195 protein-coding genes and 1 pseudogene (1 of these 196 only partly in view) are annotated in these 208664 nt (G+C 66.1%); 124 read left to right on the forward strand and 72 right to left on the reverse strand.

Going from position 1 to position 208664, the window contains the following annotated elements:
* The 10 genes from recG to ACZI8W_RS14460 all read left to right on the forward strand — a co-directional run.
* On the forward strand, positions 1–2033 hold the 3' portion of the coding sequence (gene recG, locus ACZI8W_RS14415) for an ATP-dependent DNA helicase RecG (protein WP_463369180.1). 274 nt of this gene lie to the left of the window's left edge; only the last 2033 of its 2307 coding nucleotides appear in the window; its start codon lies off the left edge, out of view; the stop codon is at positions 2031–2033.
* A gap of 168 nt (positions 2034–2201) precedes the next feature.
* Positions 2202–5603: a pyruvate carboxylase gene (locus tag ACZI8W_RS14420; RefSeq protein ID WP_463369181.1), complete on the forward strand. Its 3402-nt coding sequence runs from the start codon at positions 2202–2204 to the stop codon at positions 5601–5603.
* On the forward strand, positions 5600–6166 hold the full coding sequence (gene rsmD / locus ACZI8W_RS14425) for a 16S rRNA (guanine(966)-N(2))-methyltransferase RsmD (RefSeq protein ID WP_463369182.1): 567 nt from the start codon (positions 5600–5602) through the stop codon (positions 6164–6166). The genes ACZI8W_RS14420 and rsmD overlap by 4 nt, the downstream gene beginning before the upstream one ends.
* Positions 6163–6654 carry a pantetheine-phosphate adenylyltransferase gene (coaD, locus tag ACZI8W_RS14430; RefSeq protein ID WP_463369183.1) on the forward strand — a complete coding sequence of 164 codons (492 nt, stop codon included), beginning with the start codon at positions 6163–6165 and terminating at the stop codon, positions 6652–6654. The genes rsmD and coaD overlap by 4 nt, the downstream gene beginning before the upstream one ends.
* Positions 6655–6781: 127 nt before the next feature.
* A complete protein-coding gene (locus ACZI8W_RS14435) occupies positions 6782–7540 on the forward strand; it encodes a DivIVA domain-containing protein (protein WP_463369184.1) in 759 nt (252 codons plus the stop codon).
* A gap of 184 nt (positions 7541–7724) precedes the next feature.
* Positions 7725–8249 carry a YceD family protein gene (locus ACZI8W_RS14440; protein WP_463369356.1) on the forward strand — a complete coding sequence of 175 codons (525 nt, stop codon included), beginning with the start codon at positions 7725–7727 and terminating at the stop codon, positions 8247–8249.
* Positions 8250–8251: 2 nt separating this feature from the next.
* The gene (gene rpmF / locus ACZI8W_RS14445; protein WP_006551208.1) at positions 8252–8434 is read left to right on the forward strand and encodes a 50S ribosomal protein L32; all 183 of its coding nucleotides are present in this window, start codon (positions 8252–8254) and stop codon (positions 8432–8434) included.
* 11 nt (positions 8435–8445) lie between these two features.
* Positions 8446–9210, forward strand: a complete 765-nt coding sequence (gene rnc / locus ACZI8W_RS14450) for a ribonuclease III (protein ID WP_463369185.1) — start codon at positions 8446–8448, stop codon at positions 9208–9210.
* 7 nt (positions 9211–9217) lie between these two features.
* On the forward strand, positions 9218–10102 hold the full coding sequence (mutM, locus tag ACZI8W_RS14455) for a bifunctional DNA-formamidopyrimidine glycosylase/DNA-(apurinic or apyrimidinic site) lyase (RefSeq protein ID WP_463369186.1): 885 nt from the start codon (positions 9218–9220) through the stop codon (positions 10100–10102).
* A gap of 266 nt (positions 10103–10368) precedes the next feature.
* Entirely contained in the window at positions 10369–10899 is a 531-nt protein-coding gene (locus ACZI8W_RS14460; RefSeq protein WP_463369187.1) for a glyoxalase superfamily protein, read from the forward strand.
* 163 nt (positions 10900–11062) lie between these two features.
* Here the strand turns inward: ACZI8W_RS14460 and ACZI8W_RS14465 are convergent, their stop codons facing one another.
* Positions 11063–11473: a type II toxin-antitoxin system VapC family toxin gene (locus tag ACZI8W_RS14465; RefSeq protein ID WP_463369188.1), complete on the reverse strand. Its 411-nt coding sequence runs from the start codon at positions 11471–11473 to the stop codon at positions 11063–11065.
* Positions 11470–11721, reverse strand: a complete 252-nt coding sequence (locus tag ACZI8W_RS14470; protein ID WP_463369189.1) for a type II toxin-antitoxin system prevent-host-death family antitoxin — start codon at positions 11719–11721, stop codon at positions 11470–11472. The genes ACZI8W_RS14465 and ACZI8W_RS14470 overlap by 4 nt, the downstream gene beginning before the upstream one ends.
* Positions 11722–12545: 824 nt before the next feature.
* Between ACZI8W_RS14470 and ACZI8W_RS14475 the strand changes: the two genes are divergently transcribed.
* The 3 genes from ACZI8W_RS14475 (at position 12546) to ACZI8W_RS14485 (ending at position 14344) form a co-directional block, all read left to right on the forward strand.
* Entirely contained in the window at positions 12546–12983 is a 438-nt protein-coding gene (locus ACZI8W_RS14475; protein WP_463369190.1) for an OsmC family protein, read from the forward strand.
* 128 nt (positions 12984–13111) lie between these two features.
* On the forward strand, positions 13112–14038 hold the full coding sequence (locus ACZI8W_RS14480) for an SMP-30/gluconolactonase/LRE family protein (RefSeq protein WP_463369191.1): 927 nt from the start codon (positions 13112–13114) through the stop codon (positions 14036–14038).
* 9 nt (positions 14039–14047) lie between these two features.
* The gene (locus ACZI8W_RS14485; protein ID WP_463369192.1) at positions 14048–14344 is read left to right on the forward strand and encodes an acylphosphatase; all 297 of its coding nucleotides are present in this window, start codon (positions 14048–14050) and stop codon (positions 14342–14344) included.
* A gap of 90 nt (positions 14345–14434) precedes the next feature.
* Here ACZI8W_RS14485 and ACZI8W_RS14490 read toward each other — a convergent pair whose 3' ends face one another.
* On the reverse strand, positions 14435–15037 hold the full coding sequence (locus ACZI8W_RS14490; protein WP_463369193.1) for a hypothetical protein: 603 nt from the start codon (positions 15035–15037) through the stop codon (positions 14435–14437).
* Between the two features lie 355 nt (positions 15038–15392).
* Between ACZI8W_RS14490 and smc the strand changes: the two genes are divergently transcribed.
* On the forward strand, positions 15393–19004 hold the full coding sequence (gene smc, locus ACZI8W_RS14495) for a chromosome segregation protein SMC (RefSeq protein ID WP_463369194.1): 3612 nt from the start codon (positions 15393–15395) through the stop codon (positions 19002–19004).
* Between the two features lie 38 nt (positions 19005–19042).
* On the opposite strand, the gene ACZI8W_RS14500 is transcribed toward smc, so the two are convergent.
* The 3 genes from ACZI8W_RS14500 to ACZI8W_RS14510 form a co-directional block, all read right to left on the reverse strand.
* Positions 19043–19825 carry an SDR family NAD(P)-dependent oxidoreductase gene (locus tag ACZI8W_RS14500; protein ID WP_463369195.1) on the reverse strand — a complete coding sequence of 261 codons (783 nt, stop codon included), beginning with the start codon at positions 19823–19825 and terminating at the stop codon, positions 19043–19045.
* Between the two features lie 82 nt (positions 19826–19907).
* A complete protein-coding gene (locus tag ACZI8W_RS14505) occupies positions 19908–21047 on the reverse strand; it encodes a serine hydrolase domain-containing protein (protein WP_463369196.1) in 1140 nt (379 codons plus the stop codon).
* Positions 21048–21075: 28 nt separating this feature from the next.
* A complete protein-coding gene (locus ACZI8W_RS14510) occupies positions 21076–22443 on the reverse strand; it encodes a flavin-containing monooxygenase (RefSeq protein WP_463369197.1) in 1368 nt (455 codons plus the stop codon).
* A 203-nt stretch (positions 22444–22646) separates the two neighbouring features.
* Between ACZI8W_RS14510 and ACZI8W_RS14515 the strand changes: the two genes are divergently transcribed.
* The 12 genes from ACZI8W_RS14515 to trmD all read left to right on the forward strand — a co-directional run bounded on the left by ACZI8W_RS14515 (position 22647) and on the right by trmD (position 34378).
* A complete protein-coding gene (locus ACZI8W_RS14515; protein WP_463369198.1) occupies positions 22647–23285 on the forward strand; it encodes a TetR/AcrR family transcriptional regulator in 639 nt (212 codons plus the stop codon).
* Between the two features lie 56 nt (positions 23286–23341).
* Positions 23342–24892, forward strand: coding sequence for a signal recognition particle-docking protein FtsY (ftsY, locus tag ACZI8W_RS14520; RefSeq protein ID WP_463369199.1), 1551 nt, complete (start codon positions 23342–23344; stop codon positions 24890–24892).
* 84 nt (positions 24893–24976) lie between these two features.
* The gene (locus tag ACZI8W_RS14525; protein ID WP_463369200.1) at positions 24977–25120 is read left to right on the forward strand and encodes a hypothetical protein; all 144 of its coding nucleotides are present in this window, start codon (positions 24977–24979) and stop codon (positions 25118–25120) included.
* On the forward strand, positions 25105–26412 hold the full coding sequence (locus ACZI8W_RS14530; RefSeq protein ID WP_463369201.1) for an ammonium transporter: 1308 nt from the start codon (positions 25105–25107) through the stop codon (positions 26410–26412). Before ACZI8W_RS14525 ends, ACZI8W_RS14530 begins: the two co-directional genes overlap by 16 nt.
* Before the next feature lie 124 nt (positions 26413–26536).
* On the forward strand, positions 26537–26875 hold the full coding sequence (locus tag ACZI8W_RS14535; RefSeq protein WP_463369202.1) for a P-II family nitrogen regulator: 339 nt from the start codon (positions 26537–26539) through the stop codon (positions 26873–26875).
* Positions 26865–29375, forward strand: a complete 2511-nt coding sequence (locus ACZI8W_RS14540; protein ID WP_463369203.1) for a [protein-PII] uridylyltransferase — start codon at positions 26865–26867, stop codon at positions 29373–29375. The genes ACZI8W_RS14535 and ACZI8W_RS14540 overlap by 11 nt, the downstream gene beginning before the upstream one ends.
* Positions 29376–29491: 116 nt before the next feature.
* A complete protein-coding gene (ffh, locus tag ACZI8W_RS14545; protein ID WP_463369204.1) occupies positions 29492–31063 on the forward strand; it encodes a signal recognition particle protein in 1572 nt (523 codons plus the stop codon).
* 63 nt (positions 31064–31126) lie between these two features.
* A complete protein-coding gene (locus tag ACZI8W_RS14550; RefSeq protein ID WP_463369205.1) occupies positions 31127–32197 on the forward strand; it encodes an amidohydrolase family protein in 1071 nt (356 codons plus the stop codon).
* Between the two features lie 173 nt (positions 32198–32370).
* Entirely contained in the window at positions 32371–32808 is a 438-nt protein-coding gene (gene rpsP / locus ACZI8W_RS14555) for a 30S ribosomal protein S16 (protein WP_463369206.1), read from the forward strand.
* Positions 32808–33050: an RNA-binding protein gene (locus ACZI8W_RS14560; RefSeq protein ID WP_463369207.1), complete on the forward strand. Its 243-nt coding sequence runs from the start codon at positions 32808–32810 to the stop codon at positions 33048–33050. The genes rpsP and ACZI8W_RS14560 overlap by 1 nt, the downstream gene beginning before the upstream one ends.
* An 8-nt stretch (positions 33051–33058) precedes the next feature.
* Positions 33059–33670, forward strand: a complete 612-nt coding sequence (gene rimM / locus ACZI8W_RS14565) for a ribosome maturation factor RimM (protein WP_463369208.1) — start codon at positions 33059–33061, stop codon at positions 33668–33670.
* 3 nt (positions 33671–33673) lie between these two features.
* Entirely contained in the window at positions 33674–34378 is a 705-nt protein-coding gene (gene trmD / locus ACZI8W_RS14570) for a tRNA (guanosine(37)-N1)-methyltransferase TrmD (RefSeq protein ID WP_463369209.1), read from the forward strand.
* Between the two features lie 6 nt (positions 34379–34384).
* Here trmD and ACZI8W_RS14575 read toward each other — a convergent pair whose 3' ends face one another.
* The gene (locus ACZI8W_RS14575) at positions 34385–35344 is read right to left on the reverse strand and encodes a serine hydrolase (protein WP_463369210.1); all 960 of its coding nucleotides are present in this window, start codon (positions 35342–35344) and stop codon (positions 34385–34387) included.
* A gap of 124 nt (positions 35345–35468) precedes the next feature.
* Here ACZI8W_RS14575 and ACZI8W_RS14580 point away from each other — a divergent pair, with 124 nt between their 5' ends.
* The 9 genes from ACZI8W_RS14580 (at position 35469) to dprA (ending at position 44527) form a co-directional block, all read left to right on the forward strand.
* Positions 35469–37856: a Tex family protein gene (locus tag ACZI8W_RS14580; protein ID WP_463369211.1), complete on the forward strand. Its 2388-nt coding sequence runs from the start codon at positions 35469–35471 to the stop codon at positions 37854–37856.
* A gap of 138 nt (positions 37857–37994) precedes the next feature.
* Positions 37995–38903 carry a hypothetical protein gene (locus ACZI8W_RS14585; protein ID WP_463369212.1) on the forward strand — a complete coding sequence of 303 codons (909 nt, stop codon included), beginning with the start codon at positions 37995–37997 and terminating at the stop codon, positions 38901–38903.
* An 83-nt stretch (positions 38904–38986) separates the two neighbouring features.
* Entirely contained in the window at positions 38987–39328 is a 342-nt protein-coding gene (rplS, locus tag ACZI8W_RS14590) for a 50S ribosomal protein L19 (protein ID WP_463369213.1), read from the forward strand.
* Between the two features lie 70 nt (positions 39329–39398).
* Positions 39399–40274: a signal peptidase I gene (gene lepB / locus ACZI8W_RS14595; RefSeq protein ID WP_463369214.1), complete on the forward strand. Its 876-nt coding sequence runs from the start codon at positions 39399–39401 to the stop codon at positions 40272–40274.
* On the forward strand, positions 40271–40972 hold the full coding sequence (locus ACZI8W_RS14600) for a ribonuclease HII (RefSeq protein ID WP_463369215.1): 702 nt from the start codon (positions 40271–40273) through the stop codon (positions 40970–40972). The genes lepB and ACZI8W_RS14600 overlap by 4 nt, the downstream gene beginning before the upstream one ends.
* Before the next feature lie 34 nt (positions 40973–41006).
* Positions 41007–41321, forward strand: a complete 315-nt coding sequence (locus tag ACZI8W_RS14605) for a DUF2469 domain-containing protein (RefSeq protein ID WP_006550963.1) — start codon at positions 41007–41009, stop codon at positions 41319–41321.
* 172 nt (positions 41322–41493) lie between these two features.
* Positions 41494–41850 (forward strand): YraN family protein, encoded by a 357-nt coding sequence (locus ACZI8W_RS14610; RefSeq protein WP_463369216.1) that lies wholly within the window; start codon positions 41494–41496, stop codon positions 41848–41850.
* On the forward strand, positions 41850–43358 hold the full coding sequence (locus ACZI8W_RS14615; protein WP_463369217.1) for a YifB family Mg chelatase-like AAA ATPase: 1509 nt from the start codon (positions 41850–41852) through the stop codon (positions 43356–43358). Before ACZI8W_RS14610 ends, ACZI8W_RS14615 begins: the two co-directional genes overlap by 1 nt.
* The gene (gene dprA / locus ACZI8W_RS14620; RefSeq protein WP_463369218.1) at positions 43355–44527 is read left to right on the forward strand and encodes a DNA-processing protein DprA; all 1173 of its coding nucleotides are present in this window, start codon (positions 43355–43357) and stop codon (positions 44525–44527) included. The genes ACZI8W_RS14615 and dprA overlap by 4 nt, the downstream gene beginning before the upstream one ends.
* 28 nt (positions 44528–44555) lie before the next feature.
* On the opposite strand, the gene ACZI8W_RS14625 is transcribed toward dprA, so the two are convergent.
* Entirely contained in the window at positions 44556–44834 is a 279-nt protein-coding gene (locus ACZI8W_RS14625; RefSeq protein ID WP_463369219.1) for a DUF6953 family protein, read from the reverse strand.
* A gap of 96 nt (positions 44835–44930) precedes the next feature.
* On the opposite strand from ACZI8W_RS14625, the gene ACZI8W_RS14630 reads away from it, so the two are divergent.
* Positions 44931–45713 carry a siderophore-interacting protein gene (locus tag ACZI8W_RS14630; RefSeq protein WP_463369220.1) on the forward strand — a complete coding sequence of 261 codons (783 nt, stop codon included), beginning with the start codon at positions 44931–44933 and terminating at the stop codon, positions 45711–45713.
* Positions 45714–45732: 19 nt separating this feature from the next.
* On the opposite strand, the gene ACZI8W_RS14635 is transcribed toward ACZI8W_RS14630, so the two are convergent.
* The gene (locus ACZI8W_RS14635) at positions 45733–46896 is read right to left on the reverse strand and encodes a multidrug effflux MFS transporter (RefSeq protein ID WP_463369357.1); all 1164 of its coding nucleotides are present in this window, start codon (positions 46894–46896) and stop codon (positions 45733–45735) included.
* 85 nt (positions 46897–46981) lie between these two features.
* On the opposite strand from ACZI8W_RS14635, the gene ACZI8W_RS14640 reads away from it, so the two are divergent.
* Together ACZI8W_RS14640 and ACZI8W_RS14645 are read left to right on the forward strand one after the other, a co-directional pair.
* On the forward strand, positions 46982–47920 hold the full coding sequence (locus ACZI8W_RS14640) for a tyrosine recombinase XerC (protein ID WP_463369221.1): 939 nt from the start codon (positions 46982–46984) through the stop codon (positions 47918–47920).
* An 84-nt stretch (positions 47921–48004) separates the two neighbouring features.
* Positions 48005–49588 carry a MinD/ParA family ATP-binding protein gene (locus tag ACZI8W_RS14645; RefSeq protein ID WP_463369222.1) on the forward strand — a complete coding sequence of 528 codons (1584 nt, stop codon included), beginning with the start codon at positions 48005–48007 and terminating at the stop codon, positions 49586–49588.
* Positions 49589–49625: 37 nt separating this feature from the next.
* Here the strand turns inward: ACZI8W_RS14645 and ACZI8W_RS14650 are convergent, their stop codons facing one another.
* Positions 49626–50108 carry a M23 family metallopeptidase gene (locus ACZI8W_RS14650; protein WP_463369223.1) on the reverse strand — a complete coding sequence of 161 codons (483 nt, stop codon included), beginning with the start codon at positions 50106–50108 and terminating at the stop codon, positions 49626–49628.
* Between the two features lie 320 nt (positions 50109–50428).
* On the opposite strand from ACZI8W_RS14650, the gene rpsB reads away from it, so the two are divergent.
* The 6 genes from rpsB (at position 50429) to ACZI8W_RS14680 (ending at position 55447) form a co-directional block, all read left to right on the forward strand.
* A complete protein-coding gene (gene rpsB / locus ACZI8W_RS14655; RefSeq protein WP_463369224.1) occupies positions 50429–51259 on the forward strand; it encodes a 30S ribosomal protein S2 in 831 nt (276 codons plus the stop codon).
* Positions 51260–51391: 132 nt separating this feature from the next.
* A complete protein-coding gene (gene tsf, locus ACZI8W_RS14660; protein WP_463369225.1) occupies positions 51392–52216 on the forward strand; it encodes a translation elongation factor Ts in 825 nt (274 codons plus the stop codon).
* Positions 52217–52394: 178 nt separating this feature from the next.
* A complete protein-coding gene (pyrH, locus tag ACZI8W_RS14665) occupies positions 52395–53123 on the forward strand; it encodes a UMP kinase (protein ID WP_132470557.1) in 729 nt (242 codons plus the stop codon).
* 28 nt (positions 53124–53151) lie between these two features.
* Positions 53152–53709, forward strand: coding sequence for a ribosome recycling factor (gene frr, locus ACZI8W_RS14670; RefSeq protein ID WP_463369226.1), 558 nt, complete (start codon positions 53152–53154; stop codon positions 53707–53709).
* Positions 53710–53828: 119 nt separating this feature from the next.
* A complete protein-coding gene (locus tag ACZI8W_RS14675) occupies positions 53829–54665 on the forward strand; it encodes a phosphatidate cytidylyltransferase (RefSeq protein ID WP_463369358.1) in 837 nt (278 codons plus the stop codon).
* A gap of 8 nt (positions 54666–54673) precedes the next feature.
* Entirely contained in the window at positions 54674–55447 is a 774-nt protein-coding gene (locus tag ACZI8W_RS14680) for a class I SAM-dependent methyltransferase (protein WP_463369227.1), read from the forward strand.
* On the opposite strand, the gene ACZI8W_RS14685 is transcribed toward ACZI8W_RS14680, so the two are convergent.
* Complete coding sequence (locus ACZI8W_RS14685; RefSeq protein ID WP_463369228.1) at positions 55404–56234, reverse strand: HpcH/HpaI aldolase/citrate lyase family protein; 831 nt, start codon at positions 56232–56234, stop codon at positions 55404–55406. The genes ACZI8W_RS14680 and ACZI8W_RS14685 overlap by 44 nt on opposite strands.
* A gap of 124 nt (positions 56235–56358) precedes the next feature.
* Between ACZI8W_RS14685 and rlmN the strand changes: the two genes are divergently transcribed.
* Positions 56359–57468 (forward strand): dual-specificity RNA methyltransferase RlmN, encoded by a 1110-nt coding sequence (gene rlmN / locus ACZI8W_RS14690; protein ID WP_463369229.1) that lies wholly within the window; start codon positions 56359–56361, stop codon positions 57466–57468.
* Here rlmN and ACZI8W_RS14695 read toward each other — a convergent pair.
* The 18 genes from ACZI8W_RS14695 to ACZI8W_RS14780 all read right to left on the reverse strand — a co-directional run bounded on the left by ACZI8W_RS14695 (position 57465) and on the right by ACZI8W_RS14780 (position 77612).
* Complete coding sequence (locus ACZI8W_RS14695; RefSeq protein ID WP_463369230.1) at positions 57465–58241, reverse strand: ABC transporter ATP-binding protein; 777 nt, start codon at positions 58239–58241, stop codon at positions 57465–57467. The genes rlmN and ACZI8W_RS14695 overlap by 4 nt on opposite strands.
* Positions 58234–59025: an ABC transporter ATP-binding protein gene (locus ACZI8W_RS14700; protein ID WP_463369231.1), complete on the reverse strand. Its 792-nt coding sequence runs from the start codon at positions 59023–59025 to the stop codon at positions 58234–58236. The genes ACZI8W_RS14695 and ACZI8W_RS14700 overlap by 8 nt, the downstream gene beginning before the upstream one ends.
* Entirely contained in the window at positions 59018–61030 is a 2013-nt protein-coding gene (locus ACZI8W_RS14705) for an ABC transporter permease (RefSeq protein WP_463369232.1), read from the reverse strand. The genes ACZI8W_RS14700 and ACZI8W_RS14705 overlap by 8 nt, the downstream gene beginning before the upstream one ends.
* 40 nt (positions 61031–61070) lie before the next feature.
* Entirely contained in the window at positions 61071–62297 is a 1227-nt protein-coding gene (locus ACZI8W_RS14710) for an ABC transporter substrate-binding protein (protein ID WP_463369233.1), read from the reverse strand.
* A 22-nt stretch (positions 62298–62319) separates the two neighbouring features.
* The gene (locus ACZI8W_RS14715; protein ID WP_463369234.1) at positions 62320–62916 is read right to left on the reverse strand and encodes a carboxymuconolactone decarboxylase family protein; all 597 of its coding nucleotides are present in this window, start codon (positions 62914–62916) and stop codon (positions 62320–62322) included.
* A gap of 43 nt (positions 62917–62959) precedes the next feature.
* A complete protein-coding gene (locus tag ACZI8W_RS14720) occupies positions 62960–63703 on the reverse strand; it encodes an SDR family NAD(P)-dependent oxidoreductase (protein WP_463369235.1) in 744 nt (247 codons plus the stop codon).
* Positions 63700–64527, reverse strand: a complete 828-nt coding sequence (locus tag ACZI8W_RS14725; protein ID WP_463369236.1) for a TauD/TfdA dioxygenase family protein — start codon at positions 64525–64527, stop codon at positions 63700–63702. The genes ACZI8W_RS14720 and ACZI8W_RS14725 overlap by 4 nt, the downstream gene beginning before the upstream one ends.
* 25 nt (positions 64528–64552) lie before the next feature.
* The gene (locus tag ACZI8W_RS14730) at positions 64553–65122 is read right to left on the reverse strand and encodes a nuclear transport factor 2 family protein (RefSeq protein ID WP_463369237.1); all 570 of its coding nucleotides are present in this window, start codon (positions 65120–65122) and stop codon (positions 64553–64555) included.
* Complete coding sequence (locus tag ACZI8W_RS14735) at positions 65119–66054, reverse strand: SDR family NAD(P)-dependent oxidoreductase (protein WP_463369238.1); 936 nt, start codon at positions 66052–66054, stop codon at positions 65119–65121. Before ACZI8W_RS14735 ends, ACZI8W_RS14730 begins: the two co-directional genes overlap by 4 nt.
* A gap of 25 nt (positions 66055–66079) precedes the next feature.
* Complete coding sequence (locus tag ACZI8W_RS14740) at positions 66080–66628, reverse strand: nuclear transport factor 2 family protein (RefSeq protein ID WP_463369239.1); 549 nt, start codon at positions 66626–66628, stop codon at positions 66080–66082.
* Between the two features lies 1 nt (position 66629).
* The gene (locus tag ACZI8W_RS14745; protein WP_463369240.1) at positions 66630–68063 is read right to left on the reverse strand and encodes an aldehyde dehydrogenase family protein; all 1434 of its coding nucleotides are present in this window, start codon (positions 68061–68063) and stop codon (positions 66630–66632) included.
* Between the two features lie 62 nt (positions 68064–68125).
* Positions 68126–69832, reverse strand: a complete 1707-nt coding sequence (locus ACZI8W_RS14750; protein WP_463369241.1) for a thiamine pyrophosphate-binding protein — start codon at positions 69830–69832, stop codon at positions 68126–68128.
* Positions 69822–70742 carry an SDR family NAD(P)-dependent oxidoreductase gene (locus tag ACZI8W_RS14755; protein WP_463369242.1) on the reverse strand — a complete coding sequence of 307 codons (921 nt, stop codon included), beginning with the start codon at positions 70740–70742 and terminating at the stop codon, positions 69822–69824. Before ACZI8W_RS14755 ends, ACZI8W_RS14750 begins: the two co-directional genes overlap by 11 nt.
* Entirely contained in the window at positions 70739–72565 is a 1827-nt protein-coding gene (locus tag ACZI8W_RS14760) for a flavin-containing monooxygenase (RefSeq protein ID WP_463369243.1), read from the reverse strand. Before ACZI8W_RS14760 ends, ACZI8W_RS14755 begins: the two co-directional genes overlap by 4 nt.
* A 29-nt stretch (positions 72566–72594) precedes the next feature.
* Positions 72595–73977, reverse strand: coding sequence for an aromatic ring-hydroxylating oxygenase subunit alpha (locus ACZI8W_RS14765; RefSeq protein WP_463369244.1), 1383 nt, complete (start codon positions 73975–73977; stop codon positions 72595–72597).
* 28 nt (positions 73978–74005) lie between these two features.
* On the reverse strand, positions 74006–74851 hold the full coding sequence (locus ACZI8W_RS14770; RefSeq protein ID WP_463369245.1) for an SDR family NAD(P)-dependent oxidoreductase: 846 nt from the start codon (positions 74849–74851) through the stop codon (positions 74006–74008).
* A gap of 7 nt (positions 74852–74858) precedes the next feature.
* Positions 74859–76448, reverse strand: a complete 1590-nt coding sequence (locus tag ACZI8W_RS14775) for an SMP-30/gluconolactonase/LRE family protein (RefSeq protein ID WP_463369246.1) — start codon at positions 76446–76448, stop codon at positions 74859–74861.
* A gap of 360 nt (positions 76449–76808) precedes the next feature.
* Complete coding sequence (locus tag ACZI8W_RS14780; RefSeq protein WP_463369247.1) at positions 76809–77612, reverse strand: FadR/GntR family transcriptional regulator; 804 nt, start codon at positions 77610–77612, stop codon at positions 76809–76811.
* Positions 77613–77732: 120 nt separating this feature from the next.
* Here ACZI8W_RS14780 and ACZI8W_RS14785 point away from each other — a divergent pair, with 120 nt between their 5' ends.
* Genes ACZI8W_RS14785 through ACZI8W_RS14805 form a run of 5 tightly spaced genes read left to right on the forward strand, consistent with a single transcriptional unit; the run spans position 77733 to position 82989 of the window.
* A complete protein-coding gene (locus ACZI8W_RS14785; RefSeq protein WP_463369248.1) occupies positions 77733–78902 on the forward strand; it encodes an acyl-CoA dehydrogenase family protein in 1170 nt (389 codons plus the stop codon).
* Positions 78903–78918: 16 nt separating this feature from the next.
* Positions 78919–79872, forward strand: coding sequence for an acyl-CoA dehydrogenase family protein (locus tag ACZI8W_RS14790; RefSeq protein ID WP_463369359.1), 954 nt, complete (start codon positions 78919–78921; stop codon positions 79870–79872).
* The gene (locus ACZI8W_RS14795) at positions 79869–80699 is read left to right on the forward strand and encodes an enoyl-CoA hydratase/isomerase family protein (RefSeq protein ID WP_463369249.1); all 831 of its coding nucleotides are present in this window, start codon (positions 79869–79871) and stop codon (positions 80697–80699) included. Before ACZI8W_RS14790 ends, ACZI8W_RS14795 begins: the two co-directional genes overlap by 4 nt.
* On the forward strand, positions 80696–81904 hold the full coding sequence (locus ACZI8W_RS14800) for an acyl-CoA dehydrogenase family protein (protein WP_463369250.1): 1209 nt from the start codon (positions 80696–80698) through the stop codon (positions 81902–81904). Before ACZI8W_RS14795 ends, ACZI8W_RS14800 begins: the two co-directional genes overlap by 4 nt.
* Positions 81901–82989, forward strand: coding sequence for an acyl-CoA dehydrogenase family protein (locus ACZI8W_RS14805; protein WP_463369251.1), 1089 nt, complete (start codon positions 81901–81903; stop codon positions 82987–82989). The genes ACZI8W_RS14800 and ACZI8W_RS14805 overlap by 4 nt, the downstream gene beginning before the upstream one ends.
* 57 nt (positions 82990–83046) lie before the next feature.
* Here ACZI8W_RS14805 and ACZI8W_RS14810 read toward each other — a convergent pair whose 3' ends face one another.
* Genes ACZI8W_RS14810 through acuI form a run of 3 tightly spaced genes read right to left on the reverse strand, consistent with a single transcriptional unit; the run spans position 83047 to position 87002 of the window.
* On the reverse strand, positions 83047–84780 hold the full coding sequence (locus ACZI8W_RS14810; RefSeq protein ID WP_463369252.1) for a class I adenylate-forming enzyme family protein: 1734 nt from the start codon (positions 84778–84780) through the stop codon (positions 83047–83049).
* A gap of 28 nt (positions 84781–84808) precedes the next feature.
* On the reverse strand, positions 84809–86005 hold the full coding sequence (locus ACZI8W_RS14815) for a MaoC family dehydratase (protein ID WP_463369253.1): 1197 nt from the start codon (positions 86003–86005) through the stop codon (positions 84809–84811).
* Between the two features lie 13 nt (positions 86006–86018).
* Positions 86019–87002 (reverse strand): acrylyl-CoA reductase (NADPH), encoded by a 984-nt coding sequence (acuI, locus tag ACZI8W_RS14820; RefSeq protein ID WP_463369360.1) that lies wholly within the window; start codon positions 87000–87002, stop codon positions 86019–86021.
* A 188-nt stretch (positions 87003–87190) separates the two neighbouring features.
* Here acuI and ACZI8W_RS14825 point away from each other — a divergent pair, with 188 nt between their 5' ends.
* A complete protein-coding gene (locus tag ACZI8W_RS14825) occupies positions 87191–88765 on the forward strand; it encodes an ABC transporter substrate-binding protein (RefSeq protein WP_463369254.1) in 1575 nt (524 codons plus the stop codon).
* Between the two features lie 113 nt (positions 88766–88878).
* Here the strand turns inward: ACZI8W_RS14825 and ACZI8W_RS14830 are convergent, their stop codons facing one another.
* The gene (locus ACZI8W_RS14830) at positions 88879–89655 is read right to left on the reverse strand and encodes an SDR family NAD(P)-dependent oxidoreductase (protein ID WP_463369255.1); all 777 of its coding nucleotides are present in this window, start codon (positions 89653–89655) and stop codon (positions 88879–88881) included.
* A 64-nt stretch (positions 89656–89719) separates the two neighbouring features.
* The gene (locus ACZI8W_RS14835) at positions 89720–91231 is read right to left on the reverse strand and encodes a class I adenylate-forming enzyme family protein (RefSeq protein WP_463369256.1); all 1512 of its coding nucleotides are present in this window, start codon (positions 91229–91231) and stop codon (positions 89720–89722) included.
* A 107-nt stretch (positions 91232–91338) separates the two neighbouring features.
* Here ACZI8W_RS14835 and ACZI8W_RS14840 point away from each other — a divergent pair, with 107 nt between their 5' ends.
* Genes ACZI8W_RS14840 through ACZI8W_RS14850 form a run of 3 tightly spaced genes read left to right on the forward strand, consistent with a single transcriptional unit; the run spans position 91339 to position 94552 of the window.
* A complete protein-coding gene (locus tag ACZI8W_RS14840) occupies positions 91339–92517 on the forward strand; it encodes a CaiB/BaiF CoA transferase family protein (RefSeq protein WP_463369257.1) in 1179 nt (392 codons plus the stop codon).
* The gene (locus ACZI8W_RS14845) at positions 92514–93782 is read left to right on the forward strand and encodes an acetyl-CoA hydrolase/transferase family protein (protein WP_463369258.1); all 1269 of its coding nucleotides are present in this window, start codon (positions 92514–92516) and stop codon (positions 93780–93782) included. The genes ACZI8W_RS14840 and ACZI8W_RS14845 overlap by 4 nt, the downstream gene beginning before the upstream one ends.
* 2 nt (positions 93783–93784) lie before the next feature.
* Positions 93785–94552 (forward strand): enoyl-CoA hydratase/isomerase family protein, encoded by a 768-nt coding sequence (locus tag ACZI8W_RS14850; RefSeq protein WP_463369259.1) that lies wholly within the window; start codon positions 93785–93787, stop codon positions 94550–94552.
* A gap of 114 nt (positions 94553–94666) precedes the next feature.
* On the opposite strand, the gene ACZI8W_RS14855 is transcribed toward ACZI8W_RS14850, so the two are convergent.
* Entirely contained in the window at positions 94667–94912 is a 246-nt protein-coding gene (locus ACZI8W_RS14855) for a DUF2631 domain-containing protein (protein ID WP_463369260.1), read from the reverse strand.
* A gap of 149 nt (positions 94913–95061) precedes the next feature.
* Here ACZI8W_RS14855 and dxr point away from each other — a divergent pair, with 149 nt between their 5' ends.
* The 5 genes from dxr to ACZI8W_RS14880 all read left to right on the forward strand — a co-directional run bounded on the left by dxr (position 95062) and on the right by ACZI8W_RS14880 (position 101496).
* Entirely contained in the window at positions 95062–96222 is a 1161-nt protein-coding gene (gene dxr / locus ACZI8W_RS14860) for a 1-deoxy-D-xylulose-5-phosphate reductoisomerase (RefSeq protein WP_463369261.1), read from the forward strand.
* Between the two features lie 15 nt (positions 96223–96237).
* Positions 96238–97455: a M50 family metallopeptidase gene (locus ACZI8W_RS14865; protein WP_463369262.1), complete on the forward strand. Its 1218-nt coding sequence runs from the start codon at positions 96238–96240 to the stop codon at positions 97453–97455.
* 45 nt (positions 97456–97500) lie between these two features.
* Positions 97501–98652, forward strand: a complete 1152-nt coding sequence (gene ispG / locus ACZI8W_RS14870; protein ID WP_463369263.1) for a flavodoxin-dependent (E)-4-hydroxy-3-methylbut-2-enyl-diphosphate synthase — start codon at positions 97501–97503, stop codon at positions 98650–98652.
* A gap of 123 nt (positions 98653–98775) precedes the next feature.
* Positions 98776–99612 carry a GNAT family N-acetyltransferase gene (locus ACZI8W_RS14875; RefSeq protein ID WP_463369264.1) on the forward strand — a complete coding sequence of 279 codons (837 nt, stop codon included), beginning with the start codon at positions 98776–98778 and terminating at the stop codon, positions 99610–99612.
* Between the two features lie 48 nt (positions 99613–99660).
* A complete protein-coding gene (locus ACZI8W_RS14880; RefSeq protein ID WP_463369265.1) occupies positions 99661–101496 on the forward strand; it encodes a penicillin-binding transpeptidase domain-containing protein in 1836 nt (611 codons plus the stop codon).
* 25 nt (positions 101497–101521) lie between these two features.
* Here the strand turns inward: ACZI8W_RS14880 and ACZI8W_RS14885 are convergent, their stop codons facing one another.
* Complete coding sequence (locus ACZI8W_RS14885; protein WP_463369266.1) at positions 101522–102379, reverse strand: helix-turn-helix transcriptional regulator; 858 nt, start codon at positions 102377–102379, stop codon at positions 101522–101524.
* Positions 102380–102493: 114 nt separating this feature from the next.
* Here ACZI8W_RS14885 and ACZI8W_RS14890 point away from each other — a divergent pair, with 114 nt between their 5' ends.
* Positions 102494–104110 carry an AMP-binding protein gene (locus ACZI8W_RS14890; protein ID WP_463369267.1) on the forward strand — a complete coding sequence of 539 codons (1617 nt, stop codon included), beginning with the start codon at positions 102494–102496 and terminating at the stop codon, positions 104108–104110.
* A 119-nt stretch (positions 104111–104229) separates the two neighbouring features.
* Here ACZI8W_RS14890 and ACZI8W_RS14895 read toward each other — a convergent pair whose 3' ends face one another.
* The 3 genes from ACZI8W_RS14895 to ACZI8W_RS14905 all read right to left on the reverse strand — a co-directional run bounded on the left by ACZI8W_RS14895 (position 104230) and on the right by ACZI8W_RS14905 (position 108197).
* Positions 104230–106299 carry a M13 family metallopeptidase gene (locus tag ACZI8W_RS14895; protein ID WP_463369268.1) on the reverse strand — a complete coding sequence of 690 codons (2070 nt, stop codon included), beginning with the start codon at positions 106297–106299 and terminating at the stop codon, positions 104230–104232.
* Between the two features lie 103 nt (positions 106300–106402).
* A complete protein-coding gene (locus ACZI8W_RS14900; protein ID WP_463369269.1) occupies positions 106403–107527 on the reverse strand; it encodes a sensor histidine kinase in 1125 nt (374 codons plus the stop codon).
* The gene (locus ACZI8W_RS14905) at positions 107520–108197 is read right to left on the reverse strand and encodes a response regulator transcription factor (RefSeq protein ID WP_463369270.1); all 678 of its coding nucleotides are present in this window, start codon (positions 108195–108197) and stop codon (positions 107520–107522) included. The genes ACZI8W_RS14900 and ACZI8W_RS14905 overlap by 8 nt, the downstream gene beginning before the upstream one ends.
* Positions 108198–108365: 168 nt before the next feature.
* On the opposite strand from ACZI8W_RS14905, the gene ACZI8W_RS14910 reads away from it, so the two are divergent.
* Genes ACZI8W_RS14910 through ACZI8W_RS14920 form a run of 3 tightly spaced genes read left to right on the forward strand, consistent with a single transcriptional unit; the run spans position 108366 to position 110512 of the window.
* Entirely contained in the window at positions 108366–108971 is a 606-nt protein-coding gene (locus ACZI8W_RS14910) for a M15 family metallopeptidase (protein WP_463369271.1), read from the forward strand.
* Positions 108972–109030: 59 nt separating this feature from the next.
* Complete coding sequence (gene map / locus ACZI8W_RS14915) at positions 109031–109888, forward strand: type I methionyl aminopeptidase (RefSeq protein ID WP_463369272.1); 858 nt, start codon at positions 109031–109033, stop codon at positions 109886–109888.
* A gap of 57 nt (positions 109889–109945) precedes the next feature.
* Positions 109946–110512, forward strand: coding sequence for an alpha/beta fold hydrolase (locus tag ACZI8W_RS14920; protein ID WP_463369273.1), 567 nt, complete (start codon positions 109946–109948; stop codon positions 110510–110512).
* Positions 110513–110566: 54 nt separating this feature from the next.
* On the opposite strand, the gene mtr is transcribed toward ACZI8W_RS14920, so the two are convergent.
* Both mtr and ACZI8W_RS14930 read right to left on the reverse strand, forming a co-directional pair.
* The gene (gene mtr, locus ACZI8W_RS14925; protein ID WP_463369274.1) at positions 110567–111940 is read right to left on the reverse strand and encodes a mycothione reductase; all 1374 of its coding nucleotides are present in this window, start codon (positions 111938–111940) and stop codon (positions 110567–110569) included.
* Positions 111937–112980: an alpha/beta hydrolase gene (locus ACZI8W_RS14930; RefSeq protein ID WP_463369275.1), complete on the reverse strand. Its 1044-nt coding sequence runs from the start codon at positions 112978–112980 to the stop codon at positions 111937–111939. Before ACZI8W_RS14930 ends, mtr begins: the two co-directional genes overlap by 4 nt.
* 215 nt (positions 112981–113195) lie before the next feature.
* Between ACZI8W_RS14930 and mqo the strand changes: the two genes are divergently transcribed.
* From mqo to ACZI8W_RS14950, 4 genes are all read left to right on the forward strand, one after another.
* The gene (gene mqo, locus ACZI8W_RS14935; protein WP_463369276.1) at positions 113196–114722 is read left to right on the forward strand and encodes a malate dehydrogenase (quinone); all 1527 of its coding nucleotides are present in this window, start codon (positions 113196–113198) and stop codon (positions 114720–114722) included.
* Positions 114723–114810: 88 nt separating this feature from the next.
* Positions 114811–116043, forward strand: a complete 1233-nt coding sequence (gene cobA, locus ACZI8W_RS14940; RefSeq protein WP_463369277.1) for a uroporphyrinogen-III C-methyltransferase — start codon at positions 114811–114813, stop codon at positions 116041–116043.
* A 22-nt stretch (positions 116044–116065) separates the two neighbouring features.
* Entirely contained in the window at positions 116066–117514 is a 1449-nt protein-coding gene (locus ACZI8W_RS14945; RefSeq protein WP_463369361.1) for an MFS transporter, read from the forward strand.
* A 22-nt stretch (positions 117515–117536) separates the two neighbouring features.
* Entirely contained in the window at positions 117537–117932 is a 396-nt protein-coding gene (locus tag ACZI8W_RS14950; RefSeq protein ID WP_463369278.1) for a zinc ribbon domain-containing protein, read from the forward strand.
* 49 nt (positions 117933–117981) lie between these two features.
* Here the strand turns inward: ACZI8W_RS14950 and yaaA are convergent, their stop codons facing one another.
* On the reverse strand, positions 117982–118728 hold the full coding sequence (gene yaaA / locus ACZI8W_RS14955) for a peroxide stress protein YaaA (protein ID WP_463369279.1): 747 nt from the start codon (positions 118726–118728) through the stop codon (positions 117982–117984).
* A gap of 54 nt (positions 118729–118782) precedes the next feature.
* On the opposite strand from yaaA, the gene ACZI8W_RS14960 reads away from it, so the two are divergent.
* Positions 118783–120525, forward strand: a complete 1743-nt coding sequence (locus ACZI8W_RS14960) for a proline--tRNA ligase (protein ID WP_463369280.1) — start codon at positions 118783–118785, stop codon at positions 120523–120525.
* A 48-nt stretch (positions 120526–120573) separates the two neighbouring features.
* Positions 120574–121227, forward strand: coding sequence for an O-methyltransferase (locus tag ACZI8W_RS14965; protein WP_463369281.1), 654 nt, complete (start codon positions 120574–120576; stop codon positions 121225–121227).
* Between the two features lie 88 nt (positions 121228–121315).
* On the opposite strand, the gene ACZI8W_RS14970 is transcribed toward ACZI8W_RS14965, so the two are convergent.
* The 3 genes from ACZI8W_RS14970 to ACZI8W_RS14980 all read right to left on the reverse strand — a co-directional run bounded on the left by ACZI8W_RS14970 (position 121316) and on the right by ACZI8W_RS14980 (position 123758).
* Positions 121316–121750, reverse strand: coding sequence for a VOC family protein (locus tag ACZI8W_RS14970; RefSeq protein ID WP_463369282.1), 435 nt, complete (start codon positions 121748–121750; stop codon positions 121316–121318).
* A gap of 93 nt (positions 121751–121843) precedes the next feature.
* Positions 121844–122515: a response regulator gene (locus tag ACZI8W_RS14975; RefSeq protein WP_463369283.1), complete on the reverse strand. Its 672-nt coding sequence runs from the start codon at positions 122513–122515 to the stop codon at positions 121844–121846.
* Between the two features lie 4 nt (positions 122516–122519).
* Positions 122520–123758 (reverse strand): sensor histidine kinase, encoded by a 1239-nt coding sequence (locus tag ACZI8W_RS14980; RefSeq protein WP_463369284.1) that lies wholly within the window; start codon positions 123756–123758, stop codon positions 122520–122522.
* A 111-nt stretch (positions 123759–123869) separates the two neighbouring features.
* On the opposite strand from ACZI8W_RS14980, the gene ACZI8W_RS14985 reads away from it, so the two are divergent.
* Together ACZI8W_RS14985 and ACZI8W_RS14990 are read left to right on the forward strand one after the other, a co-directional pair.
* Entirely contained in the window at positions 123870–124775 is a 906-nt protein-coding gene (locus tag ACZI8W_RS14985; RefSeq protein WP_463369285.1) for an ABC transporter ATP-binding protein, read from the forward strand.
* 31 nt (positions 124776–124806) lie between these two features.
* Positions 124807–125655 (forward strand): ABC transporter permease, encoded by an 849-nt coding sequence (locus ACZI8W_RS14990; RefSeq protein ID WP_463369286.1) that lies wholly within the window; start codon positions 124807–124809, stop codon positions 125653–125655.
* 22 nt (positions 125656–125677) lie between these two features.
* On the opposite strand, the gene ACZI8W_RS14995 is transcribed toward ACZI8W_RS14990, so the two are convergent.
* Both ACZI8W_RS14995 and ACZI8W_RS15000 read right to left on the reverse strand, forming a co-directional pair.
* Positions 125678–126124 carry a ferritin-like domain-containing protein gene (locus ACZI8W_RS14995; protein ID WP_463369287.1) on the reverse strand — a complete coding sequence of 149 codons (447 nt, stop codon included), beginning with the start codon at positions 126122–126124 and terminating at the stop codon, positions 125678–125680.
* Entirely contained in the window at positions 126121–126612 is a 492-nt protein-coding gene (locus tag ACZI8W_RS15000; RefSeq protein WP_463369288.1) for a hypothetical protein, read from the reverse strand. The genes ACZI8W_RS14995 and ACZI8W_RS15000 overlap by 4 nt, the downstream gene beginning before the upstream one ends.
* 153 nt (positions 126613–126765) lie before the next feature.
* On the opposite strand from ACZI8W_RS15000, the gene rimP reads away from it, so the two are divergent.
* The 11 genes from rimP to truB all read left to right on the forward strand — a co-directional run bounded on the left by rimP (position 126766) and on the right by truB (position 137644).
* Complete coding sequence (gene rimP / locus ACZI8W_RS15005) at positions 126766–127386, forward strand: ribosome maturation factor RimP (RefSeq protein ID WP_463369289.1); 621 nt, start codon at positions 126766–126768, stop codon at positions 127384–127386.
* Complete coding sequence (nusA, locus tag ACZI8W_RS15010; protein ID WP_463369290.1) at positions 127383–128411, forward strand: transcription termination factor NusA; 1029 nt, start codon at positions 127383–127385, stop codon at positions 128409–128411. The genes rimP and nusA overlap by 4 nt, the downstream gene beginning before the upstream one ends.
* 44 nt (positions 128412–128455) lie before the next feature.
* Positions 128456–128839 (forward strand): YlxR family protein, encoded by a 384-nt coding sequence (locus ACZI8W_RS15015; protein WP_463369291.1) that lies wholly within the window; start codon positions 128456–128458, stop codon positions 128837–128839.
* Between the two features lie 110 nt (positions 128840–128949).
* Complete coding sequence (infB, locus tag ACZI8W_RS15020) at positions 128950–131820, forward strand: translation initiation factor IF-2 (RefSeq protein ID WP_463369362.1); 2871 nt, start codon at positions 128950–128952, stop codon at positions 131818–131820.
* Between the two features lie 87 nt (positions 131821–131907).
* On the forward strand, positions 131908–132198 hold the full coding sequence (locus tag ACZI8W_RS15025; protein ID WP_463369292.1) for a DUF503 domain-containing protein: 291 nt from the start codon (positions 131908–131910) through the stop codon (positions 132196–132198).
* Between the two features lie 61 nt (positions 132199–132259).
* Complete coding sequence (gene rbfA / locus ACZI8W_RS15030; RefSeq protein ID WP_463369293.1) at positions 132260–132709, forward strand: 30S ribosome-binding factor RbfA; 450 nt, start codon at positions 132260–132262, stop codon at positions 132707–132709.
* A gap of 7 nt (positions 132710–132716) precedes the next feature.
* Positions 132717–133709 (forward strand): DHH family phosphoesterase, encoded by a 993-nt coding sequence (locus ACZI8W_RS15035; protein WP_463369363.1) that lies wholly within the window; start codon positions 132717–132719, stop codon positions 133707–133709.
* Positions 133709–135076, forward strand: coding sequence for an MATE family efflux transporter (locus ACZI8W_RS15040; RefSeq protein ID WP_463369294.1), 1368 nt, complete (start codon positions 133709–133711; stop codon positions 135074–135076). The genes ACZI8W_RS15035 and ACZI8W_RS15040 overlap by 1 nt, the downstream gene beginning before the upstream one ends.
* A gap of 5 nt (positions 135077–135081) precedes the next feature.
* The gene (locus tag ACZI8W_RS15045) at positions 135082–136020 is read left to right on the forward strand and encodes a metallophosphoesterase family protein (RefSeq protein WP_463369295.1); all 939 of its coding nucleotides are present in this window, start codon (positions 135082–135084) and stop codon (positions 136018–136020) included.
* A 41-nt stretch (positions 136021–136061) separates the two neighbouring features.
* Positions 136062–136724, forward strand: coding sequence for a 4'-phosphopantetheinyl transferase Npt (npt, locus tag ACZI8W_RS15050; protein ID WP_463369364.1), 663 nt, complete (start codon positions 136062–136064; stop codon positions 136722–136724).
* 2 nt (positions 136725–136726) lie between these two features.
* Positions 136727–137644 carry a tRNA pseudouridine(55) synthase TruB gene (truB, locus tag ACZI8W_RS15055; protein ID WP_463369296.1) on the forward strand — a complete coding sequence of 306 codons (918 nt, stop codon included), beginning with the start codon at positions 136727–136729 and terminating at the stop codon, positions 137642–137644.
* Here the strand turns inward: truB and ACZI8W_RS15060 are convergent.
* Positions 137609–138523, reverse strand: a complete 915-nt coding sequence (locus ACZI8W_RS15060) for a LysR family transcriptional regulator (protein WP_463369297.1) — start codon at positions 138521–138523, stop codon at positions 137609–137611. The genes truB and ACZI8W_RS15060 overlap by 36 nt on opposite strands.
* Before the next feature lie 188 nt (positions 138524–138711).
* On the opposite strand from ACZI8W_RS15060, the gene ACZI8W_RS15065 reads away from it, so the two are divergent.
* Positions 138712–139362: a hemerythrin domain-containing protein gene (locus ACZI8W_RS15065; protein WP_463369365.1), complete on the forward strand. Its 651-nt coding sequence runs from the start codon at positions 138712–138714 to the stop codon at positions 139360–139362.
* A 74-nt stretch (positions 139363–139436) separates the two neighbouring features.
* On the opposite strand, the gene ACZI8W_RS15070 is transcribed toward ACZI8W_RS15065, so the two are convergent.
* The 4 genes from ACZI8W_RS15070 to ACZI8W_RS15085 are packed head-to-tail and all read right to left on the reverse strand — an operon-like array spanning position 139437 to position 142683.
* Positions 139437–140132, reverse strand: coding sequence for a metal-dependent transcriptional regulator (locus ACZI8W_RS15070; protein ID WP_463369298.1), 696 nt, complete (start codon positions 140130–140132; stop codon positions 139437–139439).
* Positions 140133–140141: 9 nt separating this feature from the next.
* Positions 140142–141017 (reverse strand): metal ABC transporter permease, encoded by an 876-nt coding sequence (locus ACZI8W_RS15075; RefSeq protein WP_463369299.1) that lies wholly within the window; start codon positions 141015–141017, stop codon positions 140142–140144.
* Positions 141017–141793, reverse strand: a complete 777-nt coding sequence (locus tag ACZI8W_RS15080; protein ID WP_463369300.1) for a metal ABC transporter ATP-binding protein — start codon at positions 141791–141793, stop codon at positions 141017–141019. The genes ACZI8W_RS15075 and ACZI8W_RS15080 overlap by 1 nt, the downstream gene beginning before the upstream one ends.
* Complete coding sequence (locus ACZI8W_RS15085; protein ID WP_463369301.1) at positions 141790–142683, reverse strand: metal ABC transporter substrate-binding protein; 894 nt, start codon at positions 142681–142683, stop codon at positions 141790–141792. Before ACZI8W_RS15085 ends, ACZI8W_RS15080 begins: the two co-directional genes overlap by 4 nt.
* A 117-nt stretch (positions 142684–142800) precedes the next feature.
* On the opposite strand from ACZI8W_RS15085, the gene ACZI8W_RS15090 reads away from it, so the two are divergent.
* From ACZI8W_RS15090 to ACZI8W_RS15150, 13 genes are all read left to right on the forward strand, one after another.
* On the forward strand, positions 142801–143766 hold the full coding sequence (locus tag ACZI8W_RS15090) for a bifunctional riboflavin kinase/FAD synthetase (RefSeq protein WP_463369302.1): 966 nt from the start codon (positions 142801–142803) through the stop codon (positions 143764–143766).
* Between the two features lie 545 nt (positions 143767–144311).
* Positions 144312–144602 carry a hypothetical protein gene (locus ACZI8W_RS15095; protein WP_463369303.1) on the forward strand — a complete coding sequence of 97 codons (291 nt, stop codon included), beginning with the start codon at positions 144312–144314 and terminating at the stop codon, positions 144600–144602.
* Positions 144603–144722: 120 nt separating this feature from the next.
* Positions 144723–144992, forward strand: coding sequence for a 30S ribosomal protein S15 (rpsO, locus tag ACZI8W_RS15100; RefSeq protein WP_054713197.1), 270 nt, complete (start codon positions 144723–144725; stop codon positions 144990–144992).
* Between the two features lie 310 nt (positions 144993–145302).
* Entirely contained in the window at positions 145303–147588 is a 2286-nt protein-coding gene (locus tag ACZI8W_RS15105) for a polyribonucleotide nucleotidyltransferase (RefSeq protein ID WP_463369304.1), read from the forward strand.
* A gap of 252 nt (positions 147589–147840) precedes the next feature.
* Positions 147841–149088, forward strand: coding sequence for a nitrate/nitrite transporter (locus ACZI8W_RS15110; protein WP_463369305.1), 1248 nt, complete (start codon positions 147841–147843; stop codon positions 149086–149088).
* Between the two features lie 11 nt (positions 149089–149099).
* Positions 149100–152783, forward strand: coding sequence for a nitrate reductase subunit alpha (locus ACZI8W_RS15115; RefSeq protein ID WP_463369366.1), 3684 nt, complete (start codon positions 149100–149102; stop codon positions 152781–152783).
* Positions 152783–154456, forward strand: a complete 1674-nt coding sequence (gene narH / locus ACZI8W_RS15120; protein ID WP_463369306.1) for a nitrate reductase subunit beta — start codon at positions 152783–152785, stop codon at positions 154454–154456. Before ACZI8W_RS15115 ends, narH begins: the two co-directional genes overlap by 1 nt.
* A complete protein-coding gene (gene narJ / locus ACZI8W_RS15125) occupies positions 154453–155139 on the forward strand; it encodes a nitrate reductase molybdenum cofactor assembly chaperone (RefSeq protein WP_463369307.1) in 687 nt (228 codons plus the stop codon). Before narH ends, narJ begins: the two co-directional genes overlap by 4 nt.
* Before the next feature lie 2 nt (positions 155140–155141).
* A complete protein-coding gene (narI, locus tag ACZI8W_RS15130; protein WP_463369308.1) occupies positions 155142–155873 on the forward strand; it encodes a respiratory nitrate reductase subunit gamma in 732 nt (243 codons plus the stop codon).
* 141 nt (positions 155874–156014) lie between these two features.
* On the forward strand, positions 156015–157349 hold the full coding sequence (locus ACZI8W_RS15135) for a M16 family metallopeptidase (protein WP_463369309.1): 1335 nt from the start codon (positions 156015–156017) through the stop codon (positions 157347–157349).
* An 84-nt stretch (positions 157350–157433) separates the two neighbouring features.
* A complete protein-coding gene (gene dapB, locus ACZI8W_RS15140) occupies positions 157434–158192 on the forward strand; it encodes a 4-hydroxy-tetrahydrodipicolinate reductase (protein WP_463369310.1) in 759 nt (252 codons plus the stop codon).
* The gene (locus ACZI8W_RS15145) at positions 158189–158680 is read left to right on the forward strand and encodes a hypothetical protein (RefSeq protein WP_463369311.1); all 492 of its coding nucleotides are present in this window, start codon (positions 158189–158191) and stop codon (positions 158678–158680) included. The genes dapB and ACZI8W_RS15145 overlap by 4 nt, the downstream gene beginning before the upstream one ends.
* 22 nt (positions 158681–158702) lie before the next feature.
* Complete coding sequence (locus tag ACZI8W_RS15150; protein WP_463369312.1) at positions 158703–159170, forward strand: flavodoxin family protein; 468 nt, start codon at positions 158703–158705, stop codon at positions 159168–159170.
* A gap of 16 nt (positions 159171–159186) precedes the next feature.
* Here ACZI8W_RS15150 and ACZI8W_RS15155 read toward each other — a convergent pair whose 3' ends face one another.
* Both ACZI8W_RS15155 and ACZI8W_RS15160 read right to left on the reverse strand, forming a co-directional pair.
* Positions 159187–159627, reverse strand: a complete 441-nt coding sequence (locus ACZI8W_RS15155; protein WP_463369313.1) for an SRPBCC family protein — start codon at positions 159625–159627, stop codon at positions 159187–159189.
* An 85-nt stretch (positions 159628–159712) separates the two neighbouring features.
* On the reverse strand, positions 159713–160315 hold the full coding sequence (locus ACZI8W_RS15160; protein ID WP_463369314.1) for a toxin-antitoxin system HicB family antitoxin: 603 nt from the start codon (positions 160313–160315) through the stop codon (positions 159713–159715).
* Positions 160316–160439: 124 nt separating this feature from the next.
* Here ACZI8W_RS15160 and thyX point away from each other — a divergent pair, with 124 nt between their 5' ends.
* From thyX to ACZI8W_RS15190, 6 genes are all read left to right on the forward strand, one after another.
* A complete protein-coding gene (gene thyX / locus ACZI8W_RS15165; RefSeq protein ID WP_463369315.1) occupies positions 160440–161195 on the forward strand; it encodes an FAD-dependent thymidylate synthase in 756 nt (251 codons plus the stop codon).
* A 71-nt stretch (positions 161196–161266) separates the two neighbouring features.
* Positions 161267–162172 carry a 4-hydroxy-tetrahydrodipicolinate synthase gene (gene dapA, locus ACZI8W_RS15170; protein ID WP_463369316.1) on the forward strand — a complete coding sequence of 302 codons (906 nt, stop codon included), beginning with the start codon at positions 161267–161269 and terminating at the stop codon, positions 162170–162172.
* Positions 162172–163983, forward strand: coding sequence for a ribonuclease J (locus ACZI8W_RS15175; protein ID WP_463369317.1), 1812 nt, complete (start codon positions 162172–162174; stop codon positions 163981–163983). The genes dapA and ACZI8W_RS15175 overlap by 1 nt, the downstream gene beginning before the upstream one ends.
* Positions 163984–164056: 73 nt before the next feature.
* Positions 164057–164680, forward strand: a complete 624-nt coding sequence (locus ACZI8W_RS15180; protein ID WP_463369318.1) for a TIGR03085 family metal-binding protein — start codon at positions 164057–164059, stop codon at positions 164678–164680.
* Between the two features lie 117 nt (positions 164681–164797).
* Positions 164798–167599, forward strand: a complete 2802-nt coding sequence (locus ACZI8W_RS15185) for an FtsK/SpoIIIE family DNA translocase (RefSeq protein ID WP_463369319.1) — start codon at positions 164798–164800, stop codon at positions 167597–167599.
* Positions 167600–167795: 196 nt separating this feature from the next.
* Positions 167796–168824: a TerC family protein gene (locus tag ACZI8W_RS15190; protein ID WP_463369320.1), complete on the forward strand. Its 1029-nt coding sequence runs from the start codon at positions 167796–167798 to the stop codon at positions 168822–168824.
* Here ACZI8W_RS15190 and ACZI8W_RS15195 read toward each other — a convergent pair.
* Positions 168814–169098, reverse strand: coding sequence for a YciI family protein (locus ACZI8W_RS15195; protein WP_463369321.1), 285 nt, complete (start codon positions 169096–169098; stop codon positions 168814–168816). The two genes, ACZI8W_RS15190 and ACZI8W_RS15195, sit on opposite strands and share 11 nt — an antisense overlap.
* 56 nt (positions 169099–169154) lie before the next feature.
* Positions 169155–169682 carry an amino-acid N-acetyltransferase gene (locus ACZI8W_RS15200; RefSeq protein WP_463369322.1) on the reverse strand — a complete coding sequence of 176 codons (528 nt, stop codon included), beginning with the start codon at positions 169680–169682 and terminating at the stop codon, positions 169155–169157.
* Positions 169683–169724: 42 nt separating this feature from the next.
* On the opposite strand from ACZI8W_RS15200, the gene pgsA reads away from it, so the two are divergent.
* The 4 genes from pgsA to pspM all read left to right on the forward strand — a co-directional run bounded on the left by pgsA (position 169725) and on the right by pspM (position 172897).
* Positions 169725–170393, forward strand: a complete 669-nt coding sequence (gene pgsA / locus ACZI8W_RS15205; protein WP_463369323.1) for a CDP-diacylglycerol--glycerol-3-phosphate 3-phosphatidyltransferase — start codon at positions 169725–169727, stop codon at positions 170391–170393.
* A gap of 259 nt (positions 170394–170652) precedes the next feature.
* Positions 170653–171033: a helix-turn-helix domain-containing protein gene (locus ACZI8W_RS15210; protein ID WP_463369324.1), complete on the forward strand. Its 381-nt coding sequence runs from the start codon at positions 170653–170655 to the stop codon at positions 171031–171033.
* Between the two features lie 208 nt (positions 171034–171241).
* A complete protein-coding gene (locus ACZI8W_RS15215; RefSeq protein WP_463369325.1) occupies positions 171242–172054 on the forward strand; it encodes a PspA/IM30 family protein in 813 nt (270 codons plus the stop codon).
* Positions 172055–172087: 33 nt separating this feature from the next.
* The gene (gene pspM / locus ACZI8W_RS15220) at positions 172088–172897 is read left to right on the forward strand and encodes a phage shock envelope stress response protein PspM (RefSeq protein WP_463369326.1); all 810 of its coding nucleotides are present in this window, start codon (positions 172088–172090) and stop codon (positions 172895–172897) included.
* A gap of 17 nt (positions 172898–172914) precedes the next feature.
* Here the strand turns inward: pspM and ACZI8W_RS15225 are convergent, their stop codons facing one another.
* Genes ACZI8W_RS15225 through ACZI8W_RS15235 form a run of 3 tightly spaced genes read right to left on the reverse strand, consistent with a single transcriptional unit; the run spans position 172915 to position 174831 of the window.
* Entirely contained in the window at positions 172915–173520 is a 606-nt protein-coding gene (locus ACZI8W_RS15225) for an energy-coupling factor transporter transmembrane component T family protein (RefSeq protein ID WP_463369327.1), read from the reverse strand.
* Entirely contained in the window at positions 173517–174197 is a 681-nt protein-coding gene (locus ACZI8W_RS15230) for an energy-coupling factor ABC transporter ATP-binding protein (RefSeq protein WP_463369328.1), read from the reverse strand. Before ACZI8W_RS15230 ends, ACZI8W_RS15225 begins: the two co-directional genes overlap by 4 nt.
* A 16-nt stretch (positions 174198–174213) precedes the next feature.
* Positions 174214–174831: a biotin transporter BioY gene (locus ACZI8W_RS15235; protein WP_463369329.1), complete on the reverse strand. Its 618-nt coding sequence runs from the start codon at positions 174829–174831 to the stop codon at positions 174214–174216.
* Positions 174832–175054: 223 nt separating this feature from the next.
* Here ACZI8W_RS15235 and ACZI8W_RS15240 point away from each other — a divergent pair, with 223 nt between their 5' ends.
* From ACZI8W_RS15240 to ACZI8W_RS15260, 5 genes are all read left to right on the forward strand, one after another.
* Positions 175055–175231, forward strand: coding sequence for a hypothetical protein (locus tag ACZI8W_RS15240; RefSeq protein WP_463369330.1), 177 nt, complete (start codon positions 175055–175057; stop codon positions 175229–175231).
* A gap of 81 nt (positions 175232–175312) precedes the next feature.
* The gene (locus ACZI8W_RS15245) at positions 175313–176458 is read left to right on the forward strand and encodes a glycosyltransferase (RefSeq protein WP_463369331.1); all 1146 of its coding nucleotides are present in this window, start codon (positions 175313–175315) and stop codon (positions 176456–176458) included.
* 47 nt (positions 176459–176505) lie between these two features.
* Positions 176506–176700, forward strand: coding sequence for a DUF3046 domain-containing protein (locus tag ACZI8W_RS15250; RefSeq protein ID WP_463369332.1), 195 nt, complete (start codon positions 176506–176508; stop codon positions 176698–176700).
* 191 nt (positions 176701–176891) lie between these two features.
* Positions 176892–179024, forward strand: a complete 2133-nt coding sequence (recA, locus tag ACZI8W_RS15255; protein ID WP_463369367.1) for an intein-containing recombinase RecA — start codon at positions 176892–176894, stop codon at positions 179022–179024.
* 134 nt (positions 179025–179158) lie between these two features.
* Entirely contained in the window at positions 179159–179773 is a 615-nt protein-coding gene (locus ACZI8W_RS15260; RefSeq protein WP_463369333.1) for a regulatory protein RecX, read from the forward strand.
* A gap of 5 nt (positions 179774–179778) precedes the next feature.
* On the opposite strand, the gene ACZI8W_RS15265 is transcribed toward ACZI8W_RS15260, so the two are convergent.
* The 4 genes from ACZI8W_RS15265 to ACZI8W_RS15280 all read right to left on the reverse strand — a co-directional run bounded on the left by ACZI8W_RS15265 (position 179779) and on the right by ACZI8W_RS15280 (position 183096).
* Entirely contained in the window at positions 179779–180684 is a 906-nt protein-coding gene (locus tag ACZI8W_RS15265) for an amino acid ABC transporter permease (protein WP_463369334.1), read from the reverse strand.
* The gene (locus ACZI8W_RS15270; protein ID WP_463369335.1) at positions 180681–181361 is read right to left on the reverse strand and encodes an amino acid ABC transporter permease; all 681 of its coding nucleotides are present in this window, start codon (positions 181359–181361) and stop codon (positions 180681–180683) included. Before ACZI8W_RS15270 ends, ACZI8W_RS15265 begins: the two co-directional genes overlap by 4 nt.
* A 102-nt stretch (positions 181362–181463) precedes the next feature.
* Positions 181464–182297 carry a glutamate ABC transporter substrate-binding protein gene (locus tag ACZI8W_RS15275; RefSeq protein WP_463369336.1) on the reverse strand — a complete coding sequence of 278 codons (834 nt, stop codon included), beginning with the start codon at positions 182295–182297 and terminating at the stop codon, positions 181464–181466.
* A 70-nt stretch (positions 182298–182367) separates the two neighbouring features.
* A complete protein-coding gene (locus ACZI8W_RS15280) occupies positions 182368–183096 on the reverse strand; it encodes an amino acid ABC transporter ATP-binding protein (protein ID WP_463369368.1) in 729 nt (242 codons plus the stop codon).
* Positions 183097–183331: 235 nt separating this feature from the next.
* Between ACZI8W_RS15280 and miaB the strand changes: the two genes are divergently transcribed.
* Positions 183332–184879: a tRNA (N6-isopentenyl adenosine(37)-C2)-methylthiotransferase MiaB gene (miaB, locus tag ACZI8W_RS15285; RefSeq protein WP_463369337.1), complete on the forward strand. Its 1548-nt coding sequence runs from the start codon at positions 183332–183334 to the stop codon at positions 184877–184879.
* Positions 184876–185499: an Rv2732c family membrane protein gene (locus ACZI8W_RS15290; protein WP_463369338.1), complete on the forward strand. Its 624-nt coding sequence runs from the start codon at positions 184876–184878 to the stop codon at positions 185497–185499. Before miaB ends, ACZI8W_RS15290 begins: the two co-directional genes overlap by 4 nt.
* An 83-nt stretch (positions 185500–185582) precedes the next feature.
* On the opposite strand, the gene ACZI8W_RS15295 is transcribed toward ACZI8W_RS15290, so the two are convergent.
* Complete coding sequence (locus ACZI8W_RS15295) at positions 185583–186998, reverse strand: DUF349 domain-containing protein (protein ID WP_463369339.1); 1416 nt, start codon at positions 186996–186998, stop codon at positions 185583–185585.
* Between the two features lie 149 nt (positions 186999–187147).
* Here ACZI8W_RS15295 and ACZI8W_RS15300 point away from each other — a divergent pair, with 149 nt between their 5' ends.
* The 5 genes from ACZI8W_RS15300 to ACZI8W_RS15320 all read left to right on the forward strand — a co-directional run bounded on the left by ACZI8W_RS15300 (position 187148) and on the right by ACZI8W_RS15320 (position 192296).
* The gene (locus ACZI8W_RS15300) at positions 187148–187870 is read left to right on the forward strand and encodes a class III extradiol dioxygenase subunit B-like domain-containing protein (protein ID WP_463369369.1); all 723 of its coding nucleotides are present in this window, start codon (positions 187148–187150) and stop codon (positions 187868–187870) included.
* The gene (miaA, locus tag ACZI8W_RS15305; RefSeq protein ID WP_463369370.1) at positions 187858–188784 is read left to right on the forward strand and encodes a tRNA (adenosine(37)-N6)-dimethylallyltransferase MiaA; all 927 of its coding nucleotides are present in this window, start codon (positions 187858–187860) and stop codon (positions 188782–188784) included. Before ACZI8W_RS15300 ends, miaA begins: the two co-directional genes overlap by 13 nt.
* Positions 188785–188821: 37 nt before the next feature.
* Positions 188822–189688 carry a diaminopimelate epimerase gene (gene dapF, locus ACZI8W_RS15310; RefSeq protein WP_463369340.1) on the forward strand — a complete coding sequence of 289 codons (867 nt, stop codon included), beginning with the start codon at positions 188822–188824 and terminating at the stop codon, positions 189686–189688.
* A gap of 74 nt (positions 189689–189762) precedes the next feature.
* Positions 189763–191226: a GTPase HflX gene (gene hflX, locus ACZI8W_RS15315; RefSeq protein WP_463369341.1), complete on the forward strand. Its 1464-nt coding sequence runs from the start codon at positions 189763–189765 to the stop codon at positions 191224–191226.
* A complete protein-coding gene (locus ACZI8W_RS15320; protein WP_463369342.1) occupies positions 191226–192296 on the forward strand; it encodes an NHL repeat-containing protein in 1071 nt (356 codons plus the stop codon). The genes hflX and ACZI8W_RS15320 overlap by 1 nt, the downstream gene beginning before the upstream one ends.
* 14 nt (positions 192297–192310) lie before the next feature.
* Here the strand turns inward: ACZI8W_RS15320 and ACZI8W_RS15325 are convergent, their stop codons facing one another.
* The 4 genes from ACZI8W_RS15325 to ACZI8W_RS15340 are packed head-to-tail and all read right to left on the reverse strand — an operon-like array spanning position 192311 to position 196462.
* Positions 192311–192568 (reverse strand): HPr family phosphocarrier protein, encoded by a 258-nt coding sequence (locus ACZI8W_RS15325; RefSeq protein ID WP_463369343.1) that lies wholly within the window; start codon positions 192566–192568, stop codon positions 192311–192313.
* Between the two features lie 29 nt (positions 192569–192597).
* Entirely contained in the window at positions 192598–194694 is a 2097-nt protein-coding gene (locus tag ACZI8W_RS15330; RefSeq protein ID WP_463369344.1) for a PTS fructose transporter subunit IIABC, read from the reverse strand.
* Positions 194694–195698 carry a 1-phosphofructokinase family hexose kinase gene (locus ACZI8W_RS15335; RefSeq protein ID WP_463369345.1) on the reverse strand — a complete coding sequence of 335 codons (1005 nt, stop codon included), beginning with the start codon at positions 195696–195698 and terminating at the stop codon, positions 194694–194696. Before ACZI8W_RS15335 ends, ACZI8W_RS15330 begins: the two co-directional genes overlap by 1 nt.
* A complete protein-coding gene (locus ACZI8W_RS15340; protein WP_463369371.1) occupies positions 195695–196462 on the reverse strand; it encodes a DeoR/GlpR family DNA-binding transcription regulator in 768 nt (255 codons plus the stop codon). Before ACZI8W_RS15340 ends, ACZI8W_RS15335 begins: the two co-directional genes overlap by 4 nt.
* Positions 196463–196576: 114 nt before the next feature.
* On the opposite strand from ACZI8W_RS15340, the gene ptsP reads away from it, so the two are divergent.
* On the forward strand, positions 196577–198244 hold the full coding sequence (ptsP, locus tag ACZI8W_RS15345) for a phosphoenolpyruvate--protein phosphotransferase (RefSeq protein ID WP_463369346.1): 1668 nt from the start codon (positions 196577–196579) through the stop codon (positions 198242–198244).
* A 99-nt stretch (positions 198245–198343) separates the two neighbouring features.
* The gene (locus tag ACZI8W_RS15350) at positions 198344–199600 is read left to right on the forward strand and encodes a uracil-xanthine permease family protein (protein ID WP_463369372.1); all 1257 of its coding nucleotides are present in this window, start codon (positions 198344–198346) and stop codon (positions 199598–199600) included.
* Positions 199601–199832: 232 nt separating this feature from the next.
* On the opposite strand, the gene lexA is transcribed toward ACZI8W_RS15350, so the two are convergent.
* The gene (gene lexA, locus ACZI8W_RS15355; protein WP_463369347.1) at positions 199833–200543 is read right to left on the reverse strand and encodes a transcriptional repressor LexA; all 711 of its coding nucleotides are present in this window, start codon (positions 200541–200543) and stop codon (positions 199833–199835) included.
* A gap of 208 nt (positions 200544–200751) precedes the next feature.
* Between lexA and ACZI8W_RS15360 the strand changes: the two genes are divergently transcribed.
* Both ACZI8W_RS15360 and nrdR read left to right on the forward strand, forming a co-directional pair.
* Positions 200752–201096 (forward strand): hypothetical protein, encoded by a 345-nt coding sequence (locus ACZI8W_RS15360; protein WP_463369348.1) that lies wholly within the window; start codon positions 200752–200754, stop codon positions 201094–201096.
* Between the two features lie 190 nt (positions 201097–201286).
* Positions 201287–201763 carry a transcriptional regulator NrdR gene (gene nrdR / locus ACZI8W_RS15365; RefSeq protein ID WP_463369349.1) on the forward strand — a complete coding sequence of 159 codons (477 nt, stop codon included), beginning with the start codon at positions 201287–201289 and terminating at the stop codon, positions 201761–201763.
* Positions 201764–201802: 39 nt separating this feature from the next.
* On the opposite strand, the gene hrpA is transcribed toward nrdR, so the two are convergent.
* Together hrpA and ACZI8W_RS15375 are read right to left on the reverse strand one after the other, a co-directional pair.
* Positions 201803–205696, reverse strand: a complete 3894-nt coding sequence (gene hrpA, locus ACZI8W_RS15370) for an ATP-dependent RNA helicase HrpA (protein ID WP_463369350.1) — start codon at positions 205694–205696, stop codon at positions 201803–201805.
* A gap of 81 nt (positions 205697–205777) precedes the next feature.
* The gene (locus ACZI8W_RS15375) at positions 205778–206725 is read right to left on the reverse strand and encodes a TIGR03621 family F420-dependent LLM class oxidoreductase (RefSeq protein ID WP_463369351.1); all 948 of its coding nucleotides are present in this window, start codon (positions 206723–206725) and stop codon (positions 205778–205780) included.
* A gap of 124 nt (positions 206726–206849) precedes the next feature.
* On the opposite strand from ACZI8W_RS15375, the gene ACZI8W_RS15380 reads away from it, so the two are divergent.
* The gene (locus ACZI8W_RS15380; RefSeq protein ID WP_463369373.1) at positions 206850–208043 is read left to right on the forward strand and encodes an aminotransferase family protein; all 1194 of its coding nucleotides are present in this window, start codon (positions 206850–206852) and stop codon (positions 208041–208043) included.
* A gap of 9 nt (positions 208044–208052) precedes the next feature.
* On the opposite strand, the gene ACZI8W_RS15385 is transcribed toward ACZI8W_RS15380, so the two are convergent.
* On the reverse strand, positions 208053–208316 hold the full coding sequence (locus ACZI8W_RS15385; protein ID WP_463369352.1) for a hypothetical protein: 264 nt from the start codon (positions 208314–208316) through the stop codon (positions 208053–208055).
* A gap of 42 nt (positions 208317–208358) precedes the next feature.
* Here ACZI8W_RS15385 and ACZI8W_RS15390 point away from each other — a divergent pair.
* Positions 208359–208487, forward strand: a pseudogene (locus ACZI8W_RS15390) (guanylate cyclase); the annotation flags it as partial.
* Positions 208488–208664: the final 177 nt, after the last annotated feature.

The following is a 208664-nucleotide window of genomic DNA, read 5'->3' on the forward strand; positions in this document are numbered from 1 at the left end:
ACGTCACCTTCTTCAACCCGCACAAGGTCAAATACAACATCAAGCCCGGAGTGCGCGGCATGTTCTCCGGCACGGTGAAGTACTTCCGCGAAAAATGGAGCCTCGCGCATCCGAGCTACGTCATCTTGCCCGAACCCCGCGAGCCCGAGGTCGGCGGCGCCGCACCCGCTCCGGTACACGTCCGGGGAGCCGGTGCGTTGGCGGGGTTGGCCCGCAGTGCCCAGGGCAGCGACGGTATCGACATGTCGATCTTCGACCGGGCCTTGATCCCGATGTACCCGGCCACCCGCGACGTGGAGTCGTGGACCGTGATGCGGTGTGTGCGGCAGGTCCTCGATCAGCTCGACTCCGTCGACGACCCGCTCCCGGACGGTGTGCGCAGCGAACATTCCCTGATCGGACTCGACGAGGCGCTACGGACCATCCATCTACCAGATTCCAAAGACGACGTTGCCCGCGCGCGGGAACGATTGCGGTTCGACGAGGCCGCCGCGGTGCAGTTGGTGATGGCTCGTCGGCGCCACGACGTCGAGGTGCGCAGCGCACCGAAATGTCCACGCCGGGCAGATGCACTCGCCGACGAGTTCGATCGCCGGTTGCCGTTCGAGCTGACCGAGGGCCAGCTGACGGTCGCGGAGGAGATTTCCGCGGACCTGTCGCAGGACCACCCGATGAACCGGCTGCTGCAGGGGGAGGTCGGTTCCGGTAAGACGATCGTTGCGTTGCGCGCGATGCTGCAGGTGATCGACGCCGGTCATCAGTGCGTGCTGCTCGCCCCCACAGAGGTGCTTGCGGCCCAGCATGCGCGTTCCCTCACCGCGATGCTCGGCGACCTCGCTGCCGCCGGTGAACTCGGTGCTCACGTGCTCGCCACCCGCATCACGCTCGTGACCGGCTCGATGAAGACCGCGCAGAAGCGGCAGGCGCTGAACGAGACGGTCAACGGCGACGCGGGCATCGTCATCGGCACCCACGCACTCATCGAGGACAACGTCACCTTCTTCGATCTCGGACTTGTCGTGATCGACGAGCAGCACCGATTCGGTGTGGAGCAACGCGACAAATTGCGGTCCCGCGGCCGTGACGGGGCCGCCCCGCACGTACTGGTGATGACCGCGACGCCGATCCCGCGCACCATTGCGATGACAGTGCTCGGGGATCTCGAGGTGTCGACGCTGCGCGAGCTACCGAGGGGGCGTGCCCCGATCGTCAGCCGAGTGGTGGCCGCGAAGACTCATCCGACGTGGGTCGATCGAGCGTGGGAACGCATTCGGGAGGAGGTTGCGGAGGGACGGCAGGCGTATGTGGTGTGCTCGCGGATCGGCGACGGGGACGCCGACGACGACGCTGGCTTCGATCCCGCCGCCTTCGAACTCCTCGACGAGACCGCCACCGGGAGGAAAGGCAAGCAGAAGCCGCCCGACACGAAATCGGTGCTGCAGCAGTTCGACGAACTGACCGCCGGTCCGCTCGCCGATCTGCGGGTCGGGTTGCTGCACGGGCGGCTTCCCGGCGATGAGAAGGACGCCGTGATGCGCGACTTCGGTGCGGGGCAGATCGACGTGCTGGTGTGCACCACGGTCGTCGAGGTCGGAGTCGACGTGCCGAACGCGACGGTGATGGTGATCGTCGATGCCGACCGATTCGGTGTCAGTCAGCTGCATCAGCTTCGTGGTCGTGTGGGTCGAGGAGGTCACCAGGGCTTGTGCCTGCTCATCACAGACTCCAATCCCGGAAGCCCGACGATGACCAGACTCGAGGCGGTGGCCGGCACGACCGACGGATTCGAACTCGCCCAGCTCGATCTACAGCTGCGTCGTGAAGGTGATGTGCTCGGTGTCGCCCAGTCGGGCACGGTGTCGACCCTGCGTCTGCTGTCGCTCGTCGACGACGTCGAGGTGATCGCCGCCGCGCAGCGGTTCGCGCGCAAGATCACGGAGCAGGACCCGGAACTGACTCGACACCCGGGCCTCGCAAGCATGGTGGATGCTGCGCTCGACACGAAGAAGACCGCGTACCTGGAAAAGTCCTGATTCCGGGTCCGCTGTCACGCGTTGTGTTACGCCACTACAATCCCGCAGATTACGGGCATGTTTCATACACCACGACTGCATCGTTACAGTCCCGGATGGCCACGGCATCGTCTCGAGATGTGGAATCCCGGGCAAGGAACTGCTGTTCGGGCGCGGTACCGTCGTGCAATGTTCTCCAAAGTGCTTGTCGCCAACCGAGGCGAGATCGCCATCCGCGCGTTTCGTGCTGCCTACGAACTGGGTGCAGAAACAGTCGCGGTGTTTCCGTACGAAGATCGCAAGTCCCTACATCGGCTGAAGGCCGACGAGGCCTACCAGATCGGTGAAGAAGGCCACCCCGTTCGGGCCTACCTGTCGGTCGACGAGATCGTGAATGCGGCCTCGTCGGTGGGTGCCGACGCGATCTACCCCGGCTACGGATTCCTGTCCGAGAACCCCGACCTTGCCGCGGCCTGCGACCGTGCGGGCATCACCTTCGTCGGTCCGTCGACCGAGATCCTGGAGCTGACCGGCAACAAGGCGCGCGCGATCGCCGCCGCGAAGGCGGCCGGGCTGCCGGTGCTGGCGTCGTCGGAGCCCTCTGCCGACGTCGATGCGCTCGTCGCGGCGTCGGAGACGATGACGTTCCCGGTGTTCGTCAAGGCCGTTGCCGGTGGCGGTGGACGCGGTATGCGCCGTGTCGCCGAGCCTGCGCAACTACGCGAATCCATCGAGGCAGCGTCCCGCGAGGCCGACGCGGCCTTCGGTGATCCCACGGTGTTTCTCGAGCAGGCCGTGGTCAACCCCCGGCACATCGAGGTGCAGATCCTGGCCGACAAGCACGGCAACATCGTCCACCTGTACGAACGGGACTGCTCGGTGCAGCGCCGGCATCAGAAGGTCATCGAGCTGGCGCCGGCTCCGAATCTGGACCCGGAACTCCGTGACCGGATCTGTGCAGACGCCGTCGCGTTCGCCCAGCAGATCGGCTACGAGTGCGCGGGAACGGTCGAGTTCCTCCTCGACGAGCGCGGTAAGCACGTGTTCATCGAGATGAACCCGCGCATCCAGGTCGAGCACACCGTGACCGAAGAGATCACCGATGTGGACCTGGTGCAGGCACAATTGCGGATCGCCTCGGGGGAGAGCCTGTCCGACCTGGGCCTGAGCCAGGACACCATCCGCATCCACGGTGCGGCGCTGCAGTGCCGGATCACCACCGAGGACCCGGCGAACGGTTTCCGCCCCGACACCGGCCGGATCACCGGCTACCGCACCCCCGGTGGCGCGGGCATCCGCCTCGACGGTGGCACCTCGGTCGGCGCGGAGATCTCGGCCCACTTCGACTCCATGCTGGTCAAGCTCACCTGCCGTGGCCGCGACCTCGAGGCGGCCGTCGCCCGCGCCCGGCGCGCAGTCACCGAATTCCGCATCCGTGGTGTGTCGACGAACATCCCGTTCCTACAGGCCGTGCTCGACGACGAGGACTTCCGGGCGGGCCGTGTGACGACCTCGTTCATCGAGGAGCGCCCGCACCTGCTGACGCTGCGACGCTCGGCCGACCGCGGCACGAAGATCCTCGAGTACCTCGCCGACGTCACGGTCAACAAACCGCACGGCGAGCGGATCGCGACGGTGTACCCGCACGACAAGCTCCCCGCGATCGACCTGTCGGCGCCCCCGGCACCCGGGTCGCGGCAGCGCCTGCTCGAACTCGGCCCCGACGGCTTCGCGCGGGCGCTGCGCGAACAGAAGGGCGTCGGCGTCACCGACACGACGTTCCGCGACGCGCACCAATCGCTGCTCGCGACCCGTGTGCGCAGCAAGGATCTGCTCACGGTGGCCGGTCACGTCGCTCGCATGACACCGGAACTGCTGTCGATCGAGGCGTGGGGAGGCGCCACCTACGACGTCGCGTTGCGGTTCCTGCACGAGGACCCGTGGGAGCGGCTCGCGGCGCTGCGTGAGGCGATCCCCAACATCAACCTGCAGATGCTGCTGCGTGGCCGCAACACCGTCGGATACACCCCGTACCCGGAAGCCGTGACACGCGCGTTCGTGCAGGAAGCCGCCGACACGGGCATCGACATCTTCCGTATCTTCGACGCGCTCAACAACGTCGACCAGATGCGCCCGGCGATCGACGCGGTGCGCGAGACGGGCACCACGCTCGCCGAAGTGGCCCTGTCGTACACGGGCGACCTGTCGAACCCGAACGAGACGCTCTACACGCTCGACTACTACCTGAAGCTGGCCGAGCAGATCGTCGATGCCGGCGCGCACATCATCGCGATCAAGGACATGGCAGGTCTGCTCCGGGCGCCCGCCGCGGCCACCCTGGTCACGGCGCTGCGTAAGAACTTCGATCTGCCGGTGCACGTGCACACGCACGACACCCCGGGTGGTCAGCTCGCAACCTACGTGGCCGCGTGGCACGCGGGAGCCGACGCGGTCGACGGTGCGTCGGCGGCGCTGGCCGGTACGACGAGCCAGCCGGCCCTGTCGGCGATCGTCGCCGCGGCGGCGCACAGCGAATTCGACACCGGTCTCGATCTGCAAGCAGTGTGCGATCTCGAGCCGTACTGGGAGGCGCTGCGCAAGGTGTACGCGCCGTTCGAGTCGGGTCTGCCTGCGCCGACCGGTCGTGTCTACACGCACGAGATTCCGGGCGGGCAGCTGTCGAACCTGCGTCAGCAGGCCATCGCCCTCGGCCTGGGCGACCGGTTCGAGGACGTCGAGGCCGCGTATGCCGGCGCGGACCGTTTGCTGGGTCGGTTGATCAAGGTGACGCCGTCGTCGAAGGTGGTCGGCGATCTCGCTCTGCATCTGGTCGGTGCGGGTGTGTCGGTCGATGACTTCGCGGCCGAGCCCGGAAAGTTCGACATCCCGGATTCGGTCATCGGGTTCCTGCGCGGCGACCTCGGTACCCCGGCCGGTGGCTGGCCGGAGCCGTTCCGGTCCAAGGCGCTGTCCGGACGCAAAGATCCGAAGCCCGTGACGCCGCTGACCGATGAGGAGGAGAAGGGCCTGGCGGGGTCGTCCCTCGAACGGCGTACCACCCTCAACCGGCTGCTGTTCGCTGGTCCGGCCCGCGAGTTCGAGCAGCACCGCGAGCGGTACGGCAACACCACCGAACTCTCGGCGAACCAGTTCTTCTACGGATTGCGGAGTGGCGAAGAGCACCGGGTCCGGCTCGACAAGGGTGTCGAGTTGCTCATCGGACTCGAAGCGATCTCCGATGCGGACGAGCGAGGGTTCCGCACGGTGATGTGCCTGCTCAACGGTCAGCTGCGTCCGGTGTCGGTGCGCGACCGGTCGATCGCCAGTGAGGTGCCGGCCGCGGAGAAGGCGGACCGCAACGATCCGGGGCATGTCGCGGCTCCGTTCGCGGGCACGGTCACCCTCATCGTGTCCGAAGGTGACAAGGTCGCCGCCGGCGACACGGTGGCCACCATCGAGGCGATGAAGATGGAGGCGGCGATCACCGCGCCGCGTGGCGGGCTGATCACCCGTATCGCTGCCGGTCCGGTTCAGCAGGTCGAAGGCGGGGATCTGCTCGTGGTGGTGTCGACGGAAGCAAGCGCCGAGTGACACGAATTGTCGCCGGTCGGGCCGGGGGGCGGCGCCTGAAGGTGCCGCCCCGCGGTACTCGACCGACATCCGAGCGGGTGCGCGAGGCGCTGTTCAGTTCGCTCGATGCTCGGATGGATCTCGACGGGACTGTCGTGCTGGACCTCTACGCGGGGTCCGGCGCGCTCGGTCTCGAAGCATTGTCGCGCGGGGCGTCGCACGTGATGCTCGTCGAATCGGACGCCCGAGCGTCCGCGGTCATCCGCGACAACATCACCACCGTGGGTCTGCCCGGCGCGGTGGTGCGGTCTGCGCCGGTCGCTGCCGTCCTTGCGGCGGGTGCGGATCGCGAGTACGACGTGGTCTTCGTGGATCCTCCGTACGCGATCGCCGAGGACGCGGTGTCGGAAGCGCTCACCGCGCTGGTGGACCACGGCTGGGTGGGCGAAGGCGCGATCGTCGTGCTCGAACGCTCCACCCGCGCGCCGGAAACCGCGTGGCCCACCGTGTTCGACGTCGGTCGGGTCCGGAAGTACGGTGAGACGCGGGTGGAGATCGCAGCCTGTTACGGTGCTGACTCATGAGCCGCGCGGTATGCCCAGGATCCTTCGACCCGGTCACCAACGGACACCTCGACGTCATCGCCCGTACCGCGGTGCAATTCGACGAGGTCGTGGTCACCATCGTGATCAACCCCAACAAGCAGGGCATGTTCACGGTGCCCGAACGTCTCGAGATGCTCGCCGAGGCCACCTCGCATCTCGGCAACGTGCGCGTCGATTCGTGGCAGGGGCTGCTGGTCGACTACGCGACCGCCAACGGGATCTCCGCGATCGTCAAGGGACTACGCGGCGCCAACGACTTCGATTACGAGCTGCAGATGGCGCAGATGAACCACAAGCTCACCGGCGTGGACACCCTGTTCGTCGCCACCAACCCGATGTACAGCTACCTGTCGAGTTCGCTCGTCAAAGAGGTTGCCACCTATGGCGGCGACGTCTCCGACATGCTTCCGGAGGCCGTGCACAAGCGACTTCTCGCGCGTCTCGCCGAGCGAGCAGCCGGAAAGTAACTCCGTTCACACCACCGAACCGTGATCCGACACACCGGCGCGTGGACCGGAGCCGGAGCCGACGCTGCGGCAGACTGGAGACGGCGCGGTCGCACCGGCCGGGTCGACGATCAGGATTGGGGTTGGCGTGTACCGGGTATTCGAGGCACTCGACGAACTTGTCGCGATCACCGAAGAGGCACGAAGTGTTCCCATGACGGCGAGCTGCGTGGTTCCGCGCGGTGATGTGCTCGAGCTTCTCGACGATGTGAGGGACGCTCTTCCCGCCGAACTGGACGACGCGCAGGATGTTCTCGACCACCGCGACAAGCTGATCGGCGACGCGCGGGCCCTGGCGGACAAGACGGTCGGCGATGCCGACGACGAGGCACGCACGCTGGTCGAGGACGCCCGAGCCGACGCCGACCGCATGCTGTTCGATGCGAAAGCACAGGCCGATCGCATGGTCGCGGAGGCACGTGCGCACGCCGACGAGCTGGTTGCCGATGCGCAGGCGCAGGCAGACGCCCTCGTCGTCGACGGCAACCGTCAGTACGAGGCGGTCACCGGACGTGCCAGGTCCGAGGCGGATCGCATGATCGAGGCCGGCAAGGCCTCGTATGACAGGTCCGTCGCCGAGGGTGAGACCGAGCAGGCACGACTCGTGTCCCAGACCGAGGTCGTGCAGTCCGCGCACGCGGAGTCGGCGCGCGTCATCGACGGTGCGCACGCCGAATCCGACCGACTGCGCACCGAATGCGACGAGTACGTGGACAGCAAGCTTGCCGAGTTCGAGGAAGTGCTCGACACCACGCTGCGCTCCGTCGGTCGTGGTCGTCAGCAACTGAGGACGTCGGGGCGGCCGGACTACGCCGAGGCGGACCATCGGGCAGCCTGGCGACGCTGATCACTCGGTTTTTCGTCGGATGCACGGTTATCGCGTACCATAGAGCGGTTGCCCAGTGAATTCGCTCTGTCTTCTATCAGAAAGTGAGATCGACGTGTCTACCCACCGCTCCGGTGCGCGGCGTCCCGAACGGGAAGCCGGTCTCGTGCTGGATACGCTCTCGCTGGGGCGTCGTCCCGGGTCGATGCGTACGGTGGCGCGGCGCGTCCCGTCTCCGTCGCGCATCGGACTCGAAATGATCGCGATCAGTGAAGGTAGCGAGATCGACCTCGACCTTCGGTTGGAGTCGGTGTCGGAGGGTGTTCTGGTGACCGGTACAGTTCGTGCCGACACCGTCGGTGAATGCTCTCGATGCCTCGAGCCGTTCACGGGCGAGGTGAGCTTGTACCTCACCGAACTGTTCGCCTACCCGAACAGTGTGACCGATCAGACCACGCAGGACGACGAAGTCTTTCGGATCGAGGACGATCTGATCGATCTCGAGCCTGCGATTGTCGACGCGGTCGGATTGGAACTTCCGTTACGTCCGTTGTGCACCGACGACTGCGCGGGACTGTGCTCGGAATGCGGCATTCGCCTGGCGATTGCGGAATCAGGGCATGGACATGAAATACTGGATCCTCGCTGGGCTGGGTTGGCAGCCGCGTTCGGCGCAGGCTCCGAAGAATCCAGCAGTGCATCCGACAGCAAGAACAACGAGGAGAAGTAGACGTGGCCGTCCCCAAGCGCAGAATGTCGCGTTCCAACACCCGGTCGCGGCGCAGCCAGTGGAACACCACTGCGCCCACGCTCGTCACCTGCCCGAACCGTGGCTGCGGTGAGAAGAAGCTGCCGCATGTGGCGTGCCCGTCGTGTGGCACCTACAACGGCCGTCAGGTGACCGCGCCCGTCTGATCGGTACACACGTGACGACCAAGTCGATCGATACCGCATCCGAGGGCGGCGAGGGAGAACACGAATCTCTCCTCGCCGCCCTCGGTGTCTCGGTGGCCCCTGACCTGCTGATCCTGGCGTTGACTCATCGCTCGTACGCGTACGAGAAGGGTGGATTGCCGACCAACGAACGGCTCGAGTTCCTCGGCGACGCCGTGCTGGGTCTGTCCGTGACGGAACACCTGTATCTGACCCACCCGGACAAGCCCGAGGGCGAACTCGCGAAGATTCGCGCGAGTGTGGTCAACATGCATGCGCTCGCCGAAGTGGCGCGTGGGCTCGGTGATGGCGGACTGGGCGTACACCTCTTGCTCGGCAAGGGCGAAGAAATGACCGGCGGGCGCGACAAGGCGAGCATCCTCGCCGACGGTATGGAGTCGTTGCTCGGAGCCGTCCACCTGCAGCATGGCATCGACGTCGCCCGCGAGGTGGTCCTGCGGCTGTTCGCCGAACTGCTCGACCGCGGCCCGCGTCTGGGCGCCGGACTGGACTGGAAGACGAGCCTGCAGGAACTCACCGCCGAACGCGGGGCCGGTGTGCCCGTCTACGAGATCACCGCGACCGGACCCGACCACGACAAAGAATTCACCGCCACTGCTCTCGTGGCAGGAAAACCCTACGGTGTCGGCGTCGGTCGGACGAAGAAGGAAGCCGAGCAGAAGGCCGCCTCCACCGCGTGGCAGCGGTTGTCGGGCGAGGCCGACGAGAATACCGATACCTCGACCGGGACGAACTGACCCTGCTGTGCCCGAACTTCCCGAGGTCGAGGTGGTCCGTCGTGGACTGCACGCCCACGTCCTGGGTGCCACCCTGGACTCCGTCGAGGTCCTTCACCCGCGGGCAGCGCGGCGCCACGAACCGGGCCCGCGTGATCTCGCTCTGCAGCTGACCGGGCAGACCGTCTCCGCCGTCGAGCGCCGCGGAAAATACCTCTGGCTCGTCCTCGAGCCGACCGATCTCGCGGTTGTCGTGCATCTGGGGATGAGCGGTCAGATGCTGGTGCAGCCGCCTGCGGTTCCGGACGAGAAGCATCTGCGCATCCGTACCGTGCTCGACACCGGGGCAGAGCTGCGGTTCGTCGACCAGCGGACGTTCGGGGGATGGGCGCTCGCGCCGCTCGTGGAGGTCGACGGTGATCAAGTCCCGCTGCCCGTCGCACACATCGCGCGGGATCCGATGGACCCGCGGTTCGATCCGGCCGCGGTGGTGAAGGCGCTGCGCGGCAAGCACACCGAGATCAAACGTGCACTGCTCGACCAGACCGTCGTCTCCGGCATCGGAAACATCTACGCCGACGAAGCGCTGTGGTATGCGCAGATCCATGGCAGTCGGCCAACCGACACGCTGAGCGGCCCGAAACTGCGCGCGGTGCTCGCTGCCGCCCACGATGTGATGGACGAAGCGCTCGAGCAGGGCGGCACGTCGTTCGATGCGCTGTACGTGAACGTCAACGGCGGGTCCGGCTACTTCTCGCACTCGCTCAATGTTTACGGGCAGCAGGGCAAACCCTGTCCGCGTTGCGGCTCGCCGATCGTGCGCGAACCGTGGTCGAATCGCTCGAGCCACAGGTGTCCGCGCTGCCAGCGGCGGCCGCAACGATCTGGCAGCATGTCGTCGACCGGCGCGTGAACAGCGTGCGGGACGCCGACCCGAGGGATCTGGGGCTCATCAAACCTGCGGCGTAGGCCGATGCAGCGTCGAACGGAACGGCACTACCCACCCTGAATGGGTAGACTTGTCGGCAGGCACTCGATGGGCCTGCCGCCCGCGCCGACGCTGATCGGTTCGGTGAACGCATCGAGCTCACTCTGTTCAGAAGTTCTCGTGATCCTCACGGTGCTGCGGACGGCAACGCGGGCACCGAACACGCACGGCATCGGGGAACGAAGAATCTCATGGACATCACCACAACAGACGCCAAGGCCGCAGCCCGCGCGCTCCGGAGGGGCCTAGCGTCCGCTGGCGTCGCCATCGGCCACGGTCAGGCGCTCGAACTCGTCGCGAAGCAGTTCGGCTTCGGCGACTGGAACGCGGCGGCCGCAGCGCTGGATACCGAGTGGCCGAGATCGGGGCCTGCTGTGCCGGTGCTCCGTGTCCAAGATGAACGGCTCGCGCGCGGCTTCTACCTCGACTATCTCGGCTTCAGTGTCGAGTGGGAGCACCGCTTCGAGGCCGGGATGCCGCTCTACGCGCGCATCCGGCGCGGCGACACGGTGCTCGACCTCTCCGAGCACCACGGCGACGGCACGCCGGGAGCGACCGTGTGGATACCCGTGCAGAGCATCCGCGCGCTCCACAGTGAGCTGTCGGCCCGCCCGCACCCGCGCCTCCGGCCCGGTATCGACCGCGGAGCGCCGGGCGGCCCGACGATGGAGATCATCGACCCCTGGGCCAACACGCTCCGCTTCTGCGAGCCCGTCGGCTGAGGAGGGGGCCGGAGCCCTCGGGTTCTTGGATTACAGAGAGATTCACCACGCGAACGGTCTCGCCGATCGTTTCGGCAAGGCGCTGGGCGACCACGCCGACGCACCCCTGCGCACCGTCCGTCGTCACGACCCGCACGTCGACTGCAGCGCCCTGCGCCTGAGGTCACAGACCCCAGGGGTCGAGCAGGTCGATGCCCGCGTTCTGGAAGTCCTTGGTGTTGCGGGTGACGAGGGTCAGGCCGTGCACCAGTGCCGTGGCGGCGACGAGCGCGTCCATCTCGGGCATGGGGTCGGGCACGTGCAGACGGGCCGCGCGGCGCGCGACCTTCTCATCGACAGGAAGGATCGCACCCGCGAAGGCTGCTGGGACGTCCGCCGTCAGCCACGCGCGAAGATGCGCACCGGCCGTCTCGTCGCGGCGCTCCAGACGCAGGACGCCGCGCTCGAGCTCCAGCAGCGCGACGACACTGATTGCCAGGGCTGCCCGCGGCTGCGCGGCCAGCCATGCGCCAAGCCCCGGATGGGCCCGCCTGCGCGCGTCGCTGAGGACGTTGGTGTCGAGCAGGTACTTCACAGATCGAGCTCCCGCTCGGGCTCGACACGGCGTTCGGGCAGCTCGAGCCTGATGCTCGGGTCCTGGTCCTTCCAGAGGCGATCACCCATCAGTTCCTGCCTGCCCGAGAGACGGTCGAACTCCTCGGCGGTGAGCAGCACGTGCGAGGGGCGTCCATGGTCGGTGATCGTCACCGGCCCCTGCTCGGCGGCCCGCTTTGCGGCCGAGACGTCGCGATTGAAGTCACGGCTGGTGATGGTAGTGCTCATGACGGTCTCCTCTCGACTCACGATATTGTGCCTACAGTAGGTAGTATATGCAAGGCTTCGGCCCGTAGCCTGGAGTCGGGATACTTCACACGCTTCTTGCATTGCTACGGTGAGGCCGGTCGAGAAGTGACCGATGCGGGACGGCGATCGTGCGTGAACCCTTCATGAACCCCGCGTCTGTCAGCGGTCATGTAATTTCTCAGGTTGAGGGGTTCTTGCCTTTCGCAGTTATGCGGCGGCTGCGGCGCAGGCCAGTTGATATTCACGGATTATGTTGTGATCCAGTTGATCTGCGGAAACACCCGAGAATCGGGCGGCAATCAGGGTGTGGCGCAGCTTGGCAAGCATGTCCTCGAAGGAGGGTGCGGTCTTGGCGCGGTACCAGGGCTCGGCTATGTGCCGACCGGTCAGATCGTCGCGATGGTGGCCGTAGGTGGCGTACCAGACGGGGAACCCGAACGGGACCCTTGCGTTCGGCGGCCTTCGGCACTCGATTGCGGGCCTTCTCCGCCGTCCGGTGCACGGTGGCCTCAGGCCGTACGTGTGCCTGGCCACCAGCCGCGCGCTCCCGGCCTCGTCGACGAGGATCTCGACGGTGGTCGTCGCGTGCGCTTCTTCATCAGGTTGCCCGCTCGCAGGCGGCCGATGTCGCTCCTGAGCGGGTCTGTTGCATCGACGACCTGGTCGAGGACGCCGAGAACGTGGAGCACCTGGCCGATGCTTCGGAAGTTCACCCGGGGTCGCCGGTCTCGATCTTGCGCAGGGTGTCGCGTGTGAGGCCCGTCCTGCGCTTGCTGTCGGGCGCGCATGGCAGGATTTCCGGCATGGCTGATCAGAATTCCGCGACCACGCCCACCGAACTGTGGGTCGAGCGCACCGGCACCCGCCGCTACACGGGCCGCAGCTCCCGCGGCGCCGAGGTGCTCATCGGCTCCGAGACCGTCGATGGTGTCTTCACCCCCGGCGAACTGTTGAAGATCGCCCTGGCCGCGTGCTCCGGAATGAGCTCCGACTTCCCCCTGTCACGGCGTCTCGGCGACGACTACGACGCGACCATCAAGGTGTCCGGCGCAGCCGATCGCGAGAACGAGGTCTACCCGCACCTCGACGAGGAGATGGTCCTCGATCTGTCCGAACTCGACGCCGAAGCCCAGCAGCGCCTGATCGCGCTCGTCGAGCGGTCTGTGGACAAGGTGTGCACCGTCGGTCGTACGCTCGAGGCAGGCACGAAGGTGAGTCTGACTGTCACCGCGGATGCGTGAGCGGGCTGGGTAGCGAGATGTCGAGATAGCGAGACGTCGAGATCGCGACGTGCCGGGATACCGCGACGTGCTGGGATACAGTGTCCGGTCTGTTCCACTGCAATTCGACACGACTATCAGGGGGATCGATGGGGAACACCACGTTCAGGATTGCGGTCGGAGCCGTGGCCGCGACCGTTCTGGGGATGGTTGCAGTGCCGTCGGCGGTCGCCGATCCCGCCTGCGCACCGCGCGCAGTCACCACGGTCGCATCCGGGATGGGAGTCCTCGAGAACCTCGCGTTCGACGGTCGAGGCGGGCTGCTCGTCTCCGACAGTTCGTTGGCCGGTGACGGCGCGCTGCGCCGTGTCGCATCCGACGGTACGGTCACCACCGTCGACGACGATGTCACCGGGCCGGGCGGCATCGTCGTCGACGGCGACACCGCGTACCTGAACGTCGGCAACACCACGATCTCCGGCTGGGGCGACATCCCCGACGGTACCGTCGACACCATCGATCTCGACACCGGCGATCGTCGCACCGTCGCAACCGGCATCGTCATGCCGAACGGTCTCGGGGTGCTGCCGGACGGTTCGCTGCTCACCTCCCGCGACGTCGGTGCGGTCGGCCTGAGTCACGCCGCAGGCGACGGCAGCGCAGCCACCGTGTTGCGTACCGACCTCGGCTCAGTCAACGGCATTGAGGTCGACGGCGACACCGTCTACACGGTCACCACGTTCGAGCCGGTCAACCGCCTGCACATCCTCGACGCCACCGACCTCACCGGCCCGGTCCGCAGCATCGATCTGCCTGGTCCCGGACTGCTGCAGGCGCCCGACGACCTGACCCGGGGACCGGACGGCGCACTGTACATCGCGCTGAACTTGGCCGGTGCGATCCTGCGGGTCGACCCCGACACCGGACAGACCTGCCGGGTTGCCGAGGGGATCCCGCTGATCTCGTCGGTGGCCTTCGGGGCCGGGCCGGGTTGGGATCCGAACACGATCTACATCACCGGCTTCGATGGCACCGTCCGCGCGGCATCCACCGCGCCCGGCCGCCAGGCCGAATAGGAGGCTCCGATGAACACGACCCCCGCGTCCGGCCACGTCGAACGCTTGACCGCGTGGGTCCACGGCCGAGTGCAGGGCGTCGGGTTCCGCTGGTTCACCCGCGCCCGGGCACTCGAACTCGGGCTCGTTGGGCACGCCACGAACCAACCCGACGGGCGGGTGCTCGTCATCGCGGAAGGGTCGCACCCCGCACTCGAACAACTCCTTGCGTGGTTGCGGTCCGGGCAGACCCCCGGCGAGGTCCGTCTCGTCGTCGAATCGTGGGATCCGGCGCGCGGGGACCTGACCGGGTTCGTGGAGAGGTGACCTCATCCCGGGCCGGGGCGAGCATCCAGAACAGCACCCGCGGCAGTGTCCGGCCAAGGTTGTTTACCGAATCGCACGGGCCTCGACCAACTACCGGGTCCTGCAACGCTCCTCGACAAATTCGACAAACTCGACCGGTGGGTTCAGTTCGACATACCCGATGCCGGTGATCAACTCGAGCCTGACCTCGGAGGCTTCCTCGCACCACCCATTTGCCAATGCGGTGTATGCCAGAACCTCAGCTGAAAGGATGAGAAAGTCAACGCCGCCAGGCTGCAAGTCGATCGATGCCACCGGGATCGGCAGGAAACTATCCATGCCGACTTGATCCGACCTGGGTTCAACGAACTCCTTCGGCTGCACAGGACTGGTGAGGTCGACAATCGTCACCAATGCCTCCCCACCCGCATGCGTCATCCGGATTCCGTTGACGGATACCGGCCGCTTCCCAGGATTCCGCAGCACAAATTGAACTGCACCGGTGGCTGCGATTTCGTCCACGAGGATACTTTCAGCCTCAAGTTCAGCCTTGTCCGACTCCAACGTGCGTGCGGCTACGCTCGCCGATTCATGGGACCCGAAGGCGCTGATCCCTGCTGCCACAGTTGATCCCAACGCAACAACGAGGGCGAGGATAGTCGTCCACTTCTGCCAATCGGGATTCGGCGTCTGACTACCAGTATCTGACCCCACGGCGGGGATCCTACAGGCTCCGGCAAGGTCGTGTAATTGCACGTCAAATGCTCAACAGCAGATCGACAGGCCGGTGCGGATCTCGCCCATGGAGTCGTAGCGCTGCGGCGCGTTGGTGTGTCCGGCCAGCCGGAACCACCCGATGACGGTGTTGCAGCTAGGGTGGTTGTGACCTGCAGCCCGGATCCGGTGCGCACAGTGGATCGGTCTTCGGTGAAAGTGACATCGCGTACCCTTCTTTGCACTATGGATGGCCCGCGGTTGGGCGTAGCGCAACGCTCGGTACTGCACGCCGCGATCGCTGGGGGACCAACCGGATTCGTGGAGAGGTGACGTCCGGGTAGGGTTTTTCCTCATGCATCTCAAGAGTCTGACACTGAAGGGCTTCAAGTCCTTCGCATCGTCGACGACTCTGCGCTTCGAGCCCGGCATCACCTGCGTCGTCGGACCCAACGGCTCGGGCAAGTCCAACGTGGTCGATGCTCTCACCTGGGTGATGGGAGAGCAGGGCGCCAAAGCGCTGCGCGGCGGGAAGATGCAGGACGTCATCTTCGCGGGTACCACAGGACGCCCGCCGCTCGGTCGCGCCGAGGTGACACTGACGATCGACAACTCGGACGGGGCACTCCCGATCGAGTACTCGGAGGTGTCCGTCACCAGACGCATGTTCCGCGACGGCGCCGGCGAGTACGAGATCAACGGCAATTCGTGTCGTCTGATGGATGTGCAGGAACTCCTCTCCGACTCCGGCATCGGACGTGAAATGCACGTGATCGTCGGGCAGGGGCGCCTCGCTGCGATCCTCGAGTCTCGCCCGGAAGACCGGCGATCCTTCATCGAAGAGGCCGCCGGGGTGCTCAAGCACCGCCGCCGCAAGGAGAAAGCGGTCCGCAAGCTCGACTCGATGCAGGCCAATCTCGCTCGGCTGACCGACCTCACGGCCGAATTGCGACGTCAGCTCAAACCGCTCGGGCGACAGGCCGAGGTCGCGCGCCGAGCTCAAACCGTTCAGGCAGACCTACGCGATGCGCGGCTACGCCTGGCTGCCGACGATCTCGTCACCCGTCGCGCCGAGTTCGTGGGTCAGGACGAGCAAGAACAAGTCCTTCGCGAGCGACTCGACCACATCAACGTGATGTTCGACGAGGCCACCGCCGATCTCGCCCGCCACGAACAGGCACTTGCGCAACTCACGCCGAGCGCTGAGGCGGCTTCCCAGATCTGGTTCCGGCTCTCGGCCCTCGCCGAACGCGTGTCCGCAACGGTGCGGATCGCGCAGGAACGCGCCCGCCACCTCGACGCGGAACCTGAGACCCGCGCCGGGCAGGACCCCGACGAGATGGAAGCACGCGCAGACCGGGTCGCGGCCGACGAAGCCGAATTGATCGAGGCAGTCGAGATCGCGCACGGCGCCCTCGACGCGGCAAAGGAACAACTCGCTGCGCAGGAGGAATATGCAGCAGCGGCCGAGCGGGCGCACCTGGCGGCGGTCCGTGCGATCGCCGACCGCCGCGAGGGGCTCGCTCGCCTCACCGGCCAGGTCGATACCGTCCGGACCCGCATGGAATCCAGCGACGGCGAGATCGCCCGCCTCACGGTGGCGATCGAAGAGGCCCGCCGCCGCGGAATCGACGCGCAGGCCGAGTTCGAAACCGCACAGGGCCGCATCGATGATCTCGACGCGGGAGAGATCGATGCCGATGCTCAGCACGAGCGGGCTGTCGAGGCCGCACGCATCGCCGACGAACGAGTCGAAGAACTCCAGAACGCCGAACGCGCCGCCGGTAAGGAGGTCGCGTCGCTCGGAGCGCGCATCGACGCGCTGTCGATGGGACTGGAGCGCAAGGACGGCGCCGCGTGGCTGCTCGAACACCACGCGGACTCCGGTGTGCTGGGTCCGCTCGCAGATCGGCTTCGCGTCGAACCCGGTTTCGAGGCGGCAGTCGCTGCTGCACTCGGACCCGCCTCCGATGCGCTGGCCGTGACGTCGGTGGCTGCGGCGAACTCGCTGGCCACCGCGCTCGCCGACGCCGACCAGGGCCGCGTCGCGTTCCTCGCGCTCGGGGCGGACGCGCCCGCCGAATCCGGGTCGCTGCCCGCCGACGCCCGGTGGGTGCGCGACGTGGTCCAATGCCCCGACGATCTGCGCGGGGGTCTCGGCGCTGTCCTCGCCGGAATCGTGGTGGTCGACGACCTCACAGCGGCCGCAAGGGTGTGCTCGCAGCGACCGGATCTGCGGGCGGTCACCCGCCGCGGCGATCTCACCGGCTCCGGATGGGTCGTCGGAGGCTCCGACCGGGCGCCGAGCACACTCGAGATCCAGGCGGCGATCGATTCCTCGCGCGAGGGGCTCGAGGCCGCGGAACACCGCTCGGAAGAACTGGCCGCAGCGCTGACGGGTGCCGCAGAGGAACAGAAGGCGCGTGCCGAGCACGTCGAACAAGCGCTCGCGGCGCTCAACGAATCCGACGCGGCGATGTCGGCGGTCTACGAACAACTCGGGCGTCTCGGTCAGGCTGCTCGCAACGCCCATGCCGAATCCGAACGGCTCGTCACGCAGCGCACGGCAGCGGAGAACGGACGCGACGCGGCCCGGGACACGCTCGTCGAACTCGAGGAGCGGTTGCGGCTGGCGGAGGACGAGCAGGACGGTAGCGGGGACGGTGCCGGCACCGAATCGACCGCCGCCGAGCGGGAGATGGCCGCGGCAGCTCTCGCCGAGGTGCGCGCCGTCGAGGTGGAGGCCAGACTTGCCGCGCGCACCGCGGAGGAACGCGCCGAGTCGCTGCGCGGTAAAGCCGACTCGCTACGCCGCGCGGCACAGGCCGAACGCGAAACCCGGGCCCGTGCTGAGCGCGCTCGTGCCATCCGTCGGCGGGCAGCCGCAGTGGCCGCGGCGGTCGCGGCGGCCGGTGCCCGCGTGACCAGCGAACTCGAGACCACGGTTGCTGCCGCGCACACGCACCGCGAAGAACTCACCCGCCGCCGCACCGAATGCGCCGAGCAACTCGACCGGGCCAGGGGGCTCGTCCGCGAGTTCTCCACCCAGCGCGACCAGCTCACCGACGCCGTGCACCGAGACGAAGTGGCACGGGCGCAGGCTGCGCTGCGGATCGAACAGCTCGAGCAGACGATTCTCGAGCAGTTCGGCATCGCGCTCGACGACCTCGTCGCCGAATACGGCCCCGATGTACCACTCCCGCCGACCGACCTCGAGATCGCCGAGTACGAACAGGCACGCGAGCGCGGCGAACAGGTGGTGGCCCCGCAGCCTCAGCCGTACGATCGCGCGACCCAGGAGCGCCGCGCCAAGCGCGCACAGAAGGATCTCTCGACGCTCGGCAAGGTCAATCCGCTCGCGCTCGAGGAGTTCGCTGCCCTCGAAGAGCGGTACAACTTTCTCTCGACGCAACTCGAGGACGTCAAGAACGCCCGCAAGGATCTGCTGGCCGTCGTCGAGGAGGTCGACGCGCGGATCCTCCAGGTATTCACCGAGGCATACGCCGACGTCGAGCGCGAGTTCGAGCAGGTGTTCGCGAAGTTGTTTCCCGGTGGTGAAGGCCGGCTCGTGCTCACCGACCCGAAAGACATGCTCACCACGGGTATCGAGGTGGAGGCCAGGCCCCCCGGTAAGAAGGTCAAGCGGTTGTCGCTGCTGTCCGGTGGCGAGAAATCACTGACAGCAGTCGCGATGCTCGTGGCGATCTTCCGGGCCAGGCCGTCACCCTTCTACGTGATGGACGAGGTCGAGGCGGCCCTCGACGACACGAACCTACGGCGCCTGATCGGTCTGTTCGAACAGTTGCGGGAAAAGTCGCAGTTGATCGTGATCACCCACCAGAAACCGACGATGGAGATTGCCGACGCGCTCTACGGCGTCAGCATGCGCGGCGACGGAATCACTCAGGTGATCTCGCAGCGGCTGCGCGGTCAGAACGTTGCCGCCCCGGTTCCGGTCGCCGAGTAGGGCGGGCCTCCCGTCCTGGAAGACCCGCCCTGAGGTGGTCACTCGGCGAGGCGTGCCAGATTGGGGAAGCCGGTCAGGTCCCAACCGCCGTCGACCAGGAGACTTGCGCCGGTGACGTAGCTCGCGTCGTCGCTCGCGAGATACAGGCACGGTCCGGCGATCTCTTCGGGCGTCGCGGGGCGTGCCGTCGGGATGTGCTCGAGGAACATCGCGCGTGCCGGTTCGTACGCGAGGACCGGTGCGATCAGCGGGGTCTCGACCAGGCCGGGGAGCACCGTGTTGACCCGGATCCGGTCGGGTGCGAGTTCGAGCGCGGCCGTCCTGCTGAACATGAGCACACCGGCCTTGCCCGTCGAGTACGCGCTGCCACCCGGCTGGGGCACGACGGCGTTGAACGACGACACGTTCACGATCGCGCCGCCTCGCCCACCCGCCCGGATGTGCCGGGCCTCGTGCTTGGTGCACAGGAAGACACCCTTCTGCACCAGGTCGATGGTGAAGTCCCAGTCGGCCTCGTCGAGGTCGACGACCGCACCGATGCGGGCGGAGCCCGCGACGTTGAAGGCGACGTCGATTCGGCCGAACTTCTCGGACGCGGAGTCGAGTGCGGCCGCGACCTCGGACTCGACGGTCACGTCGGTGGGTGCGGCGAGGAAGGTGTCGCCGACCTCCGAGGCCATCTCCTCGAGGGCATCCTTGGTGATGTCGAGACCGACGACGTTCGCGCCCTCGGTCAGCAGTCGCCGCGTGATCGCCGCGCCGATACCGGAAGCTGCGCCGGTGACCACCGCGGTCCGGCCTGCAAATCTGTCTTCGCTCATCTGGATAGCTCCAATTGGTCAGGGGGTGAAGGGATGACGAATGGGGTCGACGTGGTCGCCGCAGCGTCGTCGGTGCGGACCATTACATCACCGCCCCGAATGCGACGCGCAGGTAGGCATCGGCGCGGTCGGATCCGATCAGCCCGGGACCCATCTTGTTCATCGCGTACGCGAACGTGATCCCGCGGTCGAGGTCGTTGACGACGAACGAGCCGCCGATCCCGGCCCACCAGCACACCTTGCCGTCCGGGACGGCAGGTGCGGTCTGTGCGTGCGGCAGCCCGTAGCCGATCCCGAACCGCAGCGGCGTCAGAATCGCCAGGTCGACCCCGTCGGCCTGCTCCCGGAAGATCGCGTCGACGGTGTCCGGTGACAACCAGGTCCTTCCGTCCACCACGCCGCTGCCGGAGACGATCGACTGCAGTCGGGCGATGGATCGGGCGTTGCCGTGTCCGTTGGCCGCACCGATCTCGGCTTGCCGCCACTGCGGGTCGGCGGTGCGCTGGTAGTCGAGCAGCGGGGAGGTGACCGTCTTGACGAGGATGCTGTCCTGGTCGAGGGTGGCTAGGTCGAATTCCAGCACCGGTGGCGGCACGAGCGGAGCGATCCGATCGAAATGTGCGGGGTCCGTGCCGATGTGGAAGTCGGCGCCCAGCGGCCGTGCCAACTCCTCGGCGAAGAACCGGCCCAGGCTGCGGCCGTCGACCCGGCGGATCACCTCACCGATGAGGTGGCCGTAGGTGAGGGCGTGATACCCGGACGCGGTGCCCGGCTCCCACCACGGTGACTGTGAGGCGAGCCTGGCCGCCGCGGCCTCGTGGTCGTAGATGTCGGCGAGTCCGATCGGGCGTTCCCAGCCCGAGACCCCGGACGTGTGCGCGAGCAGATGCCGAACCTCGATGTCCCCCTTGCCGTTCGAGCCGAATTCCGGCCAGTAGTACGCGACCTTCTCGTCGAGGTCCAACTGTCCGCGGTCGACGAGGAGCAGTGCGGACAGGGCTGTCATCGTCTTCGTGATCGAGAAGACGTTCACGATGGTGTCCCGATCCCACTCGGAGGTCCGTTCGGTGTCGGTGTGTCCGCCCCAGATGTCGACGACGGTTTCGCCGTCGATCGTCATGCAGATCGACGCCCCGAGTTCCTCCCCGGCGGCGAGCTGCTGTCCGAGTGCCTCGCGAACCGGCTCGAAGCCCTCTGCGCAGGATCCGTGTGTCTGTGTCATCGAATGGTCTCCTCCGGCGTTCCGTGGATCAGGCGTTCTGCAGGGCACGGGCGGGGACGGGCAGTGCGTGCTGCGCGCCGCGGGCACGTTTGCCGCCGTTGTCGAGTTCCTTCTTCAGATTGCGGACATAGGGATCGAATTCGCACTGGATGGTGTGCCGCGGCGAAGCGTAGAAATGGCCGAGGTAGTACTTCTCGTCGTCGGCGATGACGGTCTGCATCTCGCTCGGTGACGGGGGAAGGTACTTCCCCGAGAGGTAGGCCGCGACGAGCTTGCTCTGCTGCTCGGCGAAGTTCACCAGGGTCGGCATCGGCTGCGCGAGACCCATGAAGAAGAGGTTGTCGATACCGGGCTTCATCATCCGCTTGAACAGCGGGAACCGGTTCGTGCTGTCGGGCAACAGGTTCGGATCGGTGAAGAACGGGAAGCTGATGTGGTAGCCGGTCGCGCAGATGATCACGTCGACGTCGAGGACGCTGCCGTCGGTGAACCGGACTTGCGTGCCTTCCAGCGCCGCGATGGCCGGCTTGAACGCGATGTCGCCCGAGCCCGCCTTGCCGAGGAACTCGCCGCTCGCGGACGGGTGCGCCTCGAACGGCTTGTGGTCGGGCGTGGGCAGGCCGTAGCCCTCCATCGTGCCGATGTTCTTGTTCAGGAAGCGGCGTTGAAGCGCCAGGCCCAGCGAACGGGGCATCCAGGCCGGCATCGACATCTTGTCGCCGGCCTTGCCCTTGAGGTACTTCGGCAGCACCCAGACTCCGCGGCGGGCGGACACGGTCAGCGTCTTGGCGAGGAAACGCTGCGAGAGTTCGGACGCGATGTCGAGGCCTGAGTTGCCCATGCCGACGACCACGACGTTCTTGCCACGCATGTCGATCGGATCGAACGGGTCGTTGTACTCGTGGCTGTGCATCAGCGTGCCGTCGAACTGCCCCGGATAGTCCGGGGTGCTCGGGTCCCAGTGGTGCCCGTTGCACACGATCAGTGCGTCGTAGGTGCGGGTCTCACCGGTGGACAGCGTCACGGTCCACAGTCCATCTGTGGCCCGCTCGGCATGGTCGACGGAGGTGTCGAACGTGATGGTGTCCCGCAGCCCGAAATGGTCGACGTAGTCCTTGAAGTACTGGAACAGCAGCGAGTGGTGCGGAAAGTCCGGCCAGTCGGCGGGAACCGGGTAGTCCTCGAACGCGAGACGCCACTTGGACGTGTCGATGTGCAAGCTCTGATAGCAGGCGGACATCCCGTTGGGGTTCTTGTAGTACCAGGTGCCGCCGACCTCGTCGGAGGCTTCGAAGCAGTCGTACGGAATGCCGTATTCCTTCAGGCGCTTTGCCGTGGTGATTCCGGAGGGGCCTGCGCCGATGATGCAGACGCGGGGCAGGGTGGTGTGGTCCACGTGGATTCGTCTCTCTGCGAGTGGCGGGGAACTCGTGCCCGTGTCCGTCGATTCGGGGAAGGCAGGAGCAGGGGGTTGTTGCGGCGTGTGGGACATGTGATCTGTGCCATAGGATAATGTTAGATGACACACTGTCAAGTGAAACGACGAATGTCTAGTGAATGACGCATCGATTGGTTACAGGCGGAAGGTAACCTGCTGACATGGCGGAGACGGTAGGCAAGCCCCGCAAACGGAACGGCACCTTGCGGGACGAGCAGAAGCGAGCCACCCGGGCTCGACTCGTCGAGTCCGCACGCACCCAATTCGGTTCTCGCGGATACGCGGCGGTCACCGTCGACGACATCGCCACCGACGTCGGATGCAGCCGGGCGACGTTCTACCTGCACTTCCCGACCAAGGTCGACGTGTTGCGCGCGCTGACCGACGAGGACATGGCGCCGAACCCGTCGACCGTCTACCGAGACCTCGATAGCGTGCTCGCGACACTTTCACGTGCCGAGTTCACCGACTGGATCAACCGCGCCATCGGCTGGTTCCAGCAGCACAAGGGAATGCTGCAGGCATGGGACGAAGCAGCCGTCCTCGAACCCGACATCCGCGCGATCACACGCGAAGGACTCCTCGCACTCCCGAACGAGATGCCCACCTACCTCGGGCGCTGGCCCGAGGACCGGCAGAGTGAGGCCCGCCTTCGCATCGAGCTCCTGCTCACTCACATCGAACGGTTCTTCATCCGCTGGGCGATTCAGGGCACGATCGACGTCAGCGCCGAGCAGGCCGCAGACGTCCTGGCGGACATCTGGTTTCCGGCGCTGTCCGCACCCGAGCCGCCGCGCTGACCATCGGTGGTCGCGCCCTGATCGGGATTCGCGATGCGGCCTGAGAAGATGAGGCGGTGACTACCGAAGCTTGGATTGCCATTGCGGCCGTACTGGCCGTCCTCGTCGTAGCCCTTGTCGTCGGCGCGGTGTTGTACCGACGACGGCAGGTCAGCATCACCCCGAAGACAGAACAGCTCGAAGAGCTGGAGGAAAAGAAGGACAGATCCGGGGGCTACAAGTCTGCCGGCGGATTCAGCTTCAGCGAGGGGGCGGCGGCCACTGCGCCGCCGAAGCCGACGCCGCAGCCTGCCGAACCGAAGATCGTCGAAAAGCCGATCGTTGAACCCCCGGTGGCCGAACCCCCGGTGGTCGAGAAGCCGGTCGTGGAGCCGCCCGTCTCCGAACCCGACGCGACCGAGCCCGAGACGACCGAGCCCGAGGCGACCGAGCCCGAGGTAGCTGAGGAACCGGTCGACCTCTCCGCGACAGTCGAGGCACCGATCTCCCCCGAGGACACGACGGTCGCCGAGTCTGAGCGTGCACCCGAACCACAGGTGGAGCCGTCTGCGACGATCGAAGCCCCGGTTGCGCCGGAACCCGTTGCCGAGCCCAAGCCTGTCGTCGAGCCCGAGCCTGTCGCCGAGCCCGAAGTCGAGCCCGAGCCAGAAATCGAGGCTCCCTCGGCGCCGGCTATCGAGGAGATCGAGCCGACAGCGGGTCGGCTCGTCCGTCTCCGGGGCCGCCTGGCTCGTTCGCAGAACGCTGTCGGCAAGAGCTTGCTCGGCCTGCTCGGTGGCGGAGATCTGGACGAGGATTCGTGGGAGGAGATCGAGGACACCCTCCTGATCGCCGACCTCGGTTCCGCCACCACCACGAAGATCGTCGATCGGTTGCGAAAGGAGATGGCAGCGAGCAACGTCCGGTCCGAGTCCGACGCGCGCGCGGTGCTTCGCACGGTGCTCGTCGATGAACTGAGGCCCGACCTCGACCGCTCCATCCGCGCTCTGCCGCACAACAACCTCCCGTCGGTGCTGCTCGTCGTCGGTGTCAACGGAACGGGTAAGACGACCACGACCGGCAAGCTCGCTCGTGTGCTGGTCGGCGACGGACGTCGAGTCCTGCTCGGCGCGGCCGACACCTTCCGTGCGGCTGCGGCCGACCAGCTGCAGACCTGGGCCGAGCGTGTGGGTGCCGAGGTGGTCCGGGGCAAAGAAGCCGCCGATCCCGCGGCCGTCGCATTCGACGCCGTCGCGAAGGGCATCGACAACGGGGTCGACGCAGTTCTCGTCGACACCGCAGGTCGACTGCACACGAAAACCGGCCTGATGGACGAGCTGGGCAAGGTCAAGCGCGTGGTCGAGAAGAGGGCTGCCGTCGACGAGGTGCTGCTGGTGCTCGACGCCACGATCGGACAGAACGGGCTCATGCAGGCCCGAGTGTTCGCCGAGGTCGTCGACATCACCGGTGTGGTGCTGACGAAGCTGGATGGCACTGCCAAAGGTGGAATCGTCTTCCAGGTGCAGCACGAGCTCGGCGTTCCGGTGAAACTGGTCGGCCTGGGTGAGGGTGCGGACGACCTGGCCCCATTCGAACCGGGTGCGTTCGTCGACGCGCTGTTGGGCTGACACCGCCGCGCGATCAACTCGAGGCCGCTTCCGCTACTGGCGGAGGCGGTCTTGTTCTCTGCCGATGTGGTCCGAGCGTGAAACATGAACGAAACACGGTCCGTTCACGCGTTCACGCCGACGAAACAGGACGGCGCTGCTGCCGAAACATCTCCGCAGGAAGCTTTCCCCAACGACGCGCTCGACGGCGCGGACAACTGGGAGGTGTGCAAGTGGAGGTTGTGGTGAACACCGGCGACGCCGCATGGATGCTCATGGCGGCATCGCTCGTGCTGCTGATGACACCGGGACTGGCGTTTTTCTACGGCGGCATGTCACGCGCCAAGTCGGTCCTGAACATGATGATGATGTCGTTCGGCGCGATGGCGTTGATCGGCGTGATCTATGTGCTGTGGGGCTGGTCGATGTCGTACGGCACCGAGAGTGTCGGCGGTATCTTCGCGAATCCGTTCGAGCTGTTCGGTCTGCAGGGCGCCATCTACGATGACGAAGGCGGATTCCTGCCGGGTATCGGCAACTACCCGCAGATCATCGACATCGGATTCCAGGTCACGTTCGCGATCATCACCACTGCACTGATCAGCGGTGCGCTCGCCGAGCGTGTGAAGTTCGGCACGTGGATGGTGTTCGTCGGCATCTGGGTGACCCTTGCGTACTTCCCGCTCGCCCACATGGTGTGGGGCGGCGGCCTGCTCTCGGGCTCCGAGGACAGCATCGCGGCAATGCTCTTCGGCACCGTCGACGACGGTGAAGGCGGACTCACCGCCGCGGTCCACCCGATCGACTTCGCAGGTGGCACAGTGGTTCACATCAATGCGGGCATCGCCGCGCTGGTCCTGGTACTCATCATCGGCAAGCGCACGGGATTCGGCAAGATCGCGTTCCGTCCGCACAATCTTCCGTTCGTGATGCTCGGTGCAGCGCTGCTGTGGTTCGGCTGGTTCGGGTTCAACGGTGGATCCGCGTTCGCTGCCGACGGTGTCGCCGGTCTTGCTTGGCTCAACACCACCGTGGCCACCGCCGCTGCGATCCTCGGCTGGCTCGCCACCGAACGTATCCGTGACGGTAAGGCCACCAGCCTCGGCGCCGCATCCGGTGTCGTTGCCGGCCTGGTCGCCATCACGCCCGCTGCCGGTTCCCTCAGCCCCGTCGGATCCATCATTCTCGGTGTTGTCGCGGGTATTCTCTCGGCACTCGCGGTCGGCCTGAAGTACAAGTTCGGCTACGACGATTCGCTCGATGTCGTGGGTGTGCACCTGGTGTCCGGTCTGTGGGGCACCGTCGCCATCGGCCTTCTCGCCACCGAGACCGGCCTGTTCTACGGCGGCGACTACAAGCAGCTCGTCATCCAGATCGTGATCGCCCTGGTCGCCGTGGTGTTCACCGCTGTGGTCACCGCTGTGATCGTCTTCGCGCTCAAGCCCCTCGGTTGGCGGGTCAGCCCTGAGGACGAAGCTCGCGGAATCGACGAGACCGAACACGCGGAGACCGCTTACGACTTCGTCACGGCACTCAAGTGACACTTCACGTCGTCGCTGAAGTAGCACGTCACCTCGTCACCGAGGTGGAAAGTGGACGAAGATAGCGGGCAAGGTTATGCGGACACCACGACAACGTCCGGTGGGCACCGGGAAGGGATGAGAAATGAAGCTGATCACGGCAATCGTGAAACCGTTCACGCTCGAGGACGTCAAGGGAGGCCTCGAACAGGCCGGTGTGCTCGGAATGACCGTGAGCGAGGTGCAGGGCTACGGCCGCCAGAAGGGGCACACCGAGGTGTACCGCGGAGCCGAGTACTCGGTCGATTTCGTGCCGAAGGTGCGCGTCGAGGTCGTCGTCGACGACTCCGTGGTGGACAAGGTGGTCGACACGATCGTCGAAGCCGCCCGTACCGGCAAGATCGGTGACGGCAAGGTATGGGTCACCCCGGTGGAGTCGGTGATTCGAGTCCGCACCGGAGAACGAGGTACGGATGCACTCTGACCCTCACGGGTCGGAGACCCGAGGCCCAGGACGCGCCGCTCACGCGGCGGGTCGTGGGCCTTCGGTGTCTTCGGGCCCGAACACCGCGACCGACCTCTCGGCTGCCCGGGACGCACTCGTGCGCGGCGCCGGCGGCTCCGGCCGCACCCGCCGCCTCGACACCCGAGCCCTGCGCGACGCGCTCGTCGACCTGTTCGATTTCTGGTTGACGACAGAAAGTTCCGAACTCGGCATCAGACCGGACAGCGGGTTCGCGCTCGTCGCAGTCGGGGGACTCGGCCGTCGTGAGATGCTGCCGCACTCCGACGTCGACCTCATTCTGCTTCACGACAACATCGATCCCGCCACGGTGTCGTCGGTGGCGGACAGGTTGTGGTACCCGCTGTGGGATGCGCACATCCGACTCGATCACAGCGTCCGGACCGTCCCGCAGGCCCTGCAGGTCGCGTCCGGTGACCTCCCTGCCGCGCTCGGGATGCTCGAAGCCCGGCACATCGCCGGCGACCACGAACTGAGCAACCTGCTCATCGGTGGTGTGCGCAGACAGTGGCGTACCGGAATCCGGAACCGTTTCGACGAGCTGATCGAGATGACAGAAGCGCGGTGGGAGCGGTCCGGCCAGATCGCCCACCGAGCCGAACCCGATCTCAAGAGCGGTCGCGGAGGGTTGCGGGATGTGCAACTGCTCAACGCGTTGTCCGTCGCGCAGCTCACCGACGGCATGCCCGGCCTCGGCCCGGATGTCCCCGGGGGTGGTCTCGCGGCCGCGCATCGTCACCTGCTCGATGTTCGCACCGAACTGCACCGCGTCGCGGGTCGCGGCCGCGATCAACTGCAGGCTCAGGACGCCGACGAGATCGGCGCCGCACTGCGCATCGGCGACCGGTTCGACCTGGCGCGTCTGCTCACGGAGGCCGCGCGCACGATCAGCTACTCCGTGGAAGTCGGCGTCCGCACTGCGGGCAATTCCCTGCCGCGGACGGGTTTGTCGCGGCTGCGGCGCGGGCCGGTGCGGCGGCCCCTCGACGAAGGCGTCGTCGAGCATGGTGGCGAAGTGGCGCTGGCTCGCGACGCCCAGCCGGGCAAGGATGCGGGCCTGATCACCCGGGTAGCGGCCGCAGCAGCACGATCGGGGCTGCCGATCTCTGCGGCGACGTTGACCAGGCTGTCGGACCGCGCCCCGGAACTGCGGGAACCATGGCCGCGGCAGGCGCTCGACGACCTGATCGTGCTGCTCGCATCGGGTCCTGCTGCCGTCGACGTCGTGGAGGCCCTCGATCGCACGGGACTGTGGGGGCGTCTGCTGCCGGAGTGGGGAGCGGTACGCGACCTCCCACCGCGCGACGCCGTCCACATCTGGACAGTCGATCGGCATCTGGTGGAAACCGCGGTGCAGGCGAGTGCACTCACGACACGGGTATCCCGTCCGGATCTGCTGCTCCTCGGTGCACTCCTGCACGACATCGGCAAGGGTCGCGGCGGCGACCACAGTGTGGTCGGTGCCGAGGTCGCCGACCAGATCGGGACACGGATGGGCTTGTGGCCGTCCGATCTGTCCCTGCTCACCGCAATGGTGCGGTACCACCTGTTGCTGCCACACACGGCAACCCGACGCGACCTCGACGACCCGGCGACCGTCGCGTCGGTGGTCGACGCGCTGGGCGGCGACCCACTGCTCCTCGAACTACTGCACGCGCAAGCGGAAGCGGATTCGAAGGCCACCGGCCCCGGCGTGTGGGGAGACTGGAAAGCGTCGCTCATCCGGGAATTGGTCCGGCGCTGCCGCCTGATGATGGCGGGGGAGGACCTTCCGGCTCCGACTCCGATCGATCCGGAACTCGCGCAGCTGGCCGAGGCCGGTGCCGTGCACGTCTCGCTCGACCCGAGGCCCGACGGCCGCAGCTTCACGGTGACGGTGGTGGCGCCGGACGATCCCGGTGTGTTGTCCGACACCGCGGGAGTGCTCGCTCTGCACGGCTTGCGGGTGCAGTCCGCCTCCATCGGAAGCCACGCGGGAAGCACCGTCAACACGTTCAACGTCGTGCCACGATTCGGTGCGCCGCCCGCGGCCGGTCTGCTGCGGCAGGAATTCGTGCGCGCCCGATCCGGTGACCTGGATCTGCTCGCGGAACTCGAGGCGAAGGATCGCGCGGCGCGCGAGTCCGCACCGTCGGTCCGCCCCGAACGTGCGGTGCCCGGCATGTACTCACAGGCTCCGCCGCGCCTGATCTGGCTCGACACGACAGATCCGGGGCAGGTGGTGCTGGAGGTCAGGGCCGAAGACCGGATCGGGATGCTCTGCCGCCTCGCCGGCGTCTTCGAGGATCTCGGAGCCGATGTGCGGTGGGCGACAGTGACGACGATCGGATCGACCGTGGTCGACTCGTTCTGCGTCGACCTGTCCACGGCCGGGACCAGGGCGTCACGGGAACGGCTCGAGCAGGCATTGTCGGCGGTCCTTCCCACTCCTGAACCGAAGAAGCCCCCCGCTGTGTCGTGAGGTGACGTCGTGAGGCGACGTCGCGATCCGGGCGCCCTCGGCTGCGAGTGGATCGGAGCGGCTACCCTGGAGCGCAGCATTGTCCGTATTCTCGTCAGACCGCAGGAGCGCATTCGGTGTTCGAATCCCTTTCCGACAGGTTGACAGGGGTCCTCAAGGACCTGCGCGGCAAGGGGCGCCTGTCCGACGCGGACATCGACGCGACGTGCCGTGAGATCCGCCTCGCCCTCCTCGACGCCGACGTGGCGCTGCCCGTCGTGCGCACGTTCATCAAGAAGATCAAGGAACGGGCGAAGGGCGCCGAGGTCCACGGTGCGCTGAACCCGGCACAGCAGGTCGTCAAGATCGTCAACGACGAGCTCGTCGGGATCCTCGGTGGCGAGACCCGTCGGCTCCAGTTCGCGAAGACCCCCCCGACCGTGATCATGCTGGCCGGTCTGCAGGGTGCGGGCAAGACCACGCTCGCAGGCAAGCTCGCCAAGTGGCTCAAAGGCCAGGGGCATACCCCGATGCTGGTCGCGTGCGACCTCCAGCGTCCCGGCGCGGTCACGCAGTTGCAGGTCGTCGGTGAACGTGCCGGGGTGTCGGTGTTCGCCCCCCACCCGGGAACGTCGATCGGTGGTGGCGAGAACGAACTCGGTGTCACGGCCGCCGACCCGGTCGCGGTCGCGCAGCAGGGCATCGCGGAGGCCAGGAACAAGCAGTACGACGTGGTCATCGTCGACACCGCCGGGCGTCTCGGTATCGACCAGGAGCTGATGGCGCAGGCCGCAGGAATCCGCGACGCCGTCCAACCCGACGAGACCCTGTTCGTCCTCGACGCGATGATCGGTCAGGATGCCGTGAGCACCGCCGAGGCATTCCGTGAAGGCGTCGGCTTCACGGGTGTCGTGCTCACCAAGCTCGACGGCGACGCACGTGGCGGCGCGGCGCTCAGCGTCCGAGAGCTGACCGGTGAGCCGATCCTGTTCGCGTCCACCGGCGAGAAGCTCGAGGACTTCGACGTCTTCCACCCCGAGCGCATGGCCAGCCGGATCCTCGGCATGGGCGATGTGCTCACCCTGATCGAGCAGGCGGAGCAGCACTTCGACGCCACACAGGCCGAGGCGACCGCCGCCAAGATCGGCAGCGGTGAGCTCACCCTCGAGGACTTCCTCGAACAGATGATGGCCGTGCGCAAGATGGGCCCCATCGCGAACCTGCTCGGTATGCTTCCTGGCGCGGGCCAGATGAAGGACGCGCTCGCGGGCGTCGATGAGAAGCAACTCGACCGGATCCAGGCGATCATCCGCGGCATGACCCCGGCGGAACGCGCCAACCCCAAGATCATCAACGGCTCCCGACGGCTGCGTATCGCCAACGGTTCCGGTGTGAAGGTCTCCGACGTCAACCAACTTGTCGACCGCTTCTTCGAAGCGCGGAAGATGATGTCCGCGATGGCCGGTCAGATGGGCATGCCCGGCAGCCGGCGCAACCAACGTTCGAAGAAGGGCAAGAAGGGGAAGAAGGGTGGCCGCGGGCCCACTCCGCCGAAGGTGCGGGGTGGTCTTCCCGGCGGCATGCCTGCCGGGTTCCCGGGGCTCGGCGCGGGGATGCCCGACCTGTCCAACATGCCGAAGGGCCTCGACGAACTGCCGCCCGGCCTCGAAGGATTCGACCTGTCGAAGCTGAAGTTCCCCAAGAACTAGGACGCATTCGCGAGAACAGGAGATCCGGTCGTGGTCGGGGTCGGTGCTACAGGTCCGTTCTGCGTGCGCGGCAGGACTCTGCCGGATGGTAACCCGGTCGATTTGTGGATCGGCGCCGACGGCGAGTTCTCCCGCGAGCCGATCCCGGGGGCCGAGGTGCTCTCGACCGGCGGTTGGGTGCTCCCAGGTCTCGTCGACGCGCACTGCCACGTCGGCATCAGATTCGGCGGGGGAGTCGAGGACGAAGCGGGTTCCCTCTCGCAGGCGGTGATCGAACGCGACGCAGGCGTGCTGCTTCTGCGCGACGCCGGATCCCCCGTCGACACACGCGCTTTCGACGGTTGCCCCGACCTGCCGACGATCATCCGGGCAGGGCGGCACATCGCCCTGCCGAAACGCTACATCCGCGGTCTGCCCGTCGACCTCGAGGACGAGTCGAAACTGCCCGACGAGGTCGTGCGGCAAGCCCGCGCCGGCGACGGTTGGGTCAAACTCGTCGGCGACTGGATCGACCGGAAGGCCGGCGACCTCGCGCCCCTGTGGAGCGACGCGATCCTCGCCGAGGCGATCGCCGCAGCGCACCGGGAAGGTGCGCGCGTCACGGCACACGTGTTCGGTGAGGACGCACTGCCCGGATTGCTGGCCGCCGGAATCGACTGCATCGAACACGGCACAGGCCTGACCGACGACACGATCGCGACGATGGCGGCGAACGGCACCGCGCTGGTCCCGACCTTGATCAACATCGAGAACTTCCCCGGCATCGCCGACTCGGCCGCACGCTTCCCGGTGTACGCCGCGCACATGCGCGACCTGCACGCGCGTGTCGCCGAGACCATCGGCGCCGCCCACGACGCCGGCATCCCGATCTACGCGGGTACCGATGCGGGCGGGCAGGTGCAGCACGGCCGGATCGCCGACGAGATCGCAGCGCTCGGCAAGGTCGGCCTCGACGCGGACGAGGCCTTCGCTGCGGCGAGTTGGGCGGCACGCACGTGGCTCGGCCACCCGAATCTCGAGCCGGGCACCCCCGCCGACCTGATCGTCTACGCGGACGACCCCCGCATCGATCCGGGTTCGGCCCGTCCCGGCCTGGTGGTTCGACGTGGCGTCGTTGTCGCGAACTCCGCCTGACCGTCGATTTCCGGTCCGGTTCGCATATCTGGCAGAATGGACCGCTGTCGTCGCATCCGGTTCCGTACCGCGCGGCGGTCACAGGTTAGAGGCAAAACCGGGCGTGCCAATCGGGCGCGTCGTCCGAATTGCACGTGACATGCGCGCCCCGGCGCGCGAAGGAGAACGCAGCAGTGTCTGTCAAGATCAAGCTCACCCGTCTCGGTAAGATCCGCAACCCGCAGTACCGCGTTGTCGTCGCCGATTCACGCACCCGTCGTAACGGCCGTGCGATCGAGACCATCGGCCGGTACCAGCCGAAGGAAGAGCCGTCGTTCATCGAGATCGATTCGGAGCGCGCACAGTACTGGCTGAGCGTCGGTGCCCAGCCCACCGAGCCGGTTCTCAACCTCCTCAAGATCACTGGCGACTGGCAGAAGTTCAAGGGCCTGCCGGGCGCCGAGGGCACCCTGAAGAAGGCAGAGCCCAAGCCGACCAAGCTCGAGCTGTTCCAGGCCGCTCTCGCGCAGGCCGAGAACGCACCTGCGACAGAGGCGATCACACCCAAGAAGAAGAAGGCCGCCAAGGAAGAGGCCTCCGAGGCAGCTGAGTCCACCGAGGCTGCCGAGTAATGAGCGCCGTGGTGGCAGATGCGGTCGAGCATCTCGTCCGTGGCATCGTCGCGAATCCCGATGATGTGCGCGTCGATCTCATCACCGGGCGCCGTGGCCGCACCGTCGAGGTTCACGTCAATCCCGACGACCTCGGTAAAGTGATCGGTCGCGGTGGGCGTACTGCGACGGCACTGCGAACTCTCGTCACCGGAATCGGTGGCCGAGGAATCCGCGTCGACGTCGTCGACACCGACCGCTAGGCGCGTCGGTGGAGCTCGTGGTCGGCCGTGTGGTGAAGTCGCACGGTATCAAAGGTGAGGTGGTCGTCGAGGTTCGCACCGACGAACCCGACGAGCGTTTCGCTGTGGGCGCCGTCCTGCATGGTCGCAAGCTCCGCGAGCAGACGCTGTACGACTACACGGTCGAAGCCGCCCGGGAGCACTCCGGGCGGCTTCTGCTGCGTCTGAGCGGTGTGGCAGACCGCACCGGATCCGACGCGATCCGCGGTACTTTGTTCGTCATCGACAGTGACGATCTGTCTCCGTCCGATGATCCCGACGAGTTCTACGATCACGAACTCGAAGGGCTGCCGGTCCGGATCGCGGCGGGGCGCCCCGACAGCGGTACCGAGATCGGCACCGTGCGCGAGGTCCTGCACACCGCCGCCGGTGAACTGCTGTCGATCAGTCCGGACGATGCGCGCCAGGAGATCCTCATCCCGTTCGTCACCGAGATCGTTCCGACGGTGTCCGTCTCAGACGGTGTGATCGAGATCGATCCACCCGACGGACTGCTCGATCCCGACTTCGGGGAGCCGCCCGCAAAGGCGAAGAAGCAGCAGGACAGGAAGCCGCGACGGGTAACCGAGGGGAACGAGTAGTCCGTGCGGCTCGACGTGGTGACCATCTTTCCCGAATATCTCGAACCACTGCGCGCCGCGCTGCTCGGCAAGGCGATCGACAAGGGCCTGATCTCGGTCGGAGTGCACAACCTGCGCGACTGGACGCATGACGTCCACAAGGCAGTCGACGATTCGCCCTACGGTGGCGGACCGGGCATGGTCATGAAACCCACGGTGTGGGGGCCCGCTCTCGATGACATCCTCGGCGTCGGCCAGGACACGACCGATCCCGATGTGCTGCTCGTCGTCCCCACCCCCGCAGGCAGGCCGTTCGATCAGGCCACGGCGCAACGGTGGTCCACCGAGAAACGCATCGTCTTCGCGTGCGGTCGATACGAGGGAATCGACCAACGGGTCTTCGACAACGCCGCGACACGCGTCCGCGTCGAAGAGATCAGCATCGGCGACTACGTGTTGATCGGCGGCGAGGTGGCCGTGCTGGTGATGGTCGAGGCCGTCGTGCGCCTGATGCCGGGGGTGCTCGGCAATCAACAGTCGCACCAAGAGGATTCGTTCTCCGATGGACTCCTCGAAGGGCCCAGCTATACGCGGCCCGCGAGTTGGCGCGGGCTCGACGTTCCACCGGTGCTGCTCTCGGGAGACCACGGCAAGGTGGCGCGGTGGCGCCGGGAACAGTCGCTGATCCGGACGCGGGAGCGCCGCCCCGACCTACTCCCCGACGACTGAGCGGGATCAGCCGATCACGGCCTCCACCACCATCGTCACCGTCTCGCGCGCGTGCCGGGCGCTGTCGTCGTCGGACGCGTCGTATACCGAGGTGTCCGGCAGGAACCAGCCGTCGTACTCGGGGTCCTCGTAGCTCACCGTCTCCCGCGACAACACGGCGACCACGTAGCGATGGTCGGTGCCGAAGAACCCCGTGGACAGATGAATCCACTGCCCGTCGAGGCAGCACATCCATCCTGCCTTCGACCCGAGATCGACTGCGTCCGGGAGTCCGTCGGCAAGGCCGAACGTCTGGTCGTAGCCGTCGGATCCGGTGGGATCGAACTCGAGCAGATACCCGATGATCCGGGCGGCACCGGCCTCGTCGAGCCCACCTCTGCCGCTGAGCAGATCGTCGTACCAGGTGAGGATGTCGGACGCGGTCGTGACGGTGTTCCACCAGGAATCGACCGAAGCGACGGTGGTGTCCAGACCGTACCGCTCGGCGACACGCTCGATGATCTCAGATCCGCCGAAGGCATCCCACAGCTGGCCCGCGGCCGAATCGTCCGACCGCGTGAGCATCACCTGGATCAGGCCGTAGTCCTCGTCGGTGAGCAGGATCGTGCCGATCGACTCGCGGAACAGCAGATCATCGGCAATGAACAGTTTGGCCACCGACGCCGTCGCGAGCGGCTCGTTCGCACCGCCTATCGTTCGTGTGCCGGTGGCACGGTCGAGGACACCGACCGTGACCGCCGCGCCGCGCTCGGCGGCGAGTCCGGCCGCGTCGTCGATTCGCTGCGCCAACGTGCCCATCCTGATAGGTTCCCCGGTGTCGATGCTGGCACTCATCTCGACGTGCAGACCGGCAGCGGACACCTCCGACGCAATGTCGGTGGCTTCACCGGCGGGCGCTCCGCACGCCGACAGCGCTGCTGTCACGACCAGCAACGCAAAGCACGACCGGTACCGATCCCGGGTCATCAGAGCTCCTGTATTCCATTGTGCGACGCGCATGCGCCGTCGGTTGAAGTTTCGTCGGTCCCGTCGGGCAGCGGCTCGAGGCGCCACGGGAACACACGGAAGGATAAAGGTAGGGTCGATCGTCGTGACGACCCAACTCGACACCGTGAACCGGCGCATCGCCGACGAACTCGACGTCCGCGAGAACCAGGTGGCTGCGGCGGTGGAACTGCTCGACGGCGGCTCGACCGTCCCGTTCATCGCGCGCTACCGCAAGGAGATCACCGGCGGGCTCGACGACGCCCAGCTCCGCACCCTCGAAGAGCGCCTGAGGTATCTGCGCGAACTCGACGAACGCCGCACCGCGATCCTCGAATCCATCGATGAACAGGGCAAGCTCGACGACGAGCTCCGCGGACAGATCATGATTGCCGAGACGAAGGCCCGGCTCGAAGACATCTACCTGCCCTACAAACCCAAGCGCCGCACGAAGGCACAGATCGCGCGTGAGGCCGGGCACGAACCCGTCGCCGACGCCCTCATCGGCGACCCGGCCACCGACCCCGCGCAGTACACCGCCGAGCAACTCGACGGTGCCCGCGCGATCCTCGTCGAACGCTTCGCCGAAGACGCCGACCTCGTCGGCGAGTTGCGCGAGGCCATGTGGAGCCGCGGTGGCCTGAAGTCGACCGTGCGGCCGGGGAAAGAGACCGAGGGCGCGAAATTCGCCGACTACTTCGAGTTCTCCGAGCCGTTCGCCGATCTGCCGTCACACCGCATCCTCGCCGTTCTGCGCGGCGAGAAGGAGGAGGTCCTCAGCCTGTCGCTGGAACCGGAACTCGCCGAGCAGGAACCCGGCGCGCCGTCGTACTACGAAGGAAGGATTGCCGGCCGGTTCGGGATCGCCGACCAGGGGCGTGCCGCCGACCGCTGGCTGCTCGACACCGTCCGCTGGGCATGGCGCACGCGGCTGCAGGTCTCGATGGGTGTCGATGTGCGGATGCGGCTCAAGCAGTCCGCCGAGAGCGACGCCGTCGACGTGTTCGCCGCGAACCTGCGCGACCTGCTGCTGGCAGCGCCGGCCGGAACCCGGCCCACGATGGGCCTCGACCCCGGCTTCCGCACTGGCACCAAGGTCGCCGTCGTCGATGCAACGGGCAAAGTCGTCGACCACACGACGATCTATCCGCACCAGCCGCACAACAAACACGACCAGGCCCTCGCGACCCTCGCGTCTCTGGTGGCCGAGCACGGTGTCGAGCTCATCGCCATCGGCAACGGCACCGCCTCCCGCGAGACCGACGCCCTTGCCGCAGAGCTGATCGCAAAATCCGGTGTCACCAACGTGACCAAGATCGTGGTGTCGGAAGCCGGCGCGTCGGTGTATTCCGCATCCGCCTACGCATCGCAGGAGCTTCCCGACCTGGATGTGTCGATCCGCGGTGCGGTCTCGATCGCGCGGCGCCTGCAGGATCCGCTCGCCGAACTGGTCAAGATCGACCCCAAGTCGATCGGTGTGGGCCAGTACCAGCACGACGTGTCCGAGACGATGCTCGCCCGGTCGCTCGGCGCGGTCGTCGAAGACGCGGTGAACGCCGTCGGTGTCGACGTCAACACCGCGTCGGTGCCGCTGCTGTCGCGCGTCTCGGGCATCACCGGATCACTCGCCGAGAGCATCGTCACCCACCGCGACCAGAACGGCCCGTTCCGTACTCGCAAGTCGCTCAAAGATGTCGCGCGGCTCGGTCCGAAGGCCTTCGAACAGTGCGCGGGCTTCCTCCGTATCCCGGGCGGCGACGACCCGCTCGACGCGTCCGCGGTGCACCCCGAGGCCTACCCTGTGGTCCGTCGAATCGTCGACCGTAGCGGCACCGGGGTCCTGGAACTCATCGGTAGCTCTGCGGTCCTCGCCAAGCTCAGGCCGGAAGAGTTCGTCGACGACAAGTTCGGTCTGCCTACCGTCACCGACATCATCAGCGAACTCGAGAAGCCGGGGCGTGATCCACGCCCCGAGTTCAAGACCGCGACCTTCGCCGCGGGAATCGAGAAGGTCGGAGACCTGAAACCGGGCATGGTCCTCGAAGGGGTCGTGACGAACGTCGCAGCTTTCGGCGCGTTCGTCGACGTCGGGGTTCACCAGGACGGGCTCGTGCATGTCTCCGCGATGGCGCGCAGCTTCGTCCAGGATCCCCACGATGTCGTGAAATCGGGTGAGGTCGTCAAGGTCAAAGTTCTCGATGTCGATGTCCCGCGCCAGCGCATCAGCCTCACTTTGCGCCTCGACGACGAGGTGCCCTCTGCGTCGGACAGCGATGGCGGCGGTGCCGCGCGCGCTGGCCGCCAGGGCGGATCGAAGCCTGCGCCGCGCGCTCAGGGTGGGCGGGGGCAAGGCGGAGGTCGCGGCCGGGGGCAGCGAGACGGTAAGCAGGGCGGGGGTAAACAGGGCGGAGGCAAGCAGGGCCGGCGTTCTGACGCTGCACCCGCGAACGGATCGATGGCCGACGCGCTGCGTCGTGCCGGCTTCGGTAAGTAGCCTCTTCTCGGAGTCGGTCGTATCACACCGTGAGCGACCGGCTCCTGGGATGCTGGAACGCGTGCGGATTCTCACGGTCGCGATTTCGGGGAGTGTCCCGATCTCGGGGAGGGCGGCCATGACCACAACGGTGCCGCGATGATGAGCTGGCTTCGAACCGAGATCGTCGACCAAGGACGATTGCCGCTGTTGTGCTTCCTACTCGGCTTCGTCGTGGCCTTCGTGTTCATCCGTATCAGCGTCCGGATGATCCGCGCGAAGGTGCGGTGGTGGCCCGGCAACATCACCCCCGGTGGGCTGCACGTGCACCACATGGTGTTCGGGGTGGTCACGATGGTCATTGCCGGCGGCGGTCTCATCTCGATGTACGAGGTGGGCTCCAGGACCGTCATTGCTGTCTTCGCCGCACTGTTCGGGGTGGGCGCTGCCCTGACGCTCGACGAGTTCGCGCTCATCTTCTACCTCCACGATGTCTACTGGGACGAAGAGGGCCGGGTCTCCGTGGACGCAGTATTCGTCGCAATCGCCGTCACCGGCATGCTTCTGCTCGGGCTGCAGCCTCTCGATCTCCTCGATCTCGCGAATTTCGACGACGGCGGCGACTGGGTGAACCGATTTGCTCTGGTGGTGTCTGTGCTGGTGAATCTGCTGGTCGCCGCGGTGGTCCTCGCGAAAGGGAAGATCTGGACGGGGCTGGTCGGGCTGTTCGTTGTCCCATTGCTGTGGATCGGCGCGTTCCGCCTGTCGCGGCCGGGGGCGCCGTGGGCCCGCTGGCGCTACCAGGGCAAGACCCGGAAGATGACCCGCGCGATCACGCGTGAACGGCGGTTCCGCAGACCGATGATCCGAGCAAAGATCTTCGTGCAGGACCTCGTCGCGGGTGCCCCGACCCTCGAAGCGGTGCTGGGCAGCGTCGAACACTCGCGAATTGCCGCGGAAGCCGTCCTCGACAGGACGGTCCACCCAGCTCCGCCACCCGTGATTTCACCCCACCCGGTGGAGTCTGGCACTATAGACGGGTTGCCCCGTTCGGGCACACCTACCTGACCTGGGCACGAACCGGTCGAGCCCGCTTCACGGCGGTCGCCGCCAGGTTCCTCTGCTCGAGCGAACAAGAGGATAGAACACCGATGAACACCCTGGACTTTTTGGACGCCAAGTCGCTGCGCGACGACATTCCGGACTTCCGCCCCGGCGACACACTTGATGTGCACGTCAAGGTTATCGAGGGTTCGAAGGAGCGTGTGCAGGTCTTCAAGGGCGTCGTGATCCGTCGCCAGGGCGGCGGCATCCGCGAGACCTTCACCGTCCGCAAGATCTCGTTCGGCGTCGGTGTCGAGCGCACCTTCCCGGTGCACAGCCCGAACCTCGCGAAGATCGATGTTCTCACCCGCGGCGACGTCCGTCGGGCGAAGCTGTACTACCTGCGCGAGCTGCGCGGCAAGGCTGCGAAGATCAAGGAAAAGCGCTGATCGTCGTCTCCTGACAACGTGCTCACTGGCCCGGCCCGGATTCACATCCGGGCCGGGCTAGTCTGTCGTTGTGGCAGATTCACCGCACGAACCGGCCGGGCCGGACGCGAACCGATACGGCGCCGACCGACTCTCGGCACACAACCGGACACACGGTGCTCACCACAGAAGAGAGGAACCGGACGATCCGAACGGCGGCGGTGATGCCGAGGACGACGGCGGTACCAAGAAGAACACGAAGAAGCAGAAGTCGTTCTGGCGTGAACTCCCGATCCTCGTCGTCGTCGCGCTTGCGCTGAGCTTCCTCCTTCAGACTTTCGTTGCCCGCGTGTACCTGATTCCGTCCGAATCGATGGAACCGACACTGCACGGATGCCCGGGCTGCACGGGCGACCGCATCGTCGTCGAGAAGATCGGCTACCGATTCGGCGATCCGCGACCCGGAGACGTCATCGTGTTCAAGGGACCCGATTCGTGGTCCGAGGGATACACCTCGACGCGCTCCGACAACCCCGTCCTCCGCGGGATCGAGGAAGTCGGATCCCTCGTCGGGTTGGTCCCGCCGGACCAGAACGACCTCGTCAAGCGCGTCATCGCGGTGGGCGGACAGACCGTCGAATGCTGCGACGACCAGGGCCGCATCCTTGTCGACGGCCAACCGATCGACGAGCCGTACGTGAAGATGGACTACCCGTTCACACCGGGTGTCGTCACCTGCGACACCGAGGTGCCGTCCGGACGCTGTTTCGGTCCGGTGACGGTGCCCGACGATCATGTATGGGTGATGGGCGACAATCGCAGCAACTCTGCCGACTCGCGCTATCACGTCGGCGACGAGCACCAAGGGTCCATTCCGCTGGAGAATGTGATCGGTAAGGCGCGCTTCATCGTGCTGCCCCCCGGCCGATGGGGCCTCATCGATTCCCCGGAGATCATGCCTTCGTGAGTACCTGGCCACCGCGACCGGTGATCCGCCGATCATCGGGTCTACGGACGATGGAGTCGACACTGCTGCGATGCGGGCTCGGCCCGGTCGCCGGTGTCGACGAGGCCGGTCGCGGGCCGTGTGCCGGCCCGCTGGTCATCGCCGCGTGCATCCTGGGGCCCAAGCTGCACCCGTCGCTGGATCGCCTGGACGACTCCAAGAAGCTGACGGAGAAGACCCGCGACGAGCTCTACGACGCCATCGTGCGGCGCGCCCCCGCATGGAGCGTGGTGGAGGTGCCGGCCGCTGAGGTCGACGCCATCGGCATCCACGTCGCCAACATCGAGGGGATGCGGCGCGCGGTCGCGGGCCTGGCGCTCGCGCCCGGCTACGTCCTCACCGACGGATTCCGGGTGCCCGGACTGCCGGTGCCGTCGCTGCCCGTGATCGGCGGGGACGGTGCTGCGTCGTGCATCGCCGCGGCGAGCGTGCTCGCGAAGGTGACCCGCGATCGGATCATGGTCGGGTTGGATCGCACACATCCGGGGTACGGTTTCGCGATACACAAGGGCTACAGCACCGCGGTGCACATGACGGCACTGCACCGGCTCGGCCCGTCACCCGAGCATCGGAGATCATGGGCGAACGTTGCCGCAGCGTGCGGCGAAGCGCCGTTTCGACGCCGACTCGTCGGCGCCGGGGCGGATGCGGGATCATGACAGAACACACCAGAGTGGGAGGACACCGAGACCGATGAGCGCCGAGGATCTCGAGAAGTACGAAACCGAGATGGAACTCTCGCTGTACCGGGAGTACCGGGACATCGTCGGTCAGTTCGCCTACGTCGTCGAAACCGAGCGGCGCTTCTACCTTGCGAACGCCGTCGAGCTGCTTCCGCACAACGCCAACGGCGAGGTGTACTTCGAGGTTCGGATGTCGGATGCGTGGGTATGGGACATGTACCGCCCCGCGCGGTTCGTCAAGCATGTCCGGGTGATCACGTTCAAGGACGTCAACATCGAAGAGCTCGACAAGCCGGAACTGCGTCTGCCCGACAAGCTCGGATAGAGCCCCGCACCTTAGCGGAACACTCGGACACGGGCGCCGCGAGGCACTCGCTGAGGTGACGTTTGTCCACAGCCGGTCGTTTCATCCACAGATTTCCCGTATCACGCGCCGATACCCCTTTTGCTGCCCATTCCTGCGACACAGTGTGTCTACGCAGGGAGGAGCAAGACGGATGGGACGAAATCAAGACGTGGGGATCCGCGGTGAGGACCTCGCCGCCGAGCACCTCGCATCCACCGGAATGGTGGTCCTCGAACGCAATTGGCGGTGTCGGTACGGCGAGCTGGACCTGATTGCGCAGGACGGAGCGGTCCTGGTGTTCGTGGAGGTCAAGACCCGCACGGGGTTCGGTTACGGCACACCCGCCGAAGCCGTCACCCGCGCCAAAGCGGAGCGGCTGCGCCGCCTGGCCGGGCTGTGGCTCGCCGATCAGGATCGCCGATGGGACCGGATCCGCATCGATGTCGTGACAGTTCTGCTCGTACGGGGGAGTGCTCCTGAGATCACCCACCGCAAGCAGGTGCTCTGATGGCGCTGGGGAAGGCATGGTCGGTGGCGGTGGCGGGTGTCGACGGCCATGTGGTCGAGATCGAGGCCGATATCGGTGGTGGATTGCCGGGCGTGAAAATGGTCGGTCTGCCGGATACGGCACTGCAGGAATCACGCGACCGCGTGCGCGCCGCGGTGTCCAACTCCGGTGGGAAATGGCCGGATTCGAAGGTGGTCCTGGCGTTGTCGCCCGCGACACTGCCCAAAGTGGGTAGCGTCTACGACCTCGCTCTCGCGTGTGCCGTGCTCAATGCCGCAGACGTCGTACCGCTCGAAGCGATGACCACAACGATTCTGCTGGGTGAACTCGCGCTCGACGGCCGGCTGCGGCCGATCCGAGGAGTACTTCCCGCCGTCGTCACCGCGAAGAACTACGGATGGTCGCGGGTCGTGGTGCCCACCGCGATGCTGACTGAGGCGTCGCTCGTCGCGGGAATCGATGTGTACGGTGCCGACACTCTCCGCGACGTGGTGCTGTGGCTGAAAGGCGACGGACCGCTCGAACGCCCCGATCCTGCGGCGGTGCCACCGCGAATTCTCCGCGCAGACCTCAGCGAGGTCGTCGGACAACACGAGGCGCGCCGTGCGATCGAAGTCGCCGCGGCGGGAGCACATCACCTCATGCTCACCGGTCCGCCCGGAATCGGAAAGACAATGCTGGCCCAGCGACTTCCAGGAATCCTTCCCGAGCTGTGCGAAACGCATGCCCTCGAGGTGACTGCGGTGCATTCGGTCGCCGGGACCCTCACGGCGGATCGTCCCCTTGTCACAGAACCGCCGTTCATCGCACCGCACCACACCGCCACCGTCGCGTCGCTCATCGGTGGCGGGACAGGCATGGCCACACCGGGTGCGGTCAGCCGCGCACATCGAGGAGTGTTGTTTCTCGACGAGGTTGCCGAGATGGGCACGAAGACCCTCGAGGCATTGCGAACCCCCCTCGAAGACGGTGAGGTCCGCATCGCCCGCAGAGACGGCGTGGCGCGGTACCCTGCGCGATTCCAACTGGTCCTGGCAGCGAATCCCTGCCCGTGCGCGCCGGCCCGCGACGCCGATTGTGTGTGCGTGCCCACCGCACGGCGCCGGTATCTCGGACGCCTGTCGGGCCCGTTGCTCGATCGTGTCGATCTGCGGGTACAGATGCACTCTGTCGCGACGAGCGCGCTGATGGGTGAGGCGGGGGAAAGCACCGACGATGTACGAACGCGCGTCGCCGCTGCCCGTGCCGCCGCGGCCGAGCGGTGGCACGACTTCGGATGGGCAACCAACGCGGAGGTGCCGGGGCCGGCTCTGCGTCAGAGATTCCGACTACCGGCCACCGCCGTGAAACCGGTGGAGTGGGCGCTGCGCAAGGGTGCGATCACGGCGCGAGGTGCGGACAGAGCATTGAGAGTCGCGTGGACGCTGTGCGACTTGGAGGGGTTGTCTCAACCAACCGAACTTCACGTGGCCGCCGCGCTCGACTTCCGGGATCGAGGTGCCGCATGACCGGTCGAACCATCAGCGGATCACCCGCGGACGACACCCTTGGTGCCGAGAGGCGGCGAGCCTGGGCGTACCTCTCGCGCGTCACTCAGGGTGCCTCGCGGACAGTGTCCGCGGCCGTCGCCGAACAGGGAGTCGTCGAGGTCGCGAACGCAGTGCGGGAAGGTTCGGCGGGCGCCGAACTCACCTCGAAACTCGAGGCTCGCGCCCACCTCGACACGGCCGCCGCCGATCTGGAACGCCTGAACCGTGCAGGGGGTCGCCTCATCACCCCCGACGACGACGAATGGCCCGCATGGCAGATGCTCGGATTCGACCAACTGGACACAGACACCGACGCCGAAGGCACACCGTTGGCGTTGTGGGTGTGGGGACAGCGGCGACTCGACGAACTCGTCGAACGGGCAATCGGGATTGTCGGCACCCGCGCTGCCAGCGGCTACGGCGAGCACGTGACGGCAGAGATCGCAGGCGACCTCGCCGTCGACGGGTGGACGGTGGTGTCGGGGGCAGCATTCGGGATCGATGCCGCGGCACATCGCGCAGCGCTCGGGGTCGGGGGAACGACCATTGCGGTCCTCGCGTGCGGTGTGGACCGGGCCTATCCTGCCGCGCATGCGAAACTTCTGCGGGGCATCTCCGAATCTGGCCTGGTGATCAGCGAATATCCCCCCGGTACCGCCCCAGTGCGGTACCGATTCCTGGCGCGTAATCGGCTCATCGCGGCGTTGTCCGCGGGAACCGTTGTCGCAGAGGCGGGGTGGCGCAGCGGTGCCCGTAACACAGCAGCGTGGGCTCGGCGGCTGGGTAGGCCGGTGGTCGCGGTGCCCGGCCCGGTCACGTCGGCGGCGTCGCAGGGATGCCATCGCATGATTCGCGAGGGCGAAGCGCGGCTGGTCGGCAATGCGAGGGACATCGTCGAGGAGTGCGGTCCGATCCTCGTGGCCGACGACGACCGGGATGCCTTGTTCGTTCGATCCCTCGACGCTCTCTCGGGGGATCGGGCACTCGTCTACGAGGCGTTGCCCGCTACCGATACGTGCGAGCCGGTCGCGGTCGCGGAATCTGCGGGCATCTCCGTCGCTCGCGTGCGCGCAGCGTTACCGCTGCTCGAGATGGAGGGTCTCGTCCGGCGTAACGACGCGGGGTGGTCTCGGACCGCGGCCGGGTAGTGGCGGGCGCAGTTGGTTCCGGCTGTTGTCAGCCGTTCTCGGGTGCTACGGCCGCATCGGCTTCGGGTTCGTCGTCGATGTACCAGGCGAGATCCTCGCGATGCCACTTCACGGCGCCGCGGTGGGCTTTGCGGAACTCTTTGAGAACGGCCCGGTCGATCGACGGGTGGCCGCTGTCACCCATGTAGATCCACTCCGAGCCGAACTTCGCTTCGATGGCGTCGACCATGTCGGCCTGACCGACCCGGCGTTCGGTGGTGATGATGTCGACCATCCAGGTGGCAATGTCGGACGCACTGGTACTCATGGTCTCGAGCGTAGTCGGACGACGTCGGGCCACTGCGCCTGACATCGAACAACGGGTACCGTCTCTCGAGGAAGGCAATCCTAACAAGGAGGCAGTGTGGCACCCAAGGGTCCCCAATCGACAACTTTGACAGTTCTCCGCACGGAGGCTGTGTCCGAGCATTTCGTTCGTGTGGTGCTGGGAGGTGCCGGGTTCGCCGACTTCACTCCTCGACCCGAAACCGACAGTTACGTCAAGATCGAACTCCAGGCGGGCGACGACACCGTGGTGCGTACCTACACGGTGCGCCGCGTCGATCAGGACGCCGAGGAAATCTGGATCGACTTCGTCGTACACGGCGACGAGGGGGTCGCCGGTCCGTGGGCGCGCTCTGTGCAACCCGGCACCGAGGTTGTGCTCCGGGGGCCGGGCGCAGGCTACTTGCCGGATCGGGCAGCAGACTTCCACCTGCTGGCAGGTGACGAGACAGCAGTACCTGCGATCGCGGCGGCCCTCGAATCACTCCCTGCCGACGCTGCCGGAGCTGTGTTCATCGAGGTCGCCGGAGAATCGGACGAGCTCGATCTGGTCGCGCCGTCCGGCGTCACCGTGACGTGGCTCCATCGCGGGGTAGCGGCCGGCGACGCCGGCCCGGACCAGATCGACGGCAATGCGCCGCTCGTCGCCGCGGTGCGGGAATTGCCGTGGCCCGAAGGCGACGTTCAGGTGTTCGTGCACGGCGAGGCCGAGACCGTCATGAAACACATCCGCCCATACCTGCGTAAGGAACGCGGAGTGAAGCCGGCGCGCGCGTCGATTTCTGGATATTGGCGTCGTGGCCGGACGGAGGAGGGCTTCCGCACCTGGAAGCGAGAGCTTGCGGAGGTGGATGCCGGCTAGCGTCGATCCGTCGAACGGGTCAGGATCGGGGCTCGCGGGTGAGGGTGAGCAGAGCGCACAGCGCGAGCCCCGCCGACACGACGATCGCAATCGTCATGGGAACAGCGGTGTCCTCTCCGCCCAACCCGACCAACGGTGAGACGATGGCGGCGAGCCCGAACTGGGACGCACCCATGATGGCGGATCCGGTACCTGCGGCCGACGGCACTTCGCCCTGACCGAGGGCTGTGGAATTTCCCATCGTGAAACCGAGACTGAACACGACAGCGAACAACAGCGGTAGTAGCAGCCAGCGCTGGGCGCCGAAAGCCGCTGTGGTGATCAGCAACAGTATTCCTGCGGTCAGCATGAGCGTGACACCGAACATCAGCAAGGGGCGGACTTCGAACCGGCCGATCAGCCGGGTGTTGATGATGTTCGCGGTCACCAATCCCGCCGAGTTGACTGCGAAGACCAGCGAGAATTGCGTGGCGGACATACCCAGTACGTTCTGCACGACGAACGGCGACGCCGAGATGTAGGCGAACAACGCGCCGAAGCCGAGCGCGAACGACGCGGCGTACCCGACGAACCGGCGATTGCCGAGGACGTAGCCGAAATTGCCCGCGAGAGCCGCAAATCCGCCGCCGTGACGTTTCTCGGGTGGGAGTGTTTCGGGGACGAAGGTGAGAACACCGGCGAGCATCGCGAGAGATGCGCCGGTCAGGACCCAGAAAATGCCGCGCCAGCCGATAGGGTCGAGCAGCGCGCCACCGATGACCGGTGCGGCAATGGGCGCGATTCCACCGATGATCATCATGACGCTGAACAAGCGAGCCGATTCGTGGCCGCTCGTGCGGTCGGCGATGACCGCGCGGGCGAGCACGATTCCGATTCCTCCGCTGAAACCCTGAATCGCTCGTGCCGCGATGAGGACCTCGACCGTCGGGGCCAGCGCGCATACGGCGCTACTCACCGCGAGCACGATGGTGCCGACGACGAGCAGGCGCCGGCGGCCCCACCCGTCGGAGAGGGGGCCGGTGATCAACTGACCGATGCCCAGGCCGGCCATGAACGTCGTCAACGTGAGTTGGATCCCGACGGTCGAGGTGCCGAGACTCTCGGACATGATCGGCAGGCCGGGTAGGTACATATCCGTCGCCAGTGGCGCCGTGGCCGACAGGAGCGCCAGCGCGCACAACATCGGCAAAGAGATCGTTTTACTCACGAACGAACATTATCGGGGTGTCGGCTTGCACGGACCCGCCGCACCACGCACGGTAGTGCGCATGGAGCACGATCCAGCGTCGGCGCTGCCGGCGGTGCTTGCCGTGCACGTCGAGGAGTTCGCCGAGCATCTGACCTTGCAGTCGAACCGGTCGGCGCACACCGTCCGCGCATACGTGACCGATGTGTGTTCGTTGCTCACGCACCTCGTCGACGGGAAGCCGGACGCCCGGGTCTCCGATCTCGACCTCGAAACCCTGCGGGCCTGGCTTGCGCGACAGGTGGCTTCCGGCGCTGCGCGCAGCACAATTGCCCGCCGGACCTCGTCGGTGCGGTCCTTCACCGCCTGGCTGGTTCGATCCGGCCGTACGGAACACGACCCCGGGACACGGCTCGCGTCAGCGCGCGGACATCGGACATTGCCCGCGGTGCTGCATGCCGACCAGGCATCCGAAGTCATGGCAGCTGCGGAGGCCGGCGCGCGGGAGGAGGATCCGGTCGCGCTACGAGACCGGGTGATCGTCGAACTGCTCTATGCGACCGGTATTCGGGTCGGGGAACTGTGCGGGCTCGACATCGACGACGTGGACTCCGAGCGCCGTGTCGTGCGGGTCGTGGGTAAAGGCGACAAGGAACGAACTGTGCCGTACGGGGTGCCTGCCGCGGATGCGCTCGAACGCTGGGTGACCCTGGGCCGGCCGGCGATGACGACCTCGGCGTCGGGGCCGGCGCTGCTCGTCGGGAAGCGTGGCGGGCGGATCGGACAGCGGCAGGTACGGACGGTGGTGCACGAGGCGGTCGGGGCTGTGCCCGGCGCACCTGATCTCGCCCCGCACGGGCTACGACACACTGCGGCGACCCACTTGCTCGAAGGTGGCGCCGATCTGCGCGTTGTGCAGGAGGTCCTCGGACACTCGAGCCTCGCGACGACCCAGCTGTACACCCATGTGTCGGTGGCGAGATTGCGTGCTGCCCACGAGCAGGCGCATCCCCGTGCCTGAGCTGTCCGCGCCTGAGGTGTACGCAGCTCAGTCCGCTTTGGTAGCGTCCCTGCCGATCGACAGTGGGGTTTCCGGGGGGATCTGATGGCACGTGACGAGTCGAACCATGCGCTGCCTGCGTGGTTGCAGGACGAACCCGATGCTCGGCCGGCTACGCCGCGACGTGGTCTGCGCCGCAGTGCGACACGGGGCGCTCCGGCCAGTGCGCCGTCGACGCCTCCCCGCGCAGCGGCGATCCCGTCGACGCCTCCCCGTACAGCGGCGATCCCATCGACACCCGCCACGATCGTGCCACCCGCGTCGGTGCCGTTCTCGATCATCCCGATCCAGCGGGATCCGGGGCCGAGAACGTCGACAGAACCGGAACCCTCGAATGCGGTGCCGGAACCCGAGGATCTACCTGCCCCTGCCCCTGCCCCTGCCCCTGCGCCGGATCCGGTACCCGAGCCCGACCCGGAATCGGTGCCTGCGCCGGTGTGCGTGCCCGACCTCGACCCCGTCGTGAATCACGATCCTGCACCGGAGCCTTCGCCTGCGGCAGAGCCCGAGCTTTCGCCTGCGGCAGAACCCGAGCCTCCGCCCGCACCGGAACGGGCTGCCGACACGGAACCCGTCCGGGTGCTCGCGCCGATTCGCGAACCCGAGCCCACCCCAGTCGTGCACCATGATCCGGGTAGCGTGCACGATCCTGTTCCGAGTGTTGCGGCCGCGGCGGACCATCAACCGTCGAACCTCGATCTCGCATCGGGGGTGCTCGTCCGTCGTTCCCGGCGTGCACCGAGCGGCGGGTGGCGGCGCGGTGTACACCGGCTCACCGGCGGCCTGTTCAATCCCGGAGAATCCTCCGACGACGCGCACCACGACGATCTGGTCGCCCGCATCCGCCAGCCGATCGGCGGCGACTATCGCATCGCAGTGCTCTCGCTCAAAGGCGGTGTAGGCAAGACCACCACGACGATCGGGCTCGGCTCGACGTTCTCGTCGATGCGCGGCGACTGCGTGATCGCTGTCGACGCCAACCCTGATTTCGGAACCCTCGCGCAGCGGATTCCGGAGCAGACGCAGTCGACGGTGCGAGATCTGATCGCGGTTGCGGACCGCATCGAACGCTATTCCGATGTGCGTGCCCACACGTCGCAGGCGCCGAGTCGACTCGAAGTGCTTGCCAGTGAACGCGATCCGGCGGTGTCGGAGGCATTCAGCGAGGAAGACTATCGTCGCGTCATCGATGTCCTGCAGGTCTACTACAACATCATTCTCACCGACTGCGGGACAGGGATCATGCACTCTGCGATGAGAGGTGTGCTCGATCTGGCGAATGCCCTCGTACTCGTCGGATCACCCGCGGTCGATGGTGCTCGCAGTGCTGCGGCGACACTGGACTGGCTCGAGCATCACGGCTACCGCGATCTCGTCGATCGCACGGTGGTGGTGATCAGTTCGCCGCGACCGGGGACTTCCAACATCGACCTCGACGCATTGACCGCGCACTTCCTCGCTCGTTGCCGGGCCGTGCAGGTCGTGCCGTTCGACGAGCATCTGGCGGAGGGGGCCGAGATCGACCTGAACCTGCTGCGCCCCGCGACCCGACGGGCATTCGCCGAGCTCGCCGCCATGGTCGCCGATGATTTCCCCGTTCTGACGGGTCGGCATTCCGCGCAGTGGTGACGGTGGCAGACCGAGATACGACACGCCACCATGGACGTCACACCGGTTCGAGCCGGATCACCGATCGTACGACGAGGGGGACCGGATCCAGGTAGCTGTCGCGGTCACGGCGCAGACCCCAGTGCAGACAGGCGTCGGCGGGGCAGCCCTCATGCCCCGCCTCCACTGTGCCCAGTGGGTCGCCGGCCGAGATTCGGCGCCCCGACGCCACAGTGGCGGTCACGGGTTCGTAGGTGGTGCGCAGGCCACCCTGATGGTCGATCGACACCACCGGTTTCCCTGCGACGGTTCCGGCGAACACGACGATCCCGTCACCGGCCGCGAGGACCGTTTGTCCGGGGTACGACGCAAGATCGACGCCGCGATGACCGGGCAGCCAGTTCTGCTCGGGTGGATCGAACGGCCGGGTCACCAGCGGGCGTGGTTCCAGGGGCCAGACGAAAGTGCTGTCGGCGGCCGCGGGGGCAGGGCCCATCATCAGCAGGAGGGCCGTGAGGAGCACGAGCGGAGGGAGTCGCATACGTCCCACACTTGCCGTCGGGAGGCCATCGCGACACCCAGAAACGACGAATGTGGACAACTTTGCGGTTGTCCACAGGAACGGATCGAGAGACCGCTCTGACAAGGCGGTTCGCAGATCGACGAGTCCGGGTCGTATGCTTGTCGTGCGGTCTGTGTTCGCAGATCGACTTCGCGCGTCCGCGCATCGGTGTCACCCGTCCATACGGATGCACCGTAGATGGCCGTCGCCGGTCCCGCAAGGGTCGACGGACATGCGGACGCCAGGGCGGGGATCGCAAGATCACCCGCGGCAACCGACATGAAAGAGAGACAACAGCCATGGCTGTCGTAACCATGAGGCAGCTGCTTGACAGCGGCGCCCACTTCGGACACCAGACCCGTCGCTGGAATCCGAAGATGAAGCGGTTCATCTTCACCGACCGCAACGGCATCTACATCATCGACCTGCAGCAGACCCTGACGTACATCGACAAGGCGTACGAGTTCGTCAAGGAGACCGTCGCTCACGGTGGAACGATCCTGTTCGTCGGCACCAAGAAGCAGGCTCAGGAATCCATCGCCGAAGAGGCCACCCGCGTCGGCATGCCGTACGTGAACCAGCGTTGGCTCGGTGGCATGCTCACCAACTTCTCCACCGTCCACAAGCGCCTGCAGCGCCTGAAGGAGCTGGAGGCCATGGAGCAGACCGGTGGTTTCGAGGGTCGCACCAAGAAGGAAATCCTCATGCTCACGCGTGAGATGAACAAGCTCGACCGGACCCTCGGTGGCATTCGCGACATGGCCAAGGTTCCCTCGGCCGTGTGGGTCGTCGACACCAACAAGGAGCACATCGCCGTCGGCGAGGCTCGTAAGCTGAACATCCCGGTCGTCGCAATTCTGGACACCAACTGCGACCCGGACCTCGTCGACTTCCCGATCCCGGGCAACGACGACGCGATCCGCTCCGCGGCGCTGCTGACCAAGGTGGTCGCGTCCGCAGTCGCCGAGGGCCTCCAGGCCCGCGCAGGCAAGAACACCGACGCCGACGCCAAGCCCGAGGCGGCAGCAGCCGCGGAGCCGCTGCCCGAGTGGGAGCAGGAACTGCTCGCGCAGGCCGCCTCCACCGGCGAAGCGGAAGCACCCGCCGCGGACGCAGCCCCCGAGGCCTGATCCGTTCGCACGGCCCCGACCGCACGATCGCGAGATCATGGTCGGGGCCGTTGCATCGCGGCCTGGTCCGCACATACGCGGCGCGATCCGCACCCGAGACTTTTCACCACAGACACAGGAGGCCCGCTCAAGATGGCGAACTACACCGCCGCTGATGTCAAGCGTCTCCGCGAGCTCACCGGCTCCGGAATGCTGGACTGCAAGAATGCCCTCGCCGACAACGACGGAGACTTCGACAAGGCCGTCGAGCAGCTGCGCATCAAGGGTGCCAAGGACGTGGGCAAGCGCGCCGAGCGCTCCACCGCCGAAGGCCTCGTCGTCGCCAAGGACGGCGTGCTGGTCGAGCTGAACTCCGAGACCGACTTCGTGGCGAAGAACGACGAGTTCCAGGCGCTCGCCGACACGATCGTTGCTGCCGCCGCCGAGGCACGTCCGGCCGACGTCGAGGCGCTCAAGGCCCTCGAGGTCGATGGCAAGACCGTCGACACCCTGGTTCAGGAGCTCTCCGCCAAGATCGGTGAGAAGCTCGAGATCCGTCGCGTTGCTGCATTCGACGGCCAGGTGTCGGTCTACCTGCACAAGCGTGCATCCGACCTGCCTCCGTCCGTTGGCGTGCTCGTCGAGTACACCGGTGAGGGCGACGCGGCGGCCGAGGCTGCGAAGAGCGCTGCCATGCAGGTCGCTGCGCTCAAGGCGAAGTACACCTCCCGTGACGAGGTTCCCGAGGACATCGTCGCGGGCGAGCGTCGGATCGCCGAGGAGACCGCCAAGGCCGAGGGCAAGCCGGAGCAGGCTCTGCCGAAGATCGTCGAAGGACGCGTCAACGGCTACTTCAAGGACGTCGTGCTTCTCGAGCAGTCGTCGGTGACGGATTCGAAGAAGACCGTCAAGGCGATTCTCGACGAGGCCGGAGCCACCGTCACTCGCTTCGTGCGGTTCGAGGTCGGCGCAAGCTAGTCCACCGATCGATCGACCCCGTCGGCTGTTGCCGGCGGGGTCGCGGTGTGTCCGGCTCCTCCAGGTGATCAGTATTCGGTGGTTGCCGTGGGTGTGCCGCTCCGCGCCCGGTCTCGGTTCCACCGGGTGGATGAGGCAGGATGATAAGGGCCGATTCATGCGCAACCAGAGGAGAGTCATGTCCGAGCATGCCCACGATCGGCCCGGTTTCCGCCGGGTGCTTCTCAAACTCGGTGGCGAGATGTTCGGTGGCGGCAAGGTCGGGCTCGACCCCGATGTCGTGACGACCGTCGCGCAGCAGATTGCCGAGGTCGTGCGCAGCGGCGTCGAGGTCGCCGTGGTCATCGGTGGTGGCAATTTCTTTCGCGGCGCCGAACTGCAGCAGCGTGGACTCGAGCGGGCGCGCTCCGACTACATGGGCATGCTGGGCACCGTCATGAACTCCCTCGCGCTCCAAGATTTCCTCGAGAAGCAAGGTATCGACACCCGGGTGCAGACGGCCATCACGATGGGCCAGGTCGCCGAGCCCTACCTGCCGCTTCGCGCGCGGCGTCACCTCGAGAAGGGCCGGGTGGTCATCTTCGGTGCAGGTATGGGTATGCCGTACTTCTCCACCGACACCACCGCCGCGCAACGGGCCCTCGAGATCGGCGCCGATGTCGTGCTGATGGCCAAGGCCGTCGACGGAATCTACTCCGCAGACCCGCGCATCGATCCCGATGCCGAGCTGTACGAGGAGGTCACCCATCGCGAGGTCATCGAGAACGGCCTCAAAGTCGCGGACGCGACCGCGTTCAGCCTGTGCATGGACAACGCCATGCCGATCATGGTCTTCAATCTGCTGACCAAGGGCAATATCGCTCGTGCCGTCGCCGGTGAGAAGATCGGAACGCTCGTACGGTCATGATTGGACAACGAAACATGGAGGAACTGCCGTGATCGATGAAGCTCTCTTCGAGGCCGAGGAGAAGATGGAGAAGGCCATCACGGTCGCCAAAGACGATCTCGGCGGTATCCGCACCGGCCGCGCGAATGCGGGGATGTTCAACCGGATCGTCATCGACTACTACGGATCGCCGACCCCGGTGACGCAGATCGCCAGCATCAACGTGCCCGAGGCACGGATGGTGATCATCAAGCCCTACGAAGCGTCGCAGCTGGGCGCGATCGAGACCGCGATCCGCAACTCCGATCTCGGAGTCAACCCCACCAACGACGGCAATATCATTCGTATCTCGGTGCCGCAGCTCACCGAGGACCGCCGCCGCGAACTCGTCAAGCAGGCGAAAGCCAAGGGCGAAGATTCCAAGGTGGCTTTGCGGAACGTCCGTCGCAAGGCGATGGAAGAACTCGGCCGTATCCAGAAGGACGGCGAGGCGGGCGAAGACGAGGTCGGTCGCGCGGAGAAGGAACTCGACAAGACCACAGCCAAGTACGTGGCACAGGTCGATGAGCTGGTCAAGCACAAGGAAGCCGAGCTGATGGAGGTCTGACGGTGGGCAGAGCCGACGGGTCTTCCGACCCGCAGCTTCCACTCGACGCCGGAGATGCCTCCGACGTCACCGCTGCCGACGCAGCATCACCGACAGCCGCCGCATCACCACCGGACGACGTGATACCGGCTGCCAAGACGTCACGCGCAGGCCGGAATCTCCCCGCCGCTGTAGCGGTCGGAGTCGGCCTGGGCGCGCTCGTGATCGGGATCCTGCTCTTCGCGCCCACCGGCTGGCTCGGCGTGGTCGCGGCAGCGATCGCGATCGCTACGTGGGAGGTCACGAAGCGGCTGCGTGAGGCGAGCGTGCTCGTGCCGCGCCTGCCACTGCTCCTCGGAGGCCAGGCGATCATCTGGCTGAGCTGGCCCTACGGGACCGCCGGCGTCCTCGGCGCATTCGCGGGGACCGTGGTGGTGACGATGCTGTGGCGACTCTTCGACCATGGTCTGGCCGCGCAGCCGCGCAACTATCTACGCGACACGGCGGTCGCGGTGTTCACCGCGGCGTGGTTGCCGCTGCTGGCGTCCTTCGCCACTCTCATGGTCCTCGAGGACCAAGGCGCCGCACGCGTGTTCTGTCTGATGTTGGTGTGTGTGGCATCGGATATCGGTGGCTATGCCGCCGGTGTGCTGTTCGGCAAGCACACCATGGCGCCCGCGATCAGCCCGAAGAAGTCGTGGGAAGGGTTCGGTGGCTCCCTGGTCGCGTGCGTGGCCGTCGGAATCCTCACCGTCGTGTTCCTGCTCGACGGCCAGTGGTGGATCGGTGCGCTCCTCGGCGTCGTCCTCGTGTTGACAGCCACTGCCGGTGACCTCATCGAGTCGCAGGTCAAGCGCGATCTCGGCATCAAAGACATGGGGACGCTCCTGCCCGGCCACGGCGGCATCATGGACCGACTCGACTCGATCCTCCCGTCGGCCTTCGTGACCTGGCTGATCCTTACGATCTTCGTGTAGGTCGCGGGATGGGTGAACACCGTGCTGATGACCGGGGAGTGATCGCCAGCCCCAACATCTGGCACTGGCCGGCGGTCTACGAAGAGGAGAACCGTGCCCAGGATACCCGCGGCGCCGTATACGCGGCGCTGCGGGACGACGCCGACTGGGCCGGCCTCGACGTCGCCGACGTCGGCTGCGGTACCGGTTTCCACCTCGGGATGTTTGCGGAGACGGCCCGGTCGGTGACCGGAATCGAACCCTATCCGCCGCTCGTGGAGGCGGCGCGACGACGGGTCGATCATCTCGACACGGTCCGGGTCCTGCCGGGATCCGCCGCGCACATGCCGCTGCCGGACCGGTCGGTGGATCTCGTGCACGCCCGGACGGCGTACTTCTTCGGTCCGGGCTGCGGCGCCGGCATCACCGAAGCGATGCGGGTCCTGCGCCCCGGCGGAGCCCTCGCGGTCATCGATCTCGACGCGACAGCACACCCGTACGGCAAATGGATGCTCGCCGACCTCCCGCACTACCGGCCGCGTGCCGTCGAGGATTTCTTCGACGCTCAGGGATTCTCGCTTCGGCGGATCGACACCGAATGGGACTTCCCCGACCGCGATACCCTCGTGCGCGTCCTCGGAATCGAGTTCGGGCCGAAGGTCGCGGCCCAAGCTGTCCGGGAGACGCCCGGGACGACCTTGGCCGTGCGTTACCGCTTGCACATCCGGCGCAAGCCACGCGGCATCGACGTGGGCGGGGTCAGCGTGTTCCCTGCAGGTGGAAAACCCGGGCGAGTTCTGTGATCTTCTTCGCCCGCGCCAGCTTCGGCAGGTCGCTCCCGTCCTGAACACCGTGCCCGTCCTCACCGAGGCGATCGATGACGGTGTGAGCCCACCCGATGTCATCGGTGCTGGGGCTCAGCGCCGCATTCGGGAACCGCGCGCGATCCGGTGCCATGCAAAGCTTCCCGGTCATACCCATCGACTGAGTCAGCTGGGCCTCCTGCTCCAGGGCCGCGGGGTCGTCGGTCAGGGACGGGCCGTCGATCGGCCCGGGGAGCTTCGCGGCGCGGCTTGTGACCACCAGGCGCGAACGTGGATACGCCATGGCAAGAGGTGATGCGCTCATTCCGGTGTCGCGACGGAAGTCGCCACTGCCGAACACCAACCGGAACACCCCTTCGGCACGAGCGATTTCGGGCGCAGCCTCCAGCCCCATCGCCGATTCGATCAATACGAGGATCCTGGTGCCCTCCGGCAGGGAATCGGCGGTCGCGTCCACCTGCTGCCCGCTCTCGGCTTTCGCCAGCATGACCCCTTCGAGGCCGGGCACTGCCGCCAGGGCGTCGACATCGTCGCACCAGTGCGATGTGGTGGTGTCGTTGATACGGACCCACGCCCTGCCTCCGCCTCGAAGCCATTCGACGACACCGGCCCGGGCGGCTGCCTTGCCCTCAGCGGCGACCGCGTCTTCGAGATCGAGCACGACGGCATCGGAGGGGGAGGTGGCGGCAGGCTCGAACCGTTCGGGGGCATTGCCGGGAACAAGAAGCCAGGATCGGGCGAACTCGGGAGCAATACGGGAGGACATGGTTCGATCTTCCCCTCATCGACGTGTGGATGGCACGGACCGTGGATTTTCAAGGCCGGTTGGGGGCGAGCATCACAGTGCAGACCGGACAGTCAGGTCGCAAAGCATGGGAGAATGGATCATTATGGCTTCCCCACTGCCCCTGGTTTTCGACGCTCCGAAGCGGAGTATGCCCCCGCGGCACCTCGCCGACCTCGATGCCGAGCAACGACGTGAGGCAGTGAAGGAACTGGGTCTTCCGGCCTTCCGCGCCGACCAGATCGCCCGGCAGTACTACGGTCGGCTCGAAGCCGACCCGGAGAAGATGACCGATCTTCCCGCAGCGGTGCGCGAAAAGATCGGCGAGTCGCTGTTCCCGTCCTTGCTGACCCCGGTCAAGCACATCGCCTGCGACGCCGGGGAGACCCGCAAGACGCTGTGGCGCGCGGGCGACGGAACGCTCCTCGAGAGCGTGCTCATGCGATACCCGGAGCGCGCGACCCTGTGCATCTCGAGTCAGGCCGGGTGTGGCATGGCCTGCCCGTTCTGCGCGACCGGCCAGGGCGGCCTCGACCGGAACCTGACGACCGCAGAGATCGTCGATCAGGTTCGGGCGGCCGCGGCGGCACTGCGCGACGGCGACGTCGCAGGTGGCCCGGGCCGCCTGTCCAACGTCGTGTTCATGGGGATGGGGGAGCCGCTTGCCAACTACAAGCGTGTGGTCGCCGCCGTTCGCCGGATCACCTCGCCGGCACCCGAAGGCTTCGGACTGTCGCAGCGTTCGGTCACGGTCTCGACAGTGGGGCTCGCGCCCGCCATCCGCAAGCTCGCCGACGAGGGCCTACATGTCACTCTCGCCGTCTCCCTGCACACCCCCGACGACGAACTCCGCGACACCCTCGTGCCGGTCAACAACCGGTGGCCCATCGCCGAAGTTCTCGACGCCGCCCGGTACTACGCCGACAAGACCGGCCGCCGGATCTCGATCGAGTACGCGTTGATCCGCGACGTGAACGATCAGCCGTGGCGCGCCGACATGCTGGGCAAGAAACTGCGCAAAGCGCTCGGCCCGCTCGTGCACGTCAACCTGATCCCGCTCAACCCCACCCCGGGCAGCGAATGGGACGCCAGTCCCAAACCTGTCGAGCGGGAGTTCGTCCGCCGCGTCATCGCACAGGGTGTCTCCTGCACCGTCCGCGACACCCGCGGCCAGGAGATCGCCGCGGCCTGCGGGCAGCTTGCCGCGGAAGCCTAGACCACGCTCGGACGGTCCGCGTCACCGTGTTCCTCGTCGGCGAACTCACCGGCACCGAAGTACGCGTATTCGACCCGATCACGTTCGCGAACGAGTACACCGGCCTCTCCCTCGAGCACGACCCGGCCGTGGTTGAGCACCACCGCCCGATCGGACACTGCCAGCGCGAGACCGACATGCTGCTCGACGAGCACGACGGCGATCCCTTCAGCGCGTGCCAGGTCGCGGATGGCAGGGAGCATCTGTTCGACAATCATCGGCGCCAACCCGAGGCTCATTTCGTCGACCATGAGCAACCGCGGTTCGGCCAGCAGCGCCACTGCGATCGCAAGCATCTGCTGCTCCCCGCCGGAGAGCAGCCCGACCGTCCGCGACTGTAGCTTCGCCAGCGCCGGAAACCGGTCCAACACCATGTGTTCGCGGTGCTTGTCGGGTCGGCGGCGGGCCAGCCGGAGATGCTCACGCACTGTCATGGACGGGAACAGCCCGCGGTCGTCGGGGACGAAACGCATGCCTCTGCGCGCCATTCGGTAGGGCCGCGTGCTGTCGGCCGGCTCGCCCAGGACCGTCACCCGTCCACTCATCGTGGGGAGCACACCGGCGAGGGACAACAAGGTGGTGGTCTTCCCGGCGCCGTTGGGCCCCAGGATCGAGAGGACTTCACCGGCCGAGACCGAGAGGTTGACGTCGGCGACCGCGACGACGCCGTTGTAGCCGGCGGTCAGGGACTCCGCTGAGAGCACAGACTCTTCGGTGGAGACAGAATCAGCCATGGGCGGTCTCCATCGGTGCGCCCAGATATGCAGCGATCACAGCGGGATCCTTTCTGGCTTGGTCCGGAGTTCCCGAGAAGATGACCTTGCCGAACTCGAGGACGTAGATGCGATCGCACACGCCCAGGACGAGCGACATGTCGTGGTCGATCAGCAGCGCGCCGGGCCCGCCTCGCACGACCGCCCGGATGCGTTCGGCGAACTCGACGCTCTCCTGACTGTCGAGTCCCGCAGCGGGTTCGTCCAGCAGAAGGACACGACAATTGCCCACGAGCGCCCGCGCGACACCGACGAGTTTCTGCTGCCCGAGCGTGAGATCCCGCGCGAAGGTGTCCCCGACGTCGCCGAGTCCGACGGCTTGCAGCGTCGCGCCCACTACCTCGCTGCTGCCGCCGCCCCGCCGACGCCCGACCAGATCGCGCCACAGCGTCGCGAGACCGCCCGGCCGCATTGCCGCGATGACATTCTGATTTACGCTCAGGTTCGGGAAGAGCTCACCCGACTGCCACGTGCGCGCGAGACCGGTGCGGCGCCGCTGATGCGGCGGGAGACCGTTCATCGGAGTGCCGTCGACGCTGATCGTTCCCTCGTAGTCGATGAATCCGGTCACCGCGTCGACGAACGTCGTCTTGCCGGCGCCGTTCGGCCCGATCAGGCCGACGATCTCGCCCGGATGCACCTCCAGCGACACGTTCTCGTTCGCGACCACACCGCCGTACCGCACGGTGATGCGGTGTGCCGACAAGCCGCCCTGTGCCTCATCCGGCAGTCTGGATTCAGGCATCTGCCACCGCCACCTTTCCATGGTCGAATTCGTCGCCTGTCGACGGTGCCGGAGAACCCGGTGCGGACGTGCCGCCGCGCCGCCTGGCACGGAGCAGCGCGCTGAGTCTGCCGGCTTCACCGGCGATTCCGATCGGATTCAGGATCGCGGTGACGATCAAGGCGATCCCGGAAATCAGGGCGTAGTAGTCGCCGAGCTCGAAGATGTTGTGCACCAGAACATAGATGATTCCCAACGGGCCGATGATTCCTGCGATCGCCGCACCACTGAACGAGGTGATGCCGCCGAGATAGGCGACGGCCAGCACCTGCAGCCCGACGAACACGGTGAATGATTCGGCCGAGAGCTGACCGGCACTGTATCCGATGAGGCAGCCCGCGACGCCGGCGATGAACGCGGACAGTCCGAACCCGATGAGCTTGGTCAACCGGACGTCGATTCCCGCGGCCGCTGCGGCCCGCTCGTTCGCCCGCACAGCGAGGAAGACGCGCCCGGTATCGCCCGAGGCGATTCGGATGAACGCCCAGACCACGATCGCCGCGACGACAAGAACGGTGAGCGAGAACGACAGGCGTGCGATGTCGCTGCCTTCACGAACGCCGAGATTCAGGCCGAACAGTGTCGGATTCGCGATGGGATTGCCCGACGGTGGCGTGAGACTGTAGTTGTTGAAGATGAACCGCTCGATCGCCAGTGCTGCGGCGATGGTGACGATGGCCAGCTGCGCGCCGCGAATCCGGAAGGCGGGCAACGCCACCAGCATGCCGAGCAGGGCAGCCGCGAGCGAGCAGAAGATGAGTGCGAGCGGGAACGGCATGCTCCAGTTCGTCGTCACCTTCGAGAGGGTGAATCCCGCCGCGCCGGCGAACGCTGCCTGGGCCAAGGAGATCTGACCGAGGTAGCCGGCGATGACCACATACGACAACGCCAGCAGCATCAGGATGATCGAGTACGTCAGGCCGAATCGATAGGTGCCGGACGATACTGCGAGGAGCACCCCGGTCACCACGAGCACGAGTACGGCCGGGATCGGCCGGAATCGCGGTACCACAACGTCCGGCAGCTTGATCGTCTGCAGCGACCCGCGTGAGGGCAACCGTCCGCCGAAGAGCACCAGCACGACGATGACCACGATGAACGGCACCACCTGATCGACGCCGGACTGCGCCCACGTGGGCCACCACCTCTCGCCGGCGAGCAGGTTGAGCACCGACTGGAATGCCCCGAGCACCAGCGACGCGACCACGATCGTCGCAACGGATTCCATCCGGGCGACCAAGAGCACCGCGAGCGCCGGGACGACCAGCAACGAATAGTTCAGCGGATTCAGACCCGTCAGGGATGCCCCGAGCAGGACACCGACCGTGCTGACCACCGAGGCCATGATCATCGCGATCGCCGCGAGTCGATCCGGGGAGAATCCCAGAAGGGTGGCGCCCCGCTCGTTCTCCGCTGCTGCACGAGTGGCTGCACCGACCCTGGTGAATCGGAAGTACGCCCACACCAGCACTGAGATCGTCAACATGATCGCAACCATCACGACCTCCGCCGACGACACGGAGGTGCCGAACAGTGAGATCGATCCGGACGGGATCAGCGACTCGATCGGGATGCTGTTCGACCCGAACCTGATCACCACCAACGCTTGGACGCTGAGCATCAGTGCGACGGAGACCACCACCTGTGCCAGGGCCGGTGCGCGACGCACCGGCCTGAACACCAAATAGTGGGTGACGACCCCGAGCAGGGCCGCCATCACCAGGCCCAGTGCCAGAGCAACCGGTACCGACGGTGGTTCGTCGAACGCGATACTTCCGATAGGCAGGACGAGCGTGCCGTCGATGAGCAGTTGCGCGTAGACGTATGCGCCCCACATGGCGGTAGCGCCTTGCGCGAAATTGATGATCCCCGTCGAGCGGTAGACGAGGAGCAATCCGTTGGCGAGACCGATGTACACCGCGGCGAGACCGAATCCCAGGACGATGAACTGCAGGTATGTGCTCATGCGCTACTCCGCTGCGAAGGTGGCATCAACGAAAATGCCGTCAGGAGGTGGGCATCAGTGAAGGATCGAGATCGATGTATCCGGCATCCTCGACCGACCGGAGCGTTCCGTCCTCCTGCACTTCGAAGAAGATCGCCTGCGCATTGCACGTGGTGGCCACGCCGGGCCATTGCTGCCCGTCGCAGGTGACGGCAGGGCCGGCGAAAGTCGGGAAGTCTTTCAGCTCCTTGAACGTGTCGGTGACGGTGGCCGAGGTGATCTCCTCTGTACCACTCAGGATCTCCGCGATGTTGGCTACGGCCGCGAAGGTGTAGATGGATCGGGACGAGAGTTCGTCGCCGTAGCCGACTGCATCCATGGAGTCTGCGAAGATGTCGAGTTGCTCTTGCACCTCGGTGGGCGCGGAATCCTTCGCGAGTGGCACCCACAGCCGCGGCTGGGTGACGATACCCGCAGCGTCTGCCCCCATGTCGTCGATGAACTGAGAGCACGAGCCAGCGAGGATCGTGTCGTCGTAGCCCTGTCGGCGCAGGGCCTGGAACAGGCCGGTGCAGCCGTCCTCGGGAAGGGCAATGACTCCCGCCATGTCTGGTTCATCGGAAAGTTGCGTCGCTGCCACGACATTCAGGTTGGCACCGGAAGCAGGGGGATATTGGACAGTGACATCGATCCCCATCCGATCGGCGATCGGCATGATGAGATCGTCGACGTACGCATGGGACGTGGGCGACTCGTTGACGGCCAGTGAGGCGTTCGACTTTCCCATCGTGTCGAGGACCGACATGCTCGAAAGTGCGGCGAACGAGACCGGGCCGGTGAAATAGAATGCTTGCCCGTACTCGGCAGAATCAGCGACGAACGATCCCGCAAGAGTGCCGACGATGGGGATCTCCGCGGACGCCAGAATCGGCACCGCAGCGCCCATGCTCTGGTCGACCGCGTCGATCACGAGCGGAAGATCCTTCGAGACGAAACCGTTGGCGCAGCTGATCGCCGTCTCAGGGCTGCCGTCGCCACCACACACGTCGATCTCGAGGGGTCGGCCGTCGATGCCGCCGAGAACTTCGTTGACGTACTGCACGCCGGCTTCGAGACCGTACGCCGTCTGCGGATATGCGGACGCTCCCTTGATCGGAGCCAACGCGCCGATGACGATCGGCTCACCGGTGAGGGTGGCTCCGGCACTGTCCTGCCCGCCGTCCGAATTGCAGGCGGACAGTGCAAGTGCAGCAACAGCTGCCAGTGCACCGATGTGTCGAATTTTCATGGGGAGGCCCCACTTTCTCGAATCAATCGCGGGAGGAGACAGGATGGTTGGGTAGATACGGAACGAGACCGCGTTCAGGCTGGACTCCGAACGAGCGCAGCGCTGTCGCGAGCATCGAGTAGCAGCCCACCGTGAACACGACATCCATCAGCTGCCGATGGTCGAACTCGCCCACGAGCGCGGTCCACGTAGCCTCGGCGATCACGCCGTCGCCGATCAACTCGTCGGTGGCGGTCAGGAGTGCTCGCTCGAGAGGTGACCAGCCTTCTGCGTCGGGTCCCTGATCGATGCGGGCGATCTCGGTGGGGGTGATGCCCGCTCGCTCGGCGAGGATGACGTGTTGGGCCCATTCGTACTCGGCGCGCCGAAGGAATGCGATGCGAAGAACGAGGAGTTCCCGGTGCCGGACCGACAGGGTGGACTGCGCCAGCAGATGCCGGTTGAAACTCAGGAACGCCATGGCCAAGGACGGATGCTGTGCCAGGGTGCCGAGCAGGTTCGTGCCCGGTTGTCTGCCGTCTTCATCTGCAGTGCTTGCCACCGCCGATCGGAAACCGTTGATGTACGTCGCGATCTCGTCAGTCCACATGTCTTCGGGGAGAGGCGGTATCCGGGGCATGTGCGTGGCGGTCCTTTCGGTTCGGGCGGGTAGCGGCAGTCGGTCAGGTGTTGCGTCCGCCGTTGACGCCGATCATCTGCCCGGTGATGTAGCCGGCTTCATTGCTCACCAGGAACGCGCAGGTGGCGGCGACGTCCTCGGGCTGCCCGATCCGGCCCACCGGGGTCCTGGCGGTTTGCAGGTCGAGATCGACGAAGCCTTTGGCGACGGTGGTGCGCAACATCGGGGTGTCGATGAAGCCCGGAGGAATCGTGTTGACCGTGATCCCGAATTTGCCGAACTCGAGTGCGAGGCTCTTCGTGAGACCGACAACGCCCGACTTCGCGGACACGTAGGGGGACAGGCCGGGGGAACCGCTGTGCACACTCGACGACGAGATGTTGACGATACGTCCCCACCCCTGATCGATCATGTCGGGGAGCACGAGTTGGCAGCAGTCGAAGGTTGCGGTGAGATTGACGGCGAGTGAGCGCTGCCACGCCTCGGAGGTGATGTCCAGGAACGGGGTCGGAACCGACATACCGGCGTTGTTGACCAGGACGGTCGGGGAAGTCAGTTGCGCTCGCACGTTTTCGACAGCCGTCTCGAGGGCAGCGCGATCGGTGACGTCGACCTGCAGGCCGATGGCCTTACCTCCCTCGTCTGCGATCGACGAGGCGATCACCTCTGCCGCGTCACCGTCGAGGTCGAATATCGCCACCAAGTGGCCCTCGGTAGCGAGACGCCGGGCGATTGCTTCGCCGATCCCGGAAGCGGCACCGGTGATGATCGCGGTATGGTCGGTCATTGGATCGGCTCCGTTCCGATGAGGGTCGAACGGTGCATTCGGCGAGGTTTGGCACGGTCGAATGTGCATGCCCGGTGCGCGAGGCCGGTGTTGTCCCAGATCACCGTGTCGCCCACAGACCAGCTGTGCCGGTACACCAGCTCCGGTGCGGTGGCACGTCGTTCGAGCTCGCGTAGCAACGCCCGGCCTTCCGGCACCGCCATTCCGACGATGTGGGATGCGGTGGCACCGAACACCAGTGATCGCCTACCGGATTCGTGTTCCCACACGAGCGGGAGCTCGCGCGCGGCGCGGGACGACCATTCCCTCACCTGATCCTCGGTCGGGTTCGGGTAGGTCAAGCGTTGAATGGCCTCGAAGGTGTGGACGACCCGGAGAGTGCCGAAATAGTCCTTCTCCTCGTCCGACAACGCATCGTAGGCGGCGTAGGTGCTCGCGAACTCGGTCTCGCCGCCTTGCTCCGCCGTGACGTGCGCGGTCAGCACCGAAGCCTTTGCGGGGATCGCATCCAGAGCGCCGTCGATGTGCCAGTAGTCGTTGCTGGCGAAGTACTCCTTGTTCGGATTGTCGGGCTCGAAGCTGATCTCCATGATCTCCGGGATCCGGTACTTGGGAAACAGCGCGAGCTCACCGAGTCGTCGGCAGAACGCGACCTGGGCCGGATCATCGATGTGCAGTTCTCGGAACAGGATCACGCTGTGTTGTTCGAGCAGGTCGAGAAGTACTGAGGGTAGCTCGTCATCGGTGAGGAGGCGGTCGACATCGACCCCCATCACCTCCACGCCGACGAGGTCGCCCAGTTTCTTGGTGGCAAGCGTGTGCATGTGGTCTCTCCTCGATGCGCCCGCGTCAACTCGGGACGTTCGGCTGTCGGACGTTGGTGAGCGGGCGGGTGTAGGACGGGTCCGTGGCGCTGCGGGACGGTGCACCGTTGGCGAGGACGTCGGGGACATCAGAGAAGGGAATGTCCATCGACGCAACTATTCCCGACCACTCGATCACGTTGGTACGGAGGGCTATCCGCCACTCCCCGTCGCGGCGTTCCAGCCGGTCGATGTACCGGCCGCCCGCAATCCAATTGCTGTCGTCGACGTTCCGGGCAGCGAACAGGTAGTACGTCTCGGTATGCGCGGTATCGCCGTCGAGATCGCAGGTGTGGTTCAGCAGATTGTGGTGGGTGGCCTTCTGCCCCTGCGCGTGCATCGCGGTGGACCAGTTGTAGAGGTCCACCGGTCCGCCGACGAAACTGCCCGCGGCGATCGTGGCGTCGTTGTGGAAGGCAGAGAGGAAGAGGTCGCGGTCGAAGCGGTCAATTGCCCTGCTGAAGCGGGTCAGCGTATCGAGGATCTCCTGGCGATCCAGAAGGGATTCGAGCTTTGCGATCCTGTCGGGCGCGAGAGATGTCACCGGCGTGCTCATGATGTGCTCCGTTTCAGGGAGGTGGAAGGGGAGGAGGTCGGGGCGACACCGAGCCCTGAACTATCTGATCCGGCGATCGGGGACCAGATGGGTTCGCCGCGGGTCGATCGAAGTGAAGGGATCTTGCGGCCGTCGACATCTGTGACGCCGTACTCGTGCGCCAGTTCGGCGGTGATGAAGGTGCCGCCAGAACGGCTCATGACCGCGGGATCCTGTGCGAGAGCGGCGATGACGCGGCCGGCAAACTCCGGTGAGCAGCCGTTCGCAGGGTAGGTGGCAGCACCGTCCGTCAATCCGGGAATGGCCGCCAGGTTCCGCTCGGCGCGCTCCGTGAAGGTCAGGCCCTGCCAGATCGACACAGATGCCACCTCGTATGGCTGCAACTCGACGGCCATATCCCGTGCCATCCGATCCACCGCGGCCTTGGCCATCCCGAAAAGGACGCCGTAGGTATAGGCGACACCGGTGTACCCGGAGACTGCCACGATGAGTCCTGATTTCTGGGGAGTCATGATCGTGGCGGCATGCCGTGCGGCAACGAAGTTCGACCGCACACCGACATCCACCATTTCCCAGTTCGACAGAGGCTTCACCCAGAACGGTTCGGGATCGGTCAGGTCGTCGGGAAGAGAGAACGCATTGTTGACCAGGATGTCGAGGCGGCCCTGCTCGCGTTCGACGCGCTCGAACAGCGCGGCCACCTGCTCGTCGTTTGCATGATCGACCGTGACCGCAACACCGGTGCCTCCGCGACGATCACACTCCGCTGCGGTATCGCCGACGGTGCCCGGAAGTGGGTGCGAGCCGGGCGTCACCGTACGTCCGGTGACGTAGACCGTGGCGCCGTGCTCCGCGAGCGCCAGGGCGATGCCTTTGCCGATCCCGCGGCTGGCACCGGTGACGACAGCAACTCTGCCCGACAGCGCACCCATCCGAACTCCTCCTGCGTGTTGTCGACTACCTGTGTGTGGCGAGGGGGTCTGCGCCGAAGAACGCCTCACTGTGATCACCGGTGGCCTTTCCGGTGAAGTGTTCGCCGCGAAATGGCGTGCCCATGAGGCCCTGCGACCAATCCACGGACACACCGTCGTCGCGGGACCAGTCGTAGAGCATGGTGCGCTGCGCGATTCGCCACTGGCTGTTGCGCTCCTCGAGACGGTCTAGGTAGCGACCGCCGAGCACCGTGTCGCGCTCTTCGGTTCCCGTGTCGACGCGGTGGTACGCGGTGACATGGGTTTCCGCCAGGGCGGTGTTGCCGTCCAGTTCGATGTGCGTCTGCCCGAGCAGATGCTGGGTGACCAGAACGGCGGGAGACCCCGGCACTACCCACGCGAGGTAGTCGTCGAACGAGCCGGAGAAGATCCCGAAATCGACGATTGCGTCGGGCCAGAACGAAGAACTGACCGCCTTGCGGTCTCGGCGGTCCTCCCCGCGCGCGAGGCGTACGATGCACGCCCGGACTTCGTGATGCGCGAGGAGGAGTACGCCCACGTCGGCGTCACCCATGCTAGCTGCCGTCCTCGGATGTATAGCCGAGAATACTCTTGATCTCGAGGTAGTCGTCGAAGCCGAATTCGCCCCACTCACGACCGTTTCCGCTCTTCTTGTAGCCCCCGAACGGCGCCCCGAAGTCGAACGCGTCATTGATCGCAATGTTTCCGGCGCGGATCCGTCGCGCCACACTTCGGGCCTGTTCGAGGTCCGCGCCCGCGACGAATCCGGCGAGGCCGTACTCGGTGTCGTTCGCTATCTCGAGTGCGTGGTCGATGCTGTCGTAACCCAGAATCGTGAGGACCGGACCGAAGATCTCCTCGCGGGCGATCGTCATGTCGTTCTTGACATCGGCGAACACGGTGGGCCGAACGAAATAGCCGGTGGTTAGGCCGTCGGGCCGGCCGACACCACCGGCCACGAGGTTTGCCCCCTCGTCGATGCCCTTCTGGATGAGACCTTGAACCTTCTCGAACTGCGCCTTCGACACGACGGGGCCGATCGCGGCATCGCCGGTCGGGTCGCCCACGGTCACCTGCGATGCCGCCTCACGCGCTGCGGCGATGGCTTCCTCCATGCGCTCCCCGGGGACCAGCATTCGCGAAGGAGCGCTGCAGGTTTGACCCGAATTCATCATCATCGTCACGACGCCCTTACCGACATTCTCAGCAAAGTCTGCATCGTCGAGGATGATGTTCGGGCCCTTGCCGCCGAGTTCCTGGGTGACTCGCTTGACGCTGCTAGCGGCATGTGCGGCGACGTCGACGCCTGCGCGTGTCGAACCGGTGAACGAGACCATGTCGACATCTCGGTGACCGGAGAGAGCGCGCCCGACGCCGGGTCCGTCGCCCTGGACGAGGTTGAACACTCCGGCGGGAACGCCGGCCTCGTCGAGGATCTCAGCGAAGACCTGGCCGTTGAACGGCGCCTGCTCCGACGGCTTGAGCACCATCGTGCAGCCGGTGGCCAGGGCCGGGAACACTTTCACCGAGATGAGGCTGATCGGCCAGTTCCACGGCGTGATCAGGCCGCATACCCCGATGGGTTCCTTGACGAGGAGGCTGCCGCCGCGCTGCTCCTCGAAGGTGAAGTTGCGGAGAACCTCGATCGCGGTGGTGAGATGCCCGAGGCCGAGGTTCACCTGGAAGCCACTTGCCAATGCGGCGGGTGCGCCCATCTCCTCGGTCAGTGCGGCGGCGATGTCGCTCATGCGACGCTGGTATACGTCGAGGATCTTTTCGAGCAGCTCCAGCCGTTCTTCACGGCTGGTCGCCGACCACGCGGGGAAGGCGTGTCGCGCAGCGGCGACGGCCTTGTCGACGTCCGCCGACGACCCGAGCGACACCGTACCGGCGACCTCTTCGGTGGACGGGTTGATGACCTCAAAGGTGTTCGATTGGGCGGGATCGGTCCACTGTCCGTCGATGTAGAACTTCAGATATTCACGCATGGCTACCCGGTTCTCTCGTCTGGTGCTGTACGAATGTCACTGCTGGCCTTCGGCGTGCCGTGTCACTGCTGGCCTTCGGCGTACCACGTGCGGAATTCGTCGTAGCTCGGCATTTCCTCCGAGTTGGCCTTGGGATCGACGGCGACGTGGATGACGCCTGGCCTACCGCTGGCGTAGGCCCGCTTGATGGCAGGTGCGATGTCTTCATCGCGTTCGACGTACTCGCCGTAGCAGCCGAAGCCTTCGGCGACCTTGTCGAGACGCGTGTCCTTACTCCAATGGACGCCTGTCTCGAGGGAGTCGTGACCGAAAGTGCGCTTGTAGACACCGACTTCGAGACCCCAGGCGTAGTCGACACCGACGACGCAGACGAGGGGCAGACCCACCCGCACGGCGGTTTCAAGTTCAGCGATGTGGAACTGGAACGAGGAGTCGCCGGTGATCAGCATCATCGGGCGCTTACCGCCGTCGGCGACGCCCGCACCGACGGCGTAGGGCAGACCCGTGCCGAGGTGCCCGAAGTTCTGGTTCCACATCACGTCGTGCGGTTTGGCCTGGGAGTACGTCCAGCCGAAGATTGTGGTGGCGCCGCCGTCGCGGACCATGATGCCGTCGGCAGGAAACGCCTTGGTGGCTTCGACGATCAGGCGAGCGGGATGCACGGGGGACATCCCGGACGGTGCAGTCTCGGCGAGTGTGGCGAGCTGTTCGGCCTCCTGCTTGATCCAGCCCGCGAGTTCGGGCGTCGGGGTACGTGGAGAATCCTTCAGCGCGTCGACGAGTTGCGGAACGATTGCTCGCAGATCGCCGACCAACGGGACATCGATCGGGCGGTTGACGCCGATGGATGTCGGATCCTGCTCGATGAGGATCCAGTTGCGGTTGGCTTCGTTGGCGACCCAGTGCCGCCCACGTCCGAAATGGACGGGCTCGCCAAGTTCGGTGCCGATAGCGAGACACAGGTCGGAGTTCACGACAGCATCGATGGATGCTGCGGAGAAACCATACGGGAACGTGCGGTCCTCGAGGCCTTCGATGAAGGACGTGCCGCCGGACGTCTGGATGACCGGGCAGGCCATGAGGTCGGCGAGTTCCTTGACGGACGCGCCCGCCCTGGAGGTGTGCACGCCGTGACCGACGAGGAGAACAGGTTGTTGTGCGGCTCCGATCAATTCGGCTGCTCTGGCGACCAGATCAGCCCCGGCGGTCTGGCCTACGAGGCGGTACTTCTCGGGAGGGAGAACCGGCGGTGCGTCGATCTCCTCGAGGATGACGTTCTGTGGGTACTCGATATAGACCGGCCCGGGGGTGCCGGAGAGCGCCTTACGCAGGCCTTCACGGATGATCTCGTCGGTCTGTTCGGGGTACTCGATGCTTGCGTGGTATTTCACGGAGTTCTCGACGAGTGCCATCTGCTGGACGAACTGGATCCGACCCCGCCGAACGCGCTGTTCGGTGATGCGGGCGCGTTGGCCACCGAGGAAGATCACCGGCGAGTTCTCGACCTTGGCGCACATGATGGCGCCGGACAGATTCGCGAGGCCGGGACCGAGCGTACCGATACAGACGGCGGCCTTGCCGGTCATACGCGAGACGGCCTCCGCCATGAATCCGGCAGACTCTTCGTGGTGGGGCGCCACCACGTTCCAGCCGCGTTCTTCCGCGAGGCGGAACAGATGAACGAAGTTCGGATCCGGAATGCCGAAGAGGGTGTTGATACCTTCGGCTTCGAAGAGATCGAGAATTCGTTCGTAGACCTTAACCGACATGCGCGTTTCCCTCCGTGGCTATCGCAAAGCTTTTCGTGATGTGGTCGACGTGGCCCGACACGGTCGGCAGAATCCACGGGTCCCTCGTATCGCGGATGACCTCGATGTTCTCGGCGACTTCGTCGATCGACCAGGACGGGCGATACACCCCCGGGGTCTCGGCGATGTAGACTCTCGCGACCCGTCCGGCAATGGCAGCGAACATTTCGCCGGTGACCGAACATGATTCGTGTGCCAGCCAGCCGACGACCGGCGCAGCGAGTTCCGGGCCCATGGGTGGATACGCGGACGTGTCGAGGCCTTCGGCGAGTCTGGTCAGCGCAGCGGGAATGATCACGTTGGACCTGATTCCGTGCTCGGCGCCTTCGATCGCGGCTACGTTGGACAGCCCGATCATTCCGGCCTTCGATGCCGCGTAATTGGCGACGTTCGCGTTGCCGTAGATGCCCCCGATCGACGAGGTCAGCACGATCCTGCCGTATCCGGCGTCGCGCATCAGCGGAAATGCTGGGCGGACCACGTGGAACGCGCCGCGCAGGTGGACGTCGAGGACGGCGTCGAAATCCTCGTACGACATTTCCGACAATGACGCGTAGCGGTTGTTGCCCGCATTGTGGATGAGGATGTCGATGCGGCCGTAGTTGTCGAGGGCGGTCTGGATGATCGCCCGGCCACCCTCGGCTGTCGCGACGGACTCGAGGCAAGCCACCGCATCGCCGCCGGCAGCCCGGATCTCCTCGACCACACCGTCTGCCGGACCGGCGTCGAGGTTCTCTCCGTTGATCGCGGCTCCGGAGTCGTTGACCACGACCCTCGCGCCGAGCGATGCGAGCAACAGTGCGTAATCGCGTCCCAGCCCTCGTCCGGCCCCGGTGACGACGGCGACGCGGTCGTCGAATCGGAGTGTCACTTGTCGAGCACCAATCCTTCCAGTTCGCCGGTGTCGCGCCACGCCTGGAGCAGGTCGCTCAGTTCGTAGAAGCCACCCCAGTAGGGTTCGCCCAGGAAGGAACGCCCGTTCGGCTCCCCCTCGCTGTTGTAGTAGCCAGGTGTGCATTCCGAGACGAACCGACTGTTGTCGACCGTGTTGTCGCGGATGGTCTGGACCCAGGCTTCTTCGGCTTCGGCGGTGGGTTCGACGCGGGTGGCCCCCCGGGTCAGCGCTTCGTTCACGATGTAGGCGATGTGATCGGCCTGCTGCTCGAACATCAAGGTGGTGGCGGCAGTCACGCCGCCCTGCACGAATCCCGTAGCGAAATGGTTCGGGAAGCCGTGCGCCATGATGCCGTGCAATGTGCGGAAACCCTTACCCCAGTGGTCGTAGAGCGAGACCCCGTCGCGCCCGGCGAACGGCTTGATGTCGAACTGACGCTCGAGGGAAGTGGTGATCTCGAATCCGCTCGCGAAGACGATGCAGTCGAACTCGTGCTCGACACCGCCGACGATGATGCCCTTCTCGGTGATGCGTTCGACACCCTGTGTGTCGGACACGTCGACGAGGGTGACGTTGGGGCGGTTGAAGGTGGGTAGGTACTCGTCGTTGAACACCGGTCGCTTGCACATGTTGCGGTAGTACGGCTTGAGTTTCTCCGCTGTCTCCGGATCTTCGACGATCGATTCGACCCGCTGACGCAGCCGTTCCATCGCTCGGTAGTCTTCGATCTCCTTGAGTTCCAAGAACTTCTCTGGATCGGCGAGCGCGGCCCAACCGTTCGTCTCGTTGAGCTTCGCGGCGAGGTTCCGGGAGACTTCGGTCCAGCCGTCGCAGATGAGGTCCGGCTCGCCCGGAGTGTAGAACGCGAAAGCGGCGTTGTGGAAGTTTCGCTGTCGGGCGTCGCGCCACCCGGGCTCGAGCGTCTTGACCCATTCCGGGTCGGTCGGATAGTTGGCGCGCTCGAAGATGTACGACGGTGTGCGCTGGAAGACCGTCAGGTGCTTGGCGCCGCGTGCCAAGTGGGGGATGGCCTGAACCGCCGTTGATCCTGTTCCGATGACGGCGATCCGCTTGTCGCCGATCTTGCCCAGGCCGCCGTGGAGATCGCCGCCGGTGTAGTCGTAGTCCCAGCGGGCGGTGTGGAAGGTATGCCCCTTGAATTCTGAAATACCGGGGATACCGGGGAGTTTGGGCTTGTTGTAGGGGCCTTGAGCCATGACGATGAATCGTGCGCGGAGTTCGTCGCCCCGGTTGGTGCTGATCCGCCAGCGCGAAAGGCTCTCATCCCATTGCAGCGACGTGATCAGGGTGTGGAAGAGGGCATGGTCGTAGAGCCCGAACTGCCGGCCGATTCGCTGAGCATGCTCGAAACACTCGTCGCCCTTGGAGAACTTCTCCTTCGGCATGTACCCGGTCTCTTCCAGAAGCGGAAGGTAGCAGTAGGCGTCCGAGTCGATCTGGATGCCCGGGTACCGATTCCAGTACCATACGCCTCCGAAGTCGCCGCCCAATTCCACGATCCGGAAGTCGGTGACACCTGCCTGCCGGAGTCGGTGTGCGGCAATGAGACCGCAGAATCCGCCCCCGAGGATCACCACGTCGATCTCGTCGGTGAGCGGATCCCGAGATGTTACCGGGAGGTGCGGATCCGCGGCATAGAAATCATCGAACCCGTGGCCGGTCTCGATGTACTGCTGCTGGCCGTCCGACCGAAGGCGCTTGTCGCGCTCGAGGAGATACTTCTGTCGTAAGGCTTCCTGATCGACGTCGGATGTCTGCGTAGGCGCGCAGTTCTGCATGTGAGTGTCCTCGGTTGAGGGGGCGGGGTTCACGCGAGGTCGCGTGGAGCCCCGGTACCCATGTAGGTGGCCAGATTGTGATGGAGGCTGACTACGCTGCGTTCCCGGTAAGGGTTGGGAACCGGGCCGGGGAAGCCTCGCGACTTCATCCCCTTCTGCACAGCGGCCATGTTGTCGAAGTCCTGCGGCAGTACGGTGCGCCAGCCCGGGTCGTCCTGCGGGGTGTACTCCCATTCAGTCTCGGGCTCCTCGCCGGGCGGGAACAGTTCGAACACGGCGGCCTCGAAGATGCACTTGTCCGGATCGGAACCGTACGGACGCACGCGATAGCACAACATGTTGTTGGGAGCGTGCCCGATCTGGAAGTTCGGGAAGATCTGCCAGGCGGTACCGGCTTTCGCGACATCCTCCGCCGCGATCGTCGGCCACGTGACACCGCGAGCCTCGTCATCGCGTCGTGCCGACTCGAGCCAGTGTCGCATCACCTGGTCGGGGGGCGTGCCCTCGGGGAGTTCGTCGACGAGGCGGCGCGCGGCCTGCACCAATGTGTTGGTGGTGTTGGTGTTCGCGTTCTCCCAGGTGAAGTTCTGCAGCTGCATTGTCGAGATACGGGCATCGGGTCCGGATCCGACGCGGAGCTTGGCTTGGTTCTCGTCCATCCCCTTCGGCGCGTCGTATCCGATGTTGCTGTGCTTACCCTGGTTTCGGGCCCAGCCGAGGAACGCGCCGAAGTTCATGAATTCGGGGTGCGTGTACGGGACGTGGTAGGTCTCCATGAACGCCTCGATCGCAACTTTCCAGTTGCAGTCGAACACGAGCCATTTCCGCCAGCGGTACCGCATGTTCTCGAGGTGGAACGGATCCAGCAGGGAAGCCGCGGGTTCGAGGTAGTCGCGCAGAGGTTCGCACTCGGGATCCATGTTGACCCAGATCCAGCCACCCCAGGTATCGACGCGGACATCCTTCAGATTCCGCTGCTGCGCCGACAGGCATCCGCGCCAATCCTGTTCCTCGGCGGCGAACGTGTTGGTGCCCTCGAGGTCGTAGCGCCAGCCGTGGAACCCGCACACGAATTGCCGGGCCTGCCCTCGCGTGTCGTGTGCACCGTCCGGGACGTCGACGAGGCTGCGACCGCGGTGTGAACACACGTTGTGGTGGGCGCGGATGGTGTCCTGCGCAGTGCGCACAACGATGATCGAGTCGTCGCAGATGTCGTAGGTGAGGAAATCGCCGACACGAGGAATCTCCTCGACACGGCAGACCTGCTGCCATACCTTGGCCCAGAGTTTGTCCCCTTCTGCCTCGGCATAGTCCTTCGAGAGATACGCCTCGACGCCAAGTGTCATCGGCGTAGAGAACGGCTCAGTTGTCTCGGAAGGTGTTTCATTGATGTTGTCAACCGTGTCGGTCATGTGACTCTCCTCGTGAAACGGGGCTGATTCAGCGAGTGATGGCGGCGCGGAATGTTTCGTCCTTGAGGAACAGAGAGGTGTGATCGGCGCCCATGTGGGTCCATTTGAGGTTCAGACCCCCGTCTACGAGCAGGGTCTGTCCCGTGATGTAGCCCGACAGGTCGGACAACAAGAAGAGAATGGCGCCGGCCTGTTCCTCCGGTGTGCCGCGCCGACCCATCGCGATGGCTCGGCGGTCGCGTTCGGAGTCGTCGTCGACGTACGTGCCGGACGCGGGTGTTGCGGTGACTCCGGGCGCGATGGCGTTGACCCGGATGTTGTCGGTGGCGAGTTCGACCGCCATGGTGCGTGTCGCGGCGACGAGCGCCGCTTTCGCGGTTCCGTATGCGATGTGGAACGGTGCGGTGTTCATGCCGCTGATCGACGAGATCGACACGATCGACCCGGGCAGCGATCGGTCTTTCAGTTCTGCCGCGACCGCCTGACTCATGAAGAACATGGTTTCGAGATTCTGCGTGAACAGCGCGCGCCAGTCCGCCCGCGTCACACGAGTGGCCGGCATCCACGTCGCCGGTGCGGCGCCGCCCGCGACGTTGACGAGTCCGTACAGCGTTCCTTCCGTCCGCCTGACCGTGTCGAGAACGGAGGCGATGCCGTCGTCGGTCGATGCATCCGCCGCTACCGGAACCACGGAAAGACCCTGGGTGCTCAGCGGTTCGATGTACTTGGTGAGGTTCTCCTCGGATCGGCTCACCGCAATGACGGTGGCGCCGGCCTCTGCGACCATCTTGGTCACCGACGTGCCGATACCTCCGCCTGCTGCGCCGGAGACGACGACGATGCGTCCCGCCAGATCGACCGGATTGTTGCTCATCGGAGGATCACTTCCCTTCGCGGATCGCGAGGACACTGCCCTCGGCGTCTGCAGAAATGTAGAGGGTGTCGTCGGGGCCGGCGGTGATTCCGGCGAAGGGGCCCTGCGGTCCGGCGAACGGGATGAGGCCCTTCAACGGCTTTGCGGTGACCCCCTCGGGTGCGCCGACGGGCAGATGTCGTGCGATGACCTGCTGGGCCTTGGTCTCCAGATCGACGCTGATCAGCGTCTTGGCGTCGACATCGACGATGTAGAGCTTGCCGGCGCGTACCAGGATTCCCTGAGGCCGCTCGAGGCCGTCGACGAGGGTGTCGACGCCGGCGCTCGTGACCGAGATGATCCGTCCCGCTCCTGCTTCAGAGGCGAGGAGGGTGCCGTCCGAGGTGAATGCGAGCCCCGTCGGGTCCTGCAGGCCGGAGGCGAGGACCTCAGAGTGTCCGGATCCGACGGAGTGGATCTTTCCGGTGCCGATGTCTGCTACCGCGACGGTTCCGGTAGCGGACACCGACACGCCGTACGCCTGCTCGAGGCCGTCGAACAGGAGTTCGGTCTCCGCTGCTGCGGGCCGGTACCGAGAGACGGTGGTATCGCCGGCGACGATGAATTCGCCGTCGCCGACGGCGGTGATGCCGCGGATGTAGCCGGGCCATCCGGGGTGGAAGAGCATGGCGACGGTGCGGAGTTCGCCGCTGGGCTCGAGTGCGAGCAGGAAGGTTCCGTCGGCGACATAGAGTGTGCCGTCCGTTCCCACGGTCAGGTCCAGCGGCCAGGTCAGTCCGTCTGCCAGGGCAGTGCGCGTCTCTCCGCCGGCGAGGACCTCGGTGATCTGCCCGGTGAAGCTCGAGACGAACAGTCGGTCTCCGATGAAGGTGAGGTTGTCGAGGCCTGACCCGATATCCGCCATGACGGTGCTCGTACCGGTGCGCGGGTCGATACGGAGTACCTGGCCCGAACCCACCTGCGGGGCAACGATGTAGCCCTCGGAGTCGAACTTCAAGGCGACGGGAACGCCGAGGTCGGCCGCGACGCGTTCCGGTTCGCCGCCGTCGGGATCGACCCGCCAGATGTCGTTGGTGCCGAGGGCGGGGTAGTAGAGCTTTCCATCCGGTCCGACTTCGAGTGCGTTGGGTAGCTGCAGACCGTCGACCAGGACTTTCGGTGCGCCGCCGTTGAGGTCGATCTCCATCAGGCGTCCGTCCGGACGGCATTCGTCGACGAAGAGTCGTCCCTGGTGGAAGGTGATGCCGTTGACGCCGGGGAGGTCGTCGCGCAGTACCCGGGTGTGTCCGTCGTCGGAGCGGATGCTGACTCGCCCGTCGTAGTACTCGGTGATGTAGAGCTCCCCGTCGGGGTGGAATGCCAGGTCGTCGGGGGCGACGATGTCGCTGCCCTTCGCGCTGATGGTCTCCACGGTGCCGTTGTCGGGATCGAACGCGCTGATCTGGCTGCCGGCCACCTGCGCGACGTAGATGCGACCGTCTGCGCCGGCCCGGATGCCGTTTGCGCCGAACAGCCGGCTCGGGGGAGTGAGCCTGGTGAGACTCCATCCTTCGGCGAGGTGTGTCGTTGGACCTGTGTAGCGCGACCCTTGCGTCAAGGTAGGTCTCCTCCTTTGTGAGAACAATGATTCGCACTCAGCGAGAACGATGTTTCGCAGCTTCGAGAGCGAGCGGCTCCGATGGGTGGGTCTATGTCCGATTTTCATGGAAGTTTAGTGATTCAAGCCACTCCAGGGTGGTGCCTGGCAGTTAATCACGAACTGGCCAGCGCTACAAGTATTGTTATCCTTGTAAGGATTGAGCTACGCTGATCGGATGTGAAGAGAATCACGTTCTCGTGAGTGTGCGCCCCTCGGGGTGGGCAGGCAAGGGGCCGGCGTGCACCGGAAGGGCCGGGCTCGGTCAGGATGTCGAGCCCGGCCCTTCTCAGGGTCGGTGTGGGGTGAGGTGCTCCGGAATCAGCTACGCGGGCGTTGGCGTGCGGGGAACGTGTTGCGCGTCATTGCCGCCGACGCATTGACGATGGTGTCGCCGAAACGGTCGAGGACGAGCACCTGGGTGGCAGCGAGGTGGGAGCGGGCGAGTCGTTCGGCTTCGGCCACCCGACCGTCGGCGATTTCCTTGACGATGCGACGGTGTGCGTGCACGGCGTCTTCGGCCTTGCCTTCGGATGGGTACTCGCCGCGGCGCGTGAGCGCTTCGGCCCAGGCTTCTTCTTGTGCTGACCACAGGGCGACATAACTGCGCACCGCGTAGCGAATCGTGGCGTTCGGCGTGAACGAGACGATCAGATCATGAAATTCGCGGGCCGCCTGGGTGAATGCGACTCCGTCGCCGACGAGTTCGGCGGAGGCGTCGATGGACGCGGTGAGGGCCGGGACGACGATCTCGGCGCGGTCCGGGCGTCTTGCGCACTCGGTGACGCACAGCGGCTCGAGCAGCTGCAGACCGGCGGCGAGATCCTCGAGTGTGACCCGGCCTGCCTGAAGGGAGAGCCCGAGATGGTATGCGGCGGAGAACTCATCGGGGCGATGCACGTCAGCGCCTCCGACGTTGCCTCGACGGACCGTGACGAGTCCTTCGGTTTCCAGGATGCGGAGGGCTTCTCGCACCGACGGGTAGCTGACACCGAAGTCCTTGACCAATTGGTCCTGGGTGGGCAGTCGGTAGTCGTCATGGGCGAGAATGTTGTCGCGTAATTCGTCGGCGACGGTTTCGGCGATACGGCGCTGTGGCACTCGGCCACGCCGCGGGGTCGTCAAGAAACTCGCCTTTCACGCATGGGTGCAGTCTAGCGACGGACGGTCTTTTCTTCCAAGTATTGTGAGGTTTCAAAGTCGCAAGCATTGCTATCCTTGTGATGATTGACGTAATGTCCGGGCATGGATTTCACGATGGGTGGTGCCGCCCCGGAACTCCGGAGCGAGCTCCGCCGGCTGGTGCATGAGCACGTCCCCCCGCATTTCCTCGGGGCATTCACCGACGACCCGAGTGATCTCGAAGCAGCGCAGGAATTCTGTCGACTCCTCGCTGACAGTGGACTGCTCTGCATGACGTGGCCCGAGGAATTCGGAGGCCGCGGTGCGTCGATCTGGGAGCAAACAGTGGTGCGGGAGGAAATGTGGGCGCACCATGAACCCCGCGGCGCGCAGTACATGGGTGTCAACTGGGTGGGTCCCACGATCATGCGTCATGGGACCACCGAACAACAGGACGCACACCTCCCGCCCATCGCGCGCGGCGAAGTCATCTGGTGTCAAGGATTCAGCGAACCCGAAGCAGGTTCTGATCTCGCCTCGTTGCGTACCGCGGCGCGCCGGGACGGTGACGACTGGGTCATCTCTGGGCAGAAGATCTGGACGTCCTATGCCACGATGGCGCAATGGTGCTTCCTGCTTGCCCGCACCTCCACTCACGGCCGGAAGCAGCAGGGGCTCACAGTTTTTCTCGTACCGATGTCGGATCCGGCCATCGAGGTCCGGCCGATTCGGGCAATGCTCGGTCCGCATCACCTCAACGAAGTCTTCTTCAACGACCTTCGCGTCAGCGATGCCGATGTTCTCGGAACCGTCGACGAGGGGTGGACGGTGGTGCAGGAGGTGCTCGCATACGAGCGCGTCGGCATCGCTCGATACGCCCGCTGTGAGCGCTTGCTGCAGGCCGCCCCGTCGGTCCTCGGCGCACGATGGGACGACTTACCGGGCGAGCTGAAGGCGCGCTGGACGCGGATGCTCACACACTGCCGGCGCGCACGGCTGCTTGCGTACAGGGTGGTGTCGATGCAGAGCGGAGGCGCCGTTCAGCCCGGCGACGCCGCGGCATACCGGATCGCGGTGACCACTCTCGATCAGGACAGCGCCGAGGTCCTCACCGAGATCGCCGCGTATGCGACACCACCGATCGCCGACACCGACGATTTCGATGACGACACCGCAAGGTGGTTCCGCCGCGCGGTCGAAGACCACTGGCGCTATTCACAGGCTGCCACTGTCGCCTCCGGCAGTATCGAGATGCAGCGAATTCTCTTGGCCCGAGCACTTCTCGCGACATGATGAACATGGCGGAATGATGAACACTGAACTGAGCAAGGAAGCAACCTCGTACGGACGCGAGGTGCTTCGAGCGTTGGACGTTGCAGGGGGCGATGATCTCGCCCAGCTGATCGAAAGCGACCCCGATCGGCGCGGTAACATCGTCGAGCCGGTGCTCGGTGAACTCGGCGCCTGGGAGCTCGACCCCCGCGGAGATGCCGACGAGCTGGAAGCTGCGGCCGCGCTGTGTCGCAGCGTCGGGTTCTGGGCCGTACCGTACCCGGTAGCAGAGAGACTCGCCCGACCGAGCGATCTCGACGTCGACGGCCTGGTCGTCGTGGACGAAACCGACCCGAAGGCGTCCATCGCGTGCCTCGATCTCCGGTGGGCCGCGGTCACCGTCGGCGGGCGGCGCAGTGTCGCTTACGCGCGGCCGCCGAGCACGCCGCCGCGCATGTCGGCGTTCGCCGCGCAACTCGATCTCCGCTCGATCGACGAGGACGGCACGAAGGATCTTGCCCTCGCTTTGACGTTGCCGTGCTGGACGCTACTCGGAATGCTCGACCGAGCAATGGACCTGACCCGTACGCACGTTCTCTTGCGCGAACAGTTCAGTGCGCCTCTCGCCACACTGCAAGGGGTCCAATTCCAGCTCACCGAGGCGGAAGTCGAACGCACCGGGCTGGACGCGCTCGCCAAGTACACACTGTGGAGTATCCAAGCGGGCAACGACGAAGCCGTCGACGATGCACTTGCGCTCCGGTTGGCAGCCGTCGAAGCGGCGCAGATCGTATTCCGGGTCGCGCACCAACTGCACGGAGCCAGCGGATTCTGCGACGAGACCACGGTGTCCTGGATTTCCCGCTACAGCATTCCACTGCGCCGAATCCCGTGGGGCCCGTCCGGAACCGTGGACGCTCTGGCCGCGCGGATCGACCGACGCGGACTCACGGGGCTGTTCTCCGACGCACCGGAGAAGGCGGTGCTGTGAAATACGAACTCCCGGGTGCGCTCACCGTCGAGTGCGACGGCCCCGTTCGCATCGTGACCATCAACCGTCCCGACGAACTCAATGCCGTCGACAAGGAACTGCACTGGGCACTTGCGCACGTATGGCGGCAACTCGCTGCGGACTCCGATGCCGCCGCGGTGATCCTCACCGGGGCGGGCCGGGCATTCAGTGCGGGCGGCGACCTGGACTGGATCACCTCCTTCCTCGACGATCCGGTCGCGCGCGACGAGAGCGTGAGGGAAGGCGCTGAGATCATCGATGAGATGCTCCGCTTTTCGCTGCCCGTAGTCGCCGCCGTCAACGGACCCGCGGTCGGTCTCGGCTGCAGTGTCGCACTGCTCTCCGACGTGGTCCTCATGTCGGAGAAGGCGTACCTGGCCGACCCGCACGTTGCCGTAGGGCTCGTCGCGGGCGACGGGGGCGCGGCCTTCTGGCCGCTGCTCACCCCCATCCTGCGCTCGCGGGAATACCTCTACACCGGCGATAGGATTCCGGCGAGCACAGCGGTCGAGTTCGGCTTGGCTACGCGCGTCACCGCGCCCGACGACCTGCTGCCCGAGGCGCGGCGCCTCGCCGAACGGTTCGCCGCGCAACCCGCACAGGCGTTGCGCAGTACCAAGCGTGTGGTCAACATGTATCTGTCCCAGGCCCTCGGCGGCCCGCTGCAAGCCGGATTCGCGGCGGAGGTGGCGACCATGCAGTCCGCCGAGCATCGGGACCGGCTGCTCGCCCTCCGGGGGAGTGCGGTGAACCGGGAGAATACGGTGACGAAGACTGTGCCGAGGAAGAAGGGTGCAGGTCTGTGAGCGCCGCGACAAGTATCGGGGGGTCCGCGCTCGAGGAATTCCGGAGCTCGGTCCGCGGCTGGTGCCGCGAGCACATCCCCGGAGACTGGCGCCGGGCCCAAACCGGCGTGTCCGACGACGAATTCGTCCGCTTCCAGAAATCCTGGTTTCAGGAGCTACGCATGGCCGGCTTCGCCGTGCCGCACTGGCCGAAAGAATGGGACGGCGGCATGTCCGTCGCCGAACAGGTTGTGCTCTATCAGGAACTCGCCGCCCACGACGCACCTAGGCTGGTACTGCCCTTCGTCTCGATCCACCACGCCGCATCGACGCTTCTTGCCGCCGGCACCGACGAGCAGCGGAACCGCCACCTCCCCGCGATCCTCGACGGTGAGATCTGGTGCCAAGGTTTCTCCGAGCCCGGCGCGGGATCCGACATGGCGGCACTCGCGACTACCGCCCGCAAGGACGGCGACGTCTACATCGTCAACGGTCAGAAACTGTGGGCCAGTGGCGCGTTGTACGCCGACTGGTGCCTGCTGCTGGCCCGCACCGATCCCGACGCCCCGAAACGCAAGGGCATCTCGTACTTCCTGATGGATATGCGCACCCCCGGAATCGACGTGCGGCCGATCACACAGGCAACCGGTGATTCGCATTTCTGCGAGATCTTCCTGAACGAGGTCCCCATCCCGGCGAAGAACCTCGTCGGACCCGAGAACGAAGGCTGGCGGGTCGCGCAGGAAACACTCGGAGCCGAGCGGGGGATGACCATGCTCGAGCTCACCGAGCGACTGAGTTACGGCGGATTTCGCCGGCTCGTCGACCTGTGCACCCGGCCGGGCCGAGAGGGGGCGATTCTGCTCGACGACACACGTGTCGCAGACCGGCTCGCTACGCTCGAGATCGAGCTCACCGGGTTGCGCGCAGTGGTGTCGGATTTCGTCGCCGACGATCTGCCCGGGCCGGCGGACGCATCGATCGTCAAGCTCTACTACAGCGAACTCCTCCAACGGATGACCGATTTCGGGGCCGAGATCGCTGGTCTCGCCGCCCACACCGATGTGCGGAAGCCTCAGTCCAGCGGATGGGAGTCGGGTGCATGGATGCTCGATTTCCTCGGCTCGTGGGAGTGGACGATTCCGGGCGGAACCAGCGAGATCCAGCGCACTATCATAGGGGAACGTGGCCTCGGTCTGCCCCGCGAGCCGACGGGACAGCGATGACCGATGCACTCATAGACCTGTCCGAGTTCCACGACGAACTGCGGACGGTAGCTCGGGTACTGCTGGAACGATCAGGGCACGATGTGCCGGTCGATTGGGAGTCGATCAGCACGTCGGGATGGCTCGGCCTCGAAGTGCCGGCTGAATTCGACGGTGCGGACGGAACTTTCGCCGAGGTTGCCGTGATCCTCCGAGAGATCGGACGCGCGGCCGCGCGAGGACCGTACCCGGCGGTTGCGTCACTCGCCGTGGCGGCGCTCGAACTCCTGGAACCCTGCCCGGATCGTGATCTCTTGCTACGCGACACGACCTCGGGAGACGCAGTTCCGATATTCGCTCTCGGAGGGGAGAGTTCCGGTCGGTCGGAGTTCGACTTGGTCATCGCCCCGCAGGAAACAACCCTCCGGGGCGTAGCGAGGTTCGTGGTCGACGTTCCCTGTGCAGATCGACTTCTGGTACCGGCGCAGGTATCCGATGGCACGATCGCCGTCGTCGATCTCGACCCGCGAGCACCCGGACTCGTGGTGACCGAACAGCCGGTCGTGGACGCGACACGCAGTCTCGGGACCGTGCTCGCCGAAGGTGTGACGATCCCGCCGGAGTCGGTGTGGCGCTTTCGCGACGATCCGCAGCGCGCCCTGGGGTTACTGCACGATCGTGCTGCTGTGGCTATGGCCTGCGACAGTCTCGGTTCGAGCGAAGCGATGCTCGACGCTACCGTTGCCTACGTCGGGATGCGCGAACAGTTCGGACGCAAGATCGGTTCGTTTCAGGCGGTCAAGCACGCATGTGCCGACATGCTGGTCCAGGTGACGGTGGCCCGACGACTCGTCGACGCAGCGGTGCAGAGCTTGGCGTCCGGAGACCCGGAGGCAGCGACAGCGGCTGCGATGGCAAAGTCCTACAGCTGTGCAGCGGCCGTCGAGATCGCCGGTAAGGCCATGCAAATGCACGGGGGGATGGGATACACGTGGGAGAGCGGCATCCACGTATATCTCAAGCGCGCGACCCTGAATCGTTCGTTGTTCGGCTCACCTGCAGTGCACCGGGCGTACCTCGCGCAGCGGTACCGGTCCGGCTTCTGAAACGAACACCAGAAGAGAGGTCCTGTACGCGCTGTCGGCGGGTACAGGACCTCTTGTTCAAGCGGGCGATTGTGTCTGGAGACGCCGGACGGCGAGCTCCTTGATGTCGCTCGACTTGATCTTCGCAGTACCGGTGAGTCTGATCTCTTCGTTGTCGAAGAACAGCACTTCCCGCGGAACCTTGTAGCTGGCGAGATGCTCGCGTAGGTACCCACGAATCCCGTCGACATCGAGAGTCGCACCCGAATGCGCCACGATGCACGAAACGACGACCTCTCCGAGCGTGTCGTGGGGGACGCCGACGGTGCGGGCGACCTTGACACCGGGGTGCGCGATGAGCGCCTCGTCGACTTCGAGGGGCGAGACGTTCGCGCCACCGGTCTTGATGATGTCGGTGAGTCGGCCCTCCCAATAGAGGCGGTCGGCGGCGTCGACGTAGCCGCCGTCGCCGGTGTGGAAGAATCCGTGTTCGTCGACCGTTTCGCTGAGCGGAATGCCGACGTACCCGAGCATCAACGTCGGTCCCTTGACGCAGATCTCGCCCCGATCGCCTCGAGGAACGATCTGGCCGGTCACCGGGTCGACGATGCGGATCGTCATGCCGGGTAGTGGTTTTCCGCTGCTTCCGGCAGTCACGTCCGGTGGGGTGTTGGCCGGATAGCATGTACTGATCGTGAAGGTTTCGGTGTTTCCGTAGGCATGGCCCGGTTCGTGCCACTCGTCGGTCACCGTGGGGTGACGTGCGACCGGAGTGTTGAAGTCGACGTAATGGAGGCTGCTCAGATCCGCCGTGTCCCAGTTCGGTGCACCGACGAGTTGAGCCCATTGGTGGGGCCAGGCGAACGGGAAGTTCACCCGTTCCTTCTCGATGAGTTCGAGAGCTTCACCTGGGTCGAAGGTCTGTTGCAGGACCAGAGACCCACCGCTGGCAAGGGTGCTCCCGAGTGCCATCGCGAAATTGCCCGACCAGAAGTAGCCGTTCGCCGTCCAGCATCGAATGTTCAGGTCCGGTGAGAACCCATACATCCGACGGAATCGCCACAGCTGAATGGACACGCCGCGATGCGCGCTCAGAATGCCCTTCGGTTTGCTGGTCGAGCCGGAGGAGAAGAACAGCACGGCCACATCGCTGGGTTGTATTGCCGCGGCGGACGCTTCCACCAATTCGCGCGGCTGGGAGTCGCCGTGAGCAAGGAACTCGTCCCATGACTCGATCGATACGGACTCGAGCGACTCGCCATCGGCCTTCTTGCCGACCATCGCCACGTGACGAAGGAAGGGGTACTTCGCCGACTGCAGCCCCGACGATGCGGCGGCACTGATCTGTGGTTCCAGATCGGTGAGGGTCGCGGCGAAGTCGGTCTTGAGGACGCTGCGCTCGAACAACAGGATCTCCACACCCGAGGTCTCGAGCATGTAGTCGAGTTCCGACGGGGTCGAGAACGTGCTCAGAGTGACCGCGACGCCGCCCGCCAGAGATGCGCCGAAGACGGCTGTGATCCACTCCGGGCGGTTCGTCATCAGCACGCCTACGCGACCGTCCTTCGCGAGGCCGAGTCCTCGCAGTGACCGAGCGACGTCGATTGCCCGGTCCCACAGTTCGGTGTACGTCCATCGGGTCACTCCGTCGGCGTCGTGCAGCACGAGCGCTTCGCGATCGCCGTACACTTCGGTCACCTCGCGCAGGAAGCCGGGCAAGGTGAGTGTTCCGAGTCCGGGTTCGTCGGTCAGCGGTGGACCAGACACGATCGAAACAGAGTCTTCCGTGTCTACCTTCGTCTCAGTACTCATGGATGACTTCCTGTTGTGTGCTGGGCCGCTACAGCGGCAGTTCGACCTCGGCCAGGGAAGACACGAGCACGGTGCCGTCCTGGTTGGTCAGGCGGAGCTTGACCTGTGCCAGCGGTACGCCCCAGGTGGAAAGGGGTTCCTTGCCGACGATCTCGGCGTCGAAGTACGTGACATCTCCTTCGAACGCAGGCCCGCGGAAATCCGACTTGATGTGGCGCACCATGCCGTCGAGACCGGCCCAGTTGGCGAGATAGTCGGTGCACCACGCGCCCATGGTCGCGCCGTAACCGTAGGCGCGCGCCATGCCGACCTCGCCTGCCTTGTCCTCGTCGATGTGCCCCCGGGACGGGCCGACGTAGAGTCCGTCTCGTTTACGCGGATCGATCTTGGCGCCTTCCTCGTCGAAGCCGAAACCTTCGACCCAACCCGGATCCTGGTAAACCCACGGATCTTCGATGCCTTCGGGTGCCACCCACTCGAACGTGCCCCAGATGTTGAAGAGGAATGCACGGTACTCGGTGGTGAACGAGGCGATGGTGTGGGGCCCGAGGACCCGCCGGGGCAGTGTGTCGCCGATCTTCACCTCGTCGAAGCGTGGGGAGATTCCGGAACGGGTCGTCAAGAGCCATTCGTAGCGGAGGTTCTCGATCTCGACCAACTCGGCGTTGGTCCATTTCTTCTTCTCGCCGAGCTGGTTCTCGTACATTCCGCGTTTGGTGGCCTCGGCCGAGAGGTATCGGATCGCCGTGGACCGCTCCTTGGCGACGAGGACACCGTTCTGGTTCTTGTGGATGGTGTCGCCGCGCGAGAACATGGTGGGGCCGGCGAACTTGGTCTCCGCGACTTTGTAGTCGTGGAAGCGGCGCTCCTGGAACAACTTGTCGCCGGGGCGGACCGGGCAGCCGTAGAACCACCATTCTTCGCCGCCGAAGATGAGATGGCTCTCCGGGATGCGTCCTACACATGCCGGCGCCGCGCCGTGGCCGTAATCCAATGCGACGGCGATCGACTGCGGGGCGATGATGCCGCCGTATCGCGAAGTACGTGCGAATTCGTGATCCCAGTGGATGGGGTTGGGGTTGTCCATCGCCATGACCCATCGACGGATGTCGGAGGTGCTGCACGGATCCCAGAGCTGCCCGCCACCGATAGGCTTTCCGACGCGATGGTCGACGTCGGACAGATCGAGTTCGGCGCCGCTGGTGTCTTCGGCCTTCTTTGTCACTGGGTTGCTCCTGTTATCGATTGACGTCGACGACGATGCGGCCGCGCACCGTGCCGTCCATGAGCTGGCTCGCCGCGGTGATCGCTTCGTCCAGCGGCACTTCCTGGGTAATCGTCTCGAGTGTGCTCGGGTCGAGGTCGCGGGACAGGCGGTCCCACGCGGTGAGGCGCCGCTCTCGTGGCGCCATCACGCTGTCGATTCCGAGCAGTGAGATGCCGCGAAGGATGAAGGGTGCCACCGAGGCCGGGAAATCCATGCCCTGCGCCAAGCCGCACGCAGCAACCGCACCGCCGTAGCGGGTCTGCGCGCACGCGTTGGCGAGGGTGTGGCTGCCTGCGGTATCGACCACCCCCGCCCACCGCTCCTTCTGCATGGGCTTCCCGGCCGAGGAGAGCTCGGCGCGGTCGATGACGGTGGCGGCACCGAGTTGCTGCAGGTAGTCGGCCTCGGCGGTCTTGCCGGTCGCTGCGGCCACCGTGAACCCGGCCTTCGTCAACAAAGCGATCGCCACGCTCCCGACACCACCCGTCGCACCGGTGACCAGGATTTCGCCCTGATCGGGCGCGACGCCGAAGTTCACCAGGGCATCCACACACAGGCTCGCCGTGTACCCCGCCGTGCCGATCGCCATCGCCTGGCGCGCACTGAACGCGTCGGGCAAGGGAATCAGCCAGTCGCCCTTCAGGCGTGCCTTCTGGGCGAATCCGCCCCAGTGGGTCTCGCCGACACCCCAGCCGTTGAGGACCACGCGGTCGCCGGTCTTCCACTCCGGGTGTGAGCTGTCGGAGACGATGCCTGCCACGTCGATACCCGGAACCATCGGAAATCTGCGCACCACAGGAGATTTACCGGTGATGGCCAGCGCATCCTTGTAATTTAGAGTGGAATACTCCACGTCGACGGTGACGTCCCCCTCGGGGAGGGTCGATTCGTCGATGCTCGTGCGCGTCACCGTCTGGCCGGTTTCGCCCTTCTCGATTACCACTGCCGCAAACATCAGAAACCGAAGTCCTTCCTCAGCCCACACGGGCACGTACGGAGGTTGCGCTCGGTTCGCACGCTACTTCAATCCTTACAAGGATGGCAATACTTGAATATCGAGCCGTGAATGGTGATACTTCCTGTGATCGACGTCACGACCATATGTCTCGATTATCCGGTGCGACGCCATTCTTCTGAGAGGCCATGATGTTTCGACACAGACGTGTACTGTCTGCAGCTGCGGCTGCGTTTGCCGCAGCTCTTCTCCTGAGCGCGTGCGGCGGCTCGGGTACCGATGGCTCGAGCGAGCAGATCGAATCGGGAGACCCGGTCGCGGGAGGTGCGCTCGAGGTACTCCAGACCGGTGAACCACGGTCGCTCGATCCCGCGGCGCTGACCAATTACTGGGCCTTCCAGCCCACGCTCGGAAACGCGCTGTACGGCACGTTGATGGTCAATGATGTCGAAAGCCTCGAGATCGACTACAGGATGGCCACCGAATTCTCGAGTGAAGACGGCGGCAAGACATTCACCCTGAGGCTTCAGCCCGACCTCGCCTTCACCGACGGCACACCACTCGACGCTGCCGCCGTGAAATACAACTGGGATCGCTTGGCCGACCCGACGCTGGGATCGACCTCGGGACGATGGGCTGCGCAGATCGAAGAGACACGCGTCGAGGATCCGTCCACACTCATCGTCACCATGCGGTCCGAGAACCCCCACTACGCGCAGGCCGTCGTCGGGAGTTCGTTGAACTGGATCGCATCCCCCGCAGCCCTCGAGCAGGGTCAGGCCGCATTCGACGAGAACCCCATCGGTGCAGGACCGTTCATGCTGGAATCGTGGTCACGCCAGGATGCGGTGCGCCTCACCAAGAACCCGGACTTCTGGGATGCGCCGAAACCATACCTGGACAGCCTCACCATTCGCTCGGTGAGCGATACCAACCAGCGTGTGAACGCTATGACCACCGGCGCAGCCGATCTTGCGTCGGAGACCAACTGGGAAAGCATGAACAAGCTCGAGGACGCGGGCCTGAACACCGAGGTCGTGGAGACCGGTGGGGGACAGTTGATGGGGATGAACTTCCGGCGCACCCCGTTCGACGACGAGCGTGCGCGGCGCGCAGTGTCGCTCGCCCTGGATCTCGATGCGATCAACACAGTGGTCTACAACGGCATGGGCGAGGTCCCCGAGACGCTCTTTGCGGAAGGCTCGCAGTTCTTCGCGGACATTCCGCTGAAAGAGACCGACCCCGAAGCAGCACAGGAACTGTTCGACGAGCTCGCCGCAGAGGGGGATCCGGTGTCGTTCACGTTCTTGGCGTACCCGACGACCGAGAGCCGAACCCTCGGTGAGGCGGTCCAGGCGCAGCTCAGCGCGTTCGACAACGTAGAAGTGCAGGTTGACGTCGCTGACTATGCGCAGGCTGCGGCGCGGACGGTAGATCACGACTTCGACATGACGATTTCGTCGGCGATCATCCAGGACCCGGACACCCCGCTGTGGCTCGCATTCCACAGTGACTCGTCCGGGAACGTGGTGGGTGTGTCCGATCCGGAACTCGACGCGGCGCTCGATGCCGGCCGGATCTCGGAAGACTCCGAGGCACGCACCTCCGCCTATGCCACTGCCCAGGAACGCTTGACCGAATTGACCCCGGGTGTGTGGTATTACCGCGCGGTTCCGGGGGTGGTGTGGGCCGACCACGTGCACGGAGTCGAGATGTACGCGCTCGGGTCGCCGCTGCCCGAGGAAATCTGGGTCACCGAATAGCTCACGGCCGTAGCGACGGCTGAGGTGATTCCCGCGATCACCCCAGCCATCCGCGCGTGTTGCTGCGGGAGCGGGAAGCAGACAGGCGCGCGGGAACGTCCGGATCGGAGGCGCTATCGCGCCGTCCAGCCGCCATCGACCACGATGGTCTGGCCCGTGACATAGCTTCCCGAGTCGCCGGCCAGCCATACGACGGCACCGACGATGTCGTCGGGCGTGCCCTCTTTCGGGAGCGGGGTGTTGCGGCGCAGATACTCGGCCGCGCGTTCACTCTCGTAGAGGGGGCCCGTGATCTCGCTGCGGAAGAACCCCGGCGCCACCGTGTTGACGCGGATCGAATGCCGCGCCCACTGCACGGCCAACTCGGCGGTCAGGCCGGACAGTCCGAGTTTGCTGGCTGCATAGGATGCTTGGGGGATTCCGGGGACACCCACGCGACCACTGATCGACGAGATGTTGATGATCGCGCCTCGACCGACGGTGCGCATGTGTGGGAACACGTCCTGGGCGAGGCGGAACGGCGCGAGCAGATTGAGGTCCATGGTGCGCCGGATCGCGTCGAGCGGCTCGTCCTCGGCTCGCTCCTCGGTGAACATGCTGCCCGCGCCGTTGACGAGGATCTCCGGTGGGCCGAGCAGTTCGGCCACGGCCGGGACGACGCTGCCGACCTGATCGAGATCCGACAGGTCGCACGCGAGTGCGACGCCCCCGATCCGCTCGGCGAGCTCCTCGAGCCGATCCTTTCGCCGGGCCACCACGGCAACCCGGGCGCCGAGGGATGCAAGAGCTTCGGCTACCGCCGCGCCGAGACCGGATGACGCACCGGTCACGATGGCAACTCGCCCTTCGAGGCCGAACATGCGTGCGGCGGCATCGCGGTTGAACGCCACGGAGGTCTCCTTCGTTTCGGATGCCTGACGAATTCTTGCAGAAGGCACTGGTGAGAGCCGATCCTCAGATCGCGGCGGAACGACGATGCGCCTCGACGAGTTCGGGGAGCCCGGCACGCTGGATCTTGCCCATCGCGTTGATCGGAAGCGCATCGACCCTCGTCCAGACCTCCGGCACCTTGAACGGCGAGAGCTCACGCCGGCAGAGCTCGGCGAGGGCATCGAAGTCGGGTTGCTCGACCGGGCTTTCGATCACCGCGGCGACCCGTTGCCCGAGCCGGTCGTCGGGGATCGGATATACCGCGACCTTGGTGACATCCGGGTGGGTGCCGATGACCCGCTCGACCTCGAGCGGGTACACGTTGGCGCCGCCCCGGATGATGACGAGCTTCTTGCGGTCGAGCACGGACAGCCTGCCGTGCTCGTCGACAGCTCCGATATCGCCCGTGGGAATGGGACCTGGCTCGGGTGGCCGGATGACACCGTTTTCCAGATATCCGAGCATCGGCGTCCACAGATGGGCCCACGGGCCGGCGCTCGCCCCGGTCAGCCTCAACTCGCCCAGCGCGCCAGGTGGGAGGCGGTTGCCTGCGTCATCGTAGGATGCGACGTCGAGGTGGGGGAGGACTATGCCGCTGGACCGGGACTGCCACTGGTCGCCCACCGGATCGATCGACACGACGGTCGGTGCCTCGGTCAGGCCGTAGGTGACGCGGGGATCGAGGCGGTGTGCCTCGATGAATGCGCGGCGCAATGCATCGGGGGTGTCGCTGCCGCCGCTCCAGACCTCCTGCAGGGAACCGAGGTCGAGATCGGGGCGCGCGGCGAGGTCGTAGATCTGGGCGGGGGCTCCGTTCCACACGGTCACCTTACGTGTGGTGATCCATTCGGCGACGCCCTCGAGATCCCGCCGGTTCATGACGACGGCGCACCCGCCGGCCTGTGCCGTGAGCAGAGTGGACAGCACCATGAGGTTGAGGATCGTGAACGGGAAGCTGTCGCCCTTACGCAGATCCGGGCCGTATCCCCGGGTGGCGACGAGGACCGCACCCGGAAGCAGGAGATTGCGCTGGCTGTGGACCACTGCCTTGGGCTTTCCGGACGTGCCACTCGTGAAGGCGATTCCAGCGGCTGCATCGATGTCGTGCTCGAGCGCGGGCGCATCGTCCCCGCGGACGAGCAGTTCGGCCCACCCCTGTGGATCTACTCGGTCGGGCGTACTGAGCTTGCACTGGTCGCCAGCGAGGACCACCGCCGGTGTGCACAGGTCGTGGAGGTACTGCTGTTCGGCGGCGGGGAGGGCCTCGCCGATGCCGGCCCACACGGCTCCGATTCGTTGGGTGCCGTGGAAGGCCGCGACGATGTCCAGATCGTTGGGGAGGCATGCCGCGACCCGATCTCCGGGGCGCACCCCGAGCGACCACAGGGCGCCGGCGGCGCGGCGGGCCTGGTCGTCGAGATCCGAGTACGACCAGATGCCCGAGGCGGCTTCGACGGCGGGCGCATCCGGGCGCTCGGCGAGCGCGGCATCGAGGACTCTGTCGATCGTTCCCGGGATGGCGTTGTATTCGTCCACCCACCAGTCATACCACTATCCTTGTAAAGATTCATCTGATAGTTTGGCGCCCACCCGGACGGATACCTATCCGGGACCAGCCGACCCGACGCTGCGAGGTTCTGCCGATGAAACATCCAGGTCCCCTGTCCGGAGTGCGTGTCGTCGATCTCACGGCGATGGTGATGGGTCCCTACTGCACGCAGATCATGGCCGACATGGGAGCCGACGTCGTCAAGGTCGAGCCGCCCGCCGGTGACAACACCCGGTATATCTCGGTTGGCCCGGAACCGGGCATGGGTGGCGTGTTCGTCAATGTCAACCGGGGTAAACGCAGCGTCGTCCTCGACCTTCGATCCGACGAGGGCGTAGCAGCCCTGCGCGAACTCATCGCCGACGCCGACGTGTTCATCCACTCGATGCGCGCTACCGCGATCGCCCATCTCGGTTTCGGGTACCGCGAGGTGGCGGCGCTGAACCCGTCGATCGTGTACACGAATTGCTACGGATACGGCCGCGGCGGGCCCGATTCGAACCTCACCGCCTACGACGACACCATCCAGGCCGAATGCGGACTGCCCTCCGTGCAGGAGCAGTTGACGGGCGAATCCGGCTACGTCGGCACCATCATCGCCGACAAGGTCGCCGGACTGACCGCCCTGTACGCCACCATGATGGCGCTGTTCCACCGTGAACGGACAGGGGAGGGCCAAGAGGTCGAGGTCGCCATGTTCGAGACCATGGCGGCCTTCATGCTCGTCGAACACGGTAATGGGGCGATGTTCACGCCACCGCTGGGGCCGGCGGTGTATCCCCGCGTGGTGGCGCCCAACCGGAAGCCGTACCGCACCAAGGACGGTCGGATCGCAGCGCTTGTCTACAACGACAAGCAGTGGGCCTCGTTCGTCGATGCTGTGAAACCACCCTGGGCCGGAGAACATTTCGCAACGCTCGCTCAGCGAGCCGCACGCATCGACGAGGTCTACCGGCTACTCGGCGACACGTTCCTCGAACGCACAACCCAGGAATGGTTGGATCTCCTTCGCTCCCATGACATCCCGGCGGCACCCGTCCGAACGCTCGACGAGCTGTTCGAGAACCCGCACCTCGAGGAAGTCGGCTTCTTCGACGAGGTCGAATCACCGTACGGCACCGTGCGATTCCCCGGGATCCCCGCGTGGTTCTCACACACGCCCGGACGTATCTCGGGGCCCGCACCCAGGCTGGGAGCACACACCGACGAGATCATCGATGGCCTGAGTGTCCACGCGGCGGCACACTGCGAGACTGCCGAGCGTGGCGAATGAACGTCCTTACCGCGCCGGACATCGATGTCCGGGAGTTCCTGCGCCCCGGCGACCGCATCGTCATCGGGCAGGCCTGCGGCGAACCCACCACCCTCATCGAAGCCCTGATCGCCCAGGGCCACGGCATCGGCGCCCTCACGGCGTTCGTCGCGACCAGTTTCTCCGGGATCTTCGCCCCGGAGACGGCAGACAGCTTCAGGCTGTCGAGCATGGGCGCGATCGGCTCCCTGCGGTCGATGACGAAAGCGCACTGCCTCGATGTCATTCCGTGCCACGTCAGCCAGGTCGGGCCGATGATCGAGGCCGGGATCCTCGGATGCGATGTAGCCTTCGTCCAGGTGAGCGCAGCCGATGCCGACGGGAACCACAGTTACGGACTCATCAGCGACTACGTGCGCGCCGCGGTGGGCAGGGCGCGTGTCGTGGTCGCAGAAATCAACGACCAGGTGCCTTTCACACACGGCCTGATGCTGCCCGCATCGAGAATCGACTATGCCGTGCACACTTCGCACCCGCCCGTGCAGGTGCCGCCGGCCAGGATCAGCGATGTCGACGCGGCCATCGCGCGACATGCCGCCGACTACATCGGCGACGGCACCGTCATCCAGATGGGAGTCGGCGCGGTCCCCGACGCCCTGCTGCGCCTGCTGTCGGACCGAAAGGACCTCGGCGTCCATTCAGGAATGCTCGGAGACGGCCTCGTCGATCTCGTCGAAGCGGGTGCCGTGACCAACGCGCGCAAGCGAATCGACCCGGGAGTGTCCATCACCGGAGCGCTCATCGGCACGAATCGCTTGTACGATTTCGCGCACGACAACCCGCAGATCAGAATGTGCCCCACCTCCTACACCCATGACGCCTCTGTGCTCGCGCAGCTGGATCGGCTCGTGACCATCAACTCGGCGATGGAGGTGGACCTGACCGGACAGGTCAACGCGGAACAGGTCGGCGACACCTACCTCGGGGGGACAGGAGGCCAGGTGGACTTCGTGCGGGCCGGCGCCCGCTCTCGGGGAGGTCACGCCATCATGGCGCTGCCCGCCACTGCGAAAGGTGGCACGACCAGCCGGATCACCGCAACGATGTCAGGACCGGTCACCACCGCCCGCAGCGATGTCGACGTGATCGTCACCGAATTCGGCGCGGCGGACCTGCGCGGTCGCTCGCTTGCCGAGCGGGCCCGGCGACTGATCGCCGTCGCTCACCCGGACTTCAGAGAAGATTTGGCGCGTGACGCCCACACGATCGAGCAGCGAGGTTTCTGAGAATGAGCGACGCCGTAGTGTTCGATACCCGCGAGGACGGTATCGCGATCATCACCCTCAACCGCCCCGAGACGCGGAATTGCCTCGCCAAAGATGTCCGCGAGGGCCTGTATGCCGCGTGGGAACGATTCGAAGCCGACGCCGCGCTGCGCGTCGCAATTCTCACCGGATCGGGCGACAAGGCGTTCTGCGCTGGCGGCGACCTCAAAGAAATGGTGCAAACCGGGATGCGGGTGCCGCCCCGCGACCTGATACCCGTGCCGTACGACAACGTCGAACTGACCAAGCCGACCATCGCCGCGGTCAACGGCGCGGCGTTCGCCGGCGGATGGCTCCTCGCCCAGTCCTGCGACCTGGCCGTCGCGAGCACTACCGCTACCTTCGCAGTAACCGAGGTGAGGGTGGGCAGGAGCTCGCCGTGGGCGTCGCCCCTGATCCACATGATCCCACAGCGGGTCATGATGGAGATCCTGCTCACCGGCAAGCCCATCACCGCGCAGCGCGCGTACGAGATCGGGCTCGTCAACCGGATCACAGAGCCGCGCGGGTTGCTGGATTCCGCGCTCGAACTCGCTCGTGAGGTCCTCGCCGGTGCGCCGTTGTCGGTGAGAGCGGCACGGGAGACGGTGATGCTCGCCACGGAGATGGGCCGATCGGCGGCCCTGCAGGCCGCGCGGCACGCGTCCGAATACTGCTACAACAGCGACGACGCACAGGAGGGGCCGCGGGCGTTCGCGGAGCGACGCGTCCCCGAGTGGACAGGCCGCTGACCCGAAATACCACGCCGATCGCAAGAATCACCCTGGAGACGAAGACACCCGAGGTGCACGGTCGTGCACCTCGGGTGTAACTGTTCGTGTCCGAATCGGACGGGTCCGCCGGATCTACCGGGGCTTACGGCGGTTGAAGATGTCGCGAACCAGAATGAAGACGATCACGGCTGCGAAGCCGATCAAGTACAGGTTCTCGACCCAGCCGCTGTGGTTGCCGATCATCATCAGCAGCAGGAATACCGCGAAGCCCCAACCCAGGGCGCGGAACAGCCGCGGAGCTTCACCGCTCCATCCCCACTCGGCCGACGGCACTTCTGCCGTATCGACGTGAGTGGACTGCAACTCGGTACCGGCCACCGTTGTTCCTCCTGCTCGCCAGATGCTGGTGTTGCCGCTAATCGTGACATACGACCGCCCGTCGTATGAAGTGGGGGCCGCGCTCCGCGCGTCGGATTCGTCCCGGTCCACCACCGCTTCACGAAACTCTCAGCTGCATCAGGAACACTATGTGCGTGCCCGACACAGAAACCTTCGACCGCACGCGGGTGTTGCTTCTCGGCAGTACCGGCTCCATCGGAACCCAGGCGCTCGACGTGATCGCCGCGAACCCTCACACGTTCGAGGTCGTCGGCCTCGCCGCGGGGGGTGGGAACATCGATCTGCTGCGCGAGCAAATTCATGCCACCGGGGTCACCGACGTCGCGGTCGCTGATCCGGCCGCGGCATCGCGACTCGACCGTCCCGTCCTCAGCGGACCGGCCGCGGTCACCCGGCTCGTGCAGGAGACCGAAGCGGACGTCGTCCTCAACGCATTGGTCGGCTCGCTCGGGCTCGAACCCACCCTCGCCGCCCTCGCAACCGGTGCACGCCTGGCGCTCGCCAACAAGGAGTCGCTGGTCGCGGGCGGGGGATTGGTGACCGCGGCGGCGGCACCCGGGCAGATCGTGCCTGTCGATTCCGAACATTCTGCGCTCGCGCAGTGTCTACGGGGCGGCACCGGTGAGGAGGTGGCGCGGCTCGTCCTGACCGCGTCGGGCGGCCCGTTCCGCGGCTGGTCGGCGGCGCAGCTCGACTCCGTGACCCCGGAGCAGGCAGGCGCGCACCCGACCTGGTCGATGGGGCCGATGAACACGCTCAACTCGGCGTCGCTCGTCAACAAAGGCCTCGAGCTCATCGAGACCCACTTGCTGTTCGGGATCGACTACGACCGCATCGACGTCACCGTGCACCCCCAGTCGATCGTGCACTCGATGGTCACCTTCGTCGACGGTTCCACCCTCGCGCAGGCGTCGCCACCGTCCATGAAGCTGCCGATCGCGCTTGCCCTCGGATGGCCACACCGGGTCCGTGGCGCGGCGCCGGCACTCGACTTCGCGGCAGCCTCGACGTGGCACTTCGAACCCGTCGACAACGACGTCTTTCCCGCGATCGAACTCGCTCGCGCCGCCGGGCGAGGCGGTGGCTGCCTCACGGCGGTGTACAACGCGGCCAACGAGGTGGCCGCCGAAGCGTTCCTCGGCGGTGCGCTCTCGTTCCCTCGGATCGTCGGTACTGTGGAATCCGTGCTCGGCGCCGCCGATCAGTGGTCGGCCGAACCCGCTACCGTTGACGACGTGCTCGCTGCCGACAGCTGGGCCCGCGAGCGGGCTCGCACACTCGTCAAGTAGGAGGATCGGCCACACATGCTGTTCGTTCTGGGCGTCGTGCTCTTCGCCCTCGGCATTGCCGTATCCATCGCCTTGCACGAGGCCGGTCACATGTGGACCGCGCAGAAACTCGGCATGAAGGTTCGGCGCTATTACATCGGGTTCGGGCCCCGCGTGTTCTCCTTCCGGCGCGGAGAGACGGAGTACGGCCTCAAAGCGATCCCCGCCGGCGGGTTCTGCGACATCGCGGGAATGACCGCGCTGGACGAACTCGAGCCCGACGAGCACGACCGCGCAATGTACAAGCAGAAGACGTGGAAGCGCCTGGTCGTGATGTCCGGCGGCATCGCCATGAACTTCCTGCTCGGCATCGTGCTCATCTACGGGCTGGCCGTGACCGGAGGGCTTCCCAACACCGACAACCGCGCCGTGGTCGGGGCGCTGGACTGTGCCGCGCCGACTCAGGCGGGTCCGCCGGACTACATGCCCGCCGAGTGCTCGGGAACCGGTCCCGCGGAGCAGGCCGGCATCGCGGTGGGCGACGTGATCGTCGCAGTCGACGGTACGCCGGTCGAGACCTTCGGCGACCTCGTCACCGAGACGCAGGCGCTGACAGGCACTGCAGACTTCACCGTCGAACGCGGCGACGAGACCCTCACCGTTCCCATCTCGGTGCAGCCGGTGCAGCGCTGGGTGATCGATCGCACCGATCCCGCCGCAGAACCCGTCTCGAAGGACGTCGGCGCGATCGGCATCGGCGGCGAGCCGACGGTGCTCGAGTACACACCGCTGTCCGCGGTGCCTGCCACGTTCGAGTTCACCGGCTACCTTGCGGTGCGCACCGCCGAAGCCCTGGTGTCGTTGCCGAGCAAGGTCTCCGACCTGTGGACCGCGGTGACAGGCGGTGAACGGTCCATCGACACACCCGTGAGCGTCGTCGGCGCCAGCGTCATCGGCGGGCAGTTCGCCGAACGCGGAATCTGGGAGTCGTTCGTGCTGTTGCTCGCGCAGCTCAATTTCTTCCTCGGTGCCTTCAACCTGGTGCCGCTGCTGCCGCTCGACGGCGGGCACATGGCCGTCGCGATCTACGAGCGCATCCGCAACTGGTTCCGGAATCTGCGCGGACTCCCGATCGGTGCGCCGGTCGACTACATGAAACTGCTGCCGCTGACTTATGTCGCCGTGGTGATCGGCGGAGCGTTCATGGTGCTCACTCTCACCGCAGACATCGTCAACCCCATCCAGCTGTTCTGACCTGCGCCGGTAGAATCGCGCAGTAGCTACGAAAGAAGGCGAACTGTGACCAGCCCCGTCGGATTGGGCATGCCCGAGATCCCCGCCGTCCTCGCGCCCAGGCGTAAGACCCGGCAGCTCATGGTCGGTGGCGTGGGTGTCGGAAGCGACCATCCCATCTCGGTGCAGTCGATGTGCACCACCAAAACCCACGACATCAACGCGACCCTGCAGCAGATCGCCGAACTCACCGCGGCCGGATGCGACATCGTCCGTGTCGCGTGCCCGCGGCAGGAGGACGCCGACGCGCTCGCTGCCATCGCGAAGAAGAGTCAGATCCCGGTCATCGCCGACATCCACTTCCAGCCGCGCTACATCTTCGCGGCGATCGACGCCGGCTGCGCGGCGGTCCGCGTCAATCCGGGTAACATCAAGGAGTTCGACGGCCGCGTCAAGGAGGTCGCCAAGGCGGCAGGAGCTGCGGGCATCCCGATCCGTATCGGCGTCAACGCCGGCTCTCTCGATCCGCGCATCATGACCAAATACGGCAAGGCCACCCCGGAGGCACTCGTCGAATCAGCGTTGTGGGAAGCGTCCCTGTTCGAAGAGTGCGGCTTCGGCGACATCAAGATCTCCGTCAAGCACAACGACCCCGTGGTGATGGTCGAGGCATACCGGCAGCTCGCGGCCCAGTCCGACTACCCGCTCCACCTCGGTGTCACCGAGGCGGGCCCAGCATTTCAGGGGACCATCAAGTCGGCCGTCGCGTTCGGTGCGTTGCTGTCGCAGGGCATCGGCGACACGATTCGAGTGTCGTTGTCCGCTCCGCCTGCCGAGGAGATCAAGGTCGGCAGTCAGATCCTGCAGTCGCTGAATCTGCGACCGCGCAAACTCGAGATCGTCTCGTGCCCGTCGTGCGGTCGCGCTCAGGTCGATGTCTACAAGCTCGCCGACGAAGTCACCGCGGGTCTCGAAGGCATGGAAGTGCCGTTGCGAGTCGCGGTGATGGGCTGTGTCGTCAACGGCCCCGGCGAAGCCCGCGAAGCCGACCTCGGCGTCGCCTCCGGAAACGGCAAGGGCCAGATCTTCGTCAAGGGGAAGGTCATCAAGACCGTGCCCGAGGCGCAGATCGTCGAAACGCTCATCGAAGAGGCGATGCGGATCGCGGAGGAAATGGAAGGCGCCGGAGCGGGATCCCCGACCGTGTCCATCTCCTGATACTGCTGGGGCAGGTGAGGCACCTGCAGTGCACTCGGACCCGTCGAGTGGGACACGATTTCCCCGACGGCGTGACACATGGCACTCTGATTTCGTATCGGCTTGTCGACGGGTGGTGAGCGAGTGCTCAAGCTTCTTGGTGTCCGGTCGCTGGGAGGCCGCGATACGGCCGCGGTGCAGCGGGTGCTCGCCCGCGACCCCGTGGCATCGTGCATGGTCGCCGGGCGGGTGGAGGAGTACGGGCTCGACCACCGTTCCTTCGGCGGTGAGATGTGGAGCCGTGGCGGCCCCGACCGGTCATTGTGCTTCTCGGGTGCGAACCTGATTCCGCTCTTGGGGGATCCGGACGACATCCATGCCTTCGCCGAACGGGCCGCACGCGGCCCACGTCTGTGTTCCTCGGTGGTGGGTCGCGCCGAGTACGCACTTCCGATGTGGGAATTGCTGGAATCGACGTGGGGCCCGCCACGTGAGGTCCGCGCGGAGCAACCGCTGCTCGTCCTCGACCGACACCCCCTCATCGAACCCGATTCACGTGTGCGGCGGGTCCGGCCAGAAGAACTCGACCGGTATCTACCCGCGGCGATCGCCATGTTCATCGAGGAGGTCGGAATCGATCCCCGTTCCGGCGACGGGGGAACGAGTTATCGGCGCCGTGTTGCGAGCCTCATCGCTGCCGGACGGGCATGGGCGCGATTCGAACACGGACGTGTCGTGTTCAAAGCAGAGGTCGGGTCGGTGTCGTCGACCGTGGGTCAGATACAAGGTGTCTGGGTGGACCCGGAGATGCGTGGCCAAGGTCTCGGCACTGCCGGCACCGCCGCGGTCGCCGTTGCGGTCACCGCGAGCGGTCGTCTCCCGAGTCTGTACGTCAACAGCTTCAACGTTCAGGCGCGGGCCGCGTACGCGCGTGCCGGGTTCCGGCAGGTTGCGACATTCTCCACGGTGCTTCTGGATTGATGCGGCGCCTGAGGCGAATTCGGCGCGTCAGCGCTTACGATGACGGCGATGAGACCTCGATCCGCTCCGCCGCGCCGTGTCGCGGGGAGATCCGCCGCTGTCGCGACGGCGTTGCTGATGCTTGTCGGGCTCGTGGCCGCCTGTACGCCGCGCGCAGCCGGTCCGGAGCCGGCGGCGCAATTGTTCCTGAATGCCTTCGCCGAGAGAGATTTCGCGGCGGCGGCCACCCGCACCGATCGGCCGGACGATGCCGAGGCCTCGCTCGTCGAGGTCTGGGACGGGCTCCAGGCGGAGGCGCTCACGGCGACCACGACGGGTGCTCGGCTCGACGGTGACTCCGCCGTCATCGACTACAGCTACGAATGGCACCTTCCCAAGGATCGGATGTGGCAGTACACGGGTCGGCTGCACATGGGTCGAAGCGGCGAGGACTGGGTGGTGCGCTGGTCCAACTCCGTGGTGCATCCGCAGCTCGGTGATCGTCAGACGATGTTCTTGAGGAGCGACCCTGCGCCGCGCGCTCGGGTCAACGAGCACGCCGGAAGCGACGTGCTCGTGCCGGGCATCGTCTACGGTATTGCGTTCGACGCGTCTCAGAGCCTGGATATTCCGGCTGCTGCTCGGTCGCTGTCGGCCGCGGTGTCCCAGTTCGACGAGTCCCTGACAGCGCAGTCGATCGCCGAGTCGGTCACCGCCGCAGACGGCCCGCGCGCAGTCGTACGCCTTCGCGGCGACGACTACGAACTCGTCGCTGATGCATTGTCATCGATTCCGGGTGTCGTCGTCAGCGAACAGGCAGACATGATCGCCACCGACCGTACCTTCGCTCCGGACCTGATCGGACAGGTCAAGAAGACGATTGTCGACCAGGTCGACGGCACCGCCGGCTGGAGTGTGGTGCTCGTCAATCAGTACGGTGTCGAAACCGGTGTCCTGACGGAGACCGCGCCGCAGCCGGTGCCGTCGTTCTCGATCAGCCTCGACCGACCGATCCAGGTCGCTGCCCAAGCGGCGGTGGACGGTCGTGCCGAGCAGTCGATGATGGTCGTGATCGAGGCATCGACAGGTGCCGTCCTCGCCGTTGCGCAGAACGCGGCGGCCGACACGGATGGCCCGGTTGCGCTCATGGGGCAGTACCCTCCCGGCTCGACATTCAAGATCATCACCGCGGGTGCGGCGATTGCGAACGGACACGCGACCCCGGAGACGATGGTGCCGTGCCCCGGCCGGATCACCATCGGTGAGCGCAGTGTTCCCAACTACAACGAGTTCGCGCTCGGCACCGTCCCGATGGCCACCGCGTTCGCGCGCTCGTGCAATACGACCTTCGCCAAGCTCGCCTCCGAAATGGAATCCGACGCGCTCACCGTCGCCGCGGCCCAGTTCGGGATCGGCGTCGACCACGACGTGGTGGGTATGCCGACGGACTCGGGATCCGTTCCGCCCGCAGAGGATCTCGTCGAGCGCACCGAGGACGGATTCGGGCAGGGCAAGGTGGTCGTCAGCCCGTTCGGGATGGCGCTCGCTGCAGCGACGGTATCGAGCGGTCACACCCCGGTCCCGTATCTCATCCAGGGCAGGGAGACTGTGGTGGAGGGGGAGGCGGCGCCGGTCTCCGCCGAGGTGGTCGACGGGTTGCGCGGCATGATGCGTCTGGTCATCACGAGCGGGACGGCCGACCGGATCCGTGATCAGGGAGACGTCTACGGCAAGACAGGTGAAGCCGAAGTCGAGGGCGGCTCACACTCGTGGTTCGTCGGCTACCGCGGTGATCTCGCCTTCGCGACACTTGTGGTCCGCGGTGGGAGTTCGGACAACGCGGTGGGCGTCACGCGCGACATGTTCGCCGCGCTGCCACCCGAATACCGATCGGACGGGGCGTGAGCGACGTGGAGCAGCCGCGACACGGTCAGGGCAGCAGGCCCAGCCTTCTCGCGACGGCCACTGCTTCATAGCGAGAATGCACGTCGAGCTTGGTCATGGTGCTGCGCAGGTAGCTCTTGACGGTCTCGGACCCCACCGCCAAGCGCCGGGCGATCTCGGCGTTGGTGCACCCCAACGCCACGTACGACAGGACATCTGTCTCACGCGCCGAGAGCGTGACCTCGGTATCCGATGGTGATTCCCCGACAAGGGCCGATGCGAGGCGGTCGGACAGGGCCCTGAGCTGGTGCTGGAGTCCGGCATCCGCGACGTTCTGCGCCAGCGTCCGCAATTCCGCGTGGATCTCCCGCACTTCGGTGGTGGCGACCGGCTCTTTCGTGTCGGAGGTGAGGTAGCCGAGCATCGCAACCCGCCGATCCACCTCGTCGCGCACCGTGATCTCGTTCGCCAGCCGGGTCGCGGCGTGAACGAACGCGCTCACAGCCCGATCCCCGAATTGGACTTGCTGGCGGACTGCGCCGTACAGCACCGCGCGCGCCGCGCCGCCGACCACGACCGGCACCGCCAGGATCGAGCGCAGCCCCTCGCCGAGGACCGGACGGTCGAAGTGATGGGTGATCGACGACGCGCTTCCGTAGTCGGCGACGGTCAACGGACGTGCCTCGTCGAGTGCGCGCCCGCCGAGACCCGCGCGCGGCGGCACGACCACACCCGCCAGGGCATTCGTCCGGGTACCGAGGAACTCACTGAGGTGCAAGTGCCCGCTCTTCACCTCACCGGCGAAGACGACGGGAACCTGCGCGTGCGAGGCGGTTCGGCGCAGCTCGTTCCGCAGGGCGTCGCAGTCTCGCGGACGAAGCACGGAGGCGGGAGCGGTGGGCACGGTCGACCACCCCTTTCCGGGGGTATCGGGAGATGCTTGTGACAGGGATCATAGATCGTGCCGGGACCGTGGGGCCCGGACCCCCATGCCGATGCGTTATGAAAGGACGGACCGATGGCCGACCCAGCGACCCGTGTGCAGGAACTTCTGGATCGCTACGACACTGCCGACGCCACCGCCGCCCACCTGTTGTGCGACGACCACCCGGCCGACGCGGTGGCCTTCACGGTGATCGACGCCGATCTCGGATCGGTCGACCTGACGTACGGTGACCTGTCCGAGCGGTCGGCGCGATTCGCGACCGCGCTCGCCGAGCTCGGTGTGGAACCGGGCGATCATGTCGCGACCCTGATGGGCAAGTCCGCAGACCTCGTCGTCGCGCTGCTCGGGATCTGGCGCCGCGGTGCCGTCCACGTCCCGCTGTTCACCGCGTTCGCTCCGCCGGCGATCGCGTTCCGTCTCGGCGCGAGCGGCGCGAAGGTGGTTGTCGCCGATGGTGACCAGGTGAGCAAGCTCGCTCCCGGCGACGACATCCCGCGCGACCCGCCGTGGCAGGTCATCGTGGCAGGCGATGGAGACGGTGTCGGAGTGAGCTTCGCCGAGCTCGTCGAAACCCATCCCGCCGACGATCCGCGTGGAGCCGCGGTGTCGGTGGGCGGTGGCGGCGGCCTCGTCCAGCTGTTCACATCGGGTACCACCGGCACCCCCAAGGGTGTGCCGGTGCCGGTCAAGGCATTGGCGTCGTTCCACGCCTACCTCGAATTCGGTCTCGACGTCCGCGAGGACGACGTGTTCTGGAACGCGGCCGATCCGGGTTGGGCGTATGGGCTCTACTACGCGCTGCTCGGACCGCTGGCGGCGGGACGCCGGAGTCTGCTGTTGCACGCCGGGTTCTCCCCGGCGCTCACCTGGAAGGTGCTCGACACGTTCGGTGTCACCAACTTCGCGGCAGCGCCGACGGTGTATCGGTCGCTGCGCGCCGACCCCGCCCCGCACGTCCCGATCCGTCTGCGGCGGGCGTCGTCGGCGGGGGAGCCGCTGACTCCCGACGTGCTGGCCTGGTCGCGCGACACGCTCGGTGTGGTCGTACGCGACCAGTACGGGCAGACCGAGCACGGCATGTTCGTCGTCGACGCGTGGGCTGACGGGCTCCGCGAGGACGTGCCGGAGCGATCGATGGGGAAGCCACTGCCGGGGTGGAGCTGCGCTGTCCTGCGCGACGACAGCGACGACATCGCCGAACCGGGTGAGCTCGGCCGGGTGGCGATCGATGTGGAGAGCAGTCCACTGGTGTGGTTCACCGGGTACGTCGATGCGCCCGACAAGACCGCGACCCGATTCACCGACGACGGTCGCTGGTACCTGACCGGCGACGCCGGGAAGGTCGACGAGAACGGCTTCTTCTTCTTCTCGTCGCGTGACGACGACGTCATCATCATGGCCGGCTACCGGATCGGTCCGTTCGACGTCGAATCCGTGCTGGTGATGCATCCGGACGTGGTGGAGGCCGCGGTCGTCGGTCTTCCCGACGAGCTCCGCGGTGAGGTTCTCGAAGCGTTCGTGGTGCTCCGCGACGGTGTCGACGGCGATGATGCGCTCGAATCGGACCTGCAACAGCTCGTGAAGAAGAAGTTCGCGGCGCACGCCTATCCTCGGGCGGTTCACTTCGTTCCACACTTGCCCAAGACTCCGAGCGGCAAGGTCCAGCGGTTCATCCTGCGTCAGCGGTGACGCACACCACGCGTCTGCCGGGAGCAGGGTCCTGGAAACGTCTGGCTTCCTGAGGCCGGGACCCAGGATCACTGCTCCACCGGTGTGCCCATCACACCGAGGCTTTCAGCGCCTCCTGGTCACCAGATGACGATGTGTTCCTGCGGTCCGTTGACCATCGGGTCGCCCGGTGCACAGCCGAAGGCGTCGGCGAAGCCGGGCACGTTGACGAGGACTCCGTTGACACGGACCGAGGGAAGCGGATGCGCGTTGTGCATCTGCGCCTCCGCCTCCGAAAGGATCATCTTCTTCCGCAGGACCCGGGCGTAGCTGATGTAGAGCCACTGCCGGGAGGTGTAACCATCGATCACCTCGTCACGTTCGGGAAGGCGATCGACGATGTCGGCGACGGTGTTGATGCCGCCGAGGTCCGCCACGTTCTCGCCGACACTGGATTCCCCGTCGACGTGCAGTTCGGGCTTCTCCGGAATCGGCGTGTAGGCATTGTACTGGGCGATCAGCCTGTCGTTGAGGCGGGTGAACTCGGCGGCATCACGCTCGGTCCACCACTCCGCCTCGTTGCCGTCGCCGTCGTATCTGCTGCCCTCCCGGTCGAAGGCATGGGTCAACTCGTGTCCGATGATGTAACCGACCCTGCCCAGATTCAGTACCGTGTCGTCCTCGTCGTCGAAGAAGGGTGGCTGCAGGAACGCGGCCGTGACCTGGATCGAGTTGGTGATCGGGTTGTATGCGGCGTTCGTTCCGTACGACGCCAGTCCACTCGACGTCGATTCGAGTTCGGCCTTCGTCTTCCCGACCAGATCCCGCAGGTAGGCGAAGTTGTTCTCCCGGGACGTCATGATGGACCGGTAGTACTCGCCGGTCACCGTGGGAGTCGATTCCGGCATCGTGGGCCACTGATCCGGGTAGCCCACCTCGATCGAGATCTGCTCGAGCTTCTCCAGCGCTCGCGTCCGCGTCTCGGACTCGAGCCACTGAGCGTTCGAAAGCCGTTGACGGAAGGAGTCCTTGACCAGTGCGATGAGTTCGGATGCGCGACGCTTCTCGTCGGGGCCGAACACGTAGCGCGCGTAGGCCTGGGACATGCGGGCGGGGTCGGCGAGGAGAACGCCGGACAGGGCCTCCTCGTGGAAATCGGCATCGGGGTCGGGTGGGGTGACCCCCATCGAGCTGGACTCGAATGTGGTTCTGGCCGAAAGCAGTTCGCTGCTCAGGTAGGGGGATGTCTTGGCGATGAGGTTGATCGTGAGGTACGCCCTCCACTGCTCGACCGGCATATTCTCGACGGCTTCGGCGAAGACCCGCAGCGCGTTGGGGTTGGTCAAACTCACGGTCTCGGTCGGCACACCCACGGCGTCGAAATAGTCCTGCCACTCCAGATCCGGGGTGAGTGCCGTCGCGTCCTCCAGTGTCAGCACCGGGGCGACGTCGTACGTGGACGAGCTGTCGTCGACCTGGTCGACGGCGCTCAGGGCGTCCGACATCTCGAGGTAACGATCGGTTTCGCGAGGGATGTCGTCCGGTGCCACTCCGGCCGATCGCAGGACCGTGTCGGTGTAGGTCCGGAAGAGCCGGACCGCCTCGTCGCGTTCGGCGGGATCGGCGTCGTCCGTCTTCGGCGGTGGTCCGAAATAGGGAAGTGTCAGGGTGACGCTCGGTGTCGCCACCTCGTCACCGGTCGGCCGGCCCGGATCGAACATGATCAGCGGCTCCAGATTCCGCGCCGAGTCCCGGAACAGGTAGAAACGCACATCCGTGGGAGACTCGATCGCGGCGATCGAGGCGAGGTCGTCAGCGATCGGAGTAACACCCAGCGCATCCCGGGTATGCCGATCGGTCGCCTCGGCATACAACGCCCGAGAGTTGTCGAGATCGGGATCGGTCACCTCGGAGAAACGCCCGTCCGCCCGGAGCATCGCCCGCAGATCGCCGGTGACCTGTTCGTCGACACCGTCGATCGCGCCGATACTCCGCTTGCCCGCAGGGATTTCCGTGTGGTCCAGCCACCTCTTGTTGACGAAGGAATAGAAGTCGACGCACGGGTTCACGGTGGTGTCGAGTTCGTCGGCGTTCCGACTCGTGGCCATCTGCACCTGTTCCGCGGGTGCAGCGCAGGACACGACACCGAACGCCATCAGGACACAGACCGGTACCGCGACGAATCGTCGGGGCGAAGGTGTGGAAAGCATACGTCGAGACACTCACCTTCTCTGTTCGTTCCGTAGAGGTGCTGCCATCTCATCGGACGCGACGTTGCAGAGTTGTAAGCAGAAAGCCGATGCCCGGTGCGTCCTACGCCGACGCGGTCGGCAGGGAAACGGTGACGTGGAGTCCGCCGGCAGACCGGGCCCGCACGGTGAGAGTGCCGTGGTGGACGTCCACGATGCGAGCGACCAACGCCAGGCCCAAGCCGTACCCTCGTTCCCCCGGCGAGGGGTTGCTGACCCTCCCGGCGCCACGCAGAAAGGGCTCGTGCAGGCGGGCCGCTTCGTCGTCGGTGTAGCGCGGACCGTCGTTCTCGATGTGCAGTACGACGCTGTGGGGCCCGTCGGGACCGGTCCGGACGATCATGTCGCCACCGTCGACGTTGTGGCGGCACGCGTTCTGGACGAGATTGACCGTGAGCTGCGCCAGCAGGGTCGGATCCCCGGTGGTCGTTGCGGCATCCAGTTGTCGGTGGACACGAATCTGTTCGTGGTCGGCTTCCGGGGCGCACTCGTCGAGAGCGGTGGCTGCCAGGAGTGCCAGGTCGATCGGCTCGGATCGCGCCGGGGTGGATTCGGCGTCCGCCAACCTCAGCAGCGCCTCGCAGATGCCGATGGCCCGAGTGTTGGTGATGGCCAGTCGTTCGATGAGCTTCGCGACGTCGTCGGTGTGCTGACGACGTTTGGCCACGTCCAGCAGCGTGGCGGTCACCGCGAGGGGGGTGCGGAGTTCGTGCGATGCGTTCGCCGCAAACCGCTGCTGCGCCTCGAACGCTGTGCTCAACCGGTCGAGCATGTCGTCGAAAGAATCTGCCACCTGGCGGAATTCGTCGTTGCGCCCGGTGAGTGCGATCCTCTGGTCGAGACGCCCGGTCGCCGCGACCCGGGCCGCGTCGTTGATCCGGTGCAGCGGATGCAGTACCCACCCGGCCAGCGCCCACCCGCCGCTCACACCGATGAGACCCAGCGCGACCAGGATCGCACCGGACACCCGGACGACGACGGCCAGAATCTCCTCTCGTGACGCGACAGCGACCCCTTCGTCGCTCGGGTTCGCCGCCGTCAGCGGATAGTCGGGGACGTAACGCAGGACCACGTAGACACCGGCGAGGACGACCGCCCCGGCCGCGACCAGGAACACCGCGTAACTCATCGCCAACCGCAGACGCGCGCTGACGCGCCGTGCTGCGGGGCGGCCGCGCCGCTCAGTCATCAGGACAAGAGGACTCGGTCAGTCGGTATCCGGCGCCCGGCACGGTGCTGATGAGATTCGGCGGCCCCAGCGCCTTGCGCAACGTGGACATCGTCACACGGGGCGCACTGGTGAACGGATCGACATGCTCGTCCCACGCCTTCTCCAGCAGCGTCTCCGCACTGACCACGCCACCGCCGGCCCGCATCAACAACTCGAGGACCGCGAACTGCTTGCGGGTGAGCTTCACATATCGTCCGCCCCGGTACACCTCTCGTCGGAACAGGTCGAGACGCAGGTCACCGAACTCCAGGACCGGCGAGACCGCCTCCCGCGGTCGGCGGGCCAGCGCATGCAGACGCACCACGAGTTCCTCCAGCGCGAACGGCTTGGTGAGGTAGTCGTCGGCACCCAAACGGAATCCGCCGACCTTGTCCGTGAGCCGCGTCGCGGCGGTGAGCATGAGGATCCGGACCGACGGATGGTCGCGGGTGACGATCCCACACACTTCATCGCCGTGCGTGCCGGGAATATCCCGATCCAGCACGATCACGTCGTAGTCGTTGACGGCGATGCGCGCGAGTGCAGCGTCCCCGTCGGCTGCGATGTCCGCGGCGATGGCGTCCTGCTGCAACCCGTCTCGCAGTGCTTCAGCGAGGAAGAGTTCGTCCTCGACGATCAAGACACGCATCGGTGACCATGCTCCTTCTGGCGGCGGGGACGGCACAGCCGAGTCTATTCGGGCCGATTGTTGCGGAAATGTTTCGAAAACGGCAGACGCCGCCGAAACACGCCGACCGGTGAAGTGGGGGACGCGAGCGCCACCGACCCCCGACGGCGCAGAACGAGAGGACCCCCCGTGTCTACCTGGTCGAAACGGCCGATCCGACTGGTTGCCGGTGCGCTTGCGGCGGGAGCCGCAGCAGCGATGGCTCTGACCGCGTGCGGTTCGTTCCCCAGCGAACCGATGGTGCTGCGGACGCTGTTTCCCGGCTCGGCGTCACTGTCCGAGATGCTCGGCCTCGACGGCGCAGGCGGCCACATCGAACCGGGCAGTTCGATCTCACCGTTCGACGATCGGCATCCGGCCATCGCCAATCTGGACCCTGGCCTGCGGGATGCCGTGCAGCGAGCAGCCGAGGACGCAGCCGCTGACGGGGTGCAACTGATGGTCAACAGCGGCTGGCGCAGTGCGGCGTATCAGCAATCGTTGCTCGACGATGCCGTCCGCACCTACGGCAGCATGGAAGAGGCTCGCCGGTGGGTGAACACGCCGGAGCGTTCGACCCATGTGACCGGCGACGCGGTGGACATCGGCCCCACAGACGCCTCCAGTTGGCTCTCGCAACACGGATCCGACTACGGGCTGTGCCAGACCTACGCCAACGAAATGTGGCACTTCGAGTTGGTGGTGGCTCCCGGAGAGACCTGTCCGATGCAGATCGACGACCCGACGACCGGCTGAGCCTCCTGGACGGTATGCCACTGTCACCTTCCGAACGGTCTCGAGCATAGGGTTGCACCATGTCTTCTCGCGTAGCGCTCGTCCCCGGAACTCCCACTCCCGTCCGCTCCGTTCCCATGCTCATCGAGCGACCCGAGTACGTGTGGAAGCCGACCGCGAACGAGGGCAGCGAACCGTGGGTGCAGACGCCGGAAACCATCGAGAAGATGCGTGATGCCTGCCGCATCGCCGCCCGCGCCCTCGCCGAGGCCGGTGCCGCCGTCGCACCCGGCGTGACCACCGACGAACTCGACCGGATCGCGCACGACTACATGTGCGACCACGGCGCGTACCCGTCGACGCTCGGCTACCGAGGTTTCACCAAGTCGTGCTGCACCTCGCTCAACGAGGTGATCTGCCACGGGATTCCGGACACCACCGTGATCGAGGACGGCGACGTCGTCAACATCGACGTGACCGCCTACATCCACGGTGTCCACGGCGACACCAACGCCACCTTCCTCGCCGGCGATGTGTCCGAGGACGCACGGCTGCTCGTCGAGCGCACCCGCGAGGCGACGATGCGGGCGATCAAGGCCGTCAAGCCGGGACGAGCGCTCAACGTCATCGGCCGAGTCATCGAGTCGTACGCCAACCGGTTCGGCTACGGTGTCGTGCGCGATTTCACCGGCCACGGCATCGGCGAGACGTTCCACAACGGGCTGGTGATCCTGCACTACGACCGCCCCGACATCGACACCATCATCGAGCCGGGCATGGTGTTCACCATCGAGCCGATGATCAACCTCGGCACACCCGACTACGAGATCTGGGATGACGGCTGGACCGTGATCACCAAGGATCGCAAGTGGAGCGCCCAGTTCGAGCACACACTCGTCGTCACCGAGACCGGAAGTGAGATCCTCACGCAACCCTGAGTCGAAGGTGTCGACGTGAATGTGCACGGAATGTTCGGGCGTGTAGCGTTTGCGCGCATGGAAACCAGGACGGTGAGCGCCCCCGGGGGGAGCGTTCGGGTGCACGTTTCAGGGCCCGACAGTCGGCATACTGTGCTGCTGCTACCCGACGCCGGAGAGTCCGCAGGCGTGTACGACGTCGTGTGCGAGCGACTGCACAATTCGGATCTACGCACGGTCGTCGTCGACGTCGTCGACGGCCTCGGTCCGGCCGACGTGTTCGCGATACTCGATGACCTGACGCTGCCGTGGGTGCACCTCGTGGGCAGTGGAGCCGGTGCCGAACTCGCGTGGGCAGTCGCGGCAGGACGATTCGGACGGTTCGCGAGTCTCGTCGTCGCCGAACGCGGACACCCGGCGGTCGCGGACGTCGACGGCACCGTGCGCGACGCTTCCGCGCCGGCCGCCGAGGTCCCGACCACCATCGTGATCGGGAGCGCCGCGCGGCGGGCGGAGGCCGATGGCTCGATGCGCTACGTCACGGGGGAATTCCGCATCGTCGAACTCGATGGTGTCGAGAACATCCCGGCGCATGCGCCGGCAGATTTCGCGTCGGCGATCGCGCTGCGCACCGGAAGCTGGTAGACCGACGGCACCTCCCGGAGCGGAAACCTCGGGAGGTGCCGTTCGCCTGTCGGGTCAAAGACCCAGCAGAGCATTCTCGACGAGCTCGGGCAACGCCGGATGGATCCAGTACTGCCCGGTGGCCATCTCCTGTGTTGTCAGACCGAAGCTCATCGCCTGGATCAACGGCTGGATCACGGTGGAGGCTTGTGCTCCGATGATGTGTGCGCCGAGTAGCAGGCCGGTGGAGCGATCGGCGATCAGCTTGCAGAAGCCCGCGGTGTCTTCCATCGCCCAGCCGTAGGCGACGTCGCCGTAGTTCTGGACCTTGACCGAGATGTCATACCCGGCTGCGCGGGCCTGTTCCTCCGTGAGCCCGACGGTTGCGATCTGTGGATCGGTGAAGACCGCCGCCGGCACGAACCGATGATCGGACCGTCGGAGCTCCGATGTGTCGCCGGCCCACGCATCATGGAGAAGGTTGTGTTGCACGATTCGGGCCTCGTGGTTCGCGACGTGCTTGAGCTGGTGCGACGACGATACATCGCCGAGCGCGAACACACCCCGTGCGGTGGTGCGCTGGAACTCGTCGACGACGACGCGGCCTTCGTCGTCCACCTCGATCCCCGCCTTCGCAGCGTCGAGCAGATCGCCGTTGGGGTCGCGACCGGTCGCAACCAGCAGCGCGTCGCCGGAGACGACGGAACCGTCGTCGAGTTCGACCTCGACACCGTCGCCGACGGGCCGGAACTGCCGAGCCGGATTGGCCAGGTGCACGTCCCACTTCTCGCGGGCCAGCGACGTGAAACGCTCGGAGACCTCGGTGTCGAGGTGGCGCAGCAGCGCGCCGCTGCGTGCGATCACCGACACCCGGGTGCCCAGCGCGGAGAACACGTGCGCGAACTCCATGGCGATGAATCCGGTGCCGAGAATCACCAGTGATTCGGGGAGCTTCGGCAGACGCATGATGTCGTCGCTCGTGTGATAGCGCACGCCGCTGTCGAGCACGGTCTGGGGGACCGTCGCGCGCGAGCCCGCGGCCACGACCACCTGGTCTGCGGTGATGGTCTCACCGGTGCCCGTGTCGATCGTGCGGTCACCGACGAATCGAGCATGCCCGTCGTACACGGTGACGTTGGTGCAGTCCTCGCGACGGTAGCGTTCGCCGCCTGCTGCGATCGGGTCGATCCGCCCGAACACGCGGTCGACGATGTCGTTCCAGCGCACACCGTCGATCGAGGCATCGACACCGTACTTGCCGGCTGTGCGGATGGTGTGTGCAACGTCGGCGGCATAGACGTACATCTTGGTCGGGATGCACCCGACGTTGAGGCAGGTGCCACCGAAGGTGCCTTCTTCGAGAATCGCGACGCGCTTGTCGTCGTAGCGCTCGTCGATGAGTGAGTTACCCGATCCGGTGCCGATGATCGCGAGGTCGTAGTGGGTCACGCATACTCTCCCGTGGTTCGTGGTCGGGCGTCGTCCGCCCGGGCGCCGGCGGTCTCGTCCCCGGTCCTGTGACCGTCCAACCATGCCAGCCACAGGTCCAATTCCCGCAACGCCTCACTCAGCGGCTCGGGTGTGGAAAGGAACACATCGTGCCGAGCGCCGTCGATGGGCACGATCGTCGTCCGGTTGCCGAGGCACCCCGCCCACCGGGCGATCTGCCGGACATCGAGGACTGCATCGACGGTGTCGATCGAGGGATCGTATGCGGGCGCCGAACCGCTTTTCCCTGAACGCAGGATGAGCGACGGCACCCCGATATCGAGCCCGCGGTGCAGTTGCGCGTGTCCGTGCCGGACCGCGCGGATCCAGCCGAACCTGATCGGGAATCCCGTCAGCGGTTTCCAGTCGAGGTCGTAGGTCCAGCCGCCGTGTTGCAGGCTCGTCCCGTAGGTGTCGAGTTTCTGGCCCGGGACCGCATCCTTGGGCCGGATCCGGCCGAGGAGATCGATCGCAACCGTACCGATATTGCGCAGATAGGACGGTCCCTGCAGATCGAACCACGGGCTGTTGAGGATCAGCCCCGTCACTCCGGCTCCGGGGGCGCCGCCCGGACGCCGCTGGAGCCGGTCGAGCCACAGGGGGAGCACGAGGCCGCCGGTGGAGTGGGCGGCGAGCAGGACACCGCCGCTCACCTCGTCACGCACGAGGCGCAAGGCCCGATCGAGTTCGGAATCGTAGAATTCCAGGTCGGTGACGAAGTGGGGGGTGTGCTCGGATCCACGTGAGCGTCCGCATTTGCGCAGGTCCAGTGCGTAGAAGCGGTATCCTCGTGCGGCGAAGTATTCGGCCAGGTGCTGTTGGAAGAAGTAGTCGGTGAAACCGTGGACGTAGAGAACGGCACGATCGGGAAGATCGACGTCGCCCGGCTGATATCGGACGAGCGTCGCGCTGATCTGACCTTCCCCGTCCGGGTCGGCCCCCAGAGGTAGACTGAGCTGCTGGTATCCGTCACCGAGAATGTCGGGCTGCCAAGTTGTCACTATCACACTGTATGGGTGACCGCGGTCGGCGGAAATGGGTCCACAATTGGGTGAAATGAAACGCCGGTCAACATCCGGGTAACCTGTTCGTCGCAGTCGGCACGATCGTGGTGATCTCGGTGTACGAGAGCGTCCATGTCCGTGTACGGGATACTCACGCGGACGGAACACCACCGGGGCGGCGCGTGCGAACAGACAAGGAAGTCGATTTCCCAGTGTCAGAGAACGTAGTGGCGAAGACCGATGTAGTGCTCGTAGGTGCGGGCATCATGAGTGCGACCCTCGGAGCGCTGCTGCGCCAGCTGCAGCCCGAGTGGTCCATCACGGCGTTCGAGCGGCTCGACGCCGCCGCCGCGGAGAGCAGCGACCCGTGGAACAACGCGGGCACCGGGCACTCCGCCCTGTGTGAGCTCAACTACACCCCCGCGAAGCCCGACGGATCGGTCGACATCACCAAAGCGATCAACGTCAACGAGCAGTTCCAGGTGTCGCGCCAGTTCTGGTCGTACGCGATCGACAAGGGAATCCTGTCGGACCCGAAGAACTTCATCAATCCGATTCCGCACGTCAGTTTCGTGCACGGCGCCGACAACGTGAAGTACCTGCGTGCCCGCTATGACGCCCTCGCCGGCCATCCGCTCTTTGCCGACATGGAGTACTCCGAGAGCCCCGAGTGGTTCTCCGAGCGTCTGCCGCTCATGGCCACCGGGCGCGACTTCTCCGACCCGGTCGCGCTGAACTGGACCGAGACCGGCACCGACGTCGACTTCGGTGCCCTCACCAAACAGCTCGTCAACAACCTCGCGGCGTCCGGCGGCACCGTCTTCTTCGGTCACGAGGTCACCAACCTGACCAAGCAGTCCGACGGCAGCTGGATCGTCAAGGTTCGCAATCGCCGCACCGGCGAGGCTCGAAAAGTTCACGCGAAGTTCGTGTTCGTCGGAGCGGGGGGCGGCGCCCTGCATCTGCTGCAGAAGTCCGGCATCAAGGAAGCCAAGGGCTTCGGTGGTTTTCCCGTCTCGGGGGCGTTCCTGCGTTGCACCAACCCCGACGTCATCGCTCGCCACAGCGCGAAGGTCTATGGCAAGGCCGCTGTCGGTGCACCCCCCATGTCGGTGCCGCACCTCGACACCCGCGTCATCGGCGGCGAGCAGGGGCTGCTCTTCGGTCCATACGCCGGCTGGTCGCCGAAGTTCCTCAAGCAGGGCGGTGTGATGGACCTGCCGAAGTCGGTCAAGCCGAACAACCTGATGTCGATGCTCGGCGTGGGCGTGACGGAACTCGGCCTCGTCAAGTACCTGGTCAGCGAGCTCAGTCAGTCGCCCGCCGACCGCATCGTGACGCTGTCGGAGTTCGCCCCCGAAGCTCGGCTCGAGGACTGGGAGCTCATCGTCGCCGGTCAGCGAGTGCAGGTCATCCGTCGTAAGGGTGCCGGCGGTGTCCTCGAGTTCGGTACCGCAGTGGTCAACGCCGCCGACGGAACGATCGCGGGCCTCCTCGGTGCGTCGCCGGGAGCATCCACCGCTGTCCCCGCCATGCTCGATGTGCTCGAGCGGTGCTTCCCGCAGCAGTGGGCGGGGTGGCAGCCGAAGCTCGAGGAGATGGTTCCCTCGCTGGGCGTCAAGCTGTCCGACAACCCCGCGCTGTTCGAACGGATGTGGGACTGGAGCACCAAGGCTCTCGAGCTCGACGTCGCGTCCCATCCGGTGCCGACTGCGCCGGTCGAGGCTGCTGCTGTCTGACACTCGCACGTATCGTCCCAGGCCGGTCTGCACCCAGTGGGAGCGGACCGGCCTGAGTTCCATCTGATCGGAAAGTGGGGACCACCGAGTGCCAACCGAGAATGCCGACGAGACGAACTACCTCGTCGGCCTGAATCTGTCCGGGCGCCGTGTCGTCGTGGTGGGAGGTGGTTCCGTTGCCCAGCGCAGGCTCGGACTGCTCGCGTCGTCGGGTGCGGACATCCACGTGGTCGCGCGGGTCGCGACGCCGGTGATCGAAAGCATGGCGGCGAAGGGGCGGATCACCCTCGAACTCCGTGACTACGTCGAGGGTGATCTCGACAGCGCGTGGTACACGATGGCGTGCACCGACGAACCCGCCACCAATGCCGCGATCGTCGCGGAGGCCGAACGACGCCGGGTGTTCTGTGTGCGTGCCGACAACGCCCGAGAGGGAAGCGCGGTCACCCCTGCGACAGCCCGGCACGACGGCCTGACCGTCGGCGTGCTGGCAGGCGGAGACCACCGGCGTTCGGCCTCGGTCCGCACCTCGATCCTCGATGCGCTCGCCGGCTCGGGCACCTCGGTGATCTCCGACACCGGCAGCAGGCCGGTCGGTGTCGCGCTGGTCGGCGGCGGTCCGGGCGACCCCGACCTGATCACCGTCCGCGGCCGTCGGCTGCTTGCACAAGCCGACGTCGTCGTCGCCGACCATCTGGCGCCGCAGTCGCTGCTTGCTGAACTCGGTCCGCACGTCGAGGTGATCGACGCTGCGAAACTCCCCTACGGCAGGGCGATGGCGCAGCAGGCCATCAACGAGATCCTCGTCGGTCGTGCCACGGCGGGGAAGTTCGTCGTCCGACTCAAGGGCGGCGATCCGTACGTGTTCGGACGGGGCTTCGAAGAACTCGAGGCGTGCGCCGAAGCGGGTGTGCCGGTGACGGTCGTGCCGGGCATCACCAGTGCGATCTCGGTGCCGTCCGCGGCCGGAATCCCCGTTACTCACCGCGGGGTGACCCACGAATTCGTGGTGGTCAGCGGCCACGTCGCACCCGGCCATCCGGATTCGCTGACCGACTGGGAAGCACTCGCGAAACTGCGGGGCACCCTCGTACTGCTGATGGCCGTGGCGCGCATCGAACAGTTCGCCGGTGCGCTGATCGCGGGTGGACGGTCTGCCGACACCCCCGTCTCGGTCGTGCAGGAAGGGACGCTGCGAAGCCAGCGAGTGCTCCGAGCCGACCTCGCGACCGTGGCTGCGCGTGTCCGCGAGGAAGACATCCGCCCACCCGCGATCATCGTGATAGGCGCGGTTGCCGGATTCACGACGGAAGGTCCGTGACGTGACCGATACTTCGAAACTGATGACCGCGCGCGCCGTCGCGGTCGCGACACTTGTCCTGAGTGGGCTCCAGCTCATGGTCGTGCTCGACGGCACCGTCGCGAATCTCGCGCTCGCACCCTTGCAGGCCGAACTCGGACTCTCCGATGCCGGACGCAATTGGGTCCTCACCTCGTACGCGCTGGCGTTCGGTGGCCTGATGCTTCTCGGCGGGCGCCTCGGCGACAGCTACGGCCGTAAGAAGATGTTCATCGCCGGGGTCGGGGTCTTCACCTTCGCGTCCCTGTTGTGCGGAATCGCGAGCAACGACGTGATGCTCATCGGCGCGCGAGCTTTGCAGGGCGTAGGCGCCGCCATCGCGTCACCGACAGCCCTAGCCCTGGTCGCGACCACCTTCGCGGCGGGTCCTGCGCGCAACCGGGCGATCGCGGTGTTCGCGGCGATGACGGGCGTCGGATCCATCGCGGGCCTGATTCTCGGCGGGGCGCTGACCCAGGTGTCATGGCGATGGATCTTCCTGATCAATGTGCCCATCGGTGTGCTCATCGTGGTGCTCGCGGTGATCTCGCTGCGAGAGACCGCGGGAGAGCGGCTCACACTCGATGTGCCCGGCGCGATCCTCGCGACCTTGGGATGTACGGGGTTGGTGTTCGCATTGACCGAGGGTCCCGGATTGGGCTGGACGAGCCCCGTGGTGGTAGGGGCGTTCATCGCCGGTGCGGTACTGCTCGGAGCGTTCCTGTTGGTCGAGCGGCGCGCCGAGAATCCGCTGCTCCCGTTCGTGCTGTTCCGGAACAAGGACCGCGTCGCAGTGTTCGTGTCGATTTTCTTCGCGGGCGCCGTGATGTTCAGCCTCGCCGCGTTCGTCGCCTTGTTCGTGCAGGACATTCTCGGCTACACCCCGCTGCAGGCGGGCCTCGCATTCGTTCCGTTCGCGTTCGGTCTCGGTGGCGCGGCTGCGGTGGCGTCGAGACTGGTGGCCCGGATCCAGCCGCGCTGGCTGATCGTCACCGGCACGGTCATCATGACCGTGAGCCTGGTGTACGGGTCGGGAATGGATCATGACGTTGCGTATTTCCCGACCCTGTTCATCCTGGTGCTCATCGTCGGGTTCGGCGTCGGACTCGCCTCCGTCCCGCTCCCGCTGTGTGCCATCGCCGGCGTGGGCACCCACGAGATCGGGCCTTTGTCGGCGGTCGCCCAGGTCGCTCAGACCCTCGGTGGCCCGGTGGGCCTCGGCATCATCGGTTCGCTGGCGACGTCGCGGACGTTGTCACTCGGTGGTACGTCCGGCCCGGTGGCAACGATGACGGACGCGCAGATCACCGCCCAGGGGGAGGGCTACCTGTTCGCGCTCTTCGGCTGCGCAGTGTGCGCGGTGATCGCGGGTATCTCGGCACTGTTCATCCGGTTCACACCCGAACAGGTCGCGCAGGCCCAGGAAGCGGAGAAGGTGTCCCAGACAACCTGAATCGCACGGGTGGCAGACCCGCATGCTGGACAAGACTCGCTGGTACGGGTCGGTGTTGGTGGAGGCCGACCGCTGGTTTCCTTCGAGTAAGACGTGTTCGGGGTGTGGCAGGCGACAACCACACCTGACGCTGGCGGACCGGATGTTTGTGTGTGAGCACTGCGGTGTGATGATCGATCGTGATCGTAATGCCGCGATCAACCTCGCCTGCCTCGGCGACACCTCCCGCACGGGTGGAACGGGGACCGGTACCGGGAGTAGCCCGGCCGCCACCGATCCGGGTGGGGACGGACGTGGAGCCACGCGCAAGACCCGATCCGCGGCAGCGGGGACGGCAGCAGGCGAGGAAGCGTCAACCCGGCACCGGCAGTTGCTGGGTGAGGCCGGGACTGTTTCACCGGAAGGTGAGGCTGCCTGATGATCGAGCACACCGAGTGTGTTCACGTTTGCTCACCAGAAGGCAACGGTCAGTCGGTCAGGACGATCAGCTCGGTCGGCGACGCCACCTCGACCCGCAAACCCGCCTTCGACGCGACCCGGGCCACGCCCTTGACGTCGGTCGGCTCGGCGCGGGTGAGCACCAGTGCTCGCGCAAGCAGCCCTTTGTGGTGCTTGTTGAAGTGGCTGACCACCTTGCGGGTGCCGTCGGACTGCTCGGTGAGTACCGTGGCGGTCACCGCGCCGGGGACCGGGCCGAGTTGCTGATAGACGCCCGACCGCAGGTCGACGACGAGATCGCCGTCGGCCTCCGCCACGATCGCGTCGGACAATTCCGGACGCCACAGCGCCGCGAGTGTCCCGAAACCGGGCAACTTCGATCCACCGGACAGCCGGTAGGCCGGGATCGGGTCGGACGCGCGCACCGCGCCGAACAGTGCCGACCCGATACCCAGTCGACGGTAGGCCTTGTCGCGTTGTGTCTTGGTGAAGGAAGCGGCGTCGAGCGCGTCGAACAGCACTCCTGTGTAGCGTGAAAGTGCCGGTCGGGTCGGGGACACCCACAGCTTCGCGTTGCGTTCGAGCTCGTCGGACTGGCTGGCACTCAATCCGAGAGCGCGGGAGGATGCCTCCGGATCTGCGGCGAGATCGGCGAGGGACTGCACGAGCAGCTCGCGTGTCTCTGTCAGTTGCGGCATCGACAAGTCGCCGAGATCGAGGGGGGCGCCGTCGCCGCCGTCGGATTTCGTCTCGGAGGGGGGAAGAAGCACCAGCACGAGCGACAACCGTACCGATCGGGTGGACCGGGGCGCGAGGTAGGCTGACCGATCGTGATCACCCGCATGTCGCATCTGTTCCTTCGCACCCTCCGCGACGACCCGGCCGACGCCGAGGTCGCCAGCCACAAGCTGCTCGTCCGGGCAGGCTACGTGCGCCGCATCGCGCCGGGCGTGTACTCGTGGCTGCCACTGGGCCTGAAGGTGCTGCGTGAGGTGGAGCGGGTCGTCCGCGAGGAGATGAACGGCATCGGCGCGCAGGAGATCTCCCTGCCCGCGCTGCTTCCGCGCGACCCGTACGAGACGACGAACCGCTGGACCGAATACGGCGACAGCCTGTTCCGTCTGAAGGACCGCAAGGGTGGCGACTACCTGCTCGGCCCGACCCACGAAGAATTGTTCGCGCTCACCGTCAAGGGCGAATACAACTCGTACAAGGACTTCCCGGTCTCCCTGTACCAGATCCAGACCAAGTACCGCGACGAGGAACGTCCCCGCGCCGGGATCCTGCGTGGTCGCGAGTTCACCATGAAGGATTCTTACAGCTTCGACCTCACCGATGAGGGGCTAGCCGAGTCGTATCGCGCACACCGCGACGCATACGAGCGGATCTTCACGCGGCTCGGCGTGAAGTACGTGGTCGTGTCCGCGACGTCGGGCGCGATGGGGGGCAGCGCGTCGGAGGAGTTCCTCGCCGATTCGCCCGCCGGTGAGGACACCTATGTGCGGTGCGTCGAATCCGGTTACGCTGCCAATGTCGAGGCAGTGAAGACTCTCGCGCCGGCGCCCGTCCCGATCGACGGGCAGCCGGCGGCGGTTGTCCACGACACCCCCGACACCCCCACGATCGACACGCTCGTCTCTGCGGCCTCGCAGATCCTCGGCCGCGAAGTCGACGCCTCCGAGACGCTCAAGAACATCCTCGTGAAGATCCGGCAGCCCGGCGGTGAGTGGGAACTGCTCGGTATCGGCATCCCCGGCGACCGCGAGATCGACGACAAGCGACTCGAGGCATCCCTCGAGCCCGGTGAGGTTGCGCTGCTCGACGACGCAGACTTCGCCGCACATCGGTTCCTCGTCAAGGGCTACATCGGCCCCGAGGCATTGCTGGCGAACGGGGTGCGTTACCTCGTCGATCCCCGGGTCGTGGAGGGCACGTCCTGGATCACCGGCGCCGACGAGCACGGGAAGCACGTGTTCGGGCTGGTCGTCGGCCGCGATTTCACCCCCGACGGCACGATCGAGGCGGCAGAGGTACGCGACGGTGACCCGTCGCCCGACGGTGCCGGACCACTCGTCTCGGCCCGCGGCATCGAGATCGGCCACGTGTTCCAGCTCGGCCGCAAATACACCGACGCTTTCGAGGTGAACGTCCTCGGGGAGAACGGTAAGCCGGTGCGCCCCACCATGGGCTCGTACGGTGTCGGCGTCTCGCGACTCGTTGCCGTGGTCGCCGAGCAGCAGCACGACGACAAGGGCTTGCGCTGGCCCGCGGAGATCGCGCCGTTCGACGTGCACCTCGTGATCGCCAACAAGGACGAGCAGGCGCGAGACGGCGCCGAGGCGCTCGCGAAGGAACTGTCCGAAGCGGGCATCGACTTGCTCTTCGACGACCGCAAAGCATCGCCGGGTGTGAAGTTCAAGGATTCGGAACTACTCGGAATGCCGCTCGTCGTCGTGGTCGGCCGCGGCTTCGCCGACGGACACGTCGAACTGCGCGACCGCTTCACCGGCGAGGCCCGGGAGGTACCGATCGGTGACGCAGTGAGCGAGGTTCTCGCAGCGACCCGCCGCTGAATCCGCCGATGCCTGCGGATGAGGTGGTGGCAGGGGACACTGTGTTCCATGGCTCCTGATTGGGAACGCACCGACACGTACCTTTCCGACCTCCTCATCGGCAACGACCGAGCGACCGAGTCCGCGCTCGCGGCGAACACCGAGGCCGGTCTGCCTGCTATCGACGTCTCCCGCATGCAGGGCAAGTTCCTGCACCTGCTCGCACGCGCAATGGGCGCACGCGCTGTCCTCGAAATCGGCACGCTCGGCGGTTACAGCACAATCTGGCTGGCACGGGCCGTCGGCGACGGCGGGCGGGTGGTGACACTCGAATTCGAGCCCCGCCACGCCGAGGTCGCCCGCACGAACCTGGACCGCGCCGGTGTCGGCGGTGTCGTCGACATCCGCGTCGGCCCCGCTCTGGACTCGTTACCGCACCTCGAGGGCCCGTTCGATCTCGTGTTCATCGACGCAGACAAGGACAACAACTCCAACTACGTGCAGCACGCACTACGGCTCACCCGCCCCGGCAGCGTCATCATCGTCGACAACATCGTCCGCGGCGGTGCGATCGCCGACCCGGACGAGGACGACGAACGGGTCCGCGCGTCTCGGGATGTCCTTGCTCTGTTCGCATCCGAACCTCGACTGGACGCGACAGCATTGCAGACGGTGGGAGCGAAGAACTGGGATGGTTTCGCGATGGCGCTGGTCGTCGGTTGACAGCGCTGCCGGACCGACTCTCCCCGCATTGTCCTGATCCGATTTGTCTGATCCGCGTGGTCCCGATCCGCCACTGCGCTCCGAATGATCAGGATGCGCCGAACACCACGTCCCCGGTGAAGCCGATCATCCACTGCACGCCGTACTTGTCGGTGCACATGCCGAAGCGCTCGGCCCATTCCACCTTCCCCAGCGGCATGGATACCTCACCGCCTTCGGACAGCCCGCCGAACACCCGGTCGGCTTCTTCGGCGCTCTCGGCGTCGATCGAGATCGCGAAATTCGTTCCGGCAGAGACGCTGCCCATCGCTTCGGGGACGTCGGATCCCATGAGCATGCTGTCGCCCAACGGGAGCGCGACGTGTGCGACGCCGTTCTTCTGTTCCTCGGTCAGCTCCATGTCGCCGGTGTCCATGTCGCTGAAGCGTGCCAGCTGTAGTTCCCCGCCGAAGATGGACTGGTAGAAGGTGAATACTTCTTCGGTGTTGCCGTTGAAATTCAAGTACGGGTCGACTGATTTCATGGTGTGCTCCCATATCGCTGGACGGACGGTCGCGCACCCGCAGTCTAGTGCGCCGATATGTTGCCAACAGGAGGAATGACGGCGGTCGAACGGTCAGCTCTCCTGCCAGCCGGGCCGCACCAGACCGGACTCGTAGGCCAGCACCACCAACTGGGTCCTGTCCCGCGCACCGAGCTTGAGCAGAATCCGGCTCACATGGGTGCGCACCGTCGCGGGGCTCAGGAACAGTCGGTCGCCGATCTCACGGTTCGTCAGGCCCTCGGCAACCAGAACCATCACTTCCCGCTCGCGATCGGTGAGCCGCTCGAGCCCCGGCGCGGGTGGTGCCTGCTTCGTGTGTGCGGCGAACTCCGCCACCAACTTTCGTGTCACCGACGGTGAGAGCAGTGCCTCTCCCTCGGCCACCACCCGTACCGCACGAACCAGATCTGCCGGTTCGGTGTGTTTGACGAGGAAACCGGTCGCGCCCACTCGCATCGCTTCGAACACATACTCGTCGAGTTCGAATGTCGTCAACACCACCACCCGCACCGAAGCCAGCGCGGGATGGGCCGCGATTCGCGCCGTGGCAGCGAGTCCGTCGAGATGTGGCATGCGAATATCCATCAACACCACGTCCGGGACGAGTGCCGCGGTCATCGCCACCGCAGCCTCGCCGTCGGCGGCCTCGCCGACCACGATGATGCCGTCCTGCGCGTCGAGCAGCGCCACGAACCCGGCCCGCACGAGAGCCTGATCGTCGGCCACCACAACCCGGATCGTCATCTGGTCACCTCGTGCTCGTGGGGAGTGGCCACTCGGCTCGAACCCGGAAACCGCCGTCGGGCCGCGGCCCCGCCGAGAACGTACCGCCGAGCGCGCAAGCCCGCTCACGCATACCGGCGATCCCGTTGCCGCCGCCGCTGACCTCGGATGGACCGGGCTCCCCGCGCATCGGCGGAGACTTGGTGCCGATACGGTTGTCGACGCTGAGCAGGAGGCGTTGCGCGGTATAGGTGACGGTCACGGTCGCGGGTGCGCCGCCCGCGTGGCGCGCCACGTTCGTCAGTGACTCCTGCACGATCCTCGTCGCAGCAACATCGATGAGATTCGGCAAGCGGACCGGCGTACCCCGTACCTGGGTCTCGACGTCCACGCCGGCAGCACGTGCACGGTCGACGACAGCATCGAGATCGGCGATCCGCGGGGCCGGCGTGGTCTGCAATCCCTCGCCGCCGCTGCGCAACGAGGCGAGAAGCGCGTGCACCTCGTCGATCGCCTCGCGGCTGGTGGTTTTGATCGTGCTCAGAGCGGGACGCGCCCGTTCGGGATGTGCATCGAACAACTCGAGCGCGACCGACGACTGCACGTGGATCAACGACAGACTGTGTGCCAGTACGTCGTGCAGTTCGCGCGCGATCTCGAGGCGTTCCTCGCTCGCATGTCGTCGACGTTCCTCCGCGGCCGACCGCTCGGCGGCCGCCAGCCGTTCCTGCCGAGCCAGGCGGGCCGTGCGGCGTTGCCGAATGATCTCCGCCAGTGCGACGAGCACCAGCAGCCACGCCGCGATTCCAGCGGCCTGGACCGCACTCGGCGACTCCGCGGGGAAGAACGCCGGTCCGCCCCACACGAAATACGCATAGCCGATCGCAGGCAGCGGATACGTGCGCCATCGTGATCCGACGGTGCTCGCGGTGAGGAACGCGACGATCAGCGACAGGAACACCGGACCGTACCCGTAGCCGCGCGAAAAATAGGTCGCGGTCGCGGTCAAGACGATGAGCAGCGCCGTCATCGGATACCGACGCCGCACGCACAGGGCGATCGGCCCGACCAGCAGCAGGACGTACCCGACGGTGTCGAGCGGGACGGCCTGTGTCTGCGCGATGTTCGCGGCGCGGCTGCCGATGAGCTGGATCACCGCAATGGCCGCGGCCGATCCCACATCGATCAGCACTGCCGGGCCGCTCGGTGGAAATATCCGGCCGAGCCAGGAGGAATTGCCCTCAGTGCCGCCGGTAGTGACCACAAGCCCGAAGGTAGACCAGTGCGAACTGTGCTGTCATCGTCCGCGGCGCGTAGTACGACCGACGCCTCGAGGCCGATGTGCCGACATGCCTGTGCAGCGCATTGTCGAATCATGTCGAACGAAATCGTGGCCACAGACAGATTGACCAAGCGGTACGGCACGCAGACCGCTGTGGACTCGGTCGATCTACACGTACACGGCGGTGAGGTCTACGGATTCCTCGGTCCCAACGGTGCCGGCAAGACGACGACGCTGCGCATGTTGGCGGGGCTCGTCCGGCCCACCTCGGGATCCGCGACGGTCTTCGGAGACCCTCCGGGAACACCGGCCGTCGCGTCGCGCGCGGGTGTGCTCATCGAATCCCCGGGCTTCTACCCGTATCTGTCCGGCCGCGACAACCTCCGGGTGCTGGCCCGATACCGGGCCCTTCAGGACATGCATGTCGAGGCGGCACTGCACCGTGTCGGCCTGCTGGACCGCGGAGACGACCCGTATCGCACCTACTCGCTGGGTATGAAACAGCGACTCGGCGTTGGCGCCGCATTGCTCGGTGAGCCGGAGCTGCTGATCCTCGACGAACCCACCAACGGCCTGGACCCCGCGGGGATGGCCGAGATGCGCGACCTCGTCGTCGACCTCGCCGACCACGGTCACGCGGTGCTGTTGTCGAGTCACATGCTCGCCGAGGTCCAAGAGGTGTGCGATCGCGTCGGAGTCATTTCGCACGGCCGCCTCGTTGCTGAATCCACTGTCGCCGATCTGCGCGGCGACAGCAGACTTGCAGTCCGAGCCGAGCCTCTCGACGAGGCGCGCAGGGTCCTTGCGCTGCTGGTGTCGGACGCCGCGCTCAGTTGCGACGGGGACCTGCTGCTCGTCGACATCGACGAAGAGCGGACACCTGGACTGGTGCGGGCATTGGTCGGTGCCGGGATCGAACTGCACGAACTGACCCGGCGTGAGCAGTCGCTCGAAGATGTCTTCTTCCGCATGACCACCGACGCACACGAACAATCGTGAACGAGTAGTTCATGAGCGACAAGGAGCTGTGATGAACACCGTGATTGCCGGGACGCGCGCAGAGCTGCAACGTCTGCGGACATGGTCGACGATGTGGGTACTGCTCGCGTCGTGGATCGTGCTGAACCTCGTCTTCCTGTATGTCTTCAATTACATCACCTTCCGAACCGGGGGAACGACCGGTATGTCGAGCACCGCACCCGCGGAGGTGCTGCTGGACCGGATGCTGCCGGGTGCCGTGCCCTCGGTCTTCACCCAGGGGATGGCGATGTTCGGCGGCGCGCTCATGCTGATACTCGGCGCCCTGACCGTCGGTAGCGGATACGCCTGGGGCACCTGGAAGACCGCCTTCACTCAGGGGCCGTCGCGGATAGCGGTGATCGGTGCGACCTTGGCGATGCTCGGCGCCGTGGTGCTCGTCCTCGTAGTCGTCGTGTGCGTGATCGATCTGGGGGTCGCGGCGCTCATCGCAGGTGTCGAATCCCGATCCGCGGCACTGCCGGAGCTGGGGGCACTGCTGCGGGCGCTCGGCGCCGGTGCATTGATTCTGGGGATGTGGACGAGTGCCGGGGCGCTGATCGGCGCGGTCGCGCGTGGACCGGCCCTGTCGGTCGGGCTCGGCCTGGTATGGGTCCTCGTCGTCGAGAATCTGCTGCGCGGCGTCGGTGCGGTTCTCGAACCGGTGACGTTGGTGACCGATTGGCTGCCCGGCACCGCGGCGGGGTCGTTGGCCGGTGCTCTTCGCGGTGGCGCCGGGGGTGACGCGACACCCGGTGTCGTGGATATTCTGAGCGGCCCGACCGCCGCGGGGGTGCTCGCGGGCTACCTCCTCGTGTTCACCGCCGCAACCGTGTGGTGGATGCGCCGCCAGGAAGTGTGACCGCGCGTGGTCGGCCGGGTTCTCAGGATCGACCGGGAAACGGCACCGTCGGGGGAACCGTTCCGAGGTGGATGCGCCACTGCGCGCCACGCAACGCGGCGTCGGTGAGTGCTTCGATCGCGTTCGCGCGGGTCGGTTCGCTTCGAGCCCGCTCGACCACCGACCGCCACGCGACCGTGGTGTCGCTTTCGATCTGGACTGCGAGCTGCGCCGCACTCACCGGATCGACGACGGGAAACGGCACCGTGTATCCGGGCGCCGCGACCGGCGGCTCGACACCGACGGCGATCAGCGCGTCGATCGTGGCGTCGCGGCGCGCTCGGTGCGCCGCGGTGTCGGCTGCGACGTCGTCGGTACGTGCCGGGTCTGCGAATGCAGCCACGACCCCGTACCCGAACACAGCGGAGTGCTCGGCTGAGAGGGCGTCGACGAGGGATTGCTGCTCGGGGCCGAGCTCGGGCGACGTCACGGCAGCAACACCGCCGTCTGGACCGCGCATGCGGCGCTGATCGAGGCAAGCAGGCCTGCGCGGAATCCCTGCTGGGTACGGCCGAGGTCAGCCGCACCGCGCTGCGACTGCATCAGGCGTTCGCGCAGCAACTCGACGGTCGGTGTGTCGCCGGCCGCAACGGTCGTGGTCGACGACGGAGGAGTGTCACTCGTCGTGGCGCCTGCCGCCCGAGCGATCTCGGCTTCGAGCGCGTCGGCGTGCGCTGTGCGTTCGACGTTGATCGTGGTCAGCGGTTCGGTGAGGTCGGGGGCGAGCGCAACGAGGGTGGTCGCGGTCGACGCATCGGTGCGGGCCCGTGCGGCCTGAGCGAGCAGCGGGTCGGGTTCGGGCTCGCTGTCGTCGGTGATCCCGCACCCGGTTACAGCCACCACCGAGACTCCTCCTGCAGCAGCCGAGCACCATCGCAGCAGGGTTCGTCGGGACATCGCGGATCGCGTCACTGGCATCGGCACCGGACCATCCTGCCAGTCGGGTGTGACGGACAACGACCCCGGCCTGGTCACGGTGCGGCGGATTGCACGTTAGGCTGGACATCTGCCGGAACGCCCGTCCCGGCCGGTGTTTGCTGCGATCACAATTGAACGAGGAGCCCGCTCACCATGCCTGTGCCACCCCCGGAAAGGATCGTCGAGCTCGTCACGGACCTTCTCGACAACGAGGGCTACGACCTCGAGGACGTGGTCGTGACCGCCGCCGGAAAGCACAGCACCGTTCGTCTGATGGTCGACAGCGATGCAGGACTCGGACTCGACGAGGCGGCCCGCCTCAGTCGCTTGGCGTCCGACGCCTTCGATTCCGTCTCCGACTTCGGGGAATCCCCGTACGTCCTCGAAGTGACGAGTCCGGGCATCGGCAGGCCGCTCACCCTCGATCGGCACTGGCGGCGCGCTCAGGGCCGTAAGGCTCGGATCGAGACCGCCGACGAGACGTTCGTCGCTCGGGTCGGCGAGCTCGTCGGCGGCACCCTTCGTGTCGTGGCGTCCGACAGGCAGGGGCCGTTCGTCCGATCCCTGCCGTTGTCCGACGTGCGCAACGCAGTGGTCGAGATCGAGTTCTCCCCGCCGAATGCGCGGGAGCTGGAACTCGCCGGTGGGCTGCCGGACGGGCGCGTGCAGGCCGGCGAGATCGACGAGAACGCGGTGGGTGAGGACGCGGCAGACGACGACACGAACACGGTGGACGACGGCACCGGAAGTAACGAACTGAGGATGGACAAGTGAATATCGAAATTGCGGCGCTGAGGATGCTGGAGTCGGAGAAGAACATACCGTTCGACGAGCTCATCGAGACGCTCGAGACGGCGTTGCTCACCGCCTACCGGCACGTCGACGGACATCAGCCACGTGCGCGCGTGGTGGTCGATGTGAAGACCGGAGCGATCCAGGTGCTCGCCGAGGAACGCGACGAGGACGGCAACGTCATCGCCGAATGGGACGACACCCCCGAGAACTTCGGGCGCATCGCAGCGACCACCGCACGCCAGGTGATCATGCAGCGGATCCGCGACGCCGAACACGAACAGAGGTTCGGTGAGTTCTCCACCCACGAGGGTGAGATCGTCAGCGGCGTCGTCCAGCGCGACTCCCGCGCCAACGCCCGCGGCATGGTGGTCGTCAAGATCGGCGGCGACGCCAGTGCCACCGAGGGGCTGATCCCGCCGGCCGAGCAGGTCCCGGGGGAGAACTACGAACACGGCGACCGCATCAAGTGCTACGTCGTCGGCGTCTCGCGCGGGCAGCGCGGACCGCAGATCACGCTGTCGCGCACGCACCCGAACCTGGTTCGCAAGCTGTTCGCACTCGAGGTTCCCGAGATCGCCGACGAGTCCGTCGAGATCGTCGCGGTCGCGCGGGAGTCCGGCCACCGTTCGAAGATCGCTGTGTACTCGGTCGTGCCCGGGCTCAACGCGAAGGGCGCGTGCATCGGGCCGATGGGTCAGCGCGTGCGCAATGTGATGCGCGAACTCGGCGAAGAGAAGATCGACATCATCGACTTCGACGAGGACCCCGCGAAGTTCGTCGGCAACGCATTGTCGCCGTCGAAGGTGGTGTCCGTCACGGTCGTGGACCCGGATGCGCGGGCCGCACGGGTGGTCGTCCCCGACTTCCAACTGTCGCTCGCGATCGGGAAAGAAGGGCAAAACGCGCGTCTCGCAGCACGCCTGACGGGATGGCGAATCGACATCCGGAGCGACGCCGCACCCGTCGAGGTCGAGGACGCGGGCGAGTCCTCGACAAGCGGGTGAGGGTGGGATGCGGGATTTCGGGCAAAACAGCGGTACAGTGGTCGATGGTTCAGCATGACCTGCCCTCCGTCTGCCCGGAGCGCACCCATCCGGTGCGTACGTGCATCGGATGTCGGCAGCGAACGCTGGCTGCCGAACTGCTGAGGATTGTGGCGCGCGGCTCGGAACCGGAAGGTTTCGTGGTCGTCCCCGATCCGGGGCGCAGGCTTCCTGGGCGAGGTGCATGGCTGCATCCCACCGCGGAGTGTCTGAACCTGGCCGTTCGGCGTCGAGCATTCGGCAGAGCACTGAAGGTGTCCGGCGGTCCGGACATCTCGGCGCTGGATCAGCTGGTCGGGTCCATGGCGGAGGGGTTGCACGACGACCCCGACGACGGGACACCAACAGTGACATCGAACTCTGAGAAGAACAGGCACGAACACTCATGAGCACACCGTGAAGCACCAGCGATGAACGTCCATCGGAGATAACCCGAGGTCGTGCGGGCATTGGCCGCTCGACCTCATCAGTGAGGAGAGCAGTGGCAGGCAAGGCCCGCGTGCACGAGTTGGCAAAAGAACTCGGTGTCACAAGTAAGGAACTACTCGCAAAGCTCAAGGAGCAAGGCGAGTTCGTGAAGTCAGCATCGTCGACGGTCGAGCCTCCGGTGGCCCGCCGTCTGCGCGAGTCGTTCGGAAGGACGCAGGGCGCCGACGCGTCGGCCGCAAAGGCCGCGCCCACGCCGGGCCCCCGTCCCGGCGCACCGCGCCCGGGCCCGCGCCCGGCACCTGCGCCCCCAGCGTCCGCCGAACGCGCAGCTCCCGCAGAAGGTGCAGCTCCGGCTACGGAGGCACCGGCGGCTCAGACACCAGCACCGACCCCTTCGGCGCGTCCCAAGCCCGGTGCTCCCAAGCCTGCCGCTCCGGCGCCCGCGGCTCCGGCAGCGCCGGTCGCCAAGGCGGCCACCCCGGCGGATGCTCAGGCTCCCGCTGCCAAGCCCGGGCCGAAGGCTCCGACGCCGGGCCCGAAGCCGGCTCCGCGTCCGGGGCCGAAGTCGCCGCGTGTCGGCAACAACCCGTACTCATCCGCTCCTGCCGAGCGGCCCGCTCCGCGTCCGGGCGGTCCTCGCCCGGGGCCCGGCGGACCGCGCCCGACGCCGGGTCAGGGTGGACCCCGCCCGACTCCCGGGCAGGGACGCCCGGCCGCCGGGGGTCAGCGTCCGGCTCCGGGTCAGAGCGGCCCCCGCCCGACGCCCGGTCAGGGGGGACCGCGTCCGTCCCCCGGCTCCATGCCTCCGCGCCCGAACCCGGGTGCGATGCCGCAGCGTGCGGCACGTCCGGCCGCATCCGGTCGTCCCGGTCGCCCGGGCGGCGCACCCGGCGGGCGCCCCGGCGGTGGCGGTGGCTACCGCGGTGGGGGAGCCGGTGGTGGCGCAGGCGGCGGTGCCGGCGCTGGTGCTCCCGGTGGTTTCCGGGGTCGTCCCGGCGGTGGCGGTGGACGTGGACGTGGTGGCGCTGCCGGTGCGTTCGGCCGTCCCGGTGGAGCTCCGCGCCGGGGCCGCAAGTCGAAGCGGCAGAAGCGGCAGGAATACGATTCGATGCAGGCGCCCGCCGTCGGTGGCGTGCGGCTGCCGCGCGGCAGCGGCGAGACGATCCGTCTCGCACGCGGCGCGTCGCTGTCCGACTTCGCCGAGAAGATCGACGCGAACCCCGCAGCGCTCGTGCAGGCCCTGTTCAACCTCGGTGAGATGGTCACGGCCACTCAGTCGGTCAACGACGAGACGCTCGAGCTGCTCGGCTCGGAGATGAACTACGTCGTGCAGGTCGTCTCGCCAGAAGACGAGGACCGCGAGCTGCTCGAGTCGTTCGACATCCAGTACGGCGAGGACGAAGGTGGCGAGGAAGACCTCCAGCAGCGTCCTCCGGTGGTCACGGTCATGGGTCACGTCGACCACGGCAAGACCCGACTGCTGGACACCATCCGCAAGGCCAACGTCCGCGAGGCGGAGGCCGGTGGCATCACGCAGCACATCGGCGCCTACCAGGTCTTGACGCACCTCAACGGTGAAGATCGCCTGATCACCTTCATCGACACCCCGGGTCACGAGGCGTTCACCGCCATGCGTGCTCGCGGTGCGAAGTCGACGGACCTCGCGATCCTCGTGGTCGCAGCGGACGATGGCGTCATGCCGCAGACGGTCGAAGCGATCAACCACGCCCAGGCGGCCGAGGTGCCGATCGTGGTTGCGGTGAACAAGATCGACAAGGAGGGGGCGAACCCTCAGAAGATCCGTCAGCAGCTCACCGAGTACGGCTTGATCACCGAGGAATACGGCGGCGAAACCATGTTCGTCGATATCTCGGCGAAGCAGGGTCTGCACATCGACGAACTGCTCGAGGCCGTGCTGCTCACTGCGGATGCGTCCCTCGACCTGCGAGCGAACCCCGACATGGAGGCGCAGGGTGTCGCCATCGAGGCGCACCTCGACCGCGGGCGCGGCCCGGTGGCCACTGTCCTGATCCAGCGCGGCACGCTGCGTGTCGGCGACTCCATCGTTGCCGGCGACGCGTACGGCCGCGTGCGACGCATGGTCGACGAGTTCGGTGAGGACGTGCACGAGGCGCTGCCCTCACGACCCGTCCAGGTCATCGGCTTCACCTCGGTGCCCGGCGCCGGCGACAACCTGGTCGTGGTCGACGAAGACCGCATTGCTCGGCAGATCGCCGACCGGCGCAATGCGCGCAAGCGCAACGCTCTGGCGGCGAAGAGTCGCAAGCGGATCAGCCTCGAGGATCTCGATGCAGCACTCAAGGAGCACAACGAGCTCAACCTCATTCTCAAGGGCGACAACTCGGGTACCGTCGAGGCCCTCGAAGAGGCGCTCATGGGTATCGACATCGACGACGAGGTGCGTCTGCGGGTCATCGACCGCGGTGTCGGTGGTGTCACCGAGACCAACGTCAACCTCGCTGCGGCGTCGAATGCCGTGATCATCGGCTTCAACGTGCGCGCCGAAGGCAAGGCTACGGAACTGGCGAACCGCGAGGGCGTCGACATCCGCTACTACTCGATCATCTACCAGGCGATCGACGAAGTGGAGAAGGCTCTCAAGGGCATGCTCAAGCCGATCTACGAGGAGGTCGAACTCGGCCGCGCCGAGATCCGCGCGATCTTCAAGTCGTCGAAGGTCGGCAACATCGCCGGTTGCCTCGTGCAGTCGGGCATCGTCAAGCGCAACGCCAAGGCGCGTCTGCTCCGCGACAACAATGTGGTTGCGGAGACCGTCACGATCTCCACGCTGCGGCGTGAGAAGGACGACGTCGTCGAGGTGCGTGAAGGCTACGAATGCGGTCTGACGATCACCTACTCCGACATCAAGATCGGCGACGTGATCGAGGCATACGAGCTGCGCGAGAAGCCGCGCGACTGACACCTCTCGACCGGTGGCGGTGGACGACCATGTCGTCCGCCGCCACGGGTGTGTCGAGAGAATCCGGATTCGACGGGAGGGCCGACGATGTATCTGGGAGCGCTCGAGCTGGACATCCTCCTGGGCGACGTCCATTCGCTCAAGGGGAAGCGATCGCTGATCAAACCGGTGCTCGCGGAACTGCGTCGACTGGGTGTCTCGGCATCGGAGACCGGCGACCAGGACCTGCATCGGCGAACGAAGCTCGGTGTGGCGGTAGCCGCACCCGACCTGGCGCACATACGCGAGATACTCGACAAGTGCGAGCGGCTCGCCGCCGACCGTCCCGAATTGGAGTTGCTCTCCACCAGACGAAGAGTGTTCGGCCCGGAAGACTGACGGACCGACGCAACACAGAGAGTGGTCGCCGGAGACCGGCGACCGAGGAGGAACGAACGACATGGCCGATCCAGCACGCGCGCGCCGTCTTGCGAAGCGCATCTCCACCATCGTTGCCACCGCGATCGACCATGAGATCAAGGACCCACGGCTCGAATTCATCACGATCACCGACGCAAAGGTCACGTCCGACCTGCACGACGCGACCGTCTACTACACCGTGCGCGGCGCAGATCTGAACACCGAGCCAGACCTCGAGTCGGCAGCAGCGGGGCTCGAGAAGGCCAAGGGTATCCTGCGATCGAAGGTCGGTGCGGCGACCGGTGTCCGATTCACCCCGACACTGACATTCGCGACCGATACCGTCCCGGAGACTGCTCGTCACATGGAAGAGCTGCTCGAGCGGGCACGTGCGGCGGACGACGAGGTGGCACGGGCACGCGAGGGAGCGGTCCCCGCCGGCGATTCCGACCCGTACAAGGAACCTCGCGAACGTGACGACGACGAATAGCGACACCATGTCCGAATCCGAATCGCCGCCTGGCCACGACAGCGCAATCGACCTCGACGGCGCTGTCGCACTGCTCTCCGCTGCGGAGACGGTGACGGTGCTGTGCCACGTCCAGCCCGATGCCGACACTCTCGGTAGCGGGCTCGCCCTCGGTCTGGCACTCGAACGACGAAGGATTCCCGTGCAGGTGGCATTCGCGACGCCCGACACGGTGCCGCTGTCGATGCGAGGCCTCCCGGGTGTTCATCTGATCGTTCCGGCGGATGACGTTCGAGAGGAGGTGGATCTGCTCGTCGCCGTGGACTGCGGCACGGCCGGCCGCCTGGGAGACTTGCGTACCCGCCTCGGCGGTGCCCGGAACTCCCTGGTCATCGACCACCACCGATCGAATACCCGGTTCGGGACCCACAATCTCATCGATGCAGACGCCGAGGCCACTGCGGCGGTCCTCACGGACGTTTTCGACACCTGGGGCGTCGAGATCGATACGGACATCGCACACTGCCTGTTCGCGGGGCTCGCCACCGACACCGGATCGTTCCGGTGGGTGCGTCCGGGTACACACACGCTCGCGGAGCGGCTACTCGCGACCGGAATCGACGGTGCCGGCATCACTCGCACGCTGCTCGACACGCACCCGTTCGGGTGGTTACCGATGCTCTCGGCGGTCCTCGCGTCCGCGACGCTGATACCGGAGGCCGCGAGCGGTCGTGGGTTGGTGTACGCGTTGGTGCGTCGGACGGACTCCGCGGGTCTCGGTGCCGAAGAGATCGAAAGCGTCATCGACATCGTGCGCACCACGGTGGAAGCCGAGGTTGCGGCGGTGTTCAAGGAAGTCGATTCCCAGGAGTGGACGGTCTCGTTGCGCTCCAAACGCGACGTGGATGTCTCGCTCGTGGCGACTTCCCTGGGAGGAGGCGGACACCGCTTCGCATCCGGCTACACAGCGCTCGGCGATCCGGATCAGATTGTCGCTGCCCTGCGGGCATCGCTCGCCTGATGGCGTCGACCGAGCACTCGACGCCCGCCGTCGACGTCTCACCTCGACGGATATTCGGGCTCGCGCTGCCCGCACTGGGTGTGCTCGCGGCGGAGCCGCTCTACCTGCTGTTCGATATCGCAGTCGTAGGTCGCCTCGGCGCGCTTCCCCTCGCGGGTCTGGCGATCGGCGGACTTCTTCTCGCGCAGGTCACCACTCAGCTGACCTTCCTGTCGTACGGAACCACCGCCCGGGCCGCGCGGTTCCACGGCGCCGGCCGGCACGAGGCTGCCGTTACGGAAGGTATCCAGGCGACCTGGCTCGCGGTGGGCATCGGCACCGCGATCGTCATCCTCGGCCAGCTGCTCGCCGCGCCGGTCGCGGCCCTGATCGCAGGCGACGACGAGATCGCAGCGGCCGCCGTGTCCTGGCTTCGCGTCGCACTGTTCGGTGCGCCACTGATCCTCATCAGCCTGGCCGGGAACGGATGGATGCGCGGAGTGCAGGACACCACGAGACCGCTGCGATTCGTGGTCGTGGGCCTGGTGCTTTCGGCGGTGTTGTGCCCGATCCTCGTGCACGGACTCCTCGGTGCTCCGCGGTGGGAACTCGTCGGGTCGGCTGTCGCGAACGTCGTGGGGCAGTTCGTCGCCGCGGCATTGTTCGTCGTGGCGTTACTACGGTCCGATGTGTCGTGTAGGCCGCGTCGCTCGGTGATGGTGGCGCAACTACATCTCGGCCGCGACCTGATCGCACGGAGCCTGGCGTTCCAGGCGTGTTTCCTGTCTGCTGCCGCAGTGGCGGCACGGTTCGGTGCCGCCGCCGTGGCCGGGCATCAGGTGGTTCTCCAACTGTGGAACTTCGTCACCCTCACCCTCGATTCTCTCGCTATCGCTGCGCAGGCGCTCGTCGGTGCAGCACTCGGTGCCGGCGACGCGCGTGGCGCGAATCGGATCGCCTGGCGGGTGACGGCGTGGTCGGCCGTGTTCGGGGCATCCCTGGCCGCCGTCTTCCTCGTCGGCAGGACTGTCATTCCCGGGTTGTTCTCTGCCGACGATGCGGTGCTCGGTCAGATCGATGTCGCGTGGTGGTTCTTCGTCGCGATCATGCCTCTTGCCGGTGTGGTCTTCGCTCTCGACGGGGTGTTGCTCGGGGCGGGCGACGCGGCATACCTCCGTAACGCGACGCTGGCCTCCGCTCTCTTCGGGTTCCTGCCGTTCATCTGGTGCTCGCTCGCCTTCGGCTGGGGACTGGCGGGAATTTGGACAGGGCTTACGGTGTTCATCGTGTTTCGGATGATCGCGGTTGTCGGGCGTGTCCTGGCAGGGCGATGGGCGGTGACGGGCGCGGACCGTCAGGTCCGCCTGAACGAGGAATCAGGAGGGTAGTGCCGGTGTCGGCGAAACTGTGGGCGGTGAGCGACATACATGTGGCTCATCGAGGAAACCGGCCTGTCACCGAGGATTTGTTCCCCGAGTCTGCCGACGACTGGCTGATCGTGGCCGGGGACGTCTCGGAGAAGACGGACGATATCCGCTGGGCGCTGAAGCTGCTCAGTGAACGCTTCGCGAAGGTGATCTGGGTTCCCGGCAATCACGAATTGTGGACCACCGCGAAGGACCCGGTGCAGATGCACGGCGTCGCTCGCTACGACTATCTGGTGACCATGTGCCGTGAACTCGGTGTGATCACGCCGGAAGATCCGTACCCGGTGTGGGAGGGCGACGACGGGCCGGTCACGCTCGTGCCGATGTTCCTGCTGTACGACTACTCGTTCCTGCCGGATGGCACCACCACCAAGGCAGACGGACTGGCATTGGCGCGGGAGCGCAACGTGGTCGCGACGGACGAATTCTTGCTGAAGCCCGACCCGTACATCACCCGCGACACGTGGTGCCGTGCGCGCCTCGAGCAGACCCGTGCGCGGCTCGACGCGCTCGATCCGGAGCTGCCGACGGTGCTGATTAATCATTTCCCGCTCGTGCGTGAACCCACACGGATGCTGTTCTATCCCGAGTTCGCGCTGTGGTGCGGTACCACCGAGACCGCCGACTGGCACCTGCGGTACCGGGCGTTGTGCAGCGTATACGGGCACCTCCACATCCCGCGGACGACCTACTACGACGGGGTTCGCTTCGAGGAGGTGTCGGTCGGATACCCACGCGAATGGCAGCGACGGGGCCTTCCCGACAACGTGCTGCGCCAGATCCTGCCCGTCCCGGATTACCCGCCGGGCACGCTCAACAAGTGGGGCGGTCACTTCACCGTGACCCCCGAGATGGAAGCCGAAGCCGAGAAGTTTCGGGCGCAACGAGAGAAGGAACTGCGGTGACAGAGCCGACGGCCAGCCCCCAGGTAGGTACACACGACGGTCTGATCGCGCGGATCGTTCCGGACGGTGTCGCTGCCGCGGAACTGTTCGTAGACCCACCTGGCCTGGTGGCACACCCACAGGAGGAACCTCTCATCGCCCGGGCGGTCGAGAAACGTCGCCGCGAGTTCATCGGCGCGCGACACTGTGCACGTCAGGCCATGAGCCGACTCGGAGTGGATCCGGCCCCGATCCTCAAGGGCGACAGGGGTGCACCGGTCTGGCCGCGGGGAGTGGTCGGTAGCCTCACACACTGCGACGGCTACCGTGGCGCCGTCCTCGGCTACTCGCTGCAGGTCCGTTCGCTCGGGATCGACGCCGAGCCACACGACCGCCTCCCGGACGGTGTCCTCGACGCCGTCAGTCTCGACGTCGAACGCGCTTGGCTCGCCTCGACCACCGACGCCGACCTGCATTGGGACCGGGTGCTGTTCTGCGCCAAGGAAGCCACCTACAAGGCCTGGTTTCCGCTCACCGGCCGGTGGCTCGGTTTCGAAGACGCCCACATCACGTTCGACCGCGACGAATCGGGCGCGACTTCGGGCACATTCCGGTCGACGTTGCTGGTCCCGGGCGATACCTCGGACGGACCGCCGCTGACAGGCTTCGAGGGGCGTTGGCTGGTGGACGACGGCCTGGTGCTCACTGCGATCACAGTGCGCTGACCATGACCGAATCCACCTCCGAGAACCCCGCGCTCGCCCGCGCCGGACTGCTCGTCGTCGACAAACCGGCGGGCATGACAAGCCACGATGTCGTCGCTCGGTGTCGCAAACTGATGGGTACCCGCAAAATCGGCCACGCCGGCACCCTCGACCCGATGGCAACCGGGGTTCTGGTGCTCGGCGTCGAACGCGCCACCAAGCTGCTGGGTCTGCTGGCGCTGACTACCAAGTCGTACACTGCCACGATCCGCCTCGGTCAGAGCACGGTCACCGATGACGCGGAAGGTGAGGTTCTCGAGACCGTCGATGCGTCGACGGTGACCGATGACAGGATCGCCGCGGAAATCACCGCTCTCACCGGCGATATCGAACAGGTCCCCGCCAGCGTCAGCGCGATCAAGATCGACGGTAAGCGGGCATACGCGCGGATGCGCGAAGGCGAAGCCGTGGAGATCCCCGCGCGCCCGGTCACCGTGTCGCGGTTCGAAATCCTCGCTCGCCGCGACCTCGCGGAGGACGGGTTCGTCGATCTCGAGGTCGAGGTCGACTGCTCCTCCGGGACGTACATCCGGGCCCTGGCCCGGGACCTCGGTGCCGCACTGGATGTCGGCGGACACCTCACTGCACTGCGGCGCACGACAGTGGGTCCATTCGGTCTCGAACACGCGCGCACCCTCGAGCAGCTGGCGGACGATCCGACGCCGAGCCTCGACCTCGACGCCGCGATCCACACGGCGTTCGCGACGCGCTCGGTCACCGCCGACGAGGCCGTGGTGCTGTCGCACGGCCGTTGGCTCGATCCTGTGGGTATGCCGGGTGTCTACGCGGCGATCGATCCGCAGGGACGCGCGGTGGCGTTGCTCCAGGAGAAGGGCACGCGGGCGTCACCGGTGTTCGTCGTTCGCCCGTCGAACATCTGAGGACGTTCCGTCGGCGATCCGTTCCGAGACGGGGCCCAGGCGACGCATGAGTCGTTCGAGGAGTAGCTCGGCAGCGGGCGTCCGTATATCGGGGTGACAGACGAGGCCGACCATGACGCTGATCTCTGCCTCGTCGGCGTCGACGAGCACGGCCCCTCCGCCGGGAGCGAGGCTGCGCGGGACGACCAGTAGACCCATATTCCGTGTGTGCAGGTCCCAGGCCATGGCGGGGGTCGAGACCTGGACGGCGATCTCGAGGCGGGTCCGGGCTCGTCGCGCTGCCGATTCGAGGGCGTCGCGTGCGCCCGCGCCGGCATCGAGGACCACAAGCGGTTCGGTACTCAGATCGGTGATCGCGACGGTGGTTGGCGTGGCCGGAAGGCCGACCACTATGAGCGGGTCGCGCATCAGTTCCACCCACCGCAGGTGCGTCGGGCCGGTGCGCACCACGATCGCGATGTCGAGTGCTCCGTCGGACACCGACCGACTCAGGTCGTCGCTCGATGCGGAGGTGATGACGAGCTCGATACCGGGGAACTCGGCGGCGAACGCTGCGAGAGCGTCGGCCAGTTCGGGAAGTTCGGCGCCCGTCACCAGGCCCAGTCGTATCCGTCCGCGACGGATCCCTGCGACGTCGTCGACTGCCTGTTGCACACTGTCGAGTGCGGTGAGCGCGGCCCGAGCCCTCGGTAGAGCTGCCTCGCCCGGATGTGAGAGCCGGACCTGACGGCTCGTGCGGGTGAACAGTCGTTGTCCGAGAATCGATTCGAGCTCTTTGATCCGTGAGCTGATCGTCGATTGCGCGATCCCGAGCCGGTCGGCTGCGGCCCCGAACGACTCCTCCTCTGCCACGGCGACAAACGCTTCGAGCTTGAGCACATCCATCACAATTGTCGATTCTACGCATCGCATTGATCGGTTGGATTAATTGATGGAAGACGCGCAGACTGGGAGGCACAGGACAAGGGAGGCCGAACATGACGAACCTGGAGACCAGAGTGGTGGACGAACGACCGTCGCCGGCAGCTATGTCCAGCGACCCGACTCGCGCAGCCGATACATTGACCATGTCCGTGTTCCACCGCGCACTTCGCCGCGACCTCGAGCGATCCGAGATTCTGCTGAGATCTCCAGCGGCTCTGTCCCCGCGTCGAGCTCGGCGCCTAGGCCGTCACCTCCAGTGGATGATGCACACTCTCCGATGGCATCACGAAGGGGAAGATCATCACCTCTGGCCACTGCTCCGCGAACGCGAACCCGGAAGCTCGGTTGTTCTCGACGCGATGCAGGCGGAGCACGACGCGATCGATGGGCCGGTGCTCGCTCTCGAAGCCCAGGCGCGTGGACTTGTCGCCGGGCGGACGGAGCCCCGAGACGTGGTGGACGCAGTGACCGCGCTGGCAACACCGCTGATGGAACACCTGGACCACGAAGAGGATGAGGCCATGGAGATCGCGTCCCGGGTTCTCAGCCATCGGGAATGGAGTGACTTCGAGCAACGCGCCTGGGTTGATGGGTACACGATACGGGAATCGATCCGCTTCATCGCCTGGATGGTCGACGGTATCGAGTGGAGCAGGCCGGTCCGTCGGCGGGCAGGTCTGCCCACCCCGATCTACTGGGCGGTCGTGAAGCCGCTGTCGCTCATTTCTCACGTCCCGTGGCTGAGTGTCTGGGCGGGCACGCCCGCTGCCCGGGTGACGAGCAACCTCTCATGAGACCGGAGGCGCCGGGCGCCTGCTCCGGGAACATGTGTCGGGGACACACGTCGTGACCGCTGATCCGAGTTCGGTCAGACGAGCCAGATGGACTCGGCCGCAGGGGTTCCGAGATCGACCGCGACACCGTCGGCGCTCCCGATCCGTATCGCCACGGTGCCGGCGAAGTCGCGGCGCTCGACGACCGTGATGTCGATGTCGAGAGCGATACCGACCTCGTCGAAGTAGCGCAACATTGCAGGGTCGGAGTCGGAGATCCGGGCGACACGTCCGCCTTCTCCGTCGCCGAACTCACTGAGCGCGCGGGCGGGCGGCGCCGGAATCGAGCCACCCGCAGTGGGGATCGGATCGCCGTGCGGGTCGCGTTCGGGATGGCCGAGTTTCGCGTCGATGGCGGCGACCATCCGCTCGGAGACCGCGTGCTCGAGCACTTCTGCCTCGTCGTGTACCTCGTCCCAGCCGTAGCCGAGTTCCTGGACGAGGAAGGTCTCGATGAGGCGGTGCCGACGCACCATGGCAACTGCGGCGCCGCGGCCGTTCTCGGTGAGCGAAATCGCCCCGTAGCGGGCGTGGTCGACCATTCCCTGGTCGGCGAGTCTGCGGACCGCTTCGGACACCGTCGATGCCGAGACGCCGAGACGTTCGGCGAGGAGCTTCGTCGAGATCTTCTCACCGGACCATTCCTGCACGGTCCAGATGATCTTCAAATAGTCCTGCGCGACCGAGGACAACGTCTCGGTCACGGCGGAAGGCTCACGGCTGTCAGACACGTGATCAGCTTAGGTAACCTTCAGCCGAGAATCACCTTCTTGCGTCGGCCGCGCGCGAAGTGCGCTGGTTACGAGACCTTGCCTGGGTGCGAAGAGGTAGGCGAGTGCGAACAGCGTGGCTTGAGCGAGAACGACCACGCCGCCGGTCGCGGCATCGGTGTAGTAGCTCGTGTAGACCCCGGCCACAGAACCGAGTGCACCGAGTACCGGCGCGATGATCAGCATTCGCGACATGCTGTCGGTCAGCAGGTACGCGGTGGCGCCGGGGATGATGAGCATCGCGACCACGAGGATCACCCCGACGGCCTGGACCGCGCTCACTATCGTGATGGCGAGCAGGGCGAGCAGTAGCGCTGAGAGCCTGGCGGGGGAGATGCCGAGTGCGTGGGCGTGGACGCGGTCGAACGCGAACAGCGTCAGGTCCCGGCGCTTGACGACGAGCACCACGAACACCGCGGTGGCGAGCCCGGCTATCTGCCAGACGTCGGATTGTGCCAGACCCAGCAGGTTTCCGAACAGCACGTGGTGCAGGTCGATCTGGCTGGGATTTTTCGAGATGAGGACGACACCGAGAGCGAACAATGTGGTGAAGACCGTTCCGATCGCGGCGTCCTCCTTGATCTTCGTGGTCCCGCGGACCAGCCAGATCAAGGCCACCGCGAGCCCTGCGAACAACAACGCACCCAGGGTGAACGGCGCACCCACGAGGTAGGCCAGGACGACACCCGGTAGGACCGCGTGCGAGACGGCATCGCCCATCAGCGACCAGCCGATCAACACGAGCCAGCAGCTCAGCAGGGCGCACACCACGGTCGCCACGACCGCGACGACGAGGGCGCGCTGCATGAACCCGTACTGCAGCGGTTCGAGGATCAGATCGAGCATCACGACACCTCTTCCGGTTCGGTACTCGCACCGAACGCGCGCGCAAGATTCTCCGGCCGCAACACTTCGTCGGGCGTGCTGTGCAGGACGACTCGTTTCTGTAGCAGAACCGCCTCGTCGCACAGCTGTGCGAGACCTGCGAGATCGTGGGTGGCGACGAGCAGGGTGTGTCCGTCGGCAGCGAGGTCCCGGAACACGTCGGTCAGCGCGGCCTGAGTGGTCGTGTCGACGCCGGCGAACGGTTCGTCGAGGAGTAGCAGCGGTGCACGCTGCGCTATGGCCCGTGCGACGAACACGCGTTTGCGCTGCCCCCCGGACAACTGCCCGATCTGACGGTGGGCGAATGCGGTCATGCCGACGCGGGCGAGTGCTTCCGAGACCGCGTCGTGGTCGACCCGACGTGCTCGCCGCATCCACCCCTGGTGCCCGTAGCGCCCCGTCATCACGACGTCGCGTACACCGATCGGGAAGTCCCAGTCGACGCCCTCGGCCTGCGGAACGTACCCCACGGCGCCGGACTTTCGTGCCGCAGTGATTCCGGAGCGTCCGATGGTGACGTCGCCTGCGTTCGGCTTCACCAGCCCCATGACGGACTTGAACAGGGTGGATTTGCCGGAGCCGTTCGTGCCGACGAGCCCGCACACCGTGCCGGGGGCGATTTCGAGACTCACCGCGTCGAGGGCAACGACGGTGTCGTATCGGACCGTGACGCGGTTCAGATGCAGGGCCGTGGACGGTCGGGCGGGGGAGGGCTGCGCGGTGCCGGATGGTGTCACGAGCCCAGTCCTGACGTGATGGTGGCGACGTCGTGGCGGAGGAGATCGAGGTATGTGGGCACGGGGCCGTCGGGTTCGGACAGGGAGTCGACGTAGAGGGTGCCTCCGTAAGCGGCGCCGGTGTCGGCGGCGACCTGCCGCTGTGCCTTGTCGGAGACGGTGGATTCACAGAAGACCGCCGGGATGTCGTTGTCGCGTACGAAATCGACCGTGCGGGCGATCTGTTGCGGAGTGCCCTGCTGATCGGAGTTGACCGGCCACAGGTAGGCCTCGCGCATTCCGGCGTCGCGCACGAGATAGCCGAATGCGCCCTCGCAGGTGACCAGGGCCCGTTGTCGCTCGGGAACGGCAGTCAGCGTGGTGATCAGTTCGTCGTGCACGGCTTGGAGCTCGGCCCGGTATGCGGCGGCGTTGGCCGCGAAGTCCGCGGCGTGCTCGGGAGCGAGCTCGCTCAGCGCGGCCTCGATGTTGTCGACGTAGATCTGCGCGGTCAGCGGTGACATCCACGCGTGAGGATTGAGTTGCGTGGAGGTGTCGCCGATAGGCAGGGGCTCCACGCCCTCGGTGAGCACCGCGTGTGTGGCGTCGGTGTCGGCGAGGAACTGCTCGAACCAGCGTTCGAGACCGAGCCCGTTGTCGAGGACGAGATCTGCCCCGGCGGCGTGCCTCAGATCGCTGGGTGTCGGCTCGTAGCCGTGCACTTCGGCACCGGGTTTCGTAATCGATTCCACCCGTAGGTGGTCGCCTGCGACGGTGCGCGTCATGTCGGCGAGCACGGTGAACGTGGTCAACACGAGAGGCTCGTCGTCGGATTGCGCGGTGCCACATGCGGTGAGTGCGACGAGTGCAGCGAGTGAGGTAGCTCCGAGGACTAATTTGGCTGGTCTCATCGAAAAGTTAGGCACCCCGAAATTATGCCGAGCATCGCTTCGGGTTGTCTACCCGGGGTGAGCGCGAGGGCGAGGGCGAGGATGCCGGTCCGTCCGCGGGGTCGTAGGCTTTCCGATGTGCAGAGATGGCGAGGTCTGGACGAGATACCTGCGGACTGGGGTCGGTGCGTGGTCACGATCGGTGTGTTCGACGGCGTGCATCGGGGACATCAGCAGCTGATCACCCGTGCGGTGAAGTCGGCGAAGGAACGCGGCATCGCGAGCGTGTTGATGACCTTCGATCCGCATCCGATGGAAGTGGTTCGGCCCGGGAGTCATCCGGCCCAGCTGACCACCTTGGCCCGGCGCGCCGAACTGGCCGAGGAACTCGGCGTCGACGTGTTCTGTGTGATGCCGTTCACTCCCGAGTTCATGAAGCTCTCGCCGGAGCGTTATGCCCGCGAGATCCTCGTCGAGCGATTGCACGTCGCCGAGGTCGTGGTGGGGGAGAACTTCACGTTCGGCAAGAAGGCCGCGGGGACCGTGGACATGCTCCGCTCGATCGGTGAACGCTTCGGTTTCGCGATCGACAGCCAGACTCTGCTCGCCGAACATGCGGTGACGTTCTCGTCGACCTACATCAGGTCCTGTGTCGATGCCGGCGACATGGCGGCCGCTACCGATGCGCTCGGCCGCCCTCACCGTGTGGAAGGCGTCGTCGTGCGCGGCGACGGACGAGGCCGTGGACTGGGATTCCCCACAGCGAACATTGCACCCCCGATGTATGCGGCCATCCCCGCGGACGGTGTCTACGCCGCGTGGTTCACAGTTCTCGACTCGGGATCTCCCGTGGACGGGGTCGAGACCGGTCTGCGCTACGGTGCCGCGGTGTCGGTGGGTACCAACCCCACCTTCTCCGGCCGCAATCGCACGGTCGAGGCGTTCGTGCTCGACGCAGCGGCAGATCTCTACGGGCAGCACGTTGCAGTCGACTTCGTGGAACGACTCCGCGGTATGGAGAAGTTCGATTCCGTCGAGGCTCTGGTTTCTGCGATGCATCGCGACGCAGACCGAGCGCGCGATCTGTTGGCGGGCGGCGCGTAGTCCGTTCGGATGAAACCTGAGGTACGGGACTTCTTTTCGGATTGCGACCGGTCACAATTCGGAACATGTTGTTTCGTGATTGGCGGCAAGCGCGCCTCTCGTGGGTCGATGCCGGCAATTTTTGTGGCTCGACCCGCGACCACTCGACGGACTGGTGGTCTTTCGCCGCGTTCACCGAAGACGCTGGGCGAAGGCCGGGCCGCGACGAGATTCGCGCGTACTTCCGCGGGCGTCTGACGCTTCTGGGCACGCGACGAGCCTCGCCCTGCCGCCGCCGCGCGCGCAGCGGTGCCGGTGGCTCTCGGCCCGGATGCCGCAGCACTCGGTGTCAACAGGGTCGCCGGGGCGCTCGTCGATCTCCACTTCGACGTTCCGGATGTGGAGGAGCGGATGGCTGCTATCGCCGAGGACCTGATGCATGAACGCACGAGAGCTGCATCACCCGCTGTCGTTGCCGGCCTCGTCCGCAACGGCAGGGAGGCCTCTCCGTTCTATCGCCGAGCGTTGCGCATGCTCGACGATGCGCTCGCTGAAGGAGCCGTACCGTGTGTGGGAACGGTGGTGAGCAGTGTGAACTGCGGGTGGACGTGCGCTGGTCGTTGCCGTGGGGCACCTTCCGGTTCATCGGAGGCATCCAGGCGCTTGCGCGCGGCGCGGAGTTCCTGCACACCTTCGTTCGGGCGGGGAATGCGTTCGCCGTGACGGTGATGGGTCGTCTGCATGAGGGCGAGTCCGATGGCGCATGCAGGGTCGAACGCTACGTCGAACTGTTGGAGGACTCCTTCTCTGACGTTCTGGACTTACGCAGGCCGGTGAGTTCGGGAGACCGTCCGTGAGGTGAGCGGTGGGCGTCTGGTAGCGTGATTCGCCGGTGTGTGCTGCGGTTCGCGGCGGCCACGCCGCCGGGTTCCGGCCCGTATTTCATCACGCGAACATCAGTGATCAGGAGTACGACAGTGGCATTGACCACCGAGCAGAAGAAGCAGATCCTCGGCGAGTACGGTCTCCACGAGACCGACACCGGCTCGCCGGAGGCGCAGGTGGCGATGCTCACCAAGCGCATCACCGATCTGACCGAGCACCTGAAGCAGCACAAGCACGACCACCATTCCCGCCGCGGCCTGCTGCTGCTGGTCGGTCGTCGCCGCCGCCTGCTCAAGTACGTCGAGAAGGTCGACGTCGAGCGCTACCGCTCGCTCATCCAGCGTCTGGGCCTGCGTCGCTGACGCAGCTCGGAAGCGACACGATCTGCATTCGCTGATCTTCTCCGATAGCCAACGGGATACCACCTAGACTGGTCCTCGTTGGCTATCGGTGTATGCGCCGCATTCCGCGGCGCAGAACATCGCCGCCGACGGCGATGATCCGTACGCACCGACGGTGTCGGTCTTCGGTAGTGACCTCCCGGCCGTACGAGACGTGCCGGTGGGTTTCGATCGACGGCCGCCTCCGTGGTTCGGTGCGCAGCCGTGGCCAAGGGGGCCCGGCGCCCGCGCGGGTACGGCGAAGACGAAGAGGGAAGAGAAGATTTCACAGATGACCAGTAACACCGCAGTCGAGGTCGACGAGGGCGTGTTCGAGTCCGTCGCCACGCTCGACAACGGGGCCTTCGGCACCCGCACCATTCGATTCGAGACCGGACGCCTTGCCCAGCAGGCCGCCGGCTCCGTCGTCGCATACCTCGACGACGAGACCATGCTGCTGTCGGCCACGAGTGCCTCGAAGCAGCCCAAGGAGCATTTCGACTTCTTCCCGCTGACGGTGGACGTCGAAGAACGTATGTACGCAGCGGGCCGCATCCCCGGCTCGTTCTTCCGTCGTGAGGGGCGTCCCTCGACCGACGCGATTCTCACCTGCCGCCTCATCGACCGACCGCTCCGCCCGTCGTTCGTCGACGGTCTGCGCAACGAGATCCAGGTCGTCGTCACGGTCCTGAGCCTGAACCCGAACGATCTCTACGACGTCGTCGCGATCAATGCTGCCTCTGCATCCACCCAGATCGCGGGTCTGCCGTTCTCCGGGCCCGTCGGGGGTGTGCGTGTTGCCCTCGTAACGTCAGACGAGAACAAGGCCGGTCAGTGGGTGGCGTTCCCGACCGTCGAGCAGCTCGAGAACGCCGTGTTCGACATGGTGGTCGCCGGCCGCATCGTCGGGGGTGGCGACAATCCGGATTCCGCAGATGTCGCGATCATGATGGTCGAGGCGGAAGCCAGCGAGAAGGCGATCGCGCTCATCGAGGGTGGTGCACAGGCGCCCACCGAGTCGGTTGTCGCCGAGGGGCTCGAAGCAGCGAAGCCGTTCATCGCGCGGTTGTGTATCGCGCAGCAGCAGCTTGCCGCTGCCGCCGCGAAGCCCACGGGTGACTTCCCGCTCTACCCCGCGTACCAGGACGACGTGTACGCGGCGGTCGAGACTGCAGCGTCCGCGAAGCTCGCCGAGGCTCTCACGATCGCCGGCAAGCAGGAGCGCGACGACCGCACCGACGAGGTCAAGGTCGAGATCCTCGAACAGGTTGCACCGTCGTTCGAAGGTCGGGAGAAGGAGATCGGCGCAGCATTCCGCTCGCTGACCAAGAAGCTCGTGCGCCAGCGCATCCTCCGCGACCAGTTCCGTATCGACGGTCGCGGCATCACCGACATCCGTGCTCTCTCGGCCGAGGTCGCGATCGTCCCGCGTGCCCACGGGTCTGCCCTGTTCGAGCGCGGCGAGACCCAGATCATGGGTGTCACCACCCTCGACATGGTGAAGATGGCGCAGCAGGTCGACTCGCTCGGTCCGGAGACGAGCAAGCGCTACATGCACCACTACAATTTCCCGCCGTACTCGACCGGTGAAACCGGTCGTGTCGGTTCGCCGAAGCGTCGCGAGATCGGCCACGGCGCGCTCGCCGAGCGCGCCCTCATCCCGGTGCTCCCGAGCCAGGAAGAGTTCCCGTACGCGATCCGTCAGGTTTCCGAGGCGCTGAGCTCCAACGGTTCGACGTCGATGGGTTCGGTGTGCGCATCGACGCTGTCGCTGCTCAACGCCGGTGTGCCGCTCAAGGCGCCGGTCGCTGGCATCGCGATGGGCCTGGTCTCCGACGAGATCGAGCTCGAGAGCGGCACCCGCGAGACCCGGTACGTCGCCCTCACCGACATCCTCGGTGCCGAGGACGCGTTCGGCGACATGGACTTCAAGGTTGCGGGTACCAAGGACTTCGTCACGGCTCTCCAGCTCGACACGAAGCTCGACGGGATCCCGTCGCAGGTGCTGGCCGGTGCGCTGTCGCAGGCGCACGACGCCCGGTCCACGATTCTCGAGGTCATGGCCGAGGCCATCGACACCCCCGACGAGATGAGCCCGTTCGCGCCGCGCATCACGACCGTCAAGGTCCCCGTCGACAAGATCGGCGAGGTCATCGGGCCCAAGGGCAAGATGATCAACTCGATCACCGAGGAGACCGGTGCCAACATCTCGATCGAAGATGACGGCACCGTGTACGTCGGTGCTGCGGACGGCCCGTCCGCGCAGGCCGCGATCGACAAGATCAACGCCATCGCGAACCCGCAGCTGCCGAAGGTCGGCGAGCGCTTCCTGGGCACGGTCGTCAAGACCACCGCTTTCGGTGCGTTCGTGTCGCTCCTCCCGGGCCGCGACGGTCTCGTGCACATCAGCAAGCTGGGCAACGGCAAGCGGATCGCCAAGGTCGAAGATGTCGTCAGCGTCGGGTCGAAGATCCGTGTCGAGATCGCCGACATCGACAACCGCGGCAAGATCAGTCTGATTCCGGTCGAGGAGGAAGCCGCTGTCGAGCAGGCTGCCACCGAGGCTGCCGAGTCCTGATCCGTCGTGCACGCCCGCGTGCAGTTCTCTTCTGTCAGGGGGAACTGCCCGCGGGCATCGTCGTTTCGGCGGGAGGAAGTGCGTGCAAAAGTCCTTATGAGGAACGGACTTTCGTCATTCCGACATCCTAGAGAGACACCCGAATCGACCGCTAGGGACCTTCGCACCCAAGTTCGAACTCACAAAACCGCACCGATGTAACGTTTGCCCAAAGGTGCACGCGAATTCTCCGCGGGGTGGTTACCTGAGGGTGTGAACACGGTTGCAGCTACTGGCATCGGGGCACGTCCCGGGTTCAACCTGGCCTTGGCCACCTGGGTATCTGCCATCAACTTCTGGGCCTGGAACATGATCGGGCCACTGTCCACCACGTACGCGGGCGACATGTCGCTCAGCAGCACCGAGGCGTCGATGCTCGTCGCGACGCCCATCCTCGTGGGTTCGCTCGGCAGGATCGCCATCGGACCCCTCACCGACCGGTTCGGCGGTCGGTTCATGTTCATTCTCATCACCGTTGCCTCGATCATCCCCGTCCTCGCAGTCGGGTTCGCAGGTCAGGCGGGGTCCTACCCGCTGCTCCTGGTATTCGGCTTCTTCCTCGGAATCGCAGGCACTGTCTTCGCCGTCGGAATCCCGTTCGCGAACAACTGGTACGACACTTCGCGCCGAGGATTCGCGACCGGTGTGTTCGGTGCGGGCATGGTCGGCACCGCCTTGTCCGCGTTCTTCACCCCCCGCTTCGTCACCTGGTTCGGGTTGATCACCACGCACATCATCGTCGCGGCAGCGCTCGCACTGACGGCCGTGGTGTGCGTCCTCGCCATGAAGAACGCCCCGGAGTTCACTCCGAACACCGATCGTGTCGTTCCGAAACTTCTCGCGGCCTGCAAGCTCCGGGTCACCTGGGAGATGTCGTTCCTGTACGCCATCGTCTTCGGCGGATTCGTGGCGTTCAGCAACTACCTGCCCACCTACATCAAGACGATCTACGACTTCTCGGCAGTGGACGCAGGAACACGCACGGCCGGATTCGCGGTGGCCGCGGTGATCGCACGCCCCATCGGTGGTGCGCTCTCCGATCGGATTCCGCCCAAGTACATTGTGCTCGCGTCGCTCGCCGGTACCGCCATCACGGCATTCATCGCGACACTGAAGCCGCCGGCCGATATCTGGTCGGCCACCGATTTCATCGCCATGGCGATCTTCCTGGGCATCGGTACCGGCGGCGTCTTCGCGTGGGTCGCGCGTCGAGCTCCGAAGAAGTCGGTCGGCAGTGTCACCGGAATCGTCGCTGCCGCAGGTGGTCTCGGCGGATACTTCCCGCCGCTGGTGATGGGCGCCACCTACGATTCGGTAGACAACGACTACACCGTCGGTCTGATGCTGCTGGTCGCGACAGCACTGATCGCATTGGTGTACACCGCGGTGAAACTCAAGACAAGAGAACCGGCAACCGGTACGACAGTCGGTGCGCCACAATCACAGGAGGAGTCGAAGTGACCACGGAGAAGATGGGCACCGGAGGAACGCTCGAGGAACTCTTGGTGCGCAGCGGCCGGTTCTTCACCCCGGGCGAAGAGTCCGATGACGGCCGCACGGTGACGCGTCGGGGCGGACGCGAGGGGGATGTGTTCTACCGCGACCGTTGGAGCCACGACAAGGTGGTTCGTTCGACGCACGGGGTCAACTGCACGGGTTCCTGCTCGTGGAAGATCTACGTCAAGGACGGGATCATCACCTGGGAGACACAGGAGACCGACTACCCGTCGGTGGGCCCGGACCGGCCGGAGTACGAGCCGCGCGGCTGTCCCCGTGGCGCCGCCTTCTCCTGGTACACCTACTCTCCGACCCGAGTGCGGTATCCCTACGCGCGCGGGGTGCTCGTCGAGATGTACCGCGAGGCCAAACAGCGTCTCGGCGATCCGGTTCTCGCGTGGGCCGACATCCAGAACGACCCCGAGCGGCGCGCCCGTTACCAGCGGGCCCGCGGCAAGGGCGGTCTCGTCCGCGTGAGCTGGACCGAGGCCACCGAGATGATCGCGGCCGCGCACGTGCACACGATCAAGGAATACGGACCGGACCGTGTCGCGGGATTCTCACCGATCCCGGCGATGTCGATGGTGTCGTTCGCGGCAGGCTCCCGCTTCATCGAATTGCTGGGCGGGGTCATGACATCGTTCTACGACTGGTACGCCGACCTCCCCGTCGCGTCGCCGCAGGTCTTCGGCGATCAGACCGATGTGCCGGAATCCGGCGATTGGTGGGACGCCGCCTACCTGATGATGTGGGGCTCGAACGTTCCCATCACACGGACGCCCGACGCGCACTGGATGGCGGAGGTCCGGTACCGCGGGACCAAGGTCGTCTCGATCAGTCCCGACTATGCCGACAACACCAAGTTCGCCGACGAATGGATGCCCTGCGCGGCCGGCACGGACGGTGCGATGGCGATGGCGATGGGCCACGTGTTGCTCAACGAGTTCTATGTTCAGCAGCGGGTCCCGTTCTTCGTCGACTACGTGAGGCAATACACGGATCTGCCGTTCCTGGTGAAGCTCGAAGACCGAGACGGCAGGCTCGTACCGGGTAAGAACCTCACCGCGGCGGACCTCGGTCACGATGTCGAGAACGCTGCGTTCAAGCCGGTCCTGCTCGACGGCGCCACCGACACCGTCGTCGCGCCCAACGGCTCGCTCGGGCATCGGTACGGTGACGACGGTATCGGGAAATGGAACCTGGATCTGGGCGACCTGGTTCCGACATTGACCGTCGCTCCGTCCGGGGGAGGAGCCGGGGAGGCCGCCGCCGTGCACCTGCCGAGTTTCGATTCTGTCGACGGCCGTGGCGAGAGCATCGAGCGTGGTGTCCCGGTGCGCCGTGTCGGGGCACACCTCGTGTGCACCGTGTTCGATCTCATGCTCGCGCAGTACGGTGTGAACCGGCCCGCCCTGAATCTGCCGGGACAGTGGCCCACCGGATACGAGGACGCGAGCTCGCCCTATACGCCGGCGTGGCAGGAATCGATCACGGGGGTCTCGGCAGGCCAGACCATCCGGATCGCCAAGGAGTTCGCTCGCAGCGCCGAGGAATCGGGTGGGCGCTCGATGATCATCATGGGGGCGGGGATCTGTCAGTGGTTCCACGGCGATGCCACCTACCGTGCCGTGCTCGCATTGCTGCTGCTCACCGGGTCGATGGGCCGCAACGGCGGCGGCTGGGCGCACTACGTGGGCCAGGAGAAATGCCGCCCGGTCACCGGATGGGCGGCGATGGCGATGGGCACCGACTGGAGCCGGCCGCCCCGGCAGATGGCCGGTACCTCCTACTGGTATGTGCACACCGACCAGTGGCGCTACGACGGCTACCGCGCCGACGCATTGTCCAGCCCACTGGGACGCGGTCGATTCCGCGACAAACACACGATGGATGTCATGGCGTCTGCGGTGGCGATGGGATGGACCCCGTTCTATCCGCAGTTCGATCGGAACAACCACGATGTTGCCGACGACGCGCGTGCTGCCGGCATGGAGATTCCTGCCTACGTCGCGCAGCAATTGGCCAGTGGCGACCTGAAACTTGCGGTGACCGATCCCGACAACCCGAAGAATTGGCCCCGGGTGCTGAGCGTGTGGCGTTCCAACCTGCTGGGTTCCTCCAGTAAAGGCAATGAGTACTTCCTGCAGCACCTCCTCGGCACCGACTCGAACCTGCAGGGTGACGCGGCGGGGGAGGGGATGCGCCCGAGTGACGTCGAGTGGCCCGACACCGTGCCGGAGGGCAAGCTCGACATGCTGATGTCGATCGACTTCCGGATGACGTCGACGACGTTGTTCTCGGATGTCGTACTACCCGCCGCGACGTGGTACGAGAAGGGCGACCTGTCGAGCACCGACATGCACCCCTACATCCACGCGTTCAGTCCGGCGATCGACCCGCCCTGGGAAACCCGTTCGGACTACGACGCATTCGGCGCCATCGCGAAGGCGTTCAGCGCGCAGTCACGCACGCACCTGGGTACCCGCACCGATGTCGTGATGGGCACGCTCCAGCACGACACTCCGGGCGCGATGGCCTTCCCCTCCGGCACCGAGAACGACTGGCGTAAGACCGGCGAGGTACCGGTACCCGGCAAGACGATGGGGCCGCTCGCCGTCGTCGAGCGCGACTACACCGCCATCGCGGACAAGTGGGCCACACTGGGTCCGCTGGTCGACACACTCGGAGTGACGACCAAAGGTGTGACCACCCATCCCACCGCAGAGGTCGGCGAACTGGCCGCGAAGTTCGGTGTGATGAATACCGGTGCGGGTGCGGGCCGCCCGGCGATCACGAGTGCCGAACGGATGGCAGATGTGATCTTGGCGCTGTCCGGGACGTCCAACGGCCGCCTGGCCGTCGAAGGGTTCCGCGAACTCGAGAAGCGCACCGGCCGGCGCCTGGTGCACCTTGCCGAGGGCAGCGAAGAGCGCAGAATCACCTACGCCGACACACAGGCGAGGCCCGTACCGGTGATCACGAGTCCCGAATGGTCGGGCAGCGAGACCGGAGGTCGTCGCTACGCCCCGTTCACCGTGAACATCGAGGAACTCAAACCATTCCACACCCTCACCGGCCGGATGCACTTCTACCTCGACCACGACTGGATCGAGGAACTCGGCGAGCAATTGCCCACGTACCGGCCCCCCTTGGACATGTCGCGACTGTTCGGTGAATCCGACATCGGCACAACGGACGGGGTCGGGCTGACAGTGCGGTACCTGACGCCACACTCCAAATGGTCCATCCACTCCGAGTACCAGGACAACCTGTTCATGCTCTCGCTGTCGCGGGGTGGCCCGACGATGTGGATGAGTCCCGCGGATGCGGCGAAGATCTCGGTACGCGACAACGACTGGGTCGAGGCCGTCAACCGTAACGGAGTGGTGGTGTGTCGCGCCATCGTGTCGCACCGAATGCCCGATGGAGTGGTGTACGTCTACCACGCGCAGGAACGCACCATCGATGTGCCCTTGACGGAGGCCACGGGTAAGCGGGGTGGTATCCACAATTCGATCACGCGGATCCTGATCAAACCGACACACATGGCCGGGGGATACGCGCAGACGTCGTTCGCATTCAACTATCTCGGACCTACGGGAAATCAGCGTGACGAAGTGACGGTTGTCCGCCGTCGCAGCCAGGAGGTGACGTACTGATGAAGGTCATGGCGCAGATGGCGATGGTGATGAACCTCGACAAGTGCATCGGATGCCATACCTGTTCGGTGACGTGCAAGCAAGCATGGACCAACCGCTCGGGTACCGAATACGTGTGGTTCAACAACGTCGAGACCAGGCCCGGGCAAGGATATCCGCGTACGTACGAGGACCAGGAGAAGTGGCGGGGCGGATGGGTCCGCGACAAGAAGGGCCGGCTGCGATTGCGCGACGGCGGGCGAATCCACAAGCTCACCCGGATCTTCTCCAACCCGAAGATGCCGTCGATCGACGACTACTACGAGCCGTGGACCTACGACTACGAAAACCTCACGACCGCGCCGCTGGGCAACGACATTCCGGTGGCCCCGCCGCGCAGTCTCATCACCGGCAAACCGATGAAGGTGGAATGGTCTGCCAACTGGGATGACGACCTCGGTGGTTCCCCGGAGATCGTGCCGGACGATCCGATCCTGAAGAAGATCAACGAGGAGGTCACGCTCCAACTCGAAGAGACCTTCATGTTCTACCTGCCGAGAATCTGCGAACACTGCCTCAACCCGTCGTGTGTGGCGTCGTGCCCGTCCGGTGCGATCTACAAGCGGAGTGAGGACGGTATCGTGCTCGTCGATCAGGACCGCTGTCGCGGCTGGCGGATGTGCGTGTCCGGATGTCCCTACAAGAAGGTGTATTTCAATCACAAGACCGGTAAAGCCGAGAAGTGCACCTTCTGCTACCCGCGGATCGAGGTGGGCCTGCCCACCGTGTGCGCGGAAACCTGCGTCGGCCGGCTCCGGTACATCGGGCTGGTGCTCTACGACGTCGACAAGGTGCTCGACGCCGCGTCGGTGGAGGACGACAAGGATCTGTATGAGGCGCAGCGACAGCTCATCCTCGACCCGAACGATCCGGACGTCATCGCCGGCGCACGGGCCGAAGGGATCTCCGACGAGTGGATTACCGCAGCCGGGCGGTCCCCGATCCACGCGTTGATCAACAAATACAAGGTCGCGTTGCCGCTGCATCCGGAATACCGGACCATGCCGATGGTCTGGTACATCCCGCCGCTGTCGCCGGTCGTCGACGCCGTCAGCCGTGACGGCCACGACGGCGAGGATCTCGGAAACCTGTTCGGCGCGCTCGATTCACTGCGCATCCCCATCCAGTACCTCGCGGAACTGTTCACCGCGGGGGACGCCGACGTGGTCGAAGGAGTGCTGCACCGGCTCGCAGCGATGCGCTCGTACATGCGTGACGTCAACCTCGGTCGCGACACCCAGCCGCACATCCCACATGCCGTGGGAATGACAGAAGAAGACATCTACGAGATGTACCGACTTCTCGCACTCGCCAAGTACGACGAGCGGTACGTCATTCCGACCGCGTACGCGGCCGAGGGGCACAAGCTCGAGGAGACGGCCACCGACTGCGCGTTGTCGTTCGACGGCGGACCCGGTATGTACGAATCGGGGCCGTTCGGTGAGGCCAGTGGTGGGCCGGTGCCCGTTGCTGTCGAGACGTTCCATGCGCTCAAACAGCGGCAGACATCGGAGGGAATGGGCGCGAACTCGAGTCATCCGTCGCGGGTGAACCTGCTCAACTGGGATGGAAAAGGTGTGCCGGCGGGAATATTTCCGCAGCATCGCCAGGATGATGTGGAGGAGAACCGATGAAGCTGCTCCGCCGTGCCGCGAGGCGGGACTCGGAATCGACCCGAGCGCAGCACCGTGTGATCCGGCAGGCCGCGTCGCTTCTGCTCGCGTATCCCGACGAGCGGACCCCGGATCGGCTCGTCACCGTCGATGCCCTGCTCGACCACATCGCGGGGCCTGAACGCGACGCGCTGGAGCGCACCGCGCTGTATCTGCGCACCACCGACCCACTCACCGCGGCACGCGAGTACGTCGACACATTCGACATGCGGCGACGATCGACGATGTACCTGACCTATTGGACCGGCGGCGACACACGTAATCGTGGTACCGAGATCCATGCGTTCGCGCGTGCCTACCGCAACGCAGGAGTCGAACCGCCCGTGGGGGAGGCCCCCGATCATCTGCCCGTGGTACTCGAATTCGCGGCGACGGTCGATCCGGACGTGGGGGAGCAGTTGCTTGCGGCACACCGGGCACCGCTCGACGTGCTACTCGTAGCGCTCGTCGAACGCGGGTCGCCCTACGCCGACGCGGTGACGGCTGTCTGTGCCACCCTGCCGCCGGTCACCGACCAAGAAGTGCAGCGAGCCCGTCGTCTCGCGGAGACGGGCCCACCGGCGGAGGCGATCGGACTGCAACCGTTCACCCTCACCGTGCCACCGCGCCCGGATGACCGTACAGCTCGAGAAGGAGGCCGGTAGTCATGGCTGTGGGCGCGCTCTTCTGGAACATCGTGCCGTACGTGACCCTCGCGGTGCTGATCGTCGGCACCTGGTGGCGGTACCGGTACGACAAGTTCGGCTGGACGACTCGCTCGTCGCAACTCTACGAGAGCAAGTTGCTTCGGATCGGCAGTCCCCTCTTTCATTTCGGCATGCTCGTGGTGATCATCGGGCACATCATCGGCCTGGTCATCCCCGAGTCCTGGACCGAAGCCGTCGGTATCAGCGAACACATGTACCACTGGGGGGCTGCGATTCCGGGAATCATCGCGGGTGTTGCGACGCTGCTCGGCGTGGCCCTGCTGGTCTATCGGCGTCGTACCAAGGGGCCTGTGTTCATCGCGACCACCCTCAACGACAAGGTCATGTACGTGGTGCTGGTTGCTGCGATCGTGGCCGGGCTCGCCACGACGATGATCGGCGCATTCGAGGGCAACGAGGCGCACAACTACCGTGAGACGGTGTCCCCGTGGTTCCGGTCGATCTGGATCCTGCAACCCCGGGGCGACCTGATGGCCGAGGCCCCACTCTCGTTCCACATCCACGTGATGATAGCGCTGGTGTTGTTCGCGATCTGGCCGTTCACCCGGCTCGTGCACGCATTCAGCGCGCCCTTCGCATACCTGTTCCGCCCGTACATCGTGTACCGCGGCCGTGACGAAGCCGCGAACGGACAGCTTGTCGGGTCGCAGCCCAGGCGTCGAGGCTGGTAACGAGAAGGCAGGTGTGGTTGCTGCAGAGAATGCAGCGGTAGTCGCGTGTAGTGTGTGGTGTTCCGTGTTCTGAACGTTCCGTGTTCTGACACACCATCCACCGCAGACGATCACCGACAGCGCAGGACTCTGGAACAGCTCATGGCACCAACCTTCGATTCCCTTTCGCTCGACACTCCGGCGGCAGTCGCGGACACCGGTGTACGGCGCACAGTGCTGCCCGGCGGCGTGCGGGTCGTCACCGAACATGTGCCGGGAGTGCGATCGGCGGCCGTGGGTGTGTGGGTGGGGGTCGGTTCCCGCGACGAGCAGCCCTCGGTCGCGGGAGCTGCCCATTTTCTCGAGCACCTGCTGTTCAAGGCGACTCCCACCCGATCGGCCCTCGATATTGCCGAACTCGTCGACGGCATCGGCGGCGAGCTCAACGCGTTCACCAGCAAGGAACACACGTGTTTCTACGCGCATGTCCTCGACGACGACCTGCCGATCGCCGTCGACGTCGTCGCCGACGTGGTGTTGCGCGGTAAATGCCGTAGTGCCGACGTCGATGTGGAGCGTCAGGTGGTGCTCGAGGAGATTGCCATCCGGGACGACGACCCCGAGGATCTGCTCGGCGACGCCCTGCTGAGCGCGCTCTACGGTGACCACCCGGTCGGCCGTCCGATCATCGGCTCGACGGAATCCATCGAATCGATGACCAGAAACCAACTGCATTCGTTCCACGTGCGCCGGTACACGCCGCAGCGGATGGTGGTGGCGGTGGCAGGCAACGTCGATCACGCACACACGGTGGAACTCGTCCGGCGGGCGTTCGCCGGTCACCTCGACGAGTCCGCACAGGCAGCACCACGGCGCGAAGGGACGGTGCGGTTGCGTACCGCGCCCGCCCTGAGCATCACCGATCAGGACAATGAGCAGGCCCATTTCAGCCTCGGCGTCCGAGCGTTCGGCCGGCACGATCCCCGGCGCTGGGCGCTGTCGGTTCTCAACACCGCGATCGGAGGCGGCCTGAGCTCGAGGCTGTTCCAGGAGGTGCGCGAGAAACGCGGCCTCGCATACTCCGTGTACTCGGGCGTCGACACCTTCGCCGACACGGGCGCATTCTCGACATATGTCGGATGTCAGCCCGAGAACCTCGGCGACGTCGCCGCGGTGGTCCGTGAAGTCCTCGCCGACGTTGCCGAGCGCGGCATCACCGACGCAGAGTGTGCGCGTGCGAAGGGGTCGCTGCGGGGCGGCCTCGTCCTCGGTCTCGAGGACACCGGTGCCCGTATGCATCGCATCGGCCGCAGCGAACTGAGCTACGGGCGGCACTGGGGAATCACGGAGACGCTCGAGCGCATCGCCACCGTCACCACCGAGCAGGTGCGTGAGGTGGCCGGTGAACTTCTCCACCGCCCCGCTGCGGCCGCGGTCGTCGGGCCGTACCGGCGGGCACGTGACCTCCCCGCGTCCGTGCGCGGGATAGTGGCGTGAGTTCGTGTCTCCTCCCACCCCACCCGGTTGTCACGCCGGTTGCGTAGGCTCTCCGAGAGTACGGCGACGGAAGGACGTGGATCGGTGGCGGACAAGACAGCTCTTCGGGTAGGGGTCCTCGGGGCGAAGGGCAAGGTGGGTCACGCTATCTGCGATGCAGTGGACGGCGCAGCCGACCTCGAACTGGTCGCGACGGTCGACAAAGGCGACGACCTCGATGTCTTCGTCACCTCCGGGACCCAGGTCGTCGTGGACTTCACCCATCCCGATGTCGTGATGGGCAATCTGCAGTTCCTGATCGAGCACGGTATCCACGCCGTAGTCGGCACCACCGGATTCGACGATGCGCGCCTCGAGCAGGTCCAGGGATGGATCGCCGCGAAACCCGGCGTCGGCGTGCTCGTCGCCCCCAACTTCGCGATCGGTGCGGTGCTGTCCATGCGATTCGCGCAGGCCGCCGCGCGCTTCTTCGATTCCGTCGAGGTCATCGAACTACACCACCCGAACAAGGCCGACGCGCCGTCCGGCACCGCGTACCGCACCGCCCGGTTGATCGCCGAGGCCCGCGATGCGGCCGGAGTCGGGCGCAGCCCCGACGCCACCAGCACTGAACTCGACGGTGCGCGGGGTGCGGACGTCGACGGCGTGCGGGTGCATTCGGTGCGCTTGGCAGGCCTGGTCGCGCACCAGGAAGTGCTGCTCGGCACGCAGGGGGAAACACTCACGATCCGGCACGATTCGATCGATCGGTCGTCGTTCGCTCCCGGTGTTCTCCTCGGCGTCCGCGAGATCGGCTCCCGCCCCGGGCTGACCGTGGGAATCGACCCCCTGCTCGACCTGTGAGTTCGTCAGCATCCACCGGTCGCGATGTCGCGAAGGTGGTTGTCGCGATCGCCTTCATCGTCGTGGCGCTCGCGTTCTACTTCGTGCGATTGGGGCACACCGGGATCTCGCTGATCACGAGCGGCGAGGCGGTCTCGATCGTGTTCGGAATCGGCGTGTTTCTGCTCCCGCTGGTGGGTGCGTGGATCGTGTACGCGACTCTGCGTGCGGGCCTGGACCATCAGCGACTGTCCCGACGCATCCACGATGAAGGTCTCGACCTCGATGTCAGCGATCTTCCACGGATGGCGTCGGGTCGTATCGAGCGTGATGCCGCGGACGAACTGTTCCAATCCGTGAAAGCCGAGTGGGAGGCCGATCCCGACAATTGGCGCAACTCGTATCGCCTCGCCCGCGCTTACGATTTCGCGGGTGATCGCAGCCGGGCGCGCGAGATGATGAAACGTGCGGTGGCCCTGGAGAAATCCGAGCGCACCGGCGAGGTTTAGCGGGCCGCCGTAGGCTGCGGGAATGGCCGAGAAGAATTCGCGTACCCTGCTCGTGGTCCATCACACACCGTCACCGTTCATGCAGGCGATGTTCGAAGCGGTGCTGGCGGGTGCCACCGACCCCGAGATCGACGGCGTGACTGTGGTTCGGCGACCGGCGCTTGCGGTCTCGCCGACAGACATGCTCGAAGCGGACGGCTACCTGCTCGGGACACCCGCCAACCTCGGATACATCAGCGGAGCACTCAAGCATGCGTTCGACGTCTGTTATTACCCGTGCCTCGACTCGACGCGGGGCCGGCCGTACGGCGTGTACATCCATGGCAACGAGGGCACCGAAGGCGCCGAGCGCGCCGTCGACACCATCACGACCGGACTCGGGTGGACGAAGGGCGCCGACTACGTCGTCGCGTCCGGCAAACCGAACAAGAGCGATCTCGAGGCCTGCTGGGAACTCGGCGCGACCATCGCGGCTCGGCTGATGGAATGAGCGATGGCCGTGCCCTCTACCGGAAGTTCGTCTCCACGAACTTCGTCAGCCCCTTGCCTGCGGTGTCGATCGCGGTCTTCTCTGCGCGGCGCACCAGGAACCCGGGCACGGGGATCTTGGGATCGATGGTGAGGCTGAAGTCGACCTTGGTTCCCTTGTCGGTCGCGGTGAGCGTGTAGGCACCGTCCTGCACGTTCTGCTGGGTGCTCTCCACGAGAGTCCAGGACATCGATTCGTCGCCGTCCCACGAATAGTCGACGACCTGCTCGTCGGTGATACCGATGATCGACACGGTCATGCGGACGCGGTGCGGCCGACCATCGGGATGAGTGCTCTCGACCGTCACCGACTTGTGCGTCGACGACCACTCCGGAAGGCGTTCGACCGCAGCGATGCCCGCCATCACCTGCTCCGGCGTCGCCTTGATCTCGAAGCTTCTGGTGCTGCTGACGGCCATCATTACTCCCCTCGGTCCGCATCCTTCGCGGACTGCGCCTTCGCGTGCGACGGAAATCTACCGCACGCCCATGCGCGGAGATGAGTCAGTCGGCGCGCTGCTCGTCGGTGCCGCCGGTGGTGTCGTCGCTTGGCGCATCATCGGCGGGTGGGGGTTTCGCAGTGTCGACCGGCGCGTCGGTGCCGGATCCGGTCTCGGGTGCCGGGGATGGGGTGGTCGGCTTGGTATTCGGCCAGCGCCACTCGTCGGCGTGGCGCTGGTAGCGCATCTGCTCGCGAAGTGCGCCCTGGACCGCCTGCCCAACCCATGAATTGAGGGAGACTCCACTCTGCGCAGCAGCTTCCTCGGCGCGGGTCTTGATCTGCTCGACGAGCCGCAGTGTGACCCTGCTGATGTCGCCGGTCATCTCCTCGAAGGTCGGGGGGGTGTCGTCGGCCTCGGATGCCGGGCCGTCGTGAATCTCGACCACGGCGTCGGCTCCGTCGAGACGGACGGTGACCTTGCGATCCCCGAGTTGTTCGGAGACTTCGGAGGCCAGATCGGACAGCGCGCTCAGGACGGCGAGTCGGGCGGGCGCGGCGATGGCCGTGGCGAGGGCGGCAGCGGTGCGTCGGGTCTGCTCGTCGCCGAGTTCTGCCGCGACCCGCACGGATTCGGCGATGGCGTCGGTATAGGCATCGATGTTCATGACGTCAGTGTGGCGTCATATCTGACGTCAGTCAACCATCGCTCTGATGTCGTACGGACGATGCGACCGACCGACAGTTAGGGTCGTGCAGAAATACCGTGCGGAAACGCGGAGGGAGACGAGCATGGCGCCCGAACCGATCGGACTGCAGGTCAGGCTCATCGCGAAGACGGAATTCCTGCCTCCCGACGACGTGCCGTGGGGAACGGATGCGGACGGCGGAGAAGGGCTTGTCGAATTCGCCGGTCGCGCGTGCTACCAGAGCTGGTCGAAACCGAATCCCCGGACCGCGACCAACAGCGGTTACCTCACACACCTCCTCGCGGTCGGACATGATTCGGTGCTCGAGCACGCGAGCGTCACCTTCTACGTCACCGGTATCTCTCGGTCGTGCACACACGAACTGATCCGGCACCGGCACTTCTCCTTCTCGCAACTCTCGCAACGGTTCGTCCCGGGTGGGGACACTCCCGTCGTGATCCCTCCGGCGATCGAGGGTGATGCAGATCTCGAGGCCTTGTTCTTCAGGGCCGCCGAGCGCAGTCGTGATGCGTACGTCGAACTCCTCGATGCGCTCGACGACAAGCTGGCGTACCTCCCGCCCGGACCGTTGCGGGCCAAACAGGTTCGTGAGGCTGCGCGAGCCGTCTTGCCCAACGCCACCGAAACCCGGATCGTGGTGACAGGAAATTACCGGTCGTGGCGACACTTCATCACGATGCGCGCCACCGAGCACGCCGACGTCGAGATCAGGAGACTCGCCGTGGAATGCCTACGGCAACTTGCCGAGGCGGCGCCGAATGCCTTCGGTGACTTCACGATCAACACACTCGCAGACGGCACCGAAGTCGCCTCGGGAGGTTTCCAGACCGACGGCTGACTGCGCGGCCGGCCCGAGTCGTGCGCGAGCCGTGTTCCGGGTGGCGGCTTTCACGCGGTAGCCTTCTGACCATGACCAACGGTGATTCCGCAACTGCTGTCGAGCTTCCCTTCGGCACCATCGCAACAGCCATGGTGACCCCGTTCACTGCCGAGGGCAAGCTCGATGTCGATGCTGGTGTGCGCCTTGCGTCCTATCTCGTCGACGGTGGTTGCGACGCACTGGTTCTCGCAGGCACCACCGGCGAATCGCCCACCACCACCGAGAACGAGAAGATGGACCTCATGCGGGCCGTGCTCGCGGCCGTGGGCGACCGCGCCAAGATCATCGCCGGTGCCGGAAGCAACGACACCGCCCACAGTGCAGAACTCGCCCGCGATGCGGCTCGGGCCGGCGCCCACGGTCTGCTCGTTGTGACCCCCTACTACTCCCGCCCGCCGCAGGCGGGTCTCTACGCGCACTTCGTCGCCGTGGCCGATGCCACCGACCTTCCAGTGATGATCTACGACATCCCACCGCGATCGGTCGTCCCGGTCGAGACGGAGACTCTGCGGCTTCTGGCAGAGCATCCCCGCATCGTCGCCGTCAAGGACGCCAAAGGCGACCTCAACGCGGGTGCGGAGCTGATCGGCACCACCGACCTGAAATTCTATTCGGGCGACGACCCTCTGAATCTGCCATGGTTGTCCGTCGGTGCGGTGGGCTTCGTGAGCGTCATCGGGCACCTGGTTCCAGGGCGCCTGCGTGAACTACATACCGCATTCGCTGCGGGCGACCTCGAACTCGCCCGGAAGATCAATCTGTCGTTGATTCCCATCTATCGCGCGGTTGCGCGCCTCGGGGGGGTGAGCGCGTCCAAGGCCGGTCTACGCCTGATGGGCATGGACGTCGGGGAACCTCGCCTGCCGCAGGTGGCGCCGGTGACCGCCCAGACCGATGCGCTGGCAGCAGATCTGCACGCAGCGGGGGTGCTGTGATGAGTCGTCCCAGCCGTGGCCGTGGTCGTGCAACCCGCAACGCAGGACCGCCGACGTCCAAGCCGGCCCGTCGCGTCGCCCAGAACTCCGCAGCAACCAAGCGCCCGGACCCGAGGCCCACGACCGACCCCACCGCACGTCTCGGCACTCCGCCGAAGGCTCCGAAGACCGGGTTGCGTGTCGTCGCACTCGGCGGCATCGGCGAAATCGGTCGCAACATGACGGTGTTCGAGCACCAGGGCCGGTTGCTCATCGTCGACTGCGGTGTCCTCTTCCCGGAAGATCAGCAGCCCGGTGTCGACCTCATCCTCCCCGATTTCCGGTACATCGAAGACCGCTTGGACGACATCGACGCGGTCGTCCTGACCCACGGTCACGAAGATCACATCGGTGCGCTGCCGTTCCTGCTGCGCCTGCGGCCGGACATCCCGGTCGTCGGCTCGAAGTTCACGCTCGCGCTCGTCTCCGCCAAATGTCGCGAGCACCGGCTGAGGCCGAACCTCACCGAAGTCACCGAGGGTGAGCGCACTACCCACGGCCCGTTCGACTGCGAGTACTTCGCCGTCAACCACTCGATCCCAGATGCGATCGCGGTTGCGATCCACACGGCTGCCGGTGTCGTGTTGCACACCGGCGACATCAAACTCGACCAACTGCCGCTCGACAACCGACTCACCGACCTCGCCGGATTCTCCCGACTCGGTGATGAGGGCGTCGACCTGTTCCTCGTCGACTCCACCAACGCGGAGGTTCCCGGGTTCGTCACCCCGGAACGTGAGATCGGCGGCGTGCTCGACAACGTCATCGGCAAAGCGAAGAACCGCGTCATCGTCGCGTCGTTCGCCAGCCATGTGCACCGGATCCAGCAGGTCGTCGACGTCGCGCACCGCTACAACCGGCGCATCGCATTCGTCGGGCGTTCGATGGTCCGGAACATGCAGATCGCGCAGGACCTCGGGTACCTCAACGTGCCGGATGGCCTCGAGGTCAACATCGACACCGCGGCATCGCTGCCCGACGATCGGCTCGTGTTGGTGTCGACAGGCTCACAGGGCGAGCCGTTGTCGGCGCTTTCGCGTATGGCCCGTGGCGAACACCGCCAGATCAACGTCAAGGAAGACGACCTCGTGGTACTCGCGTCGTCGCTGATCCCGGGAAATGAGAACTCGGTGTTCGCGGTCGTGAACGGGCTCGCCAAGCGCGGTGCCACCGTCGTGACACAGCAGAACGCGAAGGTGCACGTCTCCGGCCACGCATCGGCCGGGGAATTGCTGTACCTGTACAACGCGGTGCGGCCGACCAACGCGATGCCGGTGCACGGCGAGTGGCGTCACCTTCGGGCCAATGCGGCGCTCGCGGAGGCTACCGGTGTGCCCAAGGAGCGGATCGTGCTCGCAGAGGACGGTGTCGTCGTCGACATGGTCGACGGGCTCGCCGAGATCGTCGGTCGGGTACCTGTCGGGCACGTGTACGTGGACGGGCTTTCGGTCGGCGACGTGGGAGAATCGACGCTGTCGGATCGCTTGGTGCTGGGCGAAGGCGGGTTCATTTCGATCTCGGTCGCCGTCGATGGCGCCACCGGTCGTGCGGTGAGTGCGCCCGAGGTGTCGGGGCGTGGGTTCTCCGACGACCCGACCGCGCTCAACGAAGCGGCGCAGCTCGTCGACAAGGCGCTCAACGAACTCGCCGCCGAAGGTGTCACCGAAACGCACCGCATCGCGCAGGGGATTCGCCGTGTCGTCGGCCGGTGGGTCGCCGACACCTATCGCCGTCGTCCGATGATCGTGCCCACGGTCATCGCAGTCTCCTGAAGTACACGGTTCTCCTGAAGCACACGCCGGGATCGGTCGTGCTGTCGTGCGAGTTGCTCGTTAGAGTGGCCGAATGAGCCTTGCTCGACGCGAACGGCACGCTTTGGTCACCACAATGTCGGAGGTCGGCCCGGAAGCCCGGACGCTCTGCGGCGACTGGACGACCCGCGACCTCGCGGCACACTTGCTGGTGCGCGAGCGTCGCCCCGACGCAATGCCCGGAATCATGATCCCGGTGCTGGCCGGTCACACGGAAAAGGTCCGGCGCGAGGTGACCGACCGTCAGTGGGCCCATCTGCTCGCCGACATCGATTCCGGACCACCCAAGTGGTCGCCCCTGTATCTCGTCGACTCTGTCGCGAACGCAACCGAGATGTTCGTGCACCACGAAGACGTACGACGCGGGGAACCCGGGTGGGAACCGCGCCGGTTGCCCGCCGAAGACCAGGATGTGCTGTGGAAGTACGCCCGGACCATCGGGCGCACCAGCTACGGGGGCACCGACATCACCGTCGACTTCGAACGACCGGGTGAGGGCCCGGTCACCGTCCGCAAACGTGGGCCCCGGACGGTTGTGCTGCGCGGGGAGCCCTCCGAACTGCTCCTCCATGCGTTCGGGCGGGACGAAGTTCGCCTCGAGCAGGACGGGGACGAGGCGGATATCGCCGAGCTCGCGGGATCTCGGCGAGGTCTCTGAACGGCAGCTACCGCCGTCGTGGAGTCGGGCCGCGATTCACCGTTGTGATCAGGGCCGCCGCGTGCACTCCGTGTTGCTGATGGTTCGTGAGTGGTCGATGCGACTACCCTGGCGGATATGGCAGGAAAGTCGGGTAGCCGCGCATCGTCCACCGCGACCTCTCGGTCGCGGTCGGGGACGCGCGCATCGGCCACTTCCGGTCGGACTGCGCCCGCTACCACCACATCGGCCTCGTCCGCGAAGACGACCTCCGCGCGTTCCGCGAAGAGATCGACAGCGAAGAAGCCGGCACCCCGGACCGCGAAGGCGTCGTCCGCGAAGACCTCGTCCGCGAAGGCCTCGACCCCGAAGTCGCCCGCAAAGCGGACGCGGCAGTCCTCGGGTTCGCGCGGCGCGTCCACGGCGCGTCGTGGCGCCGCACCTCGTCCGCGTGGCGGTGCACCGCAGGCGCGCCGAGGGTCGGGCGGGTTGCTCACAGCGATCGGCAAGAGTGTCGGCGCCGGTTGGTTCATGCTCGCCCGGGGGCTCGGCGCCACCACCCGGACGATGGGACGGGCGACCGATATCGAACACGGTCATCGGCGTGACGGGATCGCGCTCGGTCTCGTCGCGTTCGCAGTGGTGGTCGCAGGGTCGGTGTGGTTCGGCGTGGGCGGCCCGGTCGGAGAGTGGATCGAAACCGGCGTGCGTGCGATCACAGGCGGGGCGAGCGCGGTGTTGCCTCTCGTCGCGGTCGGTGTCGCCATGGTCCTCATGCGAACCGAACCCTGGCCGGAGGCACGCCCACGGTTGGTACTCGGATCGCTGCTCGTCGCGATCCCTGCATTGGGGCTCTGGCACATGGCATCCGGTTCCCCCACCGATGCCGCAGGCCGTTCGGAGGGTGCCGGATTCGTCGGTGCCGTAGTCGGTGGTCCGATCACCGCAGGCTTGACGGTGTGGTTGTCGGTGCCGCTCATGTTGATGGCCATGGGCTTCGGCATCCTGCTGATCACCGGCACCACGATTCGTGAGCTACCCGAGCTCTTCCGCGACTACTTCGGTCTGCCGTACCGCGACGACGACGGATACGGGCACTACGACGACCACGGCGAGTACGACCCCGAGCACGACGGCTACTCCGACCATCTCAACCCGTTGCTCTACGAGGACGGCACCGAGAAGCCGCGGTCGCGTCGCCGGCGAACCCCGAGCGAGAACTACCCGACCGACGAGGTCCACGGCGAGGCACGTACCGAGGTCTTGCCGCTGTGGGACGAGCCGGACGCGTCGCCGGTGCCTGAACCTGAACCTGAGCCTTCGAAGGCCCGGGCTGCGAAGTCGAAGGCGGCCGCGGTCGCGGCAGCAGTTCCGGCGGCCGCTCCCACAAAGCCCGACCCCGACGTCATGGAGCCGCTCGTTCCCGACCGCGTCGTCGAAGGGGATTACACACTGCCGTCCCTGTCGTTGCTGATGGAGGGCGACCCACCCAAGACCCGCTCGGCCGCGAACGATCAGATGATCGAGGCGATCACCGAGGTGCTCGAGCAGTTCAAGATCGATGCAGCGGTCACCGGGTTCACACGAGGCCCGACTGTGACACGGTACGAGGTCGAACTCGGGCCCGGGGTCAAGGTCGAGAAGATCACCGCACTCGCCCGTAACATCGCGTACGCCGTCGCGACCGACAACGTCCGGCTTCTCGCGCCGATCCCTGGCAAATCCGCAGTCGGTATCGAGGTACCCAACTCCGATCGTGAACTCGTGCGCCTGTCCGACGTGCTCGCGGCTCCCGCGACCCGCCGCGACCACCATCCGCTCGTCATCGGGCTCGGAAAGGACATCGAAGGAGACTTCGTTTCCGCGAACCTCGCGAAGATGCCGCACATGCTGGTGGCCGGCTCCACCGGTTCCGGTAAGTCGAGTTTCGTCAACTCCATGCTGGTGTCGCTGCTGATCCGGGCGACACCCGAAGAAGTTCGGATGATCCTGATCGACCCGAAGATGGTCGAGCTCACCCCGTACGAGGGCATTCCGCACTTGATCACGCCGATCATCACGCAGCCGAAGAAAGCTGCGGCAGCCCTGGCGTGGCTCGTCGAAGAGATGGAGCAGCGCTACCAGGACATGCAGGCCAGTCGCGTCCGGCACATCGACGACTTCAATACGAAGGTCAAGTCGGGTGAGATCACCGCACCGCTCGGCAGCGAACGCGTCTACCGCCCGTACCCGTACATTCTCGCAATTGTCGACGAGCTCGCCGATCTCATGATGACCGCACCGCGCGACGTCGAGGATGCGATCGTGCGCATCACACAGAAGGCCCGCGCCGCGGGTATCCACCTCGTCCTGGCAACTCAGCGGCCGTCCGTGGATGTCGTTACCGGTCTGATCAAGACGAACGTGCCCTCACGACTCGCGTTCGCGACGAGTTCGCTGACCGACTCGCGGGTCATCCTCGACCAGCCCGGCGCCGAGAAGCTCATCGGTATGGGTGACGGACTGTTCCTGCCGATGGGTGCCGGGAAGCCGGTTCGTATGCAGGGAGCGTTCATTACCGACGAGGAGATCTCGGCGGTCGTCGAGTTCTCCAAGACCCAGGCCGAGCCCGAATACAACGAGGGTGTCACGGTGCCGAAGGCCGGGGAGAAGAAGGACGTCGACCCCGACATCGGCGACGACCTCGACGTGTTTCTGCAAGCGGTCGAACTCGTCGTCACGAGCCAGTTCGGTTCGACCTCGATGCTGCAGCGCAAACTCCGTGTCGGTTTCGCGAAGGCCGGCCGCCTGATGGATCTCATGGAGACCCGGGGCGTGGTGGGTCCGAGTGAAGGCAGCAAGGCCCGCGAGGTACTCGTGAAGCCGGACGAACTCGACGGCCTGCTCTACTCGATCCGGGGCGGTGGCGACCCGGACGGAGGAAACGCCGTCGACACGTGAGGTGTCGTCGTAGCGCGCGGCCCATGGTGCGTGTGGCACAATCGGTGAAGCTGTGGAGGGGAGTATCCCCTTATCCGTGGCAGTCTCGTCAACACGTTCGGCACCGTTGCCGTTCCGGGGCTGCCGGTCCGAGACATACGTCGGGCGGGAGAGACCTCCGGCAGGTACGCATACCTACCGGAAGGCCGAGGTGCAGATGCACGTCAATTTGACCACGTGGCTGATCACGATTGCCGTGATCATCGGGTTGTTCGTCTTCGATTTCTTTGCGCATGTGCGTAAGCCGCACGCGCCCACCCTCCGGGAATCGGGTTTCTGGTCGGCGGTGTTCATCGGGATCGCGATCGTCTTCGGTCTCGTCGTGTTCGCCGTCTGGGGCCCGACCTATGGCGGTGAGTATTTCGCCGGGTACATCACCGAGAAAGCCCTCTCGGTCGACAATCTGTTCGTGTTCGTGATCATCATGGCTACGTTCGCGGTGCCGCGGGAGTTCCAGCAGAAGGTCCTGACGATCGGCATCGTGCTCGCACTGATCCTGCGCGGTGCCTTCATCGCCGTCGGTGCTGCTGCGATCAACGCCTACAGTTGGGTCTTCTACCTGTTCGGCTTCTTCCTCCTGTACACCGCCATCAAACTCATGCGCGAAAACGGCGAGGAGAACGAGAAGCCGTCGGAGAACAAGATCGTCTCGATCGCACGGAAATTCCTCCCGGTCCACGACGAGTACGACGGCGACAAGCTGGTCACCCGCATCGACGGCAAGAAGCTGGTGACCCCGATGCTGCTCGCGTTGATCGCGATCGGGTTCACCGACATCCTCTTCGCGCTCGATTCGATCCCCGCTATCTACGGACTGACCAGCGAGCCGTACCTGGTGTTCGCCGCCAACGCTTTCGCGCTGATGGGTCTGCGCCAACTGTTCTTCCTCATCGGCGGTCTGCTCGAGCGTCTCGTCTACCTTTCGTACGGACTATCGGTGATCCTCGCGTTCATCGGTGTCAAGCTCATCCTCCATGCTCTGCACGAGAACACGCTCGGCTTCATCAACGGTGGCGAGCACGTGATGGTGCCGGAGATCTCGACGTCCGTGTCGCTGATCGTGATCGTCGGGGTGCTTGTCGTCACCACGGTCGCGAGCCTGATCAAGACCAGGAACGACAACAAGAAGCAGCGGGGCGACAACCCTGATGACGACACGACCGAGGCGAAGAACCTCAGTCGTTGAACACACCCATCACCGGATTCCAGCCGATGATGCGGACAGCGTCGATCAACGTCAGCTGAGCGAACGGATCCTGAGCCATCAGCTCGTGGGCGGCTGCCTCGTCGGCGACGTCGACGAGGATCAGCGCGCCGGACCCGTCGTCCCACGGCCCGGTCGCTCGCACCGTGCCTGCCTCGACCAGATCTCCGAGCCAGGCGCGGTGCTTCGGCCGGTGCTCATCGCGCTGCTGCGCGGTGGCTTCGGAATAGGTGTATTCGACGGCGAACAGCGCCATGGGTTCTCGCTTCCGTGCAGGGTCGGCCGTGGGGCTCTTGCAGGTGGGGTCGATGCTCACAAGGTGAGCAACATCCGGGTGTTGCCGAGGGTGTTGGGCTTCACGTAACTCAAGTCCAGGAACTCCGCGACACCGGTATCGTATGACCGGCACATCTCCGCGAAGACCTCGGAGGTCACCGGCGTTCCGTCGATCTCCGCGAACCCGTGGCGTGCAAAGAACGAGACCTCGAAGGTCAGGACGAAGAGCCGCTCGAGTTCGAGCTCGCGTGCGACCTCGATCAGGCGCGTCACGATCAGATGCCCGGTACCGCGCCCGGTGACTTGCGGATCCACCGCGATGGTGCGGATCTCGCCGAGATCTGACCACAGGACGTGGAGGGCTCCGCACCCGACCAAGTCGGAGCCCAGTTCGGCGACCCAGAACTCCTGAACGGATTCGTACAGGGTCACGAGGTTCTTCTCGAGGAGGATCTTGCCGGCGTAGATGTCGATCAGTGCTTTGATGCCCGGCACGTCGGATGTTCGGGCGCGTCGCACGACGATCCGGTCGTTCGAGTCCTGTTCGTTGGCCGGTGAAGTCATGCGGTGAACAGTAGCGCGTGAATATACCGATATTGTGGGCGCATGAGCACGCCCCGCCAGTCTGTTGCCGCATCGGGCGGGAGCGGCGCAGCACCGGGACCGCATGCCGGTGCTGCGCACGACCCGGTCCCGCTGTGGAACATCGCCAACATCCTCACGGTGATGCGCATTGTGCTGGTCCCGGTGTTCCTCGTCTTCCTGTTCATCGGAGACGGGGAGGAGACGGGCTGGCGGCTCGCTGCGGCCGGTGTCTTCGCGATCGCTGCGATCACTGATCGTGTCGACGGTCAGCTCGCTCGCCGACTCGGCCTGGTCACGGATTTCGGCAAGATGGCCGACCCGATCGCCGACAAGGCGCTCATCGGTGCTGCATTGGTGGGTCTGTCGCTGCTCGGCGATCTGTCATGGTGGGTCACCGGCATCATCGCCGCGCGCGAGCTGGGTATCACGGCACTGCGCTTCGCGGTGCTGCGGCACGCCGTGATACCCGCCAGCCGCGGTGGCAAACTCAAGACGTTGGTGCAGACCGTCGCAATCGGTGTGTATCTCCTTCCGCTGCCCGACGCGGTCGCGCCGTTCGCCATGGCGTTGATCGTGCTGGCGGTGGTGCTCACGGTGGTTACCGGCATCGACTATGTGGTCCAGGCGGCGAGGCTTCGCGCCGGAGTGCGTCGCGCCGAACACGAGCACCGGCAAGGTGAACCAGCTTGACGTCGGGCAAGGCCTCTCTGGTGGGGACGACCCGTGCGGCCTGAACTCGTCGCAGCCCGGACAGCGGGCGCCGAGACGAGGGCAGATCAGGCTCGGAGCGGTCGCAGCGGCCGTCTCGGGGCTACTCACGCGTTTGGATTCTCCGTCGGCGTTGTAGTGTCTGTGCACCGCGGTATTCGAAGTCCGGAGGATGCCCGGGAACCTCGCGATCGTGTCGCGCGTTGTCGAGGTGTAGGCACGACGGACGAAGGAGGATGCGATGGCGCTGTTGTTGCGTGAGGCTCTCGGTGACAGCCTTCGGCGCACCCGTGTTTCGCAGAGCCGCACCCTGCGCGAAGTCTCCAGCAGCGCCCGGGTCAGCCTCGGCTACCTCTCGGAGGTCGAACGAGGTCGGAAGGAAGCGTCGAGCGAATTGCTTGCCGCCATCTGCGACGCACTCGATGTACCCCTGTCCGACGTGCTCTTCGACGTCAGCGAGTCGCTGGCGGATCGAACTCTGCAGCATACCGAATCGGGTGCGGAGACCGTCGACGTCGGCGTGCTGGCTCAGGACCCGCTGATTGCTCAGGAGTCGCTCATCACGCAGGAGACTCGCGTGGTGATTCCGGCACCTGCGGCGCGGGCGCTTGCCGCGGCCTAACATGGATCACGACCGTGTCGGCCTCGCCGGATACGGACGAAAGCGACACAGCGTGGGTCACCGTCCGGGGGGTGGCCCGAGTCGCCAGGTGGAATCGTCGGACCGGTCGAGTCGCAAGTGACCGGCACGACGGACCGGAACCGGTGCGCGAGGGTCGCGCACCGGGTCGCGTTCGGCGCGGCGTACAGATGGAGGCGGGATCACATCCATGGCTAATCCGTTCGTCAAGGGTTGGAAGTACCTCATGGCGCTCTTCAACTCCAAGATCGATGAGAAGGCCGATCCGAAGGTCCAGATTCAGCAGGCGATCGAAGACGCACAGCGTCAGCACCAGGCCCTGTCGCAGCAGGCAGCATCCGTGATCGGCAACCAGCGCCAGCTGGAGATGAAGCTGAACCGGCAGCTGGACGAGGTCGAGAAGCTCAATGCGAGCGCTCGTCAGGCCGTGATGATGGCCGATCAGGCCAGCAACGCGGGCGACACGGAGAAGGCGATCCAGTACACCAACGCGGCAGAGGCCTTTGCCGCGCAGCTCGTCACCGCCGAACAATCGGTCGAGGACCTGAAGGTCCTGCACGATCAGTCGCTGCAGGCGGCGGCACAGGCGAAGAAGGCCGTCGAACAGAATGCGATGGCACTGCAGCAGAAGGTCTCCGAACGTACCAAGCTGCTGAGTCAACTCGAGCAGGCCAAGATGCAGGAACGGGTCAGCGAGTCGTTGCGGTCGATGGACTCGACACTGTCCGCCCCCGGCAACACACCGAGCCTCGACGCTGTGCGAGACAAGATCGAGCGCCGGTACGCCGACGCGCTCGGCTCGGCCGAACTCGCGCAGAACTCGGTGCAAGGACGGATGATGGAGGTTCAGCAGGCCAGCGTCCAGATGGCAGGCCACAGCCGTCTCGAGCAGATTCGTGCCTCGATGAAGGGCGACGCCCTGCCGGGCGGTGCACCGGCAAATCCTGCCGTCAACACCGCCAAGGAGCCTCCGAACGCTGCAGGCTCCGCCGGGTCCCAGTAGCCGCGCAACCTCCATCGAAGCGGACGCGGAACCATGAGCACACCCGGTGACGGCCGGACCGGAATGACTCCCGGCCCGGCCGTTGCCGCGCTCAGAGAAGTTACCGATGCGGCGGTAGACGCCGCGCGCCGATGGCGTGATCCGGCAGCCAAGCTGCGCCGCAAGAAGCGCCGTGCGCGTCGCCGCGCCGGTTTTTTCGGGGCGTCCTCGGGTGCGTGGGGCATAGGCACCGTCACACTGGTCGCGGCGTCGGCGCCCGATTGGACGATCGTGGCCACTGGCGGGGCGACGGCCGCGTTCGCGGTGCCCGCGGTGTTCGCGCTGCGCAGGTTCCGCAAGCTCGACTCGGTGCCGCTCCCGCCCGCGCTTCCGGGACGCCGGTCGCTGCCGCCGCGAGCATCGGTGGCCCGAGCAGCGATGGAGCGGTTGTCGAACAACGAGCAGAGCCTGGCGAGGTTGCTGGCCATAGTGGCGAAGTCGGGAGCTGTGGCGAGCGACGACCTCGAGGAGATCGGGGAAGCCGCACGGTCGGCGTCCTCTGCGCTCGACAACGTCGTCGAAGACATCGTGGCCCTCGAATCGGTGGCTCGGGACAGCGCGACCGCAGGAGTTCATCTGGGTTCGGCCATCACGGCAGCGGGTGAGCGGCTCGATTCCGGCGTCGATCAGTACGAACAGCTCGTCTCCGCTGCTGCGAAACTTGCGGCGGCGCCCGAAGGAAGCACGTCGATGACGCTACTCCACCGGCAGCGTTCCGAGCTCATCGATGCGTCGGATCGCCTCGAGAGCTGGGCACAGTCGTGGCGGGAGATCGAACAGATCGAGCAGCGCCACCGGCACTGAACGGCCGTGCTGGGCCGTCAGTCGTCGACACCGCGTGCGGCGAGCGCCTCTCCCATGGCTTCGGCGGTCATGAGCGCGCCCACCACTACGGGCACCACCAGAGCCCGCAACGAGAACCCCAGCCCGCGGGCCTTGCGTGCCTCGGTGACCCGCGTAACCATCGTGCCCAGCAGGGGAATGCAGCGGATCGTCATCACGAGGACGAGACCTACCCGATCCGGATCCACACCCACTCGCCGGAGAGGCCGCACACCCGCCACGATCGCGTCGAGCATGTCGGTCGTGCGGGTGGTCAGCGTGACCAGCAGCGCAAGTGCGATCGCCAGAAACAGTGATCCGCAGATCACGATAGCGCGTTCCCATCCCGCCACGATCAACTGGAATACCGCGATGACCGCGATCATCCACAGCAACGGGCGCAACTGCGTCACGGTGAGGCGTAGCGGGATCCGGGCGAGGGCGTATACACCCGCGACAGTGATCGCGCAGGGGAGGACCTGCCATGGTTGCCGGATCCAGAGGGTCATGGCCACGATCACCAGCGCGACACCGACGAGTTTCACCCCCGCCGGCATGCGGTGCAGCGGTGACTTCCCGGGGTGGTGCAGGCCGACGACAGTCACCCGATGAGGTCCCGGTAGTACGCGATCGCCGGACCGGGTGCATCGTCGGCGACGATGCGACCGGAATCGACGACGAGAACCCGATCGAAATCGCCGAGCAGATCGAGGTGGTGGGTTACGACGACCAGCTGCTGTTCGAGCCCGGTGAACGTCCGAGCGATCAGCTTGGTGTTGCGCAGGTCGAGGAGGGTGGTCGGTTCGTCTGCGACCAGGATCTGCGGGTCGGTGACCATGATCGCGGCGAGGGCGAGCAACTGCTTCTGGCCACCCGACAGGAGATGGCTCGGATGGTCGTGATGCCCCGCGAGACCGAAGTCGTCGAGCACCTGCCGGACGCGCTCGTTACGTTCGGCCTCAGCGAGCCGGCTACGTCGCAGGGAGAACGCGACGTCCTCCGCGACCGTCGGCATCACGATCTGGTGGTCCGGGTCGGTGAAGACGAATCCCACCCGTTTGCGAACCTCGCGACCTTTGCGGCCGGTGTCGAGTCCGTCGACGATCACCGAGCCGGAGGTGGGGACGACCAACCCGTTGATCATCCGCGCGAGCGTGGACTTCCCGCTGCCGTTCGCACCGACGATGCCGATGCGCTGCTCGGTGAGGGTGACATTCACATCGTCGAGCACCACGCGCTCACCGTAGGCATGGCGCACCTGCTGGAAACGAATCTCGCTCATCGGGTGGGTGCAGCGATCAGTGTGCGGGGTCGGCCGTCGGCGTTGGCCTGATCGGGGACATGAGCAGGGCCGGGTAGGCCCGATGTACCTGCGCAGCCACCGCAGCTGCCACGACGGCCTTGAACAGGTCACCCGGGAGGAACGTGACGTTGGCTGCGGCCGCAGCCCACACGGTCAGATCGGTTCGCAACACCATCCCGGCGATTCCGAACACGTACAGCACCACGATGCCGCCGAGCACGTTCACCGCGATACCCGGCAGAACGCGGTAGCGGGGGAGCATGCGGGCACTGAGCCAGCCGATCACCGCGACGGCCGGAATCCAGCCGATCAGGAAGCCCGCTGTCGGGCCGGCGAGAGAGGTGAGTGTGGTCCGTCCACCAGCGAGTACCGGGAGGGCAAGACCGATCAGGATCACGGTCGAGACCGACAGCATGCCCTTGCGTGCACCGAGCAGGGCACCTGCGAGCATGACGCCGAGGGTCTGCAGGGTGATGGGGACGCCCGAGGACCCGATCGTGATCTGGCCCGGCAATCCGAGTGCGATGATGAGAGCGGCGAACACCGCGATCTGCGCCAGGTCGCGGGCGGGGGTACGGGGGCTCGGGGACACGTTCAACTCAGCTTCCGACATCGACTTCCGAATAGAGGACCAAACCCGTCGAGCGTAGGCGGGTTCGGGAAGATTCGCACCATCGCCCTGGGTGAACGCCGACCCCGAGAGGTGCCCGGGGTTCTGCGGGTATCCCCTGATCTTTCCCTGACTTACACCTTGAGCTGGTGTTTTCTCGGGGTTTCCGTGTCAGGATCGTGTGAGTACGAACGGAACGTGCCCAGGCACGAGGCGGGAGAAGAAGATGTTCTGGAAAGTTGTCGGTGTTGTGGTGCTCGTGTGGATCGCGCTTGCGGTGATCGGCGCCATATTCGACCACCTGTTCGGGATCCTGGTGCTGGGTGCGATCGCCTTCGGCGGTTACATGCTGTACAAGGCCATCTCCGGAGGAAATCGGCGCGACGACATCACGAGAGTCTGATCGAGACCTCGTAGTGCCCGGCGCCGGTCACCGAGGTGGCCGCGTGTTCGAGTGCTCGTGATGGTGTGGCAGTCTGGCCCGATGCGAGTGGCAGTGGTGGCCGGGCCCGACGCGGGACACGCAATTCCGGCCATTGCGCTGAGCAAGCGGTTCGTCGACGCCGGTCACGAGGCGGTGCTCTTCACCGGTGAGCGTTGGTGGGGTATCGATCTGCCCGGCGTGACGGTGGCACCGCTCGACGGTCTGACGCCGAGAGCCGACGACGATGACGGCGATGCGGGGGCGAAGATCCATGCGCGGGCCGCGCACATCGCGACCCTCCTGCTGCCCGGTCTCAGCTCGCTCCTGCCGGACCTCGTCGTCTCCGACGTCATTACCTCGGGAGGCGGAATGGCCGCCGAGTTGCTCGGGATCCCATGGGTCGAGTTGTCTCCGCATCCGCTGTACCTGCCGTCGCAGGGACTGCCCCCGATCGGTAGCGGACTCGAACGCGGAAGAGGACTCCGCGGGGGCGCGCGTGACGCGGTGTTGCGCGGACTCACGGCGCGCTCATTACGGCAGGGAGAACGCCAGCGTTCCGCTGCGCGAGTAGGGATCGGTCTCCCGGCCCGGGATCCTGGGCCGGCCGCGAGACTCGTCGCAACCGTGCCCGCGCTCGAGGTGCCGCGGCCGGATTGGCCGTCGAACGCTCACGTCGTCGGCGCGTTGCACTGGGAGCCGACCGGCGCCGTTCTCGAACCCCCTCCGGGTGGCGGTCCGCTCGTGATGGTCGCCCCGTCGACTGCCGTCACCGGAGTCGTCGGGATGCTCGATGCGGTGTGCGAGGGACTGAGTGGGCTGGGTATGCGTGTCGCGGCCACGATGCTCGATCCGCCGGGGAATGCGCTGCCGGAATGGGCGGTAGCAGGGCAGGGCCGTCAGGACGTCCTTCTCCGGGACGCCCATGTCGTGGTCTGCGGCGGCGGGCACGGGATGCTCGCCAAGGCATTGTGCGCAGGGGTGCCGGTGGTGATCGTGCCGGGTGGAGGCGACCAGTGGGAACTCGCGAACAGGGCTGCGCGGCAGGGGAGCGCAGTGGTGGTCCGGCCACTGGATTCCGCGGCGGTCCGGGATGCGGTCACGACTGTACTGGCGGAGCCGAGGTTCGCCGAGGCGGCTCGACATGCAGCCGCGACGGCGACGCACGTGCAGGATCCGGTCGCAGTGTGCCTGGCCGCCGTTCGCTGACCGGATCGTCGCTGCGGTCGGCTCGGTTCGGCCGTTACGGTGGTGGCGTGCGATTGACAGAGTTCCACGAGATGGTCCGAGACGAATTCGGGCAGTTGTACGGTGATGCGCTTCTGCGCGACCACGTACTGCTCGAGTTGGGCGGACACACTGCGGCGCAAGCGATCGAAGCAGGTCAGGAGCCCCGCGAAGTGTGGCGTGCGCTGTGTGAGGAGTTCGACGTGCCCGCCGTGCGTCGTTGATCGAACACATCTTCATGCATTCGAACAGACGTTCCCTTATGCTGAGGGAGATCGACGGTGAAGAGCGTCTGTCCACAGGCGCCGCTTTCATCCACAGGTTCGGCGGGTCCGCGGTCGTGGCAGCGAAATGTGTCGGTGCCCGGAGATAGCGTCGTCGGCAAGCAGGACGAGACACGATGAAGGGGACCAAGATGGCAGCACAGGCACACGATCGCGAGAAGGCGCTCGAGCTCGCCCTGGCGCAGATCGACAAGAACTTCGGTAAGGGCTCCGTGATGCGCTTGGGCGAAGACTCGCGTCCGCCCATCGCCGTGATTCCGACGGGGTCGATCGCGCTCGATGTCGCGCTCGGCATCGGAGGCCTGCCGCGTGGCCGCGTCGTCGAGGTCTACGGCCCGGAATCCTCAGGTAAGACCACGGTAGCGCTCCATGCGGTCGCCAATGCTCAGGCCGCCGGCGGTATCGCCGCCTTCATCGATGCGGAGCACGCCCTCGACCCGGAATATGCGCGCAAGCTCGGGGTCGACACCGACGCCCTGCTCGTGTCGCAGCCCGACACGGGTGAGCAGGCGCTCGAGATCGCCGACATGCTGATCCGTTCCGGAGCGCTCGACATCCTCGTCATCGACTCGGTCGCAGCTCTCGTGCCGCGCGCTGAGATCGAAGGCGAGATGGGCGACAGTCACGTCGGCCTGCAGGCCCGGTTGATGAGCCAGGCCTTGCGCAAGATGACGGGTGCGCTCAGCAATTCCGGCACCACCGCGATCTTCATCAACCAGCTCCGCGAGAAGATCGGAGTGATGTTCGGCTGCTTCAACTATTCCACGAGGGTGCAGTTGGCCGACGGCACGACCGAGCAGATCGGCAAGATCGTCAATCAGAAGTTGGATGTCGAAGTCATGTCCTATGACCCCGGCACCGACAAGATCGTTCCCCGCCGCATCGTCAATTGGTTCGACAACGGCCCGACCGACCATTTCCTCCAGTTCACCGTCGAGAAGTCCGTCGGCAATGGTCGTTCCCAGTTCGCTGCTACGCCGAACCATCTCATTCGTACGCCCGGTGGTTGGGCGCATGCGGGCGACGTCATCGCGGGCGACCGCGTTCTTGCGATGGAACCGCACCGTCTGAGTGATCAGCAGTTCGAGGTCGTCCTCGGCTCGTTGATGGGCGACGCCAACCTCTCGCCGAATCGCGGCGACCGCAACGGCGTCCGGTTCCGGTTGGGCCACGGAGCGAAGCAGCACGAGTACCTGGACTGGAAGACCGGACTCCTCGGCAACATCGATCATTCGGTGCGTATCAACGACAAGGGTGCCAAGTTCGTCGATTTCGCCCCGCTGCCCGAACTCGCCGAGCTTCAGCGCGCCGTCTATCTCGGCGACGGCAAGAAGTTCCTCTCCGACGAATACTTGAAGGCGCTCACCCCGCTGTCCCTCGCGGTCTGGTACATGGACGACGGATCGTTCTCTGTGCGTTCGAAGGGCCTCCAGGAGCGGACTGTCGGTGACAGCGGCCGTATCGAGATCTGCGTCGAGGCCTTCAGCGAAGGTTCGCGTGTGCGCCTGCGCGACTACCTGCGCGACACCCATGGCCTCGATGTGAGGCTTCGTAGCGCCGGTACCGCCGGGATGTCGTTCCTGACGTTCACGACCGAGGCGAGCGCGAAGTTCCAGGAAATCGTTGCCCCGCACATGGCTCCGTCCATGGAATACAAGCTGTTGCCGCGTTTCCGTGGGCTCGGCACGGTGACGCCGCAGTTCGTCGAACCCACACAGCATCTTGTTCCGTCGAGGGTGCTTGATGTTCACGTCAAGCCGGAAACCCGCTCGATGCACCGGTTCGACATCGAGGTCGAGGGCAACCACAACTATTTCGTCGACGGTGTCATGGTGCACAACTCACCTGAAACAACCACCGGCGGTAAGGCATTGAAGTTCTATGCTTCCGTCCGGCTGGACGTCCGGCGCATCGAGACGCTCAAGGACGGCGGCGACGCGGTCGGCAACCGTACCCGCGTCAAGGTCGTCAAGAACAAGGTGTCGCCGCCCTTCAAGCAGGCCGAGTTCGACATCCTCTACGGGCAGGGCATCAGCAAGGAGGGCTCGCTGATCGACATGGGTGTCGATCAGGGCTTCATCCGAAAGTCCGGGTCCTGGTACACGTACGAGGGTGATCAGCTCGGTCAGGGCAAAGAGAACGCCCGCAAGTTCCTGCTCGAGAACACCGATATCCGCGACGAGGTCGAGAAGAAGATCAAGGAGAAACTCGGTATCGGTGCAGTTCTGACCGACCCGGAGGCAACGGAAGAAGCCGACTTCTAGCCACTGGCGAATCCTGGGGAGGCACGGATCGCTGATCCGTGTCTCCCTTGACGTTCGGGACAAGTCTGTGTCCGGGCAGGCACGACAGTTCGGACGCGCAGTTTCGGTCGGTGGCCGCGTTTAGGGTTCTCGCCATGGACGATTCTGAAATTGTCGGGCCACCCGAACGCGACACGGCCACCGCACCAGGCGGTCGTCGGCGTCGAGCCGGCACAGAGCCGGGCGGCGGTACCGAAGTGCAGGCCAAGGACGTCTGTCTGAGGCTCCTCACCGATCGAGCCCGGAGCCGCGCGGAACTCGCCGCCAAACTCGAGCAGAAGGGCTTCGCGGCCGACGTGGCCGCGCGCACTCTCGATCGCCTGACCGAGGTCGGATTGATCGACGACGCCGACTTCGCTCAGCAGTGGGTGCGCTCACGGCACCTGTATTCGGGGAAGGGCAAGCGTGCGATAGCACTGGAGTTACGTCGCAAGGGCATCGACCAACAGGATGCGGCCGATGCCCTCGACACGATCGACAGTGCATCCGAGCGGGACCGGGCCGTCGAACTGGTGCGCAAGAAACTCCGCACCCAGGCGCGGTTGCCCACGGAGGGGGAGCGTCGCGAGATCGCCGCCGAACGCGACAAGCTGGTTCGACGCCTCGTCGGGATGCTCGCCCGTCGCGGCTACGCGCAGGGCATGGCTTTCGATGTCGTCCGCGACGAACTCAGTGCCTTCGAAGCCGACACGGGCGAACCACTCGACTGAACTTCTCATCGCGCCGGGCCGGTGATGTCCATTCCGGGGACGGCCGTGACGGGGACCGGCGCGTCGGGCGCACCGCCGTCGCTGGCGCCCCGGCGCCGGCTGGACCGCAACCGCTTCTCGAGCCACGTTGCGAAGCGAGTCAGGGCGCTGTTGAGGATGATCATGATCGCGGCCACCACCAGCAGCGACGGTAGGTAGTTCTGGAAATAGGCGCCGAGTTGCTGTCCGGACCGCACCACTTCGACGTAGCCGATGAGGTAGCCGAGGGCGGAATCCTTGAGCGCGATCACCATCTGCGACACGATCGCCGGCAGCATCACTGTCACCGCCTGCGGCAGGAGGATCAGCCGCATGGTCTGCCCTTTGCGCAGACCGATGGCAGACGCTGCTTCGGTCTGGCCCTTCGGGAGGGAATTGATACCGGCGCGCACGATTTCGGCGATCACCGACCCGTTGTAGAGGGTCAGGCCGGTCACGACTGCGGCGAGTGCAAGGTAATCGGACTTGAACAGGCGGTACTCGGCGAACACCTGGTACGCGAAGATCATCAGGATCAGGACCGGGATCGCGCGAAACAACTCGACGATGAACCCGGACACCATCCGAACCGGGCGATGCTCCGACAGGCGGCCGATACCCAATATCGCACCCAGAATCAAAGCCAGCACGATCGACAGCGCAGCGGCCACGAGCGTGCCCCGGATGCCGGGGATCAGGTACGTGGTCCAGCTCGACGACTCGAGGAACGGCTCCCATTTCGCCGCAGTGAGCTGGCCTTGCGACTCCAGCGCGCGGTACACGACGTATGCGATGACCAGGAGAACGACGGCTACGACGACGGACAGCACACGGTAGAGCGCGCGCGCTTTCGGGCCGGGAGCGTCGTAGAGAACAGTGCCTTCCGAACTCATCGGGCCACCTCGAATCGCTTGCTGAGCCAACCGAACAGCAGGCCGGTCGGGAGGGTCAGGATGACGAAGCCCAAGGCGAAGATCCCACCGATGACGAAGATCGCCGCCTCGTTCTCGATCATCGTCTTCATCAGCAGCGATGCCTCGGCCACACCGATCACCGACGCGATGGTCGAGTTCTTGGTGAGTGCGATGAGCACAGAACCGAGCGGTGCAATGACCGCCCGGAATGCCTGCGGCAGCACGACGAACCGGAGATTCTGGCTGAACGTCAGGCCCAGGGACCTACCCGCTTCGGACTGTCCGAGGTGGACGGTGTTGATACCGGAGCGCAGCGACTCGCAGACGAAGGCGGCGGTGTAGATGGTCAAGCCGAGGACCGCGAGGCGGAAGTTGTTGTCCACCAGGAATGTCGACGACGACTGCGGTGCCAGATTGATCTGGAGAGTCTGGGACAGGCCGAACAGGCAGAAGATGATGATGAGGGTCAGGGGTGTGTTTCGGAAGATCGTCACATACGCGGTCCCGACCGCCCGGGCGACCGGTATCGGCGACACACGCATGGCGGCGATGATCGTTCCGAGGATCAGCGCACCGATCGCGGACAACACCGTCAGCTGGATCGTGGTCCAGAATGCTTCGAGCAGTTGACTGCCGTACTTGCTGAGCAGATCCACAGGTCAACTCCGGGATCGAGGGGACGGGATGAGGGCGAGGAACCGGCCGGTCCGTGACCTTGCCACGTACCGGCCGGTGGTACCTCGGAACGCGACGCCGGTTCAGTACCGGTCGACGGTCGGCGGCTCCGGCAGCGGGTATCCGGAGGCACCGACGGTTTCCTCGAAGGCCTCCGCCCACGCTCCGCTGTCGATCATTTCTTCGATCGCATCGTTGATGGCGGTGCGCGAGGCGTCGTCGCCCTTGGCCAGGCCGATGCCGTACAGCTCCTCGGTGAACGGCTCACCGACGACCTTGAAGTCACCGGGGCTCTGCGCCGCGTAGCCGGCGAGGATGATGTCGTCGGTGGTTACCGCATCGACTGCGCCGTTGCGAAGGGCTTCGACGCATGCCGAGTAGGTGTCGAACTCCTGCAGCTGCACTTCCTGCGCGTAGGTGTCCTTGACGTTCTGTGCGGGCGTCGAACCCGTCACCGAGCACAGCCGTTTGCCGTCGTTGAGCGATTCCGGACCGGTGATCTCGGTGTCGTCGGCGCGCACCAGCAGCGACTGACCGGCAATGAAGTACGGTCCTGCGAAATCGACCTTCTCCTTGCGGGAGTCGGTGATCGAGTAGGTTGCGACGATGTAGTCGACCTCGCCGTTCTGAATCAGCGTCTCGCGCTGCGCGGAAGGCGACTCCTTGAACTCGATGTTCTCCTCGGACACCCCGAGCTGCTCGGCCACGTACTTGGCGACCTCGACGTCGAATCCGCTGAACGTACCGTCGGGGTTCCGAAGGCCGAGCCCGGGCTGGTCGAACTTGATGCCGACCACGAGATTACCGTTCTCGGCCGAGGTCGTGACACTTCGGGATTCGTCGCCACCGCATGCTGTTGCGGCGAGCGCGACGGCGATCGCGCCGATACCCAGGCGGATCGAGCGAGACATTTTCATCGAGTACCTCCGGTTGTGGTGTTCGATCGGGCTGTCGGGTAAGGAGCTAGTGGCCGAGAATCTTGCCCGCTCAGTGACTGAGAATCTTGCCCAGGAAATCCTTGGCCCGGTCGGATTCCGGAGCGGTGAAGAACGTGGTGGGGTCGGTGTCCTCGACGATGCGGCCGTCGGCCATGAACAGCACGCGGTCCCCCGCTTTACGTGCGAAGCCCATCTCGTGGGTGACGACGACCATCGTCATCCCTTCCTTGGCGAGTGAGGTCATCACGTCGAGAACCTCCTGAACCATTTCGGGATCGAGGGCGGAGGTGGGCTCGTCGAAGAGCATCACCTTCGGATTCATGGCGAGTGCGCGGGCGATCGCGACACGTTGTTGCTGACCACCGGACAGCTGTGCCGGATACTTGTCGGCCTGATTCGCGATACCCACGCGATCGAGCAACCGTAGGGCGTTCTCCCGCGCCGCGTCCTTCTTCTGTTTGCGGACCTTGAGCGGGCCCAGCATCACGTTCTCGAGGATCGTCTTGTGTGCGAAGAGATTGAACGACTGGAACACCATACCGACATCGGCGCGCAGTGCTGCCAGAGCCTTGCCCTCGGCCGGGAGCGCTTTGCCGTCGACCCGGATCTCGCCGGAGTCGATCGGCTCGAGCCGGTTGATGGTCCGGCACAGGGTGGACTTCCCGGATCCCGACGGGCCCACCACGATGACCACCTGGCCACTCGGGACCTCGATGTCGATGTTCTGGAGGACGTGCAAGGTCCCGAAGTGCTTGTCGACGTTGGTCATCGTGATCATCGGGACGGTGCTGCCGGAGTCCTCCGACGGCTTCTCCGAACCTGCGGCCGCTGGTGTCATGATCAAGACCCTATGCCGTCGTCGTCGGGAACCCCTCCATTTCGCCCCATCGACATGCAACTTTTACAGCGAGAGGTTTGCGAGACCGGAACGTCGCCGTGCCGGACGTCGATGTGGCGCGGCGGCCACGGTCACCGCCGCGGTGGTCCGTTATTCTCGTGAGCTACCCTGAGACGTGTCATTGATCGACGATGTTGCCCCGAACGACGCTGCTGCCCCGAACACAGATGCCCGGACCTATGAGGTCCGCACCTACGGCTGCCAGATGAACGTACACGATTCGGAGCGTTTGTCCGGCCTGTTGGAAGACGCCGGATTCACCCGCGCCGAGTCCGGCGCGTCGCCCGACCTGGTCGTCTTCAACACCTGCGCGGTTCGTGAGAACGCCGACAACAAGCTGTACGGCAATCTGAGTCATCTCCGGCCGGTCAAGGACGAGAACCCGAATATGCAGATCGCCGTCGGGGGTTGTCTGGCGCAGAAGGATCGCGCCACCGTGGTCGAGAAGGCACCGTGGGTCGATGTCGTCTTCGGCACGCACAACATCGGCAACCTCCCGGCGCTCCTCGACCGTGCACGCCACAATCGCAAGGCCGAGGTCGAGATCCTCGAGTCGCTCGAAGCATTCCCCTCGACGCTCCCGGCTAAGCGTGAATCACCCTATGCGGGCTGGGTGTCGATCTCGGTCGGATGCAACAACACGTGCACCTTCTGCATCGTGCCTGCCCTGCGCGGAAAAGAGGTCGATCGCCGTCCGGGCGACATCCTCGCCGAAGTACAGGCACTCGTCGACGAGGGCGTACTCGAAGTGACATTGCTCGGGCAGAACGTCAACTCGTACGGGCGCTCCTTCGCCGACCCGGAACAGCCCCGCGACCGCGGTGCGTTCGCGTCACTGCTGCGTGCGTGCGGCGACATCGACGGTCTCGAACGCGTGCGGTTCACTTCGCCGCATCCCGCGGAGTTCACCGACGACGTCATCGAAGCGATGGCATCGACGCCCAACATCTGCCCCCAGCTCCACATGCCGTTGCAATCCGGCAGCGACCGGGTCCTGCGAGCGATGCGCCGCTCGTACCGCAAGGAGAGGTTCCTCGGTATCATCGAGCGGGTCCGTGCCGCCATGCCGCATGCGGCCATCACCACCGACATCATCGTCGGATTCCCCGGTGAGACCGAAGAGGACTTTCAGGACACCCTCGACGTCGTCGAGCAGGCGCGGTTCACCAGCGCCTTCACGTTTCAGTACTCCAAGCGCCCAGGCACACCGGCCGCCGAGATGGATGAGCAGCTCCCGAAGGTCGTCGTCCAGGAGCGGTACGAGCGGTTGATCGCGTTGCAGGAGCGCATCACGCTGGAGGAGAACCGCAAGCTCGTGGGCACCGAGGTGGAACTACTCGTCGCGGCGGGCGAAGGCCGAAAGAACGCAGAAACCGCCCGGATGAGTGGACGCGCGCGCGACGGGCGTCTCGTGCACTTCCGGCCCGAAGGCAACATCGACACCGCGGTGCGGCCCGGCGACATCGTCACGATCGTCATCAGCGATGCGGCGCCGCATCATCTCGTCGCCGATACCCCGATCCTCACCCACCGCCGTACCCGCGCGGGCGACCACTTCGAACAGGGGCGCCTGCCCAAGACGAAACCGATCGGGGTGGGACTCGGCCTGCCGCGCATCGGTGCCCCTGAACCCCTACCGACACAGATGGGATGCAACGCATGACCACGGGCGAGAACAGTCCGAACATCGACAGGGGACCGGATAGTGATACCGACCGGCTGAGCGATCACGGGCTCAGGGAGACCCGCGCCGACCTCGAGGCGGCAGAACGCAGGATCGCGGGTGAGATCGACCCCGGAGCCCGGGCGATGTTCGTCGCGGTCGCGGTGCTCGTGCTGCTCGGTTCGTTCAGCCTCCCGCACGCCGGTGCAGCCAACGGGTGGGAGGTGCTCTCGTTTGCCTCCGACGCGACGGCAGAGTCGATAGCGCTGCCGTCCCGGATCTTCGTGTGGCTCGCGCTCGTCTTCGGCGCGGTCGCCTCGATCCTCGCACTCGTGACCCGTAAATGGTTCCTGGCTTGGGCCGCAGCTGCCGGCTCCGCTGTGTCGATCATCTTCGGGTTGCTCACCGTGTGGACTCGCCAGACGCTCCCGGTCGACTCCGGCGCGTCCGGACCTGGAATCGGGCTGTTCCTCGGCTGGCTTGCCGTGATGGTCCTGACCTTCCACTGGGTCCGGGTGGCCTGGTCCCGTACGTCCGCGCAGCTCGCAGCCGAGGCCGAGCTGCGGCGTGTCGCCGAGGAGGACGACCGTCGGGGAATGTTCGGTGGCCATCTGAAATAGGTCGCTCACAGGCACGAGACGAGCCCCGTACGGGCCGGTTTCCTACCGGCACGAACGGGGCTCGTCCCTCTTCCGCGAGGCGGTCAGCGTTCGCCGACAGCACTCTCCGCGGCTTCGGCCCACTCCCGCCATTGGGCGGCCTGAGCGAGCGCAGTATCGGCGTCCTTGGTGCGCCCCTTCGCCTGCGCCTTCTCCGCTTGTTCCTCGAATTGCTGGACTCGTTCGCGGAACTGAGCAGCACGGGCCAGGGCTTCCGGATCGGTCCGCCGCCACTCGCTGTCGGACGCTTCGCGGACGCGCTTCTCGAGTGCGCGCAGGCGGCCCTCGAGATCGTGCATCCGATCGCGGGGGACCTTGCCGATCGCTTCCCACCGCTCCTGCAACTCGCGCAGCCGGGTACGCGCTGTCTCGAGGTCGGCAGACGGGTCGATGGTCGAAGCGGACTCGAGCAGTGACTCCTTTGCGCGGGCGTTCTCCTCGAACTCGGCATCGCGTTCGGCGGACGCCGCATTGCGCGCGGCGAAGAAGACATCCTGCGCGCCCTTGAAACGCTTCCACAGCTGGTCGTCGGCATCGCGCGGGGCCCGCCCCGACGCCTTCCACTCTGCGAGCAGATCCCGGAACGCTGCAGCGGTCGCACCCCAGTCAGTCGATTCCTGCAGCGCTTCGGCGCGCACGACCAGCTCTTCCTTCCTGGTCTTTGCGGAGGCACGTTCACGATCGAGTTCGGCGAAGTGGGCACCGCGTCGGCGATTGAAAGCCTCACGGGCCTTCGAATACCGGCGCCACAGCACGTCGTCGGTCTTGCGGTCGACACCGCGGATCGACTTCCACTCGTCGAGAATCTCCCGCAGGCGATCGCCCGCGGCCTTCCAATGTGTCGAGTCGGCGCCGATCTGCTCGGCCTCCGCCGCGAGCACTTCCTTGCGCGCGGTGGCCTCTGCGCGGTGCTGTTCCTTCTCCTGCTTCTGGGCGACCGCGGCCTTCTCGGACTCCTCGATCACACCCGTGAGCCGGGTCGCGAGCGCATCCAGGTCGCCGATCACTGCTGCCGTCGGCAACGACGCGAGCAGTGTCTCAGCCGCTGCGCGACTCTTCTTGGCGTCACCGGAGCCGGACGTCAGCCGCGTCTCCAACAGTGCGACTTCGGTGGCGAGGTCGTCGTACCGCCGACCGAAGTGTTCGAGGCCTTCGGCGGCATTGCCTGCCTGCCACGAACCGATGCAACGCTCACCCTCGGCGGTCCGAACCCACGCGGTGCCGTCCTCGTCGACCCTCCCGAACCTGCTCGGATCGCTGGCCGGTACCGCCGGGGCATGCGGATGCGTCTGTCCGGGGACCGGATGCGGCTTGGGTGCATGCTCCGACTCGGTCGCATGCTCGGGCGGGGCGGGCTTCGGCGCACCTGGGCGTGGGGCACCCGGCTTCGGGGGACCAGGACGCGGCGGTGTGCCGGACACCCGCTCGGGCGTCGGGTCCTGTGCGTTCGGGTCGGTCATCGCTACCTCATCTCTGCCGCGCGGCACGGCTGCCTGATCGCATCGCTTACCGCAGGTCCGGTCACGGCCATCCGTGATCACGTCCGCCCCCTATTGAAACAGGTCGCGCGTCTGCGGGGCTCCGGGTCGGGTCGACTACCGTGGCCGTTGTGTTGATCGCCGCGGTGTTCGTGCCTTCCCCGCCACTTCTCGTGCCCGAATTGGTCGGACTCGCTGCTTCCGAGACCGACGACCTGCGGCACGCCGTGCTTCGCACGGCCCGCCGAATCGGTGACGTCGACGAATGGATCGTGGTGGGCACGGGAACCGAGGTCGCGGACGTGCGGTCCACGGCCGTCGGGACCTTCCGCGGATTCGGTGCCGACGTCCGTGTCGCCCTCGGTCCCGCAACCGGTGCCACCAGCGGAACGCCGGATGCCGACCTGCCGCTCACTGCACTGATCGCGGGATGGCTTCGCGAACGCACAGCGCCCGGAGTTCGCGCCGACGTGCATGTCCTCGCCCGCGACACAGATCCGGCCACCTGCGCGCAACTGGGTAAGACACTGCGGGCACGCCTCGACGCCGACACGACACGACGCGGATTGCTCGTCGTCGCCGACGGTGCCGCAACTCTGACAGACAAGGCGCCGGGCGCATTCGACGAGAGGTCGGCCGCGCTCGAGAAATGCCTGGCCGACGCGCTCGCTACCGGGGATCCGCACGGCCTGGAGGCGCTCGACGCCGGACTGTGCGAGGACGTCGCCCTCGCCGGGCGCGCCGCATGGCAGGTCCTGGCAGGTGTATTCGCCCAGCACCCGTCCGAGGCGACGATCGAGTACAGCGCCGCACCCTACGGTGTGGGGTATCACGTGGGGGTCTGGCGCCCGTGACCGATCAGGGGTATCGCCGACCGATCGCTGTGGTGGGTCCGACCGCCACCGGGAAGTCGGATCTCGGGCTGGACCTCGCCGAAGCCCTCGGCGGCGAGATCGTCAATATCGACGCGATGCAGCAGTACCGTGGCATGGACATCGGCACCGCGAAACTGCCGGTAGACGAGCGACGCGGGATCCCGCATCACCAGCTGGACGTCCTGGATGTCACCGAGACCGCGACGGTCGCGCGTTACCAAGAGGCCGCCACCGCCGACATCGAACGCATCCTCGCGCGCGGCCGGGTGCCGATCATCGTCGGGGGATCGATGATGTACGTGCAGTCCCTCCTCGACGAGTGGAAGTTCCCCGCGACCGACCCCGAGGTCCGCGCGAAGTGGGAATCCGTGCTCGCCGACGGGGGAGTGGCCGCGGTGCACGAGGCACTGCGTCGCGCCGACCCCGCCGCGGCCACCACGATCCTGCCCACGGACGGACGACGCATGGTCCGTGCGCTGGAAGTCGTCGAACTGACCGGTCTCCCGTTCGCTGCGTCGCAACCGACCGTCGGCGATCCGAGGTGGGGCACGCTGATCCTCGGGGTCGACCGCGACACGACAGATCTGGACGAGCGCATCGAGAAGCGCACCGACCTCATGTTCGAACTCGGACTCGTCGGCGAGGTGCGTGCGCTGATCGACAGCGGACTTCGCGACGGCGTGACAGCACCCCGCGCGATCGGATACGCGCAGGTACTCGAGTATCTGGACGGCACGTGCGACCTCGACTACGCCCGCGAACGAACATTCATCGGAACCCGGCGGTACGTCCGGCGGCAACGCTCGTGGTTCCGCCGCGACCACCGGATCCACTGGCTCGACGGCGCCGACCCGAATCTCGCTGCCGAAGCGCTGCGGGTTGCCGAGTCCTGAGGCGGCGAGCAGCGGGGCTCTCGCTAAGGTTGACTCCATGGAGTTCAGCAAAGGTCACGGCACCGAGAACGATTTCGTCATCCTTCCCGATCTCGATGCCCGGCTGACTCTCACAGCCGACCGAATCGCAGCGCTGTGCAACAGACGTCGCGGACTCGGAGCCGACGGTGTGCTGCGTGTCGTGCGTACCGGAGCGCTGGTCGCTTCCGGCCTGCTCGATGCGCTCCCGGACGGCACGAGCGCCGACGACTGGTTCATGGACTATCGCAACGCCGACGGGTCGATCGCCGAGATGTGCGGCAACGGGGTGCGGGTGTTCGCCCACTACCTCACCGCTACGGGACTCGAGAGCCGGGAGAACTTCGTTGTCGGATCGAGGGCCGGCGGCAAGCCCGTGCAGGTCCACTCGACCGGATCGGTTGCGGGCGAGGTCACCGTAGGGATGGGTCGGGTCGCCCAACTCGGCGAGTCATCCGCCACAATCGACGGCCGCGTCTATCCCGGAATCGGTATCGACGTCGGCAACCCGCACCTGGCCTGTGTCGATCCGAACCTGACCGGTGCGAGCCTCGCCGCACTCGATCTCACCTCGCCCGGATACGACCCGGGATTCTTCCCGCGGGGCGTCAACATCGAATTCCTGACCCCGATCGAGTCGGGGGCCGTCGACATGCGTGTGCACGAGCGGGGCGTCGGCGAGACGCGCTCGTGCGGCACCGGCACGGTCGCGGCCGCCTCAGCAGCCCTGCGATACGAGGGAGCCGACGCCGGCGTCGTCCGAGTGCGGATCCCCGGAGGCGTCGTGGAGGTGCGGATCGAGGACGAGCATGCCTGGTTGCGAGGCCCGTCGGTGCTGGTCGCGCGCGGCACGATCAGCGACGAATGGTGGACCTCGCTGGCGTGAGTGCCATCCGATCTCGTCGCGTCCGAAAAAACTCGAATGCACCGAATCGGACTTCGTGGGACGATGGAACTCGTATGACGAACACATCGCGCACTCGCAACATGACAGACGACACCGATCGCGTCGGCTACGACGGCCCAGACGGGTGGGCTCACGATGATCCCTCGGTGGGCGAGATGCAGCTCGAAGACCGCAGCGCGCTCCGGCGCGTCGCGGGTCTGTCCACCGAACTCGAAGACATCACCGAGGTCGAATATCGGCAACTCCGCCTCGAGCGGGTCGTGCTGGTCGGTGTATGGACCGGTGGCACCGCCGCGCAGGCTGATGCGAGTCTTGCCGAGCTCGCTGCACTTGCCGAAACCGCGGGCTCTGAGGTGCTCGAGGGGATGGTGCAGCGCCGCGACAAACCGGATGCTGCCACCTACATCGGTTCGGGCAAGGCCGAGGAACTACGCGAGATCGTGCTCGCCACCGGCGCCGACACCGTGATCTGCGACGGCGAGCTCACTCCCGCCCAGCTCACCGCACTGGAAAAGATTGTCAAAGTCAAGGTCATCGACCGGACTGCGCTCATCCTCGACATCTTCGCCCAGCACGCGACCTCACGCGAGGGCAAGGCTCAGGTTTCTCTCGCGCAGATGGAATACATGCTGCCTCGGCTGCGTGGCTGGGGTGAGTCGATGTCGCGCCAGGCGGGCGGTCGTGCCGGCAGCAACGGCGGTGTGGGTCTGCGCGGTCCGGGTGAAACGAAGATCGAAACCGACCGGCGCCGAATCCGGGAGCGCATGGCGAAGCTGCGCCGCGAGATCAAGGGGATGAAAGCGGCCCGCGACACGAAGCGGACTCGCCGACTGCGCAACGGGATCCCGTCCGTCGCCATCGTCGGCTACACCAACGCCGGTAAATCGAGTCTGCTCAACCGGCTCACCGGCTCAGGTGTCCTGGTGGAGAACGCATTGTTCGCAACTCTGGACCCGACGACACGGCGAGCAGCACTACCCGACGGCCGGGAGTTCGTCCTGACCGACACGGTCGGATTCGTGCGTCACCTGCCGACCCAGCTGGTGGAAGCCTTTCGGTCGACTCTCGAAGAGGTCGCCGATGCCGACCTTCTGGTGCATGTCGTCGACGGATCCGACCCTCTTCCGACCGAGCAGATCAAGGCGGTCCGCGAGGTCCTGACCGATGTTCTGCGGGAGTCCGACGGCCCCCCGCCACCCGAATTGATCGTCGTCAACAAGGTCGATGCCGCCGATCCCGTGACCTTGACTCAGCTGCGTGGGCTCCTGACCGACTCGGTGTTCGTGTCGGCGTCCACCGGTGAGGGAGTCGAGGAGTTGCGTGAGCGACTCGGACGCCTGCTCGAAGACCCGGACGTGGAGGTGAAGGCCCTCGTGCCGTACACCCGAGGCGACCTGCTGTCCCGGATCCATTCGGACGGGCAGATCCTCCACTCCGCGCACGAGGCGGACGGTACACGGGTGCACGCCAGGGTTCCGCGGGCGCTCGCCTCGGCATTGGACGAGTACGCCGCCTGATGGGTTCGTTGCGCGATGCCGGTGTCGCGACCGCCCTCGCGCTCGCCTGTGCCCTGCCGGGCGCCTCGGAGGCCGCCGCCGACACCGCGGAAGTCCCGGTCGCGGATTTTCCGGTGGAGATCCTGTGCACGCCGGACGATCCGGCCCTCGACGAACTGTCCGGCCTGGCGGAGGTCGGTGGGCGGCTGTTCGCGGTACCCGACGCGGGTGCCGACGAGTCGGTGGTCGAACTCGATGCGGACTGCGGAGTGGTACAACGGTTTCCGGTTCCTGTGGACCCCTATGACATCGAAGACCTCGCGGCCGGTCCCGACGGCAGGCTGTGGCTCGCCGACATCGGCGACAACACCTCCGTCCGACAGACAGTCGCACTGATCTCGTTGGATCCGGCCAGCGGCGCCGGCGACCTGCACCGCCTGACCTACCCGGACGGTCCACGTGATGCGGAGGCCGTGCTGGTTTCGGCGAGTGGAGAACCGGTGATCGTCACCAAGGCTTTGTTCGGTGCGAGCGGAATCTACCGGCCCGCGCGTGGTCGCACGGTCGACCAACTCGAGACACCCGGGCCGGTACCGCTCGAGAAGATCGGTTCGCTCATCCTCGGTCCCACCGACACCCCCGGTGGTCCGCTTCCCGGGGCTTCGTCGATGTTGATCACCGGTGGCGCCGTCAGCGCGGACGGCACAGTTGCCGCCGTTCGTACCTACACCGACGTCTACCTGTTCCATGCACCCGACGGTGATGTCGCCGGAGCAGTGGGCCGCGGCCCCGTGCTTCGCGTGCCTGTCCCTGACGAGCCTCAGGGGGAGGCGGTGGCGTTCACCGCCTCGGGCGATCTGCTGACCGGATCGGAAGTGATGCTCACCGGGGGCGTCGTCACCGGTGAGCGACCCCCGATTCGGGTGTTTCGCGGGGTGACCGACTATTTCGCGGCCGTTCCGGGAACGGACGCCGAGTCCGACCCCGGAACGGGTGTCGCCGGGTGGATCGGAGCCGCGGCGGCGGTCGGCTCGGTGATCCTGGTGGCAGCTGCCGCGCTCGTGTGGCGTCTCCGCGCGCGTCGCACCTGACCGCTCGGGGCAGGTCAGGCGTCGAGATCCGCGGCGACGAGTTCACTGATGTGCGCGAGCACAGCGTCGTCGTCGCAATGGACAGTGACCGCGACACCTTGTGAAGCGCCGAGCGTCATGATCATCAGGGCGGAACCCGCATCGACAGGTTCGCCACCGTCGACGGACAGTGTCACCTCGACGCCAGAGGCGACGACGGCTTCGGCGATGATTCCGGCGGGACGTGCGTGCAGGCCGATGGACGAGCCGACTTCGACGGTGTTGGCGGGCATGGGAACTCCTTTGTGTGAGGGCGGAAGGATCACGCGGTGGCCGGTTGAGGTCCGGTTTCGGCGGCTGCGGGTGTGCGGCGGGATTCGGTGCGCGTGAACTCCTTTGCGAGGGTGACGCAGAGCGCGGCGATGGCGGTGCCCACGGCGAGGGCGATGAAGAACCACAGCACACGGTCCATCGCGAAGATGACGAAGACGCCGCCGTGTGGTGCGCTCAACGTCACGTCGGTGGCCATGATGATGCCTCCGGTGACAGCGCCGCCGACCATCATGGACGGGATCACGCGGAACGGATCGGCTGCAGCGAAGGGAATGGCGCCCTCGGAGATGAAGGAGGCACCGAGTAGCCATGCCGCCTTGCCGTTCTCGCGTTCTGCGGTGCTGTAGAGACGCGGTCGCACGAGCGACGACAGCGCCATGGCAAGCGGCGGCACCATTCCGGCTGCCATCACCGCGGCCATGATCTGCAACGACGCGTGATTGCTGACGTCGAGACCCGCCACGGCGAACGCGTATGCGGCCTTGTTGACGGGGCCGCCGAGGTCGAAGCACATCATGAGGCCGAGGATCACGCCGAGTGCGACGGCCGAGCCGCCGGACAGTCCGTTGAGCCAGTCCGTCAGGCCGGTGGTGATCGCGGCGAGCGGCCTGCCCAGCACGAGGAACATTGCGGCGCCGACGATCAGACTCGCAAGCAGAGGAATGATCACCACCGGCATCAGACCACGGGCCCACGTGGGCAGCGGGATCCGGCCGACCCACAGTGCGGCGAAGCCGGCGATGATGCCACCGACCAGACCACCGATGAAGCCGGCTCCGACGAACACCGCGACGGCGCCCGCGGTGAATCCGGGCGCGAGGCCCGGGCGGTCGGCGATGGCGTAGGCGATGTATCCGGCAAGTGCGGGTACGAGGAACGAGAACGCGAGCGAACCGATCTGGTACAGCACCGCACCGAGGTAGATGGCGAGTCCACCGTCGGGCAGGTTCGTCAACGAATTGTCGACGACAATACCGGCGGCGGAGTCGGAGATGTCGTAGCCGCCGAGCAGGAACCCGAGCGCGATGAGCAGACCACCGGCAGCAACGAAGGGAATCATGTAGCTGACACCGGTGAGCAGGATCTGCCTCAGCCGAGTGCCCCACCCGAGGTCGGCTGCCGTGCTCTCGCCGGAGGTGTCGGGTGCGCCGGCTTCGACTCGTGCGGCCGTCGGATCCGCCGCCGCGTGCAGTGCCTCGGTGATCATCGCGTCGGGTTCGTTGATGGCCCGTTTGACTCCCGAGGCGATCACCGGCTTGCCGGAGAATCGCTCTCGGCCCTTGACGCCGACGTCGGTGGCGAAGATCACGGCGTCGGCGGCGGCGATGACGGATGCCGGGATCGGTGTGCTTCCGCTCGAGCCCTGGGTTTCGACCTGCAGTGTGACGCCGGCCCGTTCGGCGGCAGCGGTGAGCGCGTCGGCGGCCATGTAGGTGTGGGCAATTCCGGTCGGGCACGCGGTGATTGCGACGACGGACCGCTGTGCAGGTTCGGATGCGTCGGGTTGCGGGGCCGGCGCAGTGGTGGTGGCAGGCGCAGTGGTGGTGGCAGGCGCAGTGGTGGTGACCGGCTCCGGAGTGGTGGCCGGTTCGGGGGTGGTAGGTGTCGCAGGGAGGACACCCTCGACGAGAGCAATGATCTCGTCGGTGTCGCGTGCTTGTCGGAGCGCCGCGACGAAATCGGGCCGCACGAGCGCGCGGGCGAGCGCGGTGAGAAGGCGCATGTGATCGGCACCGGCGCCTTCCGGCGCGGCGATGAGGAACACCAGGTCGGCGGGGCCGTCGGGAGCGCCGAAGTCGACCTTCGGCGAAAGCCTGGCGAAGCCGAGCGAGGGGGCGGTGACAGTCGAGTGACGACAGTGGGGGATCGCGATCCCGCCGGGTAGCCCGGTCGCTGATTTGGCCTCGCGATCGAGTACAGCGGTGGTGAGTGCGTCGCGATCGGTGGCGCGACCCGCGGTCGCGAGCCGGTCGGCCAGCGCCGCGACTACCGACTCCTTGTCGGAACCGAGGTCGGCGTCGAGCGCGATGAGCTGGGCATTGATGATCGCCTGGCTGCGGGCAGGGCCGGAAGCGCTGTCTGACATCACATGTCCTTACGGGAGAGTGGGCGATTCGTGTGGTCGGGGGCGTCTGGGATGGGTTCGGTGGACACCGCGGAGGGGTCGACGGAGTCGGGGCCCGGAAGGCGTGTCCCCGGTAGCGCCACTGCGGCGCTGCCGTACGCAACGGCGTGGCGCAGTCGCGCGGCCGGTGCGGCACCGGCCCGCTCGGCGACGAGATAGCCGGCGAGGGACGAATCGCCCGCCCCGACCGTGCTGCGTGCGACCACCGGAGGGGGCACGGCGCGCCAGACTCCCTCGGAGGTGACCAGGACGGCGCCTGCCGGGCCGAGGGTGGCCAGTACCGCTCCCACCCCTTGCGACAGCAGCATGCGCGCAGCCGACGTGACGGATGTGATGTCGCCTCGTGCGGCATCGTTCTCGAGGGTGTGCGCATCGAATCCGGTCAATTGGGCGAGCTCGTCGGAGTTCGGTTTGATGAGATCGGGAGCGGTAGCGGGGAATCCGCCTGCCAGGGCCAGAAGCGGTGACTCCGATGTGTCGACGGCGATGTGGCAGCCGCTCGGGCGGAGCGCGCGTACGAGGTCGGCGTAGAAGGTGTCCGGGATACCTGGGGGAAGCGAGCCGGACAGCACGACCCAGCCGTCGCCGGGAGCGTTGTCGAGGACGGCAGACAACAACCGCGTGTGGGTCTCGACGGGGCACGGGACGCCGGGTTCGTTGAGTTTCGTGGTGGTGCCATCGGATTCCGCGATTGTGATATTGGACCGGGCGTGCCCGGACGTGGCGATCGCGCGGTAGGGGACTGCGCGGTCGTCGAGGGCTGTGAGCAGCGGATCTCCGGGGTTGCCGGGCAGTACAGCAAGAACGTCGTGGCCTGCGCGATGCAGGACGCGCGCGACGTTGATCCCCTTACCCCCGGGATCGACCGCCGTTCCGGTGGCACGGTGGACGGCCCCGCGTACGAGTGGCGTGTCCAGGCCGACAGTGCGATCCAGACTGGGGTTTGCGGTCAGCGTGACGATCATGCCGTCACCACCTCGATTCCATGGTCGGTCAAGCGGTCTCGATCCGCGTCGTCGAGGTCTGTGTCGGTTATCAGGACATCGACGGCATCGAGTGGTGCGAAGCGCAAGAGGTGGCGTCGGCCGATCTTGGACGAATCCGCAACCACGATCACCCGATCGGCACAGCGGACCATCGCGTGTTTGACAGCGGCCTCGTCTGCGTCGGGCGTGGACAACCCGTGTTCGATCGTGAGGGCATTCGTTCCGATGAACGCCACATCCACATTGAGGATCTCCAGGAAGCGAAGGGCTTCTGGCCCCACGGCGGCCTGGGTGGTGCCGCGCACCCGACCACCGATCAAGTGCAGCTGCACCGACCCCACCCCCGCCAGGCGTGCGGCAATCGGGACTGAGTTGGTTGCGACCGTGATCTCGGTATCGCCCGGCATGGCGGCGGCGACTCTGCTGGTGGTGGTGCCGGCATCGAGGATCACGCTGCCTCCCGAGCTCGGGAAGAAACCTGCCGCCGCCGCTGCGATCCGGTCCTTGTGGCCCGCGCGGGTGTTGTCTCGTTCGGCAAGCCCGGGTTCGGACACGGTGAGCGCCGTTGCAGGAACCGCCCCACCGTGTACGCGCCGGACGTGTCCGAGGCGTTCGAGGAGCGCGAGGTCGCGGCGCACGGTCTCCGATGTGACGTCGTAGCGTTCGGCGAGATCGGTGACGGATACGCGTCCGTGGCGCACGACGAGATCGGCGATGGCCTGCTGACGTTCCTCTGCGTACACCCGAACCCCTCGTGGCATCAATGTTGGATAATGTTGTTTTACGCCCGCATGCGTTGACATGTCAATCCCCATGAGTAGCCTGGATCACAGAAGCCGTCGCGGTGAGGAGACGAAATGACCAATGAGGCGCCAAGTCTGTGCGGCACACCGGTGGTGCCCGGGGTCGGATACGGTCCCGTCATCCGGCCGGCACCACGGCCCCAGATGACCACGACGACAGAGGTCGTTCCGGATACTGCGCGCGACGCGGAATCTGCCCGGTTCGAAGCCGCGGCCGGGGCAGTCGCAGATCGGCTGAGAGCACGAGCAGCACACGCCTCGGGGGCTGCTGCGGAAGTGCTGCAGGCCAACGCGGTGCTGGTGGAGGATCGCGCGTGGCGTGCCGCCGCCGACAAGAAGATCCGATCCGGATCCGACGCGCTGGCCGCCACCGTCGGCGCAACAGACCAGTTCGTCACCATCTTCGAGAAGATCGGTGGTCTGCAGGCGGAACGGGTCACGGATCTGCTCGACATACGCGACCGCGTCCTTGCCGAACTGAACGGCGATCCGGAACCGGGCATCGAGCTACCCGAGGTTCCCTCGGTTCTGCTCGCCGATGACCTCGCGCCCGCCGACACGGCCGGGCTCGACCCGGAGCGTGTCGTCGGAATCGCAACCTCGCTCGGAGGCCCGACGAGTCATACCGCCATCATCGCCCGGCAACTGGGAATTCCGTGCATCGTCGCCGCAGCCGGGCTCGACGACATCGTCGCGGGAACCACAGTCCTGATCGACGGCGGTACCGGACGTGTCGTCGTCGACCCCGACCGTAACGACGCTGAGGCCGCCGTCGAGCAGGACCGCGCCGACCGCGCCCGTATCGCGACATGGGTCGGGCCGGGAGCGACCTCCGACGGGCACCCGATCGCCATCCTCGCCAACGTCCAGGACGGGGCGGGTGCGCGTGCCGCTCGCTCGAGCCAGGCCGAAGGCGTGGGCCTGTTTCGCACCGAATTGTGCTTTCTCGATCGGGATGTCGAACCGACAGTCGCTGAGCAGGCCGACATCTACGCTGAGGTCTTCGACGCGTACGACGGCCGAAAGGTTGTGCTCCGCACGCTCGATGCGGGCTCCGACAAGCCGCTGCGCTTCGCCGACCACCCGGACGAGCACAATCCCGCGCTCGGTGTTCGGGGCATCCGCGTGGCGGCCGTGGCGCCGGGGATCCTCGAGCGGCAACTCGACGCGGTGACTGCCGCCGCTGAGCGCACAGCTGTGACACCGTGGGTGATGGCTCCCATGATTGCCACAGTGGCCGAGGCAGCCGCGTTCGCCGACCGGGTTCGTTCCCGGAACATGGTTCCCGGGGTGATGGTCGAGATCCCCTCCGCGGCCCTGCTCGCCGACCGATTGCTCGAGCACGTCGACTTCCTGTCTGTCGGAACGAACGATCTTGCCCAGTACACGATGGCGGCAGACCGGATGTCTCCGGAACTGGCGTCGCTGACCGATGCGTGGCAGCCGGCGGTGCTGGCCCTGGTCGCGCGCACGGCAGAGGCGGGTTCGGTCGCGGGCAAGCCCGTAGGTGTGTGCGGCGAGGCCGCTGCAGATCCACTGCTGGCGTGCGTTCTGGTGGGGATGGGAGTGACGTCCCTGTCGTGCGCTGCCTCGGCTGTTGCTGCTGTCGGTGCGCGAGTATCGGCAGTGACGCTGCAGCAGTGCCGAGATGCCGCGCGTGCGGCGTTGGCCGCGAACGATCCTGTCGCTGCACGCGCAGCGGCCGCCCACATGCTCGGCTGAGCGTTCACCCGGCGCTTTCATCGACCGGGAGCCCGTCAGCTGTGGCTGGGCCATACTATCTCCGTCGTGAATGAACGAGTGCGGCCGACGAGTCGCAACATGGGATTCGGCTGGGCCCTGCACGGCGACGGGCGGCAGATCGTGGCCGGCGCCGTCGTCGCACCCGACGAGCGGCTGTCATGGCCGCGCACCGTCGGCATCGGAATGCAGCATGTGATCGCCATGTTCGGTGCCACCCTGCTCGTGCCCACCATCACCGGATTCCCGGTGACCACTACGTTGCTGTTCTCCGGGATCGGCACGGTGCTGTTCCTGCTCATCACGAGGGGCCGCGTACCGAGCTATCTCGGATCGTCCTTCGCGTTCATCGCACCTCTGACGGCATCGGCGGGGAGCGGTGCGGCCGCGCAGCTCGGCGGTATCGTCGCGGCCGGTGTCGTGCTCGCCGTCATCGGTCTGGTCGTTAAGGCGCTCGGCTCCCGGGTGATCGACGCCGTGATGCCTCCCGCCGTGACCGGTGCGGTGGTCGCACTGATCGGACTCAATCTCGCACCGACCGCGGTCGGATCGTTCGAAGCGCAACCGTTGATCGGTGCGGTGACGCTCGTATCGATCCTCGTGGTGACGGTGCTCGGCCGCGGTCTCCTCGGCCGGCTGGGCATCCTCGTCGGCGTGGTCCTCGGATGGATCTTTGCATGGGTCACCGGAGGCCTTGCGCCCGATCGAGTCGATGCGCTGAAGGCGGCAGCCTGGTTCGGCCTGCCCGAGTTGCGCGCACCGACCTTCGAGTTGTCGGTGGTGCTGCTCGCCTTGCCGGTGGTCATCGTCCTGGTCGCGGAGAACGTGGGTCACGTCAAGGCTGTTGCCGCAATGACGGGCCGCAATCTCGACGATGTCGCAGGCGACGCACTGCTCGCCGACGGTCTGGCCACCACGCTCGCGGGAGCAGGTGGAGGATCGGGAACCACCACGTACGCCGAGAACATCGGTGTGATGGCCGCGACCCGGGTGTACTCGACGGCCGCGTACTGGGTGGCTGCGGTGACCGCGGTGATTCTGGCGTTCTCCCCGAAATTCGGGGCACTCGTGTTCACAGTGCCCGACGGCGTTCTGGGCGGTGCCACGCTCGTCCTGTACGGGTTGATCGGACTTCTGGGTGTGCGGATCTGGCTGGATGCGAAGATCGACTTCACCGACCCGGTGAATCTCACGGTTGTGGCGGCTGCACTTGTTGCTGGTATCGGCGACCTGACGCTCTCTATCGGATCGGTCGAGCTCGGCGGGATCGCATGGGGTTCGATGGGAATCCTCGTGGCATACCCGATCCTTCGTCGATTGGCCGATCTGCGCCGCTGACAATCCAGGTTGTCCCGGTCACAGAATCCGCTCGCTCCTGTCAGAAGATCTACGGCGGCACCAACGAGATCATGAAGGAGGTCATCGGCCGCTGCCTGAATATCTGACCGCTGCGGCGTTGATCGCGGACTCACCGCATGAGAGCGGTGCAGCACCGTCGAGATCGCGCCACGCCGGTTCCTGCGGCCGACCGGTCGAGATCGGTTCGGGCCGTGTGGTCGGAGACGTGTGGTCAGAGCTTGCGGATTACTGTGACCACCTTGCCGAGAACAACGGCGTCGTTGCCCGGGATGGGCTCGAACATCGGGTTGTGCGGCATGAGCCAGACATCGTTCTTCACCCGCTTGAATGTCTTGACCGTGGCCTCGCCGTCGAGCATGGCCGCAACGATGTCGCCGCTCTCGGCGACGTTCTGCTGACGAACCACGACCCAGTCTCCGTCGCAGATCGCCGCGTTGATCATCGATTCGCCGACGACCTTCAGCAGGAACAGGGATCCCTGGCCCACGACCTCACGGGGGAGCGGGAAGACGTCCTCGATGGCCTCCTCCGCGAGGATCGGTCCTCCCGCTGCGATCCGTCCGACCACGGGAACGAGCGCGGCCGACGGGACGTCGTCGGAGGGCACCGTGGGCACGGCTTCACCGCCGACGTCGGACGCGACCTGTGGGTCGTCGAATCCACGTACGTCCACCGCGCGGGGACGGTTGGGGTCGCGGCGCAGCAGGCCTTTTCGCTCGAGGGTGCGAAGTTGGTGTGCGACCGAGGACGTGCTGTTGAGACCGACCGCATCTCCGATCTCTCGGATGCTCGGCGGGTAGCCCCGCTCAGCGACAGATGTGCGGATAACCTCGAGGACGCGGCGCTGACGCTCGGTGAGCGCGGTGCCGTCGCTGCGGGACGACTTCTTCGACCGGCCGGTCTCGGAGTTGGCGTCCGTCATGGTCGTGACCTCCGTGCGTCGAGTTTCTGATGTGTTGTGTGTGATCTCTCGAATCTAGCCGGATCTGTGCCGTATATCAAACATCTGTTCGAGATTGTTTCGAACAAATCGGCGACATCGACCACATGGACATGATAGGAACTTCGAACAGGTATTCGTTCGAATGCGTGGGCGAGCCTTCCGACTCTTGATTGCCACGGAGGATCCGATGGGCGCAGCACTGTTGACGGAATTCCGGATGACCGCTCCGACAGGAGCAATGACGATCCCGCCGGCCCCGCCGCCACGGTGGGTGGGAAGCGGTGATCGGCACTCGGAGCGGTACGCAGGCAGGTCCTGCGCTCACCCACCCGCCTCTCCTGTCGGCTTCGGGCGTTCGCTGATGCAGGTGCTCGCCACAGTGGTGATCACGGCCGCCGCGATCACGGCGATCCTGTGCATCGCGCACATCCGTACGAGCCAGGCCGCAGCGGACGCCACCCACTCGATACCGGTCGTGACCGAAGCAGCGCCGCCTGCAGGAGCGGGCGAAGCGGTCACCGATGGTAGATGACGGTGTGGTGAAGTCCCACCCGGACTCGAGGAGCGCACCACATGTGCGGGTATTGTCTGAATCTGTCAGTCACACCACCCCGTGTGGTCGCGTCGGGACGACCCTGCCCCCGGGCGAGGTCGATCCTTCGAACACGGCATCGTTTCGTCGGCGACGTCGCGGCCACTACGGCAGCGACGAAGGAATCGACATGTACTGCCCGTATTGCCGGCACCCCGACTCCAGGGTGGTCGATTCGCGTGAAGCCGACGAGGGTGCCGCGATTCGCCGTCGTCGGGCATGCCCGGAGTGCGGCCGCCGGTTCACCACGGTCGAGGCCGCCGTGCTGTCCGTCGTCAAGCGCAGCGGGGTAACCGAACCGTTCAGTCGTGAGAAGGTCGTGCGCGGCGTCGCGCGCGCGTGCCAAGGACGCGATGTCGACAACGACGCCCTGAACAAGCTGGCGCAGCAGGTCGAAGACGCCGTGCGGGCCAAGGGTGCACCAGAAGTGCCCAGTCACGAAGTCGGGCTTGCGATCCTCGGGCCGCTCCGCGACCTCGACGAGGTCGCCTACCTCCGTTTCGCCTCCGTGTATCGGTCGTTCAGCTCCGCCGAGGACTTCGAACGTGAAATCACGGAGTTGCGCGAACATCAACGTACCCGCGACGTCTCCGCCGACGTCGACTGATCCGTCCGGACGGGTCGGTCTACAGGCGCGCAGAATCGATCAGCGGATCGATTCGATCGCCTTGAGTACCCGCTTCTCCGATACCGGAACCCGCGTGCCCATCCCTTGGGCGAACAAGCTCACCCGCAGTTCTTCGATCATCCAGTAGATGTCCACGACGTCTCGCGCGGTCCGGCGCTCGTCGGACAATCTCCCGAGCAATGTGTCGTAGGCCGCATACACCCGATCGAGGGCATCCATGGCCTGGGCGTCGCGATTCGCGCTGGCCGGCAGAGCTTCGAGACGTTGGGCGGCGGCAGCGAGATAGCGCGGGAGGTCGGCCAGGCGACGAGTGCCCAGGTCGGTGACGAACCCGGCGAAGAGCAACGAGGACAGTTGCTCTCGGACGTCGTCCGCAGCCTCGCCGCGAACCCGATCCAGCAGCAGGCCCACCGCATGAGCCTTGCTCAGTGCCGGGACCACGGATTTCAGCAGGTGCGCGACGCGCCGGGGGAGTTCGCTGCGTACGACCGCGGCGAGCGCGTCGAAATCCTCGGGTGTCCGTACCGGTTTCCCGTGTGCATCGATCAATTCATCGACCGCGCACACCCGGCAGTCCTCGACGAGAGCGTCGAACGAACCGTCCGGGTTGCGGCCGAGTGCCAGTCGCTCAGGATTGGTCAACCCGGAGGTCACGACCTTCGCCTTGGTCGGTGCAGCAGCGAGAAGGAGCGTGCGCAACCCGGCGCGGGTGGCAGCGCGCTGCGCCTGCGGTGTGCTCAGTACCCGCACCGCGACACCCTCGCTCTCGGTCACCAGGGCGGGATAGCCGGTCACCTCTTGTCCGCCGACCTCGCGAGTGACAGTCTGCGGCAGAGTGCCGAGGGTCTCGGCCGTCCATGCGACCGCCGGTGCGCGTTCGGTGCCCGAGGCTGCACGCGCAACCTCGGCGTCGACTCGCGTCGAGAGCTGCTTTCGCAGCGCGGTGAGACTCTTGCTGCGGCCCAGAACTTTTCCGCTCTCGTCTACCGCAGCGAACGTCAACTTCAAGTGATCGGGCAGTGTCGACGGGGTGAAGTCGCCCGGGTCGATCCGGCAGTTCCCGAGCCGCGACAACTCACGGGCGAGCGCGTTGACGAGGGGCTCACTGCGCGGGGTCATCGAGGCCAGGGCTGCCTTCGCGAAGTCGGGTGCCGGAACTACCTGGCGGCGAACCTGTTTCGGCATTCCCTTGATCAAAGCGGTGACGAGTTCCTGCCGCAGTCCCGGGACCAGCCAGTCGAATCCGACCGGCCGGACACCCGCGAGCAGCGCCAACGGGATCCTCGCGGTCACGCCGTCGTCCTCAGTGCCCGGCTCGAACTGGTAGGTAAGGGGAAACTGCAACTCGCCCTGTCGCCATGCGTCGGGATAGTCGCCCTCCAGCACAGCCGCCGCGTCCTGATTGACGACCGTCTCGGGTGTGAAGGTCAGCAGATCCGGTTCCTGCTGCCGGGTCTCCTTCCACCAGGTGTCGAAATGCCTGGCCGAGACGACCCCCGGCCCGAGGCGCCGATCGTAGAACTCGAACAGGGTGTCGTCGTCGACGACCAGGTCGCGCCGGCGCGCGCGGTGTTCGAGCTCTTCGACGTCGTCGAGCAACGCCCGGTTCTCATGGAAGAACCTGTGCCGCGTCTTCCACTCGCCCTGGACGAGCGCGTGCCTGATGAACAGCTCGCGCGAGACCTCGGGGTCGATCCGGCCGTACTGCACCCGTCGTTGCGCGACAAGCGGGATGCCATAGAGCGTGACGCGCTCGTACGCCATCGCCGCCTGCTGCTTCGTCGACCAATGCGGCTCGGAGTAGGTGCGCTTGACCAGGTGCGGAGCGAGCTTCTCTGCCCACTCGGGTTCGATCCGCGCCGCCATCCGGCCCCACAGCCGCGACGTCTCGACCAGCTCTCCGGCCATGACCCACCGCGGTGGCTTCTTGAACAGGGACGAGCCGGGGAAGATCGCGAAGCGTGCCCCCCGCGCGCCGAGGAAGTCGCGTTTGTCGCCTTCGCGCAGCCCGACATGCGAGAGCAGGCCGGCGAGCAGCGACTGGTGGATCGCGTCGCCGCCGACCTCGCGATGCGCGGTTTCCCAGCCCAGACTCAGCGTGATCTGACGAAGCTGCCCCTGGAGATCCTGCCACTCCCGGATGCGCATCCAGTGGAGGAATTCGGCACGACACAACTTTCGGAACTGATTGGACGACAGCTCTTTCCGCTGTTCCTTGAGGTAGTCCCACAGGCGGAGAAAGGCGAGGAAATCCGATCCGTCGACGTTGAACCGCGCGTGCTTCTCGTCCGCGGCCTGCTGGTGTTCGGTCGGCCGCTCACGGACATCTTGGATCGACAGCGCCGATACGATGATGAGGACCTCGCGCAGGCATCCGTTGCGGTGGCCCTCGACGATCATGCGCGCCATGCGGGGATCGACGGGCAGCCGCGCGAGTTCCCGGCCGGTGCCGGTCAATCGCAGGGTCTCGTCCTTGCCGAGGGGTTCGATCGCGCCGAGTTCGCGCAGCAGCGCGATGCCGTCGCGGATCGCGCGCGGGTCGGGTGGCTCGACGAACGGGAACGACGCGATATCGCCGAGACCGAGTGCCGTCATCTGCAGGACGACCGACGCGAGGTTGGTGCGCAGGATCTCGGGCTCGGTGAACTCGGGGCGCGACTCGAAATCGTCCTCCGAGTACAGGCGGATGCAGATGCCGTCGGCGACCCGACCGCAACGACCGGCGCGCTGTCGAGCGGACGCCTGCGAGATCTCCTCGATCGGCAGTCTCTGGACCTTCGTTCGCACCGAGTACCGCGAGATGCGGGCAGTACCGGGGTCGACGACGTAGCGGATGCCGGGCACCGTCAAAGAGGTCTCGGCGACATTGGTCGACAGCACTACGCGTCGTCCGGTGTGCCCGGTGAAGACCCGATGCTGTTCGGCAGCAGACAGTCGGCCGTAGAGGGGGAGGATCTCGGTGTTGCGCAACTTGCGGTCGCGCAGCGCGTCGGCGGTGTCGCGGATCTCGCGCTCACCGGACAGGAACACGAGGGTGTCGCCGTCGCCGGCCGACTGCAGTTCCTCGACCGCCTCGCAGACGGCGTCGACGGGGTCGCGGTCGACGAGTTCGTCGCCCCGCTCGACGGTCAACGGCCGGTACCGTACTTCCACCGGATATGTGCGCCCCGAAACCTCGACGATCGGAGCCGGTGTCCCGTTCGCATCCGCGAAGTGCTTCGCGAAGCGTTCGGGGTCGATCGTCGCCGAGGTGATGATCACTTTCAGATCGGGTCGGCGGGGGAGGAGTTGCGCGAGATACCCGAGAAGGAAATCGATGTTGAGGCTGCGTTCGTGGGCCTCGTCGATGATCAGGGTGTCGTAGCGGCGCAGCATCCGGTCGCGCTGGATCTCGGCGAGCAGAATGCCGTCGGTCATCAGTTTGACCAGGGTGTGATCGGATACCTGGTCGGTGAAGCGCACCGTGTAGCCGACGGTGTCGCCGAGCTCGGACTCGAGCTCTTCGGACAACCGCTCGGCGACGGCCCGTGCCGCTATACGACGGGGTTGTGTGTGCCCGACGAGGCCGCGCACACCGCGCCCGAGTTCGAGGCAGATCTTCGGGATCTGTGTAGTCTTACCGGACCCGGTTTCACCCGCGACAACGACGACCTGGTGGTCGCGGATCGCGTCCGCGATGTCGTTCTTGCGCTGGGAGACCGGAAGGTCTTCCGGATATCGGATCGGGGGAACGGACTCGACACGCTGTGTCTGGCGGGCACGCGCGGAGTCGATGTCGCGGGCGATCTTGGTAAGCGCGTCGTCGCCGCGGGCTCGATCGAGGCGGCGACGGAACCGATGCTCGTCGCTGAGGGAAACCGCGGTCAGTGCTGCGCGAAGTTCGCGACGATTCGGGGCAGGAGAGATGGACATGCTGGTGATACAGCCTAGCTGGTGATACAGCCTAGCGACTGCCGAGGTCGCGGGGGCGACACCGGTGGGCGAGCGAGTACATCAGCCGACCAGCGCCCGAGCCCGCGCCATAACCGGTGCGAACGCCGCTCGATACGGTGAATGCACCGTGTAGTGCGACAACCCGAGACGGTCACGGTTGTCGAGGATCTGTCGTGCCATCTCGTCGACCGTGCCGATCAGGAGGAAAGGCGAATCGAGGAGCCGGTCGACCGGCATCTCGAGGCCGGTGCGCCGGAGCAGCGCGTCCGCCGTGCCACGCCTGTCCTCGGTTTCACAGACGGCCTGCAACAGGGTGTGCCATTCGATGCTGTCCGCCCGGTCGCCGGCGCATTCGCGAGTGAAGGCGACTCGTGCCGCGGCCTCCGCGGCAGTACCGATCCGGAAGGTGCCGGGTGGTCGGCCCTGGATCTGGAACGCGCCTGCGACACTGATGATGTCCGCGTACTCGGCCGCGACCCGCAGGACCCGCTCACCGGTACCGCCGACGATCAACGGTGGCCCCAGATCGCCGAAACCACGGCGCTGGATCGGCCGAAGTACAGGGACGTCGTACTCCGTGCGGAGCGTCTTCTGCTCGGAATACCCGCCGCTCCCGAAATGATCCCGGAGTGTCGTGATCGTCGATTCGAGCCGGCGCGTGCGTGCGGCGAAGCCCTCCCATGCGATACCGGCCTTGTCGAACTCCCACTTCATGTGCCCCGCTCCGAGCCCGATCTCGAGCCGCCCGTCGGTGAGAATGTCCGTGGTCGCGATGTCGCGTGCCAGCAATACCGGGTTCCAGAACTCGGTATTGAGCACCAGGGTGCCCACGCGCAGACGACGGGTCGCGTCTGCCGCTGCGACGAGGAGCGGGAACGGTGACCCCACACCCAGGTGATCGGTCGCGTAGACAGCGTCGTAGCCCTCCTGCTCTGCATCCCGGCAGAAGGCGACGAATGCGCGACGGGATTCGAGACCGAAAATGTTGACGGAGAATCGGAACGTCATAAGTAGAGGGTGCCTCGTGAACGGGCCGATCCACCAGCCGCCGCGCGAGCCCATACGATGGCGGGAAACCGGTAGTCGTGGACAGGAGCTGGCTGTGGGTGCGTTGTGGCACGGATTCGCCGATATGGGTGTCGTGGAGCGGGACGGTGCCTTCGTTGTCGCACGTGGAGAAGGCGCGTACATCTGGGATGACGCCGGTACCCGCTATCTCGACGCGACGGCGGGACTGTGGTTCGCCAATGTCGGTCACGGTCGCGCCGAGATCGGTGAGGCGGTAGCTGCGCAGCTCGCGAAGGTCGCACATTTTTCGAACTTCGGTGATTTCGCCGCCGAGCCCACGATCGCCCTGGCCGAGCGGCTTGCGGCAATCGCACCTGTACCCGGGAGTAAGATCTTCTTCACCTCGGGCGGATCCGATTCGATCGATACCGCAGCAAAGCTCGCCCGCCGCTACTGGCAGGAATGCGGTCGATCGGGCAAGACGCTGATCGTGAGCCGTGAGAAGGCGTACCACGGGATGCACGTCGGGGGTACGTCGATGGCGGGTATCCCCGTCAACGCAGAGGGTTACGGCTCGCTGTGGACCGACACCGCCACCGTGCCCTGGGACGACGCCAAAGGCCTGCTCGAACTCATCGAGAAGGTCGGGGCCGACAACATCGCTGCGTTCTTCTGCGAACCGATCATCGGCGCCGGCGGCGTGTACCTGCCGCCGGACGGCTACCTCACAGAGATCCGCGAGATCTGCCGCGACCACGACATCCTGTTCGTGGTCGACGAAGTGGTGACCGGGTTCGGCCGGATCGGCGGCTCGTGGTTCGCGTCGACGAGGTTCGATCTGCAGCCCGACATAATGACCACCGCCAAGGGACTGACGTCGGGATATCTACCGATGGGTGCGGTGTTCGTGGCGCCCCACGTTGCCGAACCGTTCTTCGCCGGTGGTGTGTGGTGGCGCCACGGCTACACCTACGGCGGTCATGCGGCGGCAGCCGTGGCGGCACACGCCAACCTCGACATCGTCGAACGCGAGAGCCTGCTCGACGAGTCTGCGCGCCTCGAGACGACGCTGCACGAGAAACTCGCTCCGCTCGCGGATCATCGGCGTGTCGTGGAGGTGCGGAGCGGTCTCGGTGCGGTCGCGGCTGTGCAGCTTGCCGACCCTGGTGAGGCATTGGGCTTCGTCAAGACCTTGCGGGAGCACGGCATCTCGGGCCGCGCAGCCGGTCAGGGTGCGATGCAGATCTCACCGTCGTTCGTCATGACGGACGAGCAGGTGCAGGAACTCGCCGACGGATTCGCTGCAGCACTGGGCTGACCGGGTCGGTCAGCGTCGACTGCGGACCCGCCGCAACAGGCGGCGGATCCGGGTCTTCGCACTCATCGGCACCTCGGTGAGCGGCACTTCCTCAGTGCCATCCTGTGCCGCGACCGCTCGCGCGTACCGTTCGTGAAGGACCGACCGGATCTCGTCGGGGCTGTAGTCGCGACGCCTGCGTTCGTTGCGCAGGGTGATCGCACCTGTCGCCGCGACTCCCACGACGCCGGCGAGTCCGAGCAACTTCCACATCGTGCTGGTACGAAGGGCCATGCAGCGACCCTAACCGGGGGTGGCTCATGGCAGGCTTTCCCCATGCACACCCGAGGCCCCCTGCAACCTGGTCCGACGCCGTCGCGCATCACTCTGGACGAGGCGGTGGATCTCACACGTACGGGGGACATCTGGGTCTTCCGCGGTACCAGTGGGGCGGACAGGGGTCTTAACTGTTCCTCAAGGAATAGGTAGACATCAGCGTTTATCTGTGAATATAGTAGAAGTATGAAACTGTCGGAGTGGGCGAAGCAGGCGGGAGTCCACTACCAGACAGCCTGGCAGTGGGCAAAGGACGGCAAAATGCCGGTTCCGGTTATGCAGACCCCCTCCGGAAGTTGGATTGTT

Source organism: Rhodococcus ruitaii, from assembly GCF_055230935.1.

Coding starts and splice junctions, on each gene's coding strand:
- dapA (WP_463369316.1), top strand. CDS start 161,267: ATGACCAACGGTGATTCCGCAACTGCTGTCGAGCTTCCCTTCGGCACC.
- ACZI8W_RS14540 (WP_463369203.1), top strand. CDS start 26,865: ATGCACTCTGACCCTCACGGGTCGGAGACCCGAGGCCCAGGACGCGCC.
- ACZI8W_RS14965 (WP_463369281.1), top strand. CDS start 120,574: ATGGCTCCTGATTGGGAACGCACCGACACGTACCTTTCCGACCTCCTC.
- ACZI8W_RS14765 (WP_463369244.1), bottom strand. CDS start 73,977: ATGACCGACACGGTTGACAACATCAATGAAACACCTTCCGAGACAACT.
- ACZI8W_RS14705 (WP_463369232.1), bottom strand. CDS start 61,030: ATGAGCACATACCTGCAGTTCATCGTCCTGGGATTCGGTCTCGCCGCG.
- ACZI8W_RS15360 (WP_463369348.1), top strand. CDS start 200,752: ATGGGCGCAGCACTGTTGACGGAATTCCGGATGACCGCTCCGACAGGA.
- dprA (WP_463369218.1), top strand. CDS start 43,355: ATGACCGGTCGAACCATCAGCGGATCACCCGCGGACGACACCCTTGGT.
- ACZI8W_RS14515 (WP_463369198.1), top strand. CDS start 22,647: ATGGCGGAGACGGTAGGCAAGCCCCGCAAACGGAACGGCACCTTGCGG.
- ACZI8W_RS15200 (WP_463369322.1), bottom strand. CDS start 169,682: ATGACTTCACCGGCCAACGAACAGGACTCGAACGACCGGATCGTCGTG.
- ACZI8W_RS14695 (WP_463369230.1), bottom strand. CDS start 58,241: ATGGCTGATTCTGTCTCCACCGAAGAGTCTGTGCTCTCAGCGGAGTCC.
- ACZI8W_RS14760 (WP_463369243.1), bottom strand. CDS start 72,565: ATGCAGAACTGCGCGCCTACGCAGACATCCGACGTCGATCAGGAAGCC.
- ACZI8W_RS14900 (WP_463369269.1), bottom strand. CDS start 107,527: ATGACTGAGCGGCGCGGCCGCCCCGCAGCACGGCGCGTCAGCGCGCGT.
- ACZI8W_RS15275 (WP_463369336.1), bottom strand. CDS start 182,297: ATGAAAATGTCTCGCTCGATCCGCCTGGGTATCGGCGCGATCGCCGTC.
- ACZI8W_RS14715 (WP_463369234.1), bottom strand. CDS start 62,916: ATGCCCCGGATACCGCCTCTCCCCGAAGACATGTGGACTGACGAGATC.
- ptsP (WP_463369346.1), top strand. CDS start 196,577: ATGACCAATGAGGCGCCAAGTCTGTGCGGCACACCGGTGGTGCCCGGG.
- ACZI8W_RS14710 (WP_463369233.1), bottom strand. CDS start 62,297: ATGAAAATTCGACACATCGGTGCACTGGCAGCTGTTGCTGCACTTGCA.
- ACZI8W_RS15335 (WP_463369345.1), bottom strand. CDS start 195,698: ATGATCGTCACGCTGACCGCAAACCCCAGTCTGGATCGCACTGTCGGC.
- ACZI8W_RS15380 (WP_463369373.1), top strand. CDS start 206,850: ATGGGTGTCGTGGAGCGGGACGGTGCCTTCGTTGTCGCACGTGGAGAA.
- lexA (WP_463369347.1), bottom strand. CDS start 200,543: ATGACGGACGCCAACTCCGAGACCGGCCGGTCGAAGAAGTCGTCCCGC.
- ACZI8W_RS14990 (WP_463369286.1), top strand. CDS start 124,807: ATGAACACCGTGATTGCCGGGACGCGCGCAGAGCTGCAACGTCTGCGG.
- ACZI8W_RS14920 (WP_463369273.1), top strand. CDS start 109,946: ATGGAAACCAGGACGGTGAGCGCCCCCGGGGGGAGCGTTCGGGTGCAC.
- ACZI8W_RS15085 (WP_463369301.1), bottom strand. CDS start 142,683: ATGAGACCAGCCAAATTAGTCCTCGGAGCTACCTCACTCGCTGCACTC.
- ACZI8W_RS14525 (WP_463369200.1), top strand. CDS start 24,977: ATGAACGAAACACGGTCCGTTCACGCGTTCACGCCGACGAAACAGGAC.
- hrpA (WP_463369350.1), bottom strand. CDS start 205,696: ATGTCCATCTCTCCTGCCCCGAATCGTCGCGAACTTCGCGCAGCACTG.
- pyrH (WP_132470557.1), top strand. CDS start 52,395: ATGTCCGAGCATGCCCACGATCGGCCCGGTTTCCGCCGGGTGCTTCTC.
- ACZI8W_RS15215 (WP_463369325.1), top strand. CDS start 171,242: ATGGCTAATCCGTTCGTCAAGGGTTGGAAGTACCTCATGGCGCTCTTC.
- narH (WP_463369306.1), top strand. CDS start 152,783: ATGAAGGTCATGGCGCAGATGGCGATGGTGATGAACCTCGACAAGTGC.
- map (WP_463369272.1), top strand. CDS start 109,031: ATGTCTTCTCGCGTAGCGCTCGTCCCCGGAACTCCCACTCCCGTCCGC.
- ACZI8W_RS15230 (WP_463369328.1), bottom strand. CDS start 174,197: ATGAGCGAGATTCGTTTCCAGCAGGTGCGCCATGCCTACGGTGAGCGC.
- truB (WP_463369296.1), top strand. CDS start 136,727: ATGACCGAATCCACCTCCGAGAACCCCGCGCTCGCCCGCGCCGGACTG.
- hflX (WP_463369341.1), top strand. CDS start 189,763: ATGACGAACACATCGCGCACTCGCAACATGACAGACGACACCGATCGC.
- ACZI8W_RS15065 (WP_463369365.1), top strand. CDS start 138,712: ATGTCCGTGTTCCACCGCGCACTTCGCCGCGACCTCGAGCGATCCGAG.
- ACZI8W_RS14470 (WP_463369189.1), bottom strand. CDS start 11,721: ATGAGCACTACCATCACCAGCCGTGACTTCAATCGCGACGTCTCGGCC.
- ACZI8W_RS15245 (WP_463369331.1), top strand. CDS start 175,313: ATGCGAGTGGCAGTGGTGGCCGGGCCCGACGCGGGACACGCAATTCCG.
- ACZI8W_RS14725 (WP_463369236.1), bottom strand. CDS start 64,527: ATGCACACGCTTGCCACCAAGAAACTGGGCGACCTCGTCGGCGTGGAG.
- ACZI8W_RS15330 (WP_463369344.1), bottom strand. CDS start 194,694: ATGTCAGACAGCGCTTCCGGCCCTGCCCGCAGCCAGGCGATCATCAAT.
- pgsA (WP_463369323.1), top strand. CDS start 169,725: ATGAGCACGCCCCGCCAGTCTGTTGCCGCATCGGGCGGGAGCGGCGCA.
- ACZI8W_RS15265 (WP_463369334.1), bottom strand. CDS start 180,684: ATGAGTTCGGAAGGCACTGTTCTCTACGACGCTCCCGGCCCGAAAGCG.
- dapF (WP_463369340.1), top strand. CDS start 188,822: ATGGAGTTCAGCAAAGGTCACGGCACCGAGAACGATTTCGTCATCCTT.
- ACZI8W_RS14905 (WP_463369270.1), bottom strand. CDS start 108,197: ATGCGTGTCTTGATCGTCGAGGACGAACTCTTCCTCGCTGAAGCACTG.
- ACZI8W_RS14770 (WP_463369245.1), bottom strand. CDS start 74,851: ATGAGCAACAATCCGGTCGATCTGGCGGGACGCATCGTCGTCGTCTCC.
- recA (WP_463369367.1), top strand. CDS start 176,892: ATGGCAGCACAGGCACACGATCGCGAGAAGGCGCTCGAGCTCGCCCTG.
- ACZI8W_RS15105 (WP_463369304.1), top strand. CDS start 145,303: ATGACCAGTAACACCGCAGTCGAGGTCGACGAGGGCGTGTTCGAGTCC.
- ACZI8W_RS14945 (WP_463369361.1), top strand. CDS start 116,066: ATGACCGCGCGCGCCGTCGCGGTCGCGACACTTGTCCTGAGTGGGCTC.
- ACZI8W_RS14585 (WP_463369212.1), top strand. CDS start 37,995: ATGATGAGCTGGCTTCGAACCGAGATCGTCGACCAAGGACGATTGCCG.
- ACZI8W_RS15025 (WP_463369292.1), top strand. CDS start 131,908: ATGTATCTGGGAGCGCTCGAGCTGGACATCCTCCTGGGCGACGTCCAT.
- ACZI8W_RS14575 (WP_463369210.1), bottom strand. CDS start 35,344: ATGACCCGGGATCGGTACCGGTCGTGCTTTGCGTTGCTGGTCGTGACA.
- ACZI8W_RS14730 (WP_463369237.1), bottom strand. CDS start 65,122: ATGAGCACGCCGGTGACATCTCTCGCGCCCGACAGGATCGCAAAGCTC.
- pspM (WP_463369326.1), top strand. CDS start 172,088: ATGAGCACACCCGGTGACGGCCGGACCGGAATGACTCCCGGCCCGGCC.
- ACZI8W_RS14680 (WP_463369227.1), top strand. CDS start 54,674: ATGGGTGAACACCGTGCTGATGACCGGGGAGTGATCGCCAGCCCCAAC.
- ACZI8W_RS14440 (WP_463369356.1), top strand. CDS start 7,725: ATGCGTACGGTGGCGCGGCGCGTCCCGTCTCCGTCGCGCATCGGACTC.
- rbfA (WP_463369293.1), top strand. CDS start 132,260: ATGGCCGATCCAGCACGCGCGCGCCGTCTTGCGAAGCGCATCTCCACC.
- ACZI8W_RS14605 (WP_006550963.1), top strand. CDS start 41,007: ATGAGCGCCGAGGATCTCGAGAAGTACGAAACCGAGATGGAACTCTCG.
- ACZI8W_RS14740 (WP_463369239.1), bottom strand. CDS start 66,628: ATGGGTGACGCCGACGTGGGCGTACTCCTCCTCGCGCATCACGAAGTC.
- ACZI8W_RS15155 (WP_463369313.1), bottom strand. CDS start 159,627: ATGGCCGTCAGCAGCACCAGAAGCTTCGAGATCAAGGCGACGCCGGAG.
- ACZI8W_RS14890 (WP_463369267.1), top strand. CDS start 102,494: ATGGCCGACCCAGCGACCCGTGTGCAGGAACTTCTGGATCGCTACGAC.
- thyX (WP_463369315.1), top strand. CDS start 160,440: ATGGCGCCCGAACCGATCGGACTGCAGGTCAGGCTCATCGCGAAGACG.
- ACZI8W_RS15180 (WP_463369318.1), top strand. CDS start 164,057: ATGAGCCTTGCTCGACGCGAACGGCACGCTTTGGTCACCACAATGTCG.
- ACZI8W_RS14810 (WP_463369252.1), bottom strand. CDS start 84,780: ATGAGTACTGAGACGAAGGTAGACACGGAAGACTCTGTTTCGATCGTG.
- ACZI8W_RS14635 (WP_463369357.1), bottom strand. CDS start 46,896: ATGTTGTGCGCGCTGGCGCTCCTGTCGGCCACGGCGCCACTGGCGACG.
- ACZI8W_RS14700 (WP_463369231.1), bottom strand. CDS start 59,025: ATGCCTGAATCCAGACTGCCGGATGAGGCACAGGGCGGCTTGTCGGCA.
- ACZI8W_RS14985 (WP_463369285.1), top strand. CDS start 123,870: ATGTCGAACGAAATCGTGGCCACAGACAGATTGACCAAGCGGTACGGC.
- ACZI8W_RS14880 (WP_463369265.1), top strand. CDS start 99,661: ATGAGACCTCGATCCGCTCCGCCGCGCCGTGTCGCGGGGAGATCCGCC.
- acuI (WP_463369360.1), bottom strand. CDS start 87,002: ATGTTTGCGGCAGTGGTAATCGAGAAGGGCGAAACCGGCCAGACGGTG.
- ACZI8W_RS15325 (WP_463369343.1), bottom strand. CDS start 192,568: ATGCCCGCCAACACCGTCGAAGTCGGCTCGTCCATCGGCCTGCACGCA.
- ACZI8W_RS15280 (WP_463369368.1), bottom strand. CDS start 183,096: ATGATCACGATGACCAACGTCGACAAGCACTTCGGGACCTTGCACGTC.
- ACZI8W_RS14610 (WP_463369216.1), top strand. CDS start 41,494: ATGGGACGAAATCAAGACGTGGGGATCCGCGGTGAGGACCTCGCCGCC.
- ACZI8W_RS15115 (WP_463369366.1), top strand. CDS start 149,100: ATGGGCACCGGAGGAACGCTCGAGGAACTCTTGGTGCGCAGCGGCCGG.
- ACZI8W_RS14645 (WP_463369222.1), top strand. CDS start 48,005: ATGGCACGTGACGAGTCGAACCATGCGCTGCCTGCGTGGTTGCAGGAC.
- coaD (WP_463369183.1), top strand. CDS start 6,163: ATGAGCCGCGCGGTATGCCCAGGATCCTTCGACCCGGTCACCAACGGA.
- ACZI8W_RS15210 (WP_463369324.1), top strand. CDS start 170,653: ATGGCGCTGTTGTTGCGTGAGGCTCTCGGTGACAGCCTTCGGCGCACC.
- tsf (WP_463369225.1), top strand. CDS start 51,392: ATGGCGAACTACACCGCCGCTGATGTCAAGCGTCTCCGCGAGCTCACC.
- ACZI8W_RS14805 (WP_463369251.1), top strand. CDS start 81,901: ATGACCGATGCACTCATAGACCTGTCCGAGTTCCACGACGAACTGCGG.
- narJ (WP_463369307.1), top strand. CDS start 154,453: ATGAAGCTGCTCCGCCGTGCCGCGAGGCGGGACTCGGAATCGACCCGA.
- ACZI8W_RS14975 (WP_463369283.1), bottom strand. CDS start 122,515: ATGACGATCCGGGTTGTGGTGGCCGACGATCAGGCTCTCGTGCGGGCC.
- ACZI8W_RS14480 (WP_463369191.1), top strand. CDS start 13,112: ATGGGGAACACCACGTTCAGGATTGCGGTCGGAGCCGTGGCCGCGACC.
- ACZI8W_RS14475 (WP_463369190.1), top strand. CDS start 12,546: ATGGCTGATCAGAATTCCGCGACCACGCCCACCGAACTGTGGGTCGAG.
- ACZI8W_RS14625 (WP_463369219.1), bottom strand. CDS start 44,834: ATGAGTACCAGTGCGTCCGACATTGCCACCTGGATGGTCGACATCATC.
- nrdR (WP_463369349.1), top strand. CDS start 201,287: ATGTACTGCCCGTATTGCCGGCACCCCGACTCCAGGGTGGTCGATTCG.
- ACZI8W_RS14485 (WP_463369192.1), top strand. CDS start 14,048: ATGAACACGACCCCCGCGTCCGGCCACGTCGAACGCTTGACCGCGTGG.
- ACZI8W_RS15195 (WP_463369321.1), bottom strand. CDS start 169,098: ATGGCGCTGTTCGCCGTCGAATACACCTATTCCGAAGCCACCGCGCAG.
- ACZI8W_RS15075 (WP_463369299.1), bottom strand. CDS start 141,017: ATGCTCGATCTGATCCTCGAACCGCTGCAGTACGGGTTCATGCAGCGC.
- ACZI8W_RS14825 (WP_463369254.1), top strand. CDS start 87,191: ATGATGTTTCGACACAGACGTGTACTGTCTGCAGCTGCGGCTGCGTTT.
- ACZI8W_RS14745 (WP_463369240.1), bottom strand. CDS start 68,063: ATGCGTGAATATCTGAAGTTCTACATCGACGGACAGTGGACCGATCCC.
- ACZI8W_RS15150 (WP_463369312.1), top strand. CDS start 158,703: ATGGCCGAGAAGAATTCGCGTACCCTGCTCGTGGTCCATCACACACCG.
- ACZI8W_RS14720 (WP_463369235.1), bottom strand. CDS start 63,703: ATGACCGACCATACCGCGATCATCACCGGTGCCGCTTCCGGGATCGGC.
- ACZI8W_RS15160 (WP_463369314.1), bottom strand. CDS start 160,315: ATGAACATCGATGCCTATACCGACGCCATCGCCGAATCCGTGCGGGTC.
- ACZI8W_RS14895 (WP_463369268.1), bottom strand. CDS start 106,299: ATGCTTTCCACACCTTCGCCCCGACGATTCGTCGCGGTACCGGTCTGT.
- rplS (WP_463369213.1), top strand. CDS start 38,987: ATGAACACCCTGGACTTTTTGGACGCCAAGTCGCTGCGCGACGACATT.
- narI (WP_463369308.1), top strand. CDS start 155,142: ATGGCTGTGGGCGCGCTCTTCTGGAACATCGTGCCGTACGTGACCCTC.
- ACZI8W_RS15240 (WP_463369330.1), top strand. CDS start 175,055: ATGTTCTGGAAAGTTGTCGGTGTTGTGGTGCTCGTGTGGATCGCGCTT.
- ACZI8W_RS15175 (WP_463369317.1), top strand. CDS start 162,172: ATGAGTCGTCCCAGCCGTGGCCGTGGTCGTGCAACCCGCAACGCAGGA.
- ACZI8W_RS15320 (WP_463369342.1), top strand. CDS start 191,226: ATGGGTTCGTTGCGCGATGCCGGTGTCGCGACCGCCCTCGCGCTCGCC.
- ACZI8W_RS14970 (WP_463369282.1), bottom strand. CDS start 121,750: ATGAAATCAGTCGACCCGTACTTGAATTTCAACGGCAACACCGAAGAA.
- ACZI8W_RS15185 (WP_463369319.1), top strand. CDS start 164,798: ATGGCAGGAAAGTCGGGTAGCCGCGCATCGTCCACCGCGACCTCTCGG.
- ACZI8W_RS14560 (WP_463369207.1), top strand. CDS start 32,808: ATGAGCGCCGTGGTGGCAGATGCGGTCGAGCATCTCGTCCGTGGCATC.
- ACZI8W_RS15135 (WP_463369309.1), top strand. CDS start 156,015: ATGGCACCAACCTTCGATTCCCTTTCGCTCGACACTCCGGCGGCAGTC.
- ACZI8W_RS14640 (WP_463369221.1), top strand. CDS start 46,982: ATGGAGCACGATCCAGCGTCGGCGCTGCCGGCGGTGCTTGCCGTGCAC.
- ACZI8W_RS14790 (WP_463369359.1), top strand. CDS start 78,919: ATGAACACTGAACTGAGCAAGGAAGCAACCTCGTACGGACGCGAGGTG.
- ACZI8W_RS15040 (WP_463369294.1), top strand. CDS start 133,709: ATGGCGTCGACCGAGCACTCGACGCCCGCCGTCGACGTCTCACCTCGA.
- ACZI8W_RS15295 (WP_463369339.1), bottom strand. CDS start 186,998: ATGACCGACCCGAACGCACAGGACCCGACGCCCGAGCGGGTGTCCGGC.
- ACZI8W_RS15260 (WP_463369333.1), top strand. CDS start 179,159: ATGGACGATTCTGAAATTGTCGGGCCACCCGAACGCGACACGGCCACC.
- ACZI8W_RS15235 (WP_463369329.1), bottom strand. CDS start 174,831: ATGTCGGAAGCTGAGTTGAACGTGTCCCCGAGCCCCCGTACCCCCGCC.
- ACZI8W_RS15000 (WP_463369288.1), bottom strand. CDS start 126,612: ATGCCAGTGACGCGATCCGCGATGTCCCGACGAACCCTGCTGCGATGG.
- rimP (WP_463369289.1), top strand. CDS start 126,766: ATGCCTGTGCCACCCCCGGAAAGGATCGTCGAGCTCGTCACGGACCTT.
- ACZI8W_RS15190 (WP_463369320.1), top strand. CDS start 167,796: ATGCACGTCAATTTGACCACGTGGCTGATCACGATTGCCGTGATCATC.
- ACZI8W_RS15035 (WP_463369363.1), top strand. CDS start 132,717: ATGTCCGAATCCGAATCGCCGCCTGGCCACGACAGCGCAATCGACCTC.
- smc (WP_463369194.1), top strand. CDS start 15,393: ATGCATCTCAAGAGTCTGACACTGAAGGGCTTCAAGTCCTTCGCATCG.
- ACZI8W_RS14950 (WP_463369278.1), top strand. CDS start 117,537: ATGCTGGACAAGACTCGCTGGTACGGGTCGGTGTTGGTGGAGGCCGAC.
- ACZI8W_RS14505 (WP_463369196.1), bottom strand. CDS start 21,047: ATGACACAGACACACGGATCCTGCGCAGAGGGCTTCGAGCCGGTTCGC.
- ACZI8W_RS14750 (WP_463369241.1), bottom strand. CDS start 69,832: ATGTCGGTTAAGGTCTACGAACGAATTCTCGATCTCTTCGAAGCCGAA.
- ACZI8W_RS15375 (WP_463369351.1), bottom strand. CDS start 206,725: ATGACGTTCCGATTCTCCGTCAACATTTTCGGTCTCGAATCCCGTCGC.
- ACZI8W_RS14650 (WP_463369223.1), bottom strand. CDS start 50,108: ATGCGACTCCCTCCGCTCGTGCTCCTCACGGCCCTCCTGCTGATGATG.
- ACZI8W_RS14500 (WP_463369195.1), bottom strand. CDS start 19,825: ATGAGCGAAGACAGATTTGCAGGCCGGACCGCGGTGGTCACCGGCGCA.
- ACZI8W_RS14685 (WP_463369228.1), bottom strand. CDS start 56,234: ATGTCCTCCCGTATTGCTCCCGAGTTCGCCCGATCCTGGCTTCTTGTT.
- ACZI8W_RS15015 (WP_463369291.1), top strand. CDS start 128,456: ATGGTTCAGCATGACCTGCCCTCCGTCTGCCCGGAGCGCACCCATCCG.
- ACZI8W_RS14735 (WP_463369238.1), bottom strand. CDS start 66,054: ATGGGTGCGCTGTCGGGCAGAGTTGCTGTCGTCACCGGTGCCAGCCGC.
- ACZI8W_RS14785 (WP_463369248.1), top strand. CDS start 77,733: ATGGATTTCACGATGGGTGGTGCCGCCCCGGAACTCCGGAGCGAGCTC.
- rpsB (WP_463369224.1), top strand. CDS start 50,429: ATGGCTGTCGTAACCATGAGGCAGCTGCTTGACAGCGGCGCCCACTTC.
- ACZI8W_RS14460 (WP_463369187.1), top strand. CDS start 10,369: ATGGACATCACCACAACAGACGCCAAGGCCGCAGCCCGCGCGCTCCGG.
- ACZI8W_RS14865 (WP_463369262.1), top strand. CDS start 96,238: ATGCTGTTCGTTCTGGGCGTCGTGCTCTTCGCCCTCGGCATTGCCGTA.
- ACZI8W_RS14535 (WP_463369202.1), top strand. CDS start 26,537: ATGAAGCTGATCACGGCAATCGTGAAACCGTTCACGCTCGAGGACGTC.
- ACZI8W_RS14615 (WP_463369217.1), top strand. CDS start 41,850: ATGGCGCTGGGGAAGGCATGGTCGGTGGCGGTGGCGGGTGTCGACGGC.
- ACZI8W_RS14845 (WP_463369258.1), top strand. CDS start 92,514: ATGAACGTCCTTACCGCGCCGGACATCGATGTCCGGGAGTTCCTGCGC.
- rlmN (WP_463369229.1), top strand. CDS start 56,359: ATGGCTTCCCCACTGCCCCTGGTTTTCGACGCTCCGAAGCGGAGTATG.
- ACZI8W_RS14840 (WP_463369257.1), top strand. CDS start 91,339: ATGAAACATCCAGGTCCCCTGTCCGGAGTGCGTGTCGTCGATCTCACG.
- ACZI8W_RS14850 (WP_463369259.1), top strand. CDS start 93,785: ATGAGCGACGCCGTAGTGTTCGATACCCGCGAGGACGGTATCGCGATC.
- ACZI8W_RS14420 (WP_463369181.1), top strand. CDS start 2,202: ATGTTCTCCAAAGTGCTTGTCGCCAACCGAGGCGAGATCGCCATCCGC.
- ACZI8W_RS15350 (WP_463369372.1), top strand. CDS start 198,344: ATGGGATTCGGCTGGGCCCTGCACGGCGACGGGCGGCAGATCGTGGCC.
- ACZI8W_RS15385 (WP_463369352.1), bottom strand. CDS start 208,316: ATGGCCCTTCGTACCAGCACGATGTGGAAGTTGCTCGGACTCGCCGGC.
- dxr (WP_463369261.1), top strand. CDS start 95,062: ATGTGCGTGCCCGACACAGAAACCTTCGACCGCACGCGGGTGTTGCTT.
- ACZI8W_RS15290 (WP_463369338.1), top strand. CDS start 184,876: ATGACCACGGGCGAGAACAGTCCGAACATCGACAGGGGACCGGATAGT.